Origin of the sequence: Ureibacillus chungkukjangi, assembly GCF_044795995.1 — a bacterium.
GTDB lineage: Bacteria > Bacillota > Bacilli > Bacillales_A > Planococcaceae > Ureibacillus > Ureibacillus chungkukjangi.
In genome coordinates, this window is the sequence record NZ_CP085010.1 from 57672 (window position 1) to 288357 (window position 230686).

Here is a 230686-nt window from a genome sequence, read left to right on the forward strand (position 1 = left end):
ATCTTCTAGTAACCATTCATCTACAATATGTTTAATAGGATCCATCACTGGAGATGGTCTGCCTTGTTTAATTTTTTCTACAGGACTAAAATCATCCTGTTCTGCATATTTCTTAACTGTTCTCGGATCTCTTCCTATTCTTTGTGCAACCTCCGAATAGTTACTGTCTTTTATGTTTACCTCATGTCTGATATAATTAATTTCGGCCACTGCCAACATCTCCTTAATACCTCCTGCGCTTGTTTGTCCCAACAGGAAGTGTATGTGTATTTTGGAATGTTGACAAGTGGTTTTTTAATTTGTGCAGGGCCTACGGCCCTTCTGCACAAATTAAATGCCATACCTTACATTTTTATGATGCCATAAACATACATATTGGGGGAATGACAGTATGTTAAATAAAATTTCTACTAAATTGGCAACAAGTTTTTTTATTGTTGTCTTTATTATGGAGTCTTTTTTTATGATTTATCTTCATCGAGATACAATCAATACCAGGGTAGAGGACGAATATTCTAGGTTATTAGCAAATGGTGCAAATCATCGTTATGTACTAACTGAGAATTATTCTGATACTACAATAAAACATATTCTTTTGATGGAAATGAATGCTCAGCAAGATGTTATTATTACAAATAAAACAGGTGATATTATTGGCAGTTCAAATAGAACTAATAACTTGTTAGAGATATATCAATCATTAAGAAATGATTTAGATATAAAAGAAGATAAGATATTAGTTTCAGATTGGAGAAATTCACCCTACATAGTAAGTGCACATCCCTATAAAATCAATGAAAATCAATTTGGCTATGTAGTCATGTTTCATAGTACACGCTTAATAAATGAAATGGTTGATGAGATGAATATGCACTATATTATTTCAGGAATTACCGGATTTATAGTGTTATTCATTGTCTATGCTATTTTATCAAAAGTTCTAACAAGACCGTTAATACGTATGAAAGAGGCTACTGAGAAATTAAGCGAGGGGGATTTCAAAGTTACTCTTCCAGAATTGGGTAAAGATGAGCTTGGAGAATTGTCATTTTCCATTCAGAAATTAGCTAATGACTTAGAACATTTAAAGAATGAGCGAAATGAATTTCTTGCATCAATTGCTCATGAACTTAGTACCCCGTTAACCTATTTAATAGGGTATTCAAAAGTAGCGATGAGAAAAGGTTTAAACGATAAGGATCGAGAACATTATCTTGAGATTATTGGAGAAGAATCGGAACGAATGAAAGATTTAGTAAAAAACTTATTGGATCTTGCTAGGATGGGTGAAACATCATTCACGATATCTAAAGAATATTTTTTGGCTCCCCCATTTATCAAAAATGTATGTAAGCTAGTTCTTCCATCATTTGAAATGAAAAAGATCAACTTAAACTTTGTTTGTGATGAAAACTTCGAAATATATGCAGATCCGATACGATTAGAGCAAGTATTATTAAATCTTCTAGATAATGCACTAAAGTATTCAAATAAAAGTTCAGAAGTAACTATAATAGCAAATAGGAAAGATGAAAAAACAGTAATTTCGGTTATTGATACAGGTATTGGTATTCCTTCAGATGAAATTGGCTTTATTTTTGAAAAGTTATACCGGGTTGAAAAATCACGTTCACGTGCTTATGGTGGCTCGGGTATAGGACTTGCTGTTGTAAAAGAGTTAGTTGAAGCCCATGGAGGAATCATAGAAGTCGAAAGTAAGTTAGGAATAGGGAGCACGTTTAAAATTACAATATAACAGGAGGAATGGGGTTAAATGCAAACTATACTTTTAGTAGATGACGAACAAAGGATGTTAGATTTAGTAGAATTATTTCTAAGTCCTCACGGATATAAGTGTATTAAAGAAACAAGCGGCATAGAAGCGTTACAAACGCTCAAAAAAGAGCCAGTTGACCTTGTTCTTTTAGATGTTATGATGCCGGGAATGGATGGATGGGAAGTATGCGAAGCAATCCGTGAGTTTTCAAGCATCCCAATAATAATGCTTACTGCAAGAATGGAAAAGGGAGATTTAGTTAAAGGATTAAATATGGGGGCAGACGATTATATTACAAAACCATTTGATGAAAGAGAATTAATTGCAAGAGTAAATGCACTATTACGTCGCACCTCAGAAATTAGCAATACTTTAATTACTTTTAATGATTTTACTTTAGATACAGAAATGTACTCCTTTCAATATAAGGATCAAACTGTCCCTCTTACAATGAAGGAATTTTATATTATTAAAGCATTAATATCTAGACCTACAAAAGCCTATACAAGAGAAGAGTTATTACAAGTAGCTTGGGAATACGAATCAGATATAGAAATACGAGCCGTAGATTCACATATTCGAAATTTAAGAGAAAAACTAAGAAAAGCAGGATTTTCAACTGATGAGTTTCTTAATACCGTATGGGGAATAGGATATAGATGGAGTTAAATAGATAATACATTTAGATAAATAATGAATACCCCTTTTAGTGTAACGATGACTAGCATTAAAAGGGTTTTTGTTTAGATTTAAATTATTTGAAATGAATGTTATGAATTTATTTCAAATATATTAAAAGTTAATTACATAAATGAAAGTGCATATTTTCTCCATATTTTTGCCTTATGATATGTAAGGTAAAATCCAATAGGAGAGTATTTAATATGATCTATAGATTAACAAATAAAGTTAGTATAGCTGCTATACTATTGATAATTTTCATTATTATTGGTGGTTTGTTTAATAAAAAGGTTTTTGCTGAAAAGGTTATAGACGAGCCAAATATCGGAAGTGAAGCAGCTATACTAATTGATGAAAAAACAGGCAGAGTTTTATACGAAAAGCATGCAAATCAAAGAATGAATCCAGCAAGTTTAACAAAGATAGCAACAGCTATTTATGCTATTGAAAAGGGAAACCTAGATGATATTGTAACAGTTAGTAAACATGCTAGAGAAGTTGATGGGACAAGGGTTTACTTAGAAGTAGGGGAAAAAGTTCCTTTAAGAAAACTTATTCAAGGATTACTCGTAAATTCTGGCAATGACGCTGCTATTGCTATTGCTGAGCATTTAGAAGGTACTGAGGGAAATTTTGCAAGAAAATTAAATACATATCTAAAGGAAGTCGGGGTAGAAAATACGAACTTTGTTAACCCTCATGGTTTGTATAATAGAGATCATAAAACCACTGCTAGTGACTTATCTAAAATTACACAATATGCAATGAAAAATGAAGTTTTCCGTGAAATTTTTGCAACAAAAGAGCTAAAGTGGGATGGAGAGTCTTGGGATACTACTATATATAGTCATCATAAATTAATGAGGGAAATTCCATACGAAGGAATAACAGGAGGTAAAACTGGGTACGTTAACCAATCTGGAATCACATTAATTACAACTGCAACAAGAGGAGAATTATCGGTTATTGCTGTTACTTTAAAAGCAGTGAATGAAAAATCAGCATATGAAGATACAATAACTCTACTTGATTATGTATTTGCAAATTTCAAAGTTAAGAACATTAATAAAGGAGAAATTTATAATATAAATAATAATCAATATAAAACTGATGAAACTTTAAATTATACGATTTCTAAAAATGAAGAAATTAAGAAAGAGATCTCCAAAGAAGGACTTTTGGAAATCAGGAACCTAGATCAGGAATTGATAGCTTCCTTTCAGTTGAAAAAGGTGGTGGAACAGAAAGAGAAAGGTGAAATTTACAAGGAAATAGAAACGGAATCAATTAAAGATAACAATAGTATAAAATATATATTATCTGGGCTCTGTATTTTTTTATTTTGTATTTTTTATTTTTCCACCGCTACAAAATACATCAGTATATTTAGAAAATGAATAAAAACTGATAGAGTCATCCGAAACTTTTGGGTGACTCTATTTAATTTCAAAGATAAAAGAAGTATAAAAAAGATGGCTTTTGAATATAAATTCTTTGACTATGTAGTAACAGTTTATTTCTTTACGTAGTACCAGCTATTGATAGATGTTTTAAAGAATTCATGAGAGTATCAGAGTATGAAGGGATTTACCCCTAAACCTACGTTAACAAAAGTGTTTTTAAGGGTGACTAGTATATAGGAATTGATATTGGTAAAAGTCCCGAAGAAATGAATATCTATCACATGCAAATAAAAATTCAAAAAGGTTATCCCTCTAACTTAAGGGATAACCTTTCTCCATTTATTTGAGTGTTTTAAAAAAACTTTTCAAAAATGACACTTAATTACGTTAAAGTCCATAGATTCTGCATATTTATCTGCTACATTCAAAATAGTGGGTTCTTAAAAGATTATTTTCCTAATCTCTCTTCAATTAAGGTTTCCATGTCAATTGCAATTGTGTCAAAAGCAACTTGTTGATCTCCGTCAGAAAGACCAGAATAATCTTTAACTGCAACACCATTTTCATCGACTAAGTAGAAAGTAGTTCCATGCATTACCTGATCGCCTTCTTCTGGTTTTTTGACAAGGGCCTTAAAATTGTTTAGTGCAAATTGCTCGATATATGTCTGATCATACCCTGTCACTAAATGCCATTTTGATTCATCTGGAATCTCGAAATAACTAAAATATTCCGATAGTCTTTCAGGTGTATCAATGGTCGGGTCTACTGTAAAGGCTATAATATTATAGTCTTCAATATCACGTTCAATGAATTCTTTTTGAATTTCAGACATATTGTTTGTCATTGGCTGACATACCGTAGTACAGCTTGTGAAAATAAACATGGCAAGCCACGGTTTGCCTTTTAAACTTTCAAGTGAAACTGCTTCATTTCGATGATCAGTGGTTTCAAAATTTTCAATTTCATACTCTGTTGTCGCTTCAAATTTATAGTTGCTACACGCACTTATTATAGTTGCGACCCCAATCAGTGAAATAAGGTAAAATAGTTTCTTTTTCATCACTACAACTCCTAATAGTTCTGTAATCATCTCATTGTATAAAAATTATTACACAATACAGTCACAAAATTGTCAATCGTATATTCAAATTAATGTTTGAATGATGTGTTTAATTTGCTACAATCATGTTGAAAGTAAAAGGGTAGATGTTTGCTAAGGAAATGTTAATTATACACTACAAAATGTAGTGCGTTCTCAAGAACATTATAGTATTAAGCAAAGTATCTCGCAACCTAATAGTTTTCAAATTTTAAAAAAGGAGTGCTTATGTTGAAAAATTCAAATATGAAATTTACAGTAATTCTTACATTAGTAGGTGTTATATTACTTGCAGCTATCGTAATAGTAGTTAGTAAACAAACACCTGAAGAAGAAGAAATAGTTAGACAAGAGGTTGATATAACAGGACAGCCAACACTGGGAGAAAAAGACGCTCCCGTAACGCTAGTAGAGTTTGGGGATTTTAAATGTCCTTCATGTAAAGCTTGGGGGGAAACAATCTATCCGCAACTGGTAGAAGAGTATGTTTTAACGGGCGATGTTAAATTTTCTTATGTAAACGTTTTATTCCATGGTGATGAGTCGGTTGTTGCAGCTCTAGGAGCGGAATCTGTTTACAAACAAGATCCGGAAATCTATTGGGACTTTCACAAAAAAGTATTTGCAGCTCAACCAGAAGCAACTAGTCACGATAATGTATGGGTGACTTCTGATAAATTAGTTGAACTTGTAAGTGAATTTCCTTCTATTAACCAAGAGCAATTAAAACAAGATGTTGAACAGGAATTAACAATTAATCAAGTAAGCATTGATAAAGAATTGTTTACGAAACATAATGTATCTCAAACCCCAACTATAAAAATAAATGGAATAACAATGGAAGATCCATTTGATTATGAGGCGATTAAAGAAGTAATCGATCGTGAATTAGAGGCGAACAAAAATGAATAAAGTTCAACATCAAACTGATAAAAATATTTGGATATTATATTTTGCATGGTTTGTCTCTCTTGTGGCTACATCAGGAAGCCTCTATTTTAGTGAAATAAGAGGTTTTATACCCTGTGATTTATGTTGGTTTCAGCGTATTTTCATGTACCCGTTAGTTGTGATATTAGGAATCGGAACCTTCCAGAGTGATACTTCTGTAAAAAAATATGTATTACCATTGTCTGTTGTAGGGAGCATTATTTCAATCTTCCATTATCTTGAACAAAAGGTACCAGGGTTTGGTGGAATTAAACCTTGCGTAAGTGGCGTACCTTGTAGTGCAGAATATATCAATTGGTTTGGCTTTATCACAATCCCTTTTTTAGCTTTAATCGCTTTCACTTTAATTAACATTTGTATGATTATCTTATTTATAAAAAAATCTAAATGAGAATTTTTTGAACCTCATATGTAGTTTAGGTTGTATGAAAGGATTAGTGAGAATAATTGCTTGAAGATTTAAATCTATTTCTGGCATTTGGTGCAGGAGTATTATCGTTTATATCGCCTTGTTCATTACCGTTGTACCCTGCGTTTTTGTCTTATGTAACTGGTATATCCTTGAATGATCTTAAGGAGGATAAGGGAGTATTTAATCGAAAAGCTTTGTTACATACTTTACTGTTTTTACTAGGTTTTTCAATTATCTTTATGGCATTAGGATTTTCAACTTCTTTTATTGGTAATCTTTTTATTCAGTATCAAGATTTATTAAGACAAATTGGGGCAATCATAATAGTCTTTTTTGGACTAGTAACTATTGGTGTCTTAAAGTTTGATTTTCTACTAGCTGAAAAAAGAGTTCAGTTTAAGAAAAGACCTAAAGGCTATATAGGTTCTATGTTAATTGGTATGGGCTTTGCAGCTGGCTGGACTCCTTGTACAGGACCGATACTTGCGGGTGTTATTGCATTAGGAATGTCAGACCCTAGTAGAGGAATGTTATACATGTCATTTTATGTATTAGGTTTCGCAGTTCCATTTCTTATCATGTCTTTATTTATAGGGAAAATGAAATTCCTACAGAAGCGGGGTAATTTATTTATGAAAATCGGTGGAGTAGTGATGATATTGATGGGGATTATGTTGTATTTCGATATGATGACAGCATTAATTGCATTTTTAACACCGTTTTTCGGAGGCTTTACAGGATTCTAGAACAACGTTTTAACTTAGTATTAAGGAGAGATAAGTTCTATTATGGATAAAAAAAGAAGAAGACAAATTATACGTCTTATTATATTAGTAATTATGGCTGGAGCGATAGCTTTTACTATTTACAATAGTATTAATAAAGAAAAAAGAGAAGTATTACAAGTAGGCGATGCTGCACCGGATTTTGAGTTAATAGATATGAATGGAGAAACACATCAATTATCAGAATACAAAGGACAGGGAGTCTTTTTAAACTTTTGGGGAACTTGGTGTAAACCTTGTGAAAGGGAATTTCCAATCATTGATAAGTATTATAAAGAATATCAAGATGAGGGGATTCAAGTATTAGCTGTTAATATTGCAGAATCTGATTTTGCTGTTCAAAATTTTATTGATCGTAAGAACCTTACCTTTCCTGTTGTAATTGATAAAAATAAAAGCGTTATGTCTACTTATAATATTAACCCATTACCAACTACATTTTTAATTAACCCAGAAGGTGAAATTGAGAAAATTATCACTGGGGAAATGAGTGACGAAGATATTTTGAATTATATGAATCAAATAATGCCAGAATAAAATATAAATGTTGGGAAGTAGAAGAATGGGAGATAGAACTGAATCTTTACATCAATTTACTTTGGAATTTAAAGAGGAATTGAACGAAACTATGCCTTATCGGGTAACTGTACATTTTACTGGGGAAGCAGAATTTTATGAAAAACTAATATTGGTGGCAAAAAAAGATCGTGCATTACTTACTTTTCGAAAGTTATCATTCTTTTGGCGGTTAATATTTCATGAAAAAAATCTGCTATATCTTGAACAAGAATCAAATAAAAAATCAAAATATACACAATGGGTGTTAGCAGATATTTTAAAAAACGAGAAGGATATTTTAATTTTTAATGATATAGAAATCGTAAATGAAGTTCGAATTAAACTTCCCAATTTACTTAATGCTTTTTCTCGCGAAGTAGCTTCAAAATATAAAAAGTGTTAGTTAATGTTTTTATTATGGTTTTTCATATATCTACCTCTAAAGCCATACCACTAATTATAACCATTTATGAGGTGATAAGAAAATGTGGCTTTTGGGGTTTTTAAGTACTTCCTTAGGAATGTTAGTTGGAGGGAGTATTGCTTGGTTATTCAAAGGTTTTAAAAATAGGATAGACACAATTTATGCTATATGTACAGGGGCAATTTTCAGCTTAATTATTATTGAAATTTTACCAGAAGCACTAGAAACAGGTGGGTTGTTATTCGTTGTGGTTGGATTATCTTTAGGGATTATTTCTTTTGAAATTTTACATAATGGATTACACAATCACAAGTCATTAAAGGGTAAATCAAAAAATATGGTGTATCTTCGAACTGGTTTATTACTTATACTCAGTGTTTCAATTCATAATTTACCGATGGGAATTATTTTAGGAGTAAATCAAGATTATGAATTTACGCTTACTTTATTACAGACGCTTTTTTTCCATAGCATCCCTGAAGGAATTATTTTATTCACACCCTTATTTTTAGCAGGTATGAATATTTTTATCTGGCTATTCACTTCCTTTTTTGTATCAATTCCGGTTGCATTAGGGGTACTTGTCGGTGGTTTTATGGAAACAGAGTATCAAATCGTATCTGCAATTTTGATTAGTTTTACTGCCGGAATCATTTTAATGGTAACAGTATGGGAAATTTTGTTTCCTTTGCTACAGAAATCTCCGGGGTATAAACTTTTAATTTCTATATTTATAGGATTACTCGTAATGGGATTATACTTAAAATTAATTTAAAAAATGTTCTTCAGCACAGCATAGTATCTATAACTACATCAAAATAGGATATGTTGAATCCACTCATTATCATCAATGATAACAAGGAGAATTGTAAATGGGACATGACCATAATCACGACCACACACATGGTGCAAATAAAAAAACGTTAATGATTGCATTTATTATTATTACCGTGTACATGATTGTTGAAGTTATTGGGGGGATTTTAACCAATAGTCTAGCTCTTTTGTCAGATGCAGGGCATATGTTAAGTGACGCTATATCTTTGGCAATTGCTTTAATAGCATTTAAATTAGGTGAAAAAGTTGCTAATGAAAGAAAAACTTTTGGATATAAACGTTTTGAGGTATTAGCAGCAGTTATTAATGGCGTTACTTTAATACTTATTGCTCTCTTTATTTTTTATGAAGCAATACAACGTTTTATATCTCCACCTGAAGTAGCTTCAACTGGTATGTTAATGATATCAATTGTTGGGTTATTGGTAAATATTTTGGTTGCATGGATTATGATGCGTGGTGGAGATACAAAAGATAATCTGAATTTACGAGCAGCATTTCTTCATGTAATCAGTGATATGCTTGGATCTGTAGCAGCGATTGTAGCAGCAATACTAATTATGTTATTCAATTGGGGTTGGGCAGATCCACTGGCAAGTGTTATTGTTGCCATCCTTGTCTTTATAAGTGGAATCAAAGTTTCAAAATCTGCAATTCATGTGTTAATGGAAGGAACTCCATCTAATATAGATTTAAATGAAATTATTAAAACAATTGAAAATACGCAGGGTGTAAAAACAATTCATGATTTACATGTCTGGACAATTACTAGTGGACAAAATGCATTATCTTGTCATGCCGTAGTTGACAGTAATTTAAAGGTACAAGACTGCCAAAAAATTTTACAAACAATTGAACATGAATTAGAACACAAGGGAATAAACCATGTGACAATTCAAATGGAAAGTAAAGAAAATCCTCACGAAAATTCAATTCTTTGTAAAAATAACTATAAAACAAATTCTCACAAACATAATCATTAAAATATGTGAAGTTTTTAATCGGAGGTTTAATATGGTAAATGAAAAGAAGAATGGCAAAAAGTTTGCCCTTTTTATTACTATAGGACTTTTTATTGCTTCAATAGTAGTTTTATTTGTAATAACAGCATTTTACAAACTCTATGACCCTTCAGAATTTGGGAGGATAAATGGTGGAATAGATAAAGAAAATGTTGGTATTCCACAAGAGGCTGAAGAACAACGTGATAAAGTTGGAACCCCTTAAAGATAGTGGACCAATACCATTCGATAATATTATGGAATTCTCCAAGGTCATCAAGAGTAAGAGTCATTCTAGCGATTTAATACCATTGATTTATTACTTTAAAACAAATACACTAAATTAGTGGTATTTTATTGACTGTATGTACAGTTTTCCGAATATCATTAAGGGTACTATTGGCTAGCATATGCAGCTTGTGGTATCCTTTTATTTTTTGTAAGCAAAAGAGTATTAACTTCTCCTAAATAAGCATTTATATAAATATGCCTGCTATTATCATTGTAAAAATCTCTAATCCTTATTCTGCAATCGGGCCATTTAATTGGTGCGACACGTTCCTGATTCAAATGAGATGTGGTTAACACAATCTCGGTAAAGGTCAGGCAATTTATAAATTAAAATTGAAGGATATTATCAAGGAGTCGAATGATGAGGTAACGCTCTGAAAGGCTTCCCCTGCGTCGAATAGCACGCTGCTTAGTAAGGAGAAGCGTGTTATAAGCTCGGTTAATAGGCGCAAGAATTTACCGTAACAGTTCGGCTGCCGAAACCCTACCCGATGGGGTGGTGTAAATCATGGTGCTTGGGTTGAACGAATAAGGTGAGAATGCAACATAATAGGATAATAAACTATATTGCTGACGAACCTCTGAATGTACGGGTCTAGAATGGCAATACACAGAAATGTGTATATCACTAAATGTGAGGTTAGATGTGGATGAGTAAAAATCAATTATATGAAAGTCCACCTTGTGTTACAGGCACATGCAATGCTAACAGGCTCATAGGAGGCACCTAAGTTTGTTCCATAATAGATAATATTCAACGTGGTAAGCTGATAACGTGGAGAGCTTACTCTCGATGAAACGTTGGAAAAGAAAATAATCGTGAGATTAGCGAGTATATAACTTTCCTTTATATCAGTGAAAGTGGTGGCACAGTACCGACGAAGCGTGTAATGAACGTGGAGGGATCGCCACTAGATTAATAGTAGATTTATTCACCATGAAGGGCAGTTCTTCTTCAACGATTAATAAGGTTCTCGTGAGACTAATAGAGGTTCAGCTCCATAAGGAGCCACCGACTTGTTAAAACGAAAGAAACTGAGACATAACGAGTACTATGACATGCAAAAACAATTTGACATATTATATGCTCGCAGTGTTAATGGTCAAAATTTTTATGATTTAATAGATTTAATGCAATCAAGTGAAAATATTCAACTTGCGTACCGTAATATCAAGAAAAATACGGGTAGTAAAACAGCTGGATTTGATGGCCAAACAATTGAAGATATTAAGCATTTACAAATATCTAAAGTTGTATCAACTATACAAAAGATGTTTACACACTATCGCCCCCAGGCAGTACGACGTGTCTATATACCGAAGGCGAATGGTAAAACACGCCCGCTAGGAATCCCGACAATCTGGGATAGATTATTTCAACAGTGTATTTTACAAGTATTAGAACCTATTTGTGAAGCGAGATTTTATAAGCATAGCTATGGGTTCAGACCGAATCGTAGTACACATCACGCGAAGGCGCGTTTCGAAACATTAATAAATCGAGCGTGTCTATATCATTGTGTAGACGTAGATATAAAAGGATTCTTTGATAACGTAAACCATGCGAAACTGCTCAAACAAATGTGGACAATGGGCATTCGGGACAAAGCTCTTCTAACCATTATTTCTCGCCTTTTAAAAGCAGAAATCGTAGCCGAAGGCTATTCAACAAGAGGAACACCTCAAGGTGGTATACTATCGCCACTCCTATCCAACATTGTATTAAATGAACTTGATTGGTGGGTTAGTAATCAATGGGAAAACTTTGAAACGAAGAGGACTTACAAAAACAAAATGAGTAAGAACCAAGCGTTAAAGAAGTCGAACCTTAAACATTGCTATATCGTGAGGTATGCAGATGATTTTAAGATTCTCTGTCGTACACGCTCACAAGCAATACGAATCTTCCGTGCAGTTAAAGATTTCCTCTCAACACGATTACAGCTAGAGATTAGCGATGAGAAATCGAAAGTTGTGAATCTAAAGAAAAATTCTTCTGAATTTCTAGGCTTTCGTATTAAAGCGCATCCTAAGAAAACAGCGAAACGTACCCTATATGTTGCACGCTCACACATGACGAAGAAAGCACTAAAAAATGCACAAATAAAGTTGAAAAAAGCAATTATAGCGATACAAAAACATCAAAGTCTTGAAAATGTCTGGCGATTTAATACGGTTGTAATGGGGATTCAAAACTATTACGCTGCTGCATCGCACATTACAGATGATTTAATTGAGCTGAGCCATCGTATTCAAAGAGCGCTACATAATCGTTTAAAAGGCATTAGAAAAGAAGCGACGCTTCAAGACTTCACGAAATCCTTACTGAAAAGGTATAACGGATACGAATGCAAGATTTATAGAATTAAAGATATGGCACTCGCTCCAATTCATGCCCAACGTTGCCGAATAAACTTAAACTTCTCACAAACCATCTGTAATTATACTACCGAAGGTAGAAATAAAATTCATCATAGTTTGAAAGCTATTAATAAACAAACGCTTAATACTGTGATGAAACAGTATATTCCTCAACGCTCCTTCGAGTATAACGATAACCGTATTAGTAGATTCATTGCGCAATATGGTAAATGCGCTGTAACAGGGGTTGAACTTAACTTTGACGACTGGCACTGTCATCACAAAACTCCATATTATTTCTCGCAAGATGATTCTTATGGCAATCTAATTATTGTCAATGAATCAATTCATCGACTAATCCACCTTAAAGACCACGATAAAATAAAAGTACTGATGAAAGTACTTCAATTAGATAAGAAGCAACTAAACAAAGTAAATGAATTGCGTGAGCAATGTCTGAACGAAGCAATCTAATTCCACATTACATCTTGTCCATACATAAAAATTGAATGAATTGAATTAATTGGAACGCCGTATGCGGTGAAAGTCGCACGTACGGTGTGAAGTGGGGGAAATGCTGGCGATAACTTCAAAAGCTTACCTATCACGATAATAACACCCCACAAAAAGATGGATGTTAATGTTAAAGTTATAAGATTTTGAAAAAATAAACTTAAAGTAACAGTCAGATAGGTTGCAGAAGGTTTTGTAACTTTATTTTAAAAATAACGACTAATTTATAAGGGAGGGATATTGTGTATACATTAATTAGAATGGGATTTTCTTTGATGATGTTATTCACATTAATAGGGTGTAGTAATGTGGAAGAAGATACATCTAAAAAAAGTACAAATGAAAAAAATAATATAATCTCAATGTCAAATAATGAGGAAAAACCACCCTCTATAAAATTAAAAATTGGTGAAGACGAGATTAAGACTTACCGAGGAACTTATAGTTGGAGTTATTATGATAAAAGTACAGGGCAAAGAGTAGCTGTGGAGGCAGACCATGCACCTCCAACCGAGATGGTAAATATCGAACAAGGTGTTAGAGTTAATCTAATCGAACCTGTAAAATTAGATTTTGAAAAAGAACCAACTCAATATGAAATAAGAGTCTGGGACAATAAAAATGTGATTGCAACGTATAATACATTTGAAGAAATAAAAGAAAAAGGGAAATATATATTTGAAATAGTAGGAACATGGGAAGGGAGTACCGCTACTTATGTAGTTGCATTAGATATTCAATAATAATTAGATAATGAACTACTGTTAAATAAGAATTAACCATTAATATTCAACTTAGTTATTCCATTAAACCAGCTAATAGAAGCTAATCGTTATTCAATGTAGTGTAGTGCTTTAATTTAAAAATTTTTAATTGGATACAGAGTAAAATCCCTGCTTTCAATATAAAAGTAGGGATTTTTGGCGTTTTAATAGACTTAGGATATGTGAAAACCTTCGTTAGTTAAATATCACAGTATCATTAAATGGAATTCCAAGATATTTATATTTTATATGAACCTTATTTACTTCCTCGTTGTGAATTACACTAATTCCATAGATTTCATCATTTTTTGTTGCAGCTCCATTATCTAATTTTTCAAAGTTAGAAGATGGTGAAGTTCCTGTTTTCAAGGCTACCTTATCTATATCTGTAAAACCATATTTTTTCGCTTCCACACTGGTATCATCATTCGTTAAGGTAAAACCTTGCAACGCATTACTCACTTGTATCTTTGTTTCCATAGGCTTTTCACTGTTATTCACAGATATATCTAATATATTTATTTCACTAAAGCCTTTATTACCAACACTAACAATAACTAATTTATCATCTTCACTTGATGCAAGTGTACCAATTTCCAATGGTGGATTAAATTTTATAAAGAAATAAACACCACCGATGGTTATTGCTAATACTAAAAATGATATCCAAAGTTTCTTCATTTAGTATTCCATCCTCATTTTGAATTTTTTATTAAACAAATCCGCTTCGTTAGCTTAATAATAAAGGTTCTTTTTCTTCTTTAGATTTAGTTAAGTCAGCCAAGTTAATGCCGCAAGCAGCTGCATGGACAACTGGATCGTATTTACCGTTATTTTTCAGAAGCGAATAAATTAAATTAGCCAATTTACCACACAAATGACCAATTGCTTTTTTCTTACTCATTCCTTCTTCAACCTTACGGTCATAATAGGCTTTAAACACGGTAGGATGAGGTTTACCATTAGCCAATATTATTAAGGCAATCTGATAAAGTACTCGACGAGCATCCCGAACCCCGCTGTTGGTTTGTTTAGTCCCTTTTACTGATGTACCAGATTGTGTATTTTCAGCCGAAACCCCTAAGTATTTCTTAAATTCTTTATATGTATTGAATCTTTCAATATCACCAATAACGCCTATTAATGTACAAGCTATATTTTCACTAACGAAGGGGAGGGATAGTAGAATTTCAGTATATGGGTGGGGTTGAATTCCTTTATCGGGTACTCCCCATAGAAGATCATGAATTTCCTGATCTATCAGTTTTAAACTTTCTTCAAGCCGTAAGGCTTCTTCAATAACCCACTTTTGGCGTCCTACAAGATGCTCAACAGGCACAGCGACAGTATTAGGCATCACTTCCGCTAAAATTTTAGCAGCCTTTTTGGCAACATTTTTAGCACCAGCTTTTGAAATAGCATTGTATAATTCATCTTCGCTAGTTTCTTTCATATGTAGTCCGGTAGGGTATTGTAGAACCAATTTCATTACTGAGATTGAACTTAATTTTTTAAAAGCTTTGTTTAAATCAGGGTGTGTGACTTTTAGTAATTGTTGTACTTGATTTTTTCTGCGAGTAAGTTGAACATTGAGATACCAACGATCTCTCATAACTGTTCTAAATAAGGATTGTAGTACTGTTTGTGGTCGTATAAAAGTTACACCTTGCATATTGGGGTGAAGTTGCTTATGCCATCCCATATATGACATTACCTTTGCATCCATTGAATCTGATTTCTCGCTTATTCCTAAACTTTTACGGAATTCCCCAACTGCTTTATTTTCTATTTGAAACAAATCATAACCTTCAATTAGTAACACTTGTTGGGCTAAATAAGAATAATGTCCACCCGTTGGTTCTAAGAGGATTAAGAAGTCGTCTTTATTTAAATTGAACTGTTCCTCTATTTGTTTAAGGGCGCTTAAAAATTCTGCGATTCCCACACTATCAGAGTTGAACTTCAGTGTCTTAGTGCGCTTCCAAGCTACTCCTTTAGGGTCTAAAAAAGCTTCATATCTTATACAAGAAGCAACATGGAAACTCGCTCCTATATCAATTCCAACATAGAACTGGTAAAACTTCCGTGATTCTTGTTCATTATTAACTTCAGTTTCATTTCCATAGCTAAATGGACTACTGGTGCTTTTCATTAATTTCCCTCCAATAAACTAACAGTATGACATATCTGACTATCCAAGTTTCTGTTAGAGCTTTAAGCCCAATGTAGCATGTCAGGATTATTTCGCCAGATATTAAATCTCATATTGAACTAAAGAGTCTTTATTCAAAGCTCCAAACAACGGTAGAGTTTCAACTGTTAAAATAATATTAGATTTATTTTGATTTCTATATAGTCTATTAAAAAATACGACATGTATTTTAATTTCCCTCCTAAAAAATAAAAAATCCTGTCGAAATTAACAGGATTTAAGCAGCTATATATAATTAGTATGTGCAGTGCCGTAAATAACATGGAGTGCCTCACGTCAATATTAGAGGTCTAGGAAACTAGCCCCAATCCAGTAAAGGTCGGAATCACCATAAAGGTCACTGCACACCTATATTTTACATGATTTTTTTGAATAAAAAAACAATGTCCCCAAACAATCGGCAGAGTTTCTCTTAAAGAGATCTCACGTTGAACACAAGGGTACATTGATGATTAAATTATATCTTAATTAACCTAATTAAAAAAGCTACCTACTAGCATGTAGTCTATTAAAATTACCGTTATAAATGTTAAAGCATTACAGAAACAATCGGGCGCTTTCCTTGAACAAGGAGAGGGTCTTTCTTCATGAATAGGGCCAGATTGTGGAGTAAGAGTGTTACCTAAATATATAACTATTGAAATAACTGGTATTAAGTTAAATACAGATTGATTGAAGATGTAGACTGTTATAAGTATAATTCTTTTAATTTTTAATACCTTGCATTATTAAGTAATATCATTTATAAATAATATAGGAGGTGGATTTTTTTGGAAGTAAATAAAGAAGTTTTAAAGGGTCATATCGATACATTGATATTGTCTTTATTACATAGTAAGGATTTGTATGGCTATGAATTAGCAAGATTAGTTCGCGAAAAAAGTAAAGAACAGTTTGAATTAAAAGAAGGTACGCTTTATTTATCGTTAAAGCGATTGGAAAAGAATCAATGGATTGAATCATACTGGGGCGATGAACAAGGACCAGGTGGAAGAAGAAAATATTATAAACTTACACCACTAGGCGAAAAAGGTTTTGAAGAAAAGCGTTTAGAATGGAAATTTGTAAAAAAAATAATTGATTCGTTCTTAGAAGGGGGAGAAAAGCATGAGTAAAATAGAATCATATGTTGATGAAGTTTTTCACAGTGTCGGTGGGAACAAAAAGGAAATAGAAGAATTAAAAGCGGAAATGAAAAACCATCTGTTAGAGGCAGTTCATGAATTAAAATCAGAAGGAAAGTCCGAAAAAGAAGCAATTGAAATTGCCATTGAACGTTTTGGTGGAGAAAAAGAAATGCGATCCATTGCTGCTCAATTATTTAAAGCACAAAAAATATTTGCTAAATGGATGCTTTATCTTGCGATAACTGTATTTATTTTTACTATCACTGCATTTGGATTTATATGGTCAATCGAAGAAGAAAATGCTAATGAAAATTCTATAGTAGCTACACAGATTTCAGAAATTTTAAATGATAAAAATAAAATCACTGAAGAAATGGAAAAAGAAATAAGTAGTTTAGTAAAAGGTACTGACCAAATCTCGATGGTAGAACTTTATAATGTAAGTGATGTGGATAACGTTAATCTGGTGATTGATTATGTTAGAGATACAAAGCCAGATTATCGTTTTGAACAAAAAGTTTGGAATCCAAAATGGATACAAGCCGATTTCTTCCCTTATGCAAACTGGGATAATAAGTGGTACGTTGGAATGGAAACAAGGCATATCAGTGATTGGATGGGTATAATTTTATTATCAGGAATTGCTATATATCTTACGCTCTTTACAATATGGGCAACAATAAATGCTTATCATCGTAAACGATTAAATATTGGTTGGATACTTGCCTTTACTTTATTAAATGTTATAGGGTATTTGATATATGTATTAGTAGGAAAAAGGAAAATAGAAGCTTAGCAATAGGACATATAAAGAGCAGGAATAATGCTTTTCCTGCTCTTTTATCGAAGTAATGGAAGCTTTAATCGAATGACTTATTCAATGTAGTGTAGTGCTTTAATTTAAAAATTTTTAATTGGATACAGAGTAAAATCCCTGCTTTCAATATAAAAGTAGGGATTTTTGGCGTTTTAATAGACTTAGGATATGTGAAAACCTTCGTTAGTTAAATATCACAGTATCATTAAATGGAATTCCAAGATATTTATATTTTATATGAACCTTATTTACTTCCTCGTTGTGAATTACACTAATTCCATAGATTTCATCATTTTTTGTTGCAGCTCCATTATCTAATTTTTCAAAGTTAGAAGATGGTGAAGTTCCTGTTTTCAAGGCTACCTTATCTATATCTGTAAAACCATATTTTTTCGCTTCCACACTGGTATCATCATTCGTTAAGGTAAAACCTTGCAACGCATTACTCACTTGTATCTTTGTTTCCATAGGCTTTTCACTGTTATTCACAGATATATCTAATATATTTATTTCACTAAAGCCTTTATTACCAACACTAACAATAACTAATTTATCATCTTCACTTGATGCAAGTGTACCAATTTCCAATGGTGGATTAAATTTTATAAAGAAATAAACACCACCGATGGTTATTGCTAATACTAAAAATGATATCCAAAGTTTCTTCATTTAGTATTCCATCCTCATTTTGAATTTTTTATTAAACAAATCCGCTTCGTTAGCTTAATAATAAAGGTTCTTTTTCTTCTTTAGATTTAGTTAAGTCAGCCAAGTTAATGCCGCAAGCAGCTGCATGGACAACTGGATCGTATTTACCGTTATTTTTCAGAAGCGAATAAATTAAATTAGCCAATTTACCACACAAATGACCAATTGCTTTTTTCTTACTCATTCCTTCTTCAACCTTACGGTCATAATAGGCTTTAAACACGGTAGGATGAGGTTTACCATTAGCCAATATTATTAAGGCAATCTGATAAAGTACTCGACGAGCATCCCGAACCCCGCTGTTGGTTTGTTTAGTCCCTTTTACTGATGTACCAGATTGTGTATTTTCAGCCGAAACCCCTAAGTATTTCTTAAATTCTTTATATGTATTGAATCTTTCAATATCACCAATAACGCCTATTAATGTACAAGCTATATTTTCACTAACGAAGGGGAGGGATAGTAGAATTTCAGTATATGGGTGGGGTTGAATTCCTTTATCGGGTACTCCCCATAGAAGATCATGAATTTCCTGATCTATCAGTTTTAAACTTTCTTCAAGCCGTAAGGCTTCTTCAATAACCCACTTTTGGCGTCCTACAAGATGCTCAACAGGCACAGCGACAGTATTAGGCATCACTTCCGCTAAAATTTTAGCAGCCTTTTTGGCAACATTTTTAGCACCAGCTTTTGAAATAGCATTGTATAATTCATCTTCGCTAGTTTCTTTCATATGTAGTCCGGTAGGGTATTGTAGAACCAATTTCATTACTGAGATTGAACTTAATTTTTTAAAAGCTTTGTTTAAATCAGGGTGTGTGACTTTTAGTAATTGTTGTACTTGATTTTTTCTGCGAGTAAGTTGAACATTGAGATACCAACGATCTCTCATAACTGTTCTAAATAAGGATTGTAGTACTGTTTGTGGTCGTATAAAAGTTACACCTTGCATATTGGGGTGAAGTTGCTTATGCCATCCCATATATGACATTACCTTTGCATCCATTGAATCTGATTTCTCGCTTATTCCTAAACTTTTACGGAATTCCCCAACTGCTTTATTTTCTATTTGAAACAAATCATAACCTTCAATTAGTAACACTTGTTGGGCTAAATAAGAATAATGTCCACCCGTTGGTTCTAAGAGGATTAAGAAGTCGTCTTTATTTAAATTGAACTGTTCCTCTATTTGTTTAAGGGCGCTTAAAAATTCTGCGATTCCCACACTATCAGAGTTGAACTTCAGTGTCTTAGTGCGCTTCCAAGCTACTCCTTTAGGGTCTAAAAAAGCTTCATATCTTATACAAGAAGCAACATGGAAACTCGCTCCTATATCAATTCCAACATAGAACTGGTAAAACTTCCGTGATTCTTGTTCATTATTAACTTCAGTTTCATTTCCATAGCTAAATGGACTACTGGTGCTTTTCATTAATTTCCCTCCAATAAACTAACAGTATGACATATCTGACTATCCAAGTTTCTGTTAGAGCTTTAAGCCCAATGTAGCATGTCAGGATTATTTCGCCAGATATTAAATCTCATATTGAACTAAAGAGTCTTTATTCAAAGCTCCAAACAACGGTAGAGTTTCAACTGTTAAAATAATATTAGATTTATTTTGATTTCTATATAGTCTATTAAAAAATACGACATGTATTTTAATTTCCCTCCTAAAAAATAAAAAATCCTGTCGAAATTAACAGGATTTAAGCAGCTATATATAATTAGTATGTGCAGTGCCGTAAATAACATGGAGTGCCTCACGTCAATATTAGAGGTCTAGGAAACTAGCCCCAATCCAGTAAAGGTCGGAATCACCATAAAGGTCACTGCACACCTATATTTTACATGATTTTTTTGAATAAAAAAACAATGTCCCCAAACAATCGGCAGAGTTTCTCTTAAAGAGATCTCACGTTGAACACAAGGGTACATTGATGATTAAATTATATCTTAATTAACCTAATTAAAAAAGCTACCTACTAGCATGTAGTCTATTAAAATTACCGTTATAAATGTTAAAGCATTACAGAAACAATCGGGCGCTTTCCATGAATAAGGAAAGGGTCTTTCTTCATGAATAGGGCCAGATTGTTGAATAACAAAATTGAATAAATATGGTAAAATGTGTAAAAATAAATTGGAATAACTTTATAGCAAAAGGAGTCCGATTATGAATAATTCATTATTAATACAAGCAGATACACCTTATTCATAAAATTTTTTAATCTACTTGCAAAATATATATATTAATCAAGAAGTAAGGGGAAAACGTCAGGGAGAAGAGCGTTTCAAATTTCCATACGTGACTGAAAAGATTCAGTTTTATGATGACTTTGAATTGAAATTCAAAGAATTATGGGAAAACATATTAATAAAACTATCTAAAAAACACGATAATGGTTTGGATTTAACAATATTCCAAGAAGAGAAGAATTTATTTTACGAAAAACTCTTCGTCCCTAATTCCGAGAGTTTAAAAATCTATAATGAAATTTACACAGGTTTTGAAGTGTGGTGGAGTAGTGAAGCAGGAGGATTTTCTGTAGAAAGTGTGATTAGAGATCCATTTTATAATGTATATATGGTACTTTCTAATTCTTTAAATAAAACAGGAAGAAAACCTAAGAAACCGTTGATTATTAGTTTAATTTACGATAAATGTTTATTTGGTAATACTATGTATCAACCAAATTTTGCGGTGTTATACATTATGGACATTTACGGTAATAAAGAAGAATTGGTAACCAATTTGCAGAACTGCATTAGTTAAATTGATAATGATTTATTCCACAATCGGGCGCTATCTTTGAATTAAGGAAAGTGTTTTTTCTTGTAATTCGAGCTTCAAATAGTAGTAATAACATTTACTTGAAAAATTAATTTCAAATTAAAATATTTAAATACTCTACCTTTTATTGGTATAATATGGTATATTAATAACATTATTTACCAATGGAGGAAATCGATATGAATAAGCAATTTAAGATTTTATCAGCTATTATTGTTTTACTATGTTTCACTTTGTTAATTCCCACTTTAGCTAGTGCTGCAAAACTAACTAATAGTGCAGCATTTTTTAAAAGTGGTTTTAGCAGTTATACAGTAGGTTCTACCTATGTATTTGTTTCAGATTCTGTTTCAGATTATGGATATTCTACATATGTAAATGATGCTAAAACTGCATGGAGTGGAATTTCAGGGGCTAATGTTAAATATTATTCATCGGGATCAGCTACAAATGCCGATATTAGAGTATACGCTGGTTATTTTGGCCTTGACTATGCTGGTAAGATGCAGGCTTATCGGGGAGATAGTCCAGTATCTGATGCTAATCTTGATGCTATAACAACAAATTGGGATTATGCTAAAATTCTTATCAATGAAACATATTTAATTGCATACGACTGGTCAGAGTCATACAAAAAGAAGACAGTAATTCATGAGTTTGGACATGCTTTAGGTCTACGACATCAAGATGATACTACTACTTCAGTAATGAGACAAGGAAGAAATGGTGTTTATGTTCCACAAACTCTTGATAAGGATAATATTTCTTGGAAATACTAGGAGGATAAAAATGGGGAAGAAGCGTTTGATTTTAGGATCATCAATTATAGTATTTGGATTAGGATTATTTTGCATAGTATATTTTTCTCTTGTAAATAATGATAATAATGAGTACTTAAACTATAAAGTTAGTAGTGCTGAAGCAGATTATGATATATTGGATGGAATTAACGCTTTAGAAGAAAAAGCACCAATTGTAGTAAAAGTTAAGTATACAGGGAAAAGAACTATTAAGGAATGGAAAGATACTTCCGGACAAGTTCTTGAGAAATCTTCCGAAACAACTCTTAAAGTTAGTGAGGTTTTAAAGGGGAGTTTGAATAGTGATTCTCCTAATATTACAGTATATGAACCTGCTCATTTTGAAAATAACACATTTGTTAGTATAGAAGGATATAATCTTATGCAAAATGGAAAAGAGTATATACTATTTTTAAGACCAATGCCAGATGATGAAGCATATATTATTGTGGGGATGTATCAAGGAAAATATGATTTAAGCTCTTCTGAATTGGCGACATCAGCTAAATCTGTTAACAAATATGAAGATATTATAGATAAAGAATATTTCGGAGATAATATCGAAGGTTTTAATAAGTTAAAAACGCAAGTTCTTAAAAAATACAAAAATAATAAATAATTCTTATCTTAATCTTATCACCAGTAAGTTCGCAAAAAAGGAAAATATTACAAGAACGGGATACTTTATGTTTTAACAATCGGGCGCTTTTCTTTAATTGAAGTGACCCCAAAAAGTTAGACATTATTAAGTTAAGCAGCTTCGGAGGATTGAATTCGGTATTGTACCGGACTCAATCCTTTTAATTTTCCTTTAATCCGTTTGTGATTGTAATATTCAATATACAATTCAAGTTCAAGCTTGAAGTGATTCATACTTTCAAATTCTTGCATATATAATAGTTCAGATTTTAATAGGCCAAAAAAGTTTTCAATTACTGCATTATCTAAACAGTTACCCTTACGAGACATACTTTGGTTAATGTCATTTTGTTTTAAGGCATTCGAGTATTCTTTCGTTTGATAATGCCAACCTTGATCAGAATGTAAGATAGGGGCATCTCCTTCGGATAAGCAACAGAAAGCTTTATCTAACATTATCGATACAAGTTTATATGTAGGTCGGCTTTGAATATTATAAGCGATGATTTCACCATTAAATAAATCTAGTACTGGGGAAAGATATAACTTTTCACCAAATAAATGAAATTCAGTTATGTCCGTTACCCACTTTTCATTTGGATTTGACGCAATGAATTTACGACTAAGAATGTTTGGCGCAATTTTACCTACACTACCTTTATAAGAACGGTATTTTTTCATACGTACAAGCGATTTTAAACCCATTTCCTTCATAAGTCGTTGAACAGTTTTATGATTAACTAGGAAGCCTTGATTACGTAATTCTAACGTTATTCGACGATAACCATACCGTCCCTTGTGGTCGTGATATATAGTTGAAATCATCGATTTCATATCGTCATATTTATCAGGTTGGTCAAAGCGACTTGTCCAATAATAATAAGTACTACGTTTAATGCCTGCTAACTTTATTAATTTTTTTATACTAAATTGATCCCTTAGTTCAAAGACTACTTGTGCCAAGTCTTTCGTTTTAATTTTTCCTTCTCTTGAACTAAGGAATTCAACTTTTTTAAAAATGCATTCTCCATACGTAGCTGTTCATTCTCTGCTCGTAATGCCTCTAAAGAACCTTCTTCAAAGTTTTGATTTTTACCTTTTTTTGAGTTGTCTTTCTTCAACTTTTTATGCCCCTTTTCCTTAAGAAATAGGGTATCCACACTTACGTTTTTAAGACTAATTTGCCATTTTCTTATTGTACCTGGAGTAGGTAAATTAAAATGTACTGCAGTCTCTATATCAGACAACCTATTCTCGTTCATATAATTGAGTATATATAGTTTATCTTCAATAGAATAACGTGTATAGCTCTTTTTCAATGATTCTGGTCCATGAAGATGATATTTTCCAATCCAGAAATGTATCAATTCAGTATTAGTAAAATTAAGTGATCTAGCAATTGAAGTAATATCTTCATCACCTTTTTCAACACGAAAAATCGTATCCAATTTTTGTTCAAAAGTAATCCTTGTCATATAAAAAGAACCTCCAAATGATAGATTTGTGTCTAACATTTGGGGTTCAGTTCAGAATAAGGAAAGTGCTTTTTTCGATTTAAGGTGCTAGTTGTTGAGGAGAGGAATATAAACTCACTTGTATAATGCAAATTTATGACTAAATAAGGACTAAATATTGGAAATTAAAAATATTCCAATATTTCACCATCATTCAAATAATAGTTTGAACGATGTTTGAAAAAAGGCTATAATATATTCAAATAATCATTTGAATGATGTGGGTTAACTTTTACTATCCCTTTTATCAAGAGGATGAGTTATGTGTAATTAACACCTAGAATTTACAACATGTCTATTATAAATTAAGGAGCTAAAATTTATGTATGACACGATTGTAATTGGGGCTGGACAAGCGGGTCTTGCTACTGGTTATTATTTAAAAAAAATTAAACAAAACTTTTTAATCATAGATAAAGGAAAAGAAGTTGGGGAAAGTTGGATGAATCGATATAATTCTTTAGTTTTGTTTACTCCAAGAATGTATAATGCTTTACCTGGATTAACACTTGAAGGTGAAATGCATGGGTTCCCAAGGAAAGATGAAATAGTTAAGTATCTGAAGCAATATGTAAATAGGTTTGAACTTCCCATCCAATTTCAAACTGAAGTGGTTAAAATAGAACATCAACAAGGTAAATTTATTATAGAAACTAATCAAGGTACATTTCAATCAAACCAAGTGTAAACGCTAAAATAAAATGGACAGATATCGCTAAATAAGATTGAACACTTTCGCCAAAAATAACCCTTATCCTTTATACTAAATTGGTAGTAGATTGGTAATCGGGGGCATGATGAAAGGTGAAAAAGAAATTGATGTTATATTTAGCAATCCAACAAATGAAAGAACAAAGATTTACTGTAACACAGATTGCAGAACAGCTTAAAATATCTCGAACGACGGTTTATAGCTATTTGGAAATGTCGCCTGAACAGGCTTATGAGTGGGCGAATACATTAAAATCCAGAAAGAAAAAATTAGACCCTTATAAAGATTGGTTAGTCGCTTGGCTCAAAGAACATCCTCATTTAAGTGCTGCACAACTGCATGATTGGTTACTAGAACGTCATCCTAAATTGGTTGTTGGAGAAAGTACGATGCGCATGTATGTCAGTGAGTTACGAGAAGAATATCAAATTGAGAAAACCAAAAAAGTTAGGCAATATGAGGCCATAATCGAACAGCCAATGGGAAAACAAATGCAAGTTGACTGGGGAGAAACTCGTCAAAAAACGAAAGAAAATACTGAAGTGAAACTGTACTGTATTTGTTTTGTATTATCGCACTCTCGGTACAAATATGTAGAATGGCAAGATCGACCATTTACAACACGCGATACGATAAGAAGCCACGAAAATGCTTTTCAGTATTTTGGAGGGATGCCAGAAGAGATTGTCTACGACCAAGATCATTTAATAACAGTCAGTGAAAATGCCGGGGATATTATTTTAACAGGTGAATTTCAATCCTATAAACAACAACGTAAGTTCAGAATATATTTATGTCGTAAAGCAGATCCAGAATCGAAAGGTAAAATTGAAAATGTAGTGAAGTATGTGAAAGGAAATTTCGCAGATAGCCGTATTTTCACTACTATAGATAATTGGAATGAACGATGTATAGAGTGGCTGAAACGTACGGGTAATTACAAAGTACATAACGGTACAAAAAAGAGACCGACAGAAGTGTTTCTCCTCGAAAAGCAACACTTAAAGCCAGTCTCTAACCCACTCTCAATAGAGAGTAACAATACAATTAGTATAACAAGAACCGTTAATAAGGACAACACCATACACTATAAATCTAATCGTTACTCTGTCCCACTGGGAACATATAGACCAAGAGGTCTAAACCTTGTTTCAATTGAAATGGCTGTAGATGAAAGCAATCAGCAGCAACTGGTGATTAAACGAAGTCCTGATGGTGAAGTTCTAGCGAAGCATCGTCTTGAATTAGCCAAAGGAAAATTAGTCAAAAATCGAAATCATGAACGTGATCGTTCAAAAGGTATCCAAGCCTATAAAGAAACAGTGATTCGCCAGTTTAATAATACTGAACTAGCGACTACATATATTAATCAGGTCCTAGCTGAGTATCCTCGATATAAAAGGGACCAGCTGGCCATCATCCATAAAACAACCAATGATTATCCAGATTATATCGATGAAACCCTAATAAAATGTGTTGACGAGCATTTCACAAGTGCCAATGATTTTCATGATATTGCAAAGTATATAAGCAAGATTCAAAGCAAAGAACTACCAGTTCCACCTCTCGAATCGAGTAGGTTAAAAACAAGGAATATCAAAGTAGAAACACGTTCTATCAGCACATACACAGATATTTTAGGGGGTGTCATCTCATGAATGATGGCTTAGAAAATCTACAAAACTATTTTAAACAACTAAGATTAACAGAAACAGCCACTGAGCTGCCTAATATATTAAGAAAAGCGGAACAGTCCACATGGACTTATCGGGAATTTATTAAAGAAATCGTTGAATTCGAATTAACTAAACGTGAAGAAAAGAGTATTGAAAAACGAATGCGTTGGGCGAAGTTTCCTTATATGAAAACGCTGGAACTATTTGATTTATCTGATCAAACCTCTTTAAACGAAAGGCAATTAAACCAACTAAAAGAGCTAAATTGGCTAGAGCAACAATATAACTTAATTCTATTAGGACCGCCTGGTGTTGGTAAAACCCATTTGGCCATAGGATTAGGAATTGAAGCAATTCAAAAAGGATTTAACGTCATGTTTGTGACTATGGGTGAATTAATCAATCTTTTAAAAACCAGAGAATTTACACGGAAATCACAGGTGCAATTAAACCGAATTGAATCTTCTGATTTAGTAATTATTGATGACTTAATGTACATGGCAATGGATTCACGTGAAGCAAATCTATTCTTTCATCTGATAAATCATCTTTATGAGCGTAGCTCAATTATTTTGACTTCTAACAAGAGTCCTGATCAATGGGGCGAATTATTGGGAGATGAAGGTATAACTACAGCTATTTTAGATCGCATTTTACACAGAGTAGAAGTTGTACAGATGAATGATGATAGCTATCGAATGAAGCATCGTCAAGGTATGTTTTAACATTAGCAAATGGGTATAAGGAGATTTCATTTAAATGAAGATTTTAAATATAAATGAAGTAAGAGAAATCATATTAGAATTAGGTTTAATCTTGTGACCATCAAAAAGTTGAGAGCTGGTTATCGGATGGCTCTATAAAAAATATCCAGGATGGCAATCTTTACAAGATTATTGAGCATGATATCGAAGATTTCATATACGACACTTTGTGGATTGGTTCACCATATGAAAGAGGAATCAATAATGAAACGAAGATCGATAGATTACTTGAGGAAATTGCCTCTTTAAAGGCGAAAGTATCCAAACTTCAAGATGAAAAGCATGAATTAGAACTAGAACTTGGCAAGATGCCATTTTAATAATTCTTTCTCCTACTTCTACAAAGGAGTGGGAGAAGAATCAACGAAATTGTTCAAAATTAATTAGCAAAATGTGTCCAATTCTACTTGACGCTTACACCAAGTAATAGTTGCAACTGGGGCATTTCAAACTCCAAGAATTCCATCCTTTTCTAGTAATATATCAAAAGATGTTTTTCAGATTCATTCTACACAGTATAAAAATCCGAGTCAGTTAAAAGAAGGGAATGTACTTGTAGTAGGTGGTGGTAACAGTGGCGCACAAATTGCCGTTGAATTATCAAAGGAAAAAGAAACACATTTTGCAATAAGTAAAAAGATAAACTATTTGCCCTTAGTTTTACAAAAAAAAAGTATCTTCTGGTGGTTTGATAAATTGGGAATACTTAAAGTAAGTGCACATTCATTTTTAGGAAAAGCAATACAAAAAAAGGGAGATCCAATCTTTGGTTACGAATTGAAAGATGCGCTTAAGAGAAAAGAGCTTTCGTTAAAACCTAGGGTAATAAATGGAATACAGAACGAAGTAACCTTTGAAGATCAAACTACTATTAAGGTCCAGAATATTATATGGGCAACAGGTTTCCAGTCAATTTATCCTTGGTTAAAAATTGACAAGTTGTTTAATGCAGATGGGAAAATCATTCATCATCGTGGTGTAACGAATGTAAAAGGGCTTTACTTTATTGGTTTGCCATGGCAGCATCGTCGAGGATCAGCTCTTTTACAAGGTGTTGGATTTGATGCTGATTTTATAATCAATCATCTAAATAATCAAACTGTAAAAGCTAAGTAGGTTAAAGAATAGAAAAAAGAGCATTTTTTTTATTGTTATATTGTTTTGAAGCAAATATAATAAATCTTAATGATATTTTATTGACTGCTCTTGCAGTTTTCCCGATATCATAAAGGATACTATTGGCTGCACTTGTAGCCTGTGGTATCCTTTTTTCATTTAAAGACCATTTAATATAGAGTGTATATGGTAGAGGATACATGTGCAAAGTGATGAAATTAGATATACTTTAAATATAACTAGCTATAGTTAATTGTTATTGAGTTCTTATTTATTTAAATTTTCTTTAATACTAGGAGTGTTCAAAATGAAACTAGAATTTGAGAAGTACTTAGACTCGCAGAACTTTTCAGTAGAAGCTACGAGTCTTGTAAATGAGGGTATACAGTGTTACAAAGTTGGCGCATACCGAGCTTCATTTTTAATGTCTTATTATTTCTTTTTGAAAGTATTAAAAGAACGAATAGAACAAGCTAGACATGACAAGCCGGAATCTGTAAAAGATCATCATTGGCTGAAACTTCAACAAAACATTAATGATGATACAGTTTGGGATACGGCAGTTTTTAATTCGACACAATGGAAGTTAGAAGATGGACGAAGTAAGGTTTATTTAATTAATAATGATTTGATAGAAGAGATGGCATATTGGAGAAGAAAGCGAAATGATTGCGCTCATTCAAAAGATAACATTATTAGCTATCCCCACGTAGAAGCTTTTTGGTTATTTATACAATCAAATTTGAATAAATTTATTGTTAATGGCGGTAAAGAAGCCCTATTGAATAAGTACAAAATCCATTTTGATTCTAAATTTACAAAACCAGGTGAAGATTATCAATACTTAATACAGCCAATCCCCCTTGTTGTAAAAAATCGTGAAATTCCAGATTTACTTAATGAAATAGATGAAATTTTAGAAGAAAATAGTAGTTTATATTATATAGATAATAGAGAAAGTATCTATTATGCTTTTTGGAAAGATATTAGTTGTTCAAGTAATGTAGACCTAAATGAAGGATTTATAGAATTTATTACTTCAAGTCAAGAGTTGTTTATCAAATTTATAACTGTTTATCCAGAAAAATTTATGATGTGTACAGGTAAACCCCAGTTAATTAGACAATTTTGGACTGATAAGTTTTTCAAAAGAGATGTTAAATATAGTGAGGGATATTGGGATTTAGCAATTATATTGCTATCAAATAGCATAATTGACCCACCCCAAATAGAAAGATTTGTAAGTAGGTTGGCTTTAGGAGGTAATTATGAAAGTTTGACAAAGGGACAAATAGAGGTATTAAGAAGTTATAATTTCTTTCAGTACATAAAAGAGTATCTCTTTGAAGGAAACCTCTTTACTCAACCATTTAATGGATATAATAACGCTAATACAAATACTAACACAATTCTTTTTTACCTAAAAAATGAGAAACTTGATGAAGTTATTGTTCGTAGTTTAAATTCTCTTTTAAGAGGTCTACAATATGGAACATTCTTTAATGAATTTAAGGGTTTTAAAAATAATAACCCTGAGTTTGTTAAATCTTTTGTTGAAATAGTAAAGGAAATAGACAGCACATTAGCACCGATATTTAATGATGAAACAGAACTAACAAAAGAAACATCAGAAGAATAGCAATATTGTTAATGAGTGTAACTAAGATATGTATTCCACAATCTGCAAAATTTATAAACATTACTAGTAGAGGATTCTTAAATTTTTTATAAAACCGATACTTAAATATGCGACATAAAAATCTATTTTGATTAACCTTTATCAAAATGGATTTTTTTAATTTGCTGTAAAATACCGGTGTATTCAATATGCTACTAAATTTAATTTCAAGACCACAGAGAAAGATATTCAAATGAATGTTTGACTGTTTGTGGAAATAAGGCATATAATAATAATCAAATGAATGTTTGAATAAATGGGGTGAATTAATGAATAGAGATATATGTGAAATTACATGTATTAATCGTGAAAAGGTAAGCAATGTTCAAAAATCGCTTTTTGAACAAAATCCTTTGGAAGTTGTTTATGGCATCATAAAAATGTAAGGTATGGCATTTAATTTGTGCAGAAGGGCCGTAGGCCCTGCACAAATTAAAAAACCACTTGTCAACATTCCAAAATACACATACACTTCCTGTTGGGACAAACAAGCGCAGGAGGTATTAAGGAGATGTTGGCAGTGGCCGAAATTAATTATATCAGACATGAGGTAAACATAAAAGACAGTAACTATTCGGAGGTTGCACAAAGAATAGGAAGAGATCCGAGAACAGTTAAGAAATATGCAGAACAGGATGATTTTAGTCCTGTAGAAAAAATTAAACAAGGCAGACCATCTCCAGTGATGGATCCTATTAAACATATTGTAGATGAATGGTTACTAGAAGATTTTAAACAAAAGAGAAAATTTCGTAGAACTGCAAAGAGAATTTGGGAGCAATTAAAAGAGGAATTTGATTTTAAGGGTTCTGATCGAACAGTAAGAAACTACATATCCCAACGAAAAAAAGAATTGTTAAATGAAGCGAGTCAAGCAGCATTATCGCTAGAGAGCAAACCCGGGTCAGCCCAAGTGGATTTTGGAGAAGCTCCGTTTAAATATCAAGGGGAACAGATAACTCTACCCTATCTGGTTCTTTCTTATCCATACAGTAATTCATTTTATTTTCAGGTATTCCCCGCTCAAAACAAAGAGTGTTTCTTAGAAGGATTAAAGCGTATTTTTCACCATATGGGTGGTGTTCCAAAAACAATTAGATTCGATAATCTTTCAGCTGCCGTAAAGAAGGTATTGCCAAATGGCGAACGGCAGTTAACAGAGGAATTTCAGAACTTCGTTCTACACTATGGGTTCGAAAGTGAATTTTGTAATCCTAATAGTGGGAATGAAAAAGGTCATGTGGAAGCAATGGTGAAGTATGTGAGAAACAATTATTTATTGCCTGGTCTCCACGTACTGAATTTAGACGAACTTAATAAGACGTTGTGGGAAAAAGCTGAGAAAGATCGTGAGAGAAAACATTATGAAAAGGAATCTTTCATCTCCCAGCTGTTTGAAGAGGATCGGAAAGCCTTTTTGGTTTTACCAAGTAAGGAATACCAATGCATCAGATACGAAACAGTGAAAGCCGATAAGTACGGTTATATTAAAGTGGAAAAAAAACTATATTCTACTTCACCAAGATACGCTTTAAATAAGGTTCTAATTCGTATTTCATATAATTCAATTGATATTCTTACAGATGATTATCAACTAGTCGTTAGCCATCCTCGACTCTATGGTCAATATAGAAAATCGATTAATTGGCAGCCATACTTAAATCTAATGGCCAAACGTCCTATGGCACTTAAATATACTAGTTTCTATGAGCAGTTACCACAAGAATGGCAAACATATTTTAATTCATGTACTTCCTCTGAAAAATCAGAGGCCCTGAAGTTATTAGGTACAGTGATGAAAGATTATGATTTTAGTAAAATTACTGAAGCGCTGAAGATTGCATCAGAGCATGGTCATCCTTCGGTTGAATCAATTAAACAAGTATTCTACCAACTAATTAATGGTCGAGGGATACGCGAAGAAGTACATCTCCAAAAGTCATTGCCTATTATGCCGGAGGCTACTAGAGGTCTACAGCATTATAATCAGCTTCTAAAAGGAGCTGAAATAAATTGAGTACGCAGATTCAAGAATTCGCTAAACGATTGAAATTAAGTTGGATTAGAGAGCATTATCAAGAGATAGAAGCCACATCAAATGAAGAGTATTTACTGAAGCTTTTTGAAAAAGAAATTGAGCAACGAGAAGAACGAAAAACAAATCTTTTACTTACACAAGCAAGCTTACCTAAAGTCAATGGGAAACCTTTTGATTGGAAGGACATTGTCCTAACAGCAGGACTAAGTAGTGAAGACTTATTAAATGGAGTATTCATGGAGCAGCAAGAAAATCTAATTTTCTATGGGGGTGTAGGTGCAGGTAAAACCTATTTAGCTACGTTAATTGGATTGAATGCCATACAAAGGTATGGCAAAGCTGTTAAATTCTATACAGCGGCATCATTAGTTAATCGATTATTAGAAGCAAATGAAAAAGGTAATCTCAATAAGCTTTTTAAGCAAATAGAGAAATTGGATCTTTTGATTTTGGATGAGTTAGGTTACATTCCTCTTCACAAACAAGGGGCTGAATTATTGTTTCAGGTTATTTCGATGTGTTATGAAACCAAAAGCATCATAATCACGACAAACCTTCAATTCGGTCAATGGAATCACGTTTTTGGGGATCCAATATTAACGGAGGCAGTAATTGATCGACTCATCCATCATTCGCATTTGATTGTATTTAAAGGCGATAGTTATCGTTATAAGGAGTCAATTATTCAGAATTAAATTTCGTTGGCAAGTGGTTACATTTTTGATTGCCGTTTCATGCATTTTTTGCTTGCCAAATACATTGGAAGTGGCGAAAATATTCAAAGCATTATCAGACGATACAAGAATTAAAATTGCTTATGCTTTATCAATTGAAAGTGAATTATGTGTTTGTGATGTAGCAAATATTATAGGTTCCTCAAATGCAACAGCTTCTCATCATTTAAGATTACTGAGAAATTTAGGGCTAGCTAAATACCGTAAAGAAGGAAAGCTAGTCTATTATTCATTAGATGATGCTCATGTAAAGCAACTAATAAAAGTTGCATTTGAACACCAGAAGGAGGTTGTTTAAGTTGAATGAAGCAACGAAAAATACAGAAGATAAAAAAGTTTTCAGAGTTGAAGGATTTTCATGTGCAAACTGTGCAGGCAAGTTTGAAAGAAATGTGAAGGAGCTCCCAGGGGTACAAGATGCAAAAGTAAACTTCGGTGCATCCAAAATCAGTGTTGTTGGTGAAGCAACTGTTGAGGAATTGGAAAAAGCTGGAGCGTTTGAAAATTTAAAAGTTACCCCTGAAAAACCAAAGCGAGTAACAACTCTTCAACAAACAGAAGTGCAATCGAAAATAGAAGAGAAAAGCGTCTATCGTGTAGAAGGATTTTCATGTGCAAACTGTGCAGGAAAGTTTGAGAGAAATGTAAAAGAGCTTACGGGCGTACAAGATGCAAAAGTTAATTTTGGTGCTTCTAAAATCAGTATTATTGGCCAAACATCAATAGAGGATCTTGAAAAGGCTGGCGCTTTCGAAAACCTTAAAGTTTTCCCTGATAAACCCACTAAAGAAGAAAAACAAATGAACAACGATCACCAAAAAACTAAAATAGAAAAAAAGATTCCATTTTATAAAAAGCATGAGACATTATTATTCTCAGTACTATTAATTGTTATTGGTTATCTATCCACGTTTGTGAATGGTGAAGAGAATTTTATTACCACGCTATTATTCTTAGCGGCCATTATTATTGGAGGTTACTCACTATTTAAAGTGGGATTACAAAACTTACTCCGTTTTGATTTTGATATGAAGACATTGATGACGGTAGCTATTATCGGAGCTGCTATTATTGGAGAATGGGCTGAGGGTGCAATTGTTGTCATTCTATTTGCAATCAGTGAAGCACTAGAACGTTACTCAATGGATAAGGCACGACAATCTATTCGTTCATTGATGGATATAGCTCCAAAAGAAGCACTTGTAAGACGCAACGGAGAAGAGAAGTTGATTCATGTAGATGATGTCAAAATCGGGGATATTATGATTGTTAAACCTGGACAAAAAATTGCAATGGATGGTTTAGTCGTTAATGGGAACTCTGCAGTTAATCAAGCAGCTATTACAGGAGAATCAGTACCTGTTGCTAAAACAGTGGATGATGAAGTATTTGCAGGAACGCTTAATGAAGAAGGGCTTCTAGAAGTAAGGATTACAAAATATGTAGAAGATACTACGATTTCGAAAATTATTGAACTTGTTGAAGAAGCACAAGCAGAAAGAGCTCCTTCTCAAGCATTTGTTGATAAATTTGCCAAATACTATACACCAATCATTATGGTGATTGCAGCATTAGTTGCAATCGTTCCACCTTTATCCTTTGATGGAAGTTGGGAAACTTGGATATATCAAGGACTATCTGTACTTGTGGTTGGTTGTCCTTGTGCATTAGTAATCTCTACACCTATTTCGATTGTATCTGCTATTGGAAATGCAGCTAAAAAAGGTGTTCTTATTAAAGGCGGTATCTACTTAGAAGAAATGGGCTCATTAAAGGCGATAGCATTTGATAAGACAGGTACCTTAACAAAAGGTGTTCCAGCTGTGACTAATTTTAAAGTGTTTAATAATGAATACGATGAAAAAGAAATATTAAAAATAATTACTGCATTAGAATATCGTTCAGGACATCCTCTTGCGTCTGCGATTATCAAAAAGGCAGAGGAATCTGGTATTTCTTATACTAATATTGCAGTAGAAGATTTTACTTCTATAACGGGTAAAGGAATTAAAGGGATAATAAATGGAATTACTTATTATATTGGAAGTCCTAAATTATTTAATGAAATATCCCTGAATAGTATAAGTTCAATTGTTGAACAACACGTGTCTGATCTTCAAAAAGAAGGTAAAACAGCGATGTTGGTTGGAACAGAAAAAGAAATCTTGGCTGTTATTGCTGTTGCGGATGAAGTTCGAGAGTCGAGTGAAGAAGTTATTAAAAAACTAAATCAAATGGGTATTAAAAAGACTATAATGCTAACAGGTGATAATAAAGCAACTGCGAATGCAATTGGTACTTTTGTAGGTGTATCTGACATTCAAGCAGAATTAATGCCACAAGATAAATTAGATTACATTAAACAGTTAAGATCCGAGTATAGAAATGTTGCAATGGTTGGAGATGGTGTCAATGATGCCCCTGCCTTGGCAGCTTCCACAGTAGGTATCGCAATGGGTGGCGCAGGTACAGATACTGCATTAGAAACTGCGGATGTGGCGTTAATGGGCGATGATTTAACAAAACTACCATTTACTATTAAATTAAGCCGTAGTGCATTAACGATTATTAAAACAAATATTATATTTGCCTTGGGTATTAAATTGATAGCCCTACTATTGGTAGTTCCAGGCTGGTTAACGCTTTGGATAGCAATAGCTTCCGATATGGGGGCAACATTATTAGTTTCATTAAATAGTATGAGACTTTTACGTGTAAAGGAATAGATTTTTAAAATTAGGGTTAAATTGAATAGTTTAACTAAAATCATCTCACCTCTGTAGTATTCTATTAGAGCTGAGATGATTTTTAATTGGATACATTAAGTTGAATCCATTCATAGTATGGAATTTTTAAAGTAGTGTAAATATCTTAATGATAATGATTGGTCATATATTGATAAAGTTAATTCTCACATAATAGTTTTACTTCCTTAATTCTTGACGTTTGCGTACAATTTGAGCTTCTATCTCGTTTGCTTTCTCAATTTGTTTTTTATTTAATTTCTTGAAAATTAAGAATACAACTGTACAAAGTATTAACACTATAGCAATTTCAATTATATAAAGCACAATATCACTCGCCTTCCATTTTAGATTTTATGAAGTACATTTGAAATAGTTAAAAGAAGGAACAAATATACTAATTTAACCCCAAGCTACAACATTAATATCTCTTATAACAATGCAAAATGTACTTAGTTCCTTCAAAACAATACAATAAAATTATGAAGAAATTATGCAGAAGAAATGTTTTTATTGGATTTGTAATCAAATTGAGAGACTTTGGATGATTTTATTTTGGAATAAATATGAATGAAGTGACACAAAATTTATGTATAACATAGATTTCTCCACATTTTCTGCATATTTATCTTCTATAATGTTTTAAAGAGTAAGGGCAGCGTAAAGTGAAGGAAATTAATTCTTAATTGTTAGAACTCCCAATTAAATGGATATGTGGAGATCATTGAGAATGAGTAGTTGGAGTAATTTTTTAAAGTACATAAGGGGATATCTGTAGTTCTATCTAGTTTTAAAAAGCAAAAAGAAACTAATTGAACAAATTATTGAACAAATTAGTTTCTTAATCGAAGTACACATTTCTATGAAGTAAAATGTGCTATATATAAGATTTAGTTATTTAATGATACCTTATATCTATTTATTCCAACCCTCTTTTGAATGATCAAGTGCTAGACTAACTAACTGTCTAACATGCTCATCCACAACTGAGTAATATACCAATTTACCTTCTTTTCGATATTTCGCTAATCCCATGTTGCGTAAATACCTTAAATGATGAGACGCTGTTGCAGTAGTACTTCCAATAATTGTTGCAACATCGCAAACACATAGCTCTTTCTCAAGTGTTAAGGCATAAGTAATTTTCAACCGTGTAGAATCTGATAATGCTTTGAAAAGTAATTCGGCATCATTCATTTCTTCTAGAAGGGGTTGAACGCGTTTTACAACATCTTCATGTATACAAGTTGTTTCACACACATCTCTTGATACTTTATTATTATCGTCAGTCAATCTTTTCACCTCATTTATCCTAACTCGATTGTAATAAGAAAGTTGTACATAAGTCAAAAAATGTTTATACGCGTTTTGATTAATTGCCAGAATCACCTATTTGTATAGTGTGTTTATTTAATTTTTTTATTGTTTAATATTATCGCTACTAAAATAAATTCCCGGTAATATGAATAGAAAGGGAAAATGAAATGGAGAAAAAAAGATTTAAATTTGTTGTTCCTGTTATAGTGATTGTTGCGATTACTGCAAATTATATGATTTATAAAGAATACAATTCAATTCCAATATTACATAAAGTATTAATAATCTCAGGAGCTACCTTCTTTTCTGGGGTTATTTCATATTTTTTATTTCCAAGTGACGATGAAAAAAGTCGTGCAGATAGTGGGCCATATTAAAAAATCTATCGAGATGGATTTTAATCCTACATCTTAATTTATAGTAAGGGTGAGTTGAACATGGTAAAGTCAAAATGGTTCTGGTTAGGTATTTTATTAACAATTATTATTATATGGAGTATGATTGATTTGTTTGTGATAATCCCAAATTTGGATCCAAAATAATAATAGTTAATTTCATCCTAAATATTCAAATTAATAGGAGAAATAAAATTGGATTATTTTATTAATTTTATTTTGTTAGTAATCATATATTTATTTTTCTTTTATAGAAAATGGAATAAAGCATCAAAAATATTATTGATGATCAAAACATCCATGTATGTTTATTTTGTTCTGGTCTTATTTTTTACACTAATGCCATTTACTATTTCGTTTAATAGTACAAATAACTTATTTATGGAAACAGCTAATTTGATTCCTTTTAGAGATGTCAGGTTACATTATGATGGAGCCATAAGAGAGGTATTATTAAATATAATTATGATGGTTCCCTTTGGGTTTTTATATCCAATCATTAAGAAAAAAGGTTTATTTATGACTGTTTTTATTACATTTTTCTTTAGTTTATTTATTGAGCTTTCACAGTTACTGAGTGTTTGGGGGAATGGGGTAAGCCCAAGAATTTTTGATGTAACAGATTTGATAACAAATACCTCGGGTGGTTTAATTGGTTATCTGGTATATATTGTATTAAAACCTACTGTTTTCAAAGATATTAATCCCTCACATTAAAAATAAATCAACAATCAACTAAAGATGTGGTTTCTCGTAAGGAGCAATCCACATCTTTTTTCTATGGAAAATAATAATATATTACGCGCTATTAAATGAATCTATACTAGTTATTTATTAATTAATAGTTTATTTTTAGTATAAGAGGTAAATAAATTTCTATTATTATTCAAGAGATAAAGGAGGATTAGACATTGTCACTAAAGAAGTTAATATCTACTCTTTTTATTTTTGTCATGTCAATGTCAATTTTTTTTGTAAGGGAAGTAGACGCAAGTCAAATTTTCTCTGATATACCTTCAAATCATAAGGCTTATGATGAGATAAATTATTTAGTGAAAATAGGAGTTGTAAATGGTTATAAAGAGAATGGAAAAAGGCTCTATAAACCTGGGAACGTAGTTACAAGAGCGCAGGCGGCTAACATGGTTGTCATGGCTACCGGAAATTTACCTATTACCGTTTCAACTTCCTCCTTTAGCGATGTGAAAGTAGGAACATGGCAATCGGGCTATATAGAAAAAGCTCTTTCGCTTGGATTTTTTCCAACCATACCGAATGGCAAATTCCGACCGAATGAACCACTAACTAATGAGGAAATGAGTTACTTAATATCTAAAGCGTTTAAAATTAATATCGAAAAAACTTCTACATACTCTTCACCTTTTTTAGATATTACATCACAATCAGATTCCTTTAAGTATATTAATGCTGTTTACTTTAACGGGATTACACAAGGTAATAACAATTATTTTAGACCGGATAAAAGTGTTGTAAGATCCGATTTTGCTTTATATATAGCTAGAGCAAAAAGTTCAACGTATCGTTTAGATTTTCCAACTGCACCATCAGCAAAATTAAATGATGTGGAGGGACAAGTTGAAGTTACGGTTGATGATTTAAATATTCGTTCAACAGCATCAACTTCAACAAATAAAAACATAATTGGTCAAGTAAATAAGGCAGATAAACTTGATTCATTTGGAATTACTAATGGTTGGATAAAAGTAGCTTATAGGGGGAAATATGGTTATGTTTCGACTAAATATGTAAAGCATACAACAAATAGTGGATCAAAAGAATCAACAAATAATTCGTCAACAAATGTTAATGATAACAAGGAAACAATTACTTCAAATGTTCATGCCCTTGTGACAACCTCTAGCTTAAACATTCGCAGTGGAGCAGGGACAACATTTAAAGTAATTGGTAAATTATCATTAAACACTAAAGTAGTTGTAAATAGTATAACTGGCCATTGGGTAAACATTACTTATAACGGAATCACAGGTTATGTGAGTAAATCATATGTAAAGATCCTAAATCAAACAGATCCATCAGATATACTTGCAAGCGTGATAACATCTAGCTTAAATATTCGTAGTGGAGCTGGAACATCTTATAAAGTGATTGGTAAATTATCATTAGATACTATTGTCACTGTTAACAGTGTTTCAGGTGAATGGGCTAAAATTACATATAATGGAGTCACAGGTTATGTAAGCAAATCTTATATAAAGACTTTAAACCAATCAAACAATAATGAATTGAAAAGCCGTATCATTATTTTGGACCCAGGTCATGGAGGTAGTGATCCAGGAGCAATAAATGGTAAGGTTTATGAAAAAAATATAACATTGAATATTGCAACTTTAGTTAAACAAAAATTAGAAGTTGCTGGTGCAAAAGTTTATATGACTCGAACAGGTGATACATATCCTTCTTTAGAGGAGCGTGTAAACTTTGCGGAATCTAATAATGGCGAAGTATTCATAAGTATTCACGTTAACTCTGCATCAAGTAGTTCAGCAAAAGGCACAGAAACGTATTACTATGTTAGGACTAGTGAAGATGATAAAGAGGATATAAATTTAGCCTCAGCAATCAATGATGAAATTGTGGCCAATTTGGGTATGCGAGATCGAGGTATTGAAAATTATCCGTACTATGTAATCAAAAATACGACAATGCCTTCAGTTTTAGTAGAACTTGGCTTTATTACAAATAGTGAAGACCGATCAAAAATGACAACAAACAATTATGTTAATCTATTTGCAACTTCTATTTATAATGGAATAGAAGAGTATTATAGAAATAACAAATAGTTTATTACTACAATTTAATAAATCTCTAAAAACTGAACTATCATTTCTTTATTAGTTCAGTTTTTATTAGAAGGAAAATGAGCGTATGCTCATTATGTATTGTAAGAAGGATTAATATGCGATATTGCAAAAACTAATGAGAATATAATAGAGTATTAAACATTCTTACAATAGAAATATTTTCTTTTTATTAAGAATCTATAATTCAAATAGATTTAGGACCACGTGAAATGCTTTCAAAAATTCCTTTTTAGTAATTACGTTAGATCGATTTCATCAGAAGGAGTTAAACGAGTGAAAGGTTATTTTCCAAAACCATATAAAAATGAATGTAAGCGTCAAATAAACCACACCTTCTAACATCTCCGATGTTTTGTGATAATCACAATAACATCAAATGTTAGGAGGTTTTATTTTTTTATGTCCCCAGAGGAACGAAGACAACTATGGCAACAACGGATCGATGCCTACAAAGTAAGTGGTGAACCTAATGTAAAAGCCTGGTGTCACAAAAATCAAGTCGGTCTTCAAAGTATGTATCAATGGATGAAAAGACTTCATTCAGAATCAAGTATCGATGTGCAACCTGCAACACAATGGATGGAACTAAGTCAATCTAGCTCGCACTCCGGTTCAAACTCTTCACTCCGCATCCATATAGGCAATGTGTCTATTGAGATTCAAGACGATTTTAATCGCACGCTTTTTCAAGAGGTGATTGAAATCCTACAACATCATGTTAAATAAAGCCCCGATTGATCAGGTTTACTTAGCTTGCGGTCCAACGGATTTACGCAAGTCGGTTGATGGATTAGCTGCAATTGTTCAGTTGAGTTTTCAACTAGATCCTTTTTCATCAAATCTTTTTGTTTTCTGCAATCGAAAACGGGATAAATTAAAAATCCTGCACTGGGATCACAATGGGTTTTGGTTGTATTACCGCCGTTTGGATGAAGGCCTGTTCCATTGGCCTGATCAACAGACGGCAGGTCCGCTAAAAATTAGCCATAGGCAATTAAATTGGCTACTTGATGGTATTCCGATGGAACAAAAACAAGCCCATCCAAAAATCGATGCAAAATATATCATTTAGAGAGAGTTGGTAACCCCAGACTTCTCTCTTTGTGGTACTATATTCTCATGGAAAAAAATTCGACTCAACTACAAGAAACAATTGAAGAGCTTGAAACGAAAAATGCGGATTTAGAAAAACAAAAAGAAGTTCTCGAGGCAAAAATTAAATGGTTGGAAGAGCAATTCCGACTTAGCCAACAAAAGAAATTTGGGACTTCCAGTGAAAAAACGAATCCAAATCAACTCGAACTACTTCTTTTTAATGAAGCTGAACTATCAGTAGATGAAAAGGTCGAAGAACCTACGCTTGAATCGATTACTTACCAACGAAAAAAGTATATCGGACAACGAGACGCGAAGCTTGAGAACTTGCCTACGGAAACGATCCATTATCGTTTACCCGATGAAGCGCAGGTTTGTTTGTGTTGCGGTGAAACGGTTCATGAAATGAGTACGGAAACAAGACGCGAATTAAAAATCGTTCCGGCTCAAGTGACTGTCGTTGAGCATGTTCAACATATATACAGCTGCCGTCAATGTGAACTTGAAGGAATCGAAACTCCGATTGTCACAGCTAAAATGCCTGCGGCAGTCTTTCCAAAAAGTCTCGCTTCACCTTCTTCAATGGCATATATTATGAATCAAAAATATGTAGAAGGCATGCCCTTATACCGAATTGAAAAACAATTTGAACGACTGGGGGTTTTTCTCTCACGTCAGACCATCTCCAACTGGGTAATTTACGGCGCAACAAATTGGCTCTCGCCTCTGTATAACCGATTACATGAGCTTTTACTAGAGCTCGACATTTTGCATGCGGACGAAACGACGGTACAAGTTCTAGCGGAACCCGGAAAAGCTGCAGAGTCCAAATCCTATATGTGGTTGTATCGATCTGGTCGCGAAGTTTCACCGATTGTCTTATATGACTATAAAACTTCACGCCACAGTAAACATCCGAAGACATTTCTTAAGGGATTTTCAGGATATCTTCATGTCGATGGCTATGCGGGATACCATGATTTGAAAGATGTGGAGCTGGTTGGTTGTTGGGCGCATGCTCGAAGAAAATATGACGAAACGCTCAAATCGTTACCTGCCAATGTAGATAAATCTACGACACTCGCAGCAGAAGGTCTTCAATTCTGTACGCAATTATTTAAAATTGAAAAACAGATTGAAGAGGAGTTTGGAAATTGCAGCTCAGAACAAAGAAAAGAACAACGTCAAAAACGCAGTCAACCCGTGTTGGATGCTTATTTGATATGGTTAAAATCCAAACGACCTCAAGTTCCACCTAAAAGTAAATTAGGTGACGCGATTAATTATAGTTTAAACCAATGGCCAAAACTAATTGCCTTTATGAAAGACGGACATCTTGAACTCGATAATAACAGAGCAGAACGTTCAATTAAACCCTTCGTAATGGGGAGAAAAGCATGGCTCTTTGCCCAATCAATGAAAGGGGCAACTTCCAGTGCAACCATCTACAGTATTGTCGAAACAGCCAAAGAGAATCAATTGAATCCATTAAACTACTTAACGTATCTCTTTGAACAATTACCCCAAATTGACCTTGATGATCAGGAAGCGCTTGACCAGCTCCTTCCATGGTCAAAGACTATTCCAGAGGAATGTCGCATCACTGCTAAAGTTAAGTAAAGAATATAATAATGCCCACCTGACAAACTAGGTGGGCATTATTTGACGCTTACAAATGAATTATTCTAGAGTATCTTAGCAAGGTATCATACATATTCTAGTAATAGGTACGGAAATGAAACGTTAAAAGAACTAACAGGAAAGGTCATGAAAACTAGTTTTGAATTTCCCATCGGATTAGAATATTTAGTAAAAGAAATAAAAATTTTCTCCCCAATGTATAACAAAAAATATTTTTTTGATTATCACACAAATATTCCAGTTATTAAAGCTTTTAGACCTAAGTGGAAAGACGATTTAGAATCCAAAAATTATAAAATACATAACTTATTCGGAAGTAAAATTAATGATGTAAAAGTAAAAGAAAGTTTATATTATTGCTCAGAATGTTTAAGAGAACAATTAGAAATCAATGGCGAGGGCTATTGGAATAGACTTCATCAGATACCGGGTGTCTATATTTGTACTATACATCAGGTCTTGCTAGATTATTATTCAATTAACACTTAACAAATATTAGAGATATAATATTTGTTCTTCCAACTAAAAAAGACATAAAACAAAATAAGGGAGAATATGAAAAAGAAGTAATGGATGCTTTTCTAAATCTGGCTACAGATATTGAATATATAGTAAATAAATAATGTTTATAAGGAAAAATGATGGTGGTAAAGAATTATTGGGGTATATAATAGAAAACGTTAAACATCACAACCAGAAATTGTGACTCATTTGCATATTTTTACATTTTCTTACAAAACTTTATTACTTCTTTTCAGAAAAATGGATAGGTATAAATTGGAAAAATGGTTTGTAACTTTATTATCTGTTTTTTTCTTTAAACGTGGATTTTCAATCATTTTAGTTTAAAACTTTATTTTTCAATTACAACTGTATGAATAGAGAATAAACTCATTCATACGGTTCTTTTTTTAAAGTTTACTAGTATTGGCGAAGGAGTGGTTAAAAAAGTATTGCCTAGTAGTAAGAATATGGTTTATTATTGATTTAGTAATTTCAATAGCATTCAAATTTAATATTTTGATGGGAATACCCCACTTTATACACGAAGCGCATCAAGGATGCGTTTATTAATTCGTGTGCAAAGTGGGGTATTTTTTATTTTCCCCCAAATTTTAAGGAGGTGTATTTTTTGGAAGCAAATGAGGTATTACAACCAAAAAAACGAGGGAATTTTAAAACAAAATTGGCTACTGCAACAACTACGGTAGCGGCGACTAGCTGTTTAGTACATACTTCTGCATTTGCAGCAGTGGATCCTGCATCTGCATTACAGAAGGGAGCAGGAATTAAAAGTGTAGATATAGATGGTTCGGGAACAGATAGTTTATTTGACAGCCTACAACAAGTTGTTTACTTAGTTATGGCAGTCGGTGGATTCTGGGGAATCCTTTGGATTGTTATTGGCGGAATGATGTTGGCTGGTAGTAATTCAAACCCTCAAAAACGTAGCGGTGGTATTGCTGCTCTTTGCGTTGCGGCTATTGGTCTATTTGTAATTTACAAGAGTTACGACATAGCTGGTTGGGCTGTTAATCTAGGGAACTAGAATAGTATTAATTAATTTAAGAGGTTTTCTCTTGAAGTGTGTCAGAACACCTTCTATTTATCAAAGTAGAGGGTGTTTTTTTAATAGTAGGAAAGGGGGAAGTCTATGAGACGAGCAAAAGTTCCTATTGATATGAGTAGTGAGCAAAAAAATATAATGGGTATTGTTTCAACTAGACAAGGCATCTATTTGGCAATTGGTGGCGGTCTTATTTATTCCTATATAATCCCTGCATTTAAGTTTTTGTATCCTATATTTGGAATTATCGCAACAGTAATTATATGTATGGTCCTTGCTATGCCAGTTGCTGCCGTTGTTGTCTATTTCGCTTTTTTTAAGGTCGAGAAGTACAACATGTTTAGAGATCAATTTTTAATGATAAAATTTCAGCGAAAAACTCAATATGGCTTATGGCGAAAAGGAGATTAATTTGAAAAAGGTGTGGTGAATTAGAACTTGAAGGATATTTTTGTACTGCTAGTTATTGTCTTAGCCATGTACGTGTTTATGAAAATTATGTTGAAAGAGCCTATCCTTCCATGGAAGGAAAAGAAAGTTTCAAATGATGTAAGAGTAAATAAAGACAAGAAACTGAAGAAAAATAAAAAAGAAGTAGAGGAAAGCCCACTAGAAGAAAAAGAGGCCGCTCCTTTCAAAGAGTTATTTCCAAATGTGGTAGGAATTGAGTCTCACATGTTAAGACATGGTAACAATGAATTCACTATGTTTGCGGAAGTTGAACCTGTGAACTACTTCTTACGTGATCCAGAGGAACAAGAAATAGTCGATGCGTCTTTTGAAACATGGGTTGCTTCAATTAATTATCCAATCCGAATTTACTTACAAAATCGTTTTGTTGATTTGACAGAACCAATCGAAGAAATTCAAAAAACAATGAGTGATGTCGATGATTTGAATTTTGAAGCACGTGAGTTTGGAGAAAACTTAATCCGCGAATTAAAAGCATGGCAAACAGCTCAACCACGTTATGAGACAAAACGATACATACTATTTGATTACAAAGTAGATGTAAAAGACTTAAAAGTTGATGATGATGAAGACTTGGATGAACGTATTGTCGATAAGGCATTTAATGAATTACACCGTCGTGTTCAAGCAGCTCGTCAACAGTTAAGAAGTGGCGAAATGCTCGTACATTTATTAACGACAGATGGGATAACGGAAGTTTTATACTATGCCTTTAATAGAAGAAAAGCGATGAAAAACCGTTATCGGGATATTGAGAGACAAGAACAATTAGCATTGTATGTAACGGCAGATCAAGAACCTTCACATATTGCATTAGTGAAAGGAGAGATAGAGCGTGCTCAAGAAGAATCAATCAGCTAAAGCAGAAGTACAAACGAAAGTTAAAGCTGAAAAAGTTAAAAAGAAAAGCAGAAAAACTTCAGCGGATGAAGAAGTACTGGACGACAACATTCCTGAAGACTTGATGATGAAAATGAAACCGACTTTTTGGGATGTAATCGCACCAGAAGGAATCGGAATTTCGGACAGAGATGAAGATTCTGGAGTTATGAAACAATCTTTAGGAACTAGAACACATTTTAGACCATTCTATGTAAGTCGTGACGGTTATCCTCGTAAAATGCAAACAAACTGGTTATCGAATATAACGAGCAGTGGTGAATGTGATGTCATGCTAGATATTCAAAAGATACCGAAGTCGAATGCGGTTCGCATGTTGCAAAAGCAAAACACAATATTAAAGTCCAACTTATTCTTCCAACGAAAAAAAGGTAACACCGACCAAATACGTGATATTGAGACTAAAATCGAAGATAACGAGATATTAGCAGATGAAACACAATTTAGTGAAAATGACACGTACCAAGTAGGTATCTTAGGTATGTTATATGGAGATTCAAAGCGTCATTTAGATAAATACAGTGAGTTTATTGAAGATACAATGTCAGGATATTTCTTTAAAATCGTTTCAACTTGGGGAAGGGTTAAGAAAGGATTCCGTTCTGTCTCTCCACTAGGTAAAAATGAAATCCCTGATTCTATGAGAAACTTGGATCGTCGTTCATTAGCAACATTTGCTCCGTTTATTAGTGGAAGTGGAAAATTTAACGGTGGTATTCCAATTGGGATAAACCAAAGAACAGGCCAAAAGGAATTCTATAATGCATTTGGTAATGAAGACTATCGACCAGATAACTATAATCTTGCGATTCTCGGAGTCTCTGGTTCTGGTAAATCAATTGCTATGAAGTTAATGCTGGCACGTGAAACGACTGGGATGAACATTTATACGAGATTAATAGACGTAGAAGGTGAATTTACTCGTATAGTTAAGCGACTAGGCGGTATCAACATTACCTTGTCAGAAGAAAGTAATATTCGTATTAATCCCTTGGCAATCAATGTAACGACCATTCCGTTTGATGAAGATGATGAAGAACTAGAAGAAATGGAAAACTCAGATGAACGAGTAGTTATCGAAAAACATGGTCAAAAGTTTATTCAGTTTGTTCCAATCAGGGAGAAAATTAATGAAGTTACTGATTTTTTTGATGTTTTAATAAGAGGTAAAAATCAAGAGGGTCAAGGGTTAGATGTGTTTGAGCGAAACTACTTAGAAGATACGTTGAAACATCTCTATATGGTAGATGAAAGATTCCTGTATAGTACACACCCGGACTCATTATATGAAGAAAAACCACGCGTTGAAAATGGGTTAATTATTCAAACTAAAGTGAAGAAACTTGAGCCAACGTTAACAGACGTATTTAATTATTTGACAGAGGAATATGGTAATGAACACAAAGTTATGAGAGTACTAGCTGCAATGCGTCCTTTTTTATCGGATGGTTCAAAACCAATATTTGATGGTCAGACATACTTCGGTAGAGATTTAGAGAATGTCAATATCCATACAACTAGACTCGTAAACTTCAATATTAAACATATGGAAGAAGGCTTCTTAAGACCTTTGGCTTACCATGTAATCCTAAATTATATTTGGGAATATTTCGTAAAAAATGTTGAAAACGAGATGAAGAGAAAGATAGTTTGTGCCGACGAATTCTGGACGCTGGTTGATAACGAGCAAACCGTAGCATTTAGCGAGAAGTTAGCACGTAGATGCCGTAAACGGAATTGCGGCTTCCGCATAGCATCACAGGATTTTGTGCGTATATTAGAGTCTAAAAAAGCTAGAGGTGTTCTACAAAATACATACGCCCACATGTTCTTTAAACAAAATGATGTTGACTTGGAGTTAATAGATAAGAGTTTTAGACTTACTCGTGGTGAGAAAAAACTATTATTTGAGAATCCTGAAAAAGGTGAAGGTATTTTAAGGATTGGAAAATCATCGGTACATATCCGAACAGATCCTTCGCCAGAAGAACTAGAGTTTATAGAATCTAATGCTGCGGTACTCGCAGAATCTCGAATGAAACGAGAGTTTTATAAGGAAACTTATCCGCTATAACGCTATTAAGACTATTCTAGTATTTTTGGCTGAAAGGAGGAAAATCGAGAAAAATGTTTGAAGGAATTAGCGATAAGATTTCCAGTATTTTTGAGAAATTAATAGAGTTCTTATTTGAAAGTTTTCTAGGGCCATTCTTAGGACTAGATTCATTAGAAGGATTGATTTTTGGTAGACCAGAATCGATGAAGGATGAAACGGTTGTATGGGGTACATTTGCTGATTCGGATTTAGTAAATGCATTTAACCCATTGTACAATTCCATGACAATGATCGCTGGGTTTTTCTTCATAGCAGCAATCGCTCTTGGAGGAATACGTATAACAAGTTCGGCTTATAACCCTATTAGACGAAACGAGTTCATGGAATTCTGTAAAGAGTTAATTCTTGTTGGTATAGGTTTATTCTTTCTTCCAACCTTCTACGGCATACTATTTGAGTTAAATATGGGTATTGTTCAATTCTTTGATAGCATGACGGATTTCCAAACTTTAAATGCTGAATCAGATTTTAGTGAGTTTGAGGATGGAAGCGATGAGACGGGTATCCTAGGGAAAATTATCATTCAATTAATCCTACTCGGGTTAAGTTTATGGGCTAGTTTTTATTACATGATGCGTAGAATCACATTATTGATCCTATTATCAATGGGGCCGTTAATGCTAGTTTTCTGGATGGTACCTCAATTAAAATCAATGACTAGTGCATGGCTAAAAGAGTTATCAGGTAGTATATTCGTTCAATCTATTCATAGTTTTGTATTTTTCACAGTAGGGGTTATCTCCATGTCTTCAAGTGGATTACTAAGTACTATTATTGTTTACGTTGTCTTTATACCAATATCTGAATCTATTCGTGGCCTATTAGGAATGGGCGGTAACATGCAAGGTGGTTTATCGAAAGCTGGTGCCATGTTTGGTATGAGTGCTATCTCTGGAATGGTCGGTGCTGCGAAAGGCGCAATGCAAGACAAATCCGTTATGGGTGCTCTTAAAGGGATAAAAGACGGTGCAAAAGGTGGTAGCGAAGGTGGAGATATATCTGAAGGCTTAACTGGTGAAAATTTTGCAGATACCAAAGCCGCTAAGATGTTGAAGGCTGGCGATATAGTTAGCAAAATGGGAAAAGCCTCGATGGGTATGGCTGGAGCGATTGCTGGTTCTGGTCTCGGTCCTGTTGGTTCAATTGTGGGTGCTGAAATGGGATCGCAAATTGGTGGTTTAGCTGGAGGAATAACTGGACGCGTTGGTGCTGCCGGAGTGCTTGGAGTCGGAGATAAACTAAAAGATGCCAAAGAGTCAGTTAAAGACTTAAAAGCGTTACAAGGAAATGAAGATAATGTAATGGCGAATGCTATTGCTAATGAACAAGCGACAAATTGGGCGAATAACAACCGCGAAGCTGTTATGAACAAGTTGCGAGAAGACTTCCCAAATGCCACACCACAAGATATACAGAAGAAGTTTAATGATATTAAGGAACAAAAGACAGCAAACTTCATAGAAGATGCTAGTAAAGAGTGGGCTACTGCGAAAGAGGTCGCTGGTGATTTAGGAAATGCGACTAAATTAGTAAAAGCCTCTGCAAATTCAATGGCAAATAAATGGGCTAGTAATAACCGCGAACAATTCATGAATGACTATGATGCGAATAATCCAAAAGCCGCTGGCGAATCGGATAGTGTTTATAGTGCTCGTAAAGAACAAGCGTTTAGTAATCGTGTTGCTGAAATGAAAGATAAATTTATGCAAGATGGAAACCAATTCGCTCAAGCCAACATGGGTTCAAATGGACTGATTTCTCGTAAGAGTTTAGCGGAATCAATGGGCCAATCTGCTTCATTATATGCTAATGATGGAGATTCATCTAATTTAACCGAAGCGGCTACTTCGGGTATGGAACATGTTCAAGGTGCAGCATTGTTTAGTAAAAAAGGACGCCCCAATATGGGAGTACTTGCAAATAGCTTGGCTGTTGCTAAAACACAACAACAAGGAGAAAAATTTATTGTTGCACAAATGGGCAGTGGGTTATCACAAGAACAAGCACAACAACAGTGGTCAGCTAAACAAGAAGATGTCTTAAAAAATAATGTAGCTTCTTACAACTCTGGTAGTTTTACCGCGAGTATTGGTAAAGTACAACCGTTACCAAATAATGCTGTTCATGGTTTTGTACAATCCTCTGGCGCATTTTTAGCTGGTGCTACTGGATATAACAAAGTTGCTAAAGGTCTAGAAACTGTAAATGCGGGTCTTGCAGTGGGTAGTCAAGCATACCAAGTGAAGTTGCAAGAATCGGGCTTGAAAGCTCTACCGAGTGCGGTTGTAGGTGGTGTAGGTGCTGGTATTAACGGTATGTTAAATCAACGTATCCTACAACAAGGTGATACAGTACAGGCGCATCATAACTTATCAAATAATGCGGGATATACAGCTGGTGTGGTATTCGGTAGAACAGGAATGCAAAAAGCACATAAAGCAGTAAATACGATAGCTAATTCACGTTTTTCGCCATTATCGACAGGTATTCAAACTCAAATTTCATCTCCATCTGAAGTATTACAGATGGCACAAAAAGTTGTGGATGATAATGGAGTGGAGCAAATTGCTTCGGGTGCAATAAGACAAGTAATTACAAGAGATTCCTCTTATGTTCAAGTAAGAACAAATAGCGGAGAAATTCGTACTGTATCAAGAATTGGTGCGGGTAATGAATCCTTGAAAAAGGGTGAAACAATTTATCAAGATTTATCTTCAAATGATGGTATGACTCTAAATTCTTCAACTCCTGTAGGTAATAGTAAAGCAACCATGTATCGCATGGATAGTGGGGGCGCACGTATTCCAGTAAATAATCTTAGAAATCAACAAGATCCAATATCACTACTGGGGAACAGTTCTCATGCAGTTCATTCAGAAGTACCACGTAAAGAAACACCAGTACTTAACCAAAAAGTTGATATGGGTAACTTCTATGTAGAAGATTTAAAGAAAGCTAACATGAATAATATTCAAATGGTGATGGATAAAGGACGTTCATTTGTAACTGCTGAACAAGAAGGGGTTACATATCGTGTATCACCAATTATGCAAGGTGATGCTCGTTTTGCGAGTAATCAAACAGTATCAGTACCTTTAAGAGTTAATAAAGGGAGTTTGCAGCCAGCAGAAGCCATTTCGAAAGTTGCTGTCAATGCTCAATCAATGTATGCCGAGCAATCAACAGCTAAAACAAATACAGTTGTTCAAACTATTAATCTCTCTCGTGCAGACTCTGGAACACGCCAAGTGATTCAAAAGAATGTACAAGTATTAGGAGAAAATAGTGAGCCATTAGATTATAAACACTATGACAATCTTGATATTTCATCAATGATGAAATCAAAATATGTTGATAGAGCAGAACGTGGAGTTAATCGTCGTCGCCGTTCAGATATTGTACGAAGAAAACAAGGGATTCTAGGATAATCCTAGATTCCTTGTTTCTTTATTAAATATGGAGGTGACTATGTGACTAATAGAGATGAAGATTATCAACAACGAAATATAATTATTGACAAGGCAAAACAAAAAGCAAAAGAAAAAGCTCTGAAAAAAGGAGCAAAAGCAGTAAGGAAAGTTGCAAAAGTTGCTATTAAGGTAGCAATGAAGGCAATTGCAGTAGCAATGAAGACGATTATCACCTTATTATCAAGTGTGTCACTTCCATTTTTAATAGGTGCAGTACTTGTGCTATTTGCAATATTTATCATCTTTATTGCAACTACTCTTATTTTTAGTGAGGATAGTACGCTAACCGGTGAAGCCAAAGAGTTACAAGAATATATCATAAAACAAGCCAATTCAACGGTAGATATGAGGAAACCTGAACAAATACCTTATAAAGTACCCGAAGAATTAATTATTTCTGTCATGCAGATATATGAAAGTGAAGATCGGAAAGTATCGTCGAAAAAAGCAGTTGAGCATATAGCTGAAGCGCTAACTCCTGTATTTACTTATGAAGACTATACAGGGTATACAGAAACAGAAACAACTACTTGTAATGATGATGGATGTTCAACATCTACTTCTAAAAGTGAATTCCCCATTACATTGCTAACGCATGTGACCGCTTGGAACGGGGAAATGACTGCAGAAGTAGAGGAAACGATAAGTGATTGGACTACATCAAGTTCTAGTTCTACATACACAACCACAAATGCAGATGGTGTAGAAGAAACTCATACTGAAACGATAACAACTAAATCTCGGACGCATTCATATATTGCAAATGAGAACTTTGTAGAAGACTATACATACTTTGAATCAACATTAATGGACAGTCCATTTAATTATCGTGAAGATGATCTAACAATTGTAGAGATACTTTATCAAGCTGCTGGTGGAGTTATGAACTATACGGCAATGAAAGAAGGAATATCATTAGGCGACTTCGGAATAGGTATGAATGTTATTCCGGGTGCAGGAGTACCCGCTGAATACATGCAATATTATTTAGGCGCACAGAAGAAATACGGAGTTGATTGGTTTGTTCTTGCGGCAGTACATTTCACCGAGACCGGCTATTCAACCCATCCTACCATGGTTTCTTCTGTTGGCGCAGAAGGGCATGCTCAATTTATGAGATGTACTTGGTATGGGTGGAGTTATCCTGGATGCAAGGGTTCCAATGGACATGTGGAAATGCCAACCAAAGATTTATTTAACATTGCGGTCATTAAAAAATATGGTGGTCTTGGTATAGATGCGGATGGGAATGGTAAAGCATCGCCTTGGGAAATTGCAGATGCAATTTATACAATGGCATATTTATTAGCTAGGAATGGCTATAGTTCAGATGTGGAGGGTGCTATATGGCACTATAACCATTCTCCAGCATATGTAAACGGAGTAATGGCAAAAGCAAAAGAAATCAAGGAAGCGGCATCTTATGAAGCCAGTGGGGGCGAGATTCCGCCTAGTACAGTGAAGAATGGCTTTGTTCAACCGACAACAGGAACAATTACATCAGTTTGGGGTAATCGTTATTTAAATGGCGAACCAGATTTCCATGCAGCATTAGATATTTCAAATAAACGAGGTACTCCAATTGTCGCTATAGCAGATGGTACGGTTCTGAAAATGGGTTCTGGATGTCCGCAAGAAGGTAAGCCGGGAAGTAAATGCAATGACGGATGGGGTAACTATCTTTGGTTAAAACACACTGTAGATGGTAAAACCTATGAAGCTGTGTATGCTCATTTGTCGAAACATATTGTAAGCACTATAGGAGCAAAGGTTAAACAAGGACAAACAATTGCGTTAATGGGGAACTCAGGTAGTTCCACAGGACCCCATTTACACATAGAGATGCATACACCAGTAAGGATAAAATATAAAAATGTAATTAATCCATTATTATATCTTCCATTTGAAGCGAAGAAGTAGGTGATAAAGGTGGAACATGCGAAAAGGGATGTCTTTATTTTAATACTAGGTGTAAGTCTCGTGGTAGTTGGACTAGTTCTAGGTTTAACGGCCAGAGAACAAAAAATAGAATTGACGATGCAAAAAGAAAAAAGTGCTGAAAGTATTGAACTTTTAGCAGGCGTTCTTGATGATAGCCAATTAGATTATAATCTTGCAAATGAGTATATAATGAACCATTTACCTTATGAGATTGTTTCTTCTACATTGTACAGTCATTCTCACACTGCTAGTAAAGTAGAAGATGTCGAGTTAGCGAAGTATACAGTTGGTCAGTTATATAATGCAATTCGGAATAGAGATATTAATGATTTTTTAGCAGTTTTTCAAACTTCAAGTTATATAGAATATCTGAATAAGTTTGATTCTTATGAAGAGACATTATCTTCACTGGATCAATACTTTCAAAAGATATTAAAAGATGATACGTTGAGTACAATTAGCATGATGGAAGATAATGAAAATACTTACACACTTTATTTTAGCTATCAAGATGGTACAGAAATAGAAGTACCTGTCGGATTTGAATTGGAAAAGGATTCACATTCAAAAGCGGAATATGCTGTTATTCATACAGGTATAGATGAAGTATTTACTTATTTTAATTAGAGGGGACGGAATTAGCGTAATTATGCTGATTCCGTTTTTTGATTTCATGTTGCATTCCAATAAAGCTTGTTAAAGAATGACTCGTAAACTGCTTGAAATGAAAAACAATCCATTTTGAAAATAGATTGGTTAAAATGGATTGTTATAAAGACTTTGTTGTTTCACTTCCAGTTATATCTTTATACTGCTTAATTGTAGCGCGAGTAACCTCAGTTAAATTTTCGCCTAAAAGGATTTTTGGCTTTTCTAGTGAAGGGGCTTTGATTACCCCAATAAAAGCATGAGAACCTCTATATACCTCGAACTTAAATTTACTCGATTCTTGATAAAGCGCAGGATAGTCCCCCTTTTTAAGTATTTCATTTGAATACTTAAATTCATCCTTCGTTGGACGCCATAAAGGGTTATAATCAGGGTGAATTTCCCCGTATTTCTGAAGTTTTTCACTGAAAGTTTTATTTAGTCTGTTCGCTGATTTACGCTTGCCACTCCTTTTAATCATATCCCCACTTGAATAACTTAGATACTCTAATTCCACAGCTCTATTAAATCCATATGTCTTTATATCGTTTTTTAGATTATGAAATTCATCACTATCATTTGCTAATCTTTTTTTTAATTTACTATAACGAATCAAGTTAATAGTGGAATGTCAACACTAAACTGGACAATCTTTATAAGGACCTGTTCTTGAATTCCACTGGCGATAAATAACCTAGTGTTCCGTGAATTCGAATGTTATTGAACCAATGAACATAATCATTAAGTTCAAGAGCGAGCTGTTCAAGAGAAGCGAAGTGTGCTCCGTTTGCGAATTCGGTTTTAAATACTTTGAACATCGCTTCGGCCACGGCGTTATCATAGGGACAACCCTTCATACTTAATGATCTTTGAATCCCAAATGTTTCTAGTGCCTCTGAAATTAGTTTGTTATCAAACTCTTTTCCACGGTCTGTATGGAACATCTTGATGTTATGTAAATTCCCTTTAATGCTGGCTAATGCTTGATACACAAGGGCTGCTGTCTTATTAGGACCGGCACTGTGACCAATAATTTCACGGTTGAAAAGGTCGACAAATAAGCATACATAGTGCCATTTTTTCTCAACACGGACGTATGTTAAATCACTTACAACTACAGCTAATTGCTCTTCTTGTTTAAACTGACGATGTAACTCATTTTTGATGGGTGCTTCATTACAGGTTTGTTTATACGGCTTGTATTGTGCCACGGTATACTTTGATACCAGTCCTAATTGTTTCATGATTCGACCGATTCGACGTCTAGAAACTACCATCTTCTGCTTCTTTAATTCTACTTTTAGTTTACGAGTACCATAGTTACTACGGCTTTCTTTAAAGAGTCGTTCAATCTCGTTGGAAAGTTCTACTTCCTCTGTGTTATGTGCTTCTTTTTCACTCAAATTGGCATGATAATAGTATGTGCTTTTGGCGATGTTGAGGACGTTACACATTGCTGATATTGAATATTTGTGAGCGTTATTTCGAATCACATCTATTTTCGTCCCATGATCAGCGCTGCTTGCTTTAAAATGTCATTCTCCATCATTAAACGTTGATTTTCTTTACGTAATTTTATTAACTCATTTTCTTCATCAGTACGGTTCTCTTTCGCAGTGAAGGCCCCAGTTTCTTGATGGTTTTTAATCCAGCGATCTAATGCAGATGGCGTGATTTCATATTCTCTACAGATATCTGCACGAGACTTTCCATTTTCATAAAGCTTGACTAATTGAAGTTTAAATTCTGGTGTAAAAGTTCGACGTTGACGTGACATAGTAGCACGCTCCCTTAGGTTAGTATGTTAAGTCTACTAGCCCTTATAGTATCTGTCCAACTTAGTGTAGCCGATTCATAGTAAGTCGAATTGGGTATGGAGTATCCCCTGTATATTCATATTTAAAGTCTGTTTTCATTTCATGTAATAATAACTTATATGGTTCGGCAAACATTTCTCTCATAATCAAATTCCCGATATATGTAAAAAAACCAATAAATAATGCAAATGTACCTCTAATAATCCAGATCCAAAGACTATCCTCAAAAAAATTCAAAGAAAACATAAAGGATACAAGCACAGCTATTCCGACTGCGAAATAAGATAATATCGGGATGAATCCATATACAACACCTAACAAATAACTTAGGATTGCGGAGCACAATAGCATATAGTACCAGGCGGGTTGTTCTATATGATTTAAATTAAGTAGATACTTTAGAAGTATATAATTCTCGATTAAAATAGTAGATGCAACGATAAGGATTGACCATCCATCACCACCACCGTTTCCTCCGATTGGGCGAAGATCTTCTGCTAATACGTCATTTCCATTTTTATCTTGCAGTAAAACGAATCTCTTCAGAAAACTCACTCTCCAAATTCTATTCTTATTAATGCGCTACTATTTAATTAGCTCCTTATTATCAATAGTATACCAAAAATTACCCGACCATAAAAAAACTTCCAAAGTCCACTCTTGAAAAAAGTACTTTGGAAGTTTAATCTTCATATATTCAGTTCTCAAGCTTTAGCAAAGTATATATAATAAATAATCGAATAATATTGCTTTAAATGATTACTCCTTTTTAAATGCAATAATTAATAGGAGTTGTTAATGTGACAATCCCAAAACAAACTGTATTAGTAAAATGGAATCCGAGTAATAAGAATCATTATGTAGAAAAAGGGTATGAATTTACTGGTTATAATCGAGAATTTTGTGTAAATGTTTTTGATTTAACTAAAGCTTATTCTAAAGAGATAGTTATCATTTGTGATTATTGTCTGGCGGAATTTCAGAGAAATTATCGTAAAGTCGATTTTCTTAAGAAGCACTCATGTAAAAAATGTAACCATGGGAAAAAAGTTAAGAGTGTAGAGAAAAAGTTAAAGAAAACTTCATCAAACATAATTACGTTTTGTAAATTCTGTAATACGGAAATAACTAAAAAGAATTCTGAATTTAAAGGTCATAATCAACATTTTTGCTCTAGAAGTTGCATGGGGAAATATAAATTCAAATTTAATAACCCAAACCCTAAAAAAAAAAAATTGAAGTTGCTTGTGATCAATGCAGAAAACCTACAATGGAATTCCCATCAGTTGTTCAAAAAAATAAATGGCATTTCTGTAGTAGAGAATGTTATGCGGAATATAGAAGTAAGAATTTAAGAGGTGAAAATAATCCTTCATATCAAGGGTTGAGGGCTAAATGCGATAATTGTGGGGAAACAGTTCCGGTAATTTCATCGAAGCTTAAAAAAAATAAGAACATATTTTGTAGTAGTGAATGTTATGCAACTTATAGAAGTATTAATTATAGTGGAGAAAATCATAATCAATTTGGATTGAAGAAATCGCCTGAACAAATTGAAAAAATGCGTATCGCAACAGCAAAGAGAATAGCAAATGGGGAGATTCCAACTACTTCTACCTCGATTAATAACCTAATAAAAGAACTTTTAATCAAATTAGAAATTGAATTTAATGAAGAGAAGCAATTTAAATATTATGCCACGGATTTTTATTTACCAACTTTTAATAAAGTAATTGAAGTTATGGGAGATTATTGGCACGCTAATCCGAATAAATATCCAAATTATAGTAATTTAAATACTATCCAAAAGAAAGATATTGTAAGAGATAAAAGGAAGAGGACTTATTTATCGAAGTATTATAATATAGATATTCTTTATGTATGGGAAAATGAAGTAAATAATGAAATTAAACTGTGCGAAGAATTAATTAAGTTGTTCGTACAAGAAAATAAATTAATTAATTACAATAGTTTTAACTATTTTTTGAATTCAAAACAAGGAATTGAATTAAAAGAAATAACTGTAATTCCATATTTCGATTTATATTTTTCTGAACCTAGATAAACTTTGTGAAGGCTTGATTGTAGTAGAATTTCTTTTATATAAATCCACAATTTTAAAAAAATAATGCCAATAAGTTAAAGAAAAAACCACTATAATCAATAATTTATAGTGGTTCAACATTCTCTTTATTTAGTAATACTTTGTCACCTTTATAATCAAGTTCGTATGTCTTCCCACTTTTATATTCCTTTATGGAGGATATCTCACAAATTTTCGATTTAAGGTGAGGGAAATAATAGTTTAGGTACTGGTAAATCTCACAGTTCTCATCACTTGGATAAATAATCCTTACTTTTTGACCAATATGCAATTCCTCAATATTTTTAGAAGGGTAGTCTTCTTCATTTTGTTGAGTTTCCATTGGCTCCTCGATTACCTCTAATCTCCCCATAGGAGTGGGTGGTTCAGTACTTTTTTCTTCCAATATCTCTAGAAAAGAAATTTGTTCAAGCAAATGATCACTCCGTTGCTGCTTTCATTTAGTTTGATTAATCATATTTGTGATAAGCAAAAATGCTCTACCTAATAAATAATAAGTAATCATACATCATAAAAAGCATGTCGTTATTTTCGTTAATTCGCATATCTAAACGAACAATACTTGTTCCTAGCTCTAATAGTTGATATGTCACTTTAAATTCCTCCTAAAGCTTTTAATTAATTGTCTAAGTAATTCGGTATAGCGGGATGTTTGTTAATATCATCAAGAGTAAGTTCTTCACCTTTTTTCACACGTTTTAGATTTTCAGAGCCTAGATATTTTAAGATGGTTTTATACTGTGGCAATGTGTTATTGCTAGCAAATTCCTCCCATGCTCTTTTACCGCGCTTGAGAACTTCTTTATGTTCATTCACAACTTTAACTATCTCTTCAATCGTATAACTACCCCGATTACTATAGTTGGTATATCTCCTTATTACATCTAGTGGTATTCGATTTTTCATAAGAGTAAACTTCGGCAATCCTTCTTTATACGCATGTGCGTTCCATGTTCTTGCATCTGTAAAATAGGTACGATGTTCCTTTAGAATATCGACTAATTGTTCATAAGAATAGGTCTCTCTTCTGCCTACAGGCTGTGTATTCAAACCGATTGCTTGTTTAAATTCATTCCACGAGCCAAAAGTATGTATAACCGTTTGGTAATGTGGTAGAGGAATTTCATTCTGTTTATTAGAATAAAAATCGTTATACGATTTGGCAGACGTAAAAAGGTCCTTATATGGTTCTAGTTGCTTACAAATCAGTAGCTTGTTGACTTCTTGAGAAAGAACATCCATCTTAGCATCAGGTTCACTTATGGATTGAAATAGTTTATTGTTTGTCCACTCCGTTTTTATAATGCTTTGAACATCTAACCAGGTATTTACTTCTAAAACCTTTTTAATGTCTTGTGTAGGGGGTAAAATGCGTTTTTTATGGTCTAAAACATAGTTGTCCCACTTATTTTCAGAGCTCGTATGAGAAATGAAATTTAATAAGATTAGAATAGATTCATCACTTGTATAAGTAAATTTATTCATTAAACTTCCTCCTTGCGAGATTTACAGTTAGCGAGGTAATCCTTCGCCCACGATTGATTAAATGACGCACTTCGTTGTATATATTCAATTGCTAATTCTTTAAAATCAGGTGCTAATTTATATACATTAGGAACTTTCTCTAATTCGCGATAATAACTCGGATATGTTTCACCAGCAAGAAATCGTTTTTCCTCAATAGGGTAAGCAATTGGAAGTATATAAGCATACGCATGAGCGCGGTCAACTCTTGATTGAATACCAAATACCTTAATGGCACTCTTATAAAATTCATGAACAGATTCGCCATCTAATTGTACGTAATGAGTAAAAGTATCAACGTCCATGATCGTAGAATTAGGTCCCTCTTGAATCTTTAATGTAATCATTTCCGCTGCATAGTCCCAAGAAAAACTCAATGCAACTGCTGGCGCATAGTAATGTCCACGATATGCTTCATATTTATATTTCGAATACATTAAGAAATCTTTAAATAATGCTTCATAATTAAATGGTGAGACTTCTGGACGGTCATCACGAATAATTTTAGATGCAAACACTGGTACAGGATTATTTAATAGTAAATACCATTGTTTTTTAGTTTCTGAGAATGCGAAAACGTAATCTTTACTTTCTTCTAAGTGAAGCACCGCGCGGTTAAGAACTTTGACAGTTTCTTCATAAGATAAAGGACGAGCTTCTACTGGATCTTTTAAATTTGTTTGCTGAATAGCATAAAGTTCCGCTAATAAGGCACTCTCGCTTTTTAAAGGCACAATATTATTTTTATAAGTTGCCATCATCTGTACATCTTCTCTAACATGCTGACGTAAAGATTTTTGTGGTTTACTGACAATACCCATCGCTCGTAATGGAATGAATAGCGCATATAGTAATAATCCAATTGGGAACAACACGATTGCGAAAGCATAATGAATCGCATTTGGTCGCTCACTATCATAGTTCCCGAAAACGTTTAAGATTAAAATGATTAAGAACATTGGAATTGCAGTAATCACCGCTGCCAGAAACAAAATTAGAACAATAGTGGCTAAAACGTTAATAACCGTGAGGATGGACATATTTTCATTAAATAAGCCAGCATTTGAGAAAATATCTACCAATCCAATAGCTTTAAATAAAGAATAAAAGATAGTATCCCATTGCCAAATTATAAAGATTACTGAAAGGATACCGAAGATACCCGCAAGACCATTTTCTTTTTGCATATCGTACTGACGCTTTGCACCATATACCCAAAGTAATTCTGATAGCATATAAATCACTCTCTTTCTCTAGAAAATTATTATCAAACTACATATGTATATTGTTGCGGGGTAATAAATAATATAATGTTATATTTATAATTTACCCAAATTACAACATATAGTCAATTAAAAAAGTGTTTTATCGGGAATTTTTTAACACGACCACAACATCTTGTGTGTATTCATCCAATTTTCACAAGAAATACCGATATAAATAGTGAGGTAAAGGAGTAAATGGGAGAAATATAGTGTGAGTTTGCTAGAAGGAGAAGCGGTTTATGGAGAAAAAGCAAATAACTAAAAAGGAGTTTATAACCTTTATATTATTTTCAGGATTTATTTTAGTCATCATTATAGTGAGTGGATTTATCCAATCAAATGTTCAAGAACCAGAGCTTGTTTTAGTTGAGCTAATTGATAAGGAAGTAGTAGAGAATCAATCTATTTTTGTAATTGAACTAGTTCAAGACAAAGAGTTCAAACAGTATCGAGTTGATGTGAAGGAAGAGGTATTTGAGCAATACGGAGTGAACAGTATTTTAAATGGATACCTATATAAAGATACGTTTTATCTAGCAGGATTGAGTAAAGAAGAACCTTTTGATTTACAGGCACACAATTAGAAGTCTATGTATGCACATGAAACAACTTTGATGTATAATTGACATCAAAGTTATTAGTATAAGGAAGGTATACAATGAAGGATAATAAACCAATTATCGTTCGGTTTACTCCTGAGATATTCGAACAGTTGCTGTTATACAGTAAAGAATATGGTTTTACAACACATACACAAGCAGCTTTATTCTTGATTCGAGTAGGAATGCTCAAATATTCAGAAGTTGATCGAGCATTACAAGTACCAAAGTGTATAACGGAAGACCGCATATCTATTAAAGTAGTAGTTACAGATAAGTTTAATGAGATGATAAGTGAATTTGGTAAAAGACATTCTATTTCCTCTCGAAATGATACGTTAAATTGGTTAGTAGCTCTAGCCTTACATCATAGCAAAGGAAAGTGGGGCGGAAAGAATGACTGAACTAAAAGAAGTAAAAATAATGCTGCAGCAGGATAGTCTAGCAAATCAGACAAATAATTACGATGTGAAGTTAATTGAAGAGAACACTTGGTCACAAGATATAACAAAGTATAGTCTCATCACATTGGTAAAGGAAATACCAGAAAATCAAAACCAATGGATACATACGGTAATATTGAGTTCTCTTGTTTATGCAATGGTTTTTTCCTATCGATTAGCTGAAGACGTACTAAATCAATGGACCATCTTATCTGAAGCAATACAAATAATAGTAGCTCTCTTTGTTACGTTTACAATCTGGGTGGCCGTACGTCATGTAGTTAGATTCTACCGTTTAAAACAACGAATCTATCAGAAAAAGACAAAACCTCTCAATAAAAGTAAAAATCTACTTGATGTCTTTATTTACCTTCTTAGCATTTCAGGAGGGCTTGTTATTTCTTATACTTGGACCGAAATTGCTCAAGATTGGATCTTAGATGGAATGGCGCTTATAGGGGTAGGGTACGTTATTTTTTATGGTGTACTCTATAAATATTATGTTAGTTATATCATAAAGAATGTTGGATTTTTACTCCATCACATACAGTTTGATTTAAAAAATCAGGAAACGAAAAATGTGAATTTAAACCCTCATTATTAAAATTACTGTAATTGGTTGAGCTATAATTATTACTTAGTAAAATTTTACGTAGCAGTTATATAAACTTAATAAAATTTCTCACCCCAAATTTAATTTTAAAACTAAATAATTCATGAAATAGTCTTTAAGTTTATTAAAGAACCATTATTAAAACCGGGTTTTAATAAAAATAAGAAAGCATACTCTTCATATTTTCAAGAGTATGCTTTCTTATTTTAAGTGTTTTTCCCAATAATCTTTAAGTTGAATTAGCTTATCATATTCTGCATATCTCAACTCTTGATCAATCCATTTATTAAGTTCCTCTTTAATAGAAACATTTAATGGCTCAGACTGAGTTCTATGTTCTTGAATATAGTTGACCAAACCGTTTAAATTTCTAATTGAATTATCTAAGTATAAAACAAACTCATCGATATCAAATGAATCCTGTATTTCTGATTTCCAATCAATCTGTTCCTTTTTCGATAAAATACGGTTTGTCATTACATCATCTTCTTTCAGATTGAAAGGGGACATATAATGAGCAGTTTTCGGTATTTGATAACTTGTAGGGTTTACTTTAAATTTCAGTAGCTCATCTTTTTCTATTCGATAAAACGGAAATTTAGTTGCGTATTGGATTATCCAATCTCTAAGTTCTTCTGCGTCTTTAAATGCCTTATAATATGGATTTTTTGTATATAATACCTCAACCCATGATGGTAATAGAAAGTCGGAAAGACTCATTCTAGATGCCATTGAAAAATATACCGATGTCACATTCTCAAGAGTTGGAAATAATCGACCGCGCTCTATACTACTTACATTTCCTTGAGGTGTTAGATAAATCTTTTTAGCAGCTGTTTGCTGGCTAACTTGGGCTTTTACTCGTACTCTCTTTAAAAGGTTCGCCATTTTTTCGTGATTCTGTTGTTCTGTCATTTTAAAACCTTCCCAAAATTGCTTGTGTGTTCAAAATTATAATATTATAGTAAGTTTAACACGTTTTTCACATAAATAAAATTTTAAATTAGTCGCCAGTAAACTCTTAGATACGATTCTGCAAGATTTAATCATGAAACGCTCTTATGAGAAAATTGATAAGGAGTGATAGAATGTCAACAACACCAAACATAGCAATAATTAAAAATAATAAACTACTCATTAATGATGACATTTTAAAGACTATAAATGACAACGCAAAAGTCTTTAATATGGACAGGGAAGACTTAACTGTTTTAAATAATGCTTTTGCTGAAGGCATGGATATTCCACTCGCTATGGATAATAAAAGAGAAGTGTATGAGATTCGAAATAATAATGAATTAGCTGGTGCTATTATTTTAGTTCCTGAAGATGACCCAGTGGTTGGTAGTTGTATCGAGGTAGACATATTTGTATTTAAACAGTATCAAACATTAGGTATTGGAAAAAAAGCGATAGAACTATTAGTAAATTTAGGCCTAAACAAAACTCTTATTGCTAATATTTATCATAAAAATAAAGCAAAAGGAGGTTTAATATCAATACTTGAGCTGGCAAATTTCAAATATTTAGACTCAGATGATGAACTTGTCACTTACTACTATAAAGTAGGTAATGATACACTACAAACCCAAATTCAATTTAAAAAATAATGTTTAAGCCATTGAATGTACTCTTTACGTACAAACAATGGCTAATTATATATATTTAAACAAGCAAACTGTATGAGCCCAACTGCATACTATTAGTAATAAACATAGCTTTATAATTTTTAGAGAAAAAATAATGAGGGTAGGGAATCTGCATGAGCAATAGAGGGCATCATGGTTATTATAGAGGTGGTGGCGGCAATCCTACAATTGGATATATTGCATTTGGAATATTGGCATTTTGTGTTATAGCCGTTACAGGTGTATTTCGCAAGTAAAAATTGAGCCATTTATTAATTAAAAACTGAGCCACTTAAACCTGACTATTTTCCAACCATTCTTTTGTATCTAATATTCGATAAGATGGTCCTACCATGTCCACCATGTATGCTCGATGTGTTAGTCGGTCCGTTAAAGCTGCTGTTAAAACTGGATCATGAAATATTTCTTCCCATCGATCAAATGATAAATTACTCGTAACGATGGTGGATGCTCGTCCTGCCCGAAGGGAAAGATGAGTAAATAATAACTCGGCTCCTTCTTTATCAAAGGAGATATAACCTAATTCATCAATGATTACTAAATCATATTTTTCAAACTTCAGTTCAAATGAACGTAACGTTCTTTCAGAACGGCTTTCTTTTAACTGATTTACAAGGGATGACACCGTTGTAAAATACACCTTATAACCTGCTAAACAAGCTTCAATTCCTAAACCAATTGCTATATGTGTTTTACCTGTACCTGGTGATCCGATTAATAAAACGTTTTGTTTTTCTTGAATAAAGTCTAATTTCTTTAAATGTGGGAGGCGAGAGGCCGCATTTTGCGGTAATCTCTCAAACTCTAATTCAGTTAATAGTTTCTTTTCAGGGAAATTTGCAGATCGAATGCGATTCGCTTTTGCTCGCACTTCTCGATCTTCCATTTCTTGCACTAGTGCGTGATATAAGAAATCTTCTGCTGTCTGATATTGTTTCCACATATCATCTTCTTGAATAAATCCCCGAATGCTTGGTAATCGAAGTTCCTTACACATCTCAATCATTTCTTGTCTCTTATCCATTAGTGAAGCACCCCTGTCTTTTTCGTTTCAAATAACGCCGTTATGGCTGAAAGATTTTCGAGAGATTGGGTGGTGACTTCATTTTTGGAATGTACAGTTTTATGAATATATTCGCCTTGATTAGCTAAGAAAATAATCTTTTCTGTTGTTATTTGAACCATAGGGTTCTTCTCAAGTTGTTCAATCGCTGCTAAGACTTTTTCTAGATTTTTATTTTCTTTTAGATAAATAAGTAACTCTAGAAAATCTCGCTCATTTCCAATATAATAATCTTTGTATAATTTTTTTATTTTTGTTGGTGCTTGACTCAAACATTCACTTTGAGCCAATGCACCTTTTTTCTTTTCAAATGTACGTAAGTAATGATAAATGTCCATAATCCATTGATGGATTTGCCAACTTCGCTTATGTGTCGCGATACAGGCATTTTCACTGAAAATAAGAATTTTTTCCGCACTCGCTTTTACTTTCACCCATTCTCCAACATGTCCTTCTGGAACAGAATAACGATTTTGTCTATAAGTAATCGTGCTATATTTGTCCACTCTAAATTCATACAACTCAGAGGCATCAAATGGAATAATTTCTGTGCTTACATGCCTAGCTATACGCTCTTCTAGCATTAATTCATGGTGCGTTTGGTTTTTCTTATAATGCTTGCGAGAGTTTAATTTCATGATTACTTCTGTTAGATAAGCCTGAGCTTCTTCTAAACTTGCAAAAGTATCTCGATGGGCAAATGCTTTCCGGCGGATGTATTCTACACTTCGCTCCACATGCCCCTTCTGATTTCCTTTTCTCGGTTCACATAGTCGTATTTTAAAATGATAATGCATCGATAGATTTTTCATCCCATCGGTAATCTCACGTTCTGTCCCAATAAAATTCTTTACGACTGTCCGCATATTATCGTACGTAAAAACTTCTGGTACAAAGCCTAAATAGTCAATACATTTTACATGAGCATCTTGTACGCACACCATTGTTTCGGATTCATATAAATATGCAAATCTATCATTACTATATGGTAGGGTAAATACCGCCATTGAAAGAGATCGTAATGTTTGATCAATGAATAATTTTACTTCTCCCCAGTCAAATTCAATCTCATGACCAGCAGTTGCTTTTTGACGAATAAAGACTTCTTTTTGATGTTTCTCCTCACTATTTACAAAATTTCTTACAGTGGTATAACTAATTTCAAAACCTTCATCTAATAACTTTTCATGAATATCAATCATTTTTAGTTGTTGCTTGTGCATCTGATGTTGCCGTTTATAATCATTATCTTTTAACATTTTTCGAATACGTTTCATCACCGTAGGTGTTAAAGCACGTTTATTTCCTTTGCGTTTTTTATACGACGGAGGCGTTACATAGTTATCTGTAATAGGTAATTCTCGAATATCTTGTTTTCTTTTTTCAAGATCCTCTTGGATATACTTTTTTACAGTATTACGAGAAATCCCAAGCTCCTTGGCAATTTGACGTTGACTCTTATTTTCTTGATGAAAGGCAAGTAGTACCTTCTGTTTCTTCTCCAATGAAATCACCTCTATACGCTCCTAACTCTATGAAGTTAGGATTATTTTCATATAAAAGTGGCTCACTTTTCAACTGCGATGGTGGCTCAGTTTTAGCTTATCAAATACATACAGGGGGCTTACTGTTTTCAACATTGATGTTTATTAATCTTTTTATCATTTTTATGATTATAGGTTCAATAGGCTATAAAAAAAACCGAGAAAAACAATTGCTGAAAAAAATGATAAAGGAAAAAGAATATTTAGAAGCTGAAAAAAAGTATATGTATAACATGAAGGTATTTGCTTTAAATAAAGACATTGCTGTATTAAGTTCCTCCTTTGGAGAAGCAACCAGACACTACGGTATTAAATACAAGCAATCTCCACATATTACAGATAAAGACTCAGTTACAGGCAAATATTTTAATATAGAAGATTACGAAGTCTTTATAGATGATTCCGAACAAAACTTAAAAAGTGTAAAAGAGCTCATAGATAGTAGAGAAATTACATCCTCACAAATATTCCACTCGGGGTATCTAATAACTAGTTTGAAGGAACTGAACGAGCGTATTCTTGCTAAATCAACATTAGAAGCAGCTCAATCGGAAGCCGAGGAATTAGAAAAGATAAAAAAAGAAGAGAGTGAATGGCGAGAGATTTGGATAAAAATTTATGAACAATATGAAGTGCCATTCCGCTTTTTACCTAGTTTAAAACCAGCCGTAAACGCTTTAAAAGAAGATATCGCTTCAAAAGGAACCCTACATAATAGTAAATACCATGTTGTTTTACTTGATAATTTAGCTGAAGGACGTTTAAAAAGGGGCGAGTTTTTATGTACCCAATCTGAAAAGTTAAACCTTGAAACAACTCCCATTGAACCGGAATACCATGTGATCAATTGCAAAAAATGCTTAGATATATTAAAACGGTGGAAAAAGTAAATATGTTTAATTAGAAACAGTATTTACTCCTTTTTATGTAAAGACAATATAAAAAGAACAACCTGCAGTTGTTCTTTTTTGTGTGTGCCAGGCATGGCAACTATCTAGGTGGTGAAAGTCCACTGTGGGGGTACACATCGACCAACCACTAAGGAAGCGCAAGGTACTTATCGTGAGGTAAGGGCTGGAGGAAGCGTGGAATAAAATCTTGGCTCGACGAACAGAAATCTGATACTAAGGCTCTATAAAGGGATAAGGCTCCACGACAAGTCAAAGTCCAAAAGATGTGCGTAGCTTTGTAGGGTAAATCAGGCGAGTAAAAGAGGAAAGATAGTTGTCTTACCCTGGGAGGTCTTGCGGATGTACCAAAAGTACAGTCGAAAAAGGTTAGTCGCAAGAAGTCAGCAGATGCCATAGTAATGACCTTTGGTCATGAAGGGCAGAACAATTTATAGTGTTTCAACACCACAAATGCGTAAGTGACGGACTCCGAATGTGTTAATGGTGAAAGTATGAGCGTATCTCAAATGATAACCAAAATGGAGATATTACTTACTACGTGAGAGGAAAGGAGAAACGAGTGTGCAACTATTAGAAAAGATTCTAAGCAATCGAAATATGAATGAAGCCTATCTACGTGTCTTTAGAAATAAAGGTGCAAGTGGTGTCGATGGAATAACGGTCGATGAACTTAAACAATATCTGAAAGAGAACAAGGATGAGCTATGTCAGCGCATCAGAACTAGAAAATACCAACCACAAGCTGCCTTAAGAGTGGAGATTCCAAAAGAAAATGGTAAGATGCGCAAACTGGGAATACCAACAGTAGTGGATAGGGTCGTTCAACAGGCAATTCATCAAGTACTCAGTCCGATATTCGAAAAAGAGTTTAGTGAATTCAGTTACGGTTTCAGACCAAATAGAAGTTGTGAGATGGCAATTATAAAAAGCCTCGAATTTCTGAATGATGGATACAATTGGATAGTGGACATTGACCTTGAAAGATTTTTCGACACAGTCAACCATGATAAACTAATGCGAATTATATCCAATACAATCGATGATGGAGATGTCATTTCTTTAATAAGAAAATACTTGGTCAGTGGGGTTATGGTAAAGGGTAAATATGAAGAAACACCGGTTGGAACTCCGCAAGGAGGAAACCTCAGCCCACTGTTAAGTAACATAATGAATCGGCTACACTAAGTTGGACAGATACTATAAGGGCTAGTAGACTTAACATACTAACCTAAGGGAGCGTGCTACTATGTCACGTCAACGTCGAACTTTTACACCAGAATTTAAACTTCAATTAGTCAAGCTTTATGAAAATGGAAAGTCTCGTGCAGATATCTGTAGAGAATATGAAATCACGCCATCTGCATTAGATCGCTGGATTAAAAACCATCAAGAAACTGGGGCCTTCACTGCGAAAGAGAACCGTACTGATGAAGAAAATGAGTTAATAAAATTACGTAAAGAAAATCAACGTTTAATGATGGAGAATGACATTTTAAAGCAAGCAGCGCTGATCATGGGACGAAAATAGATGTGATTCGAAATAACGCTCACAAATATTCAATATCAGCAATGTGTAACGTCCTCAACATCGCCAAAAGCACATACTATTATCATGCCAATTTGAGTGAAAAAGAAGCACATAACACAGAGGAAGTAGAACTTTCCAACGAGATTGAACGACTCTTTAAAGAAAGCCGTAGTAACTATGGTACTCGTAAACTAAAAGTAGAATTAAAGAAGCAGAAGATGGTAGTTTCTAGACGTCGAATCGGTCGAATCATGAAACAATTAGGACTGGTATCAAAGTATACCGTGGCACAATACAAGCCGTATAAACAAACCTGTAATGAAGCACCCATCAAAAATGAGTTACATCGTCAGTTTAAACAAGAAGAGCAATTAGCTGTAGTTGTAAGTGATTTAACATACGTCCGTGTTGAGAAAAAATGGCACTATGTATGCTTATTTGTCGACCTTTTCAACCGTGAAATTATTGGTCACAGTGCCGGTCCTAATAAGACAGCAGCCCTTGTGTATCAAGCATTAGCCAGCATTAAAGGGAATTTACATAACATCAAGATGTTCCATACAGACCGTGGAAAAGAGTTTGATAACAAACTAATTTCAGAGGCACTAGAAACATTTGGGATTCAAAGATCATTAAGTATGAAGGGTTGTCCCTATGATAACGCCGTGGCCGAAGCGATGTTCAAAGTATTTAAAACCGAATTCGCAAACGGAGCACACTTCGCTTCTCTTGAACAGCTCGCTCTTGAACTTAATGATTATGTTCATTGGTTCAATAACATTCGAATTCACGGAACACTAGGTTATTTATCGCCAGTGGAATTCAAGAACAGGTCCTTATAAAGATTGTCCAGTTTAGTGTTGACATTCCATAATGTTGAATGAACTGGATAAGGAACTAGAAAGTAGAGGTCTTCAATTCGTAAGATATGCGGATGACGCTCTTATCTTCGTGAAGAGCGAGAAATCTGCAAATAGAGTTATGGAATCAGTCGTGAAGTTTATAGAAAAGAAATTAGGATTGATAGTCAATGCAGAAAAGAGTAAAATCGCTCGTCCAAAAGATTTGAAATTCTTGGGGTTTGGTTATTACTACGATTCAAAAGACAAGAAGTATCAAGTTCGACCACATCCAATGTCAGTACAGAAATTTAAAAGGAAACTTCGGCAATTAACAAAGCGAAACTGGAGCATACCGTTAGACTACAGAATAATGAAACTAAAACAAGTAATATTCGGTTGGGTAAATTACTTTAGAACTGCAAAAATGAAAACGGCTATGCGAGAAATTGATATGAAACTACGCTCAAGAATAAGGGTAATTATTTGGAAGCAATGGAAGGTACCGAGAAAGCAGATTAGGTCTCTAATCCAATTAGGGATACCCGAAGAAGAAGCCAAAGGCTTAACATACTGTAGGAAAGGTTATCGATTTATCGGATTATCGAAAGTTGTTCATAGAGCTATCTCTAATAAAAGACTAGAACAGAGGGGAATACCCTCTGCTCTTGAACGTTACTTAAAAGTACACACTGTAATATAAATTGAAACGCCGTATACGAGATCCGTACGTACGGTGTTGTGAGAGGGGCGAGAACTTATTCTCCCTCTACTCGATTATCTAAGTTTATTCTTTTATTGCATATATTTCATTTGAAGCAATCTCCATTGGCTTTTCAATATTTTCTCTTATTCTGCGTAATATCTGTTCACTATTTACCAACTCCTGAAGCACAATTGGAAAATTATCAGAATAAGTGTTAATTGAATACTTTTTAACAGGAAGTCTATTCTCTTCAATTATTGAACAAATATCATTCACTTGTTCTGCTGTTAATACATCTGGTTTCTTAATTATATGGTGATAAATCTGTGTACGTCTTATTATTGGTAAATCCGTATCGTTTTGTATAAGAACTGTATCGTTTGCAATAACAATCATAGGTTGGAACAAAATATAAGGCACATCTTCTCCATGTTTTTTCTTTAGTTCTGAGTGTATTAATCTTTGTTTAAGAGCTAGATGCCTATTTACTTGAGCGGTTACATCCTTCTCCATAGGTACTATTTTGCCTCCATTGGAAAGCTGCTTTAACCACTGGCCATCTTTCGTAACGATAATATTGTATTGACCGTTAGGGGCATAGTTTTTTACTTCAATGGAGAATAGTCCCTTCGTGCATACAATTAAATTATCTGTTTCTATTGATTGTCCATCAACCTCAAAACGAACTCCTGAATAGATATTCCATATATCCTTGTATAAAGATAATTCATTATTAACATTGGCTTCGCCCTTAACGCCAGACGATATAATTGAAAGACTTTGTTTTGTACTATTTACTGCATAAGTTAGGTTTTTACGATAAGTTAAAAGCTGTTCTTTTACTTCTGAAATATATTGTTGTATTCCATTTTCAATTAAGATTTGCTTGATATGTATTGTAGAAATATCATTAACATATTTTCCTTCTATATATTTAATATGATCCTCTAGATTCTGATACAATTGTGGTTTATCAAAAGTGGTTAAAAGTTTGAACTCACTTTCTAAAATCTTTTCTAATTCATCATTATCAGCTTTCACTTCACTACCTACAAATTTGAAATTAGAGAATGGAGTTAATGGGGTGTTATCACACGTTTGTTCAATTGATGATTTGACAGATTGAATATGTATAGATAAGATTTTTTTTACCTTTGCAGTAAGATTTATTCTATTAGTTAGGCGATTAACTTTGCTTGTTTTACTTACTGGAAATGCCCACTTGCTTGCTTTTTTCTGATTATAGTCTTCAAACATTCCAGATAATGCGCCAATACTGATAAGAACTCCAAACACCCCTATAAGAACAAATATTTCAGGTTGATAACCATATAAAAAATATACGATTCCTATAGGTAAAGCAAAAATGAAGAATAGTAATAGAATTACACCGCGTATCATAGGGTAAACCTCATTTCAAAAGTTCTTAATATCGTATATTTTTTCATATAACTCCTCCAATATAATCCAAGTTTAACAAATAATATATTAACATACTACATTACTATCCTTAAATCATGTGTTAAAAAGTAGAGGGCGAACAGTTTAATAATCGGTATCAAGTCTAGTTGGTTACAACATTTTACTACCCCAGTTAATTAAAAAAGGAAATTTGGAATTAATAAAGTACCATACGTCAAGATGTTTTACTCTTATAATTATAAGCTTTAGTTCGTTACTCATATTGAGTAATTGAATTTTATTTTGATATATGAAAAATCTTACAACTAAATTATATTATTATTAAAGGGAGGTATATTGATGCCAGAGATAGAGTTAGTAAATTTCGGTGAGATATGGACTGTTACTGGTCCTATAATAATTACAGGAATAATATTGATTTTTGTGGCAGTAATTTCTTTAGCTATATTAAGGAATATGAAAAAAGGGTTAATCAAAGAGTTAGTGAAAATTGGCATTATTGTTGGTATCGCAGCAGTTACAATCATCAGTTTTCAAATTACCTCCATAATATGGGGACAATAATTAATTAAAAACCCAGGGGGATTTTTCCGAATAATCTAAAGGATGAATAGCAATCAGCTAATCATCCTTTTTTACTATGAAAATTTTTCTCTAGTATATTGGTAACGAACCCTGAAAATTAGGTCAACCTGTTTTTAATAAGGTTGTAACCACCTTGCCAGTGGTAGCAATTTTGTTGTACATTAATCATTTTTTCGATTCTGTTATTATAGGAATTAACCATCATTGCCCCTTCCATTTTTAATCAATTTTTACTATGTTTGTATTATAGATGTTAATTAAAAGGGGGTGGGGGCAAGTGTCTTTATATGCTTATTTGCCCTATGAAGAAGCAGCAAAGGTTCAACATGATACAGGAGTGCTCTTTCATTATGAAGGCAAAGAGGTTTGGTTATTTCAATCAACTAATATTAATTCAGATGAAAGAGAAATGCTAAAGAAACAAGGTTTAGGACGTTTTAAATGTTTCTCTTGCGGTGAGGATATGAAATTTGTTGCTCATAACAAAAAAAATAACTATTTTAGTCATTTTCAAAGAAAAGAGTGTACATTACCCGAATCACTAGAACATGCCATAACTAAATTGAAAATTTACACCTTGTTTAAACAAGCCGGATATATACCCAGGTTAGAAAGGGTATTTAATACTATTCATGCGGATTATAATCCGCGAGCAGATGTATTCGTTGAAGCAATCTCCGGAAGTGAAAAAATTGTTGTGGAGGTGCAAGGTAACAAGAGTATTCTACCAAATACCGTAGCAAAAAGGACAATGGCCTATGCTGCGGAAAAGATACCTACCGCATGGGTATTGATACTGGAGAACTACTTCGAGCAATACGGGGGTACAACCGTTACTGAGGTGATAAAACATAATGACGGTTCTTTCACTAATGAGGTGCGAGCTCTACGCTATGATGAAGATTCTATATTTACCGTTAGCGGAGCCCCAAAAAGTTTTAGTCAATTAATGGCTGCATATGGGTATGTGATAGCCGTTAATCATGAAGGCCATTTTTTCTTAATTAGACAAGATGTTTTTAGTAATAGTGATGTCTATAGAATTAGCCGTATTCCTCATGAAAATTTAGTAGAAGTCTTGCTGACTACTGAATTAGTTGATTTAGATTATCATTATGAACCAAAAACAATGAAAGAAAAGGGGTTTTTCCATGGACTTGCTGGATTCGACCATGAATTAACCGAGGAATTGATGAAGAATAATTCTCCTACTGCTATTGATTTTGAATTGGCCTATCAGATTGAATTAGAACGATTAAAGAGCGAAGGGAAACTGGACCCGTTATTTTTAATTCGACAGTTAAAAGAGGTTCGAGAATTTGTAAGCAGGGATAAAATTAGAGAGAAGTATTCAGCTCAACGAGAAAAAATGAATGAAAGCAAATATAGAAGCGGTGTTGAGAGATTTAATCGGAATTATACTAAGTTATTAAATGTAAAAACATATATGAATGACTTAATGGTTAAGTTAATACAACAAAAAGAAGAACAAGAAGAATTGTTGTATATGAAGGTGTACGAAAATACTATAAATGAATGGAATAGCCGTTTAGATGAAAAACAAATAGAGAATATGCAATTAAAAATCCGATTGAAAAAGATTCTGTCCGAATTAGAACAGAAAGCTCTAAATATAGAAAAGTATATTGAAACGAGAACACAAGAAGGAATTCAGAAAAGACAAATGATATTAGCAGAAATTGATTCATTGCAAGATACAGGTGGTAAAAGTACCCAACGAGGAATCATTGAAGTAGTAAAAGTGTATGGAGAATTTAATAAACAAACAAATAAAGAGCTTGTAAAATCACTAAAACAAATTAAGAATGTTTACTCTCAAGAGATCGAAAAACAAAAAAAGAAAGAAGAGAAAAAAAGTATTGAACAACTAAGAGACGAAGAAAGAAGATATAGGGAAACTAGGGAATGGCGATTATTTTAATTTGCTATTTCAATGGCTTTCATATATTGGAGACTAATAAAATCCAATAAAAGTTAAAAGCATTATAAGTCTATTTTTCTATGATAATTGTTTATTAGATGCACTGGAAAGAGATTTCATGAAAGCAGCAATCAAAAATTAAATTTATTAAATAAGGACTAGTGATACATAATGCCACTGCTACTAAATGTACCTTTCAATGAGAAAGATGAAGCCAAAAAAAAGGGTGCAAAATGGAACCCTGATTACAAAAAATGGTCTGTCTGGAATAGAAAAGATTATCAAAAATTTGCAAAGTGGTTCAATAATGATGACGATACCAATATTATAATTTGTGACCATATTTATATAATCGAAGCTAATCGTAAATGTTTTAAATGTGGGAAGAAAACAAAAGTTATAGGTTTTGGTATAGAGAAATACTTATTACTTTATTCGGCTGATTTGCATGATCTAGATGAATCAGAAGTTGAATATATTGCAGAATATTATAATAAGGAGATAAACATAGCATCCCAAATTTCCAATCTTCCAAAAGAAATAGTAGATTATATTCAAAATAACTATAATTATAATATGACTTATTCAAAATTTACAGGAACTTCATATCTAGCAAATTGTTGTGAACATTGCGACATAATTCAAGGGGATCATTTCTTGTTTAGCGAAGTAGATAGTCCATTTTTTATGGATAGTATTCAAAAAGCAAGGAATTTGAAACTTTATAAATTTGATTTGAATTATGACATAGCTGTTAGTGGGAATGTTAGTTGGGGTTCAAATGATTATTTAATAAAAAAATATGGGGAAATAATAGAAACTGGTCTAAAAGTTTAACTCCAAGCCTTAGCATATGCTAAGGCTTTTTTATTACATTCCTTGTGTGTAGAGATAATAAAGTTGTTTTATTTACAATAAAGTCCTTTACATCCATCGATACTAATTAGGGCAGTTTAACTCATCCATTTCCAAGATTCTTATTTTTCTGTTGATAAAATTTAATATATGTTTATTAATATCTTTATAATTACGTTAAATTGGTAATATTCATATCATTAATGGTGACTATTTACCTATTTTCTAATTCATTTTAATATTTAATAATGTTCCAAGAAAATACTTATTGGTATTTTAATTTTTATCAAAGGGGAAAATCGATGAATAGAAAAAAAGTCCTGTTTAATAGTTTTACATATATCCTTTCGTTATTTCTAATTTTAAGTTCAATACCTTTTTATGGAACTAAAGAAGTATCCGCTCAAGAAGATGACGGAACTTCAGTAAGCGGAGAAATAGACACTTCTGAGAATAAGCAATTACATAACACAGATAGTAATTCTAGCGCAACGTTAAAAGAAATACCTGATTTGAGAAATGCGAACTCAAAAGTCTTTTTGAATGAAGATGGTTCTTATATAGCGGAAGTATACTTAGAACAAATACATTACAAGGAGAATAATCAGTGGATTGATATTGATAACACATTAGTTTCTTCTGGAGATAATCAATCTTTAAAAAATACAGACAACCAATTTGAAGTTAACTTTCCAAAGAAACCATTTCAACAGGATGAAACAGAGTTATTCACATACGAAACTAAAGGTCATGAAATGCAAATAGATTTAGTTACAAATGACTCTGATACATCAACAACAGAAGAGCCGAAAGAAATAATTCCTACTGTAAATGAAAATCAAATCGTACTAAAGGAACCATTAAATGATGTAACTTTTGAATATATTGTGGAAGGTTCCAAAGTAAAGGAAAACATTATCTTAGATTCCTACCAAGGAAAAAATTCATTTGCTTTTGATTTAAATGTAAAGAATTTAGAAGCGAAAAAGCAAACAGACGGAAGTATCCACTTTTTGGATCAAAAAGGAAACTTTGTTTTTCTAATTGAACGTCCATATATGTATGACTCTAGCACAACAAATGGGCCAGAGGGAGAGATCTCTCAAAATGTTGAACAAGAAATTGTAAAAACAGAGAATGGGTATCTATTAACAATTACTGCTGATGAAGCATTTCTAACGGATCCTAAACGTGTATATCCCGTAACAATCGACCCATGGATTGATGTTAATCAAGCTGAAGATACATTTGTTGCGAGTAGTTCAACAAGCAATTATCATAACACGGATTATTTATCTGTAGGATACAATTCAACTTTAGGGAAGACTCGTTCTTTACTTAAATTTAACTTGCCAACTATACCGAATGGGGAAGTTTCGGACGCGAAATTACTGCTAAATCAAATTACTGACAGTTCTGCTACTCAAGTAGATGTACATCAAGTAACTGCACCATTTAGTACAACTACGGTCACATGGGCAAATCAACCAAAATACAAATTAGAACCATCGGGAAAAAATCAAAATTCGGCTAAGGGTGAAGCAGCATTTTCCGTAACTGATACTGTAAAAGAGTGGTATGAATCACCAAGTACAAATTACGGATTATTATTAAAATTTCCAGATTCTATAGAGGGAAGTACCTTAAGGAAAACCTACTATTCTTCTGAATCTACAAATTCATTATCTACTAAACCATCATTAAAAGTAACTTATAAACCGATTGAGTTATTGGGACTAACAGATTACTGGACATATACACCAGATAACTTCCAAGGTGAAGGTGCAGCAGTAGTTAATGTCATAAACGGTAATATGGTCTACGACATATCTTTATTGAATCTACCTGGAAAGACAGATGCATTTAATCTTGCTTTAACATATAACAGTCTTTCTTACTATAATTATCATTATGGATTCAGTTGGATGTTTAATGCACATGAATCAATATTAACAAATGCTGATAACTCAATCGTTGAATATCGTTCCGAAGGTGGTGGACGCTACCATTTTACAAAATTAGAAGATGGCAGCTATCGTTCTCCAGAAGGTTACGAGGGATATGAAATGACTAGAACAACGAATGGATTTGAGTTAAAAGATACAAATGAAACTGTTCGTTATTTTGATAATCTTGGTCGAAATTATGAAATAAAAGATGAGAACGGAAATCGTATAGTTTATACATTCGAAAATTCGTCCAGTTCACGAGTGACGAAAATCACAGAGCTTACTGGTACAACAGAAACAGGACGTTCGATAGCATTGGGCTATACGAATGGATACCTAGCTAGTGTGACAGATTTCAATGGAAACATAACATCATTGTTATATGATACGGTAGCTGGAAGAAATGTATTAGAAAATATTATTTATGCAAAAGGTTCATCTACTGAAAAAACAATTGAGTTTTCGTATGATCCGAATACGGCTCGCTTAATTGCAGTTAAAGATGGAAACGGTAATATTGGGAAAATTGAGTATGACCCTTTTACACAACAGGTTACGAAGTTAATCGATCCTCGTAGTGACGAGATTTTTTCTTCATTAGAATATGGAGATGGCTATACTATTTATATAGATTCAAACGGGAATAAAACTAGATATGTTTACTCTTCTTCTGAAAGTAAGGACACTACTAATGTAACAGAAGTTACCGAGAATTATGAAACTAACTTAGCGACAACTTGGAAGTACGTTTGGGAGAAAAATCGAATCGTAAGTACAACTGAGCCTGACCAAATGACTGGACTTACTCCAAATACACCAACTACAACTGCTGAGTATAATGAAGATGGGGAGTTACTGACTCTAAATACAACTGGTAATCAATCTGTAGCATTAGACCGTACAGATGAAAAAAATAATGTTATTGCCACTAATGATTCAAGTTTAGTAGAGAATCATTTCACATATGATGCATTTAGTAATTTAATTTCAACTAGTAACAACATGGTATTAACGGACTATAACCAATATGATAAATACGGGAATATTACTCAAAGTGCTAGTCCGACTAGTGGTAATTATAATCGTTTACAAAACAGTCAATTTGAAAAACTCGATACGACGTATCCAACGGGCTGGAGTCGATATATTGGAACGGGAGCTGGTACTCATCAATCGAGTACAAATAGTTATATCATGCCGTAACGATTGCTAGCAGACTGCAAGAAGCCCTACAGCAAAATGATTATAATTTCTTTCTATCGATTTTTACCAATGAATCGAACAATACTTTCTTTGAAACATTGGACTATTCCGGTACCATTGAAGAGAGAGAACAAGCAATCTATGATTTAATGAACGAATATTCGAGAGATGGCCGGTTAGTTGCTATTAACGCGCGGGAGCTGGACAATTTAAAAGCAGAATTACATTTTGAATATTCGGATCAAGCAGCCACCAAGAAGGTGAAAGTACAATTAGCACATATGTACTCGGATGGGGTGGATGAAACGATAAAGATTAAAACTCCCCATAAAGAGATAGTGAATAATATAAGTGAGCAAAAATAAAAATTAGCATTTGGGAATTGATGAAGTTTTTACTTAAATTCTGGCTGAAAGGTTGTGCTGTGATTTTAAGTCACCGCGCAACCTTTTATTAATTTATTGTACGTTTCCTATCCAAAGGCACTTAGAAGTATGGAATGTCAACACTAAACTGGACAATCTTTATAAGGACCTGTTCTTGAATTCCACTGGCGATAAATAACCTAGTGTTCCGTGAATTCGAATGTTATTGAACCAATGAACATAATCATTAAGTTCAAGAGCGAGCTGTTCAAGAGAAGCGAAGTGTGCTCCGTTTGCGAATTCGGTTTTAAATACTTTGAACATCGCTTCGGCCACGGCGTTATCATAGGGACAACCCTTCATACTTAATGATCTTTGAATCCCAAATGTTTCTAGTGCCTCTGAAATTAGTTTGTTATCAAACTCTTTTCCACGGTCTGTATGGAACATCTTGATGTTATGTAAATTCCCTTTAATGCTGGCTAATGCTTGATACACAAGGGCTGCTGTCTTATTAGGACCGGCACTGTGACCAATAATTTCACGGTTGAAAAGGTCGACAAATAAGCATACATAGTGCCATTTTTTCTCAACACGGACGTATGTTAAATCACTTACAACTACAGCTAATTGCTCTTCTTGTTTAAACTGACGATGTAACTCATTTTTGATGGGTGCTTCATTACAGGTTTGTTTATACGGCTTGTATTGTGCCACGGTATACTTTGATACCAGTCCTAATTGTTTCATGATTCGACCGATTCGACGTCTAGAAACTACCATCTTCTGCTTCTTTAATTCTACTTTTAGTTTACGAGTACCATAGTTACTACGGCTTTCTTTAAAGAGTCGTTCAATCTCGTTGGAAAGTTCTACTTCCTCTGTGTTATGTGCTTCTTTTTCACTCAAATTGGCATGATAATAGTATGTGCTTTTGGCGATGTTGAGGACGTTACACATTGCTGATATTGAATATTTGTGAGCGTTATTTCGAATCACATCTATTTTCGTCCCATGATCAGCGCTGCTTGCTTTAAAATGTCATTCTCCATCATTAAACGTTGATTTTCTTTACGTAATTTTATTAACTCATTTTCTTCATCAGTACGGTTCTCTTTCGCAGTGAAGGCCCCAGTTTCTTGATGGTTTTTAATCCAGCGATCTAATGCAGATGGCGTGATTTCATATTCTCTACAGATATCTGCACGAGACTTTCCATTTTCATAAAGCTTGACTAATTGAAGTTTAAATTCTGGTGTAAAAGTTCGACGTTGACGTGACATAGTAGCACGCTCCCTTAGGTTAGTATGTTAAGTCTACTAGCCCTTATAGTATCTGTCCAACTTAGTGTAGCCGATTCAGTAAAGCTTTTTCAACTTAAAGGGGTTAGCACACTCCAACTCTATAACCTATTGGTAAAGAGTCCATTCCACATCCTTGAAAATAGCAGCAGCAAGTCTACCAATCATGATAGGAATATCTTTATCTATAAAAAAAAACCTGGAATAATATAGGCCCCAGTATGGACAAAATCCCAATCAACTTATACATGACTCATGTATCTTTCTATGCATTCATTAATTAAGCACTATTAAAATGGGAGTTACGCTCCTTGATGAATTCTGCCACTTACTAAGGGATTAGAATAAGGATATAAAACGCAATAAGTAATAAGGGATACCTTTCGCAATATTTACCGCACCCAGTTTTTGATAAGATCAGCCGTAAATTATCGACCTCCCATATTCAAAAGTAAGGATTTCGGAATTTGGATATCAACTGAAAATGAGCGGCTTAAGTGATGAAGAGGAGGAACGTAAGGGGGACGAGTAGTAAAAATCCTGTGTAAATTTTTAAATGTAGAATTTTTTCTTATTCCACAAAGGGCCATTTAATTGAATAACATCTTGAAAGAAAATTTGATAAGAAATGTACTTAACAAAAACTGATTTGTAACTTTTAATTTGTCCTTACGACTAATAATTAGTAGGAGGGAAGGACATGAAAAAATTTTTAATTACTTTATTAGTATTAATTGTTTTAGCTTTTGGGATTTATTTTGTAGTCGGTCTATTCAATGCTAAACCGCCTTCGCCAATGATTACTGTTGAAGGAAAAAAGATAGAAGTGGCACAAGGTTCGTATTGTTGGGATGGTTTATTTAATTATTCTATTTGTGCCGATTCGATTTCTCCACCAATGCTAATTGAACATCAAGAAATTAAACCTGTGATTGTATCGCCTGAATCTGAATTAAAAATAGAATTTAAAAAAGAACCTAACGAAAATACATTGGGAGCAAATATATGGCCCAATGATAACGAAGTAAAAAATGTTTCACTAAGAAATAATGTTTTGGTAGCACCAAAAGAAAAAGGTGTTTATGTGTACGATGTCTATGCAAGGTGGGAAGAAGGAGATTCAAGTTATACGTTTGTTATTGAAGTTAGATAAGGCTTCGGCTTCTTCAAGTAACGAGAGCTTTAGTTGAACAACGTTATTCAACAAACGGGCGCAATTGAAGAGGAGTTGTGCCTTTTTCAGTAATAGGGCCATATAATTGGTGCGACACGTTCCTGATTCAAATGAGATGTGGTTAACACAATCTCGGTAAAGGTCAGGCAATTTATAAATTAAAATTGAAGGATATTATCAAGGAGTCGAATGATGAGGTAACGCTCTGAAAGGCTTCCCCTGCGTCGAATAGCACGCTGCTTAGTAAGGAGAAGCGTGTTATAAGCTCGGTTAATAGGCGCAAGAATTTACCGTAACAGTTCGGCTGCCGAAACCCTACCCGATGGGGTGGTGTAAATCATGGTGCTTGGGTTGAACGAATAAGGTGAGAATGCAACATAATAGGATAATAAACTATATTGCTGACGAACCTCTGAATGTACGGGTCTAGAATGGCAATACACAGAAATGTGTATATCACTAAATGTGAGGTTAGATGTGGATGAGTAAAAATCAATTATATGAAAGTCCACCTTGTGTTACAGGCACATGCAATGCTAACAGGCTCATAGGAGGCACCTAAGTTTGTTCCATAATAGATAATATTCAACGTGGTAAGCTGATAACGTGGAGAGCTTACTCTCGATGAAACGTTGGAAAAGAAAATAATCGTGAGATTAGCGAGTATATAACTTTCCTTTATATCAGTGAAAGTGGTGGCACAGTACCGACGAAGCGTGTAATGAACGTGGAGGGATCGCCACTAGATTAATAGTAGATTTATTCACCATGAAGGGCAGTTCTTCTTCAACGATTAATAAGGTTCTCGTGAGACTAATAGAGGTTCAGCTCCATAAGGAGCCACCGACTTGTTAAAACGAAAGAAACTGAGACATAACGAGTACTATGACATGCAAAAACAATTTGACATATTATATGCTCGCAGTGTTAATGGTCAAAATTTTTATGATTTAATAGATTTAATGCAATCAAGTGAAAATATTCAACTTGCGTACCGTAATATCAAGAAAAATACGGGTAGTAAAACAGCTGGATTTGATGGCCAAACAATTGAAGATATTAAGCATTTACAAATATCTAAAGTTGTATCAACTATACAAAAGATGTTTACACACTATCGCCCCCAGGCAGTACGACGTGTCTATATACCGAAGGCGAATGGTAAAACACGCCCGCTAGGAATCCCGACAATCTGGGATAGATTATTTCAACAGTGTATTTTACAAGTATTAGAACCTATTTGTGAAGCGAGATTTTATAAGCATAGCTATGGGTTCAGACCGAATCGTAGTACACATCACGCGAAGGCGCGTTTCGAAACATTAATAAATCGAGCGTGTCTATATCATTGTGTAGACGTAGATATAAAAGGATTCTTTGATAACGTAAACCATGCGAAACTGCTCAAACAAATGTGGACAATGGGCATTCGGGACAAAGCTCTTCTAACCATTATTTCTCGCCTTTTAAAAGCAGAAATCGTAGCCGAAGGCTATTCAACAAGAGGAACACCTCAAGGTGGTATACTATCGCCACTCCTATCCAACATTGTATTAAATGAACTTGATTGGTGGGTTAGTAATCAATGGGAAAACTTTGAAACGAAGAGGACTTACAAAAACAAAATGAGTAAGAACCAAGCGTTAAAGAAGTCGAACCTTAAACATTGCTATATCGTGAGGTATGCAGATGATTTTAAGATTCTCTGTCGTACACGCTCACAAGCAATACGAATCTTCCGTGCAGTTAAAGATTTCCTCTCAACACGATTACAGCTAGAGATTAGCGATGAGAAATCGAAAGTTGTGAATCTAAAGAAAAATTCTTCTGAATTTCTAGGCTTTCGTATTAAAGCGCATCCTAAGAAAACAGCGAAACGTACCCTATATGTTGCACGCTCACACATGACGAAGAAAGCACTAAAAAATGCACAAATAAAGTTGAAAAAAGCAATTATAGCGATACAAAAACATCAAAGTCTTGAAAATGTCTGGCGATTTAATACGGTTGTAATGGGGATTCAAAACTATTACGCTGCTGCATCGCACATTACAGATGATTTAATTGAGCTGAGCCATCGTATTCAAAGAGCGCTACATAATCGTTTAAAAGGCATTAGAAAAGAAGCGACGCTTCAAGACTTCACGAAATCCTTACTGAAAAGGTATAACGGATACGAATGCAAGATTTATAGAATTAAAGATATGGCACTCGCTCCAATTCATGCCCAACGTTGCCGAATAAACTTAAACTTCTCACAAACCATCTGTAATTATACTACCGAAGGTAGAAATAAAATTCATCATAGTTTGAAAGCTATTAATAAACAAACGCTTAATACTGTGATGAAACAGTATATTCCTCAACGCTCCTTCGAGTATAACGATAACCGTATTAGTAGATTCATTGCGCAATATGGTAAATGCGCTGTAACAGGGGTTGAACTTAACTTTGACGACTGGCACTGTCATCACAAAACTCCATATTATTTCTCGCAAGATGATTCTTATGGCAATCTAATTATTGTCAATGAATCAATTCATCGACTAATCCACCTTAAAGACCACGATAAAATAAAAGTACTGATGAAAGTACTTCAATTAGATAAGAAGCAACTAAACAAAGTAAATGAATTGCGTGAGCAATGTCTGAACGAAGCAATCTAATTCCACATTACATCTTGTCCATACATAAAAATTGAATGAATTGAATTAATTGGAACGCCGTATGCGGTGAAAGTCGCACGTACGGTGTGAAGTGGGGGAAATGCTGGCGATAACTTCAAAAGCTTACCTATCACGATAATAACGTCCTTTTGTATTCACTAATTTTAATTACTTCTCTACAATAAGGATGGATTTTATCGAGATTGGTTACAATCTGTAACCGTTTATTATTTTGTGATTTATGTCTTTTTAAGAACAGAGAGTAAATAGCTCTCTGTTCATGTCATAATGATTGTTCTTATATCCCTCACTTTTTTCTCCAGTCCTGTGCTTTAAAAACCTCAATGGGACGCATCATTTCAAGGTCTTCATGCTCCAGCATATGACAATGCCATACATAACGCCCGGTGAAGGGTCCAAAACGGGCAATAATGGATGTGACATAACCGAAGGGGGTCTGAACTGTATCCTTTAATCCCACTTCATAGGGATTCGGAGGAGTGGGTGGCCCCGTAAAAACAAGTTTTCCGTTTTTTTGATATTGAGAAACATCAAAAGGTTGGCGGTCGAGAATTTGAAAGTCAACCAAATGGATATGGATGGGATGAGGATCATCATCGACTAAATTAATGATTCGCCAAATTTCAATGGTATTAACTTCAATTCTTTCGGATATTCGATCCATCCACATTTTTCCGTCCAATAAATTCAAGGAACGACCATATTGATCTTTGGTTCTGACGAGTGTTAAATCTCTTGTTCTCTTAGCCATACTTCTTGGGAGTCGGTTAATATCCCCTAGATAATAAGGAAGCGAGCTTGAATCTGGACTTTTTAACGGAACGGTTACTCTGAATTGCATGACATCAGTTGTTTCAGGTGATGTACTCTTGGTGACATTTTTGAGTGTAACGGTTTGACCGTAGTATTGAGAAAAATCAATAATCACATCTACACGTTCAGCACTTCCCATTATAAATTCATTTATTTTTACTGTTCTATCAAGTAAGCCACCATCCGTGCCTATTTGATAAAAAGGCTGACCGGAGTCCATTTTTAATGTAAGGATTCGACTATTCGATGCATTTAAAAAGCGAAATCGGTATTTTCTTGGTTCAACTTTCAGAAAGGGATAAACCTTCCCGTTTACCAGAATCGTATCTGCATCAAAAGGAGGAACAAGAGACGGATGAGGAAGACTTTTGTTGTTTGGGTCCGATGTACTGGGATAATAAAGTGATCCGTCTGGATTAAACGAGCGATCGACAATTAAAAGAGGGATTTCATAGTTTCCCTTCGGTAGATTAAGGGATTGTTCATGCATGTCGCGAATGAGATAAAACCCTGCGAGACCTGCGTAGACGTTCAATCTTGTAATTCCTACTGTGTGGTCGTGATACCACAACGTAGTGGCTCGTTCAATGTTTGGATACGAATAAATCTCTCGTTCAAACAAAGGTCCCGTTTGTTCAAAATTCCTTGTAAACCAGGCTTCGGGATAACCATCACTATGGGCAGGCGTCCTACCTCCATGTAAATGGACAACACTTCTACCCTCTGGAAGAGTAATCTCAGAACCATGAATTGTTGTATCGACGGGGAGAAAGTGCTTATTAGGCAGATCGTTTATCCATTTAACAAACACTGTTTCATTCTCCATCACTTCAAATGTAGGACCCGGAAATGTTCCATCGTAACCCCATAAACGTGTTGGTTCAAGGTCCCTGTGCAGCTTCTGAGAAAACTCTTTCATGGTCACTTCATAATATGAATTATTATTAACTTGTCTCTTAGGAGATAAGATGTTGGGTATAGGCAGTTCATCCACGAATTTTTGCAGCTCTATTTTTTCAGGCATAAGAATGGAATTCCTCCTTATAATTAAGATCCACTTATGAAGTTTATGAAAGTGAACTTGCTTTATGTATCTTTCTTATGCATCTACCGGGTGCGTTCTAAGAAGGATTAATACTTTTTTTTTGAAGTTATTGTACTACCATGAAAAACGTAATTATCTTTCATTTTCTGTAGTGAAGTTTTGATTCATGGAGGGCTAACGGGACAGTTTAGTACAACTAAAATCAAATTTATTTAGACATACTTATAATAAAAAATCTTATAAGGTTAGTTGAAGAAGAGGAATGAAAATCGCTTTTTTAATGTCACAATTGAACTATATTACGAAATAAATAGGAGGTATGATTTTATGGAATTTCCACCAACTTGGTTTTATGCCATTTGCATGATTGTTTTTATAATACTTGTTTTCATAGATTTTTTTATACAACTCAATAAACACAAATGAACAATTCGAAGACATTATGCAGTTGTCTATTGCACAATCGGGCGCGATTCTTCAATAAGAGAATCGCTTTTTTCCGTTATAGGGCCATTAAATTGAACAATACGCTTAAAGAAAACGGGATATTTATGTTGAAGTATTGGTGAGATTGTGAAGGATTACTTAAACGGAGTGCTTTATTTAAAAATATGCTTTTTAACTTTATAACAAATTCGATTCTAATTAAGAAAAGCGACTTGGATTTCTTGCCCTTAGTCGCTTCTTTTTTGTATTACAAAATTTTTTCTTACTCACATGGTGTTCTTTCATACCAATTTTCACAAACTAGTCTTCCCATTGGGTATCCTGCTCCGGCTCCTAACGCGGCTCCAACAGCTGCTCCAGCGATTGCGGCAGCCCCTCCAGTGGGACCTCCAGCGACAGCAGCTCCAATACCAGCTCCGGCGGCAGCACAAGCAGCGGCTGTTACATCTACACAATCACAAAAGCTTCCATTTTCTTTATTTTCTTCATGGTAAGCTTGGGCATGAGATGAGGCCATATTAACAGCAACGTTGAAATCTGCATCGCTTAAATTAAGATCTAGTTTTTTTAATTCCTCTTTAGCATGATTTATTGCCTCTCCTGGATTTCTTATTCCATTTAATATTCCTTCTGGGTCTATTACTCCTCCAGGATTTAACATAGCACCTGGATCAATGGGTGGAATTTCAAAGCCTTCAAATGGATTTCTTGGTCTACGAATTCTAATTCTTACCACAAGTATTCACCTCCATAGGGATATTGTTCTCAAAGTGCAAATAAAAACAGCCAGCAAAAAAAACCAGTTACCTGATCCAAAAAAAATAAAGCCGCGGTCTATATCTAAAGGGTTCCGTTTTAAGGTGCTTTTTTGATAAATGACACTAGAAATGACGTGTGAATTGGTACACGTCATTTTCTTTATTTATCAAGGTTTTTAGGACCTTTTAATGAGTTTTGGTATAACAATTAACATCATTTTATTTAACGGAAAATAAGTATTGTACAATGGAAAAAGATGTAAAAATGACTGTCGTTGTTAACGCCATTTTTTATTTAGCAATATTAATGAAAAGGTGTTCTTCTTATTGAACGAACGAGGAATCCGAAATTTTTGTTAAAGTATAGAAGAATAGTACCGTACATTCGAGGGGGATGGTTTTGAAAAAATTCTACTCGTAATGTTTTTGTAATTATTTTTAACAATTGGTTTAATTCTATTAAGATTCGAAAGTGTATTGTTTCAGGAGGGGAATCCTACACCTATCCTTACATCAATAATGAATCTAGAATTGGAAAAAAGTGATTACGAACTGTTTTCTGAAACGAATATTCATAATAAGTATGTATCTGACAATACAGGATTTTATCGATACGATGTAATAAAGGAATATATGAAGGACAAGGGATGGGATTTTAAAGAACAAATGGGTTCGGGACTTGTCTTTAAGAAGGATGAACAGACCATTGTAGTAGAAACCAGACAATATTCAAAACATTATATCCTTTGGAATATTCCAAAGGAGGTTTTAAGCTAACGGAGTGCGTTAGTTGACGTTTAGGCTTGAGGCGATATTATAGTTATTCCATTAAAGGGCGCTATCCTTGAATAAAGGAAATTGCTCTTTTCTGAAGAATGAATTGTACCTATTTTATAAACAGTTTAATTTTAATCATGTTGAACCGTAAAATAAAGTAAGCGTGTTGTGGTTTACAGTTTGAATTACCAGAAATTGAAGCTGTTTTTTATGTGAAATATAAATAACTGAAAGGGAGGGTGAAAGTGGAGAGATTTAAAATAGGGGCTGAACCAAATTTTATCGAGTTTGGCTTAGATATAATACATGGTTTTCCAAATGAAACAGATGTTGATGGTGGATATACCGTTGAAGGATCTGTTTCAATTCAAAGTGGAAGGTATGGCGTACATAAAGCAGCTGTTTGGTTTACAACGGGACAAGTATATCAGCTATATCATCAACTTAAAGATGCTTTTCAACAATTAAAAGGAATTATTGTTTTTTCTAATAGAGGAGAAGATATTTATTTCGAACTTGAATTTACTCGTCTAGGTCAAATCCATGTAAATGGTTACTTTCAAGAATATCCTAGTATAGAAAACCGATTGCAATTTGAGTTTCATTTAGATCAAAGTTATATACCACCAGTATTAAATGAATTGAAAAAAATTGTGGATGTATATGGTGGAATGCGAGGAATTAAGGATAAATAAAATTAGCTCTATTGCATTGCACCTTATCATAAATAATAAGATCATTTGGTACAAAGGTTTTATCATTCAATATTCAACAATCGGGCGCGATTGAATAACACTTAGATTTTTAGCGACTTTGTTGTTATATTTTTAGTATCGTGAAGTTTCTTAAATTTAAAAATTAAACAACTATATTTTTAACCCTGTCCTAAATTCGAACGGGGTTATGCTTGTTTGAGCTTTTAATGTTAAATAACTTTATTTTCATTTCACACGTACCACACATTATATATATGTCTAAAATGTGTGGTCCATACAGGGTCAACTACTCAACCTAACTAACCTAAATATAACATTGGTTATATCCGCATATGGATGATCGAGATAATGATGGTATGGTAGGGGAATAAGCACCTAGAGCTAACTCAGGCATAATAATTGAACGAAGGAACATTTTCCTCGTTGGACGATTTATAACAAATTGCAATTGGACATCTGTACAGCAACAGGGTGAAAAAATAATCAACTTTTTGAAAACGAAAATTACGCCTGTTGGATAAGAATCCGTTTTGATTGATTTTTTCAAAATGGATTCTTATCAATTGTTATACGCTTATTTGAAAGCTACAAGTATTACCGATTAGCGCGCTACATTTATAAAATTTTTCACGATTCTTTTCATCATTTTAGTATTATTACCTTCCCAGCGTATTCTTTCTATAAAATCTAAGTAATTTATAACGATAACATCCTCAACGTCCAAAGTGAATCCTTCAAGGTATGGCTCGATATCGAACAGAAAGACTTTGCATCGGTTATTTTGTCTGATATTGAGAACGATTTCTATAAAAACGATATCGGACATGGAAAAATGACCTTTTGGCTCCTTATAATCATCGAACTCCTCATCTTCATCTTCATCGTCCTCTATATCTTGAAAAATAAATGTAGTAGGGGATACCTGCTGCACTTCTTTACGAGTTATTTTAGATTTAGGTTTGTGCAAAACATCTAAGTATTTTCTTTTGCCCTCTATTAGAAACCGCGCAGCATCTTTATGAGACAAGTTTCCACTCTGAATATTTATTATGAAATCTACATATAAAAGGGCGATTAATTTACCTAGTTCAAATTGATTCAGTTCTGGATATTGAGTAATAAAAGTGTCTCTTATATCATTAACGTATTCATCTCCACGCACTACATCGACATACCTCATTTTTAAATCTAATTTCTCATTCTCAATATCAACTAATGCATTCCTGATTTTATTAACTACGCTAGTAAAGATGGATTTTTTTCTATCTTTCATCGCTCTAACATCATAGTAAGACAATTTGATAGTCCCCCTTACGTTCCAATAATTCTAATATTGATATAACTAGGATATAAACAAGTTTTCTATCAGATATCGCTTGTTTAGTTGAAAGACCATATGGTCCGCCGAGCTGCTCATAATCTCTTTCAAGGGGCTTTACATGCATGTATACTTTGGTATCTTTGTATGATCTGCTCCAATTTATCTCATGAATATTTTTCAGGGCATACTTCAGCAGCAAGGTATTAAAATGGGTTTGAGTTAACTTTTCCTCATATCCATAAATCTTTTTATAGTAGGTATCCGTTTGTTTACAGGCCGACTTTAAACGTACTTGTTCATTTTGGTTTACAGGAAATTTAATATCTCTACATTTATCCGAACGAATCTGCCTTCGCCTTATATTATGTGAATTATTTGCATTGCTTTGAGGGGCTTCTAATTTGTTGTTCACATTATTATCCCAACTTCGAATTAAGGGAATATGATTTCTGGCCATTAATCGTTTCCTCCCTTCCCGACAACCTCTCTTGAACCATTAACTGAGGGTCACTTTTCCTGTTTTCCACTTTTCCGTACATTTTATTAACGGGGTAGGGGAATTATAACTATATAAAATCCAAATTGTATAAATTAACATTTATTGGACAATAATAGTTATACAGATTAAAAGGAAGGGAATGTTTAGAACATGACAATGAAGAAAAAGGGAAGCAAACAAACATATGATGAAAAAGTCGCGGTTCAATTCATGAAAACAGCAATAAAAACAGGGAATAAAATGGGGGCAAAAATAGTTGGTATTAGGAAGGCATGATGATAGTTATTTATCTAAACTAATACTGATACCTGAAATTCATAGACACGAAAACGCTAGAAGGCGAGCAAAACCCTCTAGCGTTTTCATCTTGTGCATTTCTTTCAATACTTACTTAATTGAGCTTTGACAATGTGAAGAACCCTACAACTTAAATATACATTCATTAATTTAAATCCATATTAAGCGAATTTGAAATATTGTAAATTTTAACAATACGCTATCTTTTATACTGTCAACAGTACTTCCTTAGAGGATTATGCACCACTTTTAAAACCACTAAAAATGTAGCCCCCTCCGTGTTAAATTTAGTTTTAATTCGGCCATATTTTTATTAGGTTACTACACGGATTGGGAAAAATTTTAGTAAAATGCACCAATAATTCAAAATGAACCTGGATGTAATATTACCAGTTTAATACCAGCCCATTTTTATGCAAATTATAATTCATTTGTTAACCGAACAATATAATAGTATAATAACTAGGTAATTCTTTTGGGTTATAGCTAAATCATATATTAATTAGAGGGAATACCCCGTCTTAAATCACGAGAAATGAAATGTCTTTTCTTGTACACTAAGGCGCGGGTATTCTCTTTTTTATGGCCAGTTTACTAAAGCGGAACGTAGCGCATGGATTGTTTATGACTACTTCCTTTCAAATCATACATAACATTGGCATACGTGACCAAAGTGAGCATATTGAGCTTCAAGTTGCTCAGGGAATTATCGAACTAACAAAGTTCCCACTTTTTGCAGGATATTATAGAGAGCTTTTAAAAAGCTATGTTGCGGCTGGGGAGATTATTTTAACGGACGTTGAACTGTTCCTTATTGGGAAGTCGCATTATCTAAGGACTACAATTTCAGTAGAAAATTATAAGGGGGGGCGGACTGTTTCTGATTTTCCGAAATTCTAATCAAATATTAGTTTTGTCCTGATTTTTGTAAGTAACTTAATTATCCAATTATAGTCAGTGGAGCAAAAAATATACCTGTTCATTTAGTTGAAACACACATACCTCTAATTGTTTTTAAAATTTAACCATATTATTAAATATAAAGATAAACACAATAGAAGGTGACACAAAAGGGAACCACTTTATCATACCTTTTAATTTTCCATTAAATTATGCAATATGAATAATGCCAATCGGTTGTTTTTATATATAAAAGGGGGAGTGTTTTAGCTTACGGGTATCCAAAGCAGAGTTTTCAATGTCTGCATATTTTCTCCATAATTATTGTTTATACTAGTTTCGTATGACTAACAATCTGTTAAGATAGTCATTATGAACTGACGATAATAAAGCTATAGGAAAGGATTAGTGAAGTTATTTGTTTGACCAATTAAATTTATTTCTTGCTTTTGGAGCAGGAGTATTATCATTTATATCACCGTGTTCACTACCGCTATATCCAGCATTTCTTTCTTATGTAACTGGAATGTCCTTTAATGAACTGAAAGAAGAAAAAGGAGTCTTTACTCGAAAAGCATTGGTGCATACACTACTTTTCTTATTTGGATTTTCTATAATCTTTATGGCTTTAGGCTTTTCTACTTCTTTAATTGGTACAATTTTTATTCAGTATCAAGATTTACTTAGACAAATCGGTGCAATTATTATTGTCATTTTTGGCTTAGTGATTCTAGGCTTATTAAAGTTTGACTTTTTACAGTCAGAAAAAAGACTGCAATTTAAGAGAAGACCTAAAGGATATTTAGGATCTGTAATTATTGGTATGGGTTTTGCTGCAGGTTGGACCCCTTGTACGGGACCAATTCTTGCCGGGGTTATTGCTTTAGGTATCTCCGATCCAAATAAAGGAATGTGGTACATGTTATTTTATGTACTGGGTTTCGCTATCCCATTCTTAGTAATGTCCTTATTTATAGGAAAAATGAAGTTTCTTCAAAAACGAAGCGGCCTTTTTATGAAGTTAGGCGGCGTTATTATGGTTATGATGGGAGTCTTATTGTATTTTGATATGATGACAAAAATCATTGCTTTTTTAACGCCATTTTTCGGTGGTTTCACAGGATTCTAGGAAAAAACAAAGACTTTTTGTATTGTTATAAGACTTCTTTTTTGCGGGAGGAGTAATAGTGAATAAAATTTCTACAAAAGTAGCAATTTGCTTTTTTATAGTTGTGTTAATAATGGAATCATTTCTTATGTATTACCTTCATCAAAGTATCATCAATAACAGAGTGGAAGAAGAGTTTTCATTATTATTAGCGAATGGTGCAAATCACCGTGATGTCCTTATCGAAAATTATTCAGATACGACTATACAACATATCGTCTTAATGGAAAAAAACAAAAATCGAGAAGTAATGATTACAGATAAGACAGGTAGCATTATTAGTAGCTCTGATAAATCTTATATGTTGCAAGAGGAGTATCAACTTTTAATAAGTAATCTTGATCAGCAAAAAGATAAAATAATAGTGTCAGATTGGAGAAATTCGTCGTATATTGTCAGCGCCCATCCCTACATAGTGGATGAGAATCAATTTGGATATGTCCTTATGTTTCAAAGTACTAACTCAATTAATCAATTGGTTGACAATATGAACATGCATTTTGTTATAGCCGGTATTATAAGCTTTATTGTTTTGTTTATTGTGTATGCGTTACTATCTAAAATCCTTACACGCCCTTTAATACGTATGAAAGAAGCAACTGAGAAATTAAGTAAAGGTGATTTTAAAGTAAGCTTATCCTATTTAGGAAATGATGAACTAGGAGAATTGTCAAGATCCATTCAAAAATTGGCAAATGACCTAGAACGCTTAAAGAATGAGAGAAATGAATTTCTTGCATCCATTGCTCATGAGTTAAGTACACCGTTAACTTATTTGATTGGTTATTCAAAAGTCGCTATGAGAAAAGGTTTGAGTGAAGAGGAACGTAAACATTATCTTGAAATTATTGATGAAGAGTCGAATCGTATGAAAGATTTAGTGAAAAACTTATTAGATTTGGCCAGAATGGATGAAACTTCATTTACTGTTTCCAAGGAATATTTTTGGGCCAGTTCCTTTTTGGAAAATATTTGTAAGTTGGTTATGCCGTCTTATGAAGTAAAAAAAATAAGACTAAACCTTGTCTGTGAAAATGACTTCCAAATATATGCCGATTCTATTCGATTAGAGCAGATTGTCCTAAATTTATTAGATAATGCTTTAAAGTATTCAAATGAGAATTCAAAAGTTACTTTAGAAGCGTATAAAAAAGATGAAAAAACAATCATTTCCGTGATTGATACGGGGATTGGGATTCCGCCAGATGAAATTGAGTTTATTTTCGATAAGTTATACCGAGTAGAGAAATCACGTTCCCGTACATATGGTGGTTCTGGAATCGGGCTCGCTGTGGTCAAAGAGCTAGTAGAGGCACATGGGGGGACAATCGAAGTTAAAAGCAAACTTGGAAAAGGTAGTACTTTTAAAATTGTAATATAAAAGGAGGCTTGATGGTTAGATGCAAACAGTTCTTTTAGTAGATGATGAACAAAGGATGTTAGATTTAATTGAATTATTTCTAATTCCTCAAGGGATTAAGTGTATTAAGGAAACAAGTGGTAATAGAGCGATAGAAATACTTAAGAAAGAGAAAGTAAATCTTGTCCTTTTAGATGTAATGATGCCCGAACTAGATGGGTGGGAAGTGTGTAAAAGGATACGTGAATTTTCAAATATCCCTATAATTATGCTAACGGCAAGGGCAGATAAATTAGACTTGGTAAAGGGGCTAAACATTGGAGCAGACGATTATATTTCTAAACCTTTTGATGAAAGGGAATTGATTGCAAGAGTAAGTGCCCTCTTACGCCGTTTCTCAGAGGTTGAAAAAGATACTGATGCTAATATTCGTTACAATGAATTTATTTTAGATACAGAAATGTATTCGTTAAACTATCAGAATCTAACTGTCAACCTTACTCTGAAGGAATTTTATATTTTAAAAGCGTTAATTTCTAGACCTTCTAAAACGTATACTCGGGAAGAATTGCTGGATGCAGCTTGGGAATACGAAACAGAAACAGATATCCGAACTGTAGACTCTCATATTCGTAATTTAAGAGATAAACTCAAAAAAGCGGGATTTCCAACAAACGAATTTTTAAAAACTGCTTGGGGAATAGGGTATAAATGGAATTGATTTTTAAGCAAAACATGAGGTGAAAACAAAATGAATACTAAGCTAAAAATGCTTGTTACTACATTATTTGGAGTAATCTTATTAGTAGCTTGTAATGGAGAAAGTGAAAAAGTAGAAAATACTGCCGTTAAAGCTGAAGCTGAGGATATTAAGGAATTAGTTCATGATTATAGCGTACGTAATGTCACAGCTAAATCTGCTTCCATCACATCAGAGCAGCTGCTTGTAACAGATAATGAAGGAAATAATCAAGTCTATGAACTACCAGAAGACGAGTTTTTTGTTTCGATTGCCCCTTACATAAATGAAACACATAGTTGTGAAAATCATAGCTTAACAGGTTGCCAAGGCGAATTGGTGAATGAACAGTTTGATATATACATTGAAGACTCAGAAGGGAATATCATAGTTGATGAAACATTAGAATCACAAGGAAACGGATTTATTGACTTGTGGCTACCACGTGAACAAATGTATCATATAAAAATTGAACTTGAAGGGAAAACTGTTGAGTCTGAATTCTCTACATTCGAAAATGATGGAACTTGTATTACAACGATGCAATTAATTTAGAAAAAAACACTAATGTGAAAACCTATATAAACGGTAATTAAAGGAGAAATATTGTGAAAAAAGTTAAATTTTTAATGGGTATACTATCTGCAATTGTAGTTTTATCAGCGTGTAATTCAGAAGAAGAGTACTCATTTGGTGAAGTGAAAAATAATAAAATAGAACATGCACATGGTTTAGGATATATAAATGGGGAAAACGAATTTATCGTTGCTACCCATAATGGTTTATACCAATATGGTGAAGAAGATGGATGGCAAGAAGCCAATAGTAAAAAACATGACTATATGGGTTTTTCAGCTGTAAGAGACGGATTCTTTTCCAGTGGACATCCTGAAGAAGGTTCATCGCTAAAAAATCCTCTTGGACTTATTAAAAGTACAGATAGAGGAGCAAGTTTTGATCAGTTAGCATTTTATGGAGAAATTGATTTCCATTACCTCGCTGCAGGATACGAATCAAATGCTGTATATGTATTAAATCAAACACCTAACGAAAATTTGAATATGGGTTTAAATTATTCAACGGATGAAGGAAAGACTTGGACAGAAGCAACAATGCAGGGATTTAATTCAGACTACATTTCTAATTTAGCTGCGCATCCATCAAGAGAAGAGCTAGTTGTAATTGGTAGTAGAGATGGCATTTTTATTTCAGAGAATTATGGACAAGACTTTTCAATATTAAATTCATCTGAGATGGTTACATACGTAACATTAAATGAAACTGGTGGATATTACGCAAATTTTGACACAAATCAAGTATATCTAAAGTCGTTTTCATTAGAAAAAAGTGTGGAGGAGGAGAATATTGTATTACCAAAAGAAGTAATGACGGATCCTATTATTTACATTGCGGTAAATCCGAATGACGAAAAAGAAATTACCATAGTTACGAATAATTTGAATATTTATCAAACCAAAGAACAAGGAACTACTTGGAGTAAGCTTGCTTCTAACGGAAAATTGAATTCAAATTAATAAGTATAGAAGGTGACAATAAAATGTATAGTTTTTTGTCTCAAATAAGTCAAATAATAAGTGAACCTGTTTCTACTTTTTTAAATTCATATAATCATTCTCCAATTATTATTGCGCTCTTACTTGGATTAATCGGAGCTGCTGCACCATGTCAACTAACGGGAAATATCAGTGCAATTACTCTGTATGGAAACCGTACAATTCAAATGAATAATAATTGGGGAGCAATCATTTCTTTTATTACTGGAAAAGTAGTAGTTTATAGCGCCATCGGTTTGTTAGCATGGCTTTTCGGACAATCATTTGAATCGAAAACCACTGAATACTTCCCGTTATTTCGTAAATTAATTGGGCCACTATTGATTACGACAGGACTCGTACTACTAGGAATGTTAAAGTTAAATTTTCTTGAGCGGTTAACTACTCACATACCCAGGAGTTTTAAAGAAGGAAAGTTAGGTTCATTTCTTTTGGGAGCTAGTTTTGCCATTGCATTCTGTCCAACGATGTTTGTCCTCTTTTTTGTCTGGTTAATGCCTACAGTCGTATCAACATCCTATGGGTTAGTACTACCAGCAATATTTGGCGTTGCGACATCTATTCCACTTATCATAATCTTAGGGCTTATTTGGTACTTTAATGTAAAAGGTTTAATTATGAAAAAGAGTATGAAGGTCGGAAGAGTAATACAAAGGGTTGCTGGAGTTATACTGATTATCATCGGTATCTTAGATACAATTACTTATTGGGGAATATAAAACATACTATTATAAAAAAATTTAATAAGTTTAAACCCTTCTAATATAGGAATTGTAAAGATACCCTATATCAGAAGGGTTTTTTTAATAACTTCTACTAGGCTTAATGACAGGGTTGCTGTTCTAGACCGCAAAGTATTGTTTTCATCCTCTAATCAATAGATTACACTCAAAATAGTAACTATATTAAGTTAGGGGAAGAGTAGCTATGAAGCGAAATTGGAATGAAGACGAGTTACTAGAGCATTTTTTAGTGATGCCAATTGAAAGAAAACTGATTGGTAATAAAACAGGGGCAAGTCGTTTAGGATTTACAGTATTATTAAAGTACTTTCAACAAGAGGCTAGATTTCCGTCCAAGAAACAAGATGTTCCCAAGGTAGTAGTTGAATATATAGCAAATCAATTGGATATATCCGCAGATTTTTTCGAGGAATATCGTTGGGGAGCAGAGGAAAGAAATTTTACTTACCATAGAAAACAAATCAGGGAATTCTTCGGTTTTAGAGAACTTACAGCAAAGGACAATGATCTTTTGACAGATTGGTTAAACGAACAAGTTCACTTTACACATGATACTGACTATTTAAAAAGTCAGGCATACAGTCTCTTTCGCAAGTGGAAAGTCGAACCTCCTTCGATTGGAAGTTTGAAACGAATGATTGATTCCGCTATTGACACTTTTGAAAAAAATTTGTACCAATCGATTTATCAGCAGCTATCTCCTAAGACTGGTTCACGATTAGATGCGTTACTGGAATCTCATACTGATGAGGAATCGAAAGCAGATTTTGAAGAAGAATTTCATAAAGACCGAGAATCCGATATTTTAACTTTTCGTCAGCTTTTATCTTCTCCTCGTAAACCAAGTGTAAACACCATGGAAATGGAAGTTAAAAAATTATTAGCGATTCGACACCTACATATACCTCCAAGATTATTTCATCATTTGACTCCAAAATTAATAAAAAAGTATCAACTTCGTGCAGCTACGGAGACCGTAACGGAATTGCGTTCACATCCAGCACCCATTCGCTATACCCTGCTTGCCATTTTATTTTCGCATCGTCATGAGGAAGTCATTGATTATTTAGCTGATTTATTGGATGAAATTACGCTTAAATTCGGAAATAAGGCTAAGAATACAACCCGAAAAGAAGTAGTAGAAGAATTAGAAAGAGTCCAAGGTAAAAATAAACACATTGTCAATTTATTAAAGGCAACCGTAGATCATCCAGAAGGGGTCATTCAAGATACTTTATTCCCCATTGTTAGCTCTGATACAATACGAGATATTATTAAGGACATGACAAAAAATAACCGGGATTACAAAGAAAAAATCTATACGAAAATGCACTCTTCTTACCAAGGGCATTATCGGAAGTCCCTTTCTAAAATTTTAAACAACCTTACTTTTTGCTCAAATAATCAATTCCATCAGCCGATTATTGAAGCTATCCAACTCATTCGAGATTATGGAGAAAGTGGGCAGCGTTATTTTGCTGCTGGAGATGAGGTTCCCATTGAAGGCGTAATTCAACCAAAATGGAAAGATGTCATTATTGAGACAGACAGCAAAGGAATAGAAAGAGTAAATCGAATTAACTATGAAATTGCAGTAATCCAATCACTTCGCACTCGACTTCGATGTAAAGAAATTTGGATTGAGGGTGCTGATCGATATCGAAACCCAGATGAAGATCTCCCTCAAGATTTTGAAGAGAACAAGGAAGAATATTTTCAAGCACTAAAAGCTCCACTGGATGTAGAGCCTTTTATCGAAGATATTATACAGTTGATGAAAGATAAACTCCATTTACTGAATCAAGGGTTAGAGGATCAAAGTAACGAAAAAGTGGCGATTACTACAAGAAGTAACAAGGGGTGGATTCGAGTCACTCCACTTGAAAAACAGATTGAACCCCCGCATGTGATGAAGATTAAACAGGCGATTAAAAACCGTTGGTCTGATATCAACCTATTGGATTTATTAAAAGAAACAGATTTTCATACGGAGTTTACCAAGCACTTTAAGACCACAGCCGATCGAGAGATTTTAGATCGAGAAACCATCCAACGACGACTTCTTCTAAGTTTATTTGGATTAGGAACGAATACAGGTTTGAAAGCTGTTTCTGCTGGAAACCACCTAGATAGTTATCGGGAACTTCGGTATATACGTCAAAAATTTATTCATAAGGATCATTTACGAAAAGCCAACGCAGAGGTTACAAATCATATCATCTACAATCGAATGAAAGAAGTATGGGGAGAAGCTACCACTGCATGTGCTTCCGATTCAAAACATTTTGGCTCTTGGGATCAGAACCTGCTTTCAGAATGGCATCCCCGTTATAAGAAACATGGAGTCATGATCTATTGGCATACAGATCGAAAGTCAGCTTGTATTTATTCCCAGCTTAAATCCTGCCTTTCTTCGGAAGTGGCAGCTATGATGGAAGGGGTGCTTCGTCACTGTACGGACATGGAAGTAGACCGAAATTATGTCGATACGCATGGACAAAGTGTCGTTGCTTTTGCTTTTTGTCATTTACTTGGTTTTAAACTGATGCCACGTTTCAAAAATATTGGTTCTCAAAAGCTATATCGTCCGGAAACTGGCATGAATGAGGAATATACGGGTCTGCAACCGGTTCTCAGTAGACCGATTAACTGGGATCTTATTCGGCAACAGTATGAACAAATCATTAAATATGCAACTGCTTTACGGTTAGGTACTGCTTCTGCTGAATCCATATTAAAGCGATTTACAAGGGATACAAAACATCCTACCTATCAAGCATTATGTGAACTAGGAAAAGCGATTAAAACAATCTTTTTATGTGATTATTTACACCATGAAGAAATTCGTAGGGAGATTCATGAGGGATTAAATACAGTGGAACAATGGAACTCAGTAAATACCTATATTTTCTATGGAAAAAACAGTGAAGTTCGTTCTAATTCGATAGAAGATCAAGAGGTATCCGCCTTATCACTTCAATTGCTGCAAAATTGCTTAGTCTATATGAATACCTTAATGGTCCAAGAAGTCCTTTATGACAACAATCAATATTGGTTGAAGAAAATGACACCTGAAGATTTTAGAGGAATAACACCTTTGTTTTATCATCATGTCAATCCATACGGAACTTTTGAACTCGATATGGATCAGAGAATACCTATTAAGTTGAGAATTTCATAGTTTTTAATCATTTTGATCGATGATTAAAATAGCTAATATCCACCGTTATAAGATATTAGCTAGTTCTTTGTAATGGAGACTTAGCTCTGAAAAGGGTGCAATCCGTACTCAGATAAGTGCCCTTTTCTTGAATAAGAAGAAATGTAATCCTTCAACCTGAAGAATCGCTAACGTTAGGAATAAACATCCCAAAAAATTCTAACCTAAAAATTCAATTTCAACATTTTCTTTGTACGAATTTTGATTTTCTCTAAACAATGCTCCGGATTTTTATAACTACTTTCCACTTCAACCAGTTCAGCACTTTTATATGCATCTACTTCAATTTTTAAGTTCATAGTTGTCGCTTTATTCATTTTTTATTGTCTAAATGTAGCCTTGGAATAAAGATTGACTAAAAAATATCCATCAATCCTTATCCTTATCTAACAGCATCTTCGAAATCTCCATTTTGAAAAAAGATTGATCAAAATGGAGTTACTCTTTTTAGAGTAAGAATGATAATTTATATAAGACGGGACGTAATATTATCTTAACTAGTTTCTAAAGGGAATGATCACTAGTCCTTTGAATCAGAAGGTAATTTATACGTTTTTAGGTGTGTATGATTTATCAATTTAATCTCAGGTCCAGAAGAAATTTCATAGGTCATTCGGTCTTTTCCTATAGGGACCCATTGGCCACCATCAGTAGGTTCTATTTCAAATGTAATCTGTAAAATAAACCCACGAAAGCCATTAATTCTTTTTGTTTCTATCACTTTAATTTTCCAAGGAGCGACAACAGGTGAAAAATCTTTTATCACCTTCGGATAGTAATAGGAACGTAAGTCTTTTTCAATATTAGGAGTTAGCATATTCATAAGCATATCTTGTAATCTTAGTTCTTCAGAGTCTTGAGAAGGATTATTTTTAGCTAAGGATGTTTCTGTTTGGAAAGATGTAAGAAGTACAAGTAATAAAGTTAAAGTAAATAGTATTTTTCTCATTTATTTATACACCTCTTTCTATTCGTATTTAAATTATTATTTGCATTTTAGATAAAAGTATGTAAATTATTCATTTAAAATGGTTTAAAAAAACAGGCGTAAAACAGATATATAGGAGATTTTTTATTGTAATTACCATTTGGGAAAGATAGGTAAAAATTGGGGGTATTCGGATTTTATGGTGGAAAAGAGCTTATAAATCACCCTTCTCCAAATTCTTAATAAGTGTGGAAAAATCGACACCAAAGTTATCTTTAATGTCGTGATTAGTCACTTCATACCAATTTAAATTGCCCCAAAATTTACTGACTGCCTCTTTTGTATGGTCAAGCAAGAAAACAGCATATTCCCACCAGAAAATTTACCTACATGAGCTGGTTTTGCCACATTAAAATCTTTATTTATAAGAACGCAAACATCATAACGACCTTCCTCTTTAGGAGTAATCTCTGGGTTATCTTGCGGTATACCTAAAATTGTAGAATTATCAATACACCATTCAACTTTGCCCACTTTTTAAAAGACTCCATTAATTCTTTTTTTGCTTTCCACCATACTCCCCAACATTTCGAAAATAAGCAATCCTTGATTCAGGTAATTCTTCAATAGTTATTTTCATATTTTAGTCTTCATTTCCAAAATTAGTTAATGACTAGAAAATAGGAAACATATAGTAACTCTTTTTGTTTTAAATTTTTTTGAAGAAATAATAATTTGAAGAAGGATTTTACCAATTATTGTTTAATTATGTAAGTAATAGAAAAAAATTAATTTTTTGATGATTTTAAATCCGATAATTTCAAAATAGGAGCATTCCTGTTAGAAGGATTTTCGGGGACTTGAAATAAAAAAAGCCCTCTTGTATGATGCTTGAGTGTCAACCGGAAAATTGACTCGAACATCTACAGAGAGGACTTACGTTATGAATTCTAATACGAACCATAAAATTAATCAAGTTTCTGAAAATACTTTAGTAATCGGCATCGATATCGCCAAGCATAAACATTATGCCTGTGCGATTGATGAACGAGGGCGTGTGCTCCAAAAATCATTCCCCGTCACACAATCACGGGATGGATTTGAAGCGTTTTACACGCACTTACTCGCTTTAAAATCAATACATGGAAAACAGGATATTATCGTTGGCTTCGAACCAACCGGACACTACTGGATGAACTTAGCTACGTTTTTAACGAACTATGGGATTCCATTTGTGATGGTAAATCCGTTACATGTCAATCGTTCAAAAGAGTTAGACGATAATCTTCAAACAAAGAATGACCAAAAGGATGCGCTTGTCATCGCCCGTTTAATGCGGGATGGTCGCTTCAGCTATCCACGACTACTTGAAGGCGTAGAAGCTGAATTACGCAACGGGGCAACATTGCGTTCGAAAATTCAAGAAGACCTCAATGCACTTCAAAATCGCATTGTACGTTGGATTGATCGGTTCTTCCCTGAATTCACGAAGGTATTTAAAAATTTCGGAAAGATGGCGTATGCGGTACTAGAAAAAACGCCTCTTCCAGTAGATATTCAAGGGAAAACACCGGAAGAATTATTGTTTTTATATCGCCAAGTAGAGGGCATGAAATCACCTCAGTTACCTAAGGCGAAGCAGTTAGTCGAGGTGGCTCAGCACTCCATTGGGCTGACAGAAGGCCTTGTGATGGCACGAATAGAAATCGCCACACTCCTTCAACAGCACCATTTATTGCAAGAGCAGCTTGACACGCTAAATGAACAATTAGGCGAATTAGCCAAACAAATGAAGGATTATGAGTACTTAGCGTCTGTACCAGGCATTGGCGATATTACGATTGTCGATCTGCTTTCAGAAGTCGGTTCTCTCACGCAATATGAGCATCCACGCCAAATAATCAAACTAGCGGGACTTACATTACGTGAAAACTCATCTGGGCAGCACAAGGGTCAGAAACGCATTTCTAAACGAGGTAGAAGGAAGCTACGAGCTCTCTTATTCCGTGTCATGATACCGTTAATTCGTCATAACCAAGCCTTTAAGCAATTACATGAATATTACACTACACGCACCATCAACCCGCTTCGAAAGAAGCAATCGATTGTCGTGCTTTGTGGGAAATTACTGAAGATTTTACACGCTTTATGTAAGAAAAAAATACAGTTTGATGAACAACAAATGATGAAAAATCTTTATTGTCTCGAAAGGGCAGCCTAAGCAACATCTTAGCTCGAACTAAAACAGAAGGATGACACGGAGAAGCCGGCATTATTTATCCCATCCGACTACGAGTCCCTATAGGAGCATCGCCAGCCTCTGCCTTATGAATAGACCGCACGAAGGAATGTATGCGCTAGACGCCAAGAGACATGGGAGGGTACGTCATCATAAGCATCGCAGAGATCCAATTGTGCATCACATATTGGAACTGAAAGTTAATTACTACCAATTAGCTTTAGCGAAGCGTATCCCAAAACTGTAAATCAATTGAAGTACTGTAAAATACTAAAATATAAATCTATAAAAAATAATTTTATGAATTGATAAAAACGGGTTAAACCGTTGATATATCAACATTTATAGAGGGAGGGTTAAATTGAGCATTAAAAAACCATTTTTGTATACGTTAGTTTTTTTAATAATTGTATCAATCTTGTTTTTCATAGGGTTTAAAGTTATAAATGCCAACAATAATGAATTAGTTCTCAAAGAGAAAAATGGTGAGTTAACCCTCAAAGAGTCTATTAATCTCGGATTAAGTTCTGCTAAAAAATGGAATAAAGATGCAATGTTTTATAAGATTACTAGTAGTGATGAAAATAGAGGGGGGACAAGAGGAGATACAGGAAAACGGTATGATTGGAATTTATTTTTTACAGTTCCCGGTACAGATAAGCAACTAATTTTAGGTATAGCAAAAGGTTCAATAGATTTTGAACATGAGGTAATTGGACCAGATGAACCCCCTATTATGTTAGATGATATTAAATTGGATAGTCCGGATTTATTAAAGATTGTAAAAGATAAATACAATCTTCAAAAAGGTGAAGATTGGGCTACAGGATATCATTTTACACTAGATACTATTGATGATAAACCTATTGTAACAGTAGTTGGAATTGACAATGATAAACTATTTACAAAGATTAGTATAAATCCAAAAAATGGTAAGATAACTGGAGCTATCCATAAAGTACCCAAAGGGGGAGAATTAATATCACTACCTTCAGGTACTAACACACCCAAAATTACTAAAAGAGAGATGTATATTAAAGGAATATCATCGAGTGATAATAGTTTAGTTGCTTGGGGAGATCAAAAGCCAACAGGAATCAATTCAACCAACCAGCCGTTTATTGAGCTAAGTAATAACAATGGAGAATCTTGGAATCCATTAACTATTGATGAAAATATTGTATATGCATGGTTTACTTCAAATAAAAAGTTGTATATAGCCACAGAATCAGAGCTATTAAGTATTAAAAATACAGAGGATAAAATTGATAGTATTTTATCTTTAAAAACGCAAATTGAAGGAATAGACTACTCAACTGATAAAATCGCAATTTTATCTAATAAAAATATATACACAACAAATGATAATGGGGCAAGCTGGAATGTTACTAGTGAACCTGAACCTCTCTTATCGCTTCAAGTCTCAAACACTGGAATTTTGATAGGTCTTACACAGGATAGAAAAGTTCTCCTTAAAAGCGGTGTAAAATGGGATACTCTTAAATTATCAACAGATGAACTAGAAGTATCAGATTTGAAGGTAATTAACAATGATATTTTGCTCCTCATGGATAATGAAATATGGGTTTATAACCTTGAAAATGAGAGATTTAATAAGTTTGATAACACTAGTAAAATAATTCAAATAATAAAAAAAGGAAGTAATCTTTTTGGTATTTCGGAAGATGGAACAATTTATTTAATTGATTGGGGGGGGGATTCTTTTGAACTAAAAGTAAATAGATTGTTTTTAATCGAAAACAAAATTGTGGCAGATGTAGGAATGACAAAAAACGGATTATTTATAGCAACAATACCAGATTTTATATGGGAAGACATTAAGTAAAAATTTACACTAATAATAGTAGGAATAAGGAGGAATTATTTTTATGAAAAAAGTGATTAATTTTATATTAGTTGTAGCTTTAATATTTTCCATTGTACCACTATCTGTAAATGCAGCAACTTTTGTGAAAAATGGCCAAGATGTAACTGCATATACTGCAAGTCAATATACAGGAACTGGAGCTGTTAGAAAAACTGCAAATGGATACGCTCCAAAAGTTGGCGACGTCGCTATGAGGAGTAGTGCAAACGTTCCATTTGGCACAATAGTTATTTCATCTTCTGCGGTTACAACTGGGGATGGATATAACAGAAATAGTTGGTCGGTTCAAGATTGGGGTGTTGCCTCTACCCAGACATCACACGCGATAGATATTTGGTGGGGATTCTGTAGAACTAATGCTTATACAGGTACTAATGCAACTAAACTAGGGTGTTCTACGTCGGATTCCAAACATGTAAGCGCAATAAATTTTGGAGAGAAATCTATGAACCTTACTTTTTATGTTAAAGAATGAAACAAACTCAGTGGATCACATTTGAAGATTAAGAAGGGACATGAGGGTTGAGACAAAAACAAAAAGGGAGAGATTTAAAATGGGTTTAGACATGTATTTGGAGTCCATGCCAAAAGTGAAAGGATATTCTTTTGAGCAACTCATCGAATTGGACAATAAAATATGTGAGTTTGATAGTTTAAACTCCATGTATTGTGAATGCTAAATTAGAATTAACAAAAATCGCTGGATAACAGTGAACACTATTTACCATAACATTCCTCTCCCAGTATCATATCACTGGAAACATCAAAACAGTTGGGAGAGGAAAATATGAATAAAATGGAAAGGTGGAACATGTACCTAGAGATTCAACAGCTAAAGAAACTGGGACTTAACAAATCGCAAATTGCCAGACGATTGGGGATTAGCCGCAATACAGTTTACAAATATATCAATATGACACCTGAAGAATTTGAAGATATGTTGGAGCACATGGAAGTGAGACAAAAGAAATTAGACTGTATCAAAGAGAAGCTCATCACCTGGTTGAAACAGTATCCCGACATTTCAAGTGCACAGATCCATGATTGGATTAAGGAGAGATATCCTGACCTTACGGTCGGTGAAAGTACCGTCAGGTGCTATGTTAGTCAACTGAGAAAGGAGTATAGTATTCCAAAAATAAAGGTGACCCGGCAATATGAAGCGGTTGAAGACCCGCCTATGGGACAACAAATGCAAGTTGACTTTGGTCAGGTCACCGTCAGAAATACGTTTCATCAACCTCAGAAACTGTGGTTTATGGCTTGCGTATTATCCCATTCCCGTTACAAATTTGTGTATTGGCTGGACCGTCCCTTTACAACAGCAGATGTCATTCAGGCTCATGAACAAGCTTTCGTCTTTTACGGCGGTCTTCCTCAAGAAATTGTTTATGATCAAGACCATCTCATCTTAGTGAGTGAAAATGGTGGAGATCTTATTTACACAAAAGAATTTGCCAATTATCTGAAGCACAGGGCATTTAAGGTTCGCATGTGCCGCAAAGGCGACCCGGAAAGCAAAGGAAAAGTGGAAAACGTTGTTGGCTATGTGAAAAAGAACTTTGCCCGTCACCGGACCTATTACAATCTGGCCCAATGGAGTGAAGACTGTCTGGCCTGGCTTGAGCGAACAGGCAATGGCAAAGTGCATCAGACAACCAAAAAAATACCGGCCGAAGTGTTCCAACAGGAACGCCTTTACCTTCGCCCGGTCCAAGAAAAATATCATCTCAATGAAGCCAAGGCCAGTATAACAAGAGTTGTCCGAAAAGACAATACCATTCTTTATGCCGGGAACCGCTATTCGGTCCCTCTAGGGACCTATGATGACAAGGGTAAAAGCGTTGGACTAAAGATTCAAGACGATACCCTGACCATCTACGACTGGGAAACAGGAGAGGTACTTGCCCAACACGCGATTTGCCACGAAAAAGGCAAGTTGATTCAAAATACGAATCATAAAAGGGACCGCAGCAAAGGGATTCAAGCGTTAATGCAACAAGTGGCCGGGCGTTTTCCAGAACCGGATCAAGCCACCCTCTTTTTGAAAGAAATCTATCAGCGGAAGCAGCGTTATATGAGAGATCAATTGCAAAAGATACAGGAAGTCATGAACAAAGCCAACCCTCATTCTGGAGTGATTGGACAAGCTTTAGCCTACTGTCTGACATACCAACTGTACAGTGCAGCAGCCTTCAGCGATGCAGTGCAACATTTTATGCAACAAGCACAGAGACAACAAGCACACCAGCATGAACATCAACCTGAGATCAAACCCACCGTGCTCGGACATCAATCACACTCGCAAGTGAAAGCAGAAATTCGAGATCCTCAAGTTTACATTCGTATCCTGGAGGGAGAGAGCCTATGTCAGAAAGCTTAGTGCAATTGAAACACAGCTTGAAAACACTCAAATTGGCCTCCATCGCCGAAGTGATTGAGGAACAACTGATGGAAGCCGAAACAAATGGATTCAGTTATCAACAGTTTCTGACGAAACTGTTGGGATACGAAATACGCAAGCGGGAAGAAAAACAATTGGCCAAACGGCTCAAGTGGGCAGACTTTCCTGTCCACCAATCCCTCGATGAGTTCGACATTAGCGCCCAGCCTGCCCTAAGCCGGCAGCAATTTCAACAGTTGCGTGAACTCTTATGGATTGAACAAGTTTATAACCTCATCTTATTGGGCCCGCCAGGGGTGGGTAAAACTCACCTGGCCATTGGCTTAGGAGTAGAAGCCGTTCAGCAAGGGTACAAAGTCAGCTTTGTGACCATGGATCATTTAATCCAGTTGCTGCGTACCCAAGAAGTAACAAGAAGCGCCCAAACAAAATTGAAAAGAATCACTCAGTCAGATCTTGTCATCATTGATGATTTGATGTTTATGGCCATCAACCGGCATGAAGCCAATCTTTTCTTTCAACTCATCAACAAACTCTATGGCCAATCATCTGTGATCATCACCTCCAACAAAGGACCGGAAGATTGGGGAGAGTTATTGGGTGATCCGGCCATTACCACAGCCATTCTGGACCGGCTACTCCATAAAAGCGAGGTGATTCATCTCACCGGTGACAGTTATCGTTTGAAATACAGGAAAACCATATTTGGAAATGACTAGGTGCTCAAAATTATTTGGCGAAATTTGTTCAATTGTACTTGACGCTCACACAAAAAATCTCTATCATATATAAAAAACACGAAGCATCATAGGTTTATCTAGTTTAGGGAAAGAGAAAATAACTTTTTCATGAGTTGAACAACAGCGGCAAACTATTAAAAAGCTAAAAAGAGGAGTTGACTTGTAAAAATTTTGATTGCACGGCCTTATCTATGATAGGCGCGACAAAATGATAGGAGGCATTCACCTTGTTTAGCAGCACAGGCATAAGATTTGATTTACATTTCTGATGCAATTATAATGGTGGGCAAGAATGGCCGAAATACATAATAAACAGTCATTCCTCAATCCAGTCTTCAATTGCGGCCGCCTTCGTTTATTTTTGGCTTCCGCCACCTAGATGATGTTATTTATTCAAAAAATTTTTAGAAAAAAAGGAGAAATGATTATGTCAATTGCGGTTACAGGTGCTACTGGTCAACTCGGTGGGCTTGTGATTCAACATTTGCTCAAAAAAGTTCCCGCCAGTCAAATCATTGCCATCGTGCGTAATGTTGAAAAAGCCTCTACTCTTGCCGATCAAGGCGTGGAAGTTCGCCATGGCGACTATAATCAACCGGAATCTCTTCAAAAGGCTTTTGCAGGTGTCTCCAAGCTGCTCTTTATCTCAGGTCCGCATTATGATAATACGCTTCTTATCGTTCAACATGCAAATGTCGTAAAAGCTGCCAGAGATGCGGGAGTCAAACATATTGCTTACACAGGATATGCCTTTGCTGAGGAATCAATAATTCCCCTTGCACACGTACATTTAGCAACGGAATATGCCATCCGTACGACCAATATCCCGTATACTTTCCTGCGTAATGCCTTATATACGGACTTTTTTGTAAATGAGGGGCTGCGCGCATCCATAGAGTCTGGAGCAATTGTTACGAATGCGGGAAGCGGGATCGTTAATTCAGTAACACGCAATGAACTTGCTTTGGCTGCCGCAACGGTTCTTACAGAGGAAGGGCATGAAAACAAAACGTATAACCTTGTTTCCAATCAACCGTGGACCTTTGATGAACTTGCCCAAATTCTCTCCGAGGTTTCCGGCAAAAAAGTCGTGCATCAGCCTGTCTCATTCGAAGAAGAGAAAAATTTCCTCGTAAACGCTGGTGTCCCTGAGCCGTTTGCTGAAATTACGGCAGCGATCTATGACGCGATTTCCAAAGGAGAAGCGTCCAAAACATCAGATGATCTGCAAAAACTGATCGGATCCTTGACCCCTCTGAAGGAAACCGTAAAACAAGCCCTGAAAATGTAAGAATTGACCAAATGACATAAAATGAAAAAACAGAACATCCAATGACTGCAAACTCGTGACCTGCTTTATCTTAGTTCGAAAATAAGCCCTGTCACGCAGACAGACATTAACAGCCTGAGACCTAAAATTACATAAGGACTCAGGCTGTTTTATTTCTTTTGATCACGTTGGCGGATTTAAAAACGAAACGAGAGTATATCATCTTTTACAAAAGTAGTTGGTAGAAAGGGGAAAAATATATGTCAAGAATAGTGATTGTTGATATAGACAATTGCATTGCCAATGTTAACAAAGCACTTAAAGATAAAGGATACAGAACCGACATATATCCATCACCTGTTCCTTCACGTTTGTTTGATGACGGTTCTATTTTTAAAAATGCAGAACCTATGAAATCAGTCATTGAAAACATCGAAGGAATAATAGACGACAAAAAAGATATGTGTATGTTCCTTACTTCCCGACCAAATAAAAAACACATATCTTCTGAAATTACAAGACAATGGATTAATGAACACACACCCTTCACTTTTCCGTTTTACTTTACAGACGGAGTGCCGAAGGGTGAAGTGATTAGGAAAGTCTTTTCGGATAAAGCAATTCGTGAATATGAATGGATCATTTTTGATGATTCCCCTCACGAAATTATAAGTTATCTAAACTTGAAAAACGACATCAATGTGGATATGGAGATTTATATTCCAGCATGGGAATACAATAGCCATATTGATGTTGGAAAGAAAATATAGAGGGCAAAGAGGACAATCCACTCGGTTGTCCTCTTTATCTATTAAAAAAACAAAAAAGGAGAAGGTTTATATGGTTCAATTTTTTCAAACTCATATGGGGCAAAAATTTTATGAGCGTGATATTCCAGAAATGGTAAGAAAGCTCAATGAAATTGCTTCTGAATTAAGTCGTTCAAACGATCTGAAAGAGCGAGAATTAAAAATTAAAGAACGTGAATTAGAACTGTTGGAAACTCAAATTAGAAAGGAGAATAATTAAATGACTGATAAGTTAGTTAAAATCAGAGAAGCTTTGAACAAAAAGTATTTTGAAAGAGAAGAAGAAATTGAAGGGATGCTTATTGCTCTGCTTTCTCGCCAGCATGTCCTTTTGATTGGAGAGCCGGGCACGGGTAAATCGCTTCTATCAATGGAACTTGCAAAAATCATTGATGGAAGCAATTATTTTCAGTGGTTGCTTACCAAGTACACCACTCCCGAAGAACTGTTCGGAGCATTAAGTTTAAAAGAACTCGAACAAGGGATTCATAAGAGAAACACAAGTGGAAAATTACCAGAAGCACATTTTGTGTTTTTGGATGAAATCTTCAAGAGTAATTCAGCGATTCTGAACAGCCTTCTAACACTAATCAATGAAAGGCTATTTTATAATAATGGCACACCAATTAAAACCCCTTTAATCTCCCTTATTGGTGCTTCAAATGAATATCCAGAAGAAGATGAAGGACTTGAAGCGTTATTTGACAGGTTACTGTTAAGATATGAAGTCAAGCCAATTAGAGATAGGAACAACTTCATTTCTATGTTAAAAAATGAAGGACAGAACATAACAATGCCTTCTTTAACCATAAACGAACTAACTGATTTGCAATTTTATGCAGATATGACCAATGTACCTGACAACATATATGAAGGTATAGCTGATCTTTGCCAAGCTCTTGAAGATGAGGGAATTCAACCATCTGCAAGGCGTGTTAAAAACTCCATTAACGCACTTAAAGCAAAAGCGTTTTTGGAGGGGAGAAACACGGTTGAAGAAAAGGATATGTTGATTTTAAAGCATATTCTTTGGAATAACATCGAGGAAAGGGATACCGCAGAGCAAATAATCAAAGAACACGCACAAGATCAAGTGACCAACACGGTAGAACGAGTGAAGAAGGAAGCGAAGGACATCCTTGCTTCACTAAATAAGGATAAAAAGAAAAATCCTTATGATGACACCAGAGAAGTAGCACAAAAACTAAAAGTGTTGGTGAGCGAACTTCAAAAGCTCAAAAATAATCATCCAGAACGATCAAATGAAATCGATCCAGTAATAGATACACTAAATAAAGAACAGCAAAAAATAATAGATGAGGTTCTCTTACCCATCAACAACATCTAAAAAAGAAAAGGATCGTTCCATAAATAAAAGTGGAATGATCCTTTTTCTATCAAGAAAAGGAGAGATAAATCATGTTTAAATCATTTTTGCGAAAAAGAAATAAAGAAACATCGGTTTTAAATACAGATGCCTTTGACAAAAGACGTTTTGAACAAATTTATGACATGTCAAAGGGATTGCAAGAGATTGAAAAAGCGGAGGAAATTCCTTTTGGTTCATCACCAAAAGTTGTACTTGCACCTGTCATGAAAGTATGTTAGCTGTTTCTAGCCGAACCCGCAATGCAAAACGCTGGATATTTCTGTATCCGTATCCCCGACGTTTCATCAGCTTGATCTTGTTATTTGTTCCCTCCATTTTCCCATTTGAATAAGGGGATAAAATGCACGATATGATTTCGTCTGTTCGTTTGACGAGTGATTTTGCGATGGCGCGAACAGCAGAACAAGGACAAAACAAATACCGATGAACCCAGGCGTTCAAACGACGTTTCGCTTGTCGCTCGTTTTGGCTTTTGGATACATAACGAAAATGTTGAAGGGATTGATAGACAGCCTGCAAGGAATCGCTCTCTTTCTGCCACTCCCGCACCGTTTGGCGTTCCTCCTCGGTGAGCTTCTCGGGGCGCTGGGTCAATAAGCGGCAAACATACCGGACATGCCCATGTTTCTTGTTCCCTTTTCCGAAGGATTTGCGGCATCGATCCAACGCTTCCGTAAACAATTGAATCACATGAAAATAATCGACCACATGCTTCGCTTCCGGACACGCCCCTTGAATCGCTTTTTTCATCGCTGGAGCCAAATCGCTCACGACATACTGAACAGAATCAGACACAGGAGCCAACACACGTCCAATGGCTTCCTCGTTCTTTCCTGCTTCAACGGCATACACTTCTCCCGTTTCGGCATCCATGATCGCCACTCCGTAATCATGCCCTTTTCGAAACGCAAACTCATCGACACAAACTGCCTTTGGTTGGATGTCATTCGATAGGAAGGAAGGGGCATGGGTATAAAACCAACGTTCCACGGTCGTGTAAGGAAGCTTGAGCATACGAGCCACCGCCTGAATGGATGTTCCGATGCAAGATTGCGCCACCCATTGCTGAAACGCATCCGTCGCTACACTTCGAGGGGAAATTCCGGGATAAGACGTGCTGAATGTCATGCCACATGTACCACAACGTCTACGCTCCACAGGGAGTTCCACCCAAAAGATGCCGATCCGTTGAGCATACCCATGCATCCATTGCTTCTTTTTGCCTGTCATTTTGATTGTACGCTTCAAGCAGACAGGACATAATGGGCATTGTTCGGGTAGAGAAAGTTCGAAAATCCAACGTTCTTCTTCTTTTCGCACCTTTTGAATCAAAACATCTGGTAAATCGATGAGTTCTTTGATAAACTGAGCGTACATGCGAATTTTCCTCCAATGGTTTGGTTTGGTCACCTTTACCATACAGGAAAATTCGCATTTTTTGTATCCTCTATTTTCCCTATGCATACCTATCTTAAAATCTCAAGTACAACTTGTGGTGAAGAGCCATAAAAAGTCTTATTGGATAAGAGAAGTAAAATCCACTATATCTGCATATTTTCTCCACATTTATTTATTATACTATTCTTTAAAGAAATATTGTTAAAGTTTTAGTAACTTCAAAATATCAAGGAATAGTTTATTGGAGAAAGGATATGTTCTTATGGATAAAAAAAGTAGGAGACTTTTCATGCGCCTATTTATCTTGGTGATATTAGCAGGAGCAATAGTCTTTACTGTTTACAATAGTTTGACTAAAGAGAAAAACAAAGTTTTACAGGTTGGAGATGCTGCTCCTGATTTTGAATTAGTTGATATGAACGGGGAAACACATAACTTATCGGAGTACAAAGGACAAGGAGTCTTTTTGAATTTTTGGGGAACATGGTGCAAACCATGTGAAAGAGAATTTCCAATCATCGACAAATATTACCAAGAATATAAAGATGAAGGCATTCAAGTATTAGCTGTTAATATTGCGGAATCTGATTTCGTGGTTCAAGATTATATTGATCGAAAAGGCCTTTCCTTCCCTGTTTTAATAGATAAAAATAAAAGCGTTATGCTAGCTTATAATATTAAACCATTACCAACGACTATTTTAGTTAATCCGGAAGGTAAAATAGAGAAAATAATCACTGGGGAAATGAGTGATGAAAGCATATTAAGTTATATGAATCAGATAAAGCCAGAATAAGAGTGCGTCTTTAATTGTAAGGAATGCGGAATAACTTGTATAACCTATACTTTAACAGGTTAAAGAAAATAAGCCTAATTGGGATATACACAGCATAGTGAATGACTGAGAGATGATGTTGTAATGAAACATGGAGAGGTTAACTCACAAAGTTATAATAATGAATCAAATTGTGTATTTCCGAAAGTATAGCTATCTGCTCATCAAGGGTTGTCGATAGCGAATTATAGTTTGTGATGTCAGAAGACGTCAATTTAGTCTTTGAATAATTCATTTTAGAGGGAAAAAGGAGATTCATTTGGTCACTATCTGACTAATGGCTCCTTTTTATACTTGGGAGGAAACCATAATGAAAAACACTTCAAGGGCCAAAACTATATGGCGGAGAAGAATATTTAATTCTATTAATGTTAATGTTAATGTGATAAGTTTAGAAAATTTAAAACAAACTATCTTAGCAGTAGAAAATGCTCAGATAAAGGGAAGGATACAGATGACATGAACACTATTTAGTAATGAATATTACTACGGTTTATTTGTTAAGAACAAAATATAGGCATTGTAAAGGCGTGAAAAACATTACCCTTTTATACGATAATGGATTGCGCGGAAATTCCGTATTTTAAAATTACAACATCATTCATACACATTTAACTTTGTTGTATTATAACCTCCCCGAAAGAAGATAGTTATTTTGCTTGTCAATATAGATCCTGAAGAAATGCTAACTCAAACTACGTTTCCTTTCCCCTCTTTTTCAAATATGTAATTAAAATTAACAAAAATTATTATTTACTTTCTTTTTAATGCCACTCTAGATATTACTTTGCAACCAACACTTTTTATATCTATCAATTCAATAGGAGGAAATTTCTTGCGGTTAATACGAAAATTATTACCTTTATTCATCGTTCTTGGGGTGATTTGGGTTATATACGCAAAAGATATTCAAGATTCCAAAATTCAAATGATTTATCAAAATATAACGGCCGATTTAGAATCCTGGAAAGAAAACCCTAATATTCAGAATGCACTAGGTTTTTTAGGAGTTGGATTGGATCAAATATTTGGTGAGCTTAATCAAGTAATTACCAAGTATCGAAGTGATCCTTCTAATCCCGAGTCACCAGATATCGAAAAGCCGAGATTATCAGAACCTACTTCTCAGTCTTTTTCCATTCATAATATAGAGCTTGGTGATACAAGAGAAGAAGTTGAAAAGCTAGTTGGTGAAGCTAAGAGATCTTCCATGAATGAGTATGGAGTAAATTGGAATGCTTATCATGATCAATATCGTAACTTTTTTATGATTGCTTATGATAATGACAATAAAGTGGCAGGATTATATACTAATCAAGATTTAATTTCTTCTAAACAAAAAATTAAAATTGGTAGCCCGAAAGATTTAGTATTAGCGCAATTTGGTGATCCGTTAACATTCTTGAAAAAGGGAAGGATATCCTATCAAGTTAAAAATGACGGTGAATATTATTTATACCAGTTTGAAGATAGTTATATAACTATCTTTTTTGATAAACATAAAGAAAATACGGTAACAGCTATTCAAATTATTAGTGAAGAATTAGAAAATGATAAAAGTGAATTTTATGCAGAGGGAAACCAATCATTAATAGAAGGCTTTGAATATCAACTATTTGATTTAACTAATTCTTCCAGAGTAGTAAATAGGCTTCAACCTTTAACATGGGATGATCGTGTAAAAATAACGGCACGGGATCATAGTGTGGATATGGCTGTTAATCAATATTTTGATCATACAAATATAGAAGGCCAATCACCTTTTGATCGTATGGAAGAGGATAATATTTCTTTTCAAACAGCAGGTGAAAATATTGCAGCTGGTCAATTAAGCAGTATTTTTGCTCATGAAGGCTTAATGAACTCTATGGGGCATAGAGAAAATATCCTTCAATCCAACTTTGAATCATTAGGAATTGGTGTTGGGTTTGACACAGAAGAAAAACCATATTATACACAAAACTTTATAACTAAGTGATCCGAATTCCATTACTATAAGAAATCAATCTCTAAGGGCTTTTATACACATTGAAATAAATGATCCATTATTTTTCTTTATATATATTAAGGATTATTTGGATTAGAATTCAATTAAAGGTAAATACTAAATGCAAAATATTCACCATGTACTAATATAAATAGAAGTTTTACAGGTAATATAACAGACAGATACTTGGAGGAATGGACTTGAGGCCGTGGTTTTCTTTATGGCAGGCTTGGGAGTTTATATACTTATAAATTTAAAAGCTGCGAGGAGGGGGGGATGCAGACATTGAAGATTAATGATGTCATTCTAAGAACGGTTGTTAAAGGTGTTGTGTTTATCATATTAACGCTTGGCGTTTACCTCTTCTTTTCAGGACATAATGCACCTGGTGGAGGATTTATTGGCGGGCTTGTACTAGGCTCAGCCATTGTACTTCTTTATATTACGTATGATCTTGAAACCATTCACAAAAAAATGCCCTTTGATTTTAAAAAAGTAGCTGCTTTTGGTGTACTTTTATCGACTGGGACAGCGATTGGCTCCATCTTTTTTGATGCACCATTTTTAACGCAAACAAAGGGTTCTTTTACGTTTCCGATTATAGGAGAAAAGGATTTAACGACGGTTACGATTTTTGAAGCAGGTGTTGCATTAACGGTAATTGGAACGCTTGTTACAATTATTTTAAGTATAAGTGAGGATGAATAGTATGGAATCTTTAATGATTCATTAATTGTATTCTCATTACAGTGGAACCTATTTAGTCCTCTCACTAAGTGGTGGATTCCTGCTTACTGATATACCTGCTAAATGCATCTCAATAGCTTCACTTCACTTCCTATGAATAACTAACTCTTGTTCCTATAAAAAACACCTTTATCTTCAATTTTAGTTATCTATACCGGAATTCAGGATAAAGGTGTTTTTTTATTTATCTCACCTTGTGGGTCAGTCGCTTATCGAACTTAGTCTTACAATTAGGGTTGGACTAATAAAAACCGAGTTATACAGCTAACTCCTATGGAAAAAACGCCTATTCTTCCGTTGGCAATGGCTCTCAAAAATCATTGTTTAAGAAAACCAGAGTGTACTTTATGATTACAGACTGCAGTAAAAAAGATTGCAATGTAGTAACCAAACTTGGCTATGTGGGTTTATGAGGTTGGAATACCATAACAAGAGTCAACCGTTTTTGAAAAGCAAAAATGTACAATTCAATTTCTGCTGAATTGTACATTTTTTTAGTTTTCGGACAAGCCTGTTTCTATGTAACGGCTTATGTTTCTTTAACTTTTTTAGTTTTTTCTTATTTTTTGTTATAGTAAGCAAGTATTCCGTTATAAATTGCCTCTGCGTATAATTCACGTTGATCAGCAAGTTTCTTTGCATCTTCTGAATTAGTAACAAATCCTAGTTCAACGAGAACACTTGGCATTTTTGTGTAGGTTATAACTTGGTATCTTTCATTCTTAACACCACGATCTTTCATTTTTAAAAGCGAAACTATTTGTTTTTGAATTTCGGCAGCTAATTTTTTACCCTCTTCACTTTGTGGATTTTTGGAAGAATCGTAAAATGTTTCGGTTCCAGTTGCTGATGAAGAACCAGAATTAACATGGACACTCACAAAAATATCTGCACCGTTTTGATTGGCAATTTTCACTCGTTCATCAAGGGTTGGAAAGGTATCGGAATTCCGTGTCAAAATGACTTTTGCGCCGGCAGCCTTTACTTTTTTCTCCAAAAGTTCTATAACATTGAGAGTGATGTCCTTTTCATACATGCCATTTTCTGTTGTTCCAGGATCTTTCCCACCATGCCCTGCATCAAGAACAATGACTTGGTTTTTAAGAGCATTATTGGTTGTTTGTGTAAACTCCGATGTCCCACTATAAGTACTAATATAACTGGTACTTATATATCCTACTCCATTCTTATAAAAAATTTCCGCCCAATTTCCGTTTAATGAGTATATATTTACAACACTGCCAAGTGATAATTGCCCAATCACTTCATCATTCGTTGAAGGTCCAGAACGTACGTTTAAGACATCTGTTGTTACTCTTGCTGTTTTAGTTGAGGCAGCAGGTATTGTTTTTTGTGTTGATTGATTTGAGGTTGCCGGTTTTTTTCGGTAACTTGGATTAAGTGTTCGAGTAAGGAATACTGCAAATTCTGAACGTTTAATGTTTTGTTTAGAATTAAATCTATCACCGTATCCTGATGCAATTCCAAGTTGATAAAGAGTACTGATATATGGTCTGAATTCATCATTAATATAAACATCTACAAATGGTTCATTTTGCTGGTTCTCAACTGTTAATCCGAATGCTTTTACTAATATTTTTGTCATTTGACCGCGTGTTAATGATTCATCGGGTGCAAATGTACCATCTGGATTTCCGTCAAAGATGTTTAATTGAACAGCTTTTTCAATCCAACCAGCAGCCCAATGTTTTTCTGATACATCAGGAAACCTTGTCTTAGATAACAAAGCCGGTTTTTCTTTTTTTGCACTCATCACCATTTTAGCGGCCTCTGCACGTGTTAATGTTTTTTCAGGGGCAAAAAAATAACCTTTTAAATCTTCGTACCCACCAATGATTGAAAGACTACTTAAATAGTTAATCTCTGTACTTGCCCAATAGGAAGATGAGATATCATAAAAATCGGTTGTTTCAGCACTGACCTTTCTTTGATTAATTGGTGGAGCAACAATAATAGTAATTAGTACAATAAACATTAAAACTTTAGAAAATATAAACCTCTTCCCCATAATTTTACAACTTCTTTCTAAGTATTTGACATAATTAGACTAACAATATATTACCAAGATTTCCATATGTTTTTTATCTAAGTGATAGTTTAGTTATTTTGGGTTAGCTATCCAACTTACATTGAAAAGAGTTTATATAATTGAAAAGAGTTTTATATATCAAAAGCATTAATTTCTAGACCTAAAAATTTTACTCAAAATGGTTTATTCTACCGTGTCCGAACAGAAACATGTATATTAACCTCTGTTGTAAAATTTCCCAAAAAGAAGCTATTTTGACCCACTGTTTCAAAATGGCTTCTTTTAATTTTACTAGATATAGCTGTTTGACCAATATAATAATATTACGAGTTTATATCTTATTTTAAATAACGATTACAGCACTTATATCTGCACAATTTCTCCTTACTTTTGATTTATAATAATCCACATCTTAATTCTCAAGCAAGAAAGAGTATGGAGAATTATTTTGAAGAAAATTATTATTATCATCTTTACAGTATTAGCAATTGATTCTCTCTATCTTATCTAAGGTGTATGGTGAGAATCCACGATGATCTAGCAAGTTAGCAACAATAGTTCTAGAAAGTAATTCAGGGTAAATATTATATAAAAAAAATTCTAAGAATCAAATGTATCCAGCAAGTTAACAAAAATCGATACAGCCATTTATGCTAATGAAACAGGTAAATTAGATGATTTTTTTACAATTATTAGCAATGCGCGGGATGTAGAAGGTAAAACAAGTTATTTTAAGGAGAGAAGGTTACATTAAAAAGCTAGTACAAGGCTTATTAATAAATTCTGGGAATGATGCGGGCATAGCAATAGCAGAACATTTAAGTGTAGAAGAATAATGAAGATAATAATGTAATTGCTATTTACCACATAGTAGGAGTAAGCAACCATGAAATTAAAACAATTAATAAATACTTTGGATTTAAAAAATACTTTAAAATCCGAGTCAGCAAACATCAATATATCGGGAATAGCGGATAATTCGATTGATGTAGAAAATAATTATATATTCGTTGCTATTAAGGGTTTAAACACAGATGGTCATGATTATATTTCAGATGCGATCAAAAGAGGAGCTAGTGCAATAATAGGTGAAATTGATATAGAAAAAAATTCTTTACCTGTGCCATATATCCAAGTTTCTAACAGTAGAAAGGCTTTAGGAGTTATCGCTAATAGCTTTTACAATTCACCATCCAAACAAAAATTAATGATCGGAATTACAGGCACTAATGGTAAAACAACAACAAGTTTTATACTAAAACACATTTTAGAAAGTAATGGAATGACTTGTTCCTTAATTGGAACAATTCAAAATGAAATAAATGGGGAGGTATATCATAGTAAACAGACCACCCCTAGCTCTTTATCTTTGCAAAGGTTCTTATCCGAAAGTAGAGATGAAATAGCTATAGTTGAAGTTTCATCACATGGTTTAACTCAATATAGAGTTGAGGGTATTAGGTTTGATATTTGCATATTTACAAACCTTGAACAAGAACATCTGGATTATCATGGAACAATGGAAAATTATTTTAAATCTAAACTGTTACTATTTAATCATTTAAAAGAAAATGGACAAGCAGTCGTTAACGTAGATAATTTTTGGGGTGAAAAACTAGCTGAGATCTTAAAGGAGAAAGAGATAATTGTTCATACAATCGGTCAAGCTAGAGAAAATGAGGTTCAAATTAAAAAATTTAATTACGAAAAATCTGTAATCTCAATAGAGGAATCCAATGAAACAATTCATTTTTCAATGCCTATGACTGGTGTCCACAATCTATATAATTTTGTTATGGCATATCGAGTTGCACAACTCTTAGGTATTCAAAAAGAAGACGTTATTAATTCATTGAGAAATTTCAAGGGTGTCAAGGGAAGATTTGAAATTTTAAAATTACAGAATGATGTCACAGTTGTAGTTGACTATGCTCATACAGCCAATGCGGTTTTTTATTGTTTGAATACTGCAAAACAGCATGGAGCTAAGAGAGTTACTCACATTTTTGGCTTTCGAGGAAACAGGGATGAATCTAAAAGAAAAGAAATGATAACTATCTCATCGGAACTAAGTAATCAATTTATTTTGACATTTGATGATTTAAATTCAGTAACAATACCAGAAATGATTCAGACTCTAAAGGATTTGAACAATCTTTATGGTAATCAAAAAGGATTGGTTATTCCTGATCGTACTTTAGCAATAAAATGGGCTATCGAACAATCAAAACCTGTAGATTGGATAATAATTACAGGAAAAGGTCATGAAGATTACAACCAAAAATTTACTCTTCCTACTAGCTCTGATGAAAAAACTGTTCTTTATCTTACCGAAGAATTTAACAAAACTAATATAGAAACAATTAATTAGACGATTTCTCTTTAATTCAGGAACTATCAACGGAAAGAGTTATTACATTGGTAGCCCTAATTATTTAAGCTCATATCCAAAAGTATGAGTTCAGGTATTGAGTAGCAAGTGGCTGTTCTTCAGAAGGCAATACCGCAATGCTAGTCGGAACTAAAGATGAAAATTTGGCAGTATTTACAATAGCCGAGGAAGTACGGGAATCTAGCGTGTAAATTGTTAATAGCTGGCGTTAAAAACGTGTAAAGGAATAAATAAAAAGGGTTTTCCGAAGTAGGAAAGCCCTTTTTTAATTTATAAGTGAGTGCAGGTAGATTACTCAAATGATTAGCTTTTATTCGGCTCCTTTTCTTGAATATAAAGTTTGTTTAAAGGAACGGAAGCACTTGTTTTGTAACTTTGCCCGTCAACTCGCGGCTTTTGGCAAAACAAACCACGCTATGTTTCTTGAGGAAGGAGTCTTTGTGGGGGAATAATAAAAATTTTAAGTTTGAAATAATTATTACCCTAACAGATTAACCTATCATTTTTTCATAATCATTTATTTCTTTTGTTAGGAAGTCCATCTACCTTTGCTGATGTTAAATTGGTTTTCGATAATAATAGAAATAAGTCGGATGTAATCTCTTTTATCCCTTAGCGGTTATAGTTAATCATAAGTAAATTCCGTAACTATTAGACAAATAAGAATTACATAAAAAATTCTATATTATAACTTCCTACTTAAATCCATAATTTCTCCATAAATATGTGTTAAATTTCTACTAGAAAGTTTTACAGTAATAAATGTAATTGATGTATTTAATTAGTAATTGGGAGGGGAAGAATTTAGAATTATCATGATTATAAATTTATGGTATTAATCAGTCCTTTTTATAGTTATTAAAGTACCCCCCCAATGAAAGATTATAAAAGTAAGAGTGAATTATGGGAGAAACGTTATATCAGTAGAAAAAGCGGGTATGCTTGAGGTTTTTGTGAGTTTATTTGTTAATATTCTTGTTAGTATAATCGGTTTAAAGAAATGAAGATTAAAAAAATACAACATACGATAATCTTAAAACTAAAAATCTCGAAGGTGAAAATTCATCTTGGATGATTTTGAGATTAAGAACTGCTTTTATTCCTTTTAAAACTATAATGCTAGGAAGTGCAAAAGTTTCACTAGGTGTGTTTTCTGTTGCAAGTACGATCGGAAAATACATCTATTCATCTCTTCTTCTTGAAGCAGGAATTTTTCAATAATCATAACTTTTCGTTTCTAGGGGTAATTGATAACGCTAAAAGCATTAAAATAGCTTATAACATTAATCACTACCTACTACGATATAATAAACCTAAAAGGTTAAATGAAAAATTAATACTAGGAGATTTCAGAGCAAAAAATTGTTTCATATATCATGCTAGATTAGGAGTACTCGGAGATGGAAAATATTATTTGTGTTTGTGGTCATGAAAATCAAGCAGGTACCAAGCTTTGTGGAAAATGTGGTCGACCACTATCAGAAGAGGCAAAAAACAGTAAAATCGTTGATATGAAATACGACGGTGCTGCTATCCGTTCTAAAACTCGCAATAAATCTTTTGTTGATAAAATTTGGAATTTTTTCTCCAGTGTAAAAGTTGGTATTACATTAATTATTATTAATCTGATTGCAGCTTCTATCGGGACAATATTCCCGCAAGAATTTTATATTAGTGTTTCGACAGATATTGAAAAAGAAGCATATTATGAAGAAACATATGGATCGATAGGGAAACTATATTACGAGCTTGGGCTATCCGATGTGTATAGCTCATGGTGGTTCCAAATTTTAGTCGGTATGCTTGCTATTTCAATTATTGTCGCAAGTATTGACCGTGGTCTACCTTTACATCGTTCACTTAAAAATCAACGTGTAAAACGACATCCAAGCTTCATGAAGCGCCAACGTATTATAGCTGAAGGCCCGTTAACAAGAGGCAATTCATCTGATACGTTGAATTTAGTTGAAGAAAAAATGAAAAAGTTAAAATATAAGGTCCGACGCGATGGCAATGCCTTATTGGCTGAACGCGGTCGTTTTGCTCGTTATGGACCATACATAAACCACTGTGGTTTAATCATCTTTCTAGCAGCGGTAATGCTACGACTAGTTCCTGATTTCTACATTGATGAATCAATGTGGGTCCGAGAAGGAGAAGTTCGTGCAGTTCCTGGTATGGAAGGGTACTTTATTGAGAATGAAAAATTTATTTTAGAATTACATGATAATGACACCACTGAAAACCAGGAGCTTCAAGGGGTTAACGTAGTTGCAAAAAACTATCAAACTGACGTTAAGTTATATAAACAGGCTGAAGATGCAATACCTGGACAAGCAGAAAACTTAGAATTAGTAAAAGAATACTCCATTCGAGTAAATCACCCACTGCAACACGATGGTTATTCATTCTACCAAATGGATTTTAAACTAAATGAGCTTAAAACCATGAACTTTGAGTTAACAAACAAAGAAACAGGTGAATCTTTAGGTGCTGTAAGTATTGACTTAACTAACCCTCAAGACGAGTATGTACTTAATGATCAAACCAAAGTTGAATTGTTAGGTTTTTATCCTGACTTCTCAGGATTTGAAAATGGTGAACCGCAAACTGCAACTCCAACTCCAAACAATCCAGCATTTATCTTTAAAATGACAACACCTGAAAAACCGGAAGGAGAAGTAAGTTTTGTCGCGATCCAGCAAACGATTGAACCTAATGGGGACAATACACATAAAATGACATTTAAAAGTGTTGAAACAAGAAACATGTCTGGTCTAACGGTACATAAAGATCGTTCGATTCCTATGTTAGCAATCGGTGGCTCAATCTTTATGATTGGCGTAGCCATCGGTTCATATTGGAACCACCGTCGCCTATGGATAGAACAGTTAGAAGATGGTACGATTCGTCTAGCAGCGCATACGAATAAAAACTGGTTTGGAATTAAAAAAGATCTAGATGCTTTAACTGAATATGCACATCTTCCACAATATATTGACCAATCTGAAGATGAAGAAGAGACTGAGGACGCACAAAAGGAAAAGGATGGTGACCATACCTTATGAGTTTAATTGATGTAAGTGGAAACTTATTATTTGTTGCTTTTATTGCATATTTAATTGGAACATTAGTATTTGGTGGAGCTATTAAAAGCACAAAACCTGATGGAGCAGTAAAACGTGCTAACAATTGGGGGAAACTTGCAATCATCTTAACGGTTATCGGATTTCTAGCACATTTAGGTTACTTTATCACACGTTGGATTTATACAGGACGTGCTCCAGTAAGTAACATGTTTGAATTTACTACTGCATTTGGTATGTTCATCATTGCGGCGTTTATTCTAATTTACTATATGTATCGTATAACAGCACTTGGTTTAATCGCTTTACCAGTGGCATTACTAATCATCGGTTATGCGGCAATGTTCCCAAGTGAAGTGGACCCACTTGTACCATCACTTCAAAGTCACTGGTTAACCATTCATGTTATTACAGCGGCAATGGGACAATCTGTTTTAGCGATTAGTGCTGTAGCAGGGTTATTATACTTATTAAAATCGATTGATCCTAAGAAAAAAACAAAGAGTCGTTTTTGGTTGGAAGCAGTTCTATACTTCCTTGTTCTTGTAGTTGGATTTATCTTAGCTACTGTACTCTTTAAAGGGGTTATGGGTTATGAAGCTAACTTCACTTATGTTAATAAGGATGGTCTTGAACAAGAAATCACATACAATATGCCAGCAGTTTTTGGTATGAATGAAAATACGTTATTGACAGAAGGGGCAATGAATCCAATTGTGGACATGCCACCTGTTATTGAAGCGAAAAAGTTAACAACAGTATTCTGGACAATTGTTATTGGTACAGTTCTTTACGCATTGATTCGATTAATTGCACGTAGACGAATTATTGAGATGCTACATCCATTAGTTCAAAAAGTTAATTTAAACTTATTAGATGAAGTGGGATATCGTTCTGTACTGATCGGGTTCCCTGTATTTACCTTAGGTGCTTTAGTATTCGCTATGATTTGGGCACAAGAAGCCTGGGGACGCTATTGGGGTTGGGATCCAAAAGAGGTCTGGGCTCTTATTACTTGGTTATTCTATGCTGCTTACCTACACTTACGTTTATCAAAAGGGTGGGAAGGGAAAAAGTCTGCATGGCTTGCTTTAATCGGCTTTGCCATCATCCTATTTAACTTAATCGTTGTTAACTTAGTAATAGCGGGTCTTCACTCGTATGCTTAAGGCAAAAAGAATTATTACTCTGTTTACAAGGATGTTGATATTGTATGCATAATTACCACTAGTATTAGCTCGTTGCTATCCTTAGCGTAAGCGGTTTTTCTCTTTTCTAACAGAGGAGGAATGTAGTAACCTGTAACAAAGAGCTTGAACTGAATGGAAGAAATAATAATCATTAAAATTTGATATCAATCAAATTTTCACAGAAACAAGGTATCGAAATAGACTTTTAAAGAATTGTACAATGATAAAACTACCAACCAGGTGTGTAAACTTCCTAGTTGGTTTTTCTTTCCTTATTATTCAAAGTTCGTGAGAAGAGTTTGTTTTTTAATTTTCATAGTTTTGGGATACTTCCGCTAATATTTTAGTAGTAAAAATAAAGTAAATTTAATGCATTATTTAAGGAGAACCAAAGTTGAATTATTTCAATGATTTTATTTTATTAATTTTGATATACATCATTATATTTTACAGAAAATGGTTTAAAGAGTCGAAAAGGTCATTGATGTTTAAAACAATAATGTATATTTATATTGTTTTGGTTTTGTTTGTTACACTTATGCCCTTTACTACACCGTTTGTTAGTTTAAACCATTCTTTTATGGAAACGGCTAACTTTATTCCTTTTAGAGATCTAAGATTACATTATTATGGGGCTATTAGAGAAATACTATTAAACATTATAATGATGATTCCCTTTGGATTCTTATATCCAATTATTAATAAAAAAGGTGTAATCAAAACCGTAATTACGACTTTATACTTTAGTTTAAATATTGAATTTTTTCAGTTATTGAGTGTATGGTGGGGAAGTATAGTAATAAGGAGATTTGATGTAACTGACTTAATTACAAACACTTTTGGTGGCTTAATAGGATATCTTATGTTTGTAGGTTTAAAGCGAGTTGTCACAAAAAAAATTAAGGGAATAACCTACAATACTTATTCTTAGTTGTATTATATTATTAATTTTTATTGCAGATTTCCTTCTTTCTCTTTAAAGGAACACGATTAGACGAAGGGTTGTGATCCCGGACAAGGTTAAATAAGGAGAGTAATTTTTCTTCATATAGTAATTACACTTATACTAAAAGAGGCGATGACCCAACACGTGTTGGCCCCACATGAGCTAGCAATAGGACGTGATGACGGCCTTCAATGGTAGGGGACCAGGTAAACTCAAAGCTAAGCTAGCATTGCCAATGACCGGTCTTGGAAATTATGAGCGTTATCCTTATCCAACAATTCGAGAAAAAGAAGCAGTTAATCTTATGAACCAGCTAGTGGTAATTGTTTTGCAGATGGCTATAAAAGAACACATTTTTAACAACCTATCCTTATTAGAATTAAATGATTATGAAATAATGTCTGATAAAGATGATAGAATTTAGTTTGTTTCTTGCGGATTGTGAGACAAGAACATAACTTTAAGAGGTTGTAGATTGGATCCATGAAAATAGTAGATTTAAAGAAGATAAACATGAATATCAGAGGAGTAACAAACGCCGTATAGTTTTATAGGAGTGTTGTTACTCTTTTAATTTCAAACTCTTTCAATAATGAAACTTTTTTATAGAAGGATTTTACATAATATTTTTATGTAAAATCTGCACTAAAAGGTCGTGATTAAAAAGATAAAATGGACAATAATTGGCTTCCAAGGGTGAAAAAATGAATGTAGTCGAACAGATAATTGAACAGTTTCAAGTTGCAAAAATAGCTTAGGAGCAAGAAAATAAAATATATTGAACCATGAATCAGAGCTGCATTATACCTTGATTGCTTGTAAAAAACAAGAAATTCAAGACGAAATTAACAAAGTTTTTACGTCCTAGTATTGCTCCAGGACTTTCTTATTTGGTAAAATGTATTATATTAAGGAAGGCGGTCTGAATAGATGGAAAGTATTTTTGGTGTTGGCAGCATCTCTCGTGAAGATGAACGTTTTATACCTGATTTTAAAAGCCACAAAGAAGCAAAAGTATGGTTTTTGAATCGTTTTGGAAAACGTTTTATGAAAGGCAGTGTTGAGAAAGTTCATAATCAAAAATGCTACTTCTATATACTTATCGTAAATGAGAAGGCATTCAAATATGGCCTAAAGGCATTTCAGCATAAAGGGATTATTGACTCTACTAATTATATGACAAGCTATCAAGAAATTCAGATCTTTGAAGATGGATCAGTACATATCGTTCACCAGGAGGAATTTTAAGGTAATACAGTAGAAAGCCCCTAATGGTCGATATGATTTTAATAGAGGTTTAAAAGCGCATTTAAAGACCTTAACGCATGGGGTAACCTTTTTAACACAAAGTGTGTTGATGGTTACACATCCTTCGAGTAATCAGTAAAGTTAGAAAGTTAGTCAAAGCAGTAAAAGAATGAGGATAAAGAATTTTCTTCACATAGACACTTTTTACATTTATTTGTAATAGAGTGTCTGTTTTTAAAATACTAAATTAAATTTGCCCGAGCCCTCGAAGGGGGCCTTTCCATGCCCCAAAGGGCTAAGTGAGGTGCAAATGATGCGGTTGTGAATGCAGCTAACGTTTCACCGACTTCTACTATTGAATCCGTAACTCAGAAAAACAGGCTAAAATTATATCCAAAGTGATACATATGAAGCGGGAAAACAGATTTATAAGAAACTTCCAAGTGAAGTTAAGTTTACGTCCCGTTATTTCCAGAAGAACCAACTCCGTAGTATTTTTATAAAAAAGCGCTATCTGGATATTCAGTACATAGCATTGAAAATTACTACAATCTTGCTTCCTATAAAATAGAGGTAAAAGGCACAAATTTAAAATTAGTTAATAATTCCCCTTAAGCAAGGAACGGCCAAAGAGATCAGTACCGCATTAGAAAAATTTACAGATGTACTGGCCTTGCTATTAAAAGGAGAAACGCAAAAGGAGTCGCTCTTAAATGTTTATGATTACCTATTCGATAACTTCGAATATAATGCAAGCGACGCTCAAAAAATGGACATTGGGAACATCGGACAAGGATCCTTCACTTGTAATGGTTTTCCCCATTTAGCCAATGAGGTGTTAAATAAAATGGGAATTAATTCTGAAATTGACAAGGTGAATAGCCCTTTTGGAATAGTGTCTATCTAGGTGAAAAAGGAAAAGAGGTCGCTACTACATTTGATGTAACAAGTGTAGGGTTATACAAGAGCGCTACGTAACACTAGGTAATAGTACAAAAGAACAGTTAAAAAAAAACATGGAATATTGGATTCTATTCAGCTAAATATGAAGTTTTCGGATAGGAGGAAGTAGAACGATTTGATTTTTCTGCATAATAATATATCCATTTAGAGAAACTAAATCCTGTTTATGCAGGATTTTTTTGTCTTTTGACCTTGATAGAAAAAAATAAAAAATATCCTTAATTTCGACAAAAAGTATCTTTAAAAGACACTATTTAATTTAACTTTTTATTACTAAATTAAAACTAAGAGTGTTTTGAATTAAATTGTTTCTTTAAACGATACTATCGGGTATAATTATAGTGGAGGAGATGTAAAATGACTAACCAAAATAAATCCATAAATGAAATTGTAGGCGAAAACATAAAGAACTATATCGATGCAGTCGGAAGATCGCAAAAATGGGTATACGAACGTACAGATATCCCAAAACCCACTTTTTATAAATTGTTGCGCGGAGAAGGTGATTTAAATAAGACCGTTCCAAAAATAAATAAACTATTTAGGATAGATGATCCGTTTTATTTTTATAATACAGAGTTTAAAGTTCCTAGAACAATAAATGAAATAAAAGAACAATCTAACATACAAAACTTTTCAGCTGCTAGTTATAGTGGAAATGATGAAAACGGCTATTTTAAAGAAACGATGAATATTCTTGAAGATTTTATATCAATGATTGATGTACTTGAAACCGTAAAAGAGCTAGATTAAAAAGAATACTATCCGAAACGAAAAGTAATTTTAAGAACAAAGGATGTGAACCATTACTTGATTAATCATAGTAACGTAGTAAATGTTATTACACAAAACAGACTTCTTCTACCATCTATATTAAATAAAGTGGAAGAAACAAAAGAACAGGGTCTTTCGTTTCGTTATAAAACTATAGAAGCAATAAAAAGCTATTTAATTAAAGAGACGCAAGTTTTATTATTCCCTAGTATGCACAAGAGTTACGGGGGACTTGTAACATATAGAAATGGTCGATTTTTTATTCATATCAATACTGGACAGCCTAAAACTTATGAAAATTTCATTTGGGCCCATGAATATTATCATTTTAAATATGAAGCGCAGGATATTAAAAATTCTCAAATACGTACGTTTTTCGATGATGCTGTGCTGAATGAAAAGGAAAGGGCTGCAAACCTTTTTGCGGCAGAGCTACTTGTAGATAGTAGAGTTTTGAAAGCGTTATACCAGGACATCACGACAATTTATCCTAATGATAGCTTAGAGAACAATGTGATTAGACTTATTCCAGCATTTGAATTGCCGTATAAAGCTATTGTGGTTAAATTGGCCCAGGATGGCTTAATCAGTGAACAGGAGGCTATAAATATTATTGATTATAATTATCGCGACAATTTACCAAGCGACTTTGATCAATCTATTTTAAAACCTACTGGTGCTATTAAAATAAATAATTTAGGAAGACTTTTAAATGATCAAGTAATTGAAACAAATATGCTTCCAAATGACTTAAATAGTTTTCGAGCAGTGTATCAAAAATACTTATCACGTTTAGAAGGGCTCCGAGAGAAAGAGAAGGAGTGAGTCATATACTTGACCATGTAAATTTTGAATCAATTCAGCCATACATCCATAAGGGATATGACAGTAATAATTTTAGCAACCTTGTCTTCGTTTTTGACAACATGATGCTATCAAATCTAGCATTTTCAGCTAGAACTAATCCTCAAGAATTCAATCTTTTATTAGATGCAATGTCTTTAAAAGAGGGCATAATTTTGATACCAGAAATCATTATGGATGAGAGTGCTGGCAATCGAGATATGACGCCTGAAAGATATCGAGAATATTACGAACCGCTTTTTAAGGCACTTTCTCAATATACAGACATATTTGTTGTTCCGTTTGAAACTTGCTTCGAAATAATCAAAGAAGGTGCCGTGGATTCCAATGAAGCTTTTGCGCAATTTCAATTGATCGCAAAGCAATGGAACAAAACGAATATGGAAATTCAATTAAAAATCGAAGCATCCACAGACGTAGAAGGTATTAAGTCCGCGTTAATTAGTGACTCAAAAGATGCAGGAGAAAGAGTAATACATCTTTTATCAAGTGCTTTATTAATAGATGGCGTACCGAAAGTGAGATTATACAGTAATGAAAAACGGGGCGTTTTTAACATTCACTATATATGCAGCCTTGATGAAACTTTACGTGAAATCCTACGTTTTAATACACAGAAAGCCTTTCTGAATTGTTATGAATTGGAATCAATTGATTGTATCTTAGCCAAAGTAATACAATTACAAAAAGGGAATTGGACGCGAGAAGAACATTTTTCCTTTTTAGAACGTCACCGAGTGAAAAGAATGAAAATGAGAGATGTTCATTATTACATGCCTCCAAACTTTTCGGACAAAAGGCATTTGAATAACGATGAATTTGTTGATTTAATTCTTTTAAATGATGAAGTTACGATTACTTTTTAATAGTGTTAGTACTATAAATTATAATCTTCATGCCAAATAAAGCCGTTATCCGATTTTCAAACAGGTGGATAGCGGCTTTATTTGTTTTTATAGCCTTTTTCCATTTATTAAGGTCATTTTTCCCTCAGCGAAAACCAAGTCAAAGCTAATGAGGCTTTCTCCGTTGCCCCTCGGATGATTTTAAATGGGGTAGTACCAGCGAAGCTGTCACTACCCGCAATAAGAAATAAAGTTAAATTTGCAAAGTGTTTTCTATTTCTGATTGCCTTTCTTCGATTGGAATTCGCTCCATCATATCCAATTTAAAGATACCATAAGGATTTATATGGCTATATATAAGTGGACTTAATGCTCTCAAGTCTTCAGGTGTCATCATATCCTGCCACTTCTTTTCGGATAAAACGGATTGAATCATAAGTGTGTTGATATACACGAGACAGTTTTGTAATAAATGCAGGGAAAGAACCGCAACCTCCTGATCTTCCAATCTATTTGTTGAAATTTCTCCCCCTTTTCCGTAAAAAATAAAACCATTGGCGGAATTCCAGTTTTCTACAACATTGAGACCTTCGTTAATTTCTCTTCGAATGTCTTCCGAACCTAAATAATTACATAAGAAAATGGTTTTAATGACTTTTCCCAGTTCAGATAAAGCCTGATAAGTCGGGTGTTTTAGGTTACTTCTTGTAAAGCGTTTTAAAATAGATTCCGTTTCTGCTGTTCCAAGACGTAGTGCAGTGGCGTATTTAATCATCTGATCATATTGCTGACGAATCAATTCCCAATTGATAGGTCTTGTAAGAATTGGTTGTAGATTAGGGAAAGCATCACTCATGCCACTATCTGGTCTGTACAGTTTTTGAGATTTGATAGCTTTTAATCTTGGCATAAGCTGAAAACCTAAGAGATGGCAAAAGGCAAAAGCTACTTCACTTTGACCATGACTGTCTACATAATTCTTTTCAACTTCCATGCTTGTACAATGCTTCAAAACTCCTTCGATCATAGATGCTACCTCAGAAGAAGAACATGATTTTAATTGGGAATAGATGCAGGTTGAATGTTTAGCCACATGCCAGTAAATCATTACACCCCTACCCCTATACCGAATATGCCATTCAGTCATTAGATTTTGATCCCACGCACCAAATTTCTTGGAATCGGAAGCACAAGAAGTCGTTCCTTCTCCCCATATATCTGTCATTTTATTTCGTAAAATGGCATTTACAATCTCGGCAATGGCGTTACGCAGATTATCTTTATCTATATATTTTCGCCGTATGTATAATAGGTCTTTGTATTTTTCGCCATGTTCCCCGTTTGAAACTCGCTTTAACCCTGCATTTGTTCCCAAACCGTATAAACATAAGATAAGCCTCTTCTGCAGCAAATCTTTACTAATGACCTCCCTCGATGCAGCAGTTTTAAAAAGATCCGTAAAGTTTACACGCAAATCCGTTTCCTTGAGGATATCCAGTAAACTAGTCATTGGCCACCGTTTCATAATTTCGGTCTTTAGCCGTGATAGGTTAACTGGCTCTGGCACAGGGTCAAAAGGAGAAATAGATATTCGTCCATTACCGTTCCCATTTTCTTTCCCTTTTGTTAAAATGCGAACCTTATTATTTTTAGGAATTTCTTGATCCAATTTATTTAATGTCTTTGTCATTTCTTCCTTTAAATTGGTGATAAAATCATCGGGATTAATAGGTTTTTTTAGTGCTTTATAGTTTTCTTCACGATGCTGTTCAAAGTCCTGCGGTAGATCTTCATCAGGATTACGGTATCGTTCTGAACCGGGTACCCATATTTCTTTGCATCGCAGTTTATCACGCAAGACTTGCAAGGTGCTAATCTCATAATTAATACGATTGATTCTCTCTTCTCCTGAAATCTCCTGTTCCACGACTAGGTATCTCCAACTGGGACGGATCACACCATCCAATGGAATCTGGTCAGACTTTGGGAAAAAGTGAGTATTTGAATTTATATATTTTTTTATAAGTTCTAACGCTTCGATTACTGGATGATGAACCTCATTATTTGAACAAAACTCTAACATATCCAAAATACAGGGAACCATCCTACGGTAATGGGAACTGTACGATGAACGAATAATCGTATATACCTTCTGTTTGTATGCAGGCCCTGTATGTTTAAATTCCTTTACTAAATCTTTAAGTGTTTCCTCACTGATAACAGGATAAAGGACATCTCGAATAATTCCATCTGGATTATCTAACGCTTGTTCCGCCATTTGGAACAATAGATTGTTTTTCCCATTTACCTTCCTTAAATTATGTATCAATTCTTTATCCACTTTACGTTCGGCCCTAACATTAATACGATGAATTATTTGTATAAGTAGCTCAATCAGACCGTCTGTAATTTCTGCTCGTCGAAGCCAAAAGAAGGCAGATAAAAGTGTGTAGCGAATCTGAGGTGAATGCCGGCGCAATTCACGAATATCTTCAGTTGCTGTACGCTTTCTGTATTTCTTTAAAATTTTTGGTGAAATATCGTTAAACAAATCATAGGGTAATTGCAGCTCTTTTATAGTTTGAAGTTTATGCAGTTCTTTAAAAACTGTTTCTAACCCAATGCGTCCAGGATCGGACTTTAATTTATAAAACGTTAATATTTCTTTTGTTTCTGGGGAATCATCATCTTTTTCTAACTGATTAATTAATCTATCCAATCCTTCGCAAGTTTGCTTAGAAAGTCTTTGAAAAATAGTAGTGAAAAACTGATCTTCGTAGGAGTAGGTAGCAGAGCGAATAAGACGCTCTACTCGATCTGGGGTGGGAGGCTCAATTTTTAATTCTCTATATTGTTGATATAACTTGTCCTCAACATGGTTGAATTCATGGCTATGATGTAAAACATGCTTACACAGCCACTCTGTCATCAAATCTACATCCTGCAGAGTAGCTTCGCGAAATCCAAAGTAGGCACGGATTTCCGAACGATGATAAGTAATGGTACGTCCAGTCCAATCATATTCAGAAAAGATATCAGGATTCATTTCTAGCTGCTTAGCTATGTATTCTATAACTGTTTTAGGTATCTCACTTTTTGTATGAGGGAACCTAGCTTCATATTCGAAAAACTTAAACATGACAGCAAAGCCAAGTTTTGTGTTTCCCCTTTTTAGTTGTATCAACTCTTGTTCATCAGGCATGAGTATAAAGTGATCAATTAACTCATCTAATTCCCAATTTCTTTTCAACTTTTCCCCTCCTTTTGGAGCTTTCGGTATAGAGTCATACGGGAGATACCAGCTTTTTCAGCGGCCTCCGTTCGGCTCATTCCCTGATCTATGAGATATAGGGCATAACTGATCTTTTCCTCATCAGCTTTTGGTCTTCCGGGAAATTTGCCTCGTTTTTTAGCTGCTAAAATACCTTCCTTTGTTCGTTCGGAAGTGAGATCTCTTTCAAATTGCGCAATTCCAGCAAAAATAGTAAACAACATTTTTCCATGAGCTGTTGTTGTGTCTAGCCAAGACTCCTTTAAACTTTTCAAATGCGCCCCTTTTTGGGCAATGAGTTCTGTAATCTCAATCAGATCCTTTGTGGAACGGGATAAGCGAGTTAAATCCGTTACAACAACAGTGTCTTCTGGACGAAGAAACTCCAGCATACGGTTTAGTTCCAGACGTTCCCGTTTCGTTCCCGTCACTTTCTCAAAAAAGATGCGTTCACATCCAAATATTTCAAGCTGTCGTTTTTGGCGATCCAAATTTTGATCAATAGTCGAAACACGCATGTAACCAAATTTCATTTATATCCTCACCTTTCATCATAAGTGTACCAAAACTGTGAAATAATTGATATTGTTACAAAATATTTTGTTACATATTTTTGTTACGTTGTTTATGCTAGATGGGCAGACAAAATATATTTTTTACACCATGTAACAGAAATGGTCGTTTTTGTTACAGTGATTACATAGAAAGTTCTATTTTATAAAAGGGCATAAAGTTAAAAGTTACAGTTATTCTATTCGACAATCGGGCCAATTAGTTGAAGAAATATTTAAAACTTTATTCTAAAACTAAGGTCTAAATAAAAGGGGTGATATTTTGAAAAAACTTGATTTTATTAATGTGATATTTATGCTATGTGCATTAGCAGGCTGTAGTAATTCAATTGAGAGTAAGACAGAACAAACTGATGTTTTAAGTGGTAATGAGAGATCCCAAGAAGTTAATTTGAATCAAGAGAAGCCACCTTCATTAACTATCACTTTTGGTGAAAAAGTAATTAAAACAAGACAAGGTGGTTACAGTTGGAGTTATTTGGATTCAAAAACAGGACAAATGGTTGGTATAGAAGCTGATTCTATGCCATCAACAGAATTAGTTAAAGTAAAAGATGCTGTGAGTGTTAATATAAGTGAACCTATCTCACTAAAATCTGAAAAGAAACCTCTTAATTATGAAATAAGAGTTTACAATCATAATGCCGAGATGATAGCAACATACAATGACTTTAAAGACATAAATGAAAAAGGAAAGGCAATATATGAAATATTGGCAACTTGGGAAGAAGGTAAAGGAATCTATGCGGTTGCATTAGATATCCAATAGCGAACTTATAATAATATGGGTTTTACTTTAATAAGAAAATAGGGAAATATTCAAGTATTGGGCGCGAATGTGGAAATAAGTTAAGGGAGGTTGTCAGTATGGATGTAATTCTTAATAAAGCTGAACAAAAATTAACTGAATTAAGAGCTGATCCTGTAACTAGAAAAGAATACGAGCGAAGAGCAAAAGCGCTTTCGGACGAAAGAAGCAGATTAGAAGATGCTGAAAATGCCGGTATTCTAAGAGTGGTCAAAAGTCTGTATGATAATGGTATGCCGTTATTTGAAGTAGCTAAGCATACACCTTATAATGCAGAGGAGTTAGAACAATTACTTAAAAGATATTATTTAATTTAATAATGGCCTTCCGCTAGTAAATCGAAGGTTTTCTATAAACCATAAAGAAACAGCCATGTACAAAATCTAAATTGTACGAGCTGTTTTTTGTTATCCCGCCAATGATGAATAAGAAAATTATACACTTTATCCTGCAATGACGTAAATATGGAAGTATGTACATTCTCTTGTTGCTTTAAAATAAAGTTTGATGAAAATCTGTATTAAAATACAGGGTTATTCTTTTGACCTTTAAGCTTTATCTATATTTTCAATTAAAGGGCCAGTTTAGAATATATTTACTTTAGTTATCCTACTATGATAAGGCCTAAAAGGGATTTGGAAAAATGATATTAAATGTAATTTTGGCATTTGTAATTCCTTGGATTGTGTGTATATTCCATATTTTTAACGAGGTACAAGGCTTGTTGTTACAATCGGTCCTTTTTCCAGTGTAGTAGGATTCACAGTAGCAGAAAATTGGAGAGTACTTTGGCTTTTGGTTACTCTATCCATTTAATAAAGGTATCTTATCGGTACTCCCCTTTATCTTTGGTATCTATTCAGTATTAGGTAGCTACTTAATATACTTCATAAAAAAGTATAGAAGTGCTTACCTAATCATTTTATTAATGACACTACTTACAACGATAGGTGAAGGTATTTGGCTTTTATTAGGAATGGTCTTGTATCAAAAAAACTGGAATATTGGTTGGACATTGATATCTTATTTATTTCCGTTCTACTTTATTTACTTGTATTATTTGTTTTTAAAGGGATTGAAAATTTTAGATTAAATTTAATTACACAAAAGGGTGCTTTCCTTGAAATGGAAAGGCCCTTTTGTGTGTTTAATCGGCAGTTTGCATAAGGAAAAGTCGATTACTTGAGATACAAAATCGTATTTTTAGGCTGAAATTTACTTGTCAGTCTATTGTTGGAAATTGAACTTTTCAGATATTTTTCCTAGTAAATCCGTATTAAAATTATGTGACATTTACCAAAAAAATAGTTTTATAATTACAAAAAATTATTTTTGCATAATTAAGAAATGGATGATTAATACTAACAAAGTTCCAAATTATTTTAAAAGGAGATTGATGATATTATGACAGTTGTAAATGACGTTAAGACTGTTGTAGCCGGGTTGAAATCTGCTCAGGCTAGCTTTGAAACATTTGCTTTAAAAACAGATAACCAACAAGCGAAGACGCTCTATCAAGATGCCGCTACTCAAACCCAGGCTATTATAGATAGCGTTGTACCACGTCTTCAAGAAATTCAACAAGAAGAACCACAGTACAGACAAGAATAATTAAAAAGGGGACAAAAGGTTGGTTGAATTAACAACTTTTTGTCCCAAAACTATTGTTATAACACAGAGGTGAATTCATGTTTTCCAAAATAAAAATTGTGAAGACTTATCTTTTAATATTAATAGCTATCGGATTATGCACAGGTTGTAATGGAAATCATGATCAGACTTCCAATAAGGACCTGAATAATTCACAGGTGAGTAAGCCAATCAGTCAATCCGTTTCCAATCAAGTAACAGAAAATATCATTTTGGAAGATGAAATTTCAAAAGTGATGGCTGTGAATACAGATAAAGACATATTAGTAGCCATAAAAGTAAAACAATTTGATCGTTTTCGATTAAAAAAGATAGAAAATAAAATAAAATCAGACATGGAAAAGCAGTATCCAGATTATTCAATATTAGTTTCTGCTGATCAAAAAATGTATTTTGAACTTGTTAAACTGGACGAAAAACTCCAAAAGAATACTATGAGTATGGAGAATTTAAAAAAACATACTAAAAAAATTAAAAGTCTCATGAAGGAACAATCGTAATGAAAGAGAGCCTTACTATATATGTCTAATAATAAAAAGAAGCAATTAACTCCAGTGCAACAGGAATATCAAGAACTTCAAAAGAAACGCGAAACAAAAACACCAGTAGTTCGAAATTGCATAAAAGCTTTTTTAGTAGGTGGTTTAATCTGTCTAATAGGTCAGCTCATTCAAACATTTTATATTTATTATTTTGATTTTACAGATCAAACAGTTGGTAATCCAACGGTGGGAACTTTAATTTTTTTCGTAATGCTTCTTACCGGATTTGGGGTTTATGATAGAATTGCTCAATTTGGAGGTGCAGGTTCTGCTGTACCAGTTACTGGATTCGGAAATGCAGTTATATCTGCGGCTATTGAGCACCGGACGGAAGGATTTGTGTTAGGTGTAGGTGGGAATATTTTTAAACTTGCAGGTTCTGTCATTTTATTTGGTGTATTTTCCGCATTTGTCATTGCTTTAATAAAAACTATTTTGATCCAATGGGGCGGTATGTAATGTTAGCAGGTAAACGTACATGGATTTTTGAGAATAAACCTATAATTATTTCTACGGGAACAGTTGGAGGGCCATTTGAGGCAGAAGGTGAATTAGCAGATGATTTTGATCTCCTCCATGCCGATTTATGGTTAGCTCAAGACTCCTATGAAAAAGCACATAAAATCCTATTTGAAGAAGCCTGTCAAAAGGCACTCGAAAAGGGAGAAATTCAAAAGGAACAAGTTCAATTTCTACTGGCAGGTGATCTGATTAACCAGATTACCCCTACAAGTTTTGCAAGTCGAACGATTGGAGCTCCTTATTTCGGGTTGTTTGGTGCCTGTTCAACATCTATGGAAGGATTGGCTCTAGGTGCCTATATTATTAATTCAAATGGAGCTAAATATATTTTAACAGGAGCTTCAAGCCATAACACGGCAGTTGAAAAACAGTTTCGATATCCAACTGAATATGGTGGACAAAAACCGCCTACTTCCCAATGGACAGTGACAGGTGCAGGAGCTGCTTTGTTAAGTAATTCTGGGGAAGGACCATGTGTAACTTCTGCCACGATAGGACGCGTCATCGATATGGGAATGACTGATCCTTTTAATATGGGAGGGGCTATGGCACCAGCTGCGGTTGATACTATCGAAGCGCATTTAAAGGAACGAAATGTTGATCCCTCTTATTACGATTTAATCGTGACAGGTGACCTCGGAAAAATAGGACGTGCTGTATCGCTTGATCTATTCAAAAAGCATGGAACCCCTATCACCGAAGATCAATACCAAGATTGTGGTCTCATGATTTACCGGGACGGGCAACCGGTATTGTCAGGAGCTAGTGGGGCGGGTTGCTCTGCGACAGTAGTGTACGGGCATTTATTAAATCGTATGAAAAAAGGTGATTTTAAAAGAATGTTAGTAGTAGCTACGGGTGCTTTACTATCACCTTTATCCTTCCAACAAAATGAAACCATTCCTTGTATCGCTCATGCAGTGTCAATTGAATATGGAGAGGGAGAATAGATATGATCTTTTTTTGGGCTTTTGTTGTTGGTGGTTTGATCTGTGTAATTGGTCAAATTATGTTTGATGTGTTTAAACTTACACCCGCCCATACCTTAAGTACCCTTGTAGTTGCTGGAGCAATATTAGATGGATTGGGTTTATATGAACCATTAATTGATTTTGCTGGTGCAGGAGCGTCTGTACCTATAACAAGCTTCGGTAATTCATTGGTACATGGAGCTATGCAAGAAGCTGAAAAACACGGTTTAATTGGGGTACTTACAGGGATTTTTGAAGTTACCAGTGCAGGTATTACAGCTGCCATTGTTTTTGGCATGATAGGTGCTTTGATATTTAAACCTAAAGGTTGAGGAGGATGGAAGATGACAGTAGTATCAGATGTCAAACAATGTCTAGCTAGTCTCAAAGGAGTAGAAGCTAGCCTATCCAATTTAGCAGAACGGACACAAGATAATGGCTCCAAACGAACTCTACATGAAACCATGATGGAAGTAAGTGAAATAGTAGCAGATTTGAAAAAAAGGGTCGGAGAATTGGAAAATGAAGAATATCAATATAAAGGATATTAAGTAAAGAGGAGAGGAGGTCTTTTATATTATGCCTGAATGGCTAGATATCGCAGTTCGATCGGTATTGTTTGTTGTGGTGCTTTTCTTCATGACCAAATTGGTAGGGAAAAAACAGATAGCTCAACTTTCTTTCTTTGAATATGTTACTGGAATAACCATTGGAAGCATTGCAGCGGAAAGTATTATGGGATTAGATGGTAAGATTATTAATGGGTTAATAGCTATTATAATTGTTGCGGCTATACCCTTAATAGTTGGTTTAATTTCTCTAAAGAGCAAAAAGTTTCGTGATTTTACAGAAGGTAAGGGGACTATATTCATCAAAGACGGAAAAGTTATGGAAGATAACTTGAAAAAAGAGAGAATTACAGCGGACGAATTATTGCAATTACTTAGAAGGAAAGATGTCTTCCAGGTGTCGGATGTGGAATTTGCGGTTTTAGAGCCAACAGGGGATTTATCTGTCATGCTGAAGAAAGAAAACCAACCATTAACACCAAAAGATTTAGACATGAAAGTAGCTTCAATTAAGGAACCTCAGACTGTTATTATGGATGGTAAAATTTTGGATGAGCCTCTTGCAACCATTGGGTATAGTCGAGGATGGTTAAAGACAGAACTAGAAAAACTGGGGGTTACTGTTGAAAACGTCTATCTTGGACAAGTAAACTCTTATGGGGAATTAACCGTTGATCTTTTTGATGATAAGCTTCAAGTTCCATCTCCTCAAGATAGACCAATGACTCTTTCAACGATGAAAAAATGCCAAGCGGACTTAGAATTGTTTGCGCTTGCAACTGAAGATAAGAAGGCTAAGCAGCTCTACACAAAAAACAGTGAAAAACTACAAAATGCTATTGATAAAGTCACCCATATATTAAAAAGTTAAACTGGATAGATTGAAACGTAATTCAAGGTAGAAAAGAACTTTGTTAAAAAGAAATCAAGACAGCTTGCCAATTAATTAATGATTTTTAAGTACGAGAATATGTCTAAGTTATTCAATAAGCCACCAAATAGAAGCTCTTCCCTATTAAAGGGCGCGTTTATTTTAACGTGTCTTTTTTATTTATTTTCGGCAATTCTCTAACAAACATTAAACCGTGATTTCTCTTTTTCTTGCGTATCTGTAACTCTTGTACGGATACGGATAATTAAGGTTTCCTTCGTTCGACTAACTATTATTATCATTGTTAACTTCCCATTTGAGCCTTGTCAATTTATTGAGTCTTTATCTATTTCCTTTTGTAAAAAAGGAACACCTGGTAAACAGGTTGTTCCCATTAGAAATATATGCGCCTAGACATAAACACTGTCACAAGTTCCAGGTGCAGGTTCATAGTAACAATGATTTTTGAATTGCCCAGCAAAAGGTTGATTATACCAAGTAGGAGGACATGGAGCATATGGATTGAAGTACCAAAGGGCATACTTCGCTGGATGGTCTCTCCAATAATTCAATACTTGTCTTGCTAATCTTCGTTCATTATCTCTCGCAGGGTTATAAAATAAATTACCCTTTTGGACAGCTTCGAAAGAATAATTTCCTCCTTGAACCTGATAAATAACGTCTTCAATTGTTCTTACGTCCCTAAAATCTAAGCAGTCGGCTACAGCACGATTAACAATAACATTTCCAACATATAGCATCCCCTGGTTTCCTTCACCTTCAGCTTCCGCTCTCATCATCCTTGCAACTAAGTCAACGTCCTTATCTCTAAACTTTACTCTTGGCATTTTTTCACCTCAAAAACATAGTATGTAGATAAGCTATGCTGCTACTGCTAATCTATATGATGAAATTTTGAAGATTTTTTACACTTGAAAAATGATCAACAAATGCATCTTAATTGCACCACGAGGAATAATGAATCTTTCAACTATAATGATTGTTGACGATATCGAATTTACTGCCAATACTTTTTCAAAAGCAATTGGAGAAATTTCAGAATTATTCGCTAAGGTTAATTGAATTTGTTTTCTCAATAACATTTGATACTAAAGCTCTTACGATACGGTTGACTCTTATCCAACTTGAACTTGACTTTCTCCTTTTGAAACAGCCCGACTAACGACTCTATTCATATTAATATTACTGTACGGAAGTTGCTAAAGTGCTGAATAAACAATAACAAATGGTTAAGGAAATGCAAAAGCCTAAAGATGATGGGGGCCGATCAATAAGATATCATTGCTCTTTTTGTTTAACTTTTTGCATCTCTTTTCCATTACTAATATTCAATTAGCTTGCGTGGATAGGCTACACTAAGTTGGACAGATATTATAAGGGTTAGTACACTGAAACTACTAACCTAAAGGAGTGTGTTCCGATGTCACGTCAACGTCGAACTTTTACAGCCGAATTCAAATTACAAATGGTGAAGCTTTATGAAAATGGGAAATCTCGTGCAGATATTGCCAGGGAGTATGAGATTACCCCTTCTGCATTAGACCGTTGGATTAAAAATCATCAGGGAACAGGTTCATTTTCTGCGAAAGATAATCGTACGGAAGAAGAAAATGAATTAATCCGATTACGCAAAGAAAACCAACGCTTAATGATGGAGAATGATATTTTAAAGCAAGCGGCGCTGATCATGGGACGAAAATAGATGTGATTCGTAATAACGCTCACAAATATTCGGTATCAGCAATGTGCGACGTCCTACACATCCCTAGAAGTTCTTACTATTATCAAACAAGAAAGTGTGAAGATGATGGAAGACAAGCCGAAGAAGCTGATTTACAGGAACGTGTCTACCTCATCTTTAAACAAAGCCGTCATAATTATGGGACTCGTAAAATAAAGAAAGAGCTAGAAAAACAAGATAAGATTGTTTCAAGAGGTCGTATTAGTAGCATTATGAAACAACTAGGTCTTGTCTCGAACTACACCATAGCCTATTTCAAACCCCAGAAAAACCGTAGTAACGAAGCACAAGTCGCCAATATCTTAAATCGTGAATTCCAACAAGAAAAAGAATTATCCGTCATAGTTAGTGATTTAACATATGTACGTGTCGGGAAAAAATGGCACTATGTATGCTTATTTGTCGACCTGTTTAATCGTGAAATCGTTGGATCAAGTGCTGGACCAAACAAAGACGCAGCCCTTGTTTATAAAGCTTTAAGTAGTATTAAAGGAAACTTAACGAATGTGCAATTATTCCACACAGATAGAGGTTCAGAATTTGATAATCAACTAATCGCAGAGGCGACAGCAGCATTTGGTATTCAACGTTCACTCAGTACGAAGGGATGTCCTTATGATAATGCCGTGGCAGAAGCGACATACAAAAGCTTTAAAATTGAATTCGTCTACCAACGCACTTTCCTTTCCCTTGAACAGCTAGAACTTGAACTTCGAGATTATGTGCATTGGTTTAATAACATTCGAATTCATCAAACACTGGGCTATCTTACGCCAACTGAATTTAAGCAACAGTCCTTATAAAAGTTGTCTAGTTTAGTGTTGACATTCCAATTCAAAAAAAACTAAACAGTAATTAGGGATTAAGAAAATTTGGTTAATTAAGGGGTACCATCAGGAAAACGCGAATTTACGACGCTAACACTCTTGACGCTACTCTCTTTATTGGCTATGAAGTTAATGAGAAAAGACTATCTTTTAATTGTTAATCCTAGCGATTTATGTTTTGAACCATAGTGGACTCTCTCATGTATCTGAACTTCATCTAATTTCACATCTCATTTTATTTCGTTGTATCAAATCAGTAATTGAATTAATAAAATAGTTTCAGATTAAATTTGTTACACATTTTTATATATTGCTATTTTCTGATTTCTATAAATAATTATAAAAAGCCCAATTTCTCACATTAAAATTGAGAAATTGGGCTTTTTACACTGAAAAACTTGAATGTTTTAAAACTGCATCCTCAAAATATTCCCTTTAATTGTATACACAAAAAAATGAAATTAATTTCAGTTATAGGAATAATTAATGAATCCAAACTAAAGAAAAGATACTTTTTATGTAAATTACATTCAAATATATATTTGACTATTTGTGTTTGTTTATTTAAAATAATATTCAAATGAATGTTTGATTGATATGGGGAGGTGGAAAATTTGAAAAATGATGTATGTGAAGTTACGTGTATAGATGAGGAAAAAGTCAAAAGAGCTAAAAATGAACTACTCCAACAAAATCCTTTGGAAGTTGCCAAAATTTTTAAAGCTTTATCCGATGATACTAGGATTAAAATTGCGTATGCTCTCTCTTTAGAAGATGAGTTGTGTGTTTGTGATGTAGCAAATATTGTTGGTGCAACAAATGCTACTACATCTCATCATTTGAGGTTACTTAAAAATCTTGGTTTAGCTAAATATCGAAAAGAAGGTAAGTTAGTCTACTATTCATTAGATGATGATCATGTAAAGCAATTAATAAAGGTTGCATTTAAGCATCAGAAGGAGGTTGTGAAAATTGTCTGAAGCAAAAGCATTAGATACTGAAAAAAAAGTTTATCGTGTTCAGGGGTTCACCTGTGCAAGTTGTGCGGGTAAGTTTGAAAATAATGTTAAAAAACTTCCAGGTGTACAGGAAGCAAAAGTGAATTTTGGAGCATCTAAGATATCAGTTTATGGGGATGCAACGATTGAAGAATTAGAAAAAGCCGGTGCATTTGAAAATCTTAAAGTCTCCCCTGAAAAACCAAGAAGAGAAGCTAAACAAATGGTTACAGAGGACAAAAACGTATACCGTGTTGAAGGATTTACCTGTGCAAGTTGTGCAGGTAAGTTTGAAAATAATGTAAAACAACTCCCTGGAGTTGGGGATGCAAAAGTAAATTTTGGTGCGTCTAAAATTGCTGTTTACGGTAATGCAACAATTGAAGAGCTAGAAAAGGCCGGTGCATTCGAGAATCTTAAAGTTACTCCTGAAAAATCTGCTCGTCAAGCTCCACAAGAGTTAAAAGAGGATGCCAAAGAAGAAAAAGTGCCGTTCTATAAAAAACACAGCACTTTACTCTATTCAGCTTTATTTGTTGCCTTTGGTTACCTTTCCTCATTTGTTAATGGGGATGAAAACATTGTCACTATATTATTATTTGTATCATCAATGTTAGTCGGAGGATTATCACTCTTTAAAGTTGGATTACAAAACTTATTCCGCTTTGAATTTGACATGAAAACCCTTATGACAGTAGCTGTTATAGGTGGTGCTATTATTGGAGAGTGGGCAGAAGTTGCCATTGTTGTTATTCTCTTTGCAATTAGTGAAGCACTAGAACGATTCTCTATGGATAGAGCAAGACAATCCATTCGTTCATTAATGGATATCGCTCCTAAAGAGGCACTTGTTAGACGTAACGGACAAGAAATAATGATTCATGTCGATGATATTGCTGTTGGGGATATCATGATTGTAAAACCTGGTCAAAAGATTGCTATGGATGGTGTAGTTGTAAATGGATACTCTGCCGTTAACCAAGCAGCTATTACAGGTGAATCAGTCCCAGTTGAAAAAACCGTTGATGATGAAGTATTTGCAGGTACCTTAAATGAAGAAGGATTACTTGAAGTAAAAATAACGAAACTAGTAGAAGATACAACGATTTCTAAAATTATTCATCTTGTAGAAGAAGCACAAGGAGAACGTGCTCCTTCGCAAGCATTTGTTGATAAATTCGCAAAATATTACACACCGATCATTATGATTATTGCAGCATTGGTTGCTATAGTCCCGCCTTTATTATTTGATGGCAGTTGGGAAACATGGGTTTATCAAGGATTAGCTGTTCTTGTAGTTGGTTGTCCTTGTGCGTTGGTCATATCGACTCCTATTTCTATTGTTTCAGCGATTGGTAATGCTGCGAAAAAAGGTGTCCTTGTAAAAGGTGGAGTGTATTTAGAAGAAATGGGCGCCTTAAAGGCTATTGCATTCGACAAAACAGGAACATTAACAAAAGGTGTCCCAGCTGTAACTGATTATAATGTGTTGAACAAACAGATAAATGAAAAAGAATTACTTTCCATCATTACTGCATTGGAGTATCGTTCTCAGCACCCTCTTGCTTCAGCCATTATGAAAAAAGCAGAAGAAGAGGACATTACTTATTCTGACATACACGTAGAGGACTTCTCTTCTATTACAGGAAAGGGTATAAAGGGTATTGTAAACGGGACGACTTATTATATCGGTAGCCCGAAGCTATTTAAGGAATTATTGACTACCGATTTCAATAAAGACTTAGAAAAAAATGTTACTACGCTTCAAAATCAAGGTAAAACAGCCATGATTATTGGAACCAATAATGAAATACTGGGAGTTATTGCAGTAGCTGATGAGGTTCGAGAATCAAGTAAGGAAATTATTCAAAAGTTACATCAACTTGGAATCAAAAAAACAATTATGCTCACAGGTGATAACAAAGGTACTGCGAATGCAATCGGTCAGCATGTCGGAGTAACAGATATTCAAGCTGAACTGATGCCTCAAGACAAATTAGACTTTATTAAACAATTAAGGTCGGAGTACGGAAACGTAGCCATGGTTGGAGATGGTGTGAATGATGCTCCTGCGTTAGCAGCTTCTACAGTTGGAATAGCAATGGGTGGAGCTGGTACAGATACAGCTCTAGAAACGGCAGACGTAGCTCTAATGGGAGACGATTTAAGAAAACTTCCATTCACTATAAAACTTAGCCGAAAAGCTCTGAATATAATTAAATCTAACATTACTTTTGCAATTGCTATTAAATTTATTGCCTTGCTATTAGTTATCCCAGGTTGGTTAACGCTCTGGATTGCAATCCTTTCCGATATGGGCGCAACCCTTCTGGTAGCGCTAAATGGTTTACGACTAATGAGAGTAAAAGAATAAAGGAAAAATGGTAAAAGGGCTTTTCAGACAGATTGGAAAGCCCTTTTTTAAAAGATATATTTCATTAATAGTCTAACTTCTAAACTTCCAGCCTAATTAGAAATAGAAAGATGGGGTATAAGTAAGACATCAGTTTTTGGTATAAATCTCTTAATTAAAATAATTTTTTTATAAAATTGAAGGAGGAGACTAAAATGACTGTTGAAGGAAATAAGGATGTAGATTTGTTAGTTATAGGTGCAGGTTCAGGGGGTTATGTGGCTGCCATACGTGCTGCTCAGTTAGGAAAAAAAGTAGTTTTGGTGGATAAAGCAGAATTAGGAGGGGTTTGCCTCAACCGTGGATGTATACCTTCAAAAGCTCTTATAAGTGCTTCGGAACAAGTGAAACACATAAAACACGCTAAATCAATGGGTATAAAAGTTTCTGGTGAAGTTACAGTAGATATGCCAGAAGTAGTGAAATGGAAAGACGGTATAGTGAATAAACTAACGAATGGAGTTCGGACTTTACTGAAAGGCAATGGAGTAGAAGTCATTAGTGGAGAAGCGTATCTTACTGAACCCTATGTTGCTAAAATCAAAATTGGTCAAGAAGAACAAATCTTTTCATACAAAGACTTAATCCTAGCGATAGGTTCTTTACCTACTGAGTTAAAAAGTATGCCCTTTGATAAAAAAAGAATCATCTCTTCAACTGAGGCATTAAAGCTTCAAGAAGTGCCAAAACATTTAGTTGTAGTAGGTGGTGGTTATATCGGTTTAGAGTTGGGAACTGCTTATGCTAAATTCGGTTCTAAAGTAACAATTCTTGAGGGGTCAGATACAATTCTTCCAGGTACGGATTCTATGCTTACAAATGTAGTAAAACGTCATTTAAAGGAACTTGGAATCACGGTTATAACAAATGCTTTAGTCCAGAGTGGAGAAAATACAGGTGATGAGGTAAATGTTCAATTTCAAGTTAATGGAAAGGAGGAAATAATTCAAGGGGATTATTGTCTAGTTTCCATTGGAAGAAAACCGAACACAGGAAAAATCGGATTGGAAAATATAGGTGTTGAATTAGATCAACGCGGTTTTATTAAGATAAATGATAAATGTCAAACAAATGTTGAGCATGTTTATGCGATTGGAGACTGTGCCGGTGGTTACCTCCTTGCTCATAAAGCTAGCTACGAAGGAAAAGTAGCGGCAGAAGTGATTGCCGGACAAAAAAGTGTGATTGATTTCCAAGCGATGCCTTTTGTGATTTTTAGTGACCCGGAAGTTGCTTACACAGGATTAACGGAGAAAGAAGCAAAGGAAGAAGGGTATGAAACAGTTTCAAGTCGTTTTCCATTCCAAGCTAACGGCAGAGCATTATCTGTTTCTGATGCCGATGGTTTTGTACAAGTTGTGGCGGATAAAAAAACTAATAGGGTGTTAGGGGTACAAATGGTAGGACCAGAAGTATCATCTCTTATTGCTGAAGCTGTTTTTGCAATTGAGTTAGGGGCATCTGCAGAAGATCTCAGCCTTACAATTCATGCACACCCAACTTTACCTGAACCGCTTATGGAAGCAGCTGAAGGAGTTATGGGGCATGCTATTCACATGCTCAATAAAAAACAATAATGTGAATGCAGACGAACCTGCACTTATCATAAGTGCAGGTTGAACTTTTTATTAATACGGTGGGTATTAATGGACATTTTTTCTATGTTTTACCTCAGTTTTTGCAAATGTCTTGGATGGATTTGTAATCTTTCTTAAAAAACTGATCTAGAATAGACTTGAATGGATTATGGTTTTAAGTGAGGGAATTCTAATAGAAGAAGCATTAGAAATTCATTCAATCGAGTACTGTGTTTTTGGTGTTGTATTAATCTTTTTATTTCAGCTATTCTTTACTCCACATTTCTATTTCGGAGAAAAAGCCTGTAGACATTCTAAATTTAAAGCGGAACCCTAGGTTCCTTATTAGGAATGTTGGTTCACACATTTTTTGATGAATTATCGATTGTAGCTAGCTTAATATAGATTAAAAAATATTAAATTGTTTGGATGATTGTTTATGGATATATACAGGAGATGATAATAATGAATTTAATTTTAACAATTCTTTCTGCTTTAGGGTCTTTTATAGTAACCAATCTCGATGATATTTTTATCTTGATGTTGCTCTTCTCTCAGGCTAGGACACAAGCTAAAGCAAGTAACGGTGGAACTGTTAACATGCAGCTGAAGGGCAAAAGTATATATCCAAGAGATATAGTCATTGGTCAATATCTTGGTTTTGCACTTTTAGTTTTAATCAGTCTTTTAGCAACATTTGGTGTAACACTCATTCCTAATCAGTGGGTAGGTTTACTAGGACTAATCCCAATCTATTTAGGAGTTAAACTGTTTATAAAAGGGGAAGATGAAGATGAAGGGGATATTCTTTCTAGTTTAAACAAATTTAATAAGTTCTATTTAAGTGTAGCCTTTATCACATTTGCTAATGGTGGAGACAATATTGGCATATATGTTCCGTTCTTTTCTACTTTAAATTCCAACCAATTGCTTATTACAGTTGTTACTTTCTTTATAATGGTTGGGGTCTGGTGTTTTATCGGCTATCGGCTCGCAAGATACAGATATGTTTCTGAAACACTTGAGAAATACGGCAAATGGATAATTCCAATAGTGTTTTTAGGATTAGGAATATACATTATGTTAGAAAATGAAATATTTAGCGCGCTGTCAAATCTATTCAGATAAGTTGTCTTCCTATCCTATTAGGCGACACTACCACATCTTCGTCAGAAAAATTTGTATATAGCATTATCTTATTCCACATTCCGGTGATATAATCGAATAACATCTTAAAAGGAATATGGACTAAAGATTGTGGATGGAAAATAATTCACTTTATTTTGTTCTCATTTAAATATGTATGAGCATGTAGTTTGTTATGAAGTTTATTATTTTGCAAAAAAAGATTTATCAAGTAATTTTAATCATGAGTATAGAACAAAAATTTGTTATGCCTTAACACCTAGAATTTACAACATGTCTATTATAAATTAAGGAGATAAAATTTATGTATGACACGATTGTAATTGGAGCTGGACAAGCAGGCCTTGCTACTGCCTTTTATTTGAAAAAGATTAAACACAATTTTTTAATCATAGATAAAGGAAAAGAAGTTGGAGAAAGTTGGATGAATCGATATGATTCTTTAGTTTTGTTTACCTCACGTATGTATAATGCCTTACCTGGGCTAACACTTGAAGGTGAAATGCAAGGATTTCCGACGAAAAATGAAATAGTTCAGTATTTGAAGCGCTATGTAAATAAATATGAACTTCCGATCCAGTTTCAAACTGAAGTAGTTAAAGTACAACACCAACAAGGGTTATTTGTTATACAAACTAATCAAGGCGTAATTCAATCAAAAAAAGTAATAGTTGCAACTGGGGCATTTCAATCTCCAAGAATTCCATCCTTTTCAAGTAATATATCAAAAGATGTTTTTCAGATTCATTCTACACAGTATAAAAATCCCAGTCAGTTAAAAGAAGGAAATGTACTTGTAGTAGGTGGTGGTAACAGCGGCGCTCAAATTGCTGTTGAATTATCGAGGGAAAGAGAAACACATTTAGCAATAAGTAAAAAGATAACCTATTTGCCTTTAGTCATACAGAAGAAAAGTATCTTCTGGTGGTTTGATAAGTTGGGAATACTTAAAGTAAGTACAGATTCATTTCTAGGAAAAGTAATACAAAAAAAGGGTGATCCAATATTTGGCTATGAAATGAAAGATGCACTTAAGAGAAAAGAGCTTACACTAAACCCTAGGGTGATAAATGGAATACATAACGAAGTAACCTTTGAAGATCAAACTACTATAAAGGTTCAAAATATTATATGGGCAACAGGGTTCCACTCGATCTATCCTTGGTTAAAAATTGACGAGTTGTTTAATGCAGATGGTAAAATCATTCATCATCGTGGTGTAACGAATGTGAAAGGACTTTACTTTATTGGTTTACCATGGCAGCATCGCCGAGGTTCAGCTCTATTACAAGGTGTTGGATTTGATGCTGAATTTATAATCAAGCATCTAAGTAACTTAACTACACAAGGTAAGTGTGATTAAAGAATAATTCTTATTATGAAATCTTACCTAAAATTCTTTCTTATTGTTATATTGTTTTGAAACAAATATAATAAATCACAATGGTATTTTATTGACTGCTCTTGCAGTTTTCCCAATATCATAAAGGATACTATTGGCTGCACTTGTAGCCTGTGGTATCCTTTTTTAATCCATTAAAGATACTCTAAGTTATTAGTAGACAGAATTCTTACTAAAGAAAGCAATTAAGAGGATAAGTATTTCTTTATGATACATTGGGCAATTTATATAGAATAGTTGGACAACTCAAAAAAGCGATTCACAGTTTTTACTTATCTTATATGATGAATGGGATGTATAGGAAATCAAGAGTATTAGACTACAGTGATTAATAATAAGAAAAAACTGGTTAGAATACTAACCAGTTTTTTTACTATTCCTGATACATCTCATTTAAGTTGTGCGCATCACGATTAAGTTGCACACATCAAAGGTAAGTTGTGTGCATCACGATTAAGTTGTGTGATGACACTCACATCATTTAACAGTGTTTATTAAACTTATATACTATTTCGCAAAATATGAATTTTAGGAAACAATGTATTATTATGCCCATATAGTGTATAATTTATACATGTAAGTAAAAAAAAGTTGATAAAAGCTCCAATAAAAAGATTGATAGAGCTCTGTATATGGTAAAGAATTTGCAGACTTTTTGGACAAGAATGTACAGACATATATAATTTTTTAGTTGATTCATTGCAGCTAGAGCTAATACGAAAAATTTTATTTGGACTTTCTTGTCCATTTTACGTAATGTCCGGAGATTCTTGTCTCTAATTTTGCACAAGAATCTCCAACATATATCGAAAGATTATTTTTTTGGCATTCTGTACGCTATTTTGCAATCTGATATAACAGGCTTTGTTAGTAATCTAATGGAAGAATCGAAGTAAAGTATTTTTGGTCATTTGAGGCTATCAACCTATTACACTCCCCATTTGACCTTCTTTGACCTTTCTTCATAAAAAATCTATTTTGCGAAGAAGTTTATCATTTTTTTGATATTTTGATAGTTGATTTTTAGATGCCCTACTATTTTTGTATATGCTCAACTATTTGCAAATACTTTGGACAAGAAATTTCGGACATAAATTGAAAAAATATTTACTTTGCATAGATTCTCTACTCTCTTTTCATATACAGCTGAATATTATTAAACAAAGAATTGGAGTTAGCAGTATGAATTTAACTAAAGAAACACAACAAAAACTTGAAAAAACAATTGAAAGAATCGACAAGGCATTAGAATACAACGATAGAGAGTATTTAATAGAGTTGATGCATGATCTTACAGAATTTGCCTATTTTTCTGGTTATAAAGCTGCTGAATTAAATCAACAACCTAAAAAGATAAATAATGATAACAATCAGGAAACGGAACAAATTCCCACACTTAAACCAAAAAGTGCTTTAGAAAAAAGAATTAAAAATTTAATGCTGGAATTGGGTATTCCGCCACATACAAAAGGGTATCGTTATCTTTTAGAAGCTATTGTAATCACACATTCCAACCCAGACGTTATAGAACACGTAACGAAGATTATATACCCGACAATTGCAGAAAATAACAGTACCACCGTCAGTCGAGTACAACGTGCAATACGTCATTCAATTGAAGTGTCGTGGAAAAGAGGAAGCCGAGAATTATTAAAGCAAATTTTAGGATGTCCTATCGATCAAATTATTTATAAACCAGAAAATAGTACATTTATTTATCAATTTGCAGAGTACCTTATTAATAATCCAGAAGAGTTAGAGTAAAGTAACTAAGTTCAATTCCCTCCCCTGCCAAATATTTTCAAGAAGGAGTTATTTATGGCTAATATTCTTACACCTGAGGATGAAAAAATTAAGGAATCCATTAACAATTTACAAAAGGAATTACCCTACTACATACGATTGTACGTGCTTTATAAAGAGTCGAACGAAACATCGTTTAAAACAATTCAGCAATACTTATATCGCTACAAGATCTTCTTCAACTGGCTGATAGTACCTCAAGAAGAAGGTAAACCCGAAACAGCTATAATTCAAGTACCAGATATTAAAGAGATCACTCTCGAACATTTGGAAAATCTAAAACTGTCAGAGGTAAATTTATTTATTGCTAGTTTAAAAGAAGAAAATATTAATAAGGAATCAAAAAATAAGAAAAGAACATATAAGCTAGTTAAAAATAGAAATATTAAATCCATTGCTGTAATGATATCAGCGCTCAAATCACTATTCGTTTTCCTTTCAAAAAAATCCGAGGACGAAGAGACAGGTGAAACTTTTATTTCGCGAAATGTCATGGATAAAGTAGATATACCAATTAAAAGAGAAACTTCACAAAATCGAGCGGAGAAAATTAGTTCAGTAATTATCCCTGGAAATGAAATGGAGGGCTTTATTCAATTCATTGAAACAGAATACATTAAAACGCTGGAGCTCAAACAATCCATCACAACTTTTAATCGCGATTACCGTCGTGATATTGCTTTGATTTCACTTCTCTTGTCAACGGGCATTCGCGTTGGTGAAGCTGCAAGTCTCCTTATAAGAGGTATTAACTTTAAACGCCAAACGATAACTATAAATCGTAAAGGAAATAAAGAAGACACTATTCCAGTAATTGATAGCGCAATGGACCATCTTAGAGAATACTTGAAGATACGTGATGAAAAATATAAAAATGCAGCAGAATGTGAATTTGTTTTTGTTAGTCTTTATAAAGGTGAGGCACGTCCCCTTTCCCGTCGTAGCATGGAGAACATCGTAAAGAAATATACAGAAGCTTATTTTGATGGTAGCGGCATTTCGCCTCATAAACTCCGACATAGTTTTGCGGTGGACTTTGTTAAAAACGGTGGAGATATTACCGTTTTAAGAGATTTACTGGGTCACACTGATACAACTATCACTTCCCTTTATCTGAATATGGCAAATGACGACAAAATTCAAATGTTGCGTAAAATGGAGGAAAACCGATTTAGAGCATTAGAGGAGGAACAAGAAGAAAATATGTAAATGCAAAAAAATATACAAAAGATTGGCGAGCTGTAGCTTACCAATCTTTTTTTAAACAATTCCAACACAAGGGAGAGACAATAGCATGGTGCCAATTTAGTGCCACCTTTTTGTTCTGAAAGATTTAAATTAATATATATATTCATATTACTACACCCCACTTGAAAAAATGGTAATATTATATAATTTAGAATATTTTTTCAAGAGAATCAAGCACCCAGTATCACAAAAAAACACTAAATACAAAAATTTTTAAAAATCTCCATCTACCTCCATAACTTGTTTATATAAAATTAATTCTTTTTTTACTATATCTAGTGGTTATATTATTGTGCTTAGATTTTACCATATTTTATCTAATCCCTTAAGAAGTTATTCAACAATCTTGCCCGTTTGTTGAATAACAACATTATTGTTACTTAACACTAGATAGATATCTCAAAGCAATAACCCATAATGTAATACAAAAATTTTACTAACTGAGTAATTTCTCTATATCTATTCGTTTTATAAATTTATTAAATGTCTCTCTCTTTTTACCTATTTCGGCATAGACATCAATAATTTTTTCTACCGTTTCATACAATTCCCTTGGTGTTAGATTTTCGCCCAGCAAGAACCCAACCTCAGCATCCTTCCCTTTCGCTTTTCCTCCAACATATAAATTGTAATGGTCTCGTATTTTCATAACTCCTATATCGCTCAACAAAGGTTCTCCGCAACCAATAGGGCAACCTGTATAGGCAACTCTTAGAGTGAATGGCACCGCTCTCCCGGCAATACGGCGATTTAACTCTTTTGCAACCGGCATTCCTTCCTCTAGTTCCCCTTTACAAAAATTACAGGTTCTCAAGCTTTTTACGAAGTTCCCCACTGGATAACATGACAATCCAACACGTTGGAATTCTTCTATAATTTCTTCTTTTTTATCTTCAGGGATTTCTATATAGAGTTGTTGGAAGGTGGTTAACTCAATTTCCTCATCTTCATTCATATATTTTGAAATCGTCATGAGTTGTTTTGAATAGAGTTTTGCCCCAAATCCTATTCCTCCATTAATAGCGATTTTCACCTTTTTAACGCTGTCTTCCATAGAAGTTTTTCTCCTTCAAATTCATTTACTATACGATGGTTAGGTATATAAACCATAAAATTGATACCTGCCACTAGAATTAGTGACAGGTCACTTTAATACTCTTATTTGTTTAATTTTATTCTCTGTAAACGCAAGGCATTTAATACGACCGACACGGAACTGAATGCCATTGCTGCACCAGCAACCCATGGTGCAAGGAAACCTGCTGCGGCAATTGGAATGCCGACAGTATTATAGGCAAATGCCCAGAATAGATTTTGCTTAATATTGCGCATCGTTTTGCGACTCATTAAAATCGCATCGGCAATACTATTCAAGTCGCCTCGAATAAGTGTAATATCCGCCGCCTCCATTGCAACATCAGTACCTGTACCGATGGCCATTCCAATATCAGCTGTAGCCAGGGCAGGTGCATCATTGATGCCGTCACCAACCATTGCTACCTTTTCCCCCTGATCTTGCAGTTTTTTAACTTCTTCAGCTTTGCCTTCAGGAAGCACTTCCGCAATTACTTCATCGACGCCTACCTCTTTACCGATTGCTTGAGCAGTGCGTTCGTTATCCCCGGTCATCATGATTACCTTGATGCCCATATCTTGTAATCTACGTACCGCTTCGCGGGAGGTTTCTTTAATTGTATCTGCTACGGCAACCAACCCTGCATATTGGCCATTAATCCCAGCCAGCATGGCGGTTTTACCGTTTTTCTCTAACTCTTCCATCACCGGAAGTACTGACGTAATATCAATTCCATATTGCTGCATCAGTTTACGTGTACCAATGATTACCCCTTGGCCTGAGACAGTAGCTTGCACACCGAAACCTGGAATCGCTTCAAAAAATTGAATTTTCCCAAGTTCAATGCCTTTCTCTTGAATGCCTTGCACAATCGCTTGCGCCAATGGGTGTTCTGATTGTTTTTCGGCTGCACCCACCAGCGATAAGAAGTTTTGTTCGTCCTGGCCTTCTGCTACCAGAACATCAGTCAAGACAGGTTTACCATGAGTCACAGTACCAGTTTTATCGACTACTACTGTGTCAATGCTTTGTGTTTGCTCTAAATGTTCGCCACCCTTGAACAGAATACCAAATTCCGCTGCACGGCCCGACCCTGCCATAATGGAAGTTGGTGTAGCTAAACCAAGTGCACAAGGACAAGCAATGACAAGTACTGCAATTAACACTTCAAGTGCCGGTGTAAATTCAGCTGGATAAACCCAAATAATCCAGACGAGGAAGGTAAGGATGGCAATGCCCACCACGATCGGTACGAAAATACCCGAGATTTGGTCCGCCATACGCTGAATTGGCGCCTTAGAACCTTGTGCATCTTCTACGACTTTTATAATTTGGGCTAATGCCGTGTCACGCCCCACTTTTGTAGCTGTCATTTTGATGAAGCCATTTTTATTAATGGTAGAGCCGTATAATACGTCTCCGCTCTTTTTATCGACTGGTAAACTTTCACCTGTTAACATGGATTCATCAACAGCTGTTGTTCCTTCTGCGACTACACCATCAACAGGAATTTTTTCACCTGGTTTTACGAGTATCGTATCACCAATCACTACTTCTTCTAAAGGTACTTCTTTTTCAACTCCATCACGTACAACAATCGCTGTTTTCGCTTGAAGCCCCATTAGTTTAATTGGATAATCGTCCGTTTCCTTTACATCTAATACTGGATATTCTGTAGTCGAATATTCTTCATAAGAAATTCCAAAAAAATCTTCAATATTAATATCATTATATTCATCTTCATCCTCTTCAGATGGTATGCAAATATAGAATGATTTGGATTCATAGTCGTTCAACCAAATAGTACAACTATGAACTTCGTTATTTACTACGTTCAGGATATCCATGTAGCCAGCTTCAACTGAATCTACTTCTATTGAATCGAAAAAACCATATGCCAGTACTTTAAAGATTTGGTCCTCAGTATATTCGACTAGCTCTCCATTTAAAGTATTTGATAGTGTAGTGTTTAACATAATAACTCCTTCTTTCTTTTCCTCTGATTTGTATTTAACGTTGTTGTTATTACTAAGTGTTTTAATCCATTCTAAAAATGAGCACAAAAAAATAGCCTCTCAGAATAGAAAAAATAAGCATAATAAAATGCTAGATTTCTAGTCCGAAAGACTATGTTGTGCTAAAATCGGCGTAGAACACATTATGATGTGTTTACAAATAAAAAATCTAATAGAGTACATAATTATTTTACTAGTTATTGGTAATGAAAACAAGATCTCGTGGCAATTAAATAAATCTCGATAAGTTATCATCATAACAATCATCAACATCAACATCAACATCAACATCACCGATATTGTCATCATCTATCATAATGTCTGATACCATAAACTCCGATAAATTAAATTCACTAATATGCAGTGCAAAGCAAGAGTCATGGTAAAACCCGTTACGATAACGGGTATAACTTTGGCCACTAACGATACGAACATGACATTTGTGGCAAATTGCTAGCTTTTGAATTTCACCCATAAGTTATCTCCTTTTCTTTCTCTCCTCATTAATTATGTTTGAATTGGATACCATACAAAATCCAATAAACAGTGGTATTTCAAGTGTTAAGTTTTTCATGGTACGAATTTTCTTAATTCGATTGCCTATGGCGAATTTATTAATTGTTAGCGTTCTTAAAAGGTACTCTTCTTTAAGTAATTCGATTAGTTCATTCCAATAAATCGTATGATCGGTATTACATAAATTGTTGATGTCATCTAAGAAACTCTCAATTTCTTTCGTATTGAATTTTTTAATATTGTTTTTGATATTCGTAATGATTTCGCTTGGTTCGGATAATTGTAATAAAGAATATCGAAGTGCAGATTTTACTATGGCACTATCCATAAGAATTTGAGTCCCCATTGCCTTTTCCTTTCTGATTTTTTCTATTTGTAGTTCTGATTTTTATATATTTCAATGTCTTTTAGCATCATAATCCATTCACCACTTGTCCATTGCTTTTTAAGAAACTCTTCCATTAAAACTTGCAAACATGGGAGTTTATTATATTTTGTAATAAAAGAATCTACGAATCTTTTATAGTTTAAATCCATGATGATACCCCCTTATAACTTACCGACTAATCCATATTCTTGAAATAAGTACTTAAAATATCTTCAAGTATTTCACTCGTGCTTTTATTCACTTTTGTAGCAGAACTATTTAATTTATTGTAGTTTTCTAAGCTAATCACTGCGCTTATACGTTTTTGACCAGAAACGATAAATAACTCATCCTCTGTAACTATCCATTCTCCGTCCACTATATAATCTTTCAATTCATTCAGAGCTTTATGTTGAGGAATTTCTTCCAGTGGTATGATATTCTGCCGAACAAATACAGATAATTGTTCTTGATTGGATTTTTCAATGTCGATATACATGTTTTCTACACCAAATGCTTCAAACAAATAATCTAGGTATTCAAATCTCGTAACTATCGGCAATTGAATCTCAGCATATCCCGACTGACTATTCACTGGCTTTTTATGAATAGAATAACAAGTATTTAAAGAGAGATTATTTACTGCATAATCATAGGGCACAAAAGTATCGTTTGAATCGGACATAAATCCCCACATCCCATTGTTCTTCTTCACTCGGTAAGTTTCACCTTCGGGATTTACATGCAGCTGGTATAGAGCAATATCGTATTCAGATGAGTAAAAATTCATTTTCGATTGTTTATTCGTCTTTTTGCGTAGTGTTTTTGTTATATCATTCAGCAACTCAAAAGAATCATTAGGTATAATCGTTTTAGGGACTCCACCGCGCACTTTACTGTTCTTGATTACTTTAATGTCGTGCTCATTAAGCAAAGCATTAATACGCTGTCTTGTAATTCCTAATGCTCTTGCAGCTTCTTGTAATGTGTATCCATCCACCTTAGTTTCCTGCTCAAGTGATTGGAGTAAATTATCGACAGATGCCTTTGTATAAAGAGCTTCTTTTCTTACTTGATAAGGATTAGGTGCTTGCTCGATCTTTCCTTCTGAAACATAGCTATATACTGTTTTTTCCTTGATATTTAAAAGATTTGCAACCTCTTGACGAGTATATGTAGATTTTGAATCGTTCAACATTATGACGTCCCTTCTAATTTCCGTTGTTTCTGCTTTCTATTAATCCATTTTGTTTCTTGATTATATAGAATACTAATACTAGTTAACCATATTAATATCAATAGGCTCCAGATTTTATAAGGTGAAGTTCTAACATTTTGTTCTTTATGATGATGTTACTCAAATAAGTTAACAAACAAGGCTACATCTTCTTTGCTAAAAATTATGGTATGTACTACCCCATGTACTTTAATCTTAAGTGGTAGTTCTCCATGCGTATTAAAAGGTTCAAGTTCATAATCATTAAGGCATTTTGAAGTAGAGTAGGTTTTATTTTCATCTTGAATGATGATTAATAAGTTACTTTTTAAAGAATTGTTTTCATATTTCAAACGTTCATTTTCGCTATATATGTCTTGAATATAAGTTTGTAATATTTATTACCATTTGGTTCCCCTTTCTTGATTCTATTCACTCCATACTCCTGATTTTTGGTCGATTACTTTTTGTTCAGCAGCTTCAAAAACTTCTAAGAATGTTATATTACCGGGGTTCACATAGGCGACCTTCCCTAATCCTCTTTCAAGTAGTTCCGTAGAGAGTAACCGGTCTTCTGCCAGCCAAACATACATAAGGGCCCTTTTGTAATGATTCATTTTATCTCCCGAATCGTTACAAAATTTCATTAGCATTCGATAGTAATTGGTGTGACACTTCTAATGCTTTTTTTGCAAAGGGCTCTGATTTTGATAATCCGGTGTGTTAATAAGCAGATCCCGAACAACAATTTCATCACCTTTTTTGAAGTCACTCACATCCGATATTGGAACCTCTTGTAAAGTACCATCCATTAACTTATTTGCTGAAGTAATACGGAATTCCTGAGTATCGCCGTCTCGAGAACGTAAATATTCCACAGAAAAGTAGATATCGTTTGATACTTCTTGATTGGTGCTTGTGGATTCTCCTGTAAATACATCCAATATAGAATCAACCGACTTAGCAATATCTTCTACATCTTCCCTAACAGAATTAACATTTTGTACTTCCTCGGTATTTAGTAGTGTTTCTTTTGCGACTTCCTTAACTGAATTTAAAATTGAAGCTTCACTAGTATCATTTTCTTCATCACCTATTTGTCAGTAAGTGTTTGGCCTACCTCCGCACAAGCAGACAATATTAAAGCAATAGAAAGTGCAGTATGTAATCGTTTTTTCATTAGCTATTCCCTTCATTAAAAGATACTGGGAATGAATCAACTTCAATAGCGATAGCTGTACTTAATACTTCTGGAACAAGGTTATATCGACTCATATCTTCTAAAGTTTCTATTATATAAGTCTTTAAAGTAGGGTCTAATTCAACTTTATGCATAACAGTGGAGTTTGCGACAAGCGCTTCTGCAAACTGTTCAGGCACTAGATAATATAAATAAGAAGGAATATCTCGTATTAATAATTGATACCATTCCTTTTTCAAAACTTCAAAATTGGCTGTCTTGGTTTGACCAGGAGTAAAAATAATGGATACACTACGATAATTTAAATATCCATCCCATTTTAGTTCACTTTCATATAAATAATGCGCGGGTTTTAATTCGCAATTTAAAAGGTCTTGTGTAGAAATGTGCAGTCTTTGCTTTGCTGCATTAGCGTTCATTTTTTTCATCTCTCTTTCGATTTTTATTTTTATGAGATAGGTTTTTTAAAACCACCTAGATCTCTAGAAACATACATAAATAAGCGTGTTTTAAGTAAGGACTGCTTCCCCTTGTAATTTGAAATAAATAATAACGGCGCAGCTGCAACAATGGTCATTAACCAGCCATTATGTAAAAGGATAGCAACAATTGAGAAAGTCACTGCTGAAAGTAAACCAATAAACAATATGTGAAAGGTAACTTTTCGATTATCAAGGCAATTTTTACGAACTAGCTCATAGTCCGGGGTAGTTTTTAGAGCTTCAGTTTGAAGTATTCTATAAGATTGCCATAACGTAAGATTTATGATCATTTCAATTAAGAGTGGGGTTGTTATCAAGATTAGAAAGATTAATTTATATGGTGTTCCAATGGTTGATGTAAAGGTTGCCATCAAAATAACTGGATATAAGAGAGTTTTCAAAATTGCATTTGATAGGCCGTCTGTAAACTTAGGCATCGTTTCAAAAACGATCTGGATATACTGCTGACCTTCTCTATTTAAATGCGATAATCTATTTTCTAGTTGATTAATTTGAACTGTTTTCATATTACAACTCCTTGAAATACCCATTTTTTATAATATAACTCACATTTTCCATTTATGCTATTAATATAATATGTAAGTTTCACATTTAGAATTAATATATCTATACTGTTTACTGTTTTTTAAAAAAAATAAAAAACCCTGCCTAAAAATAGTTTGGAGTTGTAAAAAAGTTACACTGCAAACTAGATTAGACAGGGTTTTCCTGTTCGTTTCATATAATTGTTAATAGTAATTATATCACGAATATTACTATAAGAAAATATGAAGTCTTTTCATAATATGTTATCTAAATGGTAGGGAATATCCTAGTTAAGCTTTTCTAATACCAACTACTTTAGCACCCATTTTCTTACGCGCTTTCATTGCAGTTTTCATAAACTCAATAGCAATCTTTTCATCTTCTGTTAGTTTTTCTTTTCTCTTTTTCTTTTTCAATACCATATATAAAACTTCCCTTCATTTTTATTCTGTAAGTCTAGTATTAGCAATTAGAGAAAATTTTAAACTTTTTTTAATAAAAAGTTATAACCCTCTCCCCCACTTAATATGATGTATGGAAAAGTGGAAAAAAGGAAAAATGGCCCTGAGCTAAATCACTTGATGGACTATTAAGATAGGAGGGAACCGGTAATGAGTCGCGAACGTATACCCTTAGATTGGATCAATGAGGACAAAAAATCGAACAACGAATTATCAACTGATCCTCAAAAGGATTCTCCTATTAGGAGAAGAAAAATCCGTTCAGACAAGTCTAGAGATATTAAATTTCCAGTTAGTAAAAGTGAACAAATACGCTTAAAGACTGTATGTAAGCAGGCAGATATATTTTATAAGAAAATCTATGGATATGATAAGAAACTAACGCAAACTCACTTTAACACCTTACTACTGAATTATGCGTTAAAACAATTAGATGAAGTGGATTGGCATAAAGTATATCTGGATTCAAAAATGTATATGCATACAAAACCTACAGAAACAGAATACACAGCGATAGGTGGACCATATGGACTTTCAACAATGAAGGGCATATCCGATAGAAAAGTAGTTTACTTTCTTGTAATAACCGCATTAGAAAATCTCGAACGTCAGGGGGACTATAATAGTGTATTACTATGATCAATCACGTGGGAATAAATATAAAAAAAATTCCCTATTTGAATCGGTGGTAAATAGAATAATTAATACTTTTGTTGATACTAAGTCGGAAAAGTTAAATATTAAAATGCGATATGTAGATATATTACGTGGTGAAAATTATGTTAATGATTTAAGAGACATTTTTATTGATAAGTTTCCAGAAGCATCAAAGTTTGAGTTGATTGATTTAATAATGATTTTATATACAGATTTCATAGAGAAAATAAAAAACGGAGATCACTCACATAGCACTGCTGCCAGATACTTACTAGAGGGGAAAAGAAAACACCTTAATAATTTAGAAAAACGTAATACAATTACACGTAAAGAGGTACATCAAGTAACACCTAATACATTGATTTTTGAAGATATAGAGGAAGATGATTTTGAGGATGAAGAATTAGAGCATGATGATGTATCCGTTGATGATATTGTTTATTTTGATATTGATGTTAATTCTAATCAAAATAACCGCTGTAAAGTATTCTTATATGATATCGAGCCATATTTAAATGGAGATAAAATTGATGTAAAGGAAGTAATAGCAATCTGTTACCTCAGTTTTATTGACCAAATTAGGAAAAAAGGTAACAATCCTAAAATAATGAAAGCCATACTAAATAATTTCATTAATGAAAAAGCTCAAGAATAGATGGATTTTTAAACCATCTTTCTTGAGCTAAGCACTTTTTCAATATTTGTTTATTAGAAGTAATGATTAAAACTCATTCTTACATTTACCAGTTCATTAAATTTCTCAAACATTTCTCCTGCTTCATAAATTGTATAATCATCAAATACCCAACAGATCATATTTAATTCATTAGAAAATCCTTCTAAATATCCCGTATCTTTATAGTTATCGATTACTTCGTCTTCAGGAATTTTATTCATAAGTTTCTCTACAATTTTTTTAATCTCAAAAACATATACATCCCATTACCATACGGCATAAAGAAAATTTAAATTTTGAGCAATTTTTTTAGAAAAAAAAAGTAAATAAAAATAAAGAAGAAAATACCATGAATTTAAGTTTGCATCCATTCTTTAATTCTGGTTTGCATTACTTGTGGAACAGCTATTCTTTGGTGGTTTCTTGAGTATGGTTTAATAACATAATTAGGACTATGAAAATAATATAAACACTTCTACAGACGAATTATTTTTCTATTTGCCCAAGCAGCAGGTAAAGTTTTAATATTTTATCAGCCTTTAATAAAAAATCATCAACACACCAAAAATTTATATCTGAAATTATTCTCTTAAATTTTTTGAGAACAATTGCTTTAAACCTACAAAAATAATATATCCTATTAAGCCACCAAAAGTTTAGTAATTAAGTCAGTTACATCAAATCTCCTTAGTACTGTGTTTTGCAAGATAAAAGTGCAGAAGAATGCAAAGAAAAATACACAAGCTTGCCAGCCTTCATCTGAGTATTCATTTTTGTCTTGATAATGCGTTTGTCACCCTAAAACTATCCCCTGTAAAGTTCAAAATATGGGCATGGTGTATAACCCGATCCACCAATGCTGCAGTCAATCTAGAATCACTGAAAACGCGATTCCATTGACTGAATTCCAAGTTCGACGTGATGATCAAGCTTTTTTGTTCATACCAGTCGGAGATGAGTTGGAAGAGGAGCTCAGCCCCTTCCTTGTTAAAAGGCACGTACCCCATTTCATCCAATATGATTAGATCCACACTCTTAAAACGATTCCGAAGCTGTGATAGCTTGCCTTCGCTCCATGCTCTCTCCAATACATCGGCTAAGTCTGAAACTCTATAAAACCGAACTTCAAGCCCCTGTTTACATGCCTCGTATCCAATACCCGTAGCTAAATGAGTCTTTCCGGTGCCGGGGGCACCTGTTAAAATTAGATTCTCTTTACGGGCGATAAAATTTATTGTACATAATTCTTTATAGTCGATATGTGTTGGAAAGTGAATATGTTCACTCCATTGAAACGACGAAAGTGACTTCTTCTGTAAAAATCGTGCCTTCTTAACCAATCGTTCAGCTTTTGCTTCCTCCCGTAGCTGTAGTTCTTTTTGAAACAGAGCTTCTAAAAACTGGGTTGGATCATCACATGGTATATCTGAATAAATATCACTCACATGCGCCAGCCTCAACGTTTTGCACATCTCTTTTAGATTCATTATCGCTGCACCTCGTTTCCTGTCTGTGAGATGCTTTGAAGCTGATCATACTTTCTCCAATCAATGTCGTAAGGATGGTCCTCAGGCTCTTTTAATGTGTCTGATTGCCCGCCAAGTAAATCATAAAATCGATCATTGATTTCATTCATATCATGATTAGCTAGTAATCCGATGATCCACTTCAAACGTTCCTTACGAATCGTAAGATTCGAGATATTGATGTATTCATATATGCGGCCTGGGAGATAGGCTGAAAAGCGGGAATAGGTTGCAGAACGCGGTTTAGCTAACCAAGCCTTCATGATAGATTGCCATGGAATCTCACGATTTTTGTGCATATATGGTCTATGATCCTCATACAAGATTTCACCATGAGGAGATAGTACCTTGAAACGATCCCAATACTTAACGACAGATAGTTTTGTATAATTATAGGCTCGTGGAACATAAACCTTTGCTTTGTCTAAAGTGATTTCTCCATACTTGTTTGCCTTCGCTTCTTCTTGTTTAAAAACTGGATATTCTTCTTGGGGCAGCTCCAATAGATACTGGTGCTCTTCCTCCAATAACTCCTGTAAGGAAACATGTTTTTTATAATGAATGCGTTGTCGGTCTTCCGTTAGCTGCTGTTCAAGTATTTGGCTAAAGTGATCTAAATCTTTTATGACAGGTGCAGGAGTTATAAAATTGTAGCGAACGTAGCCGACTTTATTTTCCACATTTCCTTTTTCATTTCCTGAATAGGGATTGCACGCTTGTGGTTCAAATCCGTAATGATTTGCAAATTGAAGGAATTCGTTTGTAAAGACAGCCTCTTCATGCTTATTTCTTGGCTTGACGACAGCGGTCTTCATATTGTCGATACGAATCTTCTTAGGAACTCCGCCCAACTGCTTGAAAATCACCTTCATTCCATGCAAAAGACATTCTTGATTTTCACCTGGTAAAGGAATTGCAAATGCGCTATTACTAAAAGGAAGGGTCATAACTAAACAATGAATATCTACATACATTCCATCTTTAACGGCCCCCATTAATCCAAAATCCAATTGTGCTTCCGAGGGAGGATGGATTAAACGCTCATAGTTTTTATCCTTTGTTGCATCTTCAATGTCTTCTCTTCCTTCTCGCCATTCTTTAATGAAATAAGAGACGGTCCGATAGGACCCTTTGAAGCCCATCTTCTGAAGTGCAGAAAATATCCCCTTGTTTGTCCTTCTATCTTTCTTCTTTAGTTTAAGATCTTCCCAAAGCCAATCTCCTACAATTTCTCCCCATTGCTCGTCGTACATCATTCCAGACTTTTTCTTTTTACTTTCTTCGGGGAGTTGATCTCCATCGGCATACTTTTTTGCTGTTCTCCAATTAATCCCTAGCGTTTTTGATATTTTATTTATGGATAAGGATTTCTGATTCCTCATTAATTTGATACAATTGATTTCAGGCATTGCCAGCATTCCTTTCAACCTCCACTGCATTGATTCGACACCAATTACAGTAGAGAAGTATTGTGAGGCTGGCAAGCCTTTTTTTGTTGAAACTTGAGTTGCAACGTTATGTACTTTTCCTTTTCAAAACTCTGTACTTCTATTTTGCACTAAACATAGTACTACACTACCCCACCACACACTCAATAACTGAAAACATTCAATACTTAAGCTAAAGTAAAAAGTTGTAATTCCAGTTTTGAAAATACCCTTTCTTATTAATCATTGGATACAAGACTCCAAAAGGAATCATCATTATAATGTTTAATAGTATTTCCCAATAGCCCCATTATAATGTAATCTTGTATCTCTAAAAGGGATAAAGTTAGCAGTTTCCATAAATAAAAGAATGATTTAAACTGACAAATGGTATAGTAAATGGCATAAGTGTTACAAACAAAACCAAAATAATATAAATATACATTAATGTTTCAAACATCCTGCTCTTTTTCGCTCTATATACATTTTTTATAATTTAATATGATATATATCAAAATAAATCAATGAAATAATTCAACTTTAGTTCTCCTTAGTTATTTCTATAATCTTTAAATCTCTATTCTATTTTTCCTATAAATATTTTAATAAAATCGCACAAAACAATGAAAATTAAAAGATCAAACTCTTTGCATTAACTAAAAAAAATAAAAAAGAACCGCCAACTAGGAAGTTTTGACACCTGGTTGGCAGTAATATCAAAGTACATTATTTAAAATTTTATTTCGATATGATAAATTACACACCAAATTTTTATTTATTATAAAACTAACTACGAAACCTAAATTAATTCAACTTGCACATGCACATTATTCCATTTTTTATGTTCAACCATGTTACAGCGGGATACTGTTTTGGCACTTAAAGAATTTCCATCTTAAGTGGCCCATCATCTCCCTTTCAAGGGTATTAAAACTATGCATGAATTGTGTTTGATTCTAGTAAAACGTTATTGGTTCAAAGGTTAACTTTATGCCCTTTATTTGGCGTAGAAATGCATATCAACGATTTTACAGTTCTTTGCTTCTTCAGATAGTGGTCGACCACATTTTCCACAAAGCTTAGTACCTACTTGATTTTTATGACCACAAACACAAATAATATCTTCCAACTCCGAGTACTCCTAATCAAGCATGATCATGATATATGAAGCAATTTAAAAGTCAGTATTCTAAAAGGACTAAGTTATTCCACAATAGGATATAAGTATCTATTGTTTTTAATTCCATTCCGTCCCTTCTACATCAAATACACTTATTACTGTTAAACAATTTAGTTGAAATTTAACAAATATTTATGAAATTATGGATTTTAAGTGTTTGCGGTCATTCTCAAGCGAAGACTCCCATTTTTAAAAAGAAAATAATGGAAAAAATAAAAAAAGGCCACTCCCTGTTTAAAATAAAGAAGTTGCCTACTTTGGTTTAAAAAACTATTAAGAATAAAAAACACAAGTTTTTTATTTACTCATTAAAAAGGAACATATGACAAAGGATTAACATCACCATTTTTTTGTCCTGCCCAAGTTCCAATATGTAGTTCAAAATGTAAGTGTGATCCCGTAACACGACCAGTCATACCCATTTTTCCTATTTCTTGTCCTTTAGATACGGTTTGTCCGGAATTAACACCAATTGAGTTCATATGAGCGTAAACTGTTGTAAATATTTCACCGTTTATTGAATGTGTAATTATTACTGCATTTCCATATGTACTTAATGGTGCCGCATAGGATACAACACCATCAGCAGCAGCCACAATTGGTGTACCTATAGAATTAGCAACATCTACTCCATAGTGGAATTCCTTTCCACCTAATTCTCTCCATCCATAAGGGGAAGTAAAGCGACCTTGAGCAGGGGTTGTCCAAGAATCACTAGAAGATGTAGGAGTTGTTTTCGATGCGGAACTGGTAACATTATTTGTATTTTTTTTCTGCTCTTCCTGACGTGCTAAATCAGCCATACGTTCTTGTTCTGCTACAATTTTTGCTTGTAAATCTTCACTAATTTCAAATACTTCCTCATACTCATGTACTAAGTTTTCTTTCGAGCCCACTAACTTTACCTTTTCAACTTCTAATTGGTTAATTAATTCGGTTTTGTTTAACTTTTGAATGTCTAATGTTGCTTTTAGTGAACCTAATTCATCATAACTATTTTGTAATTCTTCATTAAAAACTTTCAATTCAACTTCTTTTTTCTCTAAAGTTGTTTTGTCTTCCGATTGTTCTTTCATTATATTACGATCTGCATCCATTAACGTATTAATTGCAGAATAGCGATCAATAAAATCAATAAAACTATTTGAACTTAGTAATACATCTATAAAACTTATTGAACCTCCATTTAATTGAATAGCTCTTAAACGTTCATTCAAAACAACATTTCGGTTAGAAATTTTCCGCTCCAAATCAGTTATTTCCTTTTGCATGTTTTCAATTTCAATATTTGCTAGGTTAATATCAGCTTTGACATTAGTCATACTATTTTCTGTGGTAACAATCTCCTCGTTAAGTGTGAGAATTTGATTTAACAAGTCATCTTGATTATTCTGATTTGACAGGATTTCAGTTTCCTTTTGCTTAATTTCTATGTTAAGTTCTGCCTTTTTTTTATTAATTTCATTTTGTTCTACTTTTAAATCATTTAAAGTATTTGCAGAAACTTGAGAACTGAATAATAGAGTTGAGATTACTAGCCCTGAATATCCAGACATAACCAACCCTATAACTTTTTTATTCAATGAATATATCCTCCTATAATCGCTATAAACTAATAGGATTTTACAAATTGATCCTAAAAGTGTTCTTAATCTACTTTTTTTACATATTTATTGTATCATTCAAAACCTCTAGCTATTTTTACAGTTTAATGTCGAAATTGTGGAGAAAATATGGAGATATTTCCAATAAGGAAAGCATGGTTCAATGTGAACTAACTCCTACGGGTCTTAGACAAAACAAAAAAGCTCTTCAAAAAGAATTAGGGTATAATATACCAATACATTCCTTTGTAGGAGCTATTTTTATGGGAACAAGAGATTCTTATCCTTATGAAATTAAGTTGAAGGCCGTTTAACTAACAACCTGTTGGAAAACAATATACTTTTTGAAAAGGAAATCTATAAATCCTTATAATAAAAATAAATTAGAACAAAGAATCGTTGAATTGTGTAAGACATACAAGTACCGTTATGGATATAGAAAAATTTCTAATTAAATTGGATGGAGCAAGTAGTAGACAAGAAAATAGTACAATGAGTAATGCAAAAATATGGCTGGCAATGTAGTAGTTACAGATATTACTTATTGCGTTTCTGCAATCAATAAACTTGTATCTCTCTATTATATTTGATATTTATAATATCGAAATTATTGCGTTTACAATTGAATCAAAACCAGATACATCCCTGGTTTTAGGTACACTAGCTTAATTAGAGAATCTCCCAGATGGATGTATACTTCATAGTGATCAAGGCTCTGTGTACATCAGCAGCTTACCAAAAAGCTATAAAAGGAAAAGGCATTACCATGAGCATGTCCCATAAGGGTATGCCCGCTGATAATGCCTCCATTGAATCGTTTCATTCCTCACTAAAGTCTGAAACGTTCAACCTCGACGGATTAACTTGTACTACAACGGCAATTGTAGAACAAACTGTTCGAGATTATATTACTTATTATAACAATACTCGAATTCAAACAAAACTAGACTGTCACACTCAGGCGGGCAGTCCCATAAATCATGCTTTTCTTATTCATAAATTCTAATTTTACATCTAATTCTGGAAGGTGCTGTCGTCGGAAATTCTTCATAATGCATACTAAAAAGGACCTCTACATTGATAATCATATGCACCCTCGTACTCCTCAGATGCTTCGCAAATATAAAACGTATAATTAGTAAGGTTACTATTATTAAACTATACTAAATTTTATGGCACAGTTCACAATATCAAACAGATAGAAATAAATTCTTCACTATATGCTGTAGTTTTAAACATAAAAATAGCTTGGCCGGATTCCTTTTGTAGAATCAGCGTAATCAAAAAAGACGTTGAGATGAAGTAATGTAATAAGAACGTTCAATAGATTATCAAGAGATTCTATTTTCCTATAATAAACTCCAACCAAAAGGCTATTAGTGCTAATTGTAGGGTTCAGCTATACACATAATAAAAGAATTATTTATCTATCGTAGCTACTTAAAACTCTCCAACAATGAAAATCGCACAATAATTATACATATAAATACGCTAAAACATAAGTACAACCTTTCTTCTACTTCTCATTGTAAATTATTCTGGCTTTATCTGATTTATATAATTTAATATATTTTCATCACTCATTTCTCCAGTAATAATTTTCTCTATTTTACCTTCTGGATTAACTAAAATTGTTGTTGGTAATGGTTTAATATTATAAACTAACATAACGCTTTTATTTTTATCTATTAAAACCGGGAAGGACAGATCTTTCCTTTCAATATAATCTTGTACCACGAAATTAGATTCTGCAATGTTAACAGCTAATACTTGAATACCCTCGCTTTTATATTCCCGGTAGTATTTATCAATGATTGGGAATTCACGTTCACAAGGTTTACACCAAGTTCCCCAAAAATTTAAAAAAACCCCCTGGCCTTTGTACTCAGACAAACGATGAGTTTCCCCATTCATATCAATTAGCTCAAAATCAGGTGCCGCATTACCAATTTGTAAAACTTCCTTTTTCTCTTTAAAGAAACTATTGTAAATAGTAAAGAATATAGCCCCTCCTAAAATCACCAAAATAATTAGTCGCATGAAAAGTCTTCTATTTTTTTAACCATAACAACAAATCCTTTCTCAATAAACAATTTCTTAATATAAATAATATTCTTAAAAGATTAGTATAAAAGATAATTATGTAGAAAATATGCAGATGTAATGCATTTACTACACTTATTAAGAGTAATATATTTAGTCTTTTAATTTTATGAAATTTACGCTTATTAAACGATCTTAAAACTTTAAATTTAAATATTTTGCCGCTATAGATAACATTAGGACTATGAAAATTGGAAATTATATTATACGAGTATACCGTGTCACTCTTCTCAACAGTTTTCTTGAATTTTATCAATTCTATTTTCTCTAACTGATAAGTTATCGTCTTCATCGATAGTATTCTAAATTTCATTATTATTTACATTTTTTTATTATTTCATTTATTAAAGATGTATAAGAAAGATTTATAGTAATTCTATAGTTAATTGCTGATGCATTAATAATGATAATAGATTTGAAGTTGTATATTTCACCATTAAATACCAGTACTAGAGAACTGTCCTCAGTATATAAGGGTTGATTCCCCTGTTCTAAATTTATTATGCTTAATCGACGAAAGCCAAGTGCCGCCTTTCCATCAGTAAACTTTCCTCCGCAATCAGGACCCCAATGAATAATTTGATTCATTAATTTTTGAAGTACTTTTTCAGAATTATTTATGTTCCCTATAAAACCTGTAAATCCACCCTGCTAGCAAAGGTGCTCGTAATTCAATGGCTGTGATTTGAATATCTGCACTGCGCGGTACAGAAGTTCTTACTTTGTCAATGATTATGACACTTTATAACATTGTTGGTACTGCATTACTTAGCCAATAGGACGCCCCTTGAGTGTAGTATTTCTCCCCTCATCCCGTTAAGGGATCCAGAGTATGTAAATTGTTTACAGTAACTAGGCCAATTACATCACTCTTGACTTCTTCAACTGGAGCTGGCGGTTTTGGAACCTCTAGTGTAGTTGTTCCCCCAGTGATATATTTAGTATATTCTAAAAAAATAAGCATATATTCATTATATAATACTTTCAAGCAACCATTACTTTCTTCAAAAACAATAAAAGTTGTTCCTTTATCAACTTGTCCAACTTTATGGATATAGCAGTAGTAAATTATTTTATATCATCTTATGAATCAGAAACACCTTGAATGGTAGATCTAGTCTAAAAGTTGAACTATTTGCTCCTGCTAAAAGAATTGAAAACAAACCAAGTGTAACAATAGTCTACAAAATTAAGTATTTTAATAAATTTGTCAAATCACCTTATTTCTTTTCTTCTCAACCCCCTCCTTAAAAGCATAATTTTTTTAAAATATGAAAAAAAAAGAGAGTTGCTACTTATAGCAAACTCCCTTCATTTATTTTTTTAACTCTATAAAATATTTTGTCGTTATTTCGTCAGAGCAGTTAATTATTTTGTAAGATTTGATGAACGTTTGATGAAGATATTTAAATGGGTTTTTGTTACATAATCAGCTAATCCGTATGTACCATCAACCTTACCAGATGTAATTCCGTTTGAAGCGATAATATAAACAGCATTTGCAGTTTTTGTTCCTGGCTTTACATCAGAAAATGATTTAGAAATATTTCCTTTTTCTAATTTAAAGGCATTAACTAATACTAATGCAATTTGAGAGCGAGTAATTGGTGAGGCAGGATTAAATTTACCAGCTTGATCACCAGAGAAAATTCCAACTTTCTTTAATGCCGCAATTGCACCAGCATTTGGGTGTGTAGATTTAACATCTGTAAACCCAGTATTTGTATTTGATGTATCTAGATTTAACGCTTCGGCAATTTTAACAGCTACTTCCGCGCGAGACGCGTAAAGGTTAAAATCCACCTCTGCTTTTTTTACTTCCGTAGCTTTTGCAACTGCAGCTACTACTTTCTCTGCATCAAAGTCTACCACTCGTTTAGCACCCAAATAACGTGGTCCCCAGTAATATGGATCGTTTATGTTTGAGATTGCAACACCTTCACTAGACTCTGTACCAATCATTTGGCCATTTCCAATATAGATAGCAACGTGCGAAATTCCACGACCACTTGTATTAAAGAATACTAAATCGCCAACTTTAAGGTTTGCTTTAGAAACTGAAGTCCCTTGGTTATATTGACCACCAGAAGTGCGGTTTAATGAAATACCTAATTCAGAAAATACTTTGGAAGTAAAACCCGAGCAATCAAATCCAGTAGCAGTCGTTCCACCGTATTTATATGGTACACCAATATATTGTTTTGCTGTAGAAATCACCTCAGATGGTGTTGCAGCCTCAACGTTATTTGCTGGCAAAGCAGATAAAACCATAAAATAGGCGAATATTGGTAATAACCATTTTTTCTTCATAAATAATTGCTCCTTCTAAAAATACCGTTTTTTAACTTGTTATAAGATTAACACATTCTAGTATTCTAAAATTTTTCAATTGTGTAACGTTTAAAAAATAAAAAAAAGCACAAAAACACTGACATATCAACGTTTAACGTGATAATCAGTGTTTTTATTATAAATAGACTATGACTTTAATCGACATATTTTGTAACATAATAGTAATATTAGATATATTCAATAGTATGTGGTTACATAATTTTACCCTATTTTTTCTATCTTAAACCATCTAGATGAACATTAATTTATAAGAATAGTTAGGAAGTTAATACTTTTTACTTGCTAGCAGATGCCCCTAATACATTGTTCCATCTCCGGATTTTCTGTTATACTACTCCGATATTTTGGAAGCGTAATATGTTGTCCTTAAGTGATTTTAAATTCATCCTAGTTGTCACAGCACTTTCAGCTTGTACTTCTTCAATAGATACATCGTACTTCATAAGCAAATAATCTAACTTATTAATAGAAAATATTCATTTAATTTTCTACGGTGTTTTTTCCAAATCGCTATTCACTGTTTTTTAATGAATAGAAGTATGGCAAAGTACAGCAAAGTTTTTGTTATTGTTTTCTTTGATGTTACTCCTTTTTGTTTGTATATATTTTATAATCTGCCTTTTCTCATAGATGATACCAAAATTTTGAAATTTAAAAACCCACTAGTACGATGTATGAGTGTAAATAGCCTGGAACACATCATCAGCCAGGAGGACTTGTTTATGAACTCTAATCTGTGGTAAAGGCTTCATACCTTAGTAACCAAATCTTTTCCATTCATTGAATATTTTTGTTCAGGAATTTCCAAACTGTTACCTCCTGAAACCTCAAACTTAATCACATTATATAGAATAATTCCTTATTTCTTTACTTATTTTATAAGCATGTTGCTTAATAAAATTATTTATTACACACATAATTCTCACCACGTTTTTTCCAATTGCAAACTACTTGCTTTTTAATATTGTATGCGACATTTATCTTATTTCTAGTGCTCATATTTTTCTCTATTACTTATTAGATTTTAAAAAACATCAATACTTTTTTAAAAACTGAATAACGTTAAGATTGATATTCTAGCCTTCACAAAGAATAAAAATGCTATGATAAAGATTGAATATCACCATCAACATACTTTAGTAACCTAACAAATCGGTAGCCTCCCCCAATAGCAAAAACTTCCCTAAAAGAATTTGGGAAATTGTTCAATACCCGTTTCAAGTTTGCTTCCGTTTAGCCTCAGTGATTTTACTCTCCCTCTTTTTCCAAATCATTTTAGTTTATTATATCCTGTAATTGGGTACCCTCTAATTGGGTACCAAAATATAAAGGAGAAAGGGGAAGGTAAAATGCATGAACAATTTAAAGAATGTATCGAAGAATGTCTTGCTTGTTTGACAGAATGTAATCATTGTTATGATGCATGTTTAAAAGAAGCTGATTTCAAAATGTTGGAAAAATGCATCCGACTTACTCGTGAGTGTGCTGATATTTGCGGTTATGCAGCGTCTGCCATGTCCCGTGGAAGTCAGTTCGCTATTGAAATCTGTAGACTGTGTGCTGATATTTGTGAAGCATGTGCAATTGAGTGTGAAAAACATAGTAGTCACCATGAGCATTGTAAGAAGTGTGCCGAAGCTTGCAAAAAATGCTCCGATGTTTGCAGAGAAATGGCTAGTTAATCAAAAGGGATTTAAAAATTGTGTATCCATAATAGAGAATAACTTGACAAAAGTTAAATAGGTTCTCTATAAAAAAAATGCCAAAAAATATTTTTTGGCATTTTTTTGATTTTTACTTAATCATTATTAATCTTTAAAATTTGTGCATTTATTACACAGACAATAGTACTTAATGACGTAACGCCCACCCCAATTGATGGTTTTTGAAGAAGTTAACGCTATAGAAAGCACCTGCAGCAAGAGGGATTGTAATGATATTATAACCAGCCAGCCTATGTTTTGATCCATGTTTCTATAACTAGCTTTAGAAAGTTTTAAAGTACTAAGGATATCAACCGGATTACTATTAACTAAGACAACATCTGCAGGTTCTATTGCAAAGTCTGTTCCAGCCACAATAGCATTCCTAAATCTGCTTCCGCTAACGCTGGTGCATCATTCACACCTTCTCCAACCATCGCTACTTTCTTTCTACCTTTTTTAAAGCTTTTACATTATTTGATTTTTCATGAGATAATACTTCAGCAATACTTGTGTCAACCCAATCTTTTTATCTACATAGTTCGCTACACGATTGTTTCATAACAGTTTCTATTCCTAATTCATTTAATTCTTTTATCACTTTATAGGAGATTCCCGAATAAAATCAACTATTGCGACATGACTTGTAATTTAATTCATTATCTTTTAATAGAAAAATAATCGTTTTACCTTGTTGTGCACGTATTTCATACGTTTTTTTCATCAAACAAAATCTTATTTTCTCTTAACATAATTGATAAACTACCGCAATTTAATATTGTCAATTTGCTTTGTATATTTTCTTTAACATTTTTCCTAGATAGAACGACTAACAAAAAGATTGTTAAAATTGATAAAGATAAGAAATTACTACTTATAGAGAACCTGCAATTAAACCTATAATGCAAGCTAATATTGTTGAATAAAATAAGGTTTCCTTGATATGAAACACCTAAAAGTATCCCTACAGAACCCAGTATTCATACTACAAAACATTGTAATCATCAACATATTCAACAGGGAACTTTCTATTCAATAAACGAATTAGAAGCAGGTACTTGTGCATTTTTATAGGTAAAAGAGGTGTAAATTATTATGTTCATCTCTTTAGTCTAATAGAGTATATCGAATTACAGAATTGCCTTTTTTACGTCTGAACCATAATAGAATTAAAGCTATTCCAATCAAAATTAATGAAATTAATTGAGCCATTCGAAGTGACTCTGTAAGCATTAAACTATCTGTTCTAAAGCCTTCTATAAAGAATCGACCGATTGAATACCATATTACATAAGACAGGAACAATTCTCCCCTCCTAGGATTTAGCTTTCTAATAATAATCAGGGAAATAAATCCAGCGATACTCCAAGTGGACTCGTATAAAAATGTTGGATGATAATATACACCATTAATATACATTTGATTAATAATAAACTCTTGAAGATTAAGATTTTCTAAATATGATCTTGTTACTTCAACACCATGTGCTTCCTGATTCATAAAATTTCCCCATCGTCCGATTGCTTGACCAAGGATAATACTGGGTGCAGCATTTTTCAGAGGAGAGCACATTGACTGCTTCTTTAATTTTCAATTTTCTTTTTCTAAAGAATTCACTTTGGAATCTAACTCTTTTAACTATAATGAATTATGAGCTTCGTGCAAACTCCACCATGTCCATGTCCTTTTTCACCAAACCTCAAAAATCAACATGAGTGCAAAGCTTTTCACTAAATCTATCGTTCTATTCACTCTTTACCAATGATTTCAAGATAATGTTTAAGTTCTTCTTCACTCATTCCTTTTCTTATGGTGCTTTTGAATAACCAATCAAACAAGTCAACGGTGTTCTAAATTCATGAGCGATTGATACTAGAATCCATTTCCTTGTTCTTTAGGCGTTCTACGTTATATGCCAATTTATTATTGGAACTTGACAATTCTCCTAGTTTATCTTTTCCTAAATTAGGTAAACTTACTTTAAAATCACAAATGCTTAATTTTTCAGTTGTTTCTTTCATACCGATTAAGGAGCTAGTAAGTATTAAGTATTTAAGATAATAACCCATAAATAATATATAACACAATAAAGCTTGTAATACTCGATATGACAAAATGCATCTTCATTGTGTTTGTACTTAACATAAGAACATAGCCAGATTTGTTTCCATCCACTTTGTAAGGATACACGCTAACAAATACGGGGTACTTCTCTAATCTTAAACTACTATTTTATCTTTTCGATTCTAAGGTCACTTTTAAGTTGATACTCTTTTTGCAACATAAAGGATTTATTGGAGCTATTAATAATGACTCCTGACTTGTATGTAATCTTCAATTCTCGATTTCTGTTTTTTATTAGAACAATATGTTTTATAGTCGTATCCGAATAATTATCGATTAGCACATCTCGTTGAATTCCACCCTTTGCAATGAAAACTTTTCTTCCACTCTTGTTACGATGATAATTTGATGAAGGTAACTTTTACTATTTCTCCTCCCACAACAAAAGAAGTCATATAACAAATACAAATAGTATGAATCTTGGAAGATCTCTGATTTACTTTTCCCTAAAAACCTGTGAAACCACCGAAAAATGGAGTTAAAAATGCTATAATTTGTGTCATCATATCAAAATATAATAAGATTCCCATCATTACCATAATAACCCCACCTACTTTCATAAAAAGACTGCTTCGTTTTTGAAGAAACTTCATTTTCCCTATAAATAAGGACATGATTAAAAAGGGGATTGAAAAACCAAGTACATAAAATAACATATACCATATTCCTCTACTTGGATCCGAAATACCTAAAGCAATAACTCCCGCAAGAATTGGTCCTGTACAAGGGGTCCAACCTGCAGCAAAACCCATACCAATTATTACTGAACCTAAATATCCTTTGGGTCTTCTTTTAAATTGCAGTCTCCTTTCTGATTGTAAAAAGTCAAACTTTAAGTATCCTAGTATTACTAAGCCAAAAATGACAATGCTAATTGCACCGATTTGTCTAAGTAAATCTTGATATTGCACAAAAAGTGTACCAATTAAAGAAGTTGAAAAGCCTAAAGCCATAAAGATTATGGAAAATCCAAATAAGAATAATAATGTATGCACTAATGCTTTTCGAGTAAATATTCCTTTTTCTTCTTCCAGTTCATTAAAGGAAATTCCAGTTACATAAGATAAAAATGCTGGATATAGCGGTAGTGAACACGGTGATATAAATGATAATACTCCCGCTCCGAATGCAAGAAATAAATTTAATTGATCAAACAAATTTCATCACTAACCCTTTCCTACCACTTAATTGTTATCTGTTCATAGTGACTGTGAAAACAGAATGGTGGCCTACGAAACAAGTATAAACAATAATTGTGGAGAAAATATGCACAAATCTTATAAAGATTGCTTTTCTATACCACAATTAATCATCAAGTTTTTTTGAGATATTTCACTACCTATACAAGATGACTATACAATAAGAATACTGAATGTTTTTTAATCAGCCCCTTTCATTGTTAACTCAGTTTATTTTCTATCTAACATTGTTTGTACAATTTATATGTATTAGTAGAAAAAAGAAAAAGCAGGAGGCTTTTGCCTACTGCCATTCATCCCCCACTAACAGAATGGGCTACACCCTTCGCATCCTTGAAGTGGGAGCCTTTTTTCAGAAGATGATAAAAATAAATAACTTTTCTATTACGAAAAATTGGTGTTATTCATTTATTGCATATCATATATTATTTGTCCATAATTCTCGGTAGACTTGCAAGTTTTATATTTCAAGTAATCACTCAATATTTCTAATAACTCAGCCATTATCTTAAAAGAACCATAAGTAGGACGCGCCACAGAAGATTTACTTTTTTTAGGACCAAATAATATAAATGCTATAAAAAGCATTGCCGTTCCTAAATGCACTCCCCCCTATTAGGTAGCTTAATGTTTAAAAAGACAGTAGAGATAAGAACAAATGCTAATAACATAGTTGTATTGATTAAATCAAAAGTTTGTTGACGAGAATTGAGAAAACCTTGTGCATTTTCCATACCTATAAATATTCCTAAATATTGTAATCTCAATAAATTGTAATATCAGTTCTATACTCCTATAAACATAAAATCACTCTTTAATTAACGTGAAACTGAGGTAATTTTTCTCAACACAGAAGTATATTAAATCACTTACAACTCCTGCTAATTCTACCTCTTGTTTAAACTAATGCCAAACTCATTACGATAAAGAAAATAAATATCTTTTTCATAGATAACCTCCCTCGAATGTAGTAGGTAATATCTAATTTAATATTTCATACCTGTGGTTAAGTCTACTGTTCTTTAGTATTTAATCAACTAATAGAGGAAGAACTAATCCTTGTGCCTGATTGTAGATAAAGCCCTAAATAACGTAATTGAATGAGATAGACGTCTATTGTTAGTATGATATCTTCCATAATTATTGTCTTTCGACAGAAACTAATCTCAAAAATAGTTTGTAATTTCAGCTTTCAATTGAATCAATTGTTTTATATCCTCTACCGAATGTGAAAAACTTTGGTCATTGTTGTCCCTGAACATCACCAGTTATTTCAAATTGTATTTTGCGCATGTTGCTAGATTAATCTTAGTAATAAGATATAAATAAGACTGTTGCTCAAACGGTGTATGTTTCTTTGTTTTTTTTGATATAATTTAAGAAATACATAAAAGGATGAATGCATATGGCTGACTTTTTAGATGGAATTAAACTCAATGCGGAAATGAATTATTTCATTCCATCATTGTTACTTTTATTATTGGTACCTACTATTTTTGCAATTATTTACGCAATTCTGTTTCGTAGGATACTACCACCAAAAATATTTAACTTTTTTATAGTACCTGTTGTAATAATAGGTTTTTATGTTTGGGCTGTACCAATGGAAATAGGGTTTCACGAGTATTTTAGAGCGACTTTTTAATTGCTTTTTTTTCTTGTACAATTTGGTATCCAACAAACGAACTTACTTCATCAATATTACAGGCATGGACATGCCTGGCACACTAAAAAAAGTACAAACCTTATGGTTTGTAGCCTATTGAAAAACCATAAGCAGATAAGATAAACTTAGTTCAACAAATAAATGTAACCCTTTTTTCATTTATGAATTGCAACTACTTGTTTTCCTAACTCTTCCTAACTTTTAAGGAATCTTGTTTATCATGTTCCGCTTTCCCCTTAAGGAGATCCATAACTGTAACTTTATTTTCTAAATACCCCATTAATACAACGGCATGTAAATTTTGATACATTTCATGATATTGATTTGTACCATCTATTATCCATCCGCTATTTTTCTTTGGTTCTGATAAATCAAGAGTTACCCACATTACAACAGGTACACCAGGATTTATAGATTTAGTAATTCATCGAGTGATTGTCGAGCTCTTTTTTCATATGACTTCCCTTATAAGCACGTTTGAATCAGCTCCGAATGTTTACCTTCCTCAATTCGAAAATCTTGTTGAGGTAAAAAATTATCTGCCATCTCAGTTTTAGTTACTTGTAAACCATAATAGTTTAAGACAGCTGTTAGTGATGTAATTTCACAGCCATTCGGTAATTCTGGATTTTGCATAACTGTTTGAACTGCAATATTTTGATTTGAATTAGAATTAACATGATAAGGATTGGAATTCTTAAAAGAAAACTCTTCCACAGACGGATAGTTATTTTCTGATGTTGATGCAGTTATACTAATGAATTTCTTTTCCCGTTGGAACATCAGATAATGTGATTTCCAAATTTGGAACTGGCTCACGACTTCTAGATTCAATTGTTAAAACTGTTAATACATTTTTTTTGAAGTAAAAATAAAAACCCTGCCTAAAATTAGTTTGAAGTTGTAAAAAAGTTACACTTTCAACTAGATTAGACAGGGTTTTCCAGTTCATTTTATAATTGTTAATATTAATTATATCACGAGTACTACTATAAGAAAATATGAAGTCCATTCATTATATTGTTCCCATATGCTAGCCACTTTAATGTAGTTCTCATTTCTCAATGGTAGTATACTTAGCAACGATTATACGTGTTGAAAACATTTTTATCCAATTTAGCAAAATTATATTTTATATAGAGAGGATAATCTGTATGTATAAGAGGAGATTGTTGAGAATCTTCACTAATCTTCTCTTATATTGTATCAATTAGGCTTTTATCTGTACAAAACACCATTTTTTAGAGGCGCCATTAATGGATGAAGTTTTTCTCGATTTTCTAATGAAATAGGTTCATCGTTCATTAGTTGTTTTATTTTATCAGCACTTCGCACTTTCAAACATTACAATCGAATGTTTCAGAAATGAAAAGCAGAGCAAATTTAGAATGGTGCATTTCTGAAGGAAAGGGAGATAAGAAAAGAATTAACGGACTTGCATTCAAGCTAAAATGCTCTATTAAAAATAAGTTCACGAAGGACATGAGAAAGGAACATACCAGACTGATGTTCTTTTGATTCCAGCACTTTCCCGAATAGTTTGAACTACTCCCCACTATGTTCATTTGCCCCTTTGTTTAGCTGAAGTTTAAAACTTATAGTATTCCATATTTTTTCTGAACTTTATTTATTATGTTATATATAATTGTTTTTTTAACCACCTATCTTGTGGTTTATGGATTTATCTACTTACATTTTTTAGCTTCTATATAGTTTTTGATTGCTGTTTCGACTTGTTCATTAAAACTCGAATTTTCTTCACTTGCTATAGCATAAAGTTCTTGATACTGTTCAGTTTCTAAGTAAAGGGTTATGTACTTTCGGTTACTGAATACTGTAAGAACATTCTCCGTTAATTTGACTTTTCCCTCCACTAAATGAGCAACTAACCAATCGTGTGTAAATGAATACTCTTCATCTTTTATTTGTATGGTTCCTTCTCTCACGTCGATAAGTAAGTTTGTTTCATTTTTCTCGATATATAAATTACTAATACCTAAGTATCGATAGAGAAAATCAAGAAAATCAAAAGTGGTCGGTTCATACTTCGGAAAACTAAATTTAGCGTAACCCGCTTGTTTCGCTGTCGATTTTGAGATAGTGTAGGATGGTTTATACCCTAATTGCTGTGCCTTTTTATAAGATAAAAACCCATCTGCTACTTTAAATCCCCACTCATATTTTCCGTTATCTTCTTTTAACAAAAGTCTTTTTTCTTCCATGTTTTCATCGTAAAACTTCTGATATATTGCTATATTGTTGCTTCGGTTTGAAAAGTTAAGTTTCGCTTGTTTATGTGAAGTGGATGAAGCTATTTGCTCTAATAACTGCCCTTTTACCTCTTCTGTGATAATGGCAGTTGGTTTGCTAAAGTGTTCTTTATCGATCTCGTAGCTGAGGTCATGCGTTTTTATGATGTTATACAATCGATGCTTAGGGATATTTAGCTCTTTGGAGATCTCAGGAAGTGATATAATGCCATTTTCTTTTAAAGATTTCTCCCGATTTAATAGTTCTTCAACTGACTCGCAAGTAAACATATAGCGACTTCCAATTTTATAGGGTTCATCAATTTGTTCTAAGTCCCCTTGTTGACCGTATTTATAAATGGTTTGTCTTGTAACACCAAGAATTTCTGCAGCTTCACTAGCTGTATAATACTTTTTTTTATGTGATGTTGTACTTTTGTCTGAAGACATAATCTATTCCTTCCTTTTCTACGGCCCAGTATAAAAAGTGTAGTATTAACTAATCTATTTATCGGCAAGAAAATGTTTTAATATAAATATAACCAATTTAAATATTGCACTTATCCTCAATTTAAACTCCTCTCACTTATTGTTCGAATTTTATAAGTCACGCTGAATCCATCAAGTTTATTCCCGAAAGTAAATGTCATTGAATGTTTACTTTTAACTATATCAATATCATCCATGCTATTAATAATTTTTTGTAGTTTCTTTACCGCTAATGAGTATACTGCATCAATTGAAGATCCTGGAGCTTTAAATTCAATTAGGTTTAGAGGTACATGAAAATTTGCGGTTTCCGTCTTTGTTGCAAAAATTCCACTATCATTTTTTAATAAGCTAACTATAAACATTCGTATCACCTTTCTCTTCTTTTTTAAAATTTAGATTTACTTGAACAATATTCACTTGTAAATTCTAACATATTTACCATTAAAGTAAAATTATATATATTAATCATTAGAATAAAATGCGATAATTAACTAAACGTAAATAAATGTAGCATTTTTTTATGTTTAGTAGATTAATTGACATATTGTGGTGATAGTAGATTATAATAATAGAAGAACATATATTCTATTTAATAATAGAAGATTTGATATTAGTTTATTAAACTAGATTGAGCTTTCATTAAATAATTGAATCTATTTCGCAAAGGAGTTGTTTTTATTTGGTCATCATCAACAATCTTGTACTACTTTCAACTAACGATTTCTCACTAGCTATTCCAGAAGATGTGACACAAGAAGAGTTGGTATCGAATTTACAACTTAGGATTGATAATAGTAAACGTAACGGTTTCGAATCTTATCATGAATTTAACGACAAGGAAATTCTTTGGTGGTACTTATATAGAAGGACCAATATTAAGAAGGAGAACGAGAAGTCGGAAAGAACGGTTAAATCCTATCGCCGGATCTTAGAGCAATTTATCACGAATTTATTAATGTATCATAATGAGATTGGCTTGGATTTAAAGATACCTGAAAACGCTACGAATATTTCTTTACTAAAACTCTTAGAAGAACGTCATTTACGAAGGTACCAGAAGTGGTTTATTAATAAGAGTCCATATGTGCTGAAGAATGGACCCTATTCAGCAGCGACTATTGAAAATAAAATGACTGTAATCAAATCATTTCTCCAACAGCTTTATAGATGGGGTTATATACCATTACCCGTTTATGAGGGTTTTTATGTTTTTGCTGCTCGAAAAGATGAACGGCCAAATCGTGATGCAGGTCCGAATGATGTCCTTAAATTACTAAAAAGCTTTGAAGCGATTGGTCATATTCCGATGTTTACCTTAATCCATGTGTTAACGACAACTGGAATGCGGAATGAAGAACTATGTAAGCTAACGGTTGGAGATGTTAAAAAGGATACTATCTTGGGTGGGTATTATCTGGACGTTTGGGGTAAAGGGAATAAAAATCGGCAAATTCCCTTACGTGAAAAAACACTAACAAGTATTGAAAAATTCAGAGCTGCACGTGGTTTATTACCATTAAAAGAAGCAACGAAATCAGAGCCCTTGTTTACAACAAATCGAGGGAAAGCTTATACTCCTTCGTACTTATCACAATACTTTAAATCACAATTGGCTTATTTGCCTGAAGAGGTATTAGAAGAATTTAATCATGTGTCAATTACTCCCCATTTATTCCGACATGCTTTTGCAATCATTTCTAGTATAGAAGGAAGCGATCTTTATGCCATTATGAGATCCTTGGGGCATGAAAGAATTGAAACAACGCAAATTTACTTAGAAAAGATTTTCGCGAAAGAACGACACGCAATACATCAGTGGTCGAGCGATACATTAGATGGTTATATATAATAGGAAGAAACTCCAATCAAACTCGTCAAATATCGTGCTGATTTGAGTTTCTTTTTTCTTTGCAATGCTGATAATTAATGTAAAATAAGAACATAAATACTCATGGGATTAAGGAGAACTTTGTATGAATTTAATTCAAATAAGAGAACTAGCACACCGCTTGATTGTTCATGATTTAGCAATTCGTACGTTAGAACGTGATCTACAATTTACAGATGTGATGAAGATTAATCGTCCATTGAATCAATGGATTGAAATATCGATAAATAAATTAAGAGAAGACTATAGAAGTAATAAAAAGGCTTTATTAAAAGAAGGTGGGCAAATACAAGATACAATCTTAAAAGAAGAGGGTTCTTGGACGTACACGATGGTCTATCGCGGTACGACACATAATTATCGCTATATGACCATAGCACTCCATAACTGGGTGGATGCAGAAATTCAAAAATTATTAAATATCCCGGCTTATCCAACAATGGAGGGTTCAAAATAAAAAACATCCCCTACTCAAGTGTAGGGAATGTTTTAATTAATTTCTTGCTATTAAGTGACAAAGTAGTAACAGCATACTAAACTTATCACTTTGTGTCAAAAAATCACTCTATTCATTTAGATTTGATTTTGTAAGTAATATAGTAGATACTTACCTATTGATTAGCCTTAAATACGATTGGAAATGTTTATGTAAAAATTCAACAAAGTCTTTTCTTGTAAAATCATAGGGTTCAGTTACAAATATAGTTATATTAACAGCATCATCGTTCTTTTGTATCTGAATTGCAGAGCTGGCCCCGTTTAAACCGTATGATAAACCAAGTTTTTTTATATCGTCAGTTTTTATATCCCCTTCTAAATGATTCATCGCAATTGACAGGGAATCTGTATTCGCATCAAGTTGCATCCAACGTTTATAGTTTGGTGCGTAACAAGAGTATCTAATGTTTCCAGATTTTAAAGTAGTTGGTTTAAGTCTTACCGTTGGGAATTCCTTATTCAAAACGTGTATAAATTCTTCTCTCAATTTAACGCTGTCAGGCATGCTGGTCCTCCTAAACTTTAATGTAATTATTCTTAAATGAGGTAATTTGAGTTCATTCAACACTGCATCAAAGTCATTCACTATTTTCTGTATTAATAATATTATTTTACCAATTACCTTTCTACCTTGTATATAAAGGTTTTCCAGTAAACTATTTAAATAAAAAACCAGTTTGCCATAGCATTAGCAAACTGGTTTTTATTTAAATATCCAATAGTTCAAAGAAGCTCAGTTGATTTTTAATGACTTCATTTTGATTTAATGCAGTCGCTTCTTCCTTGTATTCCTTCTCATTCACGTTTTGTCCTCCTAATAAGTTGAATAGAGATTCACCATTTGTTGGCTCTTCCTCATTAACCTCTACAATCTCAAAACGCCTTTTCTGGAATGCCCCCATATGAGCGTTAGGGAAATCGAATCTACTGACATAATAACTATCTTTCGTATGCACTCTCAGATAATAAATAGTCTTTTCATCTAAATTGCTTGTATTCTCCACGTCGATACAACGTCCTCTAAGTACTGTCATTGCTTTTTCCTCCTAATTAATAGTGGTCTTTTGATTATTGGCACAAAAAAAGCCTTCTGAACGTATTAAGGCAGCATTAAGCTACTTCAATAAGTCCAAAAGACTCTAAGTGTTAAGGAAATCGTAAAATAACTGGAATTAGGTGAAGCCAGTTATCTACAAAAAAATTAGAAAAATAATTACCTTGATATTTTAACATAAAATTATCAAGTGCAGATACAAAAATACCGTTTCTTAATATTAAAGATTGTTTAATATTCCTATTGTTTTGGTCTAATTTAGCTAAAAACCAGTACTTTTATGAATGTACGATAGCCTTCTTTTATATTCTAAATAACGTTCAAATGCTTGATCTTTTTTAACCTCTGCATCGTTAATATCTTTATTAAGAGCTTCTTGTACCACTTCGACTGCGTTTATTACTTCGGGATTTCTTTTATTACGATCAGCAACTCCTTTCAGTATAAGGGTAGAATCATTCAAATCGTAACAACGTTGTGTTGCTTCGGCAAATTCAATTTCTGCTTGAAACTCTGGACCTAGCTCTAAAATAGGATAGTTGTCATAACGCTTACCTTTATTTTCGCTCAATAGTAGAACCTGGAAGTTTTTAACCATCTTAACAGTACGATAATCTTTCCCTAATATATTTTGCTTTTTTAGGTGTGCAATAATTTGGATTCCCTTTTCTGTTTTCTCAGGAACAAGCTCTAAAAAGTCATTAAGGATTAATGATTCATCTCCCAAAACGTGGAAATCACCACGTTCTCTAAGATGATGATTGAAATAAGATAGTTGATCATGCCTTACCAAATCAATGTTAACGTGACCATACCAATAGGAATCTTTATCTTGATTTAACATTGTGGTAAACAAAAATACATAATCGTTATTAAATAAATTCGGGAGATGAGAGTTTCTATAATTAGGCACAACATCCCCTATAAACACCACATCGTATTTGTCTGCAGTATTCATCGCTAATGGAAAAATACTCATCTTACCTCTTTCATAGTTCATCAAATGCTATTCCCCTTTTATATCGACATATAACTAGCTTTAAATATTTTAGATAACTAGCTCGTAATATCAAGCACTATTTTGTCTATAAAATTGCTGGATGACCTTCTTTTTGACATTTATCACATGCGTGCATCGGAATAGGAATAAGTGTTTCCTTGCATATATCACATACCTTTTCCCCCTTCTTATCCCATAAAAATGCACATCGTTTACAATATGTCTTTGTATCTTCCATTGAAATATATCTTTTATGTTCCTCAATTCCTTTTAATACTGCTATCGTTCTGATTTCTTCCCCATTGTAAGCGTCAAGTAGAATTGGACACATTTTGCTAATTAATTTTGAACAATTTCGTTGATTCTTCTCCCACTCCTTTGTAGAAGTAGGAGAAAGAATTATTAAAATGGCATCTTGCCAAGTTCTAGTTCTAATTCATGCTTTTCATCTTGAAGTTTGGATACTTTCGCCTTTAAAGAGGCAATTTCCTCAAGTAATCTATCGATCTTCGTTTCATTATTGATTCCTCTTTCATATGGTGAACCAATCCACAAAGTGTCGTATATGAAATCTTCGATATCATGCTCAATAATCTTGTAAAGATTGCCATCCTGGATATTTTTTATAGAGCCATCCGATAACCAGCTCTCAACTTTTTGATGGTCACAAGATTAAACCTAATTCTAATATGATTTCTCTTACTTCATTTATATTTAAAATCTTCATTTAAATGAAATCTCCTTATACCCATTTGCTAATGTTAAAACATACCTTGACGATGCTTCATTCGATAGCTATCATCATTCATCTGTACAACTTCTACTCTGTGTAAAATGCGATCTAAAATAGCTGTAGTTATACCTTCATCTCCCAATAATTCGCCCCATTGATCAGGACTCTTGTTAGAAGTCAAAATAATTGAGCTACGCTCATAAAGATGATTTATCAGATGAAAGAATAGATTTGCTTCACGTGAATCCATTGCCATGTACATTAAGTCATCAATAATTACTAAATCAGAAGATTCAATTCGGTTTAATTGCACCTGTGATTTCCGTGTAAATTCTCTGGTTTTTAAAAGATTGATTAATTCACCCATAGTCACAAACATGACGTTAAATCCTTTTTGAATTGCTTCAATTCCTAATCCTATGGCCAAATGGGTTTTACCAACACCAGGCGGTCCTAATAGAATTAAGTTATATTGTTGCTCTAGCCAATTTAGCTCTTTTAGTTGGTTTAATTGCCTTTCGTTTAAAGAGGTTTGATCAGATAAATCAAATAGTTCCAGCGTTTTCATATAAGGAAACTTCGCCCAACGCATTCGTTTTTCAATACTCTTTTCTTCACGTTTAGTTAATTCGAATTCAACGATTTCTTTAATAAATTCCCGATAAGTCCATGTGGACTGTTCCGCTTTTCTTAATATATTAGGCAGCTCAGTGGCTGTTTCTGTTAATCTTAGTTGTTTAAAATAGTTTTGTAGATTTTCTAAGCCATCATTCATGAGATGACACCCCCTAAAATATCTGTGTATGTGCTGATAGAACGTGTTTCTACTTTGATATTCCTTGTTTTTAACCTACTCGATTCGAGAGGTGGAACTGGTAGTTCTTTGCTTTGAATCTTGCTTATATACTTTGCAATATCATGAAAATCATTGGCACTTGTGAAATGCTCGTCAACACATTTTATTAGGGTTTCATCGATATAATCTGGATAATCATTGGTTGTTTTATGGATGATGGCCAGCTGGTCCCTTTTATATCGAGGATACTCAGCTAGGACCTGATTAATATATGTAGTCGCTAGTTCAGTATTATTAAACTGGCGAATCACTGTTTCTTTATAGGCTTGGATACCTTTTGAACGATCACGTTCATGATTTCGATTTTTGACTAATTTTCCTTTGGCTAATTCAAGACGATGCTTCGCTAGAACTTCACCATCAGGACTTCGTTTAATCACCAGTTGCTGCTGATTGCTTTCATCTACAGCCATTTCAATTGAAACAAGGTTTAGACCTCTTGGTCTATATGTTCCCAGTGGGACAGAGTAACGATTAGATTTATAGTGTATGGTGTTGTCCTTATTAACGGTTCTTGTTATACTAATTGTATTGTTACTCTCTATTGAGAGTGGGTTAGAGACTGGCTTTAAGTGTTGCTTTTCGAGGAGAAACACTTCTGTCGGTCTCTTTTTTGTACCGTTATGTACTTTGTAATTACCCGTACGTTTCAGCCACTCTATACATCGTTCATTCCAATTATCTATAGTAGTGAAAATACGGCTATCTGCGAAATTTCCTTTCACATACTTCACTACATTTTCAATTTTACCTTTCGATTCTGGATCTGCTTTACGACATAAATATATTCTGAACTTACGTTGTTGTTTATAGGATTGAAATTCACCTGTTAAAATAATATCCCCGGCATTTTCACTGACTGTTATTAAATGATCTTGGTCGTAGACAATCTCTTCTGGCATCCCTCCAAAATACTGAAAAGCATTTTCGTGGCTTCTTATCGTATCGCGTGTTGTAAATGGTCGATCTTGCCATTCTACATATTTGTACCGAGAGTGCGATAATACAAAACAAATACAGTACAGTTTCACTTCAGTATTTTCTTTCGTTTTTTGACGAGTTTCTCCCCAGTCAACTTGCATTTGTTTTCCCATTGGCTGTTCGATTATGGCCTCATATTGCCTAACTTTTTTGGTTTTCTCAATTTGATATTCTTCTCGTAACTCACTGACATACATGCGCATCGTACTTTCTCCAACAACCAATTTAGGATGACGTTCTAGTAACCAATCATGCAGTTGTGCAGCACTTAAATGAGGATGTTCTTTGAGCCAAGCGACTAACCAATCTTTATAAGGGTCTAATTTTTTCTTTCTGGATTTTAATGTATTCGCCCACTCATAAGCCTGTTCAGGCGACATTTCCAAATAGCTATAAACCGTCGTTCGAGATATTTTAAGCTGTTCTGCAATCTGTGTTACAGTAAATCTTTGTTCTTTCATTTGTTGGATTGCTAAATATAACATCAATTTCTTTTTCACCTTTCATCATGCCCCCGATTACCAATCTACTACCAATTTAGTATAAAGGATAAGGGTTATTTTTGGCGAAAGTGTTCAATCTTATTTAGCGATATCTGTCCATTTTATTTTAGCGTTTACACCCATATGTATTCCACATGAATTCTCGTTGTTTTTCATATGTAAGTCTTTTTTTAACCTTTTCCATAGTAGGAGCAACAATCCTTAATTTTGTATTATAAGGAAGCCCCTTTGGGGTATTAAACTCAAAGCCGCACTTTCTACAACGATAAATAGGACTCATTGTTTTTCGTTTAATAATACTTCTCATTTCACATGAAGGACAGGCTTCTCTTTGTTCAGTAAATTCAGATAAAAACGATTCAACCTCTTCATCTGTCGCTTCTGGCAAAGAAGAGGCATTTTGAGCTTTAATGAAAAATTGCTCATAAATATCTCCAATGTGTTCTTTATATGAAGGTGGGTGCCACAAATGCTGCAACACCATAGGTCCTTTAGTGCTACCACATTGCTCGCAGGAATCTTTAATGAGTTTTTCCCTTTTCTTTTTCCATGCTACAGTTTGCCAAGGTTTTGTAGTTGAACTATAGATTTTTTCACTTGCTTCAGCATATGAAATCTCACGTTTACGTAACGCCTCTTCAATTTTCTCCATTTCTTGAATATCCATATATATCTCCTAATTATGTTATATTATGTAAATAATATACTATTTTACTCCTTAATTTAACATCAATTTTGATAATTTAAAAAATTTAAATTATTGTCCTTTTTCTTGATTTTAGAAAATAGTAGAATGAAATAGTATGATCAAAAGGAAACGAGGTTTAAATGTGGCTATACCTAATTCACAATTGGAAACATGGTCTAATCAGGGTGCAACAACTACACCAAAAGCGTTAAGAGAACAAATAGAGAGAGTTTTGAGAGGCGAAAATTCACTAATTACAAATAAGAAATCTGTTTCAATATATCTTCAAGGTTCTTACCGAAACAGCACCAATATCTATGGAAATAGTGATGTAGATATTGTAGTGGAAACCGGCAATGTATTTTTTAGCGATACATCTTTGTTAACAAATGATAAGAAACAAATTTATGAATCACAGACAAACTCAAGCCAATATAAATGGGCAACTTATAAAAAGGAAGTCCTCGATACTTTAATTAATTATTTCGGCAAAGATAATGTTGAAGTCGGAAATAAGTCAATTAAAGTTAATACTGGAAGTTATGAAGCTGATGTGGTCCCATGTATAGAGTACCGAGAATACTATGACTATGGTTACTCCGAAGATTCCCGAAAATATATAGCAGGTATGAAATTCTTAACTACAAAGGAAAACAGGGAAGTTATTAATTTTCCAAAATACCATTATTTTTATGGTGCTGAGAAAAACCGCGAAACACATGGAATGTACAAAAAAACCGTTCGAATTTTTAAAAATATAAAAAGCAAACTAGTGAAAGCAGGTAAACTAGAAAAAGGTGTTGCACCTTCCTATTTTGTTGAGAATCTTTTATATAATGTTCCGAATGAACGTTATGGTAAGGAATTTAACCTAACAGTAATGGAAATCTTACTATGGCTAGGTGATGATTTTTCAAAGATGTCTGAATTTAAATGTCAAAACCAAATAACTTCTTTATTCGGGGAAGGTACTGAACAATGGAATCAAGAGGATGCCATAAAATTTATTACTGAGTGCATAATATTATGGAATGGTTGGGATAAGTGAGATGCATCAATACAGCGTTGATTATGATAGGAAAATAATCTATTTTCTTTTGGCTAGTCTTTCAGTTTTCATTACGGGTATAATTAAGAACCTTTTTGATTTGAATGGAATAGGGATTTCGGTAACCGGATTTACTGTTTTCGGGTTTGTATTTCTGATATTTGATAAATTTTTATGGAAATGGAGTGTGCTTTATAAATTAGGACTTATTAAGACTCCTAATCTAAATGGCATTTGGGAAGGTACACTCTCTTCCTCATACCATGATTTTAAAACGCCAATGCCAGCATGCATCGAGATAAAACAGACTTGGACTCAAATCTGTATTTTTGCTAAATTTAATCAGTCTCGCTCTTATAGTATCAGTGCTAATTTAGAGGTTAATAATGGTGCTAGAATAGTATTGAGTTATGTATATTTAAACAAAAATAGGATGACAAGATCCAAAGGGACAATGAGTGCTCATAGCGGTATTACGACGTTAGATTTTAGTTTAACCGAAGGATTATCAGAAGGAAAATACTACAATGAACCACCCCAAAATGTTAACTATGGAGAACTTCAATTAAAAAGACAAATTAAAAAGCAATCTCTTGTGTCTCGATTTAAGAAGAAACCCCTATAACACAGGGTTTCTTCATAATTTTCAATTACACATTCTTAATCTTTGTGACTTCGACCGTATAACATTTGTTTGGGTTAATGTTAATTGAATTCCCCTGTATGTCGATATTTGAATAATACCCATTTCGATAAATCTGTTCATCCCAATCTTCTTGAAATGAAGTGAAAGAACGGGTTCTAAAACGGAATGTTCGTGAAGCGATCTGATTTCTCTCATCATAAATGACGTTAACATCTACATATTTTTCAGTAGCAGGTGTCTCTAGGATTTCATTAGTATCAGCAAAAGGATCTTCATCTAAGTTCTTTAAAATCGTTTCCATGTCAGCTGAATCAAAATCAATATCAGCATCTAAATCTAGTTCAATATCATTATCCTCAACAATCCTTGTTTGTGAATACGATTCATTAATGGGTTCATCATTCATTGGTAGTTCCTTATATGGAGGTACGTCTTCTTGCGTTACAAACGATACTTCTTCTAATCCTTTAACATTATCCTCGGTAATTTCCTCAACAAATAATTTCTTTTTTACAGGTACACTATCGATTGTTGGTAAAAAGGGGGAAACTTGTTTAGAAAGCTCTTTAGTTGCCTTTTCAATAACTTTTTCGTTGTTTTGTAGAATCTCGTTACGACGACTATATAAGCTAGGTTTTACTAAGTGTTCATTCCCTTTTACATCACTTTCTTCATCTTCTTCATACTCAGTTATATAATCATTTAGACGTTTTGTAGCTGCAGCATTAAACTCCGGTGTCTTTTGTTCTTTGTTTCGAGTAAACCAACTCATAAATGGTTCAATTCCTTTCTCCTTAAGCAATAAATGAATGTAAATAGGTAACAACATATGGTTCGATTTGTTCTCTCTTAAAGAAAACCTAGTCATCAATACTCCTTTTTTATTAATGCGCCTTAGGTTTCATTAGGATACTGTAGATATATTGGATTGTTTTACTTTAAAGAGTAGATAACTTAGGTATAAGAAAGTGCTCAGATATAGTGCTACATAGAATTTAGAAATAACACTAACAATCATTAATAGAATTACAACACCGCTTGAAATCGAGGGTACAAGTATACTAAGAACTAATATACTGACTAAAAAAACACTGATTGGTGCATGAACACATACAATGCTACGGTTGATCTTATGATTGTCTATTTTCGCTAGTAATGTGAGCATTAAACCATTTAATACTAATACAAAGAGTAACGTTAATACGATTTCGATAATTGAAAACACACTAATACACTTACTTTCTGCTTTTTATTTCTTTTTAAATTCTGGTGTCACAATGACTTTAAAATTATTATCAAAGGACAATCGCCCCTCATATAAGTTGCCAGTTTTTGATTTAAAGCCTTTAATAACCCCTGTTTTCTGCTTTTCAATTAAGGTTTTAATCTGCTTCACTGTTAAATTTTTTTCGTTTATCTTGGGCCAGATTTGAAAACCACAACCATTTTTATATTCTGTACAACCATAAAACGACTTTTTGAAGACTACTGTACCTTTATTACACTTTGGACATATCCCAAAATGAGTACGGTCTTGTTCTTCTTTAAGATATACTCTTATATGATCTTGTACTGGCTTACTGGCAATACGCAAAGGTGCATCATTCACCAGCTTCGTTACAAATTTTTCAATGCTATCAATGAATTTTTCAGATGAAGCTGTCCCTTCCCCTATTTTCTTCAAAAACGATTCCCACTTAGCAGTTAAGATCGGACTTGCTAAAAGTGTTCCTTCTACTGAAATACACAATAGACGTCCCTTTTCAGTAATACGAACTTTATTTTTAGCTACTTCGATATACTTTGTATTTTTTATAGTTTCAATGATATCGGCTCGAGTTGCGACGGTGCCAATCCCCATAACTTCTTTTAAAATGTCAGCATATTCTTCTTGCTCGACAGAGCTACCGCATGTTTCCATTGCTTTTAGCAGTTCTCCTTCTGTATAAGCGGAGGGCGGCCTTGTGACGCCCGACTTTATTTGAGGAATTCCTCTGCTACGTTCATTTTTATCTAGTAGGGGTAAATTTTGTGTTTGTTCTTCATTTTCTTTAAAGGTTTTAGATGATTCCGCGCTAGTTTCAACTTCTTCATCGGTCCATAAGGCTTTAAAGCCTTTTAAAATTTCTATTTTTCCAGTACTTTTAAAATCAATTCCGTTTAAATCGGTGATCACGTTAGTCTGTTCATAGACATAATCGTCGTGAAACATAGCCAATGTGGTTCTGACCACTTCTAAATAAAGGTTTCTCTCAGTTATTGTTAAAGAGTTCACCAGTTCTTTATCGGGTATCTTTTTAGTAGGAACAATCGCATAATGTTCTTGTACGGCATCGGTCCGTACATAACGATTGCGCGCTTCCAGATACTTATTATCAAATTGCACTCCTAAAATGGACTTATAATTTTCTACATTATCCCGTAAGTACACAAACTCAGAATCGGTTATGTATTGGCAATCTGTTCGAGGGTAGGAAAGCAATTTATATTTCTCATAAAGGGTTTGAATGGTCTGTAATACTTGTTTCGGACTTAGCTTCCACTTTCGGTTAGCCTTTGTTTGGAGAGTCGTTAGAGAATGTAATTTAGGTGATTGTTCACGTTTTTCATTCTTCTCAATCTCTTTGACAAAAGCCTCAACAGGTCGTTCTTGCGCTAAGTTATGTCTACGAAGCAGTTCTTGAACCTTTGCTATTTCATCCTCTTTTAAACTAGCTTTCCCTCGATAGGAACCACGAGCTGCATGAAACTCCGCATACAATTCAAAAAATTCTTTTGGTATAAAGTTATCGATTTGCATTTGACGGTCGTATACTAAATAACATGCTGCGGTCTGAACCCTTCCTACATTGAAGATTTGATTCTTTCCCTGACTAGTATCGTTCATTTGTTGTTTTTGAAAATGAATCGCATTGTTTAGCAAAATGCTATAAATTCTTGTTCCATTAATCCCCACAAGAAAATCAGATACGCTTCTTGTATAAGCTTCAAGTGCAAAGCGTTTATCTTTATCAATTGGATATGGGTTGAGAAAACCTTTATGGATAGCATCTTTCTCTAATGATTTTATGAACAGTCTTTTAAATGTAATGCCTTGCTGTTCTTCATTACTAAACACTGCATTAATAAGATTCCAAGCAATCGCTGAACCTTCTCGGTCTGGATCGGTTGCTACCCAGACGGTATTATCGTTAGGATTTCGTAGTATACAGTCACGTAATACCCTTTTTATTTCTTCGAAATGGTCTTCTACTCCAGTAGAAACCTTCATTTCTGGTTGGTCAAAAAATGCTGGTAACGTCGCATACTCCCACTTTTTTAAATGCTCTTTTCCCGGAAACTCATGTAAATCTCGCAGTTGGAGTAAATGACCAAAACCCCAAACTATCACTGCTCCACGTTTAAAAGTGTTACAACTGGCAATTTCAATAAAATGCTTAGTCCGATTCACGATTTTATAGGCAGCAGCATATGTGGAAGCTTGTTGCGGTTTTTCAGCGATAATTACCGTATTAGGAATGTTAGCCATTGCCTTTTCCTCCTATAACCTCAAGAAAACTTAGCCCATAAAACAACTGGCTAAGTTTTCTTTGCATCTATTCTTGTGTTTCGTTGAATAATGAATGTGACTCTTTACATGTATCACTGCAATACTGGACATCATCCGCGCATTCGGCAATTGTAACAAAATCAGTACCGCATCCAACACATTCTTTTAATACGGTACCTTCTAATAATTCTGCTGGTTTCATATGATTGTTCTCCTTTTAACTAAATTTGAATTTCTGCAAATGGATAAACAGAGTGAATTTTTACGTTACCCATTTTTCGTTCTAATGGTTGCATCAATCGCCCATGGATTATTGTAGAAACCATGTTTTCTAAAATAATCTGGTTATATGCTAAAAAGCCGTCTTTTGCAAGACTTGCAGTTAAATCCCCATAAGCTAAGTTTGAATATGAAAGCAGAACATCTACGTTACTGACCGCTAATTGTTTAACAAAAAACTCTGTCTCTGATTCTGAGTATTGCCCGATTGACTCCTCTTCTCTATATAGAGGAACACCACCGTAACCTGCAAAACGAAGTCCTTCATAAGTAAATACTCTCTTGTGGATGTCTACAATAGATGTATCCTCGTAAACTGTTGGGTGACACTTATCACTAAGTAGGCCCACTTTCATACAATCATATTGTTCATCAATTCGTTTCACCAGCTTACTAGGGATGTGACCCAACAAGACGACTAGATCTGCAGCAGCATCAGGAAGTTCTATTGTTGACCGAGCATCAGAAAAAGCTAAAATTTTCATGTGAAGAGCCTCCTTTATAAAAACTCTATATACTTAACGGATTTAATAACCATTTCCGTCGATGGTTTGTCCTTTTGAAACTCATTCTTTCGTAAATAACCAGTAGCAAGAATTTCCTGGTTTAATAAGTCTTCATCTCGATAAGTAAAGTGCTTAAAATATTTTTCGAAAATGACTAAAGTAAAGTAGTAATCTTTGGATGAGAGATTGATATACCAAACCTTTTCGCGTCTAGTTACCTTTTCGACAATTCCATAAACGAAGTAAGGGACATCAAATGTATTACCTTCCCAAAAAAGTTGATGTGCGTCCTGGTAATGGCATATCAGTTTAGAAATAGTAATACGATTACCTTTAATTGATATGATGATGCTTGCTAACAAATCTGGACTTACGCTTTGGAAGAGCTTCTTAATGCTTTTTAAAGAAGATAATGATGAAGCTACTTCTGACTTTTCCTTTAGTAACTTTTCATCGATTTCTTTAGGTGGTTTCTTCTCTTTTTCAGTATCTTTTACTGGAGCTTCTTTTGGTACATAATCTGGATCGATCTTGTCCATATTTAGCTTTACAAGAAACTCACGAATCCCTTGTTCACTTATAGATTCTTGATATTCGCTAACTTTTGATACGGTTTCTTTAAAAGAAAGTTTTTTGGCAAAACCACAGGATTCCTTATGTATGGATTCACCTTTACCACTTGTTTTAAAGTGAGGTGTATTTGTTGCATCTCCTTTGACATAGTGAACAGGTACTTTGCAGGACTGGTCCATACAAGACAAAATCACGCCATGTTTCTCAGGATAATACTGATTTGCAGTTATTAAATGACCATCCGATAAAATAGCTGAATGCAATTTCAATCCCCCAATTTTCTATAAAATTAAGCAGCAACCATTACCTCTGACTGAGCAATTGCTTCCAAACCAGATTGGATCGCTAAGCTTGCACCAAATCCATTTTGGAAAATAACTTTTACTCCCTCTTCTTTACACAACTCTTTGACAGTGTTCATCGTAATGTGACTAATTGCTCCTAAAAGCACAACAACACAATCCGCTTTTTTTACGATTGGTAAAAATTCTTTTCTAGTTGCCCCATTTCGTACCTTTCCTCCGTGGAATAAGATCTCACAATTATTCTTTTTACCAATTTTCTCGAATGTTTGTTTTTGGCTGCCACCGATGATTGCGATTTTTGTTTTCATAATGTTCCAACTCCTTTGTTTTTTCTTCAGGTATTTGTTGTGAACAGTATAATATAAAAAATAAGCGGTGTAAATATATTTATAATATTATATTAAGTATACACCACCCTACTTTCTTTCGATAAACACTCCGCCTCTTAATACCATGTCTAGTACATCTCGAATTGTCAGTACGGATAAATGGATATTTATCGTTCCATAAATCCCTTTTTGTAATAATTCTTCATTTGAGATAGTTCTTGTAATCTCATTCTCTGTACAAACGATTGGTATATCCAGAGCATTAAAGTGTGAAGACAGTTCTAAAATATCTGCTTTTAACAAGCTATATGAAGCAACGAACACCAATTTCGTATCATCCTCATCATGTAGCCTTGTCACGTCAAACTCTTCATATTTTTTTGCTCTTATTGTAAGAGTAGATGAAATACTTAAAATGTTTTTCCATCTTGCTAGTAGTTCATCGTTTTCTGCTAGGATTAGCAAACTTGCCATGTATAAAATCCTCCAAATAAAAAACCCCTCTAAAAAAGAAGTCAATTTCTTTAAATAATTGACCTTTTCTTTAGAGGGGTATTCCCTTTAAATATTAAGTTGTAAATATGTATATATTTTTTACTAAGAATAATTATAGCATCATTCAACAGGTTAGTAAAAAGCAAATTTACATTATTCCGAATAAAAACGGTCCTACTAATGCGAAGAAAATCATAATAACTGAAACATTAAGTATATTTTTTGACCATCTATGATATTCAGGGTGTTCAATTAATTTATACCCGAACCTAAATAAGAAACTTAAAAGTATTCCCGTTACTCCAACAAAAATGGCAACTTGACATAGTGCAGCTAGAGCCGCACTAAACGCTTGGTCTACATCTGCATCAGAACGGAAAGACAAGATTGTTATTGGGATAGCTCTTAATAGCAACATTGATATGAAGGACCAAAGCATTGTTGTTTGGGCAAACTTCTGCCATTGACCGACTTTAAAAATGATTGCCATAATCATCATGATAACCCCAACAATGAACACAATTGTGATTGCATTCACTCCCCAATCCATCGCTTTTAAGGCGCCAGTGCTTCCGAGTTCAATTAACGAGTTACTTACTTCTTCTCCAGAGGTACCTGAGTTTGTAAGGATTTCACCTTTTTCGTTCACATCTACATTTTGATCATTAGGCGGTAAAAACATTGTACTTAGTAACTTTAAACCTTGTAATTCCACTAGTATATTTCCTTCTTTCTTTCTTTACTTCTTATTAAGTATCCGCGCGGTATACTTTTACATTTACTGGTTCATATCCATCAAAAAAAATCTGCTTAGCTCGAGTTTCAAATGGAATTGGTTTTTTCAAATTCCCATCAACACAAGGGATTGATAATTTGATTGAGTGATTCTTTTGAGATAACTCATATACATGGCCAGCTAGAATCTTCATCCAACGTCTTTCTGTTTGCATATCAATATCGAAAAACGGTTGTTCAAAAAGATAATCTAAATCATCTCGACTTACATGCATACGTGCAACTACTCGCACAATCTTATAATTACTCGAATGAACTTCTAATTCATCGATATAGTCAGCAATCGGAAGTAATACTTGAATCGTAGACTTAAAGATTTTGAATGGTTCATTGCTATGTTGTGAAGATTGTTTATGACAAGGGATGTTTAATTCCACATCTAAGTGTTCCTCTAATTTAAGTTGGGTTCGATCAATATTACTCTTGATTGTACAACTCACAATGTAATCGTCCTTTTTAATACGAACAGCTTTTGATGTATATTTAACCATGTTGAGTAACGTTTGATTAACTAAAGAATGCAATTCACTATTAATACCACGAACAAAACCTTTTTTATAGCTATCTGTAAAAGAATCTGCATATCCTTTCGTACCTACAGCATTTAAAAATTTAGTGGATACACCTTGATCTAATTGTTTTCCACCAATTTCAACTTGAGTAGGGATATCGTTATTTACCGTTATATATTTTTCTAGTTCAGATGACATTTCAAGTTCCTCCGCTTTTACAAAAGTTAGTTATTTGGTATCAGTCATATGTATTTATAAATCCATTGTATATTATATATAAATATTTATATATAAGACTATAAAATTAGTTTCAATTTAGATTTATAGTTTGAGAAATTTCACACTTTATTTCAATATATTTACAATTTTAGTAAATAACTGCTATATTTCGGATAAAAACCATAAAAATAAGCTAGAAATAAAGAAAGCGCTTTTTCTATAATACTATAATCTCCTAATCAGTGACAATAATGTTAAGTATTTTATACATAATGACCTTCTTAAAAGGTAATACAATTTTACTACTTCATCTTTTTCAAGATATTTACCCTTTAAGAAAGCCCCGACAAAATATATAGATAAAACTACCTATAGAGTCGGAACTTTTGCTTTAAATACTAAGATACATAGATTTCTACTTCCTCGTATGTGTACCCATCGTTATAAAATTGGTTTTCTTGATGTAGACAATCACTTTCTGAATCAGAAGAACGTTGTAAGATGTTCAATGTTTGTACATGCAACCCATCTTGTTGACGCTCTACTTCAATAAAAATGACGTCTCCGTTATAAAACGATTTGTTCATAAAATTCTCCACGTTTATCCAAGTACGTGCTGTACCATCTGCAATATGAAGGTATTCACTTTCCATGCCGACAATCATAGCTGTCCATGTTTGGTAGCCTAATTGACCGTCAGCAATTCTACAATCTGCTAAATTCATTAATAATGGATCAATGCGGACTGTATAATCAGCTTCGGTATTGTACCAATCCTCTGTGGAAAGCAATGTTGGTTCATATTCCTTAAATGGTACGACTGGTTCTAACTTTGAAGCTGCTTCATCTATTTGTCCTCTTAATGCATAGTGAATTTCTTCAATGGATAGAGTAGATGCTTCTTCTTCCTTTACTTCATTAGTTACTTCACTCTTTTCATCAACTGGAAACATTTCATTTTCATATATGAAAGAAACATTATCTGTATCTTCTAAGTAGTCAGTTCTGAACAGCATTTCCGGTTCGTAGTTGTATCTTTCATCTGATACCATTTCTGGCTCAAACATAGGATAATCCGATACCATTCGATTGTTCTCAATCGAGTTATTTTCATTTGAAATCATAGTTAAATCATTAAAGAAATTCTCAACAGCTGGGTCAATCACTGCTTCATTTTCGTAGCTCATTGTAGGAGTAACCTGCTCTACAGAAGATACTTTCACTTCATTTACGTTTTCCTCATGATTTAAGGTCATAAAATTCCCTTGTTTTACATGAGTTAGAGCCCAGTTTTCTACACCAACATCTTGACTTGCACTATCGTTCGTTTTTCTTTCATGATTTACTACTAAACCTAAGGAAATCATAGTCATAACTGCAGAAATTACTAGTAAAACTTCGAATAACATTTTTATATCCTCCAATTTTGAATTATTAAACACGCTTTCCCCTTCTAGAAGGAGATAAGCGTGTATTTTTCCTCTTACATAGCAAAAAGATCAAACGTTAATTGGTCATCACTTACGCTAGCCTTTTTCTTTCCACGTTTTTTCAATTTTGCTTGTTTTTCTTGTAGTTCAGCTACTGTAACAATATTTGTGATTGTCTCTACTACATTGAATAGGTCAATCAGTTCTGCAGCATCTTCCGTTGAAATAAATTCACCGTCTTCAAAAGAATGATGCTCTGTTACAATTCCTTTTTCCTCTGTATCCTTACCTGTTGGAACAACTGGTTTGATAGGTGCTTTCGCTTTTGCAATATTCGTGAGTATTTCACGTGCGCGGTCGGAAGTTTGGCTAATCCATTCCTCAGCTGAACCTTCAAGAGCTGGCTTGTCCCCATTCTTAATAGATTGAATTAACATAGATTGAAGATCACCTGAATCGGAGCCTAACATCGCACTGATTCCCTCGCTTGAAACGTCTCCGTTTATAGCTTGGGTCGCTTTATTTTTGCGAGCTATTAAATCTGCCATGTAGTGCTGGTAACAATCTTTGTATGCTAAATAGAAGAGTCTACATTCTTGAGTTTGACCAATTCGCCAACTTCTTCTACTACTCTGGTTAATCGTGAATAGACTCCAAGAAAATTGATAGTATATTAGAGTTGGTGTACATAAAAGGTCTAAACCAACCTTCACTAATTCTTGAGAAACAATACAAACATCGTATCCTTCCTCTAGCATTTTCTTTTCAAGCCATTCCGAACGACGATTGGTAGCAGTTGTAGTCGTATCTAAAATACAAACTTTTGCACCGATTTCCTCTAATTTTTGTTTTAATCGTGGTCGAACATCACGTTGTGCGACAGTAGATCCAGTATCACGCACGTACACGATAGATTTCCTGCCCTCCGACATCTCATTTTGAACAATGTCTTGAAGCTTAGCCTCTTTTGGTGTTGTTTGGTCTTCGTCTATATGAGTAGCAGACCAAATTAAATCTCTTTCACCTGTTTCATTTTTCAAATAAGCGTTTGGGAACGTGAATGGATTGTCTGGATAAGCAATACCATAATCTAGCATTTGTGTAATTAACTTATATCCATCATCCCGACTATCAATTTTCCGCTCAAATGTACTAATCATTTGGTCATAATGTTGTTTCTGTTCTGGTGTCATATCTACAAATATAGTAGGTGTGTCCACAAGTTCAACTGGATCAGGCCAAACATCTTTCAGTCGAACATTTACCACATTGTGCAGTAAGAATTTTCCGAAGATGAATGAAGAGATACCAGGAACAACTTTCTTCCGAGATGATCTTTGTCCTCCACGAGAATTACTATTACTGTAAACTGAATTCTCTTTTCGTTCGTAATGTGTTTCTTCTATATTCCCAAATTCCTCATTAAATTTTGTGATTTCACCATATTCGTAACCTGCTTCGTGCATGTCCTTAGAAAATAGTCTAAAAGATAAATAGAATATATCTTCGGCCTTTCCCCCGAAAAGAGTACCCGTACCAGCCAATATTTTTTTTGCAGAACTGACTATAGATCCCAAAGCATTTCCCTGAGCAGTCATACCACCCTTAAGTTCATGCACTTCATCCACTATGCAAAAATCGAATTTCATCTTGCGCCGAATATATTCAATCGCTGCAACTCGTCTTGGCATACTTGTGGAAGTAGGGTATCGAGGTTGTTCTTCTTGGATTTGACGAATCGCTACTTGATCTTTTGCTACAATGGCTGGCAATAATCGTTTTTCATGTTGCACCCATTCTGCAAAATTCTTATAACGACGTTCAACTTTTCTAGTCCATAGGCTTTCTTTACAGTAATAACAAAAGGCATTTGGTGGTAAGGCTGTTCCTCTATGAATACGGCGACTAGTTCCAAATTCTTCAGCTGTCATATTATGTGTTGAATGCACTTCTACTTCCTTATCATCTTGAATCTCAGCGCGTGTTGATTCTATTGTTTGATGTGGCTTTCCACAATGAGGACAATATATTCCTTTACGATAAGGCTCTGTTTGTTCTTCTTTCTGTCTATCTGTGTATTTATAATTAAATTCAACAGCAGGACGAATCGCAGCATCATTTCGTAATGTTGTAAATGCAATTACAAAATAAACTGGTTTGGTAGGTTTCTTTCTACCCCCACGTACCCAATCAACGTGATAGCGAATTAAATCTTCTGTTTTATTCACAACAATTACTTCTGCATCTGGCATCAGCATTTTAATTTCATTTGACTACTTCGCTGTTAGTGAAGGAGGACAAATTAATACCGAAAAATACCCCTTCATCTTTTTCAAGTGGGCATAACCATCTGCAACTGCTGCCATTATTACGCTTTTTCCCACCGACATCTCACCTTGTAAAATAATGGATTTTTGAGTCGTTAGTCTTTTTGCGATTGCTGTAGCAACATGTGATTGTACTGGGAATAACTCACGCTTATACGAGTTAAAGTGTTCTAGTGGTTTATCTTGTAATGGATCATGTGTCGGTATCGCTAAAGAAGTTACCTTTTGAACCATATCGTTGGAATGGTCCATTAAATATTTTGGTAAATCATCTATGGCTGCTACTCCACTTCCATCTCCAGCCACTGGGAATTTAATTCGTCCACTTTTGATTAAATCGCTTATAAATTGATCGGCTTGTTCCTCTGTTAAATCAATTGAATACATTTCAAGTAATGGGAAAAGGTTATTATCCTTATAGATTTCATGTTTCACTAAATAACCTAAGCGGATTAATTCATCGAACACAGTCTCTTCCCACTCTTTTAAGATGTGTAAGCCATACTGTGCACCGCCTAATAAGTTCGCAATTTCATGAGCTGGATTCCCTTCAAAAGATAGAACATACTTTGCAGTACTTGTAATATCTTCGTGAATAAGAGCAATCGCCTTTCGATTACGATTAATCGGCATTGGAATTTTATCGTATTTACCTTTTTCAGCACCTAACGATAATTCCCCGGTGAATTCGTAAGAGGTAAGCCCTTTGGTACCGTAACCAAAGCGTAAGCCTTGTGAACCCATATCAATAGCAGCTTTAATGGATTGGATAGCAGAGTCTGAACCACTTATCAAAGTCATTAATAGCTTATCGACATCATATTCACGTTTATTCGGTAACTTTTCATATGCTAAAGCGTAGCAAAACACCTCATGATAAGCGTGTTCTGAATAAACTTGTAGCATCTTAGGACAATCCTCAATCTCCATGTTTAGTGTCTTTTCCTCTTGTACCTCTGGTGTTGCTGTTGTCATGTTGAAATCCTCCTATTTTTTGTAATAAAAAAGCAGCACATCCGTTTACTAAATTAATACAGGTACCTTTTTGGGATAACCGATTAATTGTCGTAACAGTGTAACTGCCTCTTCCTCTGAACTTGCATAGACAATATTGTCTAACCATGCAAGTTTATAATGTTGTGACGGGTGTACGTTTGGATCATCTCCAATCCATACGACCTTTGGATACTTAGATTCATTCGTCATAGTTGCCTCCTATTTGTTTTAAACTCGTATTCCTCCTGCGTTTTTTACAACAAAAAAAGCCCATGAGGGAATTGTCATAGAGAACTAATAAAATAAATTATCAGTTCAATTGAAAATTCAACCTCACAGGCTGTTAGTAGTAAAATAACCGCAAAACCTATAAGGAAGGTCTGCAAATAAAAAAATCAAAAAGAATACATTGATAGTATAGCAAATAGTCCCATGAAAATAAAGGTAGAATTATTATATTTCAAAACAATTTACTATTATATTATATAAAATACAAGTCTTTCTAATAGTAAAAAAATAATATATTATATGTAAATAAAAGGTTGTATAACTTTGTAAATAAATTCCTTATATATATGTAAGCCATTTTTTTTAATCCAAAAAAAGAACATACGTTCTATATTGTCGGATTTCGAGAGGGGTCAATGTATGAAAATTGATAAAAATGTTGTAAATAATCACAATTATATTAGATTTTTAAAGAACGAAAAAAATAACTTTTTATATTTGAAATATCTGTACGAACCTAATGTAAGAAACGCAGTTGAATTAAATGAAGCATATAAAAAATACGAAAGACAGCTCATAGTCCGTTCTTATTTAAAAAAAGCTATAAATTTTGAAGCTAAGAAATTTGACCAAAAAATACGAAATAATGAAAAACAAAATACTCCAATTGATCAAACTGAAGAAGATGGCAAAAAACTAATCGATATGTTAATCGATGCAGAAAGCGAACGTATTTATGATGAATTATGGAATACAAAGTTAGAGGAAACTTTCGAAGATATTAAGTTATATCAAGCGGTTATTAATCTAACTTCTAAGCAAAGAAAAATACTCTACCTATTGTACATACGAGAATTAAGTGAAAAGGAAATCGCAAGGCACATGAGCGTAACCCAACAAGCGGTCTCAAAGGTACATAGAAAAGCTATTAATAAATTAAAGGAGGTGATGAGTTGATAGATGGCTTTGAATTTGTGCAGATTATAGGAATTTTCGGTTTCCCGGTGGCAATTACAATTTATTTATTAGTGCGTTTTGAGGGGAAAATTGACAAGTTAAGAGAATCTATTGATGTTCTATCGGATAACGTTAGTAGAGTTAAGTAAGATAGTAACAAGAAGGAAAGGATCGGTCAAAATATGCTAGATATTAAAACAGAAAAGTATGACTTTGGAACAGAAGAAAAAATCGAAATTCTGGAAAAGATTAAACCTATAATTGAATATGCTCTGTTGCAAACAAGTCCTCAACATCGAGATGATTTAAGGCAACATTTGTATGAGCTCACTATCAAACTCTTAAAAAATATAAAATTCTCAGAACCACGTGGCCTATTTGTTTTAGAGCATTCACATTGATAATCTAAAAGTAATCCGATGGCATAATATGTGCTATCGGTTTATTTTTAGGTTTAAGCACATTTTTACTAAACCCTCATAATCTGTGGGTTTAAATTTAATGTTGTTATAGTGAGTAGTGTAAAAAATAGAATTGCTTCTTTTATTTATAAATCCTTAATAATGTTCTTACACTCATTGTAGTAGGGGATAATAGATGGGCGGTAGCTTGGGTCATGTTTATCCATTTCTTCCTTATGAATAATTTGTTTCCCTTGCCAAGTAATGCGTACAATATTAAAATTCTCTTGCTCATATCGACTCCATACATTCCTTGTTGTATTAAAAGAAGGTGGCATATCATTTTTATGTAGCAAGTTCTTATGTTCTTCGCTAAGCAAATGAACACCCACATTGTAACTGACAAAATAATCCCAAAGTTTTTCTTCAGTAAGATCCTCTTTTGAAAAACTTAGCAATTCACTTATCAATTTATTTCGTGGGACGGCATGATCTTCATTGTATATATTTTTTATATTTTCTCCATTTTTGATTCTTTCTTCATAATCTACTAACGCCTTATCTGACCAGTATTCAATCCCTTTTTTCTGACGTTTTCCGTAGATTTGTGTCCATCGCCATATTTGACCACTTATCCCCTCCTTTAACCAAGAATCCGGATACATAATTCCTCTTTGTTGAAAAATTAGCCTTTCTTCTTCTTCTAAACTCAAACAATTAAGGGAAGTTAGGACATTTCTTATGCGGTTTTTTAAATTGGTGTAATTTTTAACTGATAAAGGGAATGCTTCTAAAGGATATTTTCTCTTAGTCATCATTATCAAACCTTTTATATCTAAAATATTCCCTTTATCCAAATATTGCAAGAATTTTTTCTGTTAAGAGTTCTTCCTTTTAAAGGTATTATACCTATTAGTAAAGTTCTTACATGAAAAACAGGGATAACCGTTGTTCGGCTTCCCTGTTTTTTCTATTAGTAGATTAAATCATATGCTTGTTCAAATGCACTGTCAAAACTTCGGAGTTTATCAGAAACACCAATATCTGCATAATCTGTGTGACTAGCTACAATTGCAGAGACAGCAGAAGCGATTTTCCCTGCAAGCGTTGTACCAATAATAACTCGAACAACCTTGTTATTAATTATTTTATCTAACGCCTCAGGTGCTGCATGTAACCAGATCTCCCAAGCCATTGCTTTAGCTGAAACAGGGAAGTTTTGACCCAATGCACCTGCGTAAAGACTACGAGCTTTGACCGCTACACTGTAACAGCTACTAAGTGAATTCGCACATTTTCCAAGCGTATTACCATGTTCTAGTGAAACCGCAATCGCTCGATTTTGTTTAATACAGATACGAGCACCTGTAACTTCTCCCGCAGTTATGTTGTTGTAACACCAATACCCATTACCTTCATAATCAAAATTATTTGTATCTTCTGGAAATAATGCCATAATTTTTTCTCTCCCTTGAATGTTTTATGAAAGCAATTTTTCAAATTTACCTAGGATTTTATTTGTTTTCTGCTTTCTAACATAACAAGGCTTATTTATTGACTATCTAACAACCTTTTTTACAATATAAATTCCATAAATAATTAGATTTAGTAAAAGTAATATAATAGTTTGTACCAATGAAACGAATAGACTATACAATACATCAGCATGTAATAGCGTTTCACCCGGCGGTAACTCTTCAGGCTTATTTATGAACAACACTATTACTGTACTAGTAACAATAGATAGAAAAAATCCTAAATACGCTGACAACGAATATTGGTAAAACTTTATTTTAAATTTGAACCCCATGAAGATATTGATAATGACGATAAGCAAAGGATGAATGACAAATTGAAAAATTGCTCCATCCACCATATCTTCAAAAAATGAATAATAAAGAATCTGACTCAAACAAGCGACCAATATATTTGTAAAAACCACAATCATAACACTTTTTTTATGTGTAATCACTTTTCACCTCGAAATCTTTAGATTTTTCTCGAAATATCTGATTATTATTAATACGCATTAGAAAATCCAAAAGTTCCCTGATTGAAAAATTTTGGTTTTTTTAATTTCGGGCGTTCTATTGTAATTCATAAACAAATTACGTTTTTAACAGCTTCTTGCCAAATGTTTTATTGTTTTAATTCCTCCCCTTTTCAAAGATTTACTGTAGCAAAATAAAATATATGTTACTATTTTAATCAGTAATCACTATGAACGGGTTTGAAGGGAGCGAGATTAATTGGATACGATACAACCGGTAATACTTTGGAAATTAAATAACGAAGTATGGGAATCTCCTTTATTAAAAAATCTAAACGATGATCTACTAGATGAGCTTTATCCGTCACAAAGTAAAAAGGAAATCTTGCAAACTATTTATGAAGAGAAAATGGCAAATGAGGATATTTATAATTACTTAAGAAGAAGTAAAGCAACTAGAAATCAAATGAAACAACGTTGGTTGAATTCCGCGCTAAAAGAATTGAGAGAAGCCAAAGCAAAGAAGCCAAAAGAGCTATATGCTGAATATCTCTTATTTAAAAGTCATTACGACATGGTAGATGCGGATACGTTCTCAACTACGTTTAGTGGCGCGAAACATCCCGAAGAAATTATTGATAATAAAATCATTTTTCTAGAAAAATGGAAAGATGATATTGCTCAATCGTTAATAGACTATCCTTACTTCAAATCTAAAACACTAAAAGTGAAACTATCCGCTTTTGAATTAGAAATAACATATATCCTTGCTTTATTAGCTGTGGAGCGCTATAACGGCAAAGTCGATGGTTCAGTGATTGAACGACCACTTTCATTAATTGATACCCCTAGTTTTGGAATTAAATTAGAAAGAACGACAATAAAAGATGAAGTCGTTAATATTGATGGTAAGATGTATCACCCTACAAATTATGAATATAAAGCTATAGATGAAAATGATGATGATTTTCAATTTTTTATTAGGTCAGATGCTGAGATTACATCCAAAAACAATTATATTAATCTTCCAGATCCAGTAGATGAAGAAATTTATAATTATGTAATGTCTAGACGGGATAAAAACTTTGCTAGAAAAGTGATCATTGTTGAAATTGGACAGATTGTTGCAAAAGTTTTTAAGTCTAAATCTAAGAAAAACTATGAAATAGTTGCGAAGCGACTTCATAATTTAGCGCATTTAAGGTTTACACGATACAGTAAAGATAAATCTATTACTTTCGGACTTTTTGATGATGTTAGGATAAACTCTACAAGCTGGACTGCGGATATATCTATTAACAGACTTATAGTGGAAGATATTATACAAAGACGCACTGTATCAATGTATAGTGATGTTATTGAAAATTTTGATTCCCCATTAGCTAAAATACTGATTTATGCCCTGCAAAATGAGAGAGTCGAATTTCACTCCAATGGTGCTATTATGGAAAATGTTTATGAATATATCTTTTTTGCACACAAAGTACGCTTTAAAACGAGGAACAAAAAAGAAAACATTGCTGCCATTATAGAAGCACTTGAAGAGATGAAGGCAAAAAGTATCGCTATCGAGGATTATCAATTGATAAAACCCGATCAGTTTAGAATTAAATTTAAACCGTTATCGGAGCATGAGTTATACGATTTAATTAAAGGACCTCTTACAGTCGATTTATTAAATACAATTTCATAAGCTTTGCTGATGTTGGTAAACCATAATAATCACAGTTGGAGGTGTACTAGTTTGATATTTGATATGACTGATTATAAAAACACTATTAAATCATTAGCGGAATTTTTGGATTTAATGGAAGATGAAATCTCGGATTTTGTTTTAAATAACAAAGATGCGGATGTAATGGATTTTTTGAAAGCATTTTCTATAGAAGATGATAAACTACTAGAAAAAAATATTGAATTAGTAAGCCTGCATAGTACGAGTAGTATTGATGATTGTAAGTCCCTTAAAGAGAAAGGTCTCATTAACTTACAAGAGGCTGTATTACAAGAAACACCATTAAAGGCTTATTTAGAAAAAAAGTGTATTCAAATTAATTTGGAAGAGAAGTACATTTTATTTAAAGGGAAGAAATTTGATATTAGCGAAAAAATAAAGGGTTATTCTTTAAGCGATGAGGAAGACCATAAAAATACAGTAATACACAAATTTTATGGAGATTTTCAGGTAAATGGATTTTTATACCATGAAAATGTAGTTACTTATGGCGGGAATACGCGGGATAGGCCTGAGATACTCCTTGATTTAGCAAGGTTTTTAAATGATCGAACAATTGAAGATGATTGGACTAACCATAAAAATAAGCAACACTATATCCTTAAATTCAAACAACCCCTTAACTTCTATACTTGGTTTACTTTCCCTGGTGATTATGAAGATAGTGATTACGGAGTTACTGAGGACAATTTAGAATACTTAGATTCAGAGGTAATCGAAGCAAAAGTAAAGAAATGGGTAATCAACAGATCAATGGATGTTATTAGAGGTAACGCATATGAGGCTTTCTCATATGTACACCCAGACTGGAAAATTGAACCGAAAGATATTTTGGAGTTTATGAAAGAAGATGAGTATCTTACCAAGTACAAGATATACTGTGATTATTAATCACCTTCTATAGTTAGAATGAATTAGACAAAGAACACTTGATTTCAAGAGTTTTTTGTCTTTTATTCGTAGATTATGTTTATTATAATTCTACTTCAATTGAACACCGCGAATTCTTATACTTCCCTTTTTACTATAGCACAATATAATTTTTAAATTTTAATTATTATTTGTAGTAATAGTAAATCTTTTATTAAAATTCTCTATTATATAATCAATACCCATTTTCATTTTTATTTCATCTATCTTTTGAATTGTAGTTTTGTTAGAAATTATACTCTTTAGTTCATCAGCTGAGATATAAGTGATTTCTTCATCTTTTCATATCGATAATCTTATCTGCTTTTGTTATCTTCCAACCTTTAGGATGATATTTATACTTATCATATGTTGGATTTATAACGAGATCTGGAATGCTACCATTCGGAAGAACACAGTCAGGAATAACCGAATAAATTTCTCTCAGAGCCTTATAAACAATATTTTCCCATTGGTAAGACAACGTGCTCCTTATATAAAATTGATGGGCTATTTTAGCATGTTTTACCGCCTGCTTTTCATTAAATATTAGTTTGAAAAGACAATAAAATGCAAAATTAACCTACACAACATTATAACCAAACTCAATACTATTCCCAGTATTTTTCTGATTATCTAAGTTAAAGCTTTTGTACCATTCATCAAAAGTTTCATTCCATTCATTAGTATCGAATTCCCCTAATGCCTTCTGCCTTTCTATCTCTTCTCCTACCTCTTTAAGTATAAAAAACTATTGAAATTAAAATGTTCTTCTAATTCATCCGAAAAACCAGACAACAAAATCGCCTCCCCTACAATCGCTAAGAGTATTAACTAAATTGTTCAAACTTTATTATATACCTTACAAGAATATCCATTAAAGAACTCTCTTATCAAACTTCACTTTAGTTATATTAAAGCGCCTAATTTTGTTGTCATTTTGTCGTTCCAAACTACATTTGTTGTTATTCTATCGTTCCAACATCAAATTTGTTGTCAAAATGCCGTTCCGATCATAAATTTGTTGTCACTTTATCGTTCCAAAACTTCATTCCTTTAATTTATTCCAGCAAAAGGAGAATAAAATTAACAAAAAGTCATTTGTTCACAATTTTGTCACATTTAGAATTTGTGCTATTCTTCTAATTTGTTGTCATTTAATCGCTCTAAAGTTAATTTTATTCAAAATTTGTTGTCATTTTATCGTTCCGATATAATTTCTGTTGTCATAACGTCGTTCCGAAAACTGATTTGTTGTCATTTAGTCGTACCGAATTAGCGAAAATATTTTTCATAATTTAATAGAATGCTTTTTTACAAGTCTTCAGGTCTCCTTTTAATAATTTGTTGTCAAAACGTCGTTCTTCCTTAAATCCAATTAAATGGGCATTTATCCAAATTTGTTGTCATTTAGTCGTTCTAATGGGGGGATTTACTAATCATATTTTTTTAATCTATACTCTATTTCAAATACCCAATACATAGGAGGAAATCTAAATGATTACAGCAGAATTAGTAGATTACTTATTAGAAAACGTTTCATCAACTGAGTTTGATGTAATTGTTTATAGTGTACTTCACTCGGATTGGGATGGCCGTATTCATGTTACACCATTACAAATTGCTAGTGCTATCGGCACTAAAGAGAAATACGTTAAATATCTACTTAAAAAACTTTCTTCAAATCGCCGTAGAAAAGTATTTATATGTGAAGAATTTGAAGGTGAAATAACATACCGCTTAAATATCGGGAAACAAAGAAATCTTGGGTTTAATGAAAATGTGGATCGCTATTGTAAAAACTTTTCATTTTTCCATGAGAAAGAATTTCATAGCCTATCTATCCATGCAAAACGTTTAATTCTTTTGGGTGCTTTCAAGATGTCTACATCTCAACTGGAGTCTGTTCAAGTAGCATATTCCGACATAGTACCTAACCAATTTAGCATGGCTCTTCGTACTTTTACTCGTCGTAGATTGTTAAATGCGATTGAAGAAATCCAATCATCTTCATTTTCTAATTATGTAAGTATAACCCTAGCGAGCGTTATGCTTATTCAAAAAGAAACTGTACTTTTCAATTTCAAATCTAACACATTAAATGAATTTAGAGAGAATCATGCGGAAATGTTCTCACTTAGAAAGCAGATTGTTAAGGGTGGCTACTATGAATACCTTAGTAATGATTTTTGTGTGGAATTAATTAAAACAGGTAAGTATATTTTCAACTCCTTCATTGCATTAGGGAAAGAATTTTCTAAAAGCAAGGAGGCTTTTCGTGTTGGAAGTGACGACTTAGTTCAATTAGGTAGATATGTTTTTAACAGTTCATTAAGACGCTTAGCGATCGCTTTACACTCAAAAAAACAACTTTTAGATGAACCAAAAGAAGCATCTGCCTACTTTTCTGCAATTATCCAAGAAGTTGTTGTTGAAGAATTATTAAAATCACACAACCGCAGCAATAACTTAGAGAAATTAATTGAATTTATGAATGCTTCTAAAAGCACAAGTAAGGATATTACAGATATCGAATTGGAAATAAAAAAATCGGAGCAATTATTCGAAGTTTTAACAAAATGGAACGAAGAATGGTTCCAGTCACGAATTGACTCTGTTGTAGAGAAAGCTAATGAGGAACCAGTTAATGCAGAAATGTACATCTCATTAAAAACACATTTAATCGGTTTAAAGAAAGCTTTTGCTTATCAGGTAGATACACTAAAAGAAAAGTTAACCAATTTCAAACTAAATTCAAACATCTTTAATCAATTAAAAGAATCAGTGACTAGCCGAGTAGATGCTTCAATTATACGACTAGATACCTCTCATTCAGTTTACTCGTAATTTTTAAAAAGACTGTATTCTTGCTTTAGTTACCACTGGCCGTTTAGGTGAGTGGATTTTGTGCTGCCCTTTTTTATTTAAGTTATATTAAGTGCCCTCCCACAATGCCCCTTTATATGATTTTTTAGATTCCTGATCACTTATTAATCACTCTTGCGTAACATTATATAGAATTTCGGCCTTTCCTTTGTCTGTTAATTGCAGATAATACTAGTTAATTACAATTTATATACCAGTTAATTTAATTCTTAGAGAGGTTAATAGACACTATAATCTTTTATTTAGATTTAAAAACTGTGGAATATGGCTAATGTTTAGTTAAAACACTTTTTTTTCTACGAATTTTACTAAATGGCTGTTAGAAGTATTTTAATAGTTGTGAAGTTTATCTTAAGTACGTGATTAAACATTTCCAGGAGTTAATTTTTACTACATGATTGTGGTTTGCACTTTAGATGTTGTTACTATCAGTTTTAAACCTTGTTTTTAAAATGGGAACTTAAAAATACAATTATTCCGTTGATAAAATGTTGTAATATAGGGGTTTATAAGGGGTGAGTTATTAATGATTCTAAAAAATAACACTAAAATAAAGCTCTTAAATATATATCTACAAAATATTTCTGAAACTATTTCTCTAAACAAAGCAATTAATCATTTTGCTCAAATATAATTCTACACTATGTAGTTAACCATTTTGCTAAATATGTTACTAATCATTTTGCTTTAACAAATAACTGAAGATGGGGCTAAGTCTCCGACTAATCCCCTGCAAATAATATATTAATTGCTTGTTTAGAATAGAACATCGAGTATTTATATTTCTATTAATTTGCGACACATTATAGAAGAAGATATAAAATATGATATATCACTCTTTATTAATAAAAAAATCCTATAAAGAATGTCTCTTCATAGGATTTTGATAATTGTTATTTACTCTTGACGCAAGTACGGTAATGTCACTTGCAAGAATTTGTCCATTACATTAGAAATACGTAGTTGTTCCTCACCAGCTGGATAAGCTGTTGGATCAATCCCGCAAACTAAGTAATCAGAGCGCCAACCACGTTCTTGTAACTTTTGTGAAATATAAGCTTCAAAAGCACGAGCAGTTAGTTCTACATTGCTGGACCAATACTTTCCTTCCTTTCCTCTATCTAAATCAATTGAAAGACGATAATAATTCGATTGATTGATTGTATAAGGAATACTAGTAACTATTTCACCAGTGATTTCTTTGTGAAGCTGTGATAATGCTTCTGCTGATTCACGCAATTCTTTTTTACGTCTACGAGCATATTTCACTTTCATTTTTTCATAATACTCAGGATTATGAACATATCCTTCAAGGGAAGAATTGATACGTTTATCTATAGTTTCAATACGAGCATTCATAAATGCCTGTAAATCACCATTTAACGATTCATATAAGGCGATAAATGATGAAGATAAACGATAGGTACCCTTAGCAGCAGACACATCTATAAAAGTCGTAGATTGCCCTTCCTTAATTGCATTCATTAAATAAAAGTACGCTTCAAAAACTTCACTGGACATCAAATAATTCTGTGTCCCTTCCGTTAGTAAGTTTGCTCCATTATCAGCGATTTTTAAGCTCAAGAAACGGTCATAGGCATGGAACCATTCATGACTTAGAATACCTAATGATCCCTTTTCTTTCGTAAGGTTTATTACATTCTCTCGTGGTTCATAGTGACCTAAAGCTCTACCTTTTCCACGTGCTCCAAACGCCATACCTAACTCGTTGCCTAAACTCACATCATTAACATCTATTCCGAGAATATCTGCTAAATCGATTAAAGCTCGTGATGAATTCACTAAATGTGCTCGAGCCATAGAATCCTCTACATAATGTCCAAACTGTGTGCCTCGAAAACCGAACTTTAATATGAACTCTTCTGGTGTTCTCAATTCTTCAATCTCGCGCCCACCTATACGTTTTGGCTCGACTGGTAGTTGTCTTTCCCATATCGGTTTTCGCTCTACTCCTTTTTGTGAACCTGCTGTCTTCCCATTTGTTTCAAAATAACTATCCCATGAAGAATACTTCTTAAACAATGATGTTATAAAAGATTTTCTCTTCTTATAAGAGGTTAATAGCTCCGATAATGTACCTAATTTATCAAAGTAAAAATCTGGTTTAATATTATCTATCAGATAAAGACATCCAGCTGTTTCCAAGATACTATATCTTAGATCAATTAACTCATTTATATTAGTAGCATCATTTCCGATGATTTCATTCGCTTTAACTTGCAGTTTATTGGCTCTTTTCTCATAGAATTCCTTTTTAAAGTCCTCTATGGCCATATTACAGAAGCGAAGAAATGTATCGCTAAATTGCTCAAAAGTAAGGATAGACTTAAAACAATCTGAAATGAATTCGATTGCTTTCATATATTCAGAACGCACTAACCCTTTAGAATTCGTTGGAATACGACGGATGATAAGCGAGATCCCATAAGCTGCTCTTACTTCAACCCCACGCTTATGACAATCCTCCATAGAGAACCATGCAAACACATTAGATTTCGAAGCAAGTTCATCTGCTGTAAATTCATCCATCTCCGCAATTTCATTTAATAAGGTCGAAGTAGGATTCTCTAAGAATTGTTTTCGAATTTCAGCAAGATCCTTACGCGCGCCGAAAATCTTTTCTCCCGCATCATACGAGATTTTCTTACCCTTCTGCTTTTCTGAACGAATGTCGGCTACCGCAAGCAATTCATTTTCTTCTTCCAATTCTGTAGTATTAATTTCCTCAAATAAATCAACTACAACATTTTTATCATTATTAGTGGATTCAAATAATTCATCGATTGTTGGTACAGACTTGGATGATGATAAAAACGCAGCATCGTTATCCATGACCATTGATGATTGAGTGTAAATCCCCTCTCCATAAGTGTCCAGTAAGTTAAATAAGTCTAATTGTTTATTCATTGTGATAGTTCCTCTCCTATGTGTTGTGGTTAAGCAATTCTATGGATGCAGTCCAATGATGTCTTTAAACGTAGAATTGCGTGAAGTAAATCCTCTATATTATTGAAATGCTGTTCTCCTAAACTATTTTTGATAGCTGTCGGAGTTAAGCGGTAATTATTCAACAAGTCTTGTTCAACTTGAAAAACAATCTCAAGTTTCTCTTGGTCGTAAAATGAAAAATTCCGTTTTCCAAACCAAAATAAAAATGTTAGTTTCAATAAATCGTCGTGTGTTAATGGCATAATACGGGCCTCCAAAAAAGAAAAACCGCTTCAGGCAAAATTGCCGAAACGGTTCTAGTGATAAGTTCTACTCTTATTTTTGTTCTTGAAAATTATGAACTAAAATACGTCCACTTTTTAGAGATAGGCGTATTTTCGTAAGACAACCAAAGATAGGTCCTACTAGGTCATAGATATAACCTTTCTCTTCACAATATTCAATGTAACTTCCCTCAGTTTTTAAAAGCTTCATAAACTCTTCTTTTTTGTTATTAAAGCGTCCTTCTAGCATTTCTTTTCTTACCATGTGTTATCATCCTTTTCTCATTGCATCTTTTTGTGTAATTACTTTTAAACGCAAAAAAGACCTCGCGAGAAGATTAGTGTTAAGAATAGTTCAGACAGAAAAAGTTCTGTTCTATTCAAAAAAGTAATCAACCCGAGAGGTCGTATGTAGTGTTAATTGCGGCGCACAACTTAATCAAAAAGTAAGTCTGCAAAAAAAGTAAAATAAATTGTTACACTCTCATTATACTATCTAAATCATTCTTTTTTCAATATAGGAACCCGTTGGTTTACACCATTAGTTGTCACATGCTAAGATGATACCAATTAGTAACGAGGTGGATACATGACAGAAAAGATATTAGATTTAAAGCTCGTAACTTCTCTACCCACTCTTAAATTAAGTGAGCTAGGGATCTCAGAACAGCTCTACGATATATTGCATAGGTCCAGTGCATTGGAGTATCTCTATTATAATGAGAATGATTGGGCATTCCCATTCGTTTACTTTAACTCCAACATTCAATTTGAATTTAGGTTTACCCAATTTCAAAATGATTGGTCAGATCGTAGTCAGCTTACCCGTTTTGTCATAGAAAAACGGGATTTTGAAATAGCAAATGGTGGGAATGTTGCTGCTGTTAGCAACTAACATATAAAAATAAACGTATGAGACGGCTCTTATTTTTGAAGAGTCTTCACAATAGTTTATTAGAAATTATCTTGCTTCAGAGTTTTCTTTCATTGCTTTCTTTATATTCTCTAGAAAAAAAAGGGGCGCTTTAGCATCAGGATACGGACAAATAATTTCCCATTTCCCTTCCGAATTCACTCTAAAATTTGCTGTAATAGATTGTTTACCAGAAGCAGACTTAAAGGTAAATGCACATGTGTCGCCAAAAATTTCTGCACAAATACCTCTTGCGGTATTTAATGCGATCTCCTCTAACTGACTTAGCGGGAGTCCAGCAAAAGTTTTTTCTTCTTTAATTGTAGCTGTAGCTTCAGAAACAGCTTGGACTATGCCAGAAGATGATTTCATAGGATTTCTCCCTTTTCTTGCAGCATATGTTAGACCAATAATACCTGCCGCCGCCGGGACTATTGTCTTAAACACTTTTGACATTTTCATATCGACATTCCCCCTATTCTAATTTAATTAAATTTTTGTGTTAGCAAATCCCTCAACGTTCTATACGGATTCAAAGCTTCCATTAATATACCGACAATTATACCAAAATTCTAAATTCTTTGTTTCTTTTCATGGGAAATTATGGGAATTTCTCTACAGTAGCAACTGACATATCAAATAATCAAAGGGACGAATTCTACTTTTATTCAATAGTCATCTTTTTTTCTTTATGAATAAAGATAACAACTCTGTTTAGCTCTTCTTATTTTTTTTTCTTATATTCTTTATTTAAAGCTTTCTTTATAGCTTTAGTTTTCTTGATTTTAGTTTCTTCACCTTTATATGGTTCCTTATATTCATAAAGACTACGTATATTCATGAGTAGAAGTAACAAGTCATATTCAACTAAATATCTAGCCAAATCATCTTCTCCATGTAATAGCTCATTTCTAATTAAGCGATAGGCATGTAATTCTTTAGGAAGTAACTGTTCAATTGAATTTGTATAGGTAGCATAAATTTCATTAAGTTTTGATTCTTCTCCTAAATCTGTTACTTCCCTTAACATGCTCTCAAAAGATATGAACATATTTATAAAGGAACCTGTCACATCTCCAGCCTTATATAACATGTAACTTTGGTATAAAATTTTCCTCCAAAAATTTAAATCCTTAAAGCATCCATACACTTCTAATTCTAGATATAGCAAATGATTAATTGATGCTTGATAAATCTCATCTGCATTGTTATTAAGACAATATTCTAGGTTTACTCGATTAGAAAATGGTTGTACAGATAAGTTAGTGACTTTAAAATCTCCCTCATACCCTGTCCATAACTTGCCAAATTTTATAAATTGATCTGGTGATACTTCATCTTTGGATTCAATAAATCCATAACTAGAAGCGGAAATCTTATCAATGAATATAAAATTACTTAATTCTTCAATTTCTGTCATATCATTTAGAATATAGTTTTCTTCATATTTCCCATATGTAGTACCGTAAATTCCACATGTCATACAATGTGACAGGTTTGCTTTCTTTATTACTTTTAATTTAGTTAGATAGTGATAAAATATTTCCTCAATACTATTTTCTTCCCACATATTCATTCTCCCTATTAACATGGCTTGGCTTCTATATATCTAAAATTCTAGCATAAAAACTTAGTTCTATTTACAAATAGTATTCACAGTAAATGATCAACATTTTTTTCTCTGCACATATGTCTTACTTCACTGTCTTTAAGTACGTGTATCCAATATGCTACTATAAAAGAAATGGCAATGATAAGGAGACATAAAATGTACGACATTCTTTCGCAAGAGGAACGGGAGATAATACTCTCTCAAGTAACAGCGCAACAAAGAGAGTTTTTACTGAACGAAGTAAAACGTGGTCGCAAAACTATATTTGGCAACTTTATGGTGAAAGAAAAAGTAAGTGCAATTCGTTCAATAGATATTTCTTTATCTGACACTGAAAGAGATGTTGAAGATTGGGATATCGTTGAATATATAGATTTTGGTAAAGGGAACCGCTTAGGGAAATGTGCTTGTAATATTCCTCTCCGCTTTATGTTTACTGTAAAACATAAAATAACTCAAAAAACCATTAACTACGGGAAAAACCATTTGGCTGATTTTTTAAATATTGATGTAAGGGAAATCGGCAACATGTTGAACAACTTACAAACCATTGACTATGAGTTAGACGAATTATTAGTGAAAATTCAAGAAGATGAGTTTGGATATGAGGTATATCATACATTGATAGAGAATGAAGTAAAAATACCGAAAGATATCCAAAGTCATGTTGATGCTAATGTACCTTTGTTAGATCGACAGCAAAACAGACTTTATAAAATGGTATCTGAGCTGCCTCCTAAAACAACTCCAATCAAGGAATCAGATACCCATGCTCCATTAGAATCTATGGAAACACCAATAGTCAATAAAAGTAGTGGCTCGACTTATGAAAATCTCTATAAGTCACTTCTTGATAAGCACCAGAAGAGAATCGAGAGACGAAAAGAAAAAATTGATAATGATCTAATCCAAATAGTTGAAGCAACGAAGGAACAGCTTCACCGTTCTTCTTCTTTCGAAGAAATCATAATCGCCCTGGTGAGTAACGGAGTTAATAGCGCGGTGAAAATCAGTTGGATAATGGTGGAGTACTTCGGCATTTCTAACAAAATGAATATTGGTTCTATGAAACGGCCATACATTTATTTCGATGTACTTAAAGTATTATTCAATGCAAAAGACACTGGCCGTCTCCTTTTAGATGAAGCATCAGATGTAAACGATTGTTTTTTCTTCGTGAATCCGAATCCTGTTGAGGAACTAACAATCAATAATACTCCAGATGGTCAACAAAATTTAATACTATTTTAAAAAGTAAAAAGCTATTGAGTAACTAAGTCTCAATAGCTTTTATTTATCGACGAAACTGTTGTCTGCGAATCTCTCTTAATTTATTCTCAAGCAACTGTTGATTTCGTTCTTTATCGTGAATTTCTATAGTTTCTTTCGATTTTCTCACTAACGCATTTTCTGTATTAGTACTTTCAAATAAGTCAGCAAAGCCAAATAGAAGTGAGGTAATAAATACTCCTAATAGATAACAGTATTCTTTAAGTTCGGTTTTATCAGGAACTACAGGTCCTATATCCCCTCTTATCAACGCTCCTAAAAGATATAGACTTATAATAACTAATATTGACGGTACAAACGTTTTAATTAGTCTGCCAATATGAAGCCAAAATGCTTTTGTGACAAAATCTTTAATTCCCTTAATATGCCACTTTTTCACATTCCTTAGCCAAAAACTTGATGCGTACACTAAAAATGCAGGGAATGAGAAGATAATAAAATCCGCTACAATGTTAAGTAGTATCCATAAACTATTGGCTTTAGCAGGGCTCCTCCATTCCTCTATTGCTGGTATTATAGCCATGCTTATCGCAAAAAGAATACCCATCCAAAAATGCTTAGTTAAATCGAAAAGAATTCGTATATTTTCTTTAATCATTGTATTTTTCCTCCTAATCTCGTATTTAAAATTCCTTCTTAAATAGAAAACAAGGCAAATCAAAGTTATACCTTATTTTCTATTTTTTATGTGCTACAAACACCTACATTAATTTCTTCACTACACCTTCAGGAGTTATGATCTTCACCGAAATATCACGTTTGGTGCGGATTTTAGTTGTTATCGAATCTTCTGTTTCTTCAGTCGTAACGACCTTCGAAACAACTTCCATTCCTTGTACAACATGAACACCTTCCGGGTTATCGGGAGAAGCAATTAATCCATTAATAGCCCCACTCGCAAGTAGCAGAGCAATTTGCCCTTGTGCAAGTGGCATAAGTGGTTGTTTTGTCAGTTCTAATGTTTTCGGTTTAGTTCGTTCAATAAAGGCATTAAATCCCTTACTTTCACGAATAGAGTCGATAAACACCTCTTTGTTTTCTAACCGAGTATAGAAAGTAGGGATTTCCGTTCTTCCATTCGGAATGGTCCAACGTTTCCCTTTTTCCACAAGTTGAGCTAGATTCGGTAGGATATTTAAGACTTTTTCTTCGTTCTCTAAACTTTTAAAGGCAGCATACAATTTTTCATTAAACTCTTTGAATGTACCTCGTTTTTTTCTTCCGATAAACACACACTGCTTGTACTCTCCAAAGTTTTCGTCTGTGAATCGAGCAATAGAAATTTCAGAGAAATGTGTCGCTAAGAATCTCGCTATCTTTTTATCGGCAAAACGATAGTGTGGTATAACATACATCATCAATCCACCGGGCATAAGGTAGCGATAAGCTCTCTCTAACTCTAAAAACTCCTTTCGGTCCGTTTCATCATCCTCATTACGCATCGTGTGATCATATGGAGGATTTAAAAAACAGAATCCGAACGCATCATTACTAATAACCATGGATTCGATTGGAGCTTGAACTACATAGTCTAAAGTAGTTTCTGCAAGAGCTGCACGCCCTTTGTCTAACTCAACTCCATACGTAGCTACATGAAACTCAGGGTGTTCTGCCAATTGGCGAAGAATTAACCCCTCACCACAACAGCTATCAATAATTGATACATCCCCTGTGTATTCGATTAATTGTTTCATATAATTGCCTTGTATAGTTTGTGTCGCCACATATCCTGCCTTGAGCTTGTTTCCGATTCTTGACATATTAAATTACCTCCTGTAAGTTGTGTTGTTCTGATTCTATTAAAATTGCTGACTTCCCATTTGCATGGCCTAAACTCAGGCAATTGTATAAGTAATCTCTCTGTTCATCTCGTAAATTTTCTATATCTCCATCCGCATTTACACTAGTGATTACAAAATCACCATAAAACTTGTTGAATTTGCCATCATTTCTCCCAATCATGAAATCAGGTGTGGCATTACTAACAATGTCTCTGCTGTGCCAAAAATAGATGTCTTTATCGAAATGATAAGAAATAAATCCTGAATCCTCTAAAAAGTCTTTAATAAACGCTTTGGGATATGGACTTAAATAGTCTTGTTCCGCTTCACGACATAAAAAATCGGGCTTATCTGAAGATAAGATTTTTTGTTGTTCAGAAGTTCTCAAAGCATAGAAATATATATCTGTTATCACTTAATGAATCCTCCTAAATAAAAAAAGAGCATTTAACGATTGCTCGTAAATGCTCTCTTCAAACTACTTGAAATCTTAGATGCCCTTACCCTTTAAAAAGGAAGATCATCTTGTGGATTCATACCGTAGTTTTGATTGTTGTTATTCCCTTGTGAGTATTGTTGTTGATTACCCCCAAAGTTTTGTTGTCCTCCGAAACTATTGTTACCGTTGTACTGTGGTTGTTGATTTGATTGCATTTGGTAATCTGGTTGTTGATTACCACCATATTGTTGTCCTGCATTCATATCTTGACCACCGTAATTTTGATTACCATAGTTAGATTGAGATTGAGATTGTGATTGTTGGTTTTGATTAGATGGTTGTTGAGTTCCTGAACCTGCAGGTTGAGCAAGAATTTTCACATCATCAACAACATACGTATCACGATAAATCGTCTTACCGTCTTTTTCGTAGTTGTCATTTCTAATGTGACCTTCAATAGCAAGTAATGTCCCTTTTGAAGTATAGTTTGCTAAAAACTCAGCGGTTTTACGGAACGCTTTAAGTTGGAAGAAATCAGTAATCTTATTACCGTTACTATCTTTATAGTTACGATCCACCGCAAGATTAATAGTTGCAACTGGTGTACCGTTGTTTCCCCCTACTTTAAAGTCAACCTCTTTCGTTAATCTACCAATATATATTAATTTGTTCGCAATCATAAAATAAATCCTCCTAATGTGGGTTTTGTTAGTTTTCCAATTTGTTTTTTGGTTATATTCCGAGCATTTTAAATTAATCTAAATCGTTAACGAAGAAAAACTCTTCCAATGCTTGATTAACTTTTTCCTTCCATTGACGCAGCTTGCTTTTATTAGGCATGGCTAACTTAACCTTTGCAGATGCAATATGATAAGTACCTCCCTCAATATGCCAAACTACGCGACTTAAATTAAGACTATCTACAAGATCTTGAACAGCTATTGGCGCATTGGCGATAGCAGTCTCACGATTCTCCGAAAAAATACTGAAATGTTTTTCAGAGTGGTCTTCAAAAGTCATTGTTAAACGGAAGCAATGTCTTGGAGTATACTTAAAAATTCTATCCTCTCGCCAGATACGTTCGCTGCCAGTTTCTTCTCTTAAGTATGCTTTTCGCGTACCAAAAGTTAGACCGGACAGACTACAATCTGATATGAATTTTGATCGATTTACCTCTTGAAAAGTCGTAGTGTTTACCAAATTAATCATCCTCACATTTTTTATTAAATCTTTTTGCATTATTTTATTGAACGCAAAAAAACCTCTGAGGAAGAATTGTAATGAGAAAAGGATGAAAAAACATACATATCCTTATTCAAATCAATTCAACCACAGAGGTTGTATAGTCATAAAAGCGTCGCAAAACCAATAAGTTGGTCTGCCAATAAATAAAATAAAAAGATTACTCTATAAGTATATCATAGGTACTATATTAGTAAAAAGAGTTTTGTTGAATTAATAACAAATTATATAATATAAAATTAAACCGTTCATTGCATGGAATGATAAATAAAACCCCTTTTTACCATTTGGCTCAAAGGGATCTTAAATGAAATTATACTCTCTTAATTTGTAATACCACTAAGCTATTAATAGCCGCCCACATCACACATTCCTCTTCAGTATCTAATATCATATTATATGTATTACCTAAGTGGTCCTGTGCTTGTATCTCATATTGTGTATTCATAATTTCCCTCCAACAATTCTTGTATTTTTTCAATCATCATTACGTACAAAAGATTGAGAAAAGTAATGAGTAGAAACAATATATTTATCCTCTAATAGTGAGTCACGTAATTTCACGATACAGTCTCTTTCTCCAACAGATAGTAGAATATAATGTTTGTAGAACTCTAGATACGGGAAGTTTTTACGATCTTCTCCAGCATATAAAAATGATTCTCTACTTGTTTAGTTAAGATGTCATAATTTATAATGACTACTTTATTTCTTGTTGGATTATCTGTAACAAGAGCCTTTCCATTTCTCACTTTAATTGTAATAGTTGCCATTGAACCTAGTCCTCCTTAATTAACAAATTAGCTGTAATTGACCTGTATTTTTGAAAACTGTATTCTCGGGACGTTCTAAGAACTCTGCCTTTTGAAGTGCCTTAAAAATGGCTTCCAGAACATCTACTACAATGCTGTTTCCGGCCAAACGATAAAGCGTAGCATTTCGTTTCCCCTCTTTTGTCGGAAATTCCTTTAGAGCAGCATTGAAATCTTCATCACTGAATCCCATTAAGCGCCAGCATTCACGCTCAGTTAAGTACCGATACAACGGCTTATCTTCATGGCGAATGATACCAGCATTCGGACACCGATCTTGTCTTTCTGTTATCGTCCAACAACAACTTTCAATTACATCTAATTGTCTTTTATAAGTACCTGTAGGTTGCGGATTAAACTCTTTAATTCTGTTTAACATAGATGGTACCGTAATCATGTATTTTGGATCAGTTACATTTGGCTCCATAAACTCGCGGATATGACGCATTGGTTTCCGCTCTAGTTTGGAAAAATCAAAAGCTCTATCCCCTAAAATACTAATTGTAAAAACTCTCTCTCTTTTTTGGGGTATTCCAAAGTCAATAGCGGACAATACATCAAACGAGTTCGTATAACCTAGTTCAGTCATTCTCGTTAGATACTTATTGAAACTATGAATCATATCTTTATCAAGAACACCCGTTACATTTTCCCAAATTACATAAGTTGGTTTCCAGTTTCCCATGTTTTCAATGATAGAGAGCGTCTCCCACATGAGTGAAGAACGTGTTTTGTCTTCATCATTTCCACCCAAGCGCTTACCAGCTCTGCTATAATCCTGACAAGGTGATCCATGAACGAGGATATCTGGCTTTAGATTATACCCCACAACAGTTTGTGGTTTGTAGCGATTATCATAAAGCGCATTATAAGCTCGTACTGCTTGTTCATTGATTTCTACATAGTCAATTGCCTTGTGATTTATATTGCAGTTGATTAAAGCTTTTCTTGGGGCTCCAATTCCTCCAAAAAGTTCTAGTATCTGTACCATTTCTTTTTCCTCCAATTTGTGTTCAAAAAATACAAAGAGCTTATCGCTAAAAGGTTAATTAAAACCGATAGTGATAAGCTCTTTTATTAAAACAATGTTAATTGTTCGGGTTGCAGCGAGATTGGTTGTATAACCTTTATCTCTACCGAACATGTTACTCCTATTTTTCGTATTGCGTCATATTCACTAGGCTTCAACAAGATGCTGCAAATACTCTTACTTAGTTGTATTTCAACCATATCTAAGAATTTATCAACAACATAAGCTGTTTTGCCCGTTTGATAGTGCTTCATCAATCGATGTCTGCTCTTATCAAGCGCAAGTAATTCGCTATCAATAATCTCTACAGTGTCATTTTTCTCAAACACGATTAACTCACCTTCTTAACATCAAAAAATATTGGTTCACCGCACATTTCAACTGTTTTCGAAATAATTTGCCCTTGTTGATAAAGGGAAAATGCATCTTTTGCAGATAAAAACGAGTTGTTTGTCTTTGGACCAATTGTGAATGTCTCGTAATCAACCGTCACAACTACGTCGAGTAGTTGAAAATCTGATTCCGTAAGGTTTGTGAGTTCAGCGATTTCGGTGTTAAGCAAATGCTCTTGTGTCAGCCATTTAATACAATCTTGTTCAGACTTAAACTCTTCCGTCCATGCTTTACCATCTGAATTGTCTACGGCCACATATAAATTTTGCGACTCTTGATAATAAAACAATCCTAACGGTTGGTAAGTCTCGATTATAGAGTATATTTGCTCTGCCGATACTTTTTTTGTTTTCATATTAATTTCCTCCTGTTTCCGAGAAGTGATTGCCCAGTTCATCAAGTACTTTAACCATTTTTATAAACGAGTTCTTCATAGCTCCTTTTGAGCTAAAAACCTTAGAAAAACGGTAGTAAAAGTTTAACGTTACGTAATCTCTTCCACGCTCACTATTCTTTAAGAGCTTATGAAACATAAAAGTCATATGTGGCTCACAAATAGTTAAGCGCTCGTTTAAATTCACCATACTTTGAAGTGTCTGCTGAATCATTTCATCATTAGTATCTTCACATGGGAAAGTCACACCTAATTTTAATGCTTTACTATTGCTGCCATCTTCTCTTAGTTCTCCGACTAGTAAATTTATATGATAATCCTCTGGTTGTTCGTCATCACCTAGACAATCAGAGAGCGATGCTTCGTTCACTATATCCATAACATCCATCACGATTTTTTCGTAACTAATATAGTCACCTTGTCTTGGAGATTTTAGATAAATATTAGAGAAATGCTTCATCACTGTATATTCTTTAATTTCTCGCCAATCATTATCAATTTGATAGGAAAGGATTTCATCCAATCTGTAACGGATAACGCGACCTAACTCAAAGTTAAAAAGTACTACGTGTGTTTCTGTGACTTCAATCGTATATACACGATGTTCCGTAGATTCACGTATGTATTGGTCATATTGAAGATATGGACTTTGTTTAACCTGAGTGATTCCGAAATTATTGACTGAAAGTGCTAATAATTTATCTAAATTGTCTTGAGAGAATGTTGTTGTCATAATAAATTCCTCCAAATAAAAAAGGACTTATCCTAGAACATGTTTTAAACATGTACGTGATAAGTCCATTCTTCTTAGTATTATATTTCTTCTAAAACTCTTATTAGTATTAATTACGTGATGTATATTTTGCATTTAAGTACTCATCTTTAAAATATAAACGGTTTTGAATGCTGATCCAAATAATCCTTAACATATCGTATAGAAATAGTGGATTTTTTGATTCGATGTGTTTATAAAACCGATCTGAATAATACTTGTTTTGCTTCCCTAGTAATTCCGCTTTTTTGTATAAAGCTTCCGTATACTTTGGCACATCATAAACCCCCCTCACAAGTATTTTATTAAGACCATTTTAACATAATGAAGGCTCATTTCGCTTCATTATCATTATAACCTGAAAAATGGAATTAAATAATTTACTTTGTTATAATAGGTTACAACCGAATTGATTGAGTGGTAGTCAATCAACCGGTGTAACACTATTTACTTTTTACTCCTGTACCTCTTGAGGATTCATTTGTTGATGATTCTTCGAGAGTATTTTTTACCTCTTCTTGGGTTTTGCTATTGCGGTTAACTAAATTCCCTACAACACCAAGTAAACCGACCATATCTTTTGTTGCATATAAGTAGCAACTCAACCAAATAACAAGGTATGAACCATTGTTTACCCACATTTTTTCGATACCATGTTCGAAATATGCAGTAACAGATAATCCAGAACTGATTAAAAGTGTTATTAGAAGAACAGTTCCTAAAAGGAATGGTTTCCAATCAGTATGGTCATAAGCATCTCGTAATTTATTTTTGGTTCGAACTTTTTCACGTGTCACAAGTAAAACTGTGAAGAAAGTGAAAAGTTCATCCCAAAAACAATAAAATAACTCCGTTAAACTCATAATATAAGTACCTCCAATCTGTATTAAAAAATTTACTTCTCTATTTTTGGACACAAAAAAAACCTTCCGAGAAGAATCGTGTTAAAAGGACATAAGGATGCCTTTATAATAAAAACGATTCAACCCGAAAGGTTGTATAAGTCATAACTGCGTCGCATAACTCAAGGTGAGTCTGCCAATAAAATAGAAAAAGTATAATACTCTTCTATTTTAAAGAAAAAATACCAATTCTTCAATAAGAAATATAGGTTAGATGCTTAGACGATATATCTTAAATAAAAGAAATTCGAATTTGTTGTTAAAAACGGATAAAATTATGTGTAATATTTGAATTTAAAGTCTGATTATGATAAATTTTAAGTAATAAAAAAGCCTTAAATGTGCGTCAACACATTTAAGACCGGGTAATCTGTTAGCATTACATTAAAGTTTTGGCGAACTTTAAATAGGTTATCCCTTCAAAATAATAGGTGAAAGAGAACCCTTTTAAAGCTGCTAAACCCTAATTTTCAGTGGTGTCTTCGGGTTCTTTTTTCTTGCCTTCATTTCGATTATCTATCCACATTTCCCATTTAATACCATTAGTATCGCTAACATAGCGAAAACCAATTCCTCTAAATATTCTATATAGACCATAAAAGATAATCAAAATCAGCAAGGAGACCGCTAGTCCAATTGGGTTTTGCGTAATCATTAGAATGATTAGTAGGAAAAAATCAGTTATAGCTACCCACATTGAACATTCCCCCTTCTGTTAAGAATAAGGGAATCACCTGCCAACATTACCTTAATTATATACCATTTTCTACATTATTTGCTACCTTTAGACATAGTTTTATAGGTATTGAATTATACTAGAAAACCCCGATACTTCTAACTCTAAATAATAAATTTCGGTGAATATCAATGATCTTTCCATACTCCAATTAATAACACAAAATTGTCTAGGAATAGTATAATTTTCTAGTAGCTTATGAATTCCTTACTATTGGAACCAAGAGACACTCCCGT

General features: G+C 33.8%; 226 protein-coding genes and 7 pseudogenes (1 of these 233 running past the window's edge). 130 read left to right on the forward strand and 103 right to left on the reverse strand.

Annotation, left to right across the window (positions count from 1 at the left end):
• A protein-coding gene (gene istA, locus LG296_RS19835) for an IS21 family transposase (RefSeq protein WP_404427519.1) crosses the window boundary here: on the reverse strand, positions 1–219 show its start. The gene continues 1287 nt to the left of window position 1, outside the view; the window shows 219 of its 1506 coding nt (coding positions 1–219); it begins with the start codon at positions 217–219; its stop codon lies beyond the left edge, outside the window.
• A 172-nt stretch (positions 220–391) separates the two neighbouring features.
• Here istA (LG296_RS19835) and LG296_RS19840 point away from each other — a divergent pair, with 172 nt between their 5' ends.
• The 3 genes from LG296_RS19840 to LG296_RS19850 all read left to right on the forward strand — a co-directional run bounded on the left by LG296_RS19840 (position 392) and on the right by LG296_RS19850 (position 3855).
• The gene (locus LG296_RS19840; RefSeq protein ID WP_107937619.1) at positions 392–1756 is read left to right on the forward strand and encodes a cell wall metabolism sensor histidine kinase WalK; all 1365 of its coding nucleotides are present in this window, start codon (positions 392–394) and stop codon (positions 1754–1756) included.
• An 18-nt stretch (positions 1757–1774) separates the two neighbouring features.
• Positions 1775–2446, forward strand: a complete 672-nt coding sequence (locus tag LG296_RS19845) for a response regulator transcription factor (protein WP_107937621.1) — start codon at positions 1775–1777, stop codon at positions 2444–2446.
• 215 nt (positions 2447–2661) lie between these two features.
• Complete coding sequence (locus LG296_RS19850) at positions 2662–3855, forward strand: D-alanyl-D-alanine carboxypeptidase family protein (RefSeq protein WP_107937623.1); 1194 nt, start codon at positions 2662–2664, stop codon at positions 3853–3855.
• Positions 3856–4309: 454 nt separating this feature from the next.
• Here the strand turns inward: LG296_RS19850 and LG296_RS19855 are convergent, their stop codons facing one another.
• On the reverse strand, positions 4310–4924 hold the full coding sequence (locus tag LG296_RS19855; RefSeq protein WP_107937625.1) for an SCO family protein: 615 nt from the start codon (positions 4922–4924) through the stop codon (positions 4310–4312).
• A 285-nt stretch (positions 4925–5209) separates the two neighbouring features.
• On the opposite strand from LG296_RS19855, the gene LG296_RS19860 reads away from it, so the two are divergent.
• From LG296_RS19860 to LG296_RS19905, 10 genes are all read left to right on the forward strand, one after another.
• Positions 5210–5875 (forward strand): thioredoxin domain-containing protein, encoded by a 666-nt coding sequence (locus LG296_RS19860; protein ID WP_251402888.1) that lies wholly within the window; start codon positions 5210–5212, stop codon positions 5873–5875.
• Positions 5868–6305 carry a disulfide oxidoreductase gene (locus LG296_RS19865; protein WP_107937629.1) on the forward strand — a complete coding sequence of 146 codons (438 nt, stop codon included), beginning with the start codon at positions 5868–5870 and terminating at the stop codon, positions 6303–6305. The genes LG296_RS19860 and LG296_RS19865 overlap by 8 nt, the downstream gene beginning before the upstream one ends.
• A 56-nt stretch (positions 6306–6361) precedes the next feature.
• Positions 6362–7072 (forward strand): cytochrome c biogenesis CcdA family protein, encoded by a 711-nt coding sequence (locus LG296_RS19870; protein WP_107937631.1) that lies wholly within the window; start codon positions 6362–6364, stop codon positions 7070–7072.
• Positions 7073–7114: 42 nt separating this feature from the next.
• Positions 7115–7648: a thiol-disulfide oxidoreductase ResA gene (gene resA / locus LG296_RS19875; RefSeq protein WP_107937633.1), complete on the forward strand. Its 534-nt coding sequence runs from the start codon at positions 7115–7117 to the stop codon at positions 7646–7648.
• 25 nt (positions 7649–7673) lie between these two features.
• Entirely contained in the window at positions 7674–8072 is a 399-nt protein-coding gene (locus LG296_RS19880) for a hypothetical protein (protein ID WP_107937635.1), read from the forward strand.
• Positions 8073–8154: 82 nt separating this feature from the next.
• Positions 8155–8868 (forward strand): ZIP family metal transporter, encoded by a 714-nt coding sequence (locus LG296_RS19885; RefSeq protein ID WP_107937637.1) that lies wholly within the window; start codon positions 8155–8157, stop codon positions 8866–8868.
• 97 nt (positions 8869–8965) lie between these two features.
• Complete coding sequence (locus tag LG296_RS19890; RefSeq protein WP_107937639.1) at positions 8966–9913, forward strand: cation diffusion facilitator family transporter; 948 nt, start codon at positions 8966–8968, stop codon at positions 9911–9913.
• Positions 9914–9944: 31 nt separating this feature from the next.
• A complete protein-coding gene (locus tag LG296_RS19895) occupies positions 9945–10157 on the forward strand; it encodes a hypothetical protein (RefSeq protein WP_107937641.1) in 213 nt (70 codons plus the stop codon).
• Positions 10158–11281: 1124 nt separating this feature from the next.
• Entirely contained in the window at positions 11282–13057 is a 1776-nt protein-coding gene (ltrA, locus tag LG296_RS19900; RefSeq protein ID WP_404428040.1) for a group II intron reverse transcriptase/maturase, read from the forward strand.
• A 281-nt stretch (positions 13058–13338) separates the two neighbouring features.
• Positions 13339–13839 (forward strand): hypothetical protein, encoded by a 501-nt coding sequence (locus LG296_RS19905; RefSeq protein ID WP_251403027.1) that lies wholly within the window; start codon positions 13339–13341, stop codon positions 13837–13839.
• A 216-nt stretch (positions 13840–14055) separates the two neighbouring features.
• On the opposite strand, the gene LG296_RS19910 is transcribed toward LG296_RS19905, so the two are convergent.
• Entirely contained in the window at positions 14056–14541 is a 486-nt protein-coding gene (locus tag LG296_RS19910) for a hypothetical protein (protein ID WP_084078063.1), read from the reverse strand.
• Positions 14542–14590: 49 nt separating this feature from the next.
• A complete protein-coding gene (locus LG296_RS19915; protein WP_036180360.1) occupies positions 14591–16012 on the reverse strand; it encodes an IS110 family transposase in 1422 nt (473 codons plus the stop codon).
• A gap of 830 nt (positions 16013–16842) precedes the next feature.
• On the opposite strand from LG296_RS19915, the gene LG296_RS19920 reads away from it, so the two are divergent.
• Both LG296_RS19920 and LG296_RS19925 read left to right on the forward strand, forming a co-directional pair.
• Positions 16843–17187 (forward strand): PadR family transcriptional regulator, encoded by a 345-nt coding sequence (locus LG296_RS19920; RefSeq protein ID WP_404428020.1) that lies wholly within the window; start codon positions 16843–16845, stop codon positions 17185–17187.
• Positions 17180–17995, forward strand: coding sequence for a permease prefix domain 1-containing protein (locus tag LG296_RS19925; protein WP_404428021.1), 816 nt, complete (start codon positions 17180–17182; stop codon positions 17993–17995). Before LG296_RS19920 ends, LG296_RS19925 begins: the two co-directional genes overlap by 8 nt.
• A gap of 204 nt (positions 17996–18199) precedes the next feature.
• Here the strand turns inward: LG296_RS19925 and LG296_RS19930 are convergent, their stop codons facing one another.
• Complete coding sequence (locus LG296_RS19930; RefSeq protein WP_084078063.1) at positions 18200–18685, reverse strand: hypothetical protein; 486 nt, start codon at positions 18683–18685, stop codon at positions 18200–18202.
• A 49-nt stretch (positions 18686–18734) separates the two neighbouring features.
• Positions 18735–20156 carry an IS110 family transposase gene (locus LG296_RS19935; RefSeq protein WP_036180360.1) on the reverse strand — a complete coding sequence of 474 codons (1422 nt, stop codon included), beginning with the start codon at positions 20154–20156 and terminating at the stop codon, positions 18735–18737.
• 804 nt (positions 20157–20960) lie between these two features.
• Here LG296_RS19935 and LG296_RS19940 point away from each other — a divergent pair.
• From LG296_RS19940 to LG296_RS19950, 3 genes are all read left to right on the forward strand, one after another.
• Positions 20961–21500 carry a hypothetical protein gene (locus tag LG296_RS19940; RefSeq protein WP_153062727.1) on the forward strand — a complete coding sequence of 180 codons (540 nt, stop codon included), beginning with the start codon at positions 20961–20963 and terminating at the stop codon, positions 21498–21500.
• 197 nt (positions 21501–21697) lie between these two features.
• Positions 21698–22297: a M43 family zinc metalloprotease gene (locus LG296_RS19945; protein WP_107937889.1), complete on the forward strand. Its 600-nt coding sequence runs from the start codon at positions 21698–21700 to the stop codon at positions 22295–22297.
• Between the two features lie 10 nt (positions 22298–22307).
• Entirely contained in the window at positions 22308–22937 is a 630-nt protein-coding gene (locus LG296_RS19950) for a hypothetical protein (protein WP_107937888.1), read from the forward strand.
• Positions 22938–23068: 131 nt separating this feature from the next.
• On the opposite strand, the gene LG296_RS19955 is transcribed toward LG296_RS19950, so the two are convergent.
• Positions 23069–24432, reverse strand: a protein-coding gene (locus LG296_RS19955) for an IS3 family transposase (RefSeq protein WP_404428023.1) whose coding sequence is annotated in 2 segments (ribosomal slippage) — positions 23069–23973 and positions 23973–24432 — 1365 coding nt in all. Because the reading frame shifts where the segments join, the coding sequence is not laid out codon by codon here.
• A 361-nt stretch (positions 24433–24793) separates the two neighbouring features.
• Between LG296_RS19955 and LG296_RS19960 the strand changes: the two genes are divergently transcribed.
• The 10 genes and pseudogenes from LG296_RS19960 (at position 24794) to LG296_RS20005 (ending at position 35915) form a co-directional block, all read left to right on the forward strand.
• Entirely contained in the window at positions 24794–25159 is a 366-nt protein-coding gene (locus LG296_RS19960; protein WP_404428025.1) for an NAD(P)-binding domain-containing protein, read from the forward strand.
• A gap of 131 nt (positions 25160–25290) precedes the next feature.
• Positions 25291–26841, forward strand: a complete 1551-nt coding sequence (istA, locus tag LG296_RS19965; RefSeq protein WP_181418126.1) for an IS21 family transposase — start codon at positions 25291–25293, stop codon at positions 26839–26841.
• Positions 26838–27584 carry an IS21-like element helper ATPase IstB gene (gene istB / locus LG296_RS19970; protein WP_107937907.1) on the forward strand — a complete coding sequence of 249 codons (747 nt, stop codon included), beginning with the start codon at positions 26838–26840 and terminating at the stop codon, positions 27582–27584. Before istA (LG296_RS19965) ends, istB (LG296_RS19970) begins: the two co-directional genes overlap by 4 nt.
• 206 nt (positions 27585–27790) lie before the next feature.
• Positions 27791–27943 (forward strand): hypothetical protein, encoded by a 153-nt coding sequence (locus LG296_RS19975; protein WP_181418125.1) that lies wholly within the window; start codon positions 27791–27793, stop codon positions 27941–27943.
• A gap of 103 nt (positions 27944–28046) precedes the next feature.
• Positions 28047–28739: pseudogene (locus tag LG296_RS19980) on the forward strand (NAD(P)-binding domain-containing protein); the annotation flags it as partial.
• A 307-nt stretch (positions 28740–29046) separates the two neighbouring features.
• Positions 29047–30378 (forward strand): hypothetical protein, encoded by a 1332-nt coding sequence (locus LG296_RS19985; RefSeq protein WP_107937892.1) that lies wholly within the window; start codon positions 29047–29049, stop codon positions 30376–30378.
• Between the two features lie 550 nt (positions 30379–30928).
• Positions 30929–32434: an IS21 family transposase gene (istA, locus tag LG296_RS19990; protein ID WP_404427519.1), complete on the forward strand. Its 1506-nt coding sequence runs from the start codon at positions 30929–30931 to the stop codon at positions 32432–32434.
• Positions 32431–33150, forward strand: coding sequence for an IS21-like element helper ATPase IstB (gene istB / locus LG296_RS19995; protein WP_036179323.1), 720 nt, complete (start codon positions 32431–32433; stop codon positions 33148–33150). Before istA (LG296_RS19990) ends, istB (LG296_RS19995) begins: the two co-directional genes overlap by 4 nt.
• A gap of 58 nt (positions 33151–33208) precedes the next feature.
• Positions 33209–33487: pseudogene (locus LG296_RS20000) on the forward strand (ArsR/SmtB family transcription factor); the annotation flags it as partial.
• Between the two features lies 1 nt (position 33488).
• Positions 33489–35915 carry a heavy metal translocating P-type ATPase gene (locus tag LG296_RS20005; RefSeq protein ID WP_107937493.1) on the forward strand — a complete coding sequence of 809 codons (2427 nt, stop codon included), beginning with the start codon at positions 33489–33491 and terminating at the stop codon, positions 35913–35915.
• Between the two features lie 933 nt (positions 35916–36848).
• Here the strand turns inward: LG296_RS20005 and LG296_RS20010 are convergent.
• Complete coding sequence (locus LG296_RS20010; protein ID WP_248283803.1) at positions 36849–37226, reverse strand: metalloregulator ArsR/SmtB family transcription factor; 378 nt, start codon at positions 37224–37226, stop codon at positions 36849–36851.
• Between the two features lie 191 nt (positions 37227–37417).
• Between LG296_RS20010 and LG296_RS20015 the strand changes: the two genes are divergently transcribed.
• From LG296_RS20015 to LG296_RS20080, 14 genes are all read left to right on the forward strand, one after another.
• Positions 37418–37627, forward strand: a complete 210-nt coding sequence (locus LG296_RS20015; RefSeq protein ID WP_107937491.1) for a hypothetical protein — start codon at positions 37418–37420, stop codon at positions 37625–37627.
• A gap of 213 nt (positions 37628–37840) precedes the next feature.
• Positions 37841–38362: a VanZ family protein gene (locus tag LG296_RS20020; protein WP_202973781.1), complete on the forward strand. Its 522-nt coding sequence runs from the start codon at positions 37841–37843 to the stop codon at positions 38360–38362.
• 194 nt (positions 38363–38556) lie between these two features.
• Positions 38557–40467 carry an N-acetylmuramoyl-L-alanine amidase gene (locus tag LG296_RS20025; protein ID WP_248283802.1) on the forward strand — a complete coding sequence of 637 codons (1911 nt, stop codon included), beginning with the start codon at positions 38557–38559 and terminating at the stop codon, positions 40465–40467.
• Positions 40468–40887: 420 nt separating this feature from the next.
• Complete coding sequence (gene tnpA / locus LG296_RS20030) at positions 40888–41214, forward strand: IS66 family insertion sequence element accessory protein TnpA (RefSeq protein WP_107937489.1); 327 nt, start codon at positions 40888–40890, stop codon at positions 41212–41214.
• Positions 41204–41560 (forward strand): IS66 family insertion sequence element accessory protein TnpB, encoded by a 357-nt coding sequence (gene tnpB / locus LG296_RS20035; protein WP_251402975.1) that lies wholly within the window; start codon positions 41204–41206, stop codon positions 41558–41560. Before tnpA ends, tnpB begins: the two co-directional genes overlap by 11 nt.
• Positions 41561–41607: 47 nt before the next feature.
• Complete coding sequence (tnpC, locus tag LG296_RS20040; protein ID WP_107937487.1) at positions 41608–43203, forward strand: IS66 family transposase; 1596 nt, start codon at positions 41608–41610, stop codon at positions 43201–43203.
• Positions 43204–43350: 147 nt separating this feature from the next.
• Positions 43351–43713 carry a TniQ family protein gene (locus LG296_RS20045; RefSeq protein ID WP_107937485.1) on the forward strand — a complete coding sequence of 121 codons (363 nt, stop codon included), beginning with the start codon at positions 43351–43353 and terminating at the stop codon, positions 43711–43713.
• A 643-nt stretch (positions 43714–44356) separates the two neighbouring features.
• Entirely contained in the window at positions 44357–44773 is a 417-nt protein-coding gene (locus tag LG296_RS20050) for a hypothetical protein (protein ID WP_107937483.1), read from the forward strand.
• A gap of 105 nt (positions 44774–44878) precedes the next feature.
• On the forward strand, positions 44879–45202 hold the full coding sequence (locus LG296_RS20055; RefSeq protein ID WP_107937481.1) for a PrgI family mobile element protein: 324 nt from the start codon (positions 44879–44881) through the stop codon (positions 45200–45202).
• 27 nt (positions 45203–45229) lie between these two features.
• A complete protein-coding gene (locus LG296_RS20060) occupies positions 45230–46123 on the forward strand; it encodes a hypothetical protein (protein ID WP_107937479.1) in 894 nt (297 codons plus the stop codon).
• A gap of 112 nt (positions 46124–46235) precedes the next feature.
• A complete protein-coding gene (locus tag LG296_RS20065; RefSeq protein WP_404428042.1) occupies positions 46236–48236 on the forward strand; it encodes a VirB4 family type IV secretion system protein in 2001 nt (666 codons plus the stop codon).
• 53 nt (positions 48237–48289) lie between these two features.
• Complete coding sequence (locus LG296_RS20070) at positions 48290–51706, forward strand: hypothetical protein (protein ID WP_107937477.1); 3417 nt, start codon at positions 48290–48292, stop codon at positions 51704–51706.
• A gap of 42 nt (positions 51707–51748) precedes the next feature.
• On the forward strand, positions 51749–53668 hold the full coding sequence (locus LG296_RS20075) for a peptidoglycan DD-metalloendopeptidase family protein (protein WP_107937475.1): 1920 nt from the start codon (positions 51749–51751) through the stop codon (positions 53666–53668).
• A 9-nt stretch (positions 53669–53677) separates the two neighbouring features.
• Entirely contained in the window at positions 53678–54316 is a 639-nt protein-coding gene (locus tag LG296_RS20080; RefSeq protein ID WP_107937473.1) for a hypothetical protein, read from the forward strand.
• Between the two features lie 142 nt (positions 54317–54458).
• Here the strand turns inward: LG296_RS20080 and LG296_RS20085 are convergent, their stop codons facing one another.
• From LG296_RS20085 to LG296_RS20095, 3 genes are all read right to left on the reverse strand, one after another.
• On the reverse strand, positions 54459–54953 hold the full coding sequence (locus LG296_RS20085; protein ID WP_107937471.1) for a hypothetical protein: 495 nt from the start codon (positions 54951–54953) through the stop codon (positions 54459–54461).
• Between the two features lie 37 nt (positions 54954–54990).
• Positions 54991–56114 (reverse strand): IS3 family transposase gene (locus LG296_RS20090; RefSeq protein ID WP_404426987.1). Its coding sequence is split into 2 segments (ribosomal slippage): positions 54991–55868 and positions 55868–56114, totalling 1125 coding nucleotides; the frame shifts between segments, so codons are not numbered across the junction.
• Positions 56115–56175: 61 nt separating this feature from the next.
• On the reverse strand, positions 56176–56709 hold the full coding sequence (locus tag LG296_RS20095; protein ID WP_107937840.1) for a hypothetical protein: 534 nt from the start codon (positions 56707–56709) through the stop codon (positions 56176–56178).
• A 245-nt stretch (positions 56710–56954) separates the two neighbouring features.
• Between LG296_RS20095 and LG296_RS20100 the strand changes: the two genes are divergently transcribed.
• Both LG296_RS20100 and LG296_RS20105 read left to right on the forward strand, forming a co-directional pair.
• On the forward strand, positions 56955–57509 hold the full coding sequence (locus LG296_RS20100; RefSeq protein WP_107937841.1) for a hypothetical protein: 555 nt from the start codon (positions 56955–56957) through the stop codon (positions 57507–57509).
• Entirely contained in the window at positions 57425–58219 is a 795-nt protein-coding gene (locus LG296_RS20105; protein WP_153062721.1) for a hypothetical protein, read from the forward strand. Before LG296_RS20100 ends, LG296_RS20105 begins: the two co-directional genes overlap by 85 nt.
• Before the next feature lie 103 nt (positions 58220–58322).
• On the opposite strand, the gene LG296_RS20110 is transcribed toward LG296_RS20105, so the two are convergent.
• From LG296_RS20110 to LG296_RS20120, 3 genes are all read right to left on the reverse strand, one after another.
• Positions 58323–58673 carry a hypothetical protein gene (locus LG296_RS20110; protein ID WP_107937843.1) on the reverse strand — a complete coding sequence of 117 codons (351 nt, stop codon included), beginning with the start codon at positions 58671–58673 and terminating at the stop codon, positions 58323–58325.
• Positions 58674–58876: 203 nt separating this feature from the next.
• A complete protein-coding gene (locus tag LG296_RS20115) occupies positions 58877–59743 on the reverse strand; it encodes a hypothetical protein (RefSeq protein WP_107937844.1) in 867 nt (288 codons plus the stop codon).
• Entirely contained in the window at positions 59743–61017 is a 1275-nt protein-coding gene (locus tag LG296_RS20120; protein ID WP_107937845.1) for a hypothetical protein, read from the reverse strand. Before LG296_RS20120 ends, LG296_RS20115 begins: the two co-directional genes overlap by 1 nt.
• A 269-nt stretch (positions 61018–61286) precedes the next feature.
• Here LG296_RS20120 and LG296_RS20125 point away from each other — a divergent pair, with 269 nt between their 5' ends.
• From LG296_RS20125 to LG296_RS20135, 3 genes are all read left to right on the forward strand, one after another.
• A complete protein-coding gene (locus LG296_RS20125) occupies positions 61287–61631 on the forward strand; it encodes a hypothetical protein (protein WP_107937846.1) in 345 nt (114 codons plus the stop codon).
• A 74-nt stretch (positions 61632–61705) separates the two neighbouring features.
• A complete protein-coding gene (locus LG296_RS20130) occupies positions 61706–62050 on the forward strand; it encodes a hypothetical protein (protein WP_107937847.1) in 345 nt (114 codons plus the stop codon).
• Positions 62043–62693 (forward strand): hypothetical protein, encoded by a 651-nt coding sequence (locus LG296_RS20135; protein WP_107937848.1) that lies wholly within the window; start codon positions 62043–62045, stop codon positions 62691–62693. The genes LG296_RS20130 and LG296_RS20135 overlap by 8 nt, the downstream gene beginning before the upstream one ends.
• Positions 62694–62903: 210 nt before the next feature.
• Here LG296_RS20135 and LG296_RS20140 read toward each other — a convergent pair whose 3' ends face one another.
• The gene (locus tag LG296_RS20140; protein ID WP_107937849.1) at positions 62904–63617 is read right to left on the reverse strand and encodes a helix-turn-helix transcriptional regulator; all 714 of its coding nucleotides are present in this window, start codon (positions 63615–63617) and stop codon (positions 62904–62906) included.
• Positions 63618–63790: 173 nt separating this feature from the next.
• Here LG296_RS20140 and LG296_RS20145 point away from each other — a divergent pair, with 173 nt between their 5' ends.
• A complete protein-coding gene (locus LG296_RS20145; protein WP_193768085.1) occupies positions 63791–64312 on the forward strand; it encodes a GNAT family N-acetyltransferase in 522 nt (173 codons plus the stop codon).
• Positions 64313–64464: 152 nt separating this feature from the next.
• Positions 64465–64587: a hypothetical protein gene (locus tag LG296_RS20150; RefSeq protein ID WP_282433292.1), complete on the forward strand. Its 123-nt coding sequence runs from the start codon at positions 64465–64467 to the stop codon at positions 64585–64587.
• Between the two features lie 35 nt (positions 64588–64622).
• On the opposite strand, the gene istB (LG296_RS20155) is transcribed toward LG296_RS20150, so the two are convergent.
• On the reverse strand, positions 64623–65375 hold the full coding sequence (istB, locus tag LG296_RS20155) for an IS21-like element helper ATPase IstB (RefSeq protein WP_107937914.1): 753 nt from the start codon (positions 65373–65375) through the stop codon (positions 64623–64625).
• Positions 65375–66919 carry an IS21 family transposase gene (gene istA, locus LG296_RS20160; RefSeq protein WP_146223234.1) on the reverse strand — a complete coding sequence of 515 codons (1545 nt, stop codon included), beginning with the start codon at positions 66917–66919 and terminating at the stop codon, positions 65375–65377. The genes istB (LG296_RS20155) and istA (LG296_RS20160) overlap by 1 nt, the downstream gene beginning before the upstream one ends.
• Positions 66920–66948: 29 nt before the next feature.
• On the opposite strand from istA (LG296_RS20160), the gene LG296_RS20165 reads away from it, so the two are divergent.
• From LG296_RS20165 to LG296_RS20180, 4 genes and pseudogenes are all read left to right on the forward strand, one after another.
• Entirely contained in the window at positions 66949–67848 is a 900-nt protein-coding gene (locus LG296_RS20165; protein ID WP_153062730.1) for a hypothetical protein, read from the forward strand.
• A 582-nt stretch (positions 67849–68430) separates the two neighbouring features.
• Positions 68431–69039: pseudogene (locus tag LG296_RS20170) on the forward strand (reverse transcriptase domain-containing protein); the annotation flags it as partial.
• A gap of 76 nt (positions 69040–69115) precedes the next feature.
• A protein-coding gene (locus LG296_RS20175) for an IS3 family transposase (protein ID WP_404426987.1) occupies positions 69116–70239 on the forward strand; the annotation gives its coding sequence in 2 pieces (ribosomal slippage) (positions 69116–69362 and positions 69362–70239; 1125 coding nt in all).
• Between the two features lie 25 nt (positions 70240–70264).
• Positions 70265–70939: pseudogene (locus LG296_RS20180) on the forward strand (group II intron maturase-specific domain-containing protein); the annotation flags it as partial.
• 84 nt (positions 70940–71023) lie between these two features.
• Here the strand turns inward: LG296_RS20180 and LG296_RS20185 are convergent.
• Positions 71024–72343, reverse strand: a complete 1320-nt coding sequence (locus LG296_RS20185) for a nuclease-related domain-containing protein (protein WP_107937851.1) — start codon at positions 72341–72343, stop codon at positions 71024–71026.
• A gap of 360 nt (positions 72344–72703) precedes the next feature.
• On the opposite strand from LG296_RS20185, the gene LG296_RS20190 reads away from it, so the two are divergent.
• The 5 genes from LG296_RS20190 to LG296_RS20210 all read left to right on the forward strand — a co-directional run bounded on the left by LG296_RS20190 (position 72704) and on the right by LG296_RS20210 (position 79263).
• Positions 72704–72928: a hypothetical protein gene (locus LG296_RS20190; protein WP_107937852.1), complete on the forward strand. Its 225-nt coding sequence runs from the start codon at positions 72704–72706 to the stop codon at positions 72926–72928.
• Between the two features lie 298 nt (positions 72929–73226).
• Positions 73227–74891: a competence protein CoiA family protein gene (locus LG296_RS20195; RefSeq protein WP_193768086.1), complete on the forward strand. Its 1665-nt coding sequence runs from the start codon at positions 73227–73229 to the stop codon at positions 74889–74891.
• A 171-nt stretch (positions 74892–75062) separates the two neighbouring features.
• Entirely contained in the window at positions 75063–75728 is a 666-nt protein-coding gene (locus LG296_RS20200; protein ID WP_107937854.1) for a DUF5710 domain-containing protein, read from the forward strand.
• Between the two features lie 320 nt (positions 75729–76048).
• Complete coding sequence (locus tag LG296_RS20205; protein ID WP_107937855.1) at positions 76049–78898, forward strand: DNRLRE domain-containing protein; 2850 nt, start codon at positions 76049–76051, stop codon at positions 78896–78898.
• A gap of 98 nt (positions 78899–78996) precedes the next feature.
• On the forward strand, positions 78997–79263 hold the full coding sequence (locus LG296_RS20210) for a hypothetical protein (protein ID WP_153062724.1): 267 nt from the start codon (positions 78997–78999) through the stop codon (positions 79261–79263).
• 159 nt (positions 79264–79422) lie between these two features.
• Here LG296_RS20210 and LG296_RS20215 read toward each other — a convergent pair.
• A protein-coding gene (locus LG296_RS20215) for an IS3 family transposase (RefSeq protein ID WP_404426987.1) occupies positions 79423–80546 on the reverse strand; the annotation gives its coding sequence in 2 pieces (ribosomal slippage) (positions 79423–80300 and positions 80300–80546; 1125 coding nt in all).
• Between the two features lie 718 nt (positions 80547–81264).
• Here LG296_RS20215 and LG296_RS20220 point away from each other — a divergent pair.
• Together LG296_RS20220 and ltrA (LG296_RS20225) are read left to right on the forward strand one after the other, a co-directional pair.
• Positions 81265–81717, forward strand: a complete 453-nt coding sequence (locus LG296_RS20220) for a hypothetical protein (protein WP_107937937.1) — start codon at positions 81265–81267, stop codon at positions 81715–81717.
• Between the two features lie 911 nt (positions 81718–82628).
• Positions 82629–84404, forward strand: a complete 1776-nt coding sequence (gene ltrA, locus LG296_RS20225; protein WP_404428040.1) for a group II intron reverse transcriptase/maturase — start codon at positions 82629–82631, stop codon at positions 84402–84404.
• Between the two features lie 307 nt (positions 84405–84711).
• On the opposite strand, the gene LG296_RS20230 is transcribed toward ltrA (LG296_RS20225), so the two are convergent.
• The gene (locus LG296_RS20230) at positions 84712–86262 is read right to left on the reverse strand and encodes a multicopper oxidase family protein (RefSeq protein WP_107937643.1); all 1551 of its coding nucleotides are present in this window, start codon (positions 86260–86262) and stop codon (positions 84712–84714) included.
• A gap of 730 nt (positions 86263–86992) precedes the next feature.
• A complete protein-coding gene (locus LG296_RS20235; RefSeq protein WP_107937645.1) occupies positions 86993–87466 on the reverse strand; it encodes a hypothetical protein in 474 nt (157 codons plus the stop codon).
• Between the two features lie 541 nt (positions 87467–88007).
• Here LG296_RS20235 and LG296_RS20240 point away from each other — a divergent pair.
• Together LG296_RS20240 and LG296_RS20245 are read left to right on the forward strand one after the other, a co-directional pair.
• A complete protein-coding gene (locus LG296_RS20240; RefSeq protein ID WP_251402883.1) occupies positions 88008–88265 on the forward strand; it encodes a hypothetical protein in 258 nt (85 codons plus the stop codon).
• A 245-nt stretch (positions 88266–88510) separates the two neighbouring features.
• Positions 88511–88960: a hypothetical protein gene (locus LG296_RS20245; RefSeq protein WP_107937649.1), complete on the forward strand. Its 450-nt coding sequence runs from the start codon at positions 88511–88513 to the stop codon at positions 88958–88960.
• 622 nt (positions 88961–89582) lie between these two features.
• Here LG296_RS20245 and LG296_RS20250 read toward each other — a convergent pair.
• On the reverse strand, positions 89583–90278 hold the full coding sequence (locus tag LG296_RS20250) for a hypothetical protein (RefSeq protein WP_107937651.1): 696 nt from the start codon (positions 90276–90278) through the stop codon (positions 89583–89585).
• Positions 90265–90759: a hypothetical protein gene (locus LG296_RS20255; RefSeq protein ID WP_107937653.1), complete on the reverse strand. Its 495-nt coding sequence runs from the start codon at positions 90757–90759 to the stop codon at positions 90265–90267. The genes LG296_RS20250 and LG296_RS20255 overlap by 14 nt, the downstream gene beginning before the upstream one ends.
• Positions 90760–90951: 192 nt before the next feature.
• Here LG296_RS20255 and LG296_RS20260 point away from each other — a divergent pair, with 192 nt between their 5' ends.
• The 9 genes from LG296_RS20260 to LG296_RS20300 all read left to right on the forward strand — a co-directional run bounded on the left by LG296_RS20260 (position 90952) and on the right by LG296_RS20300 (position 100763).
• Positions 90952–91077, forward strand: coding sequence for a hypothetical protein (locus tag LG296_RS20260; protein WP_282433296.1), 126 nt, complete (start codon positions 90952–90954; stop codon positions 91075–91077).
• A 645-nt stretch (positions 91078–91722) separates the two neighbouring features.
• On the forward strand, positions 91723–91998 hold the full coding sequence (locus LG296_RS20265) for a hypothetical protein (RefSeq protein ID WP_107937912.1): 276 nt from the start codon (positions 91723–91725) through the stop codon (positions 91996–91998).
• A 418-nt stretch (positions 91999–92416) separates the two neighbouring features.
• Positions 92417–93127 carry a cytochrome c biogenesis CcdA family protein gene (locus LG296_RS20270; protein ID WP_107937913.1) on the forward strand — a complete coding sequence of 237 codons (711 nt, stop codon included), beginning with the start codon at positions 92417–92419 and terminating at the stop codon, positions 93125–93127.
• 58 nt (positions 93128–93185) lie between these two features.
• The gene (locus LG296_RS20275) at positions 93186–94547 is read left to right on the forward strand and encodes a cell wall metabolism sensor histidine kinase WalK (protein ID WP_107937802.1); all 1362 of its coding nucleotides are present in this window, start codon (positions 93186–93188) and stop codon (positions 94545–94547) included.
• A 19-nt stretch (positions 94548–94566) separates the two neighbouring features.
• On the forward strand, positions 94567–95247 hold the full coding sequence (locus LG296_RS20280) for a response regulator transcription factor (protein ID WP_107937800.1): 681 nt from the start codon (positions 94567–94569) through the stop codon (positions 95245–95247).
• 30 nt (positions 95248–95277) lie between these two features.
• Positions 95278–95820, forward strand: a complete 543-nt coding sequence (locus LG296_RS20285) for a CueP family metal-binding protein (RefSeq protein WP_107937798.1) — start codon at positions 95278–95280, stop codon at positions 95818–95820.
• A gap of 53 nt (positions 95821–95873) precedes the next feature.
• The gene (locus tag LG296_RS20290) at positions 95874–96800 is read left to right on the forward strand and encodes a F510_1955 family glycosylhydrolase (RefSeq protein ID WP_248283806.1); all 927 of its coding nucleotides are present in this window, start codon (positions 95874–95876) and stop codon (positions 96798–96800) included.
• A gap of 23 nt (positions 96801–96823) precedes the next feature.
• On the forward strand, positions 96824–97558 hold the full coding sequence (locus LG296_RS20295) for a sulfite exporter TauE/SafE family protein (RefSeq protein WP_107937796.1): 735 nt from the start codon (positions 96824–96826) through the stop codon (positions 97556–97558).
• A 208-nt stretch (positions 97559–97766) separates the two neighbouring features.
• Positions 97767–100763 (forward strand): Tn3 family transposase, encoded by a 2997-nt coding sequence (locus LG296_RS20300; protein ID WP_107937794.1) that lies wholly within the window; start codon positions 97767–97769, stop codon positions 100761–100763.
• A 203-nt stretch (positions 100764–100966) separates the two neighbouring features.
• Here LG296_RS20300 and LG296_RS20305 read toward each other — a convergent pair whose 3' ends face one another.
• The 3 genes and pseudogenes from LG296_RS20305 to LG296_RS20315 all read right to left on the reverse strand — a co-directional run.
• Entirely contained in the window at positions 100967–101119 is a 153-nt protein-coding gene (locus LG296_RS20305; protein WP_251402742.1) for a hypothetical protein, read from the reverse strand.
• A 203-nt stretch (positions 101120–101322) separates the two neighbouring features.
• Entirely contained in the window at positions 101323–101751 is a 429-nt protein-coding gene (locus LG296_RS20310) for a DUF3888 domain-containing protein (RefSeq protein ID WP_107937792.1), read from the reverse strand.
• A 286-nt stretch (positions 101752–102037) separates the two neighbouring features.
• A pseudogene (locus tag LG296_RS20315) lies at positions 102038–102370 on the reverse strand (GyrI-like domain-containing protein); the annotation flags it as partial.
• Between the two features lie 303 nt (positions 102371–102673).
• Between LG296_RS20315 and LG296_RS20320 the strand changes: the two are divergent.
• From LG296_RS20320 to LG296_RS20365, 10 genes are all read left to right on the forward strand, one after another.
• A complete protein-coding gene (locus tag LG296_RS20320; RefSeq protein WP_107937931.1) occupies positions 102674–103951 on the forward strand; it encodes an IS110 family transposase in 1278 nt (425 codons plus the stop codon).
• 379 nt (positions 103952–104330) lie between these two features.
• Positions 104331–105815: a hypothetical protein gene (locus tag LG296_RS20325; protein ID WP_107937790.1), complete on the forward strand. Its 1485-nt coding sequence runs from the start codon at positions 104331–104333 to the stop codon at positions 105813–105815.
• A gap of 43 nt (positions 105816–105858) precedes the next feature.
• Positions 105859–106332: a hypothetical protein gene (locus LG296_RS20330; protein WP_107937788.1), complete on the forward strand. Its 474-nt coding sequence runs from the start codon at positions 105859–105861 to the stop codon at positions 106330–106332.
• 312 nt (positions 106333–106644) lie between these two features.
• Positions 106645–108240, forward strand: a complete 1596-nt coding sequence (istA, locus tag LG296_RS20335; protein WP_036174221.1) for an IS21 family transposase — start codon at positions 106645–106647, stop codon at positions 108238–108240.
• Positions 108225–108980: an IS21-like element helper ATPase IstB gene (istB, locus tag LG296_RS20340; RefSeq protein WP_036174224.1), complete on the forward strand. Its 756-nt coding sequence runs from the start codon at positions 108225–108227 to the stop codon at positions 108978–108980. Before istA (LG296_RS20335) ends, istB (LG296_RS20340) begins: the two co-directional genes overlap by 16 nt.
• 448 nt (positions 108981–109428) lie before the next feature.
• Entirely contained in the window at positions 109429–110292 is an 864-nt protein-coding gene (locus LG296_RS20345) for an SDR family oxidoreductase (protein WP_036174241.1), read from the forward strand.
• Between the two features lie 239 nt (positions 110293–110531).
• The gene (locus LG296_RS20350; RefSeq protein WP_003725286.1) at positions 110532–111041 is read left to right on the forward strand and encodes a hypothetical protein; all 510 of its coding nucleotides are present in this window, start codon (positions 110532–110534) and stop codon (positions 111039–111041) included.
• Positions 111022–111300, forward strand: coding sequence for a hypothetical protein (locus tag LG296_RS20355; RefSeq protein ID WP_227662416.1), 279 nt, complete (start codon positions 111022–111024; stop codon positions 111298–111300). Before LG296_RS20350 ends, LG296_RS20355 begins: the two co-directional genes overlap by 20 nt.
• Positions 111301–112428, forward strand: a complete 1128-nt coding sequence (locus LG296_RS20360) for an AAA family ATPase (RefSeq protein WP_070875196.1) — start codon at positions 111301–111303, stop codon at positions 112426–112428.
• Between the two features lie 71 nt (positions 112429–112499).
• Complete coding sequence (locus tag LG296_RS20365) at positions 112500–112688, forward strand: hypothetical protein (protein ID WP_251400915.1); 189 nt, start codon at positions 112500–112502, stop codon at positions 112686–112688.
• Here LG296_RS20365 and LG296_RS20370 read toward each other — a convergent pair.
• Positions 112672–113847, reverse strand: a complete 1176-nt coding sequence (locus LG296_RS20370) for an ISL3 family transposase (RefSeq protein ID WP_054193193.1) — start codon at positions 113845–113847, stop codon at positions 112672–112674. The genes LG296_RS20365 and LG296_RS20370 overlap by 17 nt on opposite strands.
• A gap of 283 nt (positions 113848–114130) precedes the next feature.
• Here LG296_RS20370 and resA (LG296_RS20375) point away from each other — a divergent pair, with 283 nt between their 5' ends.
• The 4 genes from resA (LG296_RS20375) to LG296_RS20390 all read left to right on the forward strand — a co-directional run bounded on the left by resA (LG296_RS20375) (position 114131) and on the right by LG296_RS20390 (position 117398).
• Positions 114131–114664 carry a thiol-disulfide oxidoreductase ResA gene (gene resA / locus LG296_RS20375; protein ID WP_251400916.1) on the forward strand — a complete coding sequence of 178 codons (534 nt, stop codon included), beginning with the start codon at positions 114131–114133 and terminating at the stop codon, positions 114662–114664.
• Between the two features lie 349 nt (positions 114665–115013).
• A complete protein-coding gene (locus tag LG296_RS20380; protein ID WP_251400917.1) occupies positions 115014–115166 on the forward strand; it encodes a hypothetical protein in 153 nt (50 codons plus the stop codon).
• 372 nt (positions 115167–115538) lie between these two features.
• Positions 115539–116681, forward strand: coding sequence for a CAP domain-containing protein (locus LG296_RS20385; protein WP_282991651.1), 1143 nt, complete (start codon positions 115539–115541; stop codon positions 116679–116681).
• Between the two features lie 294 nt (positions 116682–116975).
• Positions 116976–117398 (forward strand): Na(+)/H(+) antiporter subunit B, encoded by a 423-nt coding sequence (locus LG296_RS20390; RefSeq protein ID WP_251400933.1) that lies wholly within the window; start codon positions 116976–116978, stop codon positions 117396–117398.
• Positions 117399–117996: 598 nt separating this feature from the next.
• Here LG296_RS20390 and LG296_RS20395 read toward each other — a convergent pair.
• Complete coding sequence (locus LG296_RS20395) at positions 117997–119433, reverse strand: N-acetylmuramoyl-L-alanine amidase (RefSeq protein WP_251400919.1); 1437 nt, start codon at positions 119431–119433, stop codon at positions 117997–117999.
• A 940-nt stretch (positions 119434–120373) separates the two neighbouring features.
• Here LG296_RS20395 and LG296_RS20400 point away from each other — a divergent pair.
• From LG296_RS20400 to LG296_RS20440, 9 genes are all read left to right on the forward strand, one after another.
• Positions 120374–121858: a UDP-N-acetylmuramoyl-L-alanyl-D-glutamate--2,6-diaminopimelate ligase gene (locus tag LG296_RS20400; protein WP_251400920.1), complete on the forward strand. Its 1485-nt coding sequence runs from the start codon at positions 120374–120376 to the stop codon at positions 121856–121858.
• Between the two features lie 1421 nt (positions 121859–123279).
• Positions 123280–124947 carry a cytochrome c biogenesis protein ResB gene (locus LG296_RS20405; RefSeq protein WP_251400921.1) on the forward strand — a complete coding sequence of 556 codons (1668 nt, stop codon included), beginning with the start codon at positions 123280–123282 and terminating at the stop codon, positions 124945–124947.
• Complete coding sequence (gene ccsB, locus LG296_RS20410) at positions 124944–126134, forward strand: c-type cytochrome biogenesis protein CcsB (RefSeq protein WP_251400922.1); 1191 nt, start codon at positions 124944–124946, stop codon at positions 126132–126134. Before LG296_RS20405 ends, ccsB begins: the two co-directional genes overlap by 4 nt.
• Before the next feature lie 520 nt (positions 126135–126654).
• Positions 126655–127086, forward strand: coding sequence for a VanZ family protein (locus LG296_RS20415; protein WP_404428000.1), 432 nt, complete (start codon positions 126655–126657; stop codon positions 127084–127086).
• A 193-nt stretch (positions 127087–127279) separates the two neighbouring features.
• Positions 127280–127525 (forward strand): hypothetical protein, encoded by a 246-nt coding sequence (locus LG296_RS20420; protein WP_282991648.1) that lies wholly within the window; start codon positions 127280–127282, stop codon positions 127523–127525.
• 506 nt (positions 127526–128031) lie between these two features.
• Positions 128032–128349, forward strand: coding sequence for a hypothetical protein (locus tag LG296_RS20425; RefSeq protein ID WP_251400925.1), 318 nt, complete (start codon positions 128032–128034; stop codon positions 128347–128349).
• 1320 nt (positions 128350–129669) lie between these two features.
• Complete coding sequence (locus tag LG296_RS20430; RefSeq protein WP_251400926.1) at positions 129670–130065, forward strand: hypothetical protein; 396 nt, start codon at positions 129670–129672, stop codon at positions 130063–130065.
• Positions 130066–130194: 129 nt separating this feature from the next.
• The gene (locus tag LG296_RS20435) at positions 130195–130911 is read left to right on the forward strand and encodes an ImmA/IrrE family metallo-endopeptidase (protein WP_282991647.1); all 717 of its coding nucleotides are present in this window, start codon (positions 130195–130197) and stop codon (positions 130909–130911) included.
• The gene (locus LG296_RS20440) at positions 130908–131816 is read left to right on the forward strand and encodes a hypothetical protein (RefSeq protein ID WP_251400928.1); all 909 of its coding nucleotides are present in this window, start codon (positions 130908–130910) and stop codon (positions 131814–131816) included. The genes LG296_RS20435 and LG296_RS20440 overlap by 4 nt, the downstream gene beginning before the upstream one ends.
• 232 nt (positions 131817–132048) lie before the next feature.
• Here the strand turns inward: LG296_RS20440 and LG296_RS20445 are convergent, their stop codons facing one another.
• Together LG296_RS20445 and LG296_RS20450 are read right to left on the reverse strand one after the other, a co-directional pair.
• A complete protein-coding gene (locus tag LG296_RS20445) occupies positions 132049–134997 on the reverse strand; it encodes a Tn3 family transposase (protein WP_404428044.1) in 2949 nt (982 codons plus the stop codon).
• A 44-nt stretch (positions 134998–135041) separates the two neighbouring features.
• Complete coding sequence (locus LG296_RS20450) at positions 135042–135599, reverse strand: recombinase family protein (RefSeq protein WP_107935756.1); 558 nt, start codon at positions 135597–135599, stop codon at positions 135042–135044.
• 301 nt (positions 135600–135900) lie between these two features.
• Here LG296_RS20450 and LG296_RS20455 point away from each other — a divergent pair, with 301 nt between their 5' ends.
• The 9 genes from LG296_RS20455 to LG296_RS20495 all read left to right on the forward strand — a co-directional run bounded on the left by LG296_RS20455 (position 135901) and on the right by LG296_RS20495 (position 141571).
• Entirely contained in the window at positions 135901–136407 is a 507-nt protein-coding gene (locus tag LG296_RS20455) for a hypothetical protein (protein ID WP_107935759.1), read from the forward strand.
• Between the two features lie 98 nt (positions 136408–136505).
• Complete coding sequence (locus LG296_RS20460) at positions 136506–136763, forward strand: hypothetical protein (protein WP_107935761.1); 258 nt, start codon at positions 136506–136508, stop codon at positions 136761–136763.
• Between the two features lie 1087 nt (positions 136764–137850).
• Positions 137851–138057: a DUF1657 domain-containing protein gene (locus LG296_RS20465; protein ID WP_107935765.1), complete on the forward strand. Its 207-nt coding sequence runs from the start codon at positions 137851–137853 to the stop codon at positions 138055–138057.
• A 77-nt stretch (positions 138058–138134) separates the two neighbouring features.
• Positions 138135–138596, forward strand: a complete 462-nt coding sequence (locus LG296_RS20470) for a YhcN/YlaJ family sporulation lipoprotein (RefSeq protein WP_107935767.1) — start codon at positions 138135–138137, stop codon at positions 138594–138596.
• Positions 138597–138617: 21 nt separating this feature from the next.
• The gene (spoVAC, locus tag LG296_RS20475) at positions 138618–139097 is read left to right on the forward strand and encodes a stage V sporulation protein AC (protein WP_107935769.1); all 480 of its coding nucleotides are present in this window, start codon (positions 138618–138620) and stop codon (positions 139095–139097) included.
• Positions 139097–140110: a stage V sporulation protein AD gene (spoVAD, locus tag LG296_RS20480; RefSeq protein WP_107935771.1), complete on the forward strand. Its 1014-nt coding sequence runs from the start codon at positions 139097–139099 to the stop codon at positions 140108–140110. The genes spoVAC and spoVAD overlap by 1 nt, the downstream gene beginning before the upstream one ends.
• A 2-nt stretch (positions 140111–140112) precedes the next feature.
• Entirely contained in the window at positions 140113–140463 is a 351-nt protein-coding gene (gene spoVAE, locus LG296_RS20485) for a stage V sporulation protein AE (RefSeq protein ID WP_107935773.1), read from the forward strand.
• Between the two features lie 12 nt (positions 140464–140475).
• On the forward strand, positions 140476–140682 hold the full coding sequence (locus tag LG296_RS20490; protein WP_107935775.1) for a DUF1657 domain-containing protein: 207 nt from the start codon (positions 140476–140478) through the stop codon (positions 140680–140682).
• A gap of 28 nt (positions 140683–140710) precedes the next feature.
• Complete coding sequence (locus tag LG296_RS20495) at positions 140711–141571, forward strand: DUF421 domain-containing protein (RefSeq protein WP_107935777.1); 861 nt, start codon at positions 140711–140713, stop codon at positions 141569–141571.
• 410 nt (positions 141572–141981) lie between these two features.
• Here the strand turns inward: LG296_RS20495 and LG296_RS20500 are convergent, their stop codons facing one another.
• A complete protein-coding gene (locus LG296_RS20500; RefSeq protein ID WP_107935779.1) occupies positions 141982–142419 on the reverse strand; it encodes a cell wall hydrolase in 438 nt (145 codons plus the stop codon).
• Positions 142420–142510: 91 nt separating this feature from the next.
• On the opposite strand from LG296_RS20500, the gene LG296_RS20505 reads away from it, so the two are divergent.
• From LG296_RS20505 to xerS, 9 genes are all read left to right on the forward strand, one after another.
• The gene (locus LG296_RS20505; protein ID WP_251403000.1) at positions 142511–142654 is read left to right on the forward strand and encodes a hypothetical protein; all 144 of its coding nucleotides are present in this window, start codon (positions 142511–142513) and stop codon (positions 142652–142654) included.
• Between the two features lie 358 nt (positions 142655–143012).
• Positions 143013–144136, forward strand: a protein-coding gene (locus LG296_RS20510) for an IS3 family transposase (protein WP_193768061.1) whose coding sequence is annotated in 2 segments (ribosomal slippage) — positions 143013–143259 and positions 143259–144136 — 1125 coding nt in all. Because the reading frame shifts where the segments join, the coding sequence is not laid out codon by codon here.
• Between the two features lie 638 nt (positions 144137–144774).
• Positions 144775–145140 (forward strand): metalloregulator ArsR/SmtB family transcription factor, encoded by a 366-nt coding sequence (locus LG296_RS20515; RefSeq protein ID WP_107935783.1) that lies wholly within the window; start codon positions 144775–144777, stop codon positions 145138–145140.
• Positions 145133–147532 (forward strand): heavy metal translocating P-type ATPase, encoded by a 2400-nt coding sequence (locus LG296_RS20520; RefSeq protein WP_107935785.1) that lies wholly within the window; start codon positions 145133–145135, stop codon positions 147530–147532. Before LG296_RS20515 ends, LG296_RS20520 begins: the two co-directional genes overlap by 8 nt.
• A gap of 194 nt (positions 147533–147726) precedes the next feature.
• On the forward strand, positions 147727–149148 hold the full coding sequence (gene lpdA, locus LG296_RS20525; protein WP_107935788.1) for a dihydrolipoyl dehydrogenase: 1422 nt from the start codon (positions 147727–147729) through the stop codon (positions 149146–149148).
• 465 nt (positions 149149–149613) lie between these two features.
• A complete protein-coding gene (locus LG296_RS20530; protein WP_107935790.1) occupies positions 149614–150276 on the forward strand; it encodes a CadD family cadmium resistance transporter in 663 nt (220 codons plus the stop codon).
• A 322-nt stretch (positions 150277–150598) separates the two neighbouring features.
• A complete protein-coding gene (locus LG296_RS20535; protein WP_107935792.1) occupies positions 150599–151657 on the forward strand; it encodes an NAD(P)/FAD-dependent oxidoreductase in 1059 nt (352 codons plus the stop codon).
• Positions 151658–152878: 1221 nt separating this feature from the next.
• The gene (locus LG296_RS20540; protein WP_193768062.1) at positions 152879–153460 is read left to right on the forward strand and encodes a sporulation initiation factor Spo0A C-terminal domain-containing protein; all 582 of its coding nucleotides are present in this window, start codon (positions 152879–152881) and stop codon (positions 153458–153460) included.
• A 54-nt stretch (positions 153461–153514) separates the two neighbouring features.
• Positions 153515–154708: a tyrosine recombinase XerS gene (gene xerS, locus LG296_RS20545; RefSeq protein WP_107935796.1), complete on the forward strand. Its 1194-nt coding sequence runs from the start codon at positions 153515–153517 to the stop codon at positions 154706–154708.
• Positions 154709–155183: 475 nt separating this feature from the next.
• Here the strand turns inward: xerS and LG296_RS20550 are convergent, their stop codons facing one another.
• The 12 genes from LG296_RS20550 to LG296_RS20605 form a co-directional block, all read right to left on the reverse strand.
• Complete coding sequence (locus LG296_RS20550) at positions 155184–155801, reverse strand: nitrite reductase (protein WP_107935798.1); 618 nt, start codon at positions 155799–155801, stop codon at positions 155184–155186.
• A gap of 104 nt (positions 155802–155905) precedes the next feature.
• The gene (locus tag LG296_RS20555; RefSeq protein ID WP_282433278.1) at positions 155906–157798 is read right to left on the reverse strand and encodes a copper-translocating P-type ATPase; all 1893 of its coding nucleotides are present in this window, start codon (positions 157796–157798) and stop codon (positions 155906–155908) included.
• A gap of 268 nt (positions 157799–158066) precedes the next feature.
• A complete protein-coding gene (locus LG296_RS20560) occupies positions 158067–158312 on the reverse strand; it encodes a hypothetical protein (protein WP_107935799.1) in 246 nt (81 codons plus the stop codon).
• A 3-nt stretch (positions 158313–158315) separates the two neighbouring features.
• Positions 158316–158699, reverse strand: coding sequence for a hypothetical protein (locus LG296_RS20565; protein WP_107935801.1), 384 nt, complete (start codon positions 158697–158699; stop codon positions 158316–158318).
• 23 nt (positions 158700–158722) lie between these two features.
• Complete coding sequence (locus LG296_RS20570) at positions 158723–158890, reverse strand: hypothetical protein (RefSeq protein WP_193768063.1); 168 nt, start codon at positions 158888–158890, stop codon at positions 158723–158725.
• Positions 158891–158916: 26 nt separating this feature from the next.
• The gene (locus LG296_RS20575) at positions 158917–159918 is read right to left on the reverse strand and encodes a helix-turn-helix domain-containing protein (RefSeq protein ID WP_107935803.1); all 1002 of its coding nucleotides are present in this window, start codon (positions 159916–159918) and stop codon (positions 158917–158919) included.
• Between the two features lie 155 nt (positions 159919–160073).
• Positions 160074–160289 (reverse strand): hypothetical protein, encoded by a 216-nt coding sequence (locus LG296_RS20580; protein ID WP_107935804.1) that lies wholly within the window; start codon positions 160287–160289, stop codon positions 160074–160076.
• A gap of 75 nt (positions 160290–160364) precedes the next feature.
• A complete protein-coding gene (locus LG296_RS20585) occupies positions 160365–160553 on the reverse strand; it encodes a thermonuclease family protein (RefSeq protein ID WP_193768064.1) in 189 nt (62 codons plus the stop codon).
• Between the two features lie 60 nt (positions 160554–160613).
• Positions 160614–160880: a hypothetical protein gene (locus LG296_RS20590; RefSeq protein ID WP_107935808.1), complete on the reverse strand. Its 267-nt coding sequence runs from the start codon at positions 160878–160880 to the stop codon at positions 160614–160616.
• A gap of 235 nt (positions 160881–161115) precedes the next feature.
• Complete coding sequence (locus LG296_RS20595; RefSeq protein WP_251402618.1) at positions 161116–161565, reverse strand: hypothetical protein; 450 nt, start codon at positions 161563–161565, stop codon at positions 161116–161118.
• Positions 161566–161585: 20 nt separating this feature from the next.
• The gene (locus tag LG296_RS20600) at positions 161586–162146 is read right to left on the reverse strand and encodes a hypothetical protein (protein WP_107935812.1); all 561 of its coding nucleotides are present in this window, start codon (positions 162144–162146) and stop codon (positions 161586–161588) included.
• A 309-nt stretch (positions 162147–162455) separates the two neighbouring features.
• Positions 162456–162587, reverse strand: a complete 132-nt coding sequence (locus LG296_RS20605; protein ID WP_282433279.1) for a hypothetical protein — start codon at positions 162585–162587, stop codon at positions 162456–162458.
• A gap of 189 nt (positions 162588–162776) precedes the next feature.
• Between LG296_RS20605 and LG296_RS20610 the strand changes: the two genes are divergently transcribed.
• Together LG296_RS20610 and LG296_RS20615 are read left to right on the forward strand one after the other, a co-directional pair.
• Positions 162777–163265, forward strand: coding sequence for a hypothetical protein (locus tag LG296_RS20610; RefSeq protein WP_107935814.1), 489 nt, complete (start codon positions 162777–162779; stop codon positions 163263–163265).
• Positions 163252–163938, forward strand: coding sequence for a hypothetical protein (locus tag LG296_RS20615; protein WP_107935816.1), 687 nt, complete (start codon positions 163252–163254; stop codon positions 163936–163938). Before LG296_RS20610 ends, LG296_RS20615 begins: the two co-directional genes overlap by 14 nt.
• A 53-nt stretch (positions 163939–163991) precedes the next feature.
• Here the strand turns inward: LG296_RS20615 and LG296_RS20620 are convergent, their stop codons facing one another.
• The 5 genes from LG296_RS20620 to LG296_RS20640 all read right to left on the reverse strand — a co-directional run bounded on the left by LG296_RS20620 (position 163992) and on the right by LG296_RS20640 (position 169675).
• The gene (locus tag LG296_RS20620; protein WP_107935819.1) at positions 163992–164180 is read right to left on the reverse strand and encodes a hypothetical protein; all 189 of its coding nucleotides are present in this window, start codon (positions 164178–164180) and stop codon (positions 163992–163994) included.
• Between the two features lie 546 nt (positions 164181–164726).
• Positions 164727–165446, reverse strand: a complete 720-nt coding sequence (istB, locus tag LG296_RS20625; RefSeq protein WP_107937917.1) for an IS21-like element helper ATPase IstB — start codon at positions 165444–165446, stop codon at positions 164727–164729.
• Positions 165446–166924 carry an IS21 family transposase gene (istA, locus tag LG296_RS20630; protein ID WP_306460167.1) on the reverse strand — a complete coding sequence of 493 codons (1479 nt, stop codon included), beginning with the start codon at positions 166922–166924 and terminating at the stop codon, positions 165446–165448. The genes istB (LG296_RS20625) and istA (LG296_RS20630) overlap by 1 nt, the downstream gene beginning before the upstream one ends.
• A gap of 985 nt (positions 166925–167909) precedes the next feature.
• Positions 167910–168041, reverse strand: a complete 132-nt coding sequence (locus LG296_RS20635; protein ID WP_282433295.1) for a hypothetical protein — start codon at positions 168039–168041, stop codon at positions 167910–167912.
• Positions 168042–168400: 359 nt separating this feature from the next.
• Entirely contained in the window at positions 168401–169675 is a 1275-nt protein-coding gene (locus LG296_RS20640; RefSeq protein WP_248283809.1) for a murein hydrolase activator EnvC, read from the reverse strand.
• Between the two features lie 176 nt (positions 169676–169851).
• Here LG296_RS20640 and LG296_RS20645 point away from each other — a divergent pair, with 176 nt between their 5' ends.
• Together LG296_RS20645 and LG296_RS20650 are read left to right on the forward strand one after the other, a co-directional pair.
• Positions 169852–170010, forward strand: coding sequence for a hypothetical protein (locus LG296_RS20645; RefSeq protein WP_251402619.1), 159 nt, complete (start codon positions 169852–169854; stop codon positions 170008–170010).
• Between the two features lie 473 nt (positions 170011–170483).
• Positions 170484–170702, forward strand: coding sequence for an IS3 family transposase (locus tag LG296_RS20650; protein WP_404428045.1), 219 nt, complete (start codon positions 170484–170486; stop codon positions 170700–170702).
• Between the two features lie 527 nt (positions 170703–171229).
• Here LG296_RS20650 and resA (LG296_RS20655) read toward each other — a convergent pair.
• The 4 genes and pseudogenes from resA (LG296_RS20655) to LG296_RS20670 all read right to left on the reverse strand — a co-directional run bounded on the left by resA (LG296_RS20655) (position 171230) and on the right by LG296_RS20670 (position 174109).
• Complete coding sequence (gene resA / locus LG296_RS20655; RefSeq protein WP_107937868.1) at positions 171230–171736, reverse strand: thiol-disulfide oxidoreductase ResA; 507 nt, start codon at positions 171734–171736, stop codon at positions 171230–171232.
• A 471-nt stretch (positions 171737–172207) separates the two neighbouring features.
• Positions 172208–172429: pseudogene (locus LG296_RS20660) on the reverse strand (asparagine synthetase B); the annotation flags it as partial.
• A 178-nt stretch (positions 172430–172607) separates the two neighbouring features.
• Positions 172608–172763: a hypothetical protein gene (locus LG296_RS20665; RefSeq protein WP_404428001.1), complete on the reverse strand. Its 156-nt coding sequence runs from the start codon at positions 172761–172763 to the stop codon at positions 172608–172610.
• Positions 172764–173167: 404 nt separating this feature from the next.
• A complete protein-coding gene (locus LG296_RS20670; RefSeq protein ID WP_107937871.1) occupies positions 173168–174109 on the reverse strand; it encodes a C40 family peptidase in 942 nt (313 codons plus the stop codon).
• 1391 nt (positions 174110–175500) lie between these two features.
• Here LG296_RS20670 and LG296_RS20675 point away from each other — a divergent pair.
• The gene (locus LG296_RS20675) at positions 175501–175833 is read left to right on the forward strand and encodes a four-helix bundle copper-binding protein (protein ID WP_107937872.1); all 333 of its coding nucleotides are present in this window, start codon (positions 175501–175503) and stop codon (positions 175831–175833) included.
• Between the two features lie 126 nt (positions 175834–175959).
• On the opposite strand, the gene LG296_RS20680 is transcribed toward LG296_RS20675, so the two are convergent.
• The 4 genes and pseudogenes from LG296_RS20680 to LG296_RS20695 all read right to left on the reverse strand — a co-directional run bounded on the left by LG296_RS20680 (position 175960) and on the right by LG296_RS20695 (position 179783).
• Positions 175960–176229 carry a hypothetical protein gene (locus tag LG296_RS20680; protein ID WP_251402638.1) on the reverse strand — a complete coding sequence of 90 codons (270 nt, stop codon included), beginning with the start codon at positions 176227–176229 and terminating at the stop codon, positions 175960–175962.
• A gap of 732 nt (positions 176230–176961) precedes the next feature.
• Positions 176962–177405 (reverse strand): annotated as a pseudogene (gene lgt / locus LG296_RS20685) (prolipoprotein diacylglyceryl transferase); the annotation flags it as partial.
• 1019 nt (positions 177406–178424) lie between these two features.
• Positions 178425–179135 (reverse strand): cytochrome c biogenesis CcdA family protein, encoded by a 711-nt coding sequence (locus LG296_RS20690; RefSeq protein ID WP_107936461.1) that lies wholly within the window; start codon positions 179133–179135, stop codon positions 178425–178427.
• 450 nt (positions 179136–179585) lie between these two features.
• Positions 179586–179783, reverse strand: coding sequence for a hypothetical protein (locus tag LG296_RS20695; RefSeq protein ID WP_306460161.1), 198 nt, complete (start codon positions 179781–179783; stop codon positions 179586–179588).
• A gap of 799 nt (positions 179784–180582) precedes the next feature.
• Between LG296_RS20695 and LG296_RS20700 the strand changes: the two genes are divergently transcribed.
• Positions 180583–180822, forward strand: coding sequence for a hypothetical protein (locus LG296_RS20700; protein ID WP_248283785.1), 240 nt, complete (start codon positions 180583–180585; stop codon positions 180820–180822).
• 205 nt (positions 180823–181027) lie between these two features.
• On the opposite strand, the gene LG296_RS20705 is transcribed toward LG296_RS20700, so the two are convergent.
• From LG296_RS20705 to LG296_RS20720, 4 genes are all read right to left on the reverse strand, one after another.
• Positions 181028–181231, reverse strand: coding sequence for a hypothetical protein (locus tag LG296_RS20705; protein ID WP_107936463.1), 204 nt, complete (start codon positions 181229–181231; stop codon positions 181028–181030).
• Positions 181232–181308: 77 nt separating this feature from the next.
• The gene (locus LG296_RS20710) at positions 181309–181677 is read right to left on the reverse strand and encodes a C39 family peptidase (protein ID WP_404428002.1); all 369 of its coding nucleotides are present in this window, start codon (positions 181675–181677) and stop codon (positions 181309–181311) included.
• A gap of 851 nt (positions 181678–182528) precedes the next feature.
• Positions 182529–183542, reverse strand: a complete 1014-nt coding sequence (locus LG296_RS20715) for a helix-turn-helix domain-containing protein (RefSeq protein WP_107936469.1) — start codon at positions 183540–183542, stop codon at positions 182529–182531.
• Positions 183543–183658: 116 nt separating this feature from the next.
• The gene (locus LG296_RS20720) at positions 183659–183946 is read right to left on the reverse strand and encodes a hypothetical protein (RefSeq protein ID WP_107936471.1); all 288 of its coding nucleotides are present in this window, start codon (positions 183944–183946) and stop codon (positions 183659–183661) included.
• 317 nt (positions 183947–184263) lie between these two features.
• On the opposite strand from LG296_RS20720, the gene LG296_RS20725 reads away from it, so the two are divergent.
• Positions 184264–185433 carry a tyrosine-type recombinase/integrase gene (locus tag LG296_RS20725; protein ID WP_107936473.1) on the forward strand — a complete coding sequence of 390 codons (1170 nt, stop codon included), beginning with the start codon at positions 184264–184266 and terminating at the stop codon, positions 185431–185433.
• Between the two features lie 124 nt (positions 185434–185557).
• Complete coding sequence (locus LG296_RS20730; RefSeq protein ID WP_107936475.1) at positions 185558–185929, forward strand: hypothetical protein; 372 nt, start codon at positions 185558–185560, stop codon at positions 185927–185929.
• A 150-nt stretch (positions 185930–186079) separates the two neighbouring features.
• On the opposite strand, the gene LG296_RS20735 is transcribed toward LG296_RS20730, so the two are convergent.
• The 8 genes from LG296_RS20735 to LG296_RS20770 all read right to left on the reverse strand — a co-directional run bounded on the left by LG296_RS20735 (position 186080) and on the right by LG296_RS20770 (position 191764).
• Positions 186080–186475: a hypothetical protein gene (locus tag LG296_RS20735; protein ID WP_107936478.1), complete on the reverse strand. Its 396-nt coding sequence runs from the start codon at positions 186473–186475 to the stop codon at positions 186080–186082.
• A gap of 202 nt (positions 186476–186677) precedes the next feature.
• A complete protein-coding gene (locus LG296_RS20740) occupies positions 186678–187004 on the reverse strand; it encodes a hypothetical protein (RefSeq protein WP_107936480.1) in 327 nt (108 codons plus the stop codon).
• 282 nt (positions 187005–187286) lie between these two features.
• The gene (locus LG296_RS20745; protein WP_153062705.1) at positions 187287–188027 is read right to left on the reverse strand and encodes a hypothetical protein; all 741 of its coding nucleotides are present in this window, start codon (positions 188025–188027) and stop codon (positions 187287–187289) included.
• Positions 188028–188109: 82 nt separating this feature from the next.
• Positions 188110–188355 carry a hypothetical protein gene (locus tag LG296_RS20750; protein WP_404428004.1) on the reverse strand — a complete coding sequence of 82 codons (246 nt, stop codon included), beginning with the start codon at positions 188353–188355 and terminating at the stop codon, positions 188110–188112.
• A gap of 71 nt (positions 188356–188426) precedes the next feature.
• Positions 188427–188579, reverse strand: coding sequence for a hypothetical protein (locus tag LG296_RS20755; protein WP_181418125.1), 153 nt, complete (start codon positions 188577–188579; stop codon positions 188427–188429).
• Positions 188580–188785: 206 nt separating this feature from the next.
• Complete coding sequence (gene istB, locus LG296_RS20760; protein WP_107937907.1) at positions 188786–189532, reverse strand: IS21-like element helper ATPase IstB; 747 nt, start codon at positions 189530–189532, stop codon at positions 188786–188788.
• Positions 189529–191079 (reverse strand): IS21 family transposase, encoded by a 1551-nt coding sequence (gene istA, locus LG296_RS20765; RefSeq protein ID WP_181418126.1) that lies wholly within the window; start codon positions 191077–191079, stop codon positions 189529–189531. Before istA (LG296_RS20765) ends, istB (LG296_RS20760) begins: the two co-directional genes overlap by 4 nt.
• A 124-nt stretch (positions 191080–191203) precedes the next feature.
• Positions 191204–191764 carry a hypothetical protein gene (locus LG296_RS20770; RefSeq protein WP_404428006.1) on the reverse strand — a complete coding sequence of 187 codons (561 nt, stop codon included), beginning with the start codon at positions 191762–191764 and terminating at the stop codon, positions 191204–191206.
• Positions 191765–191900: 136 nt separating this feature from the next.
• On the opposite strand from LG296_RS20770, the gene LG296_RS20775 reads away from it, so the two are divergent.
• Positions 191901–192833, forward strand: coding sequence for a nucleotidyltransferase (locus LG296_RS20775; RefSeq protein WP_404428007.1), 933 nt, complete (start codon positions 191901–191903; stop codon positions 192831–192833).
• Position 192834: 1 nt separating this feature from the next.
• Positions 192835–193458, forward strand: a complete 624-nt coding sequence (locus LG296_RS20780) for a hypothetical protein (RefSeq protein ID WP_107936488.1) — start codon at positions 192835–192837, stop codon at positions 193456–193458.
• Positions 193459–193483: 25 nt separating this feature from the next.
• On the opposite strand, the gene LG296_RS20785 is transcribed toward LG296_RS20780, so the two are convergent.
• The 14 genes from LG296_RS20785 to LG296_RS20850 all read right to left on the reverse strand — a co-directional run bounded on the left by LG296_RS20785 (position 193484) and on the right by LG296_RS20850 (position 206005).
• The gene (locus LG296_RS20785) at positions 193484–194251 is read right to left on the reverse strand and encodes a hypothetical protein (RefSeq protein ID WP_153062706.1); all 768 of its coding nucleotides are present in this window, start codon (positions 194249–194251) and stop codon (positions 193484–193486) included.
• A gap of 132 nt (positions 194252–194383) precedes the next feature.
• Positions 194384–194704 (reverse strand): hypothetical protein, encoded by a 321-nt coding sequence (locus LG296_RS20790; RefSeq protein WP_193768068.1) that lies wholly within the window; start codon positions 194702–194704, stop codon positions 194384–194386.
• A 24-nt stretch (positions 194705–194728) separates the two neighbouring features.
• On the reverse strand, positions 194729–197008 hold the full coding sequence (locus LG296_RS20795) for a type IA DNA topoisomerase (protein ID WP_107936492.1): 2280 nt from the start codon (positions 197006–197008) through the stop codon (positions 194729–194731).
• Between the two features lie 67 nt (positions 197009–197075).
• On the reverse strand, positions 197076–197231 hold the full coding sequence (locus tag LG296_RS20800; protein WP_193768069.1) for a hypothetical protein: 156 nt from the start codon (positions 197229–197231) through the stop codon (positions 197076–197078).
• 19 nt (positions 197232–197250) lie between these two features.
• A complete protein-coding gene (locus LG296_RS20805) occupies positions 197251–197793 on the reverse strand; it encodes a hypothetical protein (protein ID WP_107936494.1) in 543 nt (180 codons plus the stop codon).
• A 14-nt stretch (positions 197794–197807) separates the two neighbouring features.
• The gene (locus LG296_RS20810) at positions 197808–198650 is read right to left on the reverse strand and encodes a hypothetical protein (protein WP_107936496.1); all 843 of its coding nucleotides are present in this window, start codon (positions 198648–198650) and stop codon (positions 197808–197810) included.
• A 26-nt stretch (positions 198651–198676) separates the two neighbouring features.
• A complete protein-coding gene (locus LG296_RS20815; protein WP_107936498.1) occupies positions 198677–199000 on the reverse strand; it encodes a DUF2325 domain-containing protein in 324 nt (107 codons plus the stop codon).
• A 108-nt stretch (positions 199001–199108) separates the two neighbouring features.
• Positions 199109–199495: a hypothetical protein gene (locus tag LG296_RS20820; RefSeq protein WP_107936500.1), complete on the reverse strand. Its 387-nt coding sequence runs from the start codon at positions 199493–199495 to the stop codon at positions 199109–199111.
• A gap of 169 nt (positions 199496–199664) precedes the next feature.
• Positions 199665–200231, reverse strand: a complete 567-nt coding sequence (locus LG296_RS20825) for a hypothetical protein (protein ID WP_107936502.1) — start codon at positions 200229–200231, stop codon at positions 199665–199667.
• A 34-nt stretch (positions 200232–200265) separates the two neighbouring features.
• Positions 200266–201021: a hypothetical protein gene (locus tag LG296_RS20830; protein WP_107936504.1), complete on the reverse strand. Its 756-nt coding sequence runs from the start codon at positions 201019–201021 to the stop codon at positions 200266–200268.
• A gap of 419 nt (positions 201022–201440) precedes the next feature.
• A complete protein-coding gene (locus LG296_RS20835; protein ID WP_107936506.1) occupies positions 201441–202451 on the reverse strand; it encodes a hypothetical protein in 1011 nt (336 codons plus the stop codon).
• 74 nt (positions 202452–202525) lie between these two features.
• Positions 202526–204724, reverse strand: a complete 2199-nt coding sequence (locus LG296_RS20840) for a helicase-related protein (RefSeq protein ID WP_404428009.1) — start codon at positions 204722–204724, stop codon at positions 202526–202528.
• Between the two features lie 21 nt (positions 204725–204745).
• Positions 204746–205774 carry a hypothetical protein gene (locus tag LG296_RS20845; RefSeq protein ID WP_248283787.1) on the reverse strand — a complete coding sequence of 343 codons (1029 nt, stop codon included), beginning with the start codon at positions 205772–205774 and terminating at the stop codon, positions 204746–204748.
• Positions 205775–205822: 48 nt separating this feature from the next.
• The gene (locus LG296_RS20850) at positions 205823–206005 is read right to left on the reverse strand and encodes a hypothetical protein (protein ID WP_107936508.1); all 183 of its coding nucleotides are present in this window, start codon (positions 206003–206005) and stop codon (positions 205823–205825) included.
• A 438-nt stretch (positions 206006–206443) separates the two neighbouring features.
• On the opposite strand from LG296_RS20850, the gene LG296_RS20855 reads away from it, so the two are divergent.
• The 3 genes from LG296_RS20855 to LG296_RS20865 are packed head-to-tail and all read left to right on the forward strand — an operon-like array spanning position 206444 to position 207381.
• Complete coding sequence (locus LG296_RS20855) at positions 206444–206980, forward strand: sigma-70 family RNA polymerase sigma factor (RefSeq protein ID WP_107936510.1); 537 nt, start codon at positions 206444–206446, stop codon at positions 206978–206980.
• Positions 206977–207129, forward strand: a complete 153-nt coding sequence (locus tag LG296_RS20860) for a YvrJ family protein (RefSeq protein WP_107936512.1) — start codon at positions 206977–206979, stop codon at positions 207127–207129. Before LG296_RS20855 ends, LG296_RS20860 begins: the two co-directional genes overlap by 4 nt.
• Positions 207130–207162: 33 nt before the next feature.
• Entirely contained in the window at positions 207163–207381 is a 219-nt protein-coding gene (locus LG296_RS20865; RefSeq protein WP_107936514.1) for a hypothetical protein, read from the forward strand.
• Positions 207382–207527: 146 nt separating this feature from the next.
• Here the strand turns inward: LG296_RS20865 and LG296_RS20870 are convergent, their stop codons facing one another.
• Both LG296_RS20870 and LG296_RS20875 read right to left on the reverse strand, forming a co-directional pair.
• A complete protein-coding gene (locus LG296_RS20870; protein WP_107936516.1) occupies positions 207528–208238 on the reverse strand; it encodes a hypothetical protein in 711 nt (236 codons plus the stop codon).
• Between the two features lie 116 nt (positions 208239–208354).
• Positions 208355–208837 (reverse strand): hypothetical protein, encoded by a 483-nt coding sequence (locus LG296_RS20875; protein ID WP_107936518.1) that lies wholly within the window; start codon positions 208835–208837, stop codon positions 208355–208357.
• 793 nt (positions 208838–209630) lie between these two features.
• On the opposite strand from LG296_RS20875, the gene LG296_RS20880 reads away from it, so the two are divergent.
• From LG296_RS20880 to LG296_RS20890, 3 genes are all read left to right on the forward strand, one after another.
• Positions 209631–211064 (forward strand): hypothetical protein, encoded by a 1434-nt coding sequence (locus tag LG296_RS20880; RefSeq protein WP_107936522.1) that lies wholly within the window; start codon positions 209631–209633, stop codon positions 211062–211064.
• 51 nt (positions 211065–211115) lie between these two features.
• The gene (locus LG296_RS20885) at positions 211116–211997 is read left to right on the forward strand and encodes a hypothetical protein (RefSeq protein ID WP_107936524.1); all 882 of its coding nucleotides are present in this window, start codon (positions 211116–211118) and stop codon (positions 211995–211997) included.
• Between the two features lie 1515 nt (positions 211998–213512).
• Positions 213513–214862 carry a hypothetical protein gene (locus LG296_RS20890; protein ID WP_107936528.1) on the forward strand — a complete coding sequence of 450 codons (1350 nt, stop codon included), beginning with the start codon at positions 213513–213515 and terminating at the stop codon, positions 214860–214862.
• A 936-nt stretch (positions 214863–215798) separates the two neighbouring features.
• Here LG296_RS20890 and LG296_RS20895 read toward each other — a convergent pair.
• From LG296_RS20895 to LG296_RS20905, 3 genes are all read right to left on the reverse strand, one after another.
• The gene (locus tag LG296_RS20895) at positions 215799–217829 is read right to left on the reverse strand and encodes an LPD1 domain-containing protein (protein ID WP_107936530.1); all 2031 of its coding nucleotides are present in this window, start codon (positions 217827–217829) and stop codon (positions 215799–215801) included.
• Positions 217830–217858: 29 nt separating this feature from the next.
• The gene (locus LG296_RS20900; RefSeq protein ID WP_107936532.1) at positions 217859–218113 is read right to left on the reverse strand and encodes a hypothetical protein; all 255 of its coding nucleotides are present in this window, start codon (positions 218111–218113) and stop codon (positions 217859–217861) included.
• A 73-nt stretch (positions 218114–218186) separates the two neighbouring features.
• Positions 218187–218399, reverse strand: a complete 213-nt coding sequence (locus tag LG296_RS20905; protein ID WP_107936535.1) for a hypothetical protein — start codon at positions 218397–218399, stop codon at positions 218187–218189.
• 324 nt (positions 218400–218723) lie between these two features.
• Here LG296_RS20905 and LG296_RS20910 point away from each other — a divergent pair, with 324 nt between their 5' ends.
• The gene (locus LG296_RS20910) at positions 218724–219029 is read left to right on the forward strand and encodes a hypothetical protein (RefSeq protein WP_107936537.1); all 306 of its coding nucleotides are present in this window, start codon (positions 218724–218726) and stop codon (positions 219027–219029) included.
• 66 nt (positions 219030–219095) lie between these two features.
• On the opposite strand, the gene LG296_RS20915 is transcribed toward LG296_RS20910, so the two are convergent.
• Both LG296_RS20915 and LG296_RS20920 read right to left on the reverse strand, forming a co-directional pair.
• Positions 219096–219509 carry a hypothetical protein gene (locus LG296_RS20915; RefSeq protein ID WP_107936539.1) on the reverse strand — a complete coding sequence of 138 codons (414 nt, stop codon included), beginning with the start codon at positions 219507–219509 and terminating at the stop codon, positions 219096–219098.
• A 262-nt stretch (positions 219510–219771) separates the two neighbouring features.
• On the reverse strand, positions 219772–220617 hold the full coding sequence (locus LG296_RS20920) for a hypothetical protein (protein ID WP_107936541.1): 846 nt from the start codon (positions 220615–220617) through the stop codon (positions 219772–219774).
• 198 nt (positions 220618–220815) lie between these two features.
• On the opposite strand from LG296_RS20920, the gene LG296_RS20925 reads away from it, so the two are divergent.
• Positions 220816–221910: a hypothetical protein gene (locus LG296_RS20925; protein WP_107936543.1), complete on the forward strand. Its 1095-nt coding sequence runs from the start codon at positions 220816–220818 to the stop codon at positions 221908–221910.
• Between the two features lie 43 nt (positions 221911–221953).
• On the opposite strand, the gene LG296_RS20930 is transcribed toward LG296_RS20925, so the two are convergent.
• From LG296_RS20930 to LG296_RS20995, 14 genes are all read right to left on the reverse strand, one after another.
• Complete coding sequence (locus tag LG296_RS20930) at positions 221954–222547, reverse strand: hypothetical protein (protein WP_107936545.1); 594 nt, start codon at positions 222545–222547, stop codon at positions 221954–221956.
• A 103-nt stretch (positions 222548–222650) separates the two neighbouring features.
• Positions 222651–223709, reverse strand: coding sequence for a DUF6094 domain-containing protein (locus LG296_RS20935; RefSeq protein WP_251401889.1), 1059 nt, complete (start codon positions 223707–223709; stop codon positions 222651–222653).
• 1 nt (position 223710) lies between these two features.
• Entirely contained in the window at positions 223711–224145 is a 435-nt protein-coding gene (locus tag LG296_RS20940) for a hypothetical protein (protein WP_107937309.1), read from the reverse strand.
• Positions 224146–224237: 92 nt separating this feature from the next.
• A complete protein-coding gene (locus tag LG296_RS20945; RefSeq protein ID WP_107937307.1) occupies positions 224238–224849 on the reverse strand; it encodes a single-stranded DNA-binding protein in 612 nt (203 codons plus the stop codon).
• Between the two features lie 73 nt (positions 224850–224922).
• Entirely contained in the window at positions 224923–225408 is a 486-nt protein-coding gene (locus tag LG296_RS20950; protein WP_153062717.1) for a hypothetical protein, read from the reverse strand.
• Positions 225409–225724: 316 nt separating this feature from the next.
• On the reverse strand, positions 225725–225859 hold the full coding sequence (locus LG296_RS20955) for a hypothetical protein (RefSeq protein WP_282433291.1): 135 nt from the start codon (positions 225857–225859) through the stop codon (positions 225725–225727).
• A 166-nt stretch (positions 225860–226025) separates the two neighbouring features.
• Positions 226026–226184, reverse strand: a complete 159-nt coding sequence (locus LG296_RS20960; protein ID WP_193768080.1) for a hypothetical protein — start codon at positions 226182–226184, stop codon at positions 226026–226028.
• A gap of 19 nt (positions 226185–226203) precedes the next feature.
• Positions 226204–227214, reverse strand: coding sequence for a DNA cytosine methyltransferase (locus LG296_RS20965; protein ID WP_107937303.1), 1011 nt, complete (start codon positions 227212–227214; stop codon positions 226204–226206).
• Between the two features lie 86 nt (positions 227215–227300).
• Entirely contained in the window at positions 227301–227582 is a 282-nt protein-coding gene (locus LG296_RS20970) for a hypothetical protein (RefSeq protein WP_107937301.1), read from the reverse strand.
• A gap of 2 nt (positions 227583–227584) precedes the next feature.
• On the reverse strand, positions 227585–228001 hold the full coding sequence (locus tag LG296_RS20975) for a hypothetical protein (protein WP_107937299.1): 417 nt from the start codon (positions 227999–228001) through the stop codon (positions 227585–227587).
• A 1-nt stretch (position 228002) separates the two neighbouring features.
• Positions 228003–228773 (reverse strand): hypothetical protein, encoded by a 771-nt coding sequence (locus LG296_RS20980; protein ID WP_107937297.1) that lies wholly within the window; start codon positions 228771–228773, stop codon positions 228003–228005.
• 109 nt (positions 228774–228882) lie between these two features.
• Entirely contained in the window at positions 228883–229089 is a 207-nt protein-coding gene (locus LG296_RS20985; RefSeq protein WP_107937295.1) for a hypothetical protein, read from the reverse strand.
• A 166-nt stretch (positions 229090–229255) separates the two neighbouring features.
• Positions 229256–229675 carry a hypothetical protein gene (locus tag LG296_RS20990; RefSeq protein WP_107937293.1) on the reverse strand — a complete coding sequence of 140 codons (420 nt, stop codon included), beginning with the start codon at positions 229673–229675 and terminating at the stop codon, positions 229256–229258.
• A gap of 502 nt (positions 229676–230177) precedes the next feature.
• On the reverse strand, positions 230178–230411 hold the full coding sequence (locus LG296_RS20995; RefSeq protein ID WP_107937291.1) for a hypothetical protein: 234 nt from the start codon (positions 230409–230411) through the stop codon (positions 230178–230180).
• Positions 230412–230686: the final 275 nt, after the last annotated feature.

What these genes read in the sequence shown, in the direction of transcription:
- LG296_RS20310 (WP_107937792.1), bottom strand. Translation starts at nt 101,751, where the DNA reads ATGAGAAAAATACTATTTACTTTAACTTTATTACTTGTACTTCTTACA.
- LG296_RS20930 (WP_107936545.1), bottom strand. Translation starts at nt 222,547, where the DNA reads ATGATTAAAGAAAATATACGAATTCTTTTCGATTTAACTAAGCATTTT.
- LG296_RS20330 (WP_107937788.1), top strand. Translation starts at nt 105,859, where the DNA reads ATGAAAAAAGTGATTAATTTTATATTAGTTGTAGCTTTAATATTTTCC.
- LG296_RS20380 (WP_251400917.1), top strand. Translation starts at nt 115,014, where the DNA reads ATGAAAAACACTTCAAGGGCCAAAACTATATGGCGGAGAAGAATATTT.
- LG296_RS19985 (WP_107937892.1), top strand. Translation starts at nt 29,047, where the DNA reads ATGAAACTAGAATTTGAGAAGTACTTAGACTCGCAGAACTTTTCAGTA.
- LG296_RS20925 (WP_107936543.1), top strand. Translation starts at nt 220,816, where the DNA reads ATGTACGACATTCTTTCGCAAGAGGAACGGGAGATAATACTCTCTCAA.
- LG296_RS20945 (WP_107937307.1), bottom strand. Translation starts at nt 224,849, where the DNA reads ATGATTGCGAACAAATTAATATATATTGGTAGATTAACGAAAGAGGTT.
- LG296_RS20145 (WP_193768085.1), top strand. Translation starts at nt 63,791, where the DNA reads ATGTCAACAACACCAAACATAGCAATAATTAAAAATAATAAACTACTC.
- LG296_RS20845 (WP_248283787.1), bottom strand. Translation starts at nt 205,774, where the DNA reads ATGACAACAGCAACACCAGAGGTACAAGAGGAAAAGACACTAAACATG.
- LG296_RS20950 (WP_153062717.1), bottom strand. Translation starts at nt 225,408, where the DNA reads ATGCAAAAAGATTTAATAAAAAATGTGAGGATGATTAATTTGGTAAAC.
- LG296_RS20965 (WP_107937303.1), bottom strand. Translation starts at nt 227,214, where the DNA reads ATGGTACAGATACTAGAACTTTTTGGAGGAATTGGAGCCCCAAGAAAA.
- LG296_RS20540 (WP_193768062.1), top strand. Translation starts at nt 152,879, where the DNA reads ATGAATTTAACTAAAGAAACACAACAAAAACTTGAAAAAACAATTGAA.
- LG296_RS20365 (WP_251400915.1), top strand. Translation starts at nt 112,500, where the DNA reads ATGTTTAAATCATTTTTGCGAAAAAGAAATAAAGAAACATCGGTTTTA.
- LG296_RS19850 (WP_107937623.1), top strand. Translation starts at nt 2,662, where the DNA reads ATGATCTATAGATTAACAAATAAAGTTAGTATAGCTGCTATACTATTG.
- LG296_RS20255 (WP_107937653.1), bottom strand. Translation starts at nt 90,759, where the DNA reads ATGGCCAGAAATCATATTCCCTTAATTCGAAGTTGGGATAATAATGTG.
- LG296_RS20105 (WP_153062721.1), top strand. Translation starts at nt 57,425, where the DNA reads ATGGAATTCCCATCAGTTGTTCAAAAAAATAAATGGCATTTCTGTAGT.
- LG296_RS20770 (WP_404428006.1), bottom strand. Translation starts at nt 191,764, where the DNA reads ATGGATATTCAAGAAATGGAGAAAATTGAAGAGGCGTTACGTAAACGT.
- LG296_RS20400 (WP_251400920.1), top strand. Translation starts at nt 120,374, where the DNA reads ATGAAATTAAAACAATTAATAAATACTTTGGATTTAAAAAATACTTTA.
- LG296_RS20820 (WP_107936500.1), bottom strand. Translation starts at nt 199,495, where the DNA reads ATGGCAAGTTTGCTAATCCTAGCAGAAAACGATGAACTACTAGCAAGA.
- LG296_RS20425 (WP_251400925.1), top strand. Translation starts at nt 128,032, where the DNA reads ATGGAAAGTATTTTTGGTGTTGGCAGCATCTCTCGTGAAGATGAACGT.
- LG296_RS20280 (WP_107937800.1), top strand. Translation starts at nt 94,567, where the DNA reads ATGCAAACAGTTCTTTTAGTAGATGATGAACAAAGGATGTTAGATTTA.
- LG296_RS20045 (WP_107937485.1), top strand. Translation starts at nt 43,351, where the DNA reads ATGAAAACTAGTTTTGAATTTCCCATCGGATTAGAATATTTAGTAAAA.
- LG296_RS20495 (WP_107935777.1), top strand. Translation starts at nt 140,711, where the DNA reads ATGCCTGAATGGCTAGATATCGCAGTTCGATCGGTATTGTTTGTTGTG.
- LG296_RS19845 (WP_107937621.1), top strand. Translation starts at nt 1,775, where the DNA reads ATGCAAACTATACTTTTAGTAGATGACGAACAAAGGATGTTAGATTTA.
- resA (WP_107937633.1), top strand. Translation starts at nt 7,115, where the DNA reads ATGGATAAAAAAAGAAGAAGACAAATTATACGTCTTATTATATTAGTA.
- LG296_RS20345 (WP_036174241.1), top strand. Translation starts at nt 109,429, where the DNA reads ATGTCAATTGCGGTTACAGGTGCTACTGGTCAACTCGGTGGGCTTGTG.
- LG296_RS20285 (WP_107937798.1), top strand. Translation starts at nt 95,278, where the DNA reads ATGAATACTAAGCTAAAAATGCTTGTTACTACATTATTTGGAGTAATC.
- LG296_RS19945 (WP_107937889.1), top strand. Translation starts at nt 21,698, where the DNA reads ATGAATAAGCAATTTAAGATTTTATCAGCTATTATTGTTTTACTATGT.
- LG296_RS20555 (WP_282433278.1), bottom strand. Translation starts at nt 157,798, where the DNA reads ATGTTAAACACTACACTATCAAATACTTTAAATGGAGAGCTAGTCGAA.
- LG296_RS20815 (WP_107936498.1), bottom strand. Translation starts at nt 199,000, where the DNA reads ATGAAAACAAAAATCGCAATCATCGGTGGCAGCCAAAAACAAACATTC.
- LG296_RS19915 (WP_036180360.1), bottom strand. Translation starts at nt 16,012, where the DNA reads ATGAAAAGCACCAGTAGTCCATTTAGCTATGGAAATGAAACTGAAGTT.
- LG296_RS20240 (WP_251402883.1), top strand. Translation starts at nt 88,008, where the DNA reads ATGAATCTAGAATTGGAAAAAAGTGATTACGAACTGTTTTCTGAAACG.
- LG296_RS20120 (WP_107937845.1), bottom strand. Translation starts at nt 61,017, where the DNA reads ATGCTATCAGAATTACTTTGGGTATATGGTGCAAAGCGTCAGTACGAT.
- LG296_RS19895 (WP_107937641.1), top strand. Translation starts at nt 9,945, where the DNA reads ATGGTAAATGAAAAGAAGAATGGCAAAAAGTTTGCCCTTTTTATTACT.
- LG296_RS20395 (WP_251400919.1), bottom strand. Translation starts at nt 119,433, where the DNA reads ATGTTTATTGTACTAATTACTATTATTGTTGCTCCACCAATTAATCAA.
- LG296_RS20405 (WP_251400921.1), top strand. Translation starts at nt 123,280, where the DNA reads ATGGAAAATATTATTTGTGTTTGTGGTCATGAAAATCAAGCAGGTACC.
- LG296_RS20185 (WP_107937851.1), bottom strand. Translation starts at nt 72,343, where the DNA reads ATGATACGCGGTGTAATTCTATTACTATTCTTCATTTTTGCTTTACCT.
- LG296_RS19880 (WP_107937635.1), top strand. Translation starts at nt 7,674, where the DNA reads ATGGGAGATAGAACTGAATCTTTACATCAATTTACTTTGGAATTTAAA.
- LG296_RS20565 (WP_107935801.1), bottom strand. Translation starts at nt 158,699, where the DNA reads ATGGGGACTCAAATTCTTATGGATAGTGCCATAGTAAAATCTGCACTT.
- LG296_RS20450 (WP_107935756.1), bottom strand. Translation starts at nt 135,599, where the DNA reads ATGAAATTTGGTTACATGCGTGTTTCGACTATTGATCAAAATTTGGAT.
- LG296_RS20415 (WP_404428000.1), top strand. Translation starts at nt 126,655, where the DNA reads ATGTATATTTATATTGTTTTGGTTTTGTTTGTTACACTTATGCCCTTT.
- istA (WP_404427519.1), top strand. Translation starts at nt 30,929, where the DNA reads ATGTTGGCAGTGGCCGAAATTAATTATATCAGACATGAGGTAAACATA.
- LG296_RS20920 (WP_107936541.1), bottom strand. Translation starts at nt 220,617, where the DNA reads ATGTGGGAAGAAAATAGTATTGAGGAAATATTTTATCACTATCTAACT.
- LG296_RS20995 (WP_107937291.1), bottom strand. Translation starts at nt 230,411, where the DNA reads ATGTGGGTAGCTATAACTGATTTTTTCCTACTAATCATTCTAATGATT.
- LG296_RS20570 (WP_193768063.1), bottom strand. Translation starts at nt 158,890, where the DNA reads ATGGATTTAAACTATAAAAGATTCGTAGATTCTTTTATTACAAAATAT.
- LG296_RS20420 (WP_282991648.1), top strand. Translation starts at nt 127,280, where the DNA reads ATGACGGCCTTCAATGGTAGGGGACCAGGTAAACTCAAAGCTAAGCTA.
- LG296_RS20775 (WP_404428007.1), top strand. Translation starts at nt 191,901, where the DNA reads ATGATCAAAAGGAAACGAGGTTTAAATGTGGCTATACCTAATTCACAA.
- LG296_RS20720 (WP_107936471.1), bottom strand. Translation starts at nt 183,946, where the DNA reads ATGTTTATAGTTAGCTTATTAAAAAATGATAGTGGAATTTTTGCAACA.
- xerS (WP_107935796.1), top strand. Translation starts at nt 153,515, where the DNA reads ATGGCTAATATTCTTACACCTGAGGATGAAAAAATTAAGGAATCCATT.
- LG296_RS20960 (WP_193768080.1), bottom strand. Translation starts at nt 226,184, where the DNA reads ATGGCAACTATTACAATTAAAGTGAGAAATGGAAAGGCTCTTGTTACA.
- LG296_RS20500 (WP_107935779.1), bottom strand. Translation starts at nt 142,419, where the DNA reads ATGCCAAGAGTAAAGTTTAGAGATAAGGACGTTGACTTAGTTGCAAGG.
- LG296_RS20850 (WP_107936508.1), bottom strand. Translation starts at nt 206,005, where the DNA reads ATGACGAATGAATCTAAGTATCCAAAGGTCGTATGGATTGGAGATGAT.
- LG296_RS19865 (WP_107937629.1), top strand. Translation starts at nt 5,868, where the DNA reads ATGAATAAAGTTCAACATCAAACTGATAAAAATATTTGGATATTATAT.
- lpdA (WP_107935788.1), top strand. Translation starts at nt 147,727, where the DNA reads ATGACTGTTGAAGGAAATAAGGATGTAGATTTGTTAGTTATAGGTGCA.
- LG296_RS19860 (WP_251402888.1), top strand. Translation starts at nt 5,210, where the DNA reads ATGAAATTTACAGTAATTCTTACATTAGTAGGTGTTATATTACTTGCA.
- LG296_RS20865 (WP_107936514.1), top strand. Translation starts at nt 207,163, where the DNA reads ATGCTAGATATTAAAACAGAAAAGTATGACTTTGGAACAGAAGAAAAA.
- LG296_RS20785 (WP_153062706.1), bottom strand. Translation starts at nt 194,251, where the DNA reads ATGAGTTGGTTTACTCGAAACAAAGAACAAAAGACACCGGAGTTTAAT.
- istB (WP_107937907.1), bottom strand. Translation starts at nt 189,532, where the DNA reads ATGAATGATGGCTTAGAAAATCTACAAAACTATTTTAAACAACTAAGA.
- LG296_RS20975 (WP_107937299.1), bottom strand. Translation starts at nt 228,001, where the DNA reads ATGAAAACAAAAAAAGTATCGGCAGAGCAAATATACTCTATAATCGAG.
- LG296_RS20990 (WP_107937293.1), bottom strand. Translation starts at nt 229,675, where the DNA reads ATGAGTTTAACGGAGTTATTTTATTGTTTTTGGGATGAACTTTTCACT.
- LG296_RS20115 (WP_107937844.1), bottom strand. Translation starts at nt 59,743, where the DNA reads ATGAATAAATTTACTTATACAAGTGATGAATCTATTCTAATCTTATTA.
- LG296_RS19935 (WP_036180360.1), bottom strand. Translation starts at nt 20,156, where the DNA reads ATGAAAAGCACCAGTAGTCCATTTAGCTATGGAAATGAAACTGAAGTT.
- tnpC (WP_107937487.1), top strand. Translation starts at nt 41,608, where the DNA reads ATGGAAAAAAATTCGACTCAACTACAAGAAACAATTGAAGAGCTTGAA.
- LG296_RS20575 (WP_107935803.1), bottom strand. Translation starts at nt 159,918, where the DNA reads ATGTTGAACGATTCAAAATCTACATATACTCGTCAAGAGGTTGCAAAT.
- LG296_RS20905 (WP_107936535.1), bottom strand. Translation starts at nt 218,399, where the DNA reads ATGGTAAGAAAAGAAATGCTAGAAGGACGCTTTAATAACAAAAAAGAA.
- LG296_RS20530 (WP_107935790.1), top strand. Translation starts at nt 149,614, where the DNA reads ATGAATTTAATTTTAACAATTCTTTCTGCTTTAGGGTCTTTTATAGTA.
- LG296_RS19855 (WP_107937625.1), bottom strand. Translation starts at nt 4,924, where the DNA reads ATGAAAAAGAAACTATTTTACCTTATTTCACTGATTGGGGTCGCAACT.
- LG296_RS20165 (WP_153062730.1), top strand. Translation starts at nt 66,949, where the DNA reads ATGAAGTTAGGATTATTTTCATATAAAAGTGGCTCACTTTTCAACTGC.
- LG296_RS20355 (WP_227662416.1), top strand. Translation starts at nt 111,022, where the DNA reads ATGTTGGAAAGAAAATATAGAGGGCAAAGAGGACAATCCACTCGGTTG.
- LG296_RS20955 (WP_282433291.1), bottom strand. Translation starts at nt 225,859, where the DNA reads ATGAATACACAATATGAGATACAAGCACAGGACCACTTAGGTAATACA.
- ltrA (WP_404428040.1), top strand. Translation starts at nt 82,629, where the DNA reads ATGCAAAAACAATTTGACATATTATATGCTCGCAGTGTTAATGGTCAA.
- LG296_RS20125 (WP_107937846.1), top strand. Translation starts at nt 61,287, where the DNA reads ATGGAGAAAAAGCAAATAACTAAAAAGGAGTTTATAACCTTTATATTA.
- spoVAD (WP_107935771.1), top strand. Translation starts at nt 139,097, where the DNA reads ATGTTAGCAGGTAAACGTACATGGATTTTTGAGAATAAACCTATAATT.
- LG296_RS20830 (WP_107936504.1), bottom strand. Translation starts at nt 201,021, where the DNA reads ATGTCATCTGAACTAGAAAAATATATAACGGTAAATAACGATATCCCT.
- LG296_RS20665 (WP_404428001.1), bottom strand. Translation starts at nt 172,763, where the DNA reads ATGCTTATTTTTTTAGAATATACTAAATATATCACTGGGGGAACAACT.
- LG296_RS20705 (WP_107936463.1), bottom strand. Translation starts at nt 181,231, where the DNA reads ATGTGGGTAACTCTTGATTTATCAGAACCAAAGAAAAATAGCGGATGG.
- LG296_RS20230 (WP_107937643.1), bottom strand. Translation starts at nt 86,262, where the DNA reads ATGCCTGAAAAAATAGAGCTGCAAAAATTCGTGGATGAACTGCCTATA.
- istB (WP_107937917.1), bottom strand. Translation starts at nt 165,446, where the DNA reads ATGAATCTAAAAGAGATGTGCAAAACGTTGAGGCTGGCGCATGTGAGT.
- LG296_RS20460 (WP_107935761.1), top strand. Translation starts at nt 136,506, where the DNA reads ATGGATGTAATTCTTAATAAAGCTGAACAAAAATTAACTGAATTAAGA.
- LG296_RS20065 (WP_404428042.1), top strand. Translation starts at nt 46,236, where the DNA reads ATGAAACCGACTTTTTGGGATGTAATCGCACCAGAAGGAATCGGAATT.
- LG296_RS20700 (WP_248283785.1), top strand. Translation starts at nt 180,583, where the DNA reads ATGGCTGACTTTTTAGATGGAATTAAACTCAATGCGGAAATGAATTAT.
- LG296_RS20350 (WP_003725286.1), top strand. Translation starts at nt 110,532, where the DNA reads ATGTCAAGAATAGTGATTGTTGATATAGACAATTGCATTGCCAATGTT.
- LG296_RS20265 (WP_107937912.1), top strand. Translation starts at nt 91,723, where the DNA reads ATGACTACTTCCTTTCAAATCATACATAACATTGGCATACGTGACCAA.
- istA (WP_306460167.1), bottom strand. Translation starts at nt 166,924, where the DNA reads ATGCAGTGGAGGTTGAAAGGAATGCTGGCAATGCCTGAAATCAATTGT.
- LG296_RS20935 (WP_251401889.1), bottom strand. Translation starts at nt 223,709, where the DNA reads ATGTCAAGAATCGGAAACAAGCTCAAGGCAGGATATGTGGCGACACAA.
- LG296_RS20735 (WP_107936478.1), bottom strand. Translation starts at nt 186,475, where the DNA reads ATGCCTGACAGCGTTAAATTGAGAGAAGAATTTATACACGTTTTGAAT.
- LG296_RS20055 (WP_107937481.1), top strand. Translation starts at nt 44,879, where the DNA reads ATGAGACGAGCAAAAGTTCCTATTGATATGAGTAGTGAGCAAAAAAAT.
- LG296_RS20715 (WP_107936469.1), bottom strand. Translation starts at nt 183,542, where the DNA reads ATGTCTTCAGACAAAAGTACAACATCACATAAAAAAAAGTATTATACA.
- LG296_RS20840 (WP_404428009.1), bottom strand. Translation starts at nt 204,724, where the DNA reads ATGCCAGATGCAGAAGTAATTGTTGTGAATAAAACAGAAGATTTAATT.
- LG296_RS20645 (WP_251402619.1), top strand. Translation starts at nt 169,852, where the DNA reads ATGGTTCAATGTGAACTAACTCCTACGGGTCTTAGACAAAACAAAAAA.
- LG296_RS20320 (WP_107937931.1), top strand. Translation starts at nt 102,674, where the DNA reads ATGAATTCTAATACGAACCATAAAATTAATCAAGTTTCTGAAAATACT.
- LG296_RS20855 (WP_107936510.1), top strand. Translation starts at nt 206,444, where the DNA reads ATGAAAATTGATAAAAATGTTGTAAATAATCACAATTATATTAGATTT.
- LG296_RS20360 (WP_070875196.1), top strand. Translation starts at nt 111,301, where the DNA reads ATGACTGATAAGTTAGTTAAAATCAGAGAAGCTTTGAACAAAAAGTAT.
- LG296_RS20535 (WP_107935792.1), top strand. Translation starts at nt 150,599, where the DNA reads ATGTATGACACGATTGTAATTGGAGCTGGACAAGCAGGCCTTGCTACT.
- LG296_RS20430 (WP_251400926.1), top strand. Translation starts at nt 129,670, where the DNA reads ATGACTAACCAAAATAAATCCATAAATGAAATTGTAGGCGAAAACATA.
- LG296_RS19910 (WP_084078063.1), bottom strand. Translation starts at nt 14,541, where the DNA reads ATGAAGAAACTTTGGATATCATTTTTAGTATTAGCAATAACCATCGGT.
- LG296_RS20190 (WP_107937852.1), top strand. Translation starts at nt 72,704, where the DNA reads ATGCCAGAGATAGAGTTAGTAAATTTCGGTGAGATATGGACTGTTACT.
- tnpB (WP_251402975.1), top strand. Translation starts at nt 41,204, where the DNA reads ATGTTAAATAAAGCCCCGATTGATCAGGTTTACTTAGCTTGCGGTCCA.
- LG296_RS20600 (WP_107935812.1), bottom strand. Translation starts at nt 162,146, where the DNA reads ATGAAAACAGTTCAAATTAATCAACTAGAAAATAGATTATCGCATTTA.
- LG296_RS19960 (WP_404428025.1), top strand. Translation starts at nt 24,794, where the DNA reads ATGTATGACACGATTGTAATTGGGGCTGGACAAGCGGGTCTTGCTACT.
- resA (WP_107937868.1), bottom strand. Translation starts at nt 171,736, where the DNA reads ATGCGACTAATTATTTTGGTGATTTTAGGAGGGGCTATATTCTTTACT.
- LG296_RS20070 (WP_107937477.1), top strand. Translation starts at nt 48,290, where the DNA reads ATGTTTGAAGGAATTAGCGATAAGATTTCCAGTATTTTTGAGAAATTA.
- LG296_RS20260 (WP_282433296.1), top strand. Translation starts at nt 90,952, where the DNA reads ATGACAATGAAGAAAAAGGGAAGCAAACAAACATATGATGAAAAAGTC.
- LG296_RS20135 (WP_107937848.1), top strand. Translation starts at nt 62,043, where the DNA reads ATGACTGAACTAAAAGAAGTAAAAATAATGCTGCAGCAGGATAGTCTA.
- LG296_RS20205 (WP_107937855.1), top strand. Translation starts at nt 76,049, where the DNA reads ATGAATAGAAAAAAAGTCCTGTTTAATAGTTTTACATATATCCTTTCG.
- LG296_RS20650 (WP_404428045.1), top strand. Translation starts at nt 170,484, where the DNA reads ATGCCCGCTGATAATGCCTCCATTGAATCGTTTCATTCCTCACTAAAG.
- LG296_RS19925 (WP_404428021.1), top strand. Translation starts at nt 17,180, where the DNA reads ATGAGTAAAATAGAATCATATGTTGATGAAGTTTTTCACAGTGTCGGT.
- istA (WP_036174221.1), top strand. Translation starts at nt 106,645, where the DNA reads ATGAATAAAATGGAAAGGTGGAACATGTACCTAGAGATTCAACAGCTA.
- LG296_RS20805 (WP_107936494.1), bottom strand. Translation starts at nt 197,793, where the DNA reads ATGAAAATTTTAGCTTTTTCTGATGCTCGGTCAACAATAGAACTTCCT.
- resA (WP_251400916.1), top strand. Translation starts at nt 114,131, where the DNA reads ATGGATAAAAAAAGTAGGAGACTTTTCATGCGCCTATTTATCTTGGTG.
- LG296_RS20150 (WP_282433292.1), top strand. Translation starts at nt 64,465, where the DNA reads ATGAGCAATAGAGGGCATCATGGTTATTATAGAGGTGGTGGCGGCAAT.
- ccsB (WP_251400922.1), top strand. Translation starts at nt 124,944, where the DNA reads ATGAGTTTAATTGATGTAAGTGGAAACTTATTATTTGTTGCTTTTATT.
- LG296_RS20900 (WP_107936532.1), bottom strand. Translation starts at nt 218,113, where the DNA reads ATGCCATTAACACACGACGATTTATTGAAACTAACATTTTTATTTTGG.
- istB (WP_107937907.1), top strand. Translation starts at nt 26,838, where the DNA reads ATGAATGATGGCTTAGAAAATCTACAAAACTATTTTAAACAACTAAGA.
- LG296_RS20800 (WP_193768069.1), bottom strand. Translation starts at nt 197,231, where the DNA reads ATGAAACCAGCAGAATTATTAGAAGGTACCGTATTAAAAGAATGTGTT.
- LG296_RS20890 (WP_107936528.1), top strand. Translation starts at nt 213,513, where the DNA reads ATGATTACAGCAGAATTAGTAGATTACTTATTAGAAAACGTTTCATCA.
- LG296_RS20835 (WP_107936506.1), bottom strand. Translation starts at nt 202,451, where the DNA reads ATGTTATTCGAAGTTTTACTAGTAATTTCTGCAGTTATGACTATGATT.
- LG296_RS20470 (WP_107935767.1), top strand. Translation starts at nt 138,135, where the DNA reads ATGTTTTCCAAAATAAAAATTGTGAAGACTTATCTTTTAATATTAATA.
- LG296_RS20915 (WP_107936539.1), bottom strand. Translation starts at nt 219,509, where the DNA reads ATGAAAATGTCAAAAGTGTTTAAGACAATAGTCCCGGCGGCGGCAGGT.
- LG296_RS20300 (WP_107937794.1), top strand. Translation starts at nt 97,767, where the DNA reads ATGAAGCGAAATTGGAATGAAGACGAGTTACTAGAGCATTTTTTAGTG.
- LG296_RS20750 (WP_404428004.1), bottom strand. Translation starts at nt 188,355, where the DNA reads ATGTGTCCAATTCTACTTGACGCTTACAATGGGGAAGAAATCAGAACG.
- LG296_RS20980 (WP_107937297.1), bottom strand. Translation starts at nt 228,773, where the DNA reads ATGACAACAACATTCTCTCAAGACAATTTAGATAAATTATTAGCACTT.
- LG296_RS20605 (WP_282433279.1), bottom strand. Translation starts at nt 162,587, where the DNA reads ATGGTATTGAAAAAGAAAAAGAGAAAAGAAAAACTAACAGAAGATGAA.
- LG296_RS20610 (WP_107935814.1), top strand. Translation starts at nt 162,777, where the DNA reads ATGAGTCGCGAACGTATACCCTTAGATTGGATCAATGAGGACAAAAAA.
- LG296_RS20505 (WP_251403000.1), top strand. Translation starts at nt 142,511, where the DNA reads ATGATCAACAAATGCATCTTAATTGCACCACGAGGAATAATGAATCTT.
- LG296_RS20895 (WP_107936530.1), bottom strand. Translation starts at nt 217,829, where the DNA reads ATGAATAAACAATTAGACTTATTTAACTTACTGGACACTTATGGAGAG.
- LG296_RS19930 (WP_084078063.1), bottom strand. Translation starts at nt 18,685, where the DNA reads ATGAAGAAACTTTGGATATCATTTTTAGTATTAGCAATAACCATCGGT.
- LG296_RS20490 (WP_107935775.1), top strand. Translation starts at nt 140,476, where the DNA reads ATGACAGTAGTATCAGATGTCAAACAATGTCTAGCTAGTCTCAAAGGA.
- LG296_RS19885 (WP_107937637.1), top strand. Translation starts at nt 8,155, where the DNA reads ATGTGGCTTTTGGGGTTTTTAAGTACTTCCTTAGGAATGTTAGTTGGA.
- LG296_RS20780 (WP_107936488.1), top strand. Translation starts at nt 192,835, where the DNA reads ATGCATCAATACAGCGTTGATTATGATAGGAAAATAATCTATTTTCTT.
- spoVAE (WP_107935773.1), top strand. Translation starts at nt 140,113, where the DNA reads ATGATCTTTTTTTGGGCTTTTGTTGTTGGTGGTTTGATCTGTGTAATT.
- LG296_RS20795 (WP_107936492.1), bottom strand. Translation starts at nt 197,008, where the DNA reads ATGGCTAACATTCCTAATACGGTAATTATCGCTGAAAAACCGCAACAA.
- ltrA (WP_404428040.1), top strand. Translation starts at nt 11,282, where the DNA reads ATGCAAAAACAATTTGACATATTATATGCTCGCAGTGTTAATGGTCAA.
- LG296_RS20585 (WP_193768064.1), bottom strand. Translation starts at nt 160,553, where the DNA reads ATGAATCATTACAAAAGGGCCCTTATGTATGTTTGGCTGGCAGAAGAC.
- LG296_RS20910 (WP_107936537.1), top strand. Translation starts at nt 218,724, where the DNA reads ATGACAGAAAAGATATTAGATTTAAAGCTCGTAACTTCTCTACCCACT.
- LG296_RS20370 (WP_054193193.1), bottom strand. Translation starts at nt 113,847, where the DNA reads ATGTACGCTCAGTTTATCAAAGAACTCATCGATTTACCAGATGTTTTG.
- LG296_RS20875 (WP_107936518.1), bottom strand. Translation starts at nt 208,837, where the DNA reads ATGGCATTATTTCCAGAAGATACAAATAATTTTGATTATGAAGGTAAT.
- LG296_RS20200 (WP_107937854.1), top strand. Translation starts at nt 75,063, where the DNA reads ATGCCACTGCTACTAAATGTACCTTTCAATGAGAAAGATGAAGCCAAA.
- tnpA (WP_107937489.1), top strand. Translation starts at nt 40,888, where the DNA reads ATGTCCCCAGAGGAACGAAGACAACTATGGCAACAACGGATCGATGCC.
- LG296_RS20295 (WP_107937796.1), top strand. Translation starts at nt 96,824, where the DNA reads ATGTATAGTTTTTTGTCTCAAATAAGTCAAATAATAAGTGAACCTGTT.
- LG296_RS19840 (WP_107937619.1), top strand. Translation starts at nt 392, where the DNA reads ATGTTAAATAAAATTTCTACTAAATTGGCAACAAGTTTTTTTATTGTT.
- LG296_RS20560 (WP_107935799.1), bottom strand. Translation starts at nt 158,312, where the DNA reads ATGGGTGAAATTCAAAAGCTAGCAATTTGCCACAAATGTCATGTTCGT.
- LG296_RS19950 (WP_107937888.1), top strand. Translation starts at nt 22,308, where the DNA reads ATGGGGAAGAAGCGTTTGATTTTAGGATCATCAATTATAGTATTTGGA.
- LG296_RS20675 (WP_107937872.1), top strand. Translation starts at nt 175,501, where the DNA reads ATGCATGAACAATTTAAAGAATGTATCGAAGAATGTCTTGCTTGTTTG.
- LG296_RS20465 (WP_107935765.1), top strand. Translation starts at nt 137,851, where the DNA reads ATGACAGTTGTAAATGACGTTAAGACTGTTGTAGCCGGGTTGAAATCT.
- LG296_RS20595 (WP_251402618.1), bottom strand. Translation starts at nt 161,565, where the DNA reads ATGAAAAAAATGAACGCTAATGCAGCAAAGCAAAGACTGCACATTTCT.
- LG296_RS19890 (WP_107937639.1), top strand. Translation starts at nt 8,966, where the DNA reads ATGGGACATGACCATAATCACGACCACACACATGGTGCAAATAAAAAA.
- LG296_RS20140 (WP_107937849.1), bottom strand. Translation starts at nt 63,617, where the DNA reads ATGACAGAACAACAGAATCACGAAAAAATGGCGAACCTTTTAAAGAGA.
- LG296_RS20445 (WP_404428044.1), bottom strand. Translation starts at nt 134,997, where the DNA reads ATGCCTGATGAACAAGAGTTGATACAACTAAAAAGGGGAAACACAAAA.
- LG296_RS20130 (WP_107937847.1), top strand. Translation starts at nt 61,706, where the DNA reads ATGAAGGATAATAAACCAATTATCGTTCGGTTTACTCCTGAGATATTC.
- LG296_RS20740 (WP_107936480.1), bottom strand. Translation starts at nt 187,004, where the DNA reads ATGACAGTACTTAGAGGACGTTGTATCGACGTGGAGAATACAAGCAAT.
- spoVAC (WP_107935769.1), top strand. Translation starts at nt 138,618, where the DNA reads ATGTCTAATAATAAAAAGAAGCAATTAACTCCAGTGCAACAGGAATAT.
- LG296_RS20730 (WP_107936475.1), top strand. Translation starts at nt 185,558, where the DNA reads ATGAATTTAATTCAAATAAGAGAACTAGCACACCGCTTGATTGTTCAT.
- LG296_RS20015 (WP_107937491.1), top strand. Translation starts at nt 37,418, where the DNA reads ATGGAGAAAAAAAGATTTAAATTTGTTGTTCCTGTTATAGTGATTGTT.
- LG296_RS20550 (WP_107935798.1), bottom strand. Translation starts at nt 155,801, where the DNA reads ATGGAAGACAGCGTTAAAAAGGTGAAAATCGCTATTAATGGAGGAATA.
- LG296_RS20620 (WP_107935819.1), bottom strand. Translation starts at nt 164,180, where the DNA reads ATGAATAAAATTCCTGAAGACGAAGTAATCGATAACTATAAAGATACG.
- istA (WP_181418126.1), top strand. Translation starts at nt 25,291, where the DNA reads ATGTTATATTTAGCAATCCAACAAATGAAAGAACAAAGATTTACTGTA.
- LG296_RS20670 (WP_107937871.1), bottom strand. Translation starts at nt 174,109, where the DNA reads ATGAAGAAAAAATGGTTATTACCAATATTCGCCTATTTTATGGTTTTA.
- LG296_RS20305 (WP_251402742.1), bottom strand. Translation starts at nt 101,119, where the DNA reads ATGAATAAAGCGACAACTATGAACTTAAAAATTGAAGTAGATGCATAT.
- istB (WP_036174224.1), top strand. Translation starts at nt 108,225, where the DNA reads ATGTCAGAAAGCTTAGTGCAATTGAAACACAGCTTGAAAACACTCAAA.
- LG296_RS20220 (WP_107937937.1), top strand. Translation starts at nt 81,265, where the DNA reads ATGAAAAAATTTTTAATTACTTTATTAGTATTAATTGTTTTAGCTTTT.
- istA (WP_181418126.1), bottom strand. Translation starts at nt 191,079, where the DNA reads ATGTTATATTTAGCAATCCAACAAATGAAAGAACAAAGATTTACTGTA.
- istB (WP_107937914.1), bottom strand. Translation starts at nt 65,375, where the DNA reads ATGGATAAGAGACAAGAAATGATTGAGATGTGTAAGGAACTTCGATTA.